The 230686-nt window shown below is 66.3% G+C and carries 194 protein-coding genes, 1 tRNA gene and 3 pseudogenes (1 of these 198 cut by a window edge); 90 read left to right on the forward strand and 108 right to left on the reverse strand.

What is annotated here, in order from left to right:
- Positions 1-113: 113 nt before the first annotated feature.
- Genes IFT60_RS04675 through IFT60_RS04690 form a run of 4 tightly spaced genes read right to left on the reverse strand, consistent with a single transcriptional unit; the run spans position 114 to position 4643 of the window.
- The gene (locus IFT60_RS04675) at positions 114-1052 is read right to left on the reverse strand and encodes a 3-hydroxyacyl-CoA dehydrogenase NAD-binding domain-containing protein (RefSeq protein WP_192050015.1); all 939 of its coding nucleotides are present in this window, start codon (positions 1050-1052) and stop codon (positions 114-116) included.
- A gap of 8 nt (positions 1053-1060) precedes the next feature.
- Positions 1061-1807 carry an ABC transporter ATP-binding protein gene (locus IFT60_RS04680; protein WP_192050017.1) on the reverse strand — a complete coding sequence of 249 codons (747 nt, stop codon included), beginning with the start codon at positions 1805-1807 and terminating at the stop codon, positions 1061-1063.
- Entirely contained in the window at positions 1807-3579 is a 1773-nt protein-coding gene (locus tag IFT60_RS04685) for a branched-chain amino acid ABC transporter ATP-binding protein/permease (RefSeq protein WP_192050019.1), read from the reverse strand. The genes IFT60_RS04680 and IFT60_RS04685 overlap by 1 nt, the downstream gene beginning before the upstream one ends.
- A complete protein-coding gene (locus IFT60_RS04690; protein ID WP_192050021.1) occupies positions 3576-4643 on the reverse strand; it encodes a branched-chain amino acid ABC transporter permease in 1068 nt (355 codons plus the stop codon). The genes IFT60_RS04685 and IFT60_RS04690 overlap by 4 nt, the downstream gene beginning before the upstream one ends.
- 231 nt (positions 4644-4874) lie before the next feature.
- On the opposite strand from IFT60_RS04690, the gene IFT60_RS04695 reads away from it, so the two are divergent.
- Positions 4875-6050 (forward strand): ABC transporter substrate-binding protein, encoded by a 1176-nt coding sequence (locus IFT60_RS04695; protein WP_192050022.1) that lies wholly within the window; start codon positions 4875-4877, stop codon positions 6048-6050.
- 42 nt (positions 6051-6092) lie between these two features.
- On the opposite strand, the gene IFT60_RS04700 is transcribed toward IFT60_RS04695, so the two are convergent.
- Positions 6093-7046 carry a GGDEF domain-containing protein gene (locus tag IFT60_RS04700; RefSeq protein ID WP_192050024.1) on the reverse strand — a complete coding sequence of 318 codons (954 nt, stop codon included), beginning with the start codon at positions 7044-7046 and terminating at the stop codon, positions 6093-6095.
- 182 nt (positions 7047-7228) lie between these two features.
- Here IFT60_RS04700 and IFT60_RS04705 point away from each other — a divergent pair, with 182 nt between their 5' ends.
- Positions 7229-8185 carry an extracellular catalytic domain type 1 short-chain-length polyhydroxyalkanoate depolymerase gene (locus IFT60_RS04705; RefSeq protein ID WP_192050026.1) on the forward strand — a complete coding sequence of 319 codons (957 nt, stop codon included), beginning with the start codon at positions 7229-7231 and terminating at the stop codon, positions 8183-8185.
- Positions 8186-8217: 32 nt separating this feature from the next.
- Here the strand turns inward: IFT60_RS04705 and IFT60_RS04710 are convergent, their stop codons facing one another.
- The 7 genes from IFT60_RS04710 to IFT60_RS04740 all read right to left on the reverse strand — a co-directional run bounded on the left by IFT60_RS04710 (position 8218) and on the right by IFT60_RS04740 (position 14242).
- The gene (locus tag IFT60_RS04710) at positions 8218-8955 is read right to left on the reverse strand and encodes an LrgB family protein (protein WP_192050028.1); all 738 of its coding nucleotides are present in this window, start codon (positions 8953-8955) and stop codon (positions 8218-8220) included.
- The gene (locus tag IFT60_RS04715; RefSeq protein WP_192050030.1) at positions 8948-9298 is read right to left on the reverse strand and encodes a CidA/LrgA family protein; all 351 of its coding nucleotides are present in this window, start codon (positions 9296-9298) and stop codon (positions 8948-8950) included. The genes IFT60_RS04710 and IFT60_RS04715 overlap by 8 nt, the downstream gene beginning before the upstream one ends.
- Before the next feature lie 188 nt (positions 9299-9486).
- Positions 9487-9678 (reverse strand): hypothetical protein, encoded by a 192-nt coding sequence (locus tag IFT60_RS04720; RefSeq protein ID WP_192050031.1) that lies wholly within the window; start codon positions 9676-9678, stop codon positions 9487-9489.
- A gap of 257 nt (positions 9679-9935) precedes the next feature.
- Positions 9936-10151: a DUF2783 domain-containing protein gene (locus IFT60_RS04725; RefSeq protein WP_192050033.1), complete on the reverse strand. Its 216-nt coding sequence runs from the start codon at positions 10149-10151 to the stop codon at positions 9936-9938.
- Positions 10148-11839: an FAD-dependent oxidoreductase gene (locus IFT60_RS04730; RefSeq protein ID WP_192050035.1), complete on the reverse strand. Its 1692-nt coding sequence runs from the start codon at positions 11837-11839 to the stop codon at positions 10148-10150. The genes IFT60_RS04725 and IFT60_RS04730 overlap by 4 nt, the downstream gene beginning before the upstream one ends.
- Before the next feature lie 12 nt (positions 11840-11851).
- Positions 11852-12814 (reverse strand): MBL fold metallo-hydrolase, encoded by a 963-nt coding sequence (locus tag IFT60_RS04735; RefSeq protein WP_192050037.1) that lies wholly within the window; start codon positions 12812-12814, stop codon positions 11852-11854.
- Positions 12815-13156: 342 nt separating this feature from the next.
- A complete protein-coding gene (locus IFT60_RS04740; protein ID WP_192050039.1) occupies positions 13157-14242 on the reverse strand; it encodes a porin in 1086 nt (361 codons plus the stop codon).
- Between the two features lie 308 nt (positions 14243-14550).
- Between IFT60_RS04740 and IFT60_RS04745 the strand changes: the two genes are divergently transcribed.
- The 10 genes and pseudogenes from IFT60_RS04745 to IFT60_RS04790 all read left to right on the forward strand — a co-directional run bounded on the left by IFT60_RS04745 (position 14551) and on the right by IFT60_RS04790 (position 24540).
- A complete protein-coding gene (locus tag IFT60_RS04745) occupies positions 14551-15528 on the forward strand; it encodes a Bug family tripartite tricarboxylate transporter substrate binding protein (protein WP_192050041.1) in 978 nt (325 codons plus the stop codon).
- A complete protein-coding gene (locus IFT60_RS04750) occupies positions 15525-16022 on the forward strand; it encodes a tripartite tricarboxylate transporter TctB family protein (protein ID WP_192050043.1) in 498 nt (165 codons plus the stop codon). The genes IFT60_RS04745 and IFT60_RS04750 overlap by 4 nt, the downstream gene beginning before the upstream one ends.
- A 9-nt stretch (positions 16023-16031) precedes the next feature.
- Positions 16032-17531: a tripartite tricarboxylate transporter permease gene (locus tag IFT60_RS04755; protein ID WP_192050045.1), complete on the forward strand. Its 1500-nt coding sequence runs from the start codon at positions 16032-16034 to the stop codon at positions 17529-17531.
- 483 nt (positions 17532-18014) lie between these two features.
- A complete protein-coding gene (gene acnA, locus IFT60_RS04760) occupies positions 18015-20627 on the forward strand; it encodes an aconitate hydratase AcnA (protein ID WP_192050047.1) in 2613 nt (870 codons plus the stop codon).
- Between the two features lie 41 nt (positions 20628-20668).
- Entirely contained in the window at positions 20669-21583 is a 915-nt protein-coding gene (locus IFT60_RS04765; protein ID WP_192050049.1) for a GntR family transcriptional regulator, read from the forward strand.
- A gap of 7 nt (positions 21584-21590) precedes the next feature.
- Complete coding sequence (locus IFT60_RS04770) at positions 21591-22322, forward strand: transporter substrate-binding domain-containing protein (protein WP_192050051.1); 732 nt, start codon at positions 21591-21593, stop codon at positions 22320-22322.
- Positions 22319-22897 (forward strand): annotated as a pseudogene (locus tag IFT60_RS04775) (chromate transporter). The gene IFT60_RS04770 and the pseudogene IFT60_RS04775 overlap by 4 nt, the downstream one beginning before the upstream one ends.
- Positions 22894-23472 (forward strand): chromate transporter, encoded by a 579-nt coding sequence (locus IFT60_RS04780; RefSeq protein WP_192050053.1) that lies wholly within the window; start codon positions 22894-22896, stop codon positions 23470-23472. The pseudogene IFT60_RS04775 and the gene IFT60_RS04780 overlap by 4 nt, the downstream one beginning before the upstream one ends.
- A 64-nt stretch (positions 23473-23536) precedes the next feature.
- Positions 23537-24109: a hypothetical protein gene (locus tag IFT60_RS04785; protein WP_192050055.1), complete on the forward strand. Its 573-nt coding sequence runs from the start codon at positions 23537-23539 to the stop codon at positions 24107-24109.
- Between the two features lie 5 nt (positions 24110-24114).
- On the forward strand, positions 24115-24540 hold the full coding sequence (locus IFT60_RS04790; protein ID WP_192050057.1) for a hypothetical protein: 426 nt from the start codon (positions 24115-24117) through the stop codon (positions 24538-24540).
- A gap of 335 nt (positions 24541-24875) precedes the next feature.
- Here the strand turns inward: IFT60_RS04790 and IFT60_RS04795 are convergent, their stop codons facing one another.
- Complete coding sequence (locus tag IFT60_RS04795; protein WP_192050059.1) at positions 24876-27788, reverse strand: TonB-dependent receptor domain-containing protein; 2913 nt, start codon at positions 27786-27788, stop codon at positions 24876-24878.
- Positions 27789-28156: 368 nt separating this feature from the next.
- Here IFT60_RS04795 and IFT60_RS04800 point away from each other — a divergent pair, with 368 nt between their 5' ends.
- Together IFT60_RS04800 and IFT60_RS04805 are read left to right on the forward strand one after the other, a co-directional pair.
- On the forward strand, positions 28157-30505 hold the full coding sequence (locus IFT60_RS04800) for a polysaccharide lyase family 1 protein (RefSeq protein ID WP_229510695.1): 2349 nt from the start codon (positions 28157-28159) through the stop codon (positions 30503-30505).
- A gap of 79 nt (positions 30506-30584) precedes the next feature.
- Complete coding sequence (locus IFT60_RS04805) at positions 30585-31208, forward strand: DVUA0089 family protein (protein ID WP_192050061.1); 624 nt, start codon at positions 30585-30587, stop codon at positions 31206-31208.
- A 1-nt stretch (position 31209) separates the two neighbouring features.
- On the opposite strand, the gene IFT60_RS04810 is transcribed toward IFT60_RS04805, so the two are convergent.
- The 4 genes from IFT60_RS04810 to IFT60_RS04825 are packed head-to-tail and all read right to left on the reverse strand — an operon-like array spanning position 31210 to position 35268.
- On the reverse strand, positions 31210-32016 hold the full coding sequence (locus tag IFT60_RS04810; protein WP_192050063.1) for an HpcH/HpaI aldolase/citrate lyase family protein: 807 nt from the start codon (positions 32014-32016) through the stop codon (positions 31210-31212).
- 13 nt (positions 32017-32029) lie between these two features.
- Entirely contained in the window at positions 32030-33208 is a 1179-nt protein-coding gene (locus tag IFT60_RS04815) for a CaiB/BaiF CoA transferase family protein (RefSeq protein ID WP_192050065.1), read from the reverse strand.
- Between the two features lie 10 nt (positions 33209-33218).
- Positions 33219-34379 carry an acyl-CoA dehydrogenase family protein gene (locus tag IFT60_RS04820; protein ID WP_192050067.1) on the reverse strand — a complete coding sequence of 387 codons (1161 nt, stop codon included), beginning with the start codon at positions 34377-34379 and terminating at the stop codon, positions 33219-33221.
- A gap of 22 nt (positions 34380-34401) precedes the next feature.
- A complete protein-coding gene (locus IFT60_RS04825) occupies positions 34402-35268 on the reverse strand; it encodes an HTD2 family dehydratase (protein ID WP_192050069.1) in 867 nt (288 codons plus the stop codon).
- A 183-nt stretch (positions 35269-35451) separates the two neighbouring features.
- Between IFT60_RS04825 and IFT60_RS04830 the strand changes: the two genes are divergently transcribed.
- From IFT60_RS04830 to IFT60_RS04840, 3 genes are all read left to right on the forward strand, one after another.
- Positions 35452-36381: a LysR family transcriptional regulator gene (locus tag IFT60_RS04830; protein WP_192050071.1), complete on the forward strand. Its 930-nt coding sequence runs from the start codon at positions 35452-35454 to the stop codon at positions 36379-36381.
- A 118-nt stretch (positions 36382-36499) separates the two neighbouring features.
- A complete protein-coding gene (locus IFT60_RS04835) occupies positions 36500-37468 on the forward strand; it encodes a tripartite tricarboxylate transporter substrate-binding protein (protein ID WP_192050073.1) in 969 nt (322 codons plus the stop codon).
- Between the two features lie 101 nt (positions 37469-37569).
- Positions 37570-38142 carry a gamma carbonic anhydrase family protein gene (locus tag IFT60_RS04840; RefSeq protein ID WP_192050075.1) on the forward strand — a complete coding sequence of 191 codons (573 nt, stop codon included), beginning with the start codon at positions 37570-37572 and terminating at the stop codon, positions 38140-38142.
- Positions 38143-39406: 1264 nt separating this feature from the next.
- Here the strand turns inward: IFT60_RS04840 and IFT60_RS04845 are convergent.
- The 3 genes from IFT60_RS04845 to IFT60_RS04855 are packed head-to-tail and all read right to left on the reverse strand — an operon-like array spanning position 39407 to position 42067.
- Positions 39407-40378, reverse strand: coding sequence for a Bug family tripartite tricarboxylate transporter substrate binding protein (locus IFT60_RS04845; protein WP_192050077.1), 972 nt, complete (start codon positions 40376-40378; stop codon positions 39407-39409).
- Between the two features lie 29 nt (positions 40379-40407).
- The gene (locus IFT60_RS04850) at positions 40408-40728 is read right to left on the reverse strand and encodes an AtuA-related protein (protein WP_192050079.1); all 321 of its coding nucleotides are present in this window, start codon (positions 40726-40728) and stop codon (positions 40408-40410) included.
- Entirely contained in the window at positions 40715-42067 is a 1353-nt protein-coding gene (locus IFT60_RS04855) for an acyclic terpene utilization AtuA family protein (protein WP_192050081.1), read from the reverse strand. The genes IFT60_RS04850 and IFT60_RS04855 overlap by 14 nt, the downstream gene beginning before the upstream one ends.
- Positions 42068-42163: 96 nt before the next feature.
- On the opposite strand from IFT60_RS04855, the gene IFT60_RS04860 reads away from it, so the two are divergent.
- Positions 42164-43066: a LysR family transcriptional regulator gene (locus IFT60_RS04860; RefSeq protein WP_192050083.1), complete on the forward strand. Its 903-nt coding sequence runs from the start codon at positions 42164-42166 to the stop codon at positions 43064-43066.
- Between the two features lie 28 nt (positions 43067-43094).
- The gene (locus tag IFT60_RS04865) at positions 43095-44717 is read left to right on the forward strand and encodes an MFS transporter (RefSeq protein WP_192050085.1); all 1623 of its coding nucleotides are present in this window, start codon (positions 43095-43097) and stop codon (positions 44715-44717) included.
- Positions 44718-44724: 7 nt separating this feature from the next.
- Here the strand turns inward: IFT60_RS04865 and IFT60_RS04870 are convergent, their stop codons facing one another.
- The 7 genes from IFT60_RS04870 to IFT60_RS04900 are packed head-to-tail and all read right to left on the reverse strand — an operon-like array spanning position 44725 to position 52184.
- Positions 44725-45117, reverse strand: coding sequence for a RidA family protein (locus IFT60_RS04870; protein ID WP_192050087.1), 393 nt, complete (start codon positions 45115-45117; stop codon positions 44725-44727).
- A 16-nt stretch (positions 45118-45133) separates the two neighbouring features.
- Positions 45134-45592, reverse strand: coding sequence for an acyl-CoA thioesterase (locus IFT60_RS04875; protein ID WP_374000490.1), 459 nt, complete (start codon positions 45590-45592; stop codon positions 45134-45136).
- On the reverse strand, positions 45585-46769 hold the full coding sequence (locus IFT60_RS04880) for an acyl-CoA dehydrogenase family protein (RefSeq protein ID WP_192050089.1): 1185 nt from the start codon (positions 46767-46769) through the stop codon (positions 45585-45587). Before IFT60_RS04880 ends, IFT60_RS04875 begins: the two co-directional genes overlap by 8 nt.
- Before the next feature lie 4 nt (positions 46770-46773).
- The gene (locus IFT60_RS04885) at positions 46774-47628 is read right to left on the reverse strand and encodes an enoyl-CoA hydratase family protein (protein WP_192050091.1); all 855 of its coding nucleotides are present in this window, start codon (positions 47626-47628) and stop codon (positions 46774-46776) included.
- Between the two features lie 8 nt (positions 47629-47636).
- The gene (locus tag IFT60_RS04890) at positions 47637-48158 is read right to left on the reverse strand and encodes a MarR family winged helix-turn-helix transcriptional regulator (protein WP_192050094.1); all 522 of its coding nucleotides are present in this window, start codon (positions 48156-48158) and stop codon (positions 47637-47639) included.
- A gap of 1 nt (position 48159) precedes the next feature.
- Positions 48160-50553, reverse strand: a complete 2394-nt coding sequence (locus IFT60_RS04895) for a bifunctional salicylyl-CoA 5-hydroxylase/oxidoreductase (RefSeq protein ID WP_192050096.1) — start codon at positions 50551-50553, stop codon at positions 48160-48162.
- Positions 50550-52184: an AMP-binding protein gene (locus IFT60_RS04900; protein ID WP_192050098.1), complete on the reverse strand. Its 1635-nt coding sequence runs from the start codon at positions 52182-52184 to the stop codon at positions 50550-50552. Before IFT60_RS04900 ends, IFT60_RS04895 begins: the two co-directional genes overlap by 4 nt.
- Before the next feature lie 174 nt (positions 52185-52358).
- Between IFT60_RS04900 and IFT60_RS04905 the strand changes: the two genes are divergently transcribed.
- Together IFT60_RS04905 and IFT60_RS04910 are read left to right on the forward strand one after the other, a co-directional pair.
- On the forward strand, positions 52359-53210 hold the full coding sequence (locus IFT60_RS04905) for an oxygenase MpaB family protein (RefSeq protein WP_192050100.1): 852 nt from the start codon (positions 52359-52361) through the stop codon (positions 53208-53210).
- A 175-nt stretch (positions 53211-53385) separates the two neighbouring features.
- Positions 53386-54639 (forward strand): lipopolysaccharide biosynthesis protein, encoded by a 1254-nt coding sequence (locus tag IFT60_RS04910; protein ID WP_229510696.1) that lies wholly within the window; start codon positions 53386-53388, stop codon positions 54637-54639.
- Between the two features lie 46 nt (positions 54640-54685).
- Here the strand turns inward: IFT60_RS04910 and IFT60_RS26430 are convergent.
- The 6 genes and pseudogenes from IFT60_RS26430 to nhaA all read right to left on the reverse strand — a co-directional run.
- Positions 54686-54829: pseudogene (locus tag IFT60_RS26430) on the reverse strand (chloride channel protein); the annotation flags it as partial.
- A complete protein-coding gene (locus tag IFT60_RS04915; protein ID WP_192050102.1) occupies positions 54819-56258 on the reverse strand; it encodes a DUF389 domain-containing protein in 1440 nt (479 codons plus the stop codon). The pseudogene IFT60_RS26430 and the gene IFT60_RS04915, both read right to left, overlap by 11 nt.
- 344 nt (positions 56259-56602) lie before the next feature.
- The gene (locus IFT60_RS04920; protein WP_192050104.1) at positions 56603-57304 is read right to left on the reverse strand and encodes a potassium channel family protein; all 702 of its coding nucleotides are present in this window, start codon (positions 57302-57304) and stop codon (positions 56603-56605) included.
- Positions 57294-58622 carry a TrkH family potassium uptake protein gene (locus IFT60_RS04925; protein ID WP_192050106.1) on the reverse strand — a complete coding sequence of 443 codons (1329 nt, stop codon included), beginning with the start codon at positions 58620-58622 and terminating at the stop codon, positions 57294-57296. The genes IFT60_RS04920 and IFT60_RS04925 overlap by 11 nt, the downstream gene beginning before the upstream one ends.
- A gap of 67 nt (positions 58623-58689) precedes the next feature.
- On the reverse strand, positions 58690-58812 hold the full coding sequence (locus IFT60_RS26765) for a hypothetical protein (protein WP_267874565.1): 123 nt from the start codon (positions 58810-58812) through the stop codon (positions 58690-58692).
- A gap of 147 nt (positions 58813-58959) precedes the next feature.
- Positions 58960-60174: a Na+/H+ antiporter NhaA gene (nhaA, locus tag IFT60_RS04930; RefSeq protein WP_192050108.1), complete on the reverse strand. Its 1215-nt coding sequence runs from the start codon at positions 60172-60174 to the stop codon at positions 58960-58962.
- Between the two features lie 609 nt (positions 60175-60783).
- Between nhaA and IFT60_RS04935 the strand changes: the two genes are divergently transcribed.
- The 4 genes from IFT60_RS04935 (at position 60784) to IFT60_RS04950 (ending at position 66704) form a co-directional block, all read left to right on the forward strand.
- Positions 60784-62769 (forward strand): BCCT family transporter, encoded by a 1986-nt coding sequence (locus tag IFT60_RS04935; RefSeq protein ID WP_229510697.1) that lies wholly within the window; start codon positions 60784-60786, stop codon positions 62767-62769.
- Between the two features lie 304 nt (positions 62770-63073).
- Positions 63074-63547 carry a hypothetical protein gene (locus IFT60_RS04940; protein ID WP_192050110.1) on the forward strand — a complete coding sequence of 158 codons (474 nt, stop codon included), beginning with the start codon at positions 63074-63076 and terminating at the stop codon, positions 63545-63547.
- Positions 63548-63832: 285 nt separating this feature from the next.
- Positions 63833-64189: a translation initiation factor Sui1 gene (locus IFT60_RS04945; protein ID WP_192050112.1), complete on the forward strand. Its 357-nt coding sequence runs from the start codon at positions 63833-63835 to the stop codon at positions 64187-64189.
- A gap of 409 nt (positions 64190-64598) precedes the next feature.
- Positions 64599-66704, forward strand: coding sequence for a sensor domain-containing protein (locus tag IFT60_RS04950; RefSeq protein WP_192050114.1), 2106 nt, complete (start codon positions 64599-64601; stop codon positions 66702-66704).
- Positions 66705-66904: 200 nt separating this feature from the next.
- Here IFT60_RS04950 and IFT60_RS04955 read toward each other — a convergent pair whose 3' ends face one another.
- The 7 genes from IFT60_RS04955 to IFT60_RS04985 form a co-directional block, all read right to left on the reverse strand.
- Entirely contained in the window at positions 66905-68137 is a 1233-nt protein-coding gene (locus tag IFT60_RS04955) for a gallate dioxygenase (RefSeq protein WP_192050117.1), read from the reverse strand.
- A 37-nt stretch (positions 68138-68174) separates the two neighbouring features.
- Positions 68175-68594 (reverse strand): nuclear transport factor 2 family protein, encoded by a 420-nt coding sequence (locus tag IFT60_RS04960; protein ID WP_192050119.1) that lies wholly within the window; start codon positions 68592-68594, stop codon positions 68175-68177.
- Positions 68587-69297, reverse strand: a complete 711-nt coding sequence (locus tag IFT60_RS04965) for an alpha/beta fold hydrolase (protein WP_192050121.1) — start codon at positions 69295-69297, stop codon at positions 68587-68589. The genes IFT60_RS04960 and IFT60_RS04965 overlap by 8 nt, the downstream gene beginning before the upstream one ends.
- 10 nt (positions 69298-69307) lie before the next feature.
- Positions 69308-70432 (reverse strand): ABC transporter substrate-binding protein, encoded by a 1125-nt coding sequence (locus IFT60_RS04970; protein ID WP_192050501.1) that lies wholly within the window; start codon positions 70430-70432, stop codon positions 69308-69310.
- Between the two features lie 258 nt (positions 70433-70690).
- A complete protein-coding gene (ligK, locus tag IFT60_RS04975) occupies positions 70691-71374 on the reverse strand; it encodes a 4-carboxy-4-hydroxy-2-oxoadipate aldolase/oxaloacetate decarboxylase (RefSeq protein ID WP_192050503.1) in 684 nt (227 codons plus the stop codon).
- A gap of 17 nt (positions 71375-71391) precedes the next feature.
- Positions 71392-72417 (reverse strand): amidohydrolase family protein, encoded by a 1026-nt coding sequence (locus tag IFT60_RS04980; RefSeq protein WP_192050505.1) that lies wholly within the window; start codon positions 72415-72417, stop codon positions 71392-71394.
- Between the two features lie 24 nt (positions 72418-72441).
- Positions 72442-73554, reverse strand: coding sequence for a 4-oxalomesaconate tautomerase (locus tag IFT60_RS04985; protein WP_192050123.1), 1113 nt, complete (start codon positions 73552-73554; stop codon positions 72442-72444).
- Positions 73555-73670: 116 nt separating this feature from the next.
- On the opposite strand from IFT60_RS04985, the gene IFT60_RS04990 reads away from it, so the two are divergent.
- On the forward strand, positions 73671-74882 hold the full coding sequence (locus IFT60_RS04990) for a LysR family transcriptional regulator (protein ID WP_192050125.1): 1212 nt from the start codon (positions 73671-73673) through the stop codon (positions 74880-74882).
- Between the two features lie 10 nt (positions 74883-74892).
- Here IFT60_RS04990 and IFT60_RS04995 read toward each other — a convergent pair whose 3' ends face one another.
- Positions 74893-76302 (reverse strand): MFS transporter, encoded by a 1410-nt coding sequence (locus IFT60_RS04995; RefSeq protein WP_374011013.1) that lies wholly within the window; start codon positions 76300-76302, stop codon positions 74893-74895.
- A 429-nt stretch (positions 76303-76731) separates the two neighbouring features.
- On the reverse strand, positions 76732-76935 hold the full coding sequence (locus IFT60_RS05000; protein WP_192050127.1) for a hypothetical protein: 204 nt from the start codon (positions 76933-76935) through the stop codon (positions 76732-76734).
- Positions 76936-77157: 222 nt separating this feature from the next.
- Between IFT60_RS05000 and ppk1 the strand changes: the two genes are divergently transcribed.
- Both ppk1 and IFT60_RS05010 read left to right on the forward strand, forming a co-directional pair.
- Positions 77158-79299: a polyphosphate kinase 1 gene (gene ppk1 / locus IFT60_RS05005; RefSeq protein WP_192050129.1), complete on the forward strand. Its 2142-nt coding sequence runs from the start codon at positions 77158-77160 to the stop codon at positions 79297-79299.
- A complete protein-coding gene (locus tag IFT60_RS05010; protein ID WP_192050131.1) occupies positions 79290-79751 on the forward strand; it encodes a SixA phosphatase family protein in 462 nt (153 codons plus the stop codon). The genes ppk1 and IFT60_RS05010 overlap by 10 nt, the downstream gene beginning before the upstream one ends.
- A 21-nt stretch (positions 79752-79772) precedes the next feature.
- Here the strand turns inward: IFT60_RS05010 and IFT60_RS05015 are convergent, their stop codons facing one another.
- On the reverse strand, positions 79773-81227 hold the full coding sequence (locus tag IFT60_RS05015) for a Ppx/GppA phosphatase family protein (protein ID WP_192050133.1): 1455 nt from the start codon (positions 81225-81227) through the stop codon (positions 79773-79775).
- 128 nt (positions 81228-81355) lie between these two features.
- Here IFT60_RS05015 and IFT60_RS05020 point away from each other — a divergent pair, with 128 nt between their 5' ends.
- Positions 81356-82861, forward strand: coding sequence for a CYTH and CHAD domain-containing protein (locus tag IFT60_RS05020; RefSeq protein ID WP_192050135.1), 1506 nt, complete (start codon positions 81356-81358; stop codon positions 82859-82861).
- 22 nt (positions 82862-82883) lie between these two features.
- Here IFT60_RS05020 and IFT60_RS26325 read toward each other — a convergent pair whose 3' ends face one another.
- The 4 genes from IFT60_RS26325 to IFT60_RS05035 are packed head-to-tail and all read right to left on the reverse strand — an operon-like array spanning position 82884 to position 85405.
- Complete coding sequence (locus tag IFT60_RS26325; RefSeq protein ID WP_192087925.1) at positions 82884-83021, reverse strand: hypothetical protein; 138 nt, start codon at positions 83019-83021, stop codon at positions 82884-82886.
- 49 nt (positions 83022-83070) lie between these two features.
- Positions 83071-83247 carry an EAL domain-containing protein gene (locus IFT60_RS05025; RefSeq protein ID WP_229510698.1) on the reverse strand — a complete coding sequence of 59 codons (177 nt, stop codon included), beginning with the start codon at positions 83245-83247 and terminating at the stop codon, positions 83071-83073.
- Positions 83226-85055, reverse strand: a complete 1830-nt coding sequence (locus tag IFT60_RS26905) for a putative bifunctional diguanylate cyclase/phosphodiesterase (RefSeq protein WP_192050143.1) — start codon at positions 85053-85055, stop codon at positions 83226-83228. The genes IFT60_RS05025 and IFT60_RS26905 overlap by 22 nt, the downstream gene beginning before the upstream one ends.
- Positions 85056-85078: 23 nt before the next feature.
- Positions 85079-85405, reverse strand: a complete 327-nt coding sequence (locus IFT60_RS05035) for a hypothetical protein (RefSeq protein WP_192050145.1) — start codon at positions 85403-85405, stop codon at positions 85079-85081.
- 369 nt (positions 85406-85774) lie between these two features.
- Here IFT60_RS05035 and phaP point away from each other — a divergent pair, with 369 nt between their 5' ends.
- Positions 85775-86410, forward strand: a complete 636-nt coding sequence (gene phaP / locus IFT60_RS05040; RefSeq protein ID WP_192050147.1) for a phasin family protein — start codon at positions 85775-85777, stop codon at positions 86408-86410.
- A 152-nt stretch (positions 86411-86562) separates the two neighbouring features.
- Here the strand turns inward: phaP and IFT60_RS05045 are convergent, their stop codons facing one another.
- The 5 genes from IFT60_RS05045 to ppk2 all read right to left on the reverse strand — a co-directional run bounded on the left by IFT60_RS05045 (position 86563) and on the right by ppk2 (position 91159).
- Complete coding sequence (locus IFT60_RS05045; protein ID WP_229510699.1) at positions 86563-87663, reverse strand: MBL fold metallo-hydrolase; 1101 nt, start codon at positions 87661-87663, stop codon at positions 86563-86565.
- Between the two features lie 264 nt (positions 87664-87927).
- Positions 87928-89535, reverse strand: a complete 1608-nt coding sequence (locus tag IFT60_RS05050; protein WP_192050151.1) for a methyl-accepting chemotaxis protein — start codon at positions 89533-89535, stop codon at positions 87928-87930.
- A 95-nt stretch (positions 89536-89630) separates the two neighbouring features.
- Complete coding sequence (locus tag IFT60_RS05055) at positions 89631-89798, reverse strand: hypothetical protein (RefSeq protein ID WP_192050153.1); 168 nt, start codon at positions 89796-89798, stop codon at positions 89631-89633.
- Positions 89799-89944: 146 nt separating this feature from the next.
- Positions 89945-90220, reverse strand: a complete 276-nt coding sequence (locus IFT60_RS05060; RefSeq protein ID WP_192087927.1) for a hypothetical protein — start codon at positions 90218-90220, stop codon at positions 89945-89947.
- Positions 90221-90238: 18 nt separating this feature from the next.
- Positions 90239-91159, reverse strand: coding sequence for a polyphosphate kinase 2 (gene ppk2, locus IFT60_RS05065; RefSeq protein ID WP_192050157.1), 921 nt, complete (start codon positions 91157-91159; stop codon positions 90239-90241).
- Between the two features lie 369 nt (positions 91160-91528).
- On the opposite strand from ppk2, the gene IFT60_RS05070 reads away from it, so the two are divergent.
- Positions 91529-91735 (forward strand): hypothetical protein, encoded by a 207-nt coding sequence (locus IFT60_RS05070; protein WP_192050159.1) that lies wholly within the window; start codon positions 91529-91531, stop codon positions 91733-91735.
- Positions 91736-91767: 32 nt separating this feature from the next.
- Here the strand turns inward: IFT60_RS05070 and IFT60_RS05075 are convergent, their stop codons facing one another.
- The 13 genes from IFT60_RS05075 to IFT60_RS05135 all read right to left on the reverse strand — a co-directional run bounded on the left by IFT60_RS05075 (position 91768) and on the right by IFT60_RS05135 (position 107931).
- Positions 91768-92277 carry an arsenate reductase ArsC gene (locus IFT60_RS05075; RefSeq protein ID WP_192050161.1) on the reverse strand — a complete coding sequence of 170 codons (510 nt, stop codon included), beginning with the start codon at positions 92275-92277 and terminating at the stop codon, positions 91768-91770.
- 201 nt (positions 92278-92478) lie between these two features.
- Positions 92479-93291 carry an SDR family NAD(P)-dependent oxidoreductase gene (locus IFT60_RS05080; protein ID WP_192050163.1) on the reverse strand — a complete coding sequence of 271 codons (813 nt, stop codon included), beginning with the start codon at positions 93289-93291 and terminating at the stop codon, positions 92479-92481.
- A gap of 18 nt (positions 93292-93309) precedes the next feature.
- On the reverse strand, positions 93310-94326 hold the full coding sequence (locus IFT60_RS05085) for an EthD domain-containing protein (protein ID WP_192050165.1): 1017 nt from the start codon (positions 94324-94326) through the stop codon (positions 93310-93312).
- An 80-nt stretch (positions 94327-94406) separates the two neighbouring features.
- Positions 94407-95135, reverse strand: a complete 729-nt coding sequence (locus IFT60_RS05090; protein WP_192050167.1) for an oxygen-binding di-iron domain-containing protein — start codon at positions 95133-95135, stop codon at positions 94407-94409.
- A gap of 97 nt (positions 95136-95232) precedes the next feature.
- Positions 95233-98067, reverse strand: coding sequence for a TonB-dependent receptor (locus IFT60_RS05095; protein ID WP_192050169.1), 2835 nt, complete (start codon positions 98065-98067; stop codon positions 95233-95235).
- Between the two features lie 100 nt (positions 98068-98167).
- The gene (locus IFT60_RS05100) at positions 98168-99124 is read right to left on the reverse strand and encodes a carbohydrate kinase family protein (RefSeq protein WP_192050171.1); all 957 of its coding nucleotides are present in this window, start codon (positions 99122-99124) and stop codon (positions 98168-98170) included.
- The gene (locus IFT60_RS05105) at positions 99121-100215 is read right to left on the reverse strand and encodes an ABC transporter ATP-binding protein (RefSeq protein ID WP_192050173.1); all 1095 of its coding nucleotides are present in this window, start codon (positions 100213-100215) and stop codon (positions 99121-99123) included. The genes IFT60_RS05100 and IFT60_RS05105 overlap by 4 nt, the downstream gene beginning before the upstream one ends.
- A gap of 1 nt (position 100216) precedes the next feature.
- Positions 100217-102622 carry a GH32 C-terminal domain-containing protein gene (locus tag IFT60_RS05110; protein WP_192050175.1) on the reverse strand — a complete coding sequence of 802 codons (2406 nt, stop codon included), beginning with the start codon at positions 102620-102622 and terminating at the stop codon, positions 100217-100219.
- A 65-nt stretch (positions 102623-102687) separates the two neighbouring features.
- Positions 102688-103662: a family 43 glycosylhydrolase gene (locus tag IFT60_RS05115; protein ID WP_192050177.1), complete on the reverse strand. Its 975-nt coding sequence runs from the start codon at positions 103660-103662 to the stop codon at positions 102688-102690.
- A gap of 30 nt (positions 103663-103692) precedes the next feature.
- Complete coding sequence (locus tag IFT60_RS05120; protein WP_192050179.1) at positions 103693-104577, reverse strand: carbohydrate ABC transporter permease; 885 nt, start codon at positions 104575-104577, stop codon at positions 103693-103695.
- The gene (locus IFT60_RS05125; RefSeq protein WP_192050181.1) at positions 104574-105644 is read right to left on the reverse strand and encodes a carbohydrate ABC transporter permease; all 1071 of its coding nucleotides are present in this window, start codon (positions 105642-105644) and stop codon (positions 104574-104576) included. The genes IFT60_RS05120 and IFT60_RS05125 overlap by 4 nt, the downstream gene beginning before the upstream one ends.
- A complete protein-coding gene (locus IFT60_RS05130) occupies positions 105641-106909 on the reverse strand; it encodes an extracellular solute-binding protein (RefSeq protein ID WP_192050183.1) in 1269 nt (422 codons plus the stop codon). Before IFT60_RS05130 ends, IFT60_RS05125 begins: the two co-directional genes overlap by 4 nt.
- Positions 106906-107931, reverse strand: a complete 1026-nt coding sequence (locus IFT60_RS05135) for a LacI family DNA-binding transcriptional regulator (protein WP_192050185.1) — start codon at positions 107929-107931, stop codon at positions 106906-106908. Before IFT60_RS05135 ends, IFT60_RS05130 begins: the two co-directional genes overlap by 4 nt.
- Before the next feature lie 232 nt (positions 107932-108163).
- On the opposite strand from IFT60_RS05135, the gene IFT60_RS05140 reads away from it, so the two are divergent.
- The 4 genes from IFT60_RS05140 (at position 108164) to IFT60_RS05155 (ending at position 112038) form a co-directional block, all read left to right on the forward strand.
- Positions 108164-108778 (forward strand): flavin reductase family protein, encoded by a 615-nt coding sequence (locus tag IFT60_RS05140; protein WP_192050187.1) that lies wholly within the window; start codon positions 108164-108166, stop codon positions 108776-108778.
- Positions 108779-109041: 263 nt separating this feature from the next.
- A complete protein-coding gene (locus IFT60_RS05145; RefSeq protein ID WP_192050189.1) occupies positions 109042-109824 on the forward strand; it encodes an aldolase/citrate lyase family protein in 783 nt (260 codons plus the stop codon).
- 37 nt (positions 109825-109861) lie between these two features.
- A complete protein-coding gene (locus tag IFT60_RS05150) occupies positions 109862-110758 on the forward strand; it encodes a 2-hydroxy-3-oxopropionate reductase (RefSeq protein WP_192050192.1) in 897 nt (298 codons plus the stop codon).
- The gene (locus tag IFT60_RS05155; RefSeq protein ID WP_192050194.1) at positions 110755-112038 is read left to right on the forward strand and encodes a glycerate kinase type-2 family protein; all 1284 of its coding nucleotides are present in this window, start codon (positions 110755-110757) and stop codon (positions 112036-112038) included. Before IFT60_RS05150 ends, IFT60_RS05155 begins: the two co-directional genes overlap by 4 nt.
- A gap of 61 nt (positions 112039-112099) precedes the next feature.
- On the opposite strand, the gene IFT60_RS05160 is transcribed toward IFT60_RS05155, so the two are convergent.
- The gene (locus IFT60_RS05160; protein WP_192050196.1) at positions 112100-112336 is read right to left on the reverse strand and encodes a hypothetical protein; all 237 of its coding nucleotides are present in this window, start codon (positions 112334-112336) and stop codon (positions 112100-112102) included.
- 1155 nt (positions 112337-113491) lie between these two features.
- On the opposite strand from IFT60_RS05160, the gene proV reads away from it, so the two are divergent.
- The 4 genes from proV (at position 113492) to IFT60_RS05180 (ending at position 118691) form a co-directional block, all read left to right on the forward strand.
- A complete protein-coding gene (gene proV, locus IFT60_RS05165) occupies positions 113492-114721 on the forward strand; it encodes a glycine betaine/L-proline ABC transporter ATP-binding protein ProV (RefSeq protein WP_192050198.1) in 1230 nt (409 codons plus the stop codon).
- Positions 114718-115803, forward strand: coding sequence for a glycine betaine/L-proline ABC transporter permease ProW (gene proW / locus IFT60_RS05170; RefSeq protein WP_192050200.1), 1086 nt, complete (start codon positions 114718-114720; stop codon positions 115801-115803). Before proV ends, proW begins: the two co-directional genes overlap by 4 nt.
- A gap of 19 nt (positions 115804-115822) precedes the next feature.
- Entirely contained in the window at positions 115823-116905 is a 1083-nt protein-coding gene (gene proX, locus IFT60_RS05175) for a glycine betaine/L-proline ABC transporter substrate-binding protein ProX (RefSeq protein ID WP_192050203.1), read from the forward strand.
- A gap of 133 nt (positions 116906-117038) precedes the next feature.
- Positions 117039-118691, forward strand: a complete 1653-nt coding sequence (locus IFT60_RS05180; protein ID WP_192050205.1) for a glycoside hydrolase family 43 protein — start codon at positions 117039-117041, stop codon at positions 118689-118691.
- Positions 118692-118699: 8 nt separating this feature from the next.
- Here the strand turns inward: IFT60_RS05180 and IFT60_RS05185 are convergent, their stop codons facing one another.
- From IFT60_RS05185 to dgoD, 5 genes are all read right to left on the reverse strand, one after another.
- Positions 118700-119971, reverse strand: coding sequence for a GDSL-type esterase/lipase family protein (locus IFT60_RS05185; protein ID WP_197986222.1), 1272 nt, complete (start codon positions 119969-119971; stop codon positions 118700-118702).
- 179 nt (positions 119972-120150) lie between these two features.
- Positions 120151-121065 (reverse strand): LysR family transcriptional regulator, encoded by a 915-nt coding sequence (locus tag IFT60_RS05190; protein WP_192050207.1) that lies wholly within the window; start codon positions 121063-121065, stop codon positions 120151-120153.
- A 110-nt stretch (positions 121066-121175) separates the two neighbouring features.
- Positions 121176-121811, reverse strand: a complete 636-nt coding sequence (locus tag IFT60_RS05195) for a 2-dehydro-3-deoxy-6-phosphogalactonate aldolase (RefSeq protein WP_192050209.1) — start codon at positions 121809-121811, stop codon at positions 121176-121178.
- Positions 121798-122718 carry a 2-dehydro-3-deoxygalactonokinase gene (locus tag IFT60_RS05200; protein ID WP_192050211.1) on the reverse strand — a complete coding sequence of 307 codons (921 nt, stop codon included), beginning with the start codon at positions 122716-122718 and terminating at the stop codon, positions 121798-121800. The genes IFT60_RS05195 and IFT60_RS05200 overlap by 14 nt, the downstream gene beginning before the upstream one ends.
- Positions 122712-123875 (reverse strand): galactonate dehydratase, encoded by a 1164-nt coding sequence (dgoD, locus tag IFT60_RS05205; RefSeq protein ID WP_374000571.1) that lies wholly within the window; start codon positions 123873-123875, stop codon positions 122712-122714. The genes IFT60_RS05200 and dgoD overlap by 7 nt, the downstream gene beginning before the upstream one ends.
- 197 nt (positions 123876-124072) lie before the next feature.
- Between dgoD and IFT60_RS05210 the strand changes: the two genes are divergently transcribed.
- Positions 124073-125062, forward strand: a complete 990-nt coding sequence (locus IFT60_RS05210) for a LysR substrate-binding domain-containing protein (RefSeq protein ID WP_192050215.1) — start codon at positions 124073-124075, stop codon at positions 125060-125062.
- On the opposite strand, the gene IFT60_RS05215 is transcribed toward IFT60_RS05210, so the two are convergent.
- Positions 125038-127506, reverse strand: coding sequence for a beta-galactosidase (locus tag IFT60_RS05215; protein ID WP_229510700.1), 2469 nt, complete (start codon positions 127504-127506; stop codon positions 125038-125040). The two genes, IFT60_RS05210 and IFT60_RS05215, sit on opposite strands and share 25 nt — an antisense overlap.
- Before the next feature lie 585 nt (positions 127507-128091).
- Between IFT60_RS05215 and IFT60_RS05220 the strand changes: the two genes are divergently transcribed.
- Together IFT60_RS05220 and IFT60_RS05225 are read left to right on the forward strand one after the other, a co-directional pair.
- The gene (locus IFT60_RS05220; RefSeq protein ID WP_192050217.1) at positions 128092-129786 is read left to right on the forward strand and encodes a tetratricopeptide repeat protein; all 1695 of its coding nucleotides are present in this window, start codon (positions 128092-128094) and stop codon (positions 129784-129786) included.
- Between the two features lie 291 nt (positions 129787-130077).
- Positions 130078-130770, forward strand: coding sequence for a hypothetical protein (locus tag IFT60_RS05225; protein ID WP_192050219.1), 693 nt, complete (start codon positions 130078-130080; stop codon positions 130768-130770).
- 346 nt (positions 130771-131116) lie between these two features.
- Here the strand turns inward: IFT60_RS05225 and IFT60_RS05230 are convergent, their stop codons facing one another.
- Positions 131117-131725 carry a hypothetical protein gene (locus IFT60_RS05230; RefSeq protein WP_192050221.1) on the reverse strand — a complete coding sequence of 203 codons (609 nt, stop codon included), beginning with the start codon at positions 131723-131725 and terminating at the stop codon, positions 131117-131119.
- A 246-nt stretch (positions 131726-131971) separates the two neighbouring features.
- Between IFT60_RS05230 and IFT60_RS05235 the strand changes: the two genes are divergently transcribed.
- From IFT60_RS05235 to IFT60_RS05250, 4 genes are all read left to right on the forward strand, one after another.
- Positions 131972-133420 (forward strand): TadE/TadG family type IV pilus assembly protein, encoded by a 1449-nt coding sequence (locus tag IFT60_RS05235; RefSeq protein WP_192050223.1) that lies wholly within the window; start codon positions 131972-131974, stop codon positions 133418-133420.
- Positions 133417-133923 carry a TadE/TadG family type IV pilus assembly protein gene (locus tag IFT60_RS05240; protein ID WP_192050225.1) on the forward strand — a complete coding sequence of 169 codons (507 nt, stop codon included), beginning with the start codon at positions 133417-133419 and terminating at the stop codon, positions 133921-133923. Before IFT60_RS05235 ends, IFT60_RS05240 begins: the two co-directional genes overlap by 4 nt.
- Before the next feature lie 46 nt (positions 133924-133969).
- Positions 133970-134512 carry a TadE family protein gene (locus IFT60_RS05245; protein ID WP_192050227.1) on the forward strand — a complete coding sequence of 181 codons (543 nt, stop codon included), beginning with the start codon at positions 133970-133972 and terminating at the stop codon, positions 134510-134512.
- 354 nt (positions 134513-134866) lie between these two features.
- A complete protein-coding gene (locus IFT60_RS05250) occupies positions 134867-135616 on the forward strand; it encodes an SDR family NAD(P)-dependent oxidoreductase (protein ID WP_192050229.1) in 750 nt (249 codons plus the stop codon).
- 20 nt (positions 135617-135636) lie between these two features.
- Here IFT60_RS05250 and IFT60_RS05255 read toward each other — a convergent pair whose 3' ends face one another.
- Entirely contained in the window at positions 135637-136593 is a 957-nt protein-coding gene (locus tag IFT60_RS05255) for a LysR substrate-binding domain-containing protein (RefSeq protein WP_192050232.1), read from the reverse strand.
- 115 nt (positions 136594-136708) lie between these two features.
- On the opposite strand from IFT60_RS05255, the gene IFT60_RS05260 reads away from it, so the two are divergent.
- From IFT60_RS05260 to IFT60_RS05275, 4 genes are all read left to right on the forward strand, one after another.
- The gene (locus IFT60_RS05260; protein WP_192050234.1) at positions 136709-137563 is read left to right on the forward strand and encodes a transketolase; all 855 of its coding nucleotides are present in this window, start codon (positions 136709-136711) and stop codon (positions 137561-137563) included.
- On the forward strand, positions 137563-138564 hold the full coding sequence (locus IFT60_RS05265; protein WP_192050236.1) for a transketolase family protein: 1002 nt from the start codon (positions 137563-137565) through the stop codon (positions 138562-138564). The genes IFT60_RS05260 and IFT60_RS05265 overlap by 1 nt, the downstream gene beginning before the upstream one ends.
- Positions 138565-138678: 114 nt before the next feature.
- Complete coding sequence (locus IFT60_RS05270; RefSeq protein WP_192050238.1) at positions 138679-140007, forward strand: MFS transporter; 1329 nt, start codon at positions 138679-138681, stop codon at positions 140005-140007.
- 151 nt (positions 140008-140158) lie between these two features.
- Positions 140159-141241 carry a porin gene (locus IFT60_RS05275; RefSeq protein WP_192050240.1) on the forward strand — a complete coding sequence of 361 codons (1083 nt, stop codon included), beginning with the start codon at positions 140159-140161 and terminating at the stop codon, positions 141239-141241.
- 430 nt (positions 141242-141671) lie between these two features.
- On the opposite strand, the gene IFT60_RS05280 is transcribed toward IFT60_RS05275, so the two are convergent.
- The 4 genes from IFT60_RS05280 to IFT60_RS05295 all read right to left on the reverse strand — a co-directional run bounded on the left by IFT60_RS05280 (position 141672) and on the right by IFT60_RS05295 (position 143783).
- Positions 141672-141746 (reverse strand) — tRNA-Val (locus tag IFT60_RS05280).
- A gap of 39 nt (positions 141747-141785) precedes the next feature.
- Positions 141786-142493 (reverse strand): DNA polymerase III subunit epsilon, encoded by a 708-nt coding sequence (gene dnaQ, locus IFT60_RS05285; RefSeq protein WP_192050242.1) that lies wholly within the window; start codon positions 142491-142493, stop codon positions 141786-141788.
- Between the two features lie 49 nt (positions 142494-142542).
- Complete coding sequence (gene rnhA / locus IFT60_RS05290; RefSeq protein WP_229510702.1) at positions 142543-142998, reverse strand: ribonuclease HI; 456 nt, start codon at positions 142996-142998, stop codon at positions 142543-142545.
- A gap of 11 nt (positions 142999-143009) precedes the next feature.
- Complete coding sequence (locus tag IFT60_RS05295) at positions 143010-143783, reverse strand: class I SAM-dependent methyltransferase (protein WP_192050243.1); 774 nt, start codon at positions 143781-143783, stop codon at positions 143010-143012.
- A gap of 11 nt (positions 143784-143794) precedes the next feature.
- Here IFT60_RS05295 and gloB point away from each other — a divergent pair, with 11 nt between their 5' ends.
- Positions 143795-144619, forward strand: coding sequence for a hydroxyacylglutathione hydrolase (gene gloB / locus IFT60_RS05300; protein WP_192050245.1), 825 nt, complete (start codon positions 143795-143797; stop codon positions 144617-144619).
- Positions 144620-145011: 392 nt separating this feature from the next.
- On the opposite strand, the gene aceB is transcribed toward gloB, so the two are convergent.
- Positions 145012-146601: a malate synthase A gene (aceB, locus tag IFT60_RS05305; protein WP_192050247.1), complete on the reverse strand. Its 1590-nt coding sequence runs from the start codon at positions 146599-146601 to the stop codon at positions 145012-145014.
- Between the two features lie 181 nt (positions 146602-146782).
- Between aceB and IFT60_RS05310 the strand changes: the two genes are divergently transcribed.
- The gene (locus IFT60_RS05310) at positions 146783-147700 is read left to right on the forward strand and encodes a LysR family transcriptional regulator (RefSeq protein WP_192050249.1); all 918 of its coding nucleotides are present in this window, start codon (positions 146783-146785) and stop codon (positions 147698-147700) included.
- Positions 147701-147822: 122 nt separating this feature from the next.
- Here IFT60_RS05310 and IFT60_RS05315 read toward each other — a convergent pair whose 3' ends face one another.
- From IFT60_RS05315 to IFT60_RS05330, 4 genes are all read right to left on the reverse strand, one after another.
- Positions 147823-148026, reverse strand: coding sequence for a cold-shock protein (locus IFT60_RS05315; RefSeq protein ID WP_182988379.1), 204 nt, complete (start codon positions 148024-148026; stop codon positions 147823-147825).
- 313 nt (positions 148027-148339) lie between these two features.
- Positions 148340-148720 (reverse strand): Hpt domain-containing protein, encoded by a 381-nt coding sequence (locus IFT60_RS05320; RefSeq protein WP_192050251.1) that lies wholly within the window; start codon positions 148718-148720, stop codon positions 148340-148342.
- Positions 148721-148725: 5 nt separating this feature from the next.
- Positions 148726-149376 (reverse strand): uracil phosphoribosyltransferase, encoded by a 651-nt coding sequence (gene upp, locus IFT60_RS05325; RefSeq protein ID WP_192050517.1) that lies wholly within the window; start codon positions 149374-149376, stop codon positions 148726-148728.
- 96 nt (positions 149377-149472) lie between these two features.
- A complete protein-coding gene (locus IFT60_RS05330) occupies positions 149473-151161 on the reverse strand; it encodes an isovaleryl-CoA dehydrogenase (protein ID WP_192050254.1) in 1689 nt (562 codons plus the stop codon).
- A gap of 339 nt (positions 151162-151500) precedes the next feature.
- On the opposite strand from IFT60_RS05330, the gene IFT60_RS05335 reads away from it, so the two are divergent.
- Positions 151501-153267, forward strand: coding sequence for a putative bifunctional diguanylate cyclase/phosphodiesterase (locus IFT60_RS05335; RefSeq protein WP_192050256.1), 1767 nt, complete (start codon positions 151501-151503; stop codon positions 153265-153267).
- Positions 153264-154778: an HDOD domain-containing protein gene (locus IFT60_RS05340; RefSeq protein ID WP_229510703.1), complete on the forward strand. Its 1515-nt coding sequence runs from the start codon at positions 153264-153266 to the stop codon at positions 154776-154778. Before IFT60_RS05335 ends, IFT60_RS05340 begins: the two co-directional genes overlap by 4 nt.
- A 94-nt stretch (positions 154779-154872) precedes the next feature.
- Here the strand turns inward: IFT60_RS05340 and aroC are convergent, their stop codons facing one another.
- Positions 154873-155964: a chorismate synthase gene (gene aroC / locus IFT60_RS05345; protein WP_192050258.1), complete on the reverse strand. Its 1092-nt coding sequence runs from the start codon at positions 155962-155964 to the stop codon at positions 154873-154875.
- 210 nt (positions 155965-156174) lie between these two features.
- Between aroC and IFT60_RS05350 the strand changes: the two genes are divergently transcribed.
- Entirely contained in the window at positions 156175-158460 is a 2286-nt protein-coding gene (locus IFT60_RS05350) for an EAL domain-containing response regulator (RefSeq protein WP_192050260.1), read from the forward strand.
- A gap of 216 nt (positions 158461-158676) precedes the next feature.
- On the opposite strand, the gene IFT60_RS05355 is transcribed toward IFT60_RS05350, so the two are convergent.
- Positions 158677-159129, reverse strand: a complete 453-nt coding sequence (locus IFT60_RS05355; protein WP_192050262.1) for a CBS domain-containing protein — start codon at positions 159127-159129, stop codon at positions 158677-158679.
- Between the two features lie 194 nt (positions 159130-159323).
- Here IFT60_RS05355 and IFT60_RS05360 point away from each other — a divergent pair, with 194 nt between their 5' ends.
- Genes IFT60_RS05360 through IFT60_RS05370 form a run of 3 tightly spaced genes read left to right on the forward strand, consistent with a single transcriptional unit; the run spans position 159324 to position 161747 of the window.
- Positions 159324-160634, forward strand: coding sequence for an O-acetylhomoserine aminocarboxypropyltransferase (locus IFT60_RS05360; protein WP_192050264.1), 1311 nt, complete (start codon positions 159324-159326; stop codon positions 160632-160634).
- A 1-nt stretch (position 160635) separates the two neighbouring features.
- Positions 160636-161460: an alpha/beta fold hydrolase gene (locus IFT60_RS05365; RefSeq protein WP_192050266.1), complete on the forward strand. Its 825-nt coding sequence runs from the start codon at positions 160636-160638 to the stop codon at positions 161458-161460.
- On the forward strand, positions 161457-161747 hold the full coding sequence (locus tag IFT60_RS05370; RefSeq protein ID WP_192050268.1) for an Mpo1-like protein: 291 nt from the start codon (positions 161457-161459) through the stop codon (positions 161745-161747). Before IFT60_RS05365 ends, IFT60_RS05370 begins: the two co-directional genes overlap by 4 nt.
- 186 nt (positions 161748-161933) lie before the next feature.
- On the opposite strand, the gene IFT60_RS05375 is transcribed toward IFT60_RS05370, so the two are convergent.
- Positions 161934-163292: a YihY family inner membrane protein gene (locus tag IFT60_RS05375; protein WP_192050270.1), complete on the reverse strand. Its 1359-nt coding sequence runs from the start codon at positions 163290-163292 to the stop codon at positions 161934-161936.
- Positions 163293-163353: 61 nt separating this feature from the next.
- Here IFT60_RS05375 and wrbA point away from each other — a divergent pair, with 61 nt between their 5' ends.
- The 14 genes from wrbA to IFT60_RS05445 all read left to right on the forward strand — a co-directional run bounded on the left by wrbA (position 163354) and on the right by IFT60_RS05445 (position 180253).
- Complete coding sequence (gene wrbA, locus IFT60_RS05380; RefSeq protein ID WP_192050273.1) at positions 163354-163974, forward strand: NAD(P)H:quinone oxidoreductase; 621 nt, start codon at positions 163354-163356, stop codon at positions 163972-163974.
- Positions 163974-164372 carry a DUF2069 domain-containing protein gene (locus IFT60_RS05385; protein ID WP_192050275.1) on the forward strand — a complete coding sequence of 133 codons (399 nt, stop codon included), beginning with the start codon at positions 163974-163976 and terminating at the stop codon, positions 164370-164372. The genes wrbA and IFT60_RS05385 overlap by 1 nt, the downstream gene beginning before the upstream one ends.
- Positions 164365-165774 carry an FAD-binding oxidoreductase gene (locus IFT60_RS05390; RefSeq protein ID WP_192050277.1) on the forward strand — a complete coding sequence of 470 codons (1410 nt, stop codon included), beginning with the start codon at positions 164365-164367 and terminating at the stop codon, positions 165772-165774. Before IFT60_RS05385 ends, IFT60_RS05390 begins: the two co-directional genes overlap by 8 nt.
- Before the next feature lie 13 nt (positions 165775-165787).
- Positions 165788-166222, forward strand: coding sequence for a DUF4124 domain-containing protein (locus IFT60_RS05395; protein WP_192050280.1), 435 nt, complete (start codon positions 165788-165790; stop codon positions 166220-166222).
- The gene (locus tag IFT60_RS05400; RefSeq protein ID WP_192050282.1) at positions 166210-168759 is read left to right on the forward strand and encodes an FtsX-like permease family protein; all 2550 of its coding nucleotides are present in this window, start codon (positions 166210-166212) and stop codon (positions 168757-168759) included. The genes IFT60_RS05395 and IFT60_RS05400 overlap by 13 nt, the downstream gene beginning before the upstream one ends.
- On the forward strand, positions 168759-169835 hold the full coding sequence (locus IFT60_RS05405) for a lipocalin-like domain-containing protein (protein WP_192050284.1): 1077 nt from the start codon (positions 168759-168761) through the stop codon (positions 169833-169835). The genes IFT60_RS05400 and IFT60_RS05405 overlap by 1 nt, the downstream gene beginning before the upstream one ends.
- Before the next feature lie 40 nt (positions 169836-169875).
- Positions 169876-171729: an ABC transporter transmembrane domain-containing protein gene (locus IFT60_RS05410; protein WP_192050286.1), complete on the forward strand. Its 1854-nt coding sequence runs from the start codon at positions 169876-169878 to the stop codon at positions 171727-171729.
- Positions 171730-171836: 107 nt separating this feature from the next.
- Positions 171837-173855: a methyl-accepting chemotaxis protein gene (locus IFT60_RS05415; RefSeq protein WP_192050288.1), complete on the forward strand. Its 2019-nt coding sequence runs from the start codon at positions 171837-171839 to the stop codon at positions 173853-173855.
- Between the two features lie 119 nt (positions 173856-173974).
- Positions 173975-175057: a threonine aldolase family protein gene (locus tag IFT60_RS05420; RefSeq protein ID WP_197986224.1), complete on the forward strand. Its 1083-nt coding sequence runs from the start codon at positions 173975-173977 to the stop codon at positions 175055-175057.
- A gap of 32 nt (positions 175058-175089) precedes the next feature.
- Positions 175090-175884 (forward strand): thymidylate synthase, encoded by a 795-nt coding sequence (thyA, locus tag IFT60_RS05425; RefSeq protein WP_192050289.1) that lies wholly within the window; start codon positions 175090-175092, stop codon positions 175882-175884.
- Positions 175885-175888: 4 nt separating this feature from the next.
- Positions 175889-176557 (forward strand): MOSC domain-containing protein, encoded by a 669-nt coding sequence (locus IFT60_RS05430; protein ID WP_374000525.1) that lies wholly within the window; start codon positions 175889-175891, stop codon positions 176555-176557.
- 133 nt (positions 176558-176690) lie between these two features.
- Positions 176691-177185, forward strand: a complete 495-nt coding sequence (locus IFT60_RS05435) for a dihydrofolate reductase (protein WP_192050291.1) — start codon at positions 176691-176693, stop codon at positions 177183-177185.
- Positions 177182-177817, forward strand: coding sequence for a DUF4337 domain-containing protein (locus tag IFT60_RS05440; RefSeq protein ID WP_192050293.1), 636 nt, complete (start codon positions 177182-177184; stop codon positions 177815-177817). The genes IFT60_RS05435 and IFT60_RS05440 overlap by 4 nt, the downstream gene beginning before the upstream one ends.
- Before the next feature lie 180 nt (positions 177818-177997).
- Positions 177998-180253, forward strand: coding sequence for an arginine/lysine/ornithine decarboxylase (locus IFT60_RS05445; RefSeq protein ID WP_192050295.1), 2256 nt, complete (start codon positions 177998-178000; stop codon positions 180251-180253).
- A gap of 319 nt (positions 180254-180572) precedes the next feature.
- Here IFT60_RS05445 and IFT60_RS05450 read toward each other — a convergent pair.
- The 5 genes and pseudogenes from IFT60_RS05450 to IFT60_RS05470 all read right to left on the reverse strand — a co-directional run bounded on the left by IFT60_RS05450 (position 180573) and on the right by IFT60_RS05470 (position 184182).
- Positions 180573-181228, reverse strand: a pseudogene (locus tag IFT60_RS05450) (cation efflux transmembrane domain-containing protein).
- 54 nt (positions 181229-181282) lie between these two features.
- Positions 181283-181849 carry a dCTP deaminase gene (gene dcd, locus IFT60_RS05455; RefSeq protein WP_192050297.1) on the reverse strand — a complete coding sequence of 189 codons (567 nt, stop codon included), beginning with the start codon at positions 181847-181849 and terminating at the stop codon, positions 181283-181285.
- Between the two features lie 62 nt (positions 181850-181911).
- Positions 181912-182739 carry an alpha/beta fold hydrolase gene (locus IFT60_RS05460; RefSeq protein WP_192050299.1) on the reverse strand — a complete coding sequence of 276 codons (828 nt, stop codon included), beginning with the start codon at positions 182737-182739 and terminating at the stop codon, positions 181912-181914.
- A gap of 65 nt (positions 182740-182804) precedes the next feature.
- The gene (locus IFT60_RS05465) at positions 182805-183659 is read right to left on the reverse strand and encodes a dioxygenase family protein (RefSeq protein WP_192050300.1); all 855 of its coding nucleotides are present in this window, start codon (positions 183657-183659) and stop codon (positions 182805-182807) included.
- A gap of 13 nt (positions 183660-183672) precedes the next feature.
- Positions 183673-184182, reverse strand: coding sequence for a Spy/CpxP family protein refolding chaperone (locus IFT60_RS05470; RefSeq protein WP_192050302.1), 510 nt, complete (start codon positions 184180-184182; stop codon positions 183673-183675).
- A gap of 183 nt (positions 184183-184365) precedes the next feature.
- Between IFT60_RS05470 and IFT60_RS05475 the strand changes: the two genes are divergently transcribed.
- Both IFT60_RS05475 and IFT60_RS05480 read left to right on the forward strand, forming a co-directional pair.
- Entirely contained in the window at positions 184366-185055 is a 690-nt protein-coding gene (locus IFT60_RS05475; protein WP_192050304.1) for a response regulator transcription factor, read from the forward strand.
- Between the two features lies 1 nt (position 185056).
- Positions 185057-186499, forward strand: coding sequence for a sensor histidine kinase (locus tag IFT60_RS05480; protein ID WP_192050306.1), 1443 nt, complete (start codon positions 185057-185059; stop codon positions 186497-186499).
- On the opposite strand, the gene IFT60_RS05485 is transcribed toward IFT60_RS05480, so the two are convergent.
- The 9 genes from IFT60_RS05485 to IFT60_RS05525 all read right to left on the reverse strand — a co-directional run bounded on the left by IFT60_RS05485 (position 186496) and on the right by IFT60_RS05525 (position 199624).
- Complete coding sequence (locus tag IFT60_RS05485; RefSeq protein WP_192050308.1) at positions 186496-188838, reverse strand: DNA internalization-related competence protein ComEC/Rec2; 2343 nt, start codon at positions 188836-188838, stop codon at positions 186496-186498. The two genes, IFT60_RS05480 and IFT60_RS05485, sit on opposite strands and share 4 nt — an antisense overlap.
- A 29-nt stretch (positions 188839-188867) precedes the next feature.
- Positions 188868-189083, reverse strand: coding sequence for a T6SS immunity protein Tli4 family protein (locus IFT60_RS05490; RefSeq protein ID WP_192050311.1), 216 nt, complete (start codon positions 189081-189083; stop codon positions 188868-188870).
- Entirely contained in the window at positions 189080-190810 is a 1731-nt protein-coding gene (locus IFT60_RS05495; protein ID WP_192050313.1) for a T6SS immunity protein Tli4 family protein, read from the reverse strand. The genes IFT60_RS05490 and IFT60_RS05495 overlap by 4 nt, the downstream gene beginning before the upstream one ends.
- Positions 190807-192543: a Tle4 family T6SS lipase effector gene (locus IFT60_RS05500; protein WP_192050315.1), complete on the reverse strand. Its 1737-nt coding sequence runs from the start codon at positions 192541-192543 to the stop codon at positions 190807-190809. The genes IFT60_RS05495 and IFT60_RS05500 overlap by 4 nt, the downstream gene beginning before the upstream one ends.
- An 18-nt stretch (positions 192544-192561) precedes the next feature.
- The gene (gene tssI, locus IFT60_RS05505; protein WP_192050317.1) at positions 192562-195378 is read right to left on the reverse strand and encodes a type VI secretion system Vgr family protein; all 2817 of its coding nucleotides are present in this window, start codon (positions 195376-195378) and stop codon (positions 192562-192564) included.
- 174 nt (positions 195379-195552) lie between these two features.
- The gene (locus tag IFT60_RS05510; RefSeq protein WP_192050319.1) at positions 195553-196353 is read right to left on the reverse strand and encodes a TatD family hydrolase; all 801 of its coding nucleotides are present in this window, start codon (positions 196351-196353) and stop codon (positions 195553-195555) included.
- Between the two features lie 3 nt (positions 196354-196356).
- A complete protein-coding gene (lolD, locus tag IFT60_RS05515) occupies positions 196357-197055 on the reverse strand; it encodes a lipoprotein-releasing ABC transporter ATP-binding protein LolD (protein WP_192050321.1) in 699 nt (232 codons plus the stop codon).
- Positions 197048-198316: a lipoprotein-releasing ABC transporter permease subunit gene (locus tag IFT60_RS05520; protein WP_192050323.1), complete on the reverse strand. Its 1269-nt coding sequence runs from the start codon at positions 198314-198316 to the stop codon at positions 197048-197050. Before IFT60_RS05520 ends, lolD begins: the two co-directional genes overlap by 8 nt.
- 30 nt (positions 198317-198346) lie before the next feature.
- Positions 198347-199624, reverse strand: coding sequence for a lipoprotein-releasing ABC transporter permease subunit (locus IFT60_RS05525; RefSeq protein WP_192050325.1), 1278 nt, complete (start codon positions 199622-199624; stop codon positions 198347-198349).
- A 518-nt stretch (positions 199625-200142) separates the two neighbouring features.
- Between IFT60_RS05525 and IFT60_RS05530 the strand changes: the two genes are divergently transcribed.
- The 4 genes from IFT60_RS05530 to IFT60_RS05545 all read left to right on the forward strand — a co-directional run bounded on the left by IFT60_RS05530 (position 200143) and on the right by IFT60_RS05545 (position 204936).
- Complete coding sequence (locus IFT60_RS05530) at positions 200143-201180, forward strand: hypothetical protein (protein ID WP_192050327.1); 1038 nt, start codon at positions 200143-200145, stop codon at positions 201178-201180.
- Positions 201181-201193: 13 nt separating this feature from the next.
- Entirely contained in the window at positions 201194-202888 is a 1695-nt protein-coding gene (recJ, locus tag IFT60_RS05535; protein WP_192050526.1) for a single-stranded-DNA-specific exonuclease RecJ, read from the forward strand.
- A gap of 276 nt (positions 202889-203164) precedes the next feature.
- Entirely contained in the window at positions 203165-203896 is a 732-nt protein-coding gene (locus tag IFT60_RS05540; RefSeq protein ID WP_192050329.1) for an SDR family NAD(P)-dependent oxidoreductase, read from the forward strand.
- A gap of 32 nt (positions 203897-203928) precedes the next feature.
- On the forward strand, positions 203929-204936 hold the full coding sequence (locus IFT60_RS05545) for a Bug family tripartite tricarboxylate transporter substrate binding protein (RefSeq protein WP_192050331.1): 1008 nt from the start codon (positions 203929-203931) through the stop codon (positions 204934-204936).
- Between the two features lie 190 nt (positions 204937-205126).
- Here IFT60_RS05545 and IFT60_RS05550 read toward each other — a convergent pair whose 3' ends face one another.
- Positions 205127-205609 carry a YybH family protein gene (locus IFT60_RS05550; RefSeq protein ID WP_229510704.1) on the reverse strand — a complete coding sequence of 161 codons (483 nt, stop codon included), beginning with the start codon at positions 205607-205609 and terminating at the stop codon, positions 205127-205129.
- Between the two features lie 97 nt (positions 205610-205706).
- On the opposite strand from IFT60_RS05550, the gene IFT60_RS05555 reads away from it, so the two are divergent.
- From IFT60_RS05555 to IFT60_RS05570, 4 genes are all read left to right on the forward strand, one after another.
- Positions 205707-206144, forward strand: a complete 438-nt coding sequence (locus IFT60_RS05555; protein ID WP_192050335.1) for an antitoxin Xre/MbcA/ParS toxin-binding domain-containing protein — start codon at positions 205707-205709, stop codon at positions 206142-206144.
- Between the two features lie 2 nt (positions 206145-206146).
- Positions 206147-206830 (forward strand): RES family NAD+ phosphorylase, encoded by a 684-nt coding sequence (locus IFT60_RS05560; RefSeq protein ID WP_374000537.1) that lies wholly within the window; start codon positions 206147-206149, stop codon positions 206828-206830.
- 9 nt (positions 206831-206839) lie between these two features.
- Positions 206840-207160, forward strand: a complete 321-nt coding sequence (locus IFT60_RS05565) for a DUF2288 domain-containing protein (RefSeq protein WP_192050337.1) — start codon at positions 206840-206842, stop codon at positions 207158-207160.
- Positions 207161-207508: 348 nt separating this feature from the next.
- Positions 207509-209122 carry a methyl-accepting chemotaxis protein gene (locus IFT60_RS05570; RefSeq protein WP_192050339.1) on the forward strand — a complete coding sequence of 538 codons (1614 nt, stop codon included), beginning with the start codon at positions 207509-207511 and terminating at the stop codon, positions 209120-209122.
- 117 nt (positions 209123-209239) lie between these two features.
- On the opposite strand, the gene IFT60_RS05575 is transcribed toward IFT60_RS05570, so the two are convergent.
- Entirely contained in the window at positions 209240-210853 is a 1614-nt protein-coding gene (locus IFT60_RS05575; protein WP_192050341.1) for a methyl-accepting chemotaxis protein, read from the reverse strand.
- A gap of 206 nt (positions 210854-211059) precedes the next feature.
- Here IFT60_RS05575 and IFT60_RS05580 point away from each other — a divergent pair, with 206 nt between their 5' ends.
- A complete protein-coding gene (locus IFT60_RS05580; RefSeq protein WP_192050343.1) occupies positions 211060-211809 on the forward strand; it encodes a GAF domain-containing protein in 750 nt (249 codons plus the stop codon).
- Positions 211810-211918: 109 nt separating this feature from the next.
- On the opposite strand, the gene IFT60_RS05585 is transcribed toward IFT60_RS05580, so the two are convergent.
- Both IFT60_RS05585 and IFT60_RS05590 read right to left on the reverse strand, forming a co-directional pair.
- A complete protein-coding gene (locus tag IFT60_RS05585) occupies positions 211919-212329 on the reverse strand; it encodes a tetratricopeptide repeat protein (protein ID WP_192050345.1) in 411 nt (136 codons plus the stop codon).
- Entirely contained in the window at positions 212326-214347 is a 2022-nt protein-coding gene (locus tag IFT60_RS05590; protein ID WP_192050347.1) for a bifunctional 2',3'-cyclic-nucleotide 2'-phosphodiesterase/3'-nucleotidase, read from the reverse strand. The genes IFT60_RS05585 and IFT60_RS05590 overlap by 4 nt, the downstream gene beginning before the upstream one ends.
- 152 nt (positions 214348-214499) lie before the next feature.
- Between IFT60_RS05590 and prfB the strand changes: the two genes are divergently transcribed.
- The 3 genes from prfB (at position 214500) to lysS (ending at position 217846) form a co-directional block, all read left to right on the forward strand.
- Positions 214500-215610, forward strand: a protein-coding gene (gene prfB / locus IFT60_RS05595) for a peptide chain release factor 2 (RefSeq protein ID WP_192050349.1) whose coding sequence is annotated in 2 segments (ribosomal slippage) — positions 214500-214580 and positions 214582-215610 — 1110 coding nt in all. Because the reading frame shifts where the segments join, the coding sequence is not laid out codon by codon here.
- Positions 215607-216269: an HAD family hydrolase gene (locus tag IFT60_RS05600; protein ID WP_192050351.1), complete on the forward strand. Its 663-nt coding sequence runs from the start codon at positions 215607-215609 to the stop codon at positions 216267-216269. Before prfB ends, IFT60_RS05600 begins: the two co-directional genes overlap by 4 nt.
- Positions 216270-216295: 26 nt before the next feature.
- Complete coding sequence (gene lysS, locus IFT60_RS05605; protein ID WP_192050353.1) at positions 216296-217846, forward strand: lysine--tRNA ligase; 1551 nt, start codon at positions 216296-216298, stop codon at positions 217844-217846.
- Between the two features lie 306 nt (positions 217847-218152).
- Here lysS and ppnN read toward each other — a convergent pair whose 3' ends face one another.
- The gene (gene ppnN / locus IFT60_RS05610) at positions 218153-219523 is read right to left on the reverse strand and encodes a nucleotide 5'-monophosphate nucleosidase PpnN (protein ID WP_192050355.1); all 1371 of its coding nucleotides are present in this window, start codon (positions 219521-219523) and stop codon (positions 218153-218155) included.
- Between the two features lie 303 nt (positions 219524-219826).
- Here ppnN and IFT60_RS05615 point away from each other — a divergent pair, with 303 nt between their 5' ends.
- Entirely contained in the window at positions 219827-221332 is a 1506-nt protein-coding gene (locus IFT60_RS05615) for a peptide MFS transporter (RefSeq protein ID WP_192050358.1), read from the forward strand.
- Between the two features lie 620 nt (positions 221333-221952).
- On the opposite strand, the gene IFT60_RS05620 is transcribed toward IFT60_RS05615, so the two are convergent.
- Positions 221953-224211, reverse strand: coding sequence for an OPT family oligopeptide transporter (locus IFT60_RS05620; RefSeq protein ID WP_192050360.1), 2259 nt, complete (start codon positions 224209-224211; stop codon positions 221953-221955).
- A 177-nt stretch (positions 224212-224388) separates the two neighbouring features.
- Here IFT60_RS05620 and IFT60_RS05625 point away from each other — a divergent pair, with 177 nt between their 5' ends.
- The 3 genes from IFT60_RS05625 to IFT60_RS05635 all read left to right on the forward strand — a co-directional run bounded on the left by IFT60_RS05625 (position 224389) and on the right by IFT60_RS05635 (position 228095).
- Positions 224389-226755 (forward strand): penicillin-binding protein 1A, encoded by a 2367-nt coding sequence (locus IFT60_RS05625; protein WP_192050530.1) that lies wholly within the window; start codon positions 224389-224391, stop codon positions 226753-226755.
- A gap of 489 nt (positions 226756-227244) precedes the next feature.
- The gene (locus IFT60_RS05630; RefSeq protein WP_192050362.1) at positions 227245-227847 is read left to right on the forward strand and encodes a hypothetical protein; all 603 of its coding nucleotides are present in this window, start codon (positions 227245-227247) and stop codon (positions 227845-227847) included.
- Complete coding sequence (locus tag IFT60_RS05635; RefSeq protein ID WP_192050364.1) at positions 227847-228095, forward strand: hypothetical protein; 249 nt, start codon at positions 227847-227849, stop codon at positions 228093-228095. Before IFT60_RS05630 ends, IFT60_RS05635 begins: the two co-directional genes overlap by 1 nt.
- Before the next feature lie 23 nt (positions 228096-228118).
- On the opposite strand, the gene IFT60_RS05640 is transcribed toward IFT60_RS05635, so the two are convergent.
- Together IFT60_RS05640 and IFT60_RS05645 are read right to left on the reverse strand one after the other, a co-directional pair.
- A complete protein-coding gene (locus tag IFT60_RS05640) occupies positions 228119-229300 on the reverse strand; it encodes a GGDEF domain-containing protein (protein WP_192050366.1) in 1182 nt (393 codons plus the stop codon).
- 385 nt (positions 229301-229685) lie between these two features.
- Positions 229686-230686 carry the 3' portion of an AMP-binding enzyme gene (locus IFT60_RS05645; protein ID WP_192050368.1) on the reverse strand. It continues 220 nt past the right edge of the window, so only the last 1001 of its 1221 coding nucleotides appear in the window; the start codon falls outside the window, past its right edge; its stop codon occupies positions 229686-229688.

A 230686-nucleotide genomic window follows, 5' to 3' on the forward strand; every position in this document is an offset into this window, starting at 1 on the left:
GGCGTGCTGAAAACTGGCGAAAAGTTCGATCCGACACTGCACGCCGCTTGACAGCCATAACAGTATCTACGGACCCCGCCTTGCGAACAACGCGATCTCCGGAGACCGTCACATCACGGCAGCTTGTCCGTCCCCGCCTTCGCTTCGATCAGCCCCGCCAGCAGCGCATCGCGCACCGGCGCCAGTTGCGACCCGTCGCGGCCCGCCAGGGCGTCCTCGACACCGGCCGCCAGCTGCTGCTTCAGCGCCTCGGTAATCATCGGCGTGCCGAGATCGGCCCACCAGCTTTCGATCGGCGCGCCGAGGTGGTCGAGCATGTGGCGGATGCCGCCCGCGCCGCCCGACAGGTGCAGGTTCATGAAGGGGCCCATCAGCGCCCAGCGCAGGCCCGGGCCGTAGGCGATCGCGGTATCGACGTCGGCCACGGTCGCCACGCCTTGTTCTACCAAGTGGAACGCTTCGCGCCAGAGCGCCGCCTGCAGGCGGTTGGCGATGTGGCCGGGGACTTCCTTGCGCACGTGGATCGGGCGCTTGCCGATGGCGGCGTAGAAGTTCATAGCGCGTTCGACGGTCGCGTTCGAGGTCCGCGCGCCACCGATGACTTCGACCAGCGGAATCATGTGCGGCGGATTGAAGGGATGGCCGAGCACTACCCGTTCCGGATGGCGGCAGGCGTCCTGCACGCGGCTCATCAACAGGCCCGAGGAGCTCGAGGCCAGGATGACGCTTGGGGCCAGCAGCGCATCCATCTCGCGAAACAGCGCCAGCTTCAGGTCTTCGCGTTCGGGACCGCTCTCCTGCACGAAGTCGACGCCTTGCAGCGCTTCCCCAAGATCGGCGGAAAAGCGCAGCCGCTCGATCGAGGCGCCGTCGGCCAGGCCCATGTGGGTGAGGATCGGCCAGTGCGCGCGCACCGCCGCGCGCAGCTTCGCCTCGGCGCCCGGCATCGGGTCGCTCGCCGAGACGTCGAAGCCGCGCGCCAGGAAACAGGCGGCCCAGCTGGCGCCGATGACGCCGGTGCCGACGACGCCGATACAGGAAATCTCTTTCATCGTATTCCTCACGCGTGTTTCTTGTTCAGCCCCAGATAGGTATCGATCACCTTCGGATCGCTGGCCAGTTGCGCCGCCGGCCCTTCCATCACGACGTCGCCGGTTTCCAGCACGTAGCCGTAATCGGCCGCCTGCAAGGCGGCGCGCGCATTCTGTTCGACCAGCAGGATGCCGACCCCGGTCTCCTTCAGGCGCACGATGACGCGGAAGATCTCCTTGACGATCAGCGGCGCCAGGCCCAGGCTCGGTTCGTCCAGCATCAAGAGCGTCGGTTTTGCCATCAGCGCGCGGCCCAGGGCCACCATCTGGCGCTCGCCGCCGGACATGGTGCCGGCCGCCTGCGTGCGCCGTTCGCGCAGGCGCGGGAACAGCTCGTACACGACGTCCAGCTGATCGGCATACGCCTTGTCGCGGCGTTTATAGCGCGTGTAGCTGCCTAGCAGCAGGTTGTCTTCGACGCTCATGGTCGTGAACAGGTCGCGGCTTTCCGGCACCAGGCTCATGCCCTGGGCGACGCGGCTCTCCACCGGCCAGGCGCTGACGTCGACGCCGCGCAGCAGCACCGCACCGGTGGTCGAGGCATTCGCCACCAGCGCACCGGCGATCGCGTTCAGCATGGTCGACTTGCCGGCGCCGTTCGGGCCGATCACGGTCACGATCTGGCCGGCGCCGACCTTGACGTTCAAGCCGTGCACCGCTTCGACCTTGCCGTAGGCGACGTGCAGGTCGTTCACTTCGAGGATGGGAATGGCCATCAGTCGATCCCTCCCAGGTAGGCTTCGAGCACGGCCGGGTCCTGCTGCACCTGCGCCGGATTCCCTTCCGCGATTTTTGTGCCGAATTCCATGACGATCAGGCGATCGGTCAGGTTCATGACGAAGTCCATGTCGTGCTCCACCAGCAAGATGCTCATGCCCTCGCCTTTCAGTTTGTTCAGCAGCTCGGCCAGCGCCTGCTTTTCCTTGTAGCGCAGGCCGGCCGCCGGTTCGTCGAGCAGCAGCAGCGCCGGGTCGCAGCAGAGTGCACGCGCGATCTCGAGGATGCGCTGCTGGCCGAGCGCCAGGTTGCCGGCCTGCTCGTACAGCAGGCCGCCCAGGCCGACGCGCTCCAGCTGGCGGCGCGCCTCGAACAGCAGTGCGCTCTCCTCGCCGCGGTCCAGCGCCAGGCTGCTGGCCACCACGCCGCGCTGCGCGCGCAGGTGGGCGCCGATCGCCACGTTTTCCAGCACCGTCATCTCGGGCAGCAGGTGCACGTGCTGGAAGGTGCGTCCGATGCCGCGTTTGACGATCGCGCGCGATGGCAGCGCATCGATGCGCTGCAGGCCATCGGTACCGCCGAAGCGGATCTCGCCGCCCGTCACCGGCAGCACGCCGGTCACCAGGTTGAACATAGTCGACTTGCCGGCGCCGTTCGGTCCGATCAGGCCGACGATCTCGCCGCCGTGCACCGTAAAGCTCATGTCGTTGACGGCGACCAGCCCGCCAAACTGCTTACGGGCCTTGTCGATCACCAGCAGCGGCTGGCCCGGCGCCGGGCGCGCGCGCTGCGGCAAGGCCGGCGCCGCCTCAGGCGCGACCGCATCCGGCCGCTGCGGCAGCCAGCGCGCGATGAAGGGCCAGATGCCGTTCCTCGCATGCTGCAGCAGGATCACCATCAGGATGCCGAAGACGATGATCTCGAAATTGCCGTTCGATCCGACCAGGGCCGGGAGAATACTTTGCAGCTGGTCCTTCAGCACCGTCAGCACGGTTGCGCCGAGGATCGCGCCCCACAGGTAGCCGGCGCCGCCGATCACCGCCATGAACAGGTATTCGATGCCCGAGTTCAGGCCGAACGGCGACGGATTCACCGCGCGCTGCAAATGCGCATACAGCCAGCCGGAGACGCAAGCGAGCAAGGCGGCGATCACGAAGATGCGGATCTTCATGGCCGCCGTGTTCACACCCATCGCCTCGGCCATCAGGCCGCCGCCCTTGAGTGCCCTGATCGCGCGGCCGGAACGGGAATTGAGCAGGTTGCGCAGCAGCGCGACGGACACCAGCAGGATCAGCCAGATCAGGAAGAACATGCTCTGGCCGGAGCCGAGACCGATGCCGAACAAGCTGAGGGGCGGAATGCCGCCGATGCCGTCGTACTTGCCGAGGAATTCCAGGTTCCCGAACAGGAAGTACAGCGACAGACCCCAGGCGATGGTCCCGAGCGGCAGGTAGTGGCCGGACAGGCGCAGCATGATGGCGCCGATGAACAGGCTCGATGCCGCCGTCACCGCCAACCCCGCCACCAGGCCGAGCCAGGGCGAGAGCCCGTGCGCGGTCGACAGGTACGCGGTGGCATAGGCGCCCAGGCCGACAAAGGCCGCCTGGCCGAACGAGGTCAGTCCGCCGACGCCGGTCAGCAGCACCAGCCCGAGGGCGACGATCGCGTACAGGCCGATGTAGTTGGCCAGGGTGATCCAGTAGGCCGGCAGCGGCAGCAGGCCGAAGACCAGGGCGGCGATGCCAAGTGCGATCAGTGGATGCGGCTTCATTCGTCGCCCTCCTCGACCTGCGGATGAACGATCGAGCGCCACAGGAGCACCGGAATGATCAGGGTAAAGACGATGACCTCCTTCAGGGCGCTGGCATAGAACGACGAATACGCCTCCAATAACCCGACCAGCAAGGCGCCGCCCGCGGCCAGTGGATAGCTGGCCAGGCCGCCGATGATGGCGCCGACGAAGCCCTTCAGTCCCATCAGGAAGCCACTGTCGTAGTAAATGGTGGTCAGTGGCGCGATCAGCACGCCGCACAGGGTGCCGATGGTCGAGGCCAGCAAATACGCCAGGCGCCCCGCCTGGGTGGTGCCGATGCCGACCAGGCGCGCGCCGCGCCGGTGCACCGCGGTGGCGCGCAGCGCCTTGCCCGACAGGGTGCGGTCGAAGTACAGGTAGAGGGCGCCGATCAGCACCAGCGCGGTGGCGATCACGACGATGCTCTGGCCGGAAATCGTCAGCGTGCCGACATTGAACACGGCGTCGGAGAAGGCCGCCGTGCGCGAACCTTCGGCGCCGAACAGGACCAGGCCGACCCCGAGCAGGGCCAGGTGCACTGCCACCGAGACGATCAGCAGTACCAGCACGGAGCTTTCGGCCAGCGGCTGGAAAGCGAGGCGATAGATCATCGGCCCCATCGGCGCGACGATGGCGAAGGTGAGCAGCAGCTGCGCGAGCATCGGCCATGACTTCTCATCGACGGCTCCCTCTGCCGATTTTGCAGCCAGGAAGACCGCCATCGGGAAGATGATGAATTTGAAGATGCCCATGCCGACTGCGCGCGTGCGGTTGATCTGACCCATAGGACTGCGCATGGTGGCGGCCAGCTCCTGCAGGAAGGCGGCCGCGCCCAGGATCAGCAGCAAGGTGGCGCTGTGCGGCATCTTGCCGGCCTGCAGGGCGGCCATGGTCAGCGCGCCAAAGGCGAGGAATTCACCGAGGGGAATGAAGATCACGCGGGTGATCGAAAACACCAGCACCAGCGCCAGCGCCAGCAGCACGTAGACCGCCCCGCTGGCGATGCCGTCCTGGGTCAGGATGGCGAAGATCGTTAAATCCATACTGCAGCCTGGGGCATGCCGCTGGGGGCTCGGGCGCGCCGCGTCTCCTCGTTGCGCCTGCCGCCGGCACTGCCCGCGTGGCCCTCCTTTGTCGTTATGGGTGATGGCCGGGGCGGATGTTTTCCATCCACCATAATTAAATGATATTCGAAAACAGTTACGGAACCGACATTTTTTCTGTCGCGCCAGCCTATACTATCGTTCAGGTCTATAACAAACCGAGGAGACAGCATGACCCGTACCACCTGCTTCAACTTCCTGCCGAAGAGCCCCAAGATCCTCCTGCTGGTCGCCGCCCTGGGCGCCGCCTTCAACGCGCACGCGCAGATCAAGGTCGGCGTATCGATCTCGACGACCGGGCCGGCGGCCTCGCTCGGCATCCCCGAAAAGAACACCATCGCGCTGCTGCCGAACGAGATCGCCGGCCAGAAGGTGCAGTACATCGTGCTCGACGACGCCTCCGACGCCACCCAGGCCGTCAAGAACGCGCGCAAGCTGGTCTCCGAAGACAAGGTCGACCTCTTGATCGGCTCCTCGGTCACGCCGACCTCGCTGGCGATGCTGGAAGTGGCGGCTGAAACGGAAACGCCGATGATCACCATCGCCGGCGCCGCCCGCATCGTCGAACCGATGGACGCCAAGCGGCGCTGGGTTTTTAAAACCACCCAGCACGACGGCCAGATGGCGGCCGCCATCACCCAGCACATGTCGAACAGCGGCGTCAAAACCATGGGCTTCATCGGCTTTGCCGACGCCTACGGCGAAGGCTGGTACGCGGAAGCGGCCAAGTACGCGCCGGCGCGCAAGATCAAGCTGGTGGCCAACGAGCGCTATGCGCGCACCGACACGTCCGTCACCGGCCAGATCCTGAAACTGATGTCGGCGAATCCCGACGCGATCCTGATCGCCGGCTCCGGCACCCCGGCCGCGCTGCCGCAAAAGGCGCTGCGCGAGCGCGGCTACAAGGGCAAGATCTACCAGACCCACGGTGTCGCCAACAGCGACTTCCTGCGCGTCTGCGGCGCCGATTGCGAAGGCACCTTCGTCCCGGTCGGCCCGATGCTGGTGGCGAACCAGCTGCCCGATTCCAATCCGATCAAGAAGACGGCGCTGACCTACGTGAACAAGTACACGGCGGCACACGGCAAGGACAGCGTCTCGACCTTCGGCGGCCACGCCTGGGATGCATCGATCCTGCTGGCGGAAGCGGCGAAAACCGCGGTGCCGAAGGCGAAGCCGGGTACGAAGGAATTCCGCGCGGCGCTGCGCGATTCGCTCGAAGGCCTGAAGAACGTGCCGGCCTCGCACGGCGTCTTCAACATGAGCCCGACCAACCACCAGGGCATGGACCAGCGCTCGCAGGTGATGGTCAAGATCGAAAAGGGTGCGTGGAAGTACGTGCCGTAAAAGCGCATGTAACCATCGCGGATCGCAGGGTGGGCGCCCACCCTACGAGGTCTCGTCCACCATCACCCGGTCGCGCCCGCCCCGCTTGGCCGCATACAACGCCCGGTCCGCGGCCGCGATGATGCTCGCCGCATCGAGCCTGCCCGCGCCGAAACTGGCCACGCCGATACTGAGCGTCACATAGGGCTTGACCGCCGCCGGCGCATGCGCCAGGCCCAGCGCGGCCACGTGTTCACGGATCGCGTTCGCATGGCACAGTGCCTGGGCCGTATCGGTATCCGGCAGGATCGCCGCGAACTCCTCGCCGCCGTAGCGCGCGGCGACGTCGGCCGGGCGTTTCAGCATGGCGGCCAGCGCCTGCGCCACAGTGGTGAGCCAGGCGTCGCCCTGCTGGTGGCCGAAATGGTCGTTGTAAGCCTTGAAGGAATCGATGTCCATCAGCAGCAGCGACAAGGCGCCGCCATGGCGCTGGGCGCGGCGCAGTTCGCGCTCGAGCGCCACGTCGAAATAGCGGCGGTTGTGGATGCCGCTCAAGCCGTCGATGTAGGAGCGCGCACGCAGCGCCTCGGCGTGTTCCAGCAGGTGCCGTTCGCGCCCGGCCGCGCCGCTGACGTCGCGGATCTCGATCAGGCAGGCGGCTGCCATGCCATCCCTGAAGGCCGTCACCGCCACCGCCTGCTCGATGCGCGCGCCGTCGAAGCTGCCCGCCGGGCGCAGCGGAAACGGCGTGCGGCTGTCCAGGGACGTCACCTGCTTGCTGGCGCCATCGGCCAGCGCGGCCAGCACCGCCGCCTCCACGCGCCCGCCGCGCAGCTCGGGAAAGACGGCAAACAGCCCATGCCCGCGCACGCGCGCCGCCGCGCGGCCCGCATGCGTGACCATCCAGCGGTTCCACAAGGTGATGCGCCCTTCGTTATCGAGCACGATGATGCCGCAATCGACGAGGTTCAGGGCCGTGGCGGCGAGGTCGGGCGGAGAGTCATAAGGGTTCGTCATGGGAGGCCCGGAGCATAGCAAGATCGCATGCAAAAAGCCAACCGCTTAAGGCACCGCTGCGTTACGCCCCGGATGTAGTCCTACGCGTGCTGTCGACCATGGCTGACATGCTGCACCGCAGCATTTCTTTATACTGGCAACCGGGCGAGGAGACTTTCGACCAGCCACCACGAGGTAAGGATATGAATCTAGCAAGTGCAACCTGGCCTTTTTTCGGCCTCAATCCATGGGCCAGCATGCTGGCCCCCGCTCCCTGTGACCAGCCTCAGGGCCAGGCCAGATTCATTGCCGGTACCTTCGACGGCGGCGCACGGCCGCTGCATTACAAACTGTACGTGCCGAGCGGGTATTGCGGTGCGCCGCTGCCGTTGGTGGTGATGCTGCACGGCTGCGGCCAGGATGCCGACGATTTCGCACTCGGCACCGGCATGAACGAGGCCGCCGAGGCCGCGCAATGCCTGGTGCTGTATCCGGAACAGTCGTCGCAGGTGAGCTGGAACCGCTGCTGGAACTGGTACGACCAGGCGCACCACGAGCGCGACGAAGGCGAACCGGCGCTGATCGCGGGCCTGACGCACGCCATCGCCGCCGAATACGCCGTCGACCGCGCCTGCATCGCCATTGCCGGCCTGTCCTCGGGCGGCGCGATGGCGGTCATCCTCGGTCGCACCTACCCCGACCTGTTCAAGGCGGTCGGCTGCCATTCGGGCCTGCCGCACCGCAGCGCCACCAGCAGCGCGAGCGCCTTGTCGGCCATGCGCGACGGCTCCGACCTGAGCGCGGCAAAACAGGCCATGCCGCCTGCCAGCGTACCGATCATCGTCTTCCACGGCGACAGCGACAGCACCGTCCACCGCAAGAACAGTGCCGACGTGGTGCAGCAGAGCGTCGAGTGCTACATGGCGCAGACGCCGGATGATGCAGGCGACCTGGCCGTGCTCGAGGAAACGGGCGAAGCCAGCGGCCGCAGCTTCACGCGCCAGACGCACCGCGGCAAGTCCGGCGACGTGGTCGCCGAACACTGGACCATCCACGGCAGCGGCCACGCCTGGTCGGGCGGCACGCTGCGCGGCAGCTATACCGATACGCGCGGGCCGGATGCCACCCGCGAGATGCTACGCTTCTTTATGCAGGAATGAGCCTGAACCAGTAGTGCAACGGAAACCGCGACTCAGGCAAACAGCCGCAGGACCAGCGGCACCAGCCACGGCGCCAACAAGGCGGTCAGCACGCCATTCAATCCCATGCCGAGGCCCGCAAAGGCGCCCATCTCGGGACTGACCTGGAAGGCGCGCGCGGTACCGATGCCATGCGAGGCGACGCCGAGCGCGAAGCCGCGCACCTGGTGCGAATGCACGCCCATGCGCTCGAACAGGAAGCGCGCGCACACCGCCCCGAAGATGCCGGTGCCGATCACCAGGATGGCGGTCAGCGCCGGCACGCCGCCCAGCCGCTCGGCCACCGCCATCGCGATCGGCGTGGTCGCCGACTTGGGCGCGGCGGTGGCCGCCAGCGTGGCCGAGCCGCCCAGCATCAGCACCAGCAGCGCGCTCGAGACGATGGCGCCGGCGGAACCGGCGAACAGCGCCGCCGTCAGGGGAAGGAAGGTGCGGCGCAGGGTCGGCATCTGGCGCGCCAGCGGAATCGCCAGCGCCACCGTGGCCGGGCCGAGCAGGAAGTGCACGAACTGCGCCCCTTCGAAATAGCGCTGGTAGGACATCCCGGACAGCGTCAAGACCGCGGCTACGATGGCGATCGCAATCGCCACCGGGTTGGCCAGCGGCGAGGCGCGGCAGCGCAGGTGGATCCACTGGGCGGCAAGATAGGCGCACAGCGTCAGCGTCAGGCCCAGCAGCGGCGAGGCCGCCAGGTAGACCCACAGGGCGCCAAGCTGCGGAAATTCAGGCATCGGGCGCCTTCCCGCGTGTCAAGGCGCGCAGCACCGCCGCTGTCAGGGCCAGCGTGACCAGCGTGCCGCCGGCCAGGGCGCCCAGCAGCGCCGGCCACTGGCCGCCGATGCTTGCCCCGACCGCGACCACGCCGGCGCCGGCCGGTACGAACAACAGCGACAGGTGGCGCAGCAGTTCGGTGGCGCCCGGTTCCACCAGCGCGTGCAGGCGCGGTTTCAACAGCAGGGTCGCGAACAAGAGCAGCATGCCGATCACCGGACCGGGCACCGGCAGCCTGAATACGAATGCGACGCCCTCGCCCAGGCACTGGAACAGCAGCAGGATGGCGAGGGTGTGGAGCATGGGCTGGTCTCGGGTTGCGCACGTGGGCAGGATGGCGCCGTGGCTACCTCCCGTAGTCGACGGCCCGAGCATAGCCGAATCAAGGGACCCGGCGCGCGCGATCGCTGCTGGAGGCGTTCGCGCTGGCGCCGGACGAAAAAAAACCTCGCTTGTGCGAGGCTTCTTTTCTGTCGTACTACGATGCTGACTTATTCGGCGCTGCGGTTCGCCATCCGGTCGAGCTTGCGCGTTACGCCCGAGCCGACCGAGTCGACGCCGCGGGACATGCGGTACAGCTGCCAGAGGTCGCCGCTGCCAGCATGCGTGTCCGCTTCCGACGCGAACAGCTTCTTCACGAACTGGGATGCACTATTGAACAGGTTTGCGGTTGCTATCGTCATGATGTCCTCACTGGTTGGCTTATGTATCCAGTATGGGCGCATTCAGATAGAAATCAAATTGAGATCCATGATGATCGCCATTCATGTAACGTATATTTGAGTCGATATCAGATATGCTCTTAGGAAATAATAGGTAGCTGCTCCTATGAAGGAGCCTGGTTAGAGGAGGCGGGGCGCGATCCGGGGCTTGCCCAAGCCAAGCGGCCAATCACTTGGAATTATCGTTGCCACGAGACAACAGCTCAGCTGAACCCGGATCAGACCTGTACCTCAGCTTTCACATTCCTGCGCGCGACCGCCAGCGCTTTGCGCAGGACAGCCAGGTCGCCGATGTGATTCGACAGCAGCAGGATCAGTTGGGCGTTGAGCATGCTGCTCGCTTCCTCGTCCAGGCCCTGGTGCGCGTCGACCAGCAGCGCGTAGAACGCGTCCGGGTCGGCCATGTTCGGTTCGACGTTCAAACAAGCGCTCATGCGTGCTCCATCTGGTCTCGGCGCCCGGTCGCTCCGGCCGCATTAAAGTCGTTGCAGCTGGCGCGTGCCACGGCGGCGCGCACTGCTTGCAGGTCGAAAGCGCGCCAGCGCGCGCACACATGCTGGTCGGGACGCAGCAGGTAGAAGCTGCCGTGCGCGGCGTCGTAACGGGCGGCGAACAGGCCCGCGCTGTCCTCGAGCATTCCCGGTCCGCCCTGCCCGGCCGGCGCCACGACCACGATCCACACCGGGATCGCATCGCCTGCCAATGCCGCCATCGCCGCGACTACCTCGGCGTCGCGCGCGCTGCCGGCGGCATACAGGCCGCTGAAGCCGTTGCCGGTGTGGCGCAGCAGCCAGTCCGGCCGGCCGTCCTGCGTCAGCGGCGCGTCGGCGGCCGGAGCGCCAAGGTGCATGACGCCTTCGAAGTGCTCGCTGTCGGGCGTGTTCAACACCGAAGCGGCGTAGGTCGATGGCGTCGACAGCCGCCCACTGTTGACCAGCCTGCGCGCAAAGGGCTGGTCTTTGGCCAGCTGCAGCACGGCGTCGCGAAACAGGCGGCTGGCCGCGCTCTTCGGGGTGATGAAGTCGGTGGCGCGGGTCGAGTGCAGGATGTTTTCGTCGGCGGCCCCCTCGCGCTCGCGCGCATAGGTGTCGAGCAGGCTGGTGGGCGCCTTGCCCTCGACCACCAGGCGCAGCTTCCAGGCCAGGTTGTCGGCATCCTGCACGCCGCTGTTGGCGCCGCGCGCACCGAAAGGCGAAACGCCATGGGCGGCGTCGCCGGCGAACAGCACGCGGCCGTGGCGGAAGGCATCCATGCGCTGGCAGCGGAAGGTGTAGACGCTGACCCATTCCAGTTCGAAGCGCGCGTCCGGCCCAAGCAGCGCCTGGATGCGCGGAATGACGCGCTCCGGGCTCTTTTCAAGTTCCGGATCGGCGTCCCAGCCAAGCTGGAAGTCGATGCGCCAGAGATTGTCCGGCTGGCGATGCAGCAGTACCGATTGCCCGGGGTGGAAAGGCGGATCGAACCAGAACCAGCGTTCGGCCGGAAAATCGGCGGTCATTTTCACGTCCGCGATCAGGAAGCGGTCGCGGAAGGTGCGGCCGTGGCTTTCCAGTCCCATCAGGGCGCGCAGCGTGCTCTTGCCGCCGTCGGCCGCGACCACGTACGCCGCTTCCAGCAGGTAGTCGCCCGCGGGTGTGGTCACGGTGAGGGCGACGTGGCCGGCGTGCCGGGCCAGATTCGTCACCTTGCTGCGCCAGCGCAGGTCGAGATTCGGCAGTTGCTGCGCCCGTTCGTGCAGGTAGCCCTCGACGTAGTACTGCTGCAGGTTGACAAAGGCGGGCCGCGCATGGCCCGTCTCGGGCAGCAGGTCGAAGCTGTAGACCTCCTGGTCGCGGTGGAACACGCGGCCGACGTGCCAGCGCACGCCCTTGGCCGCCATGCGTTCGCCGCAGCCCAGGCGGTCGAAGATCTCGAGCGTGCGCTTGGAAAAGCAGATCGCACGCGAACCGTGGGCGAGCCGGTCGTCGTCGTCCAGCAGCACGGTCGGCACGCCGTTCTGCGCGAGGTCGACGGCGGTCGCCAGGCCCACCGGGCCGGCGCCGACCACCACGACCGGGTGGCGGCCGCCGCGCGCGGTCGCCGGCGTGTACTCGAACACGCGGCGTTGATATTCAAGGTCCATGGCGCGCCCCGCTCAGTTCTGCAGCGCGTGCCACATCTCCCTGTCGCGCTCCGCGGTCCAGATGCGTGGATGCTTGATTCCCTTCGCTTCGTCGTAGGCGCGCGTGACGTCGAAGGGCAGGCAGTGCTCGTAGATGAAGACGTGGCCGAACTTCGGGTCCATCTGCTTGCGCACGTGCGTCATCGCTTCGGCCAGCGTCATCTGCGCGGCCACCGCTTCCTTGGCACTGTCGAACAGCGTGGTGACGAAGTCCTTCGTGTAGTCGATGCCCTCGTTGACCTGCTGCGGCGTGGTCAAGGCTTCGCCGCGGCCGGGGACCAGCTTCTCGGGGCCGAGCGCGCGCAGCGCTTCCAGCGTGGCCGGCCACTCCTCCAGCTGAGCGTCGCCGGTATAGGCCGCCGCGCCGTATTCGACCAGGTCGCCCGAGAAGCAGATCTTTTGCGACGGGATCCAGGCGATGGTGTCGCCCCTGGTGTGGCCCATGCCGATATGTGCCAGCTTCACTTCGAGCTTGCCCATGAAGATGGTCAGCTCGTTGTTGAATACCATGGTCGGCCAGGACAGGCCCGGCACCGATTCGACCCCGGCGAACAGGCGCGGGAAGCGCTCGATCTCGGACTGCATGTCCTGCGCGCCGCGCTCGGCGATCAGTTCATAGGTGCCGCGCGAGGCGATGATCTGCTCGGCGCCCTCGGCAAAGTACGCCGAGGCGCCCAGCACGCGCACCGCGTGGTAGTGCGACAGCACCACGTACTTGATCGGCAGGTCGGTCACGCTGCGGATGTGCCGGATGAGCGACTGCGCCATCAGCGGCGTGGCGGTGGTGTCGATCACCATCACGCTGTCGTCGCCGATGATGACGCCCGAGTTCGGATCGCCCTCGGCCGTGTAGGCATAGGCGTTGTCGGAGAGCTTGACGAAGCTGGTCTTCTTTTCCTGGATGTCGGCCTGCGATGCAAAGGTTTTTTCGGTCATGATGCGGTCTCCTCATTGGTTTTTTTGGACGCCATGGCGATGCATGAACGATACGACTTTCCGGATTGTCTGTAAATCTGCTGCTGTCGATGAGGATGCAGTCTTGGCTCCGAGCTTTGCGGCACGGTCCGCATTCCGATAATCATAGGGTGGACTCCGTCCACGCGGTGCCACCTAAGCATATCGAAATGCGTCGTCCCGCCTCGGAGCGCGCACGCATTAATTTTCTCCAGCGTTTCGGTGTGCAAGGGCACGACCGCGTGGAGCCATTGAAGCCAGTGTCTTCAATGGCACGTCCACCCTACGGTTATCTAGACGCGGAGGGTGAGGCCAGGCTCATTTTCAAAACCGGTGCTGGATCCCCACCAGCAGCCCGGTCTGGTGGTCGCCGAACCCGGTCGTGCCGCCATCCTCGGTATTATCGCGCGATACGCCGACCGGGACGCCGCCCCTGGTCTTGGCATGCGCCGCCGTCGCATACAGGCTGGTGCGCTTGGACAGCGCGTATTTGGCGCGCAGCACGAACATCCTGGGGTCGGCGGCGCTGTCGCTCGGTGTCACGCCATTCTTGATCCGCACGTAATAGACGACGCCGGTGAGGTCGAGCGCGGGTGTCAGGTCGTAGTTCGCCCCCACCCACCAGGTATCGGCGCGCACGTCGGCGACGGCGGGCTGTTCGATCGTCAGGTGGCGCAGGCCGGCCTTCAGGCTGAGGGCTTCGCTGGCGTCGAACGCGGCCGCGGCGTGGTAGACCTTGTTTTCGGAGCGGATGCCCACGGCATTCCTGATGCCGTTCACGCGCTCGCCGGTGAGGACGAGGCGCACGGCGCCCAGGTCGTAGGCGGCGCCGGCGGCCAGCTTGCGCCCGTCCGAGGCGTTGCCGGCCACCTCGCCGGCGCCGTAGGAAAAGCCGACCTTCAGCTTGTCGAAGGTGCCCTGGTACTTGACCATGTTGTCGAAGCCGGTCGTCATGCCGTACTTGTTGGCCAGGGTGCCGTTGCCGGTCGGGATCCACGAATAGCGCGGCGCGTAGCCCATCGGGTCGAAGGGATTGACGAAGTCGTAAACGGTGGTGAACGAGCGGCCGAACACGATGCGGCCGAACTTGCCCTCGAGGCCGACGTTGGCCTGGCGCCGGAACAGCGTGCCGTCGTAGTTGCCGGTGTCGATCAGCAGGCCCGATTCGAGGTTGAACACCGCTTTCAGCCCGCCACCGAGTTCCTCGGTGCCGCGAAAGCCGAGCCGCGAATTGTTGGCGCCACCCGAATAGATCTTGGTCGCACCGCCACCGCCGGGATTGGCATTCGAGAGGTGTTCGATGCCCGCGTCCATCACGCCATAGATCTGCACGTTGGTCTGGGCGGACGCGAGGCTGCTCGCCGCCATGGCCACTGCCGCAAGCCCTGCAAAGTGCGCACGTTTGTTCATTGTCTAATCTCCGTCGATTGTTGTAGTGGGACGATCAAGCATGCGCGGTCATCGAACATGAATCGAACACACGATTGCATTTTATCGCTTCATAATGCAGATCAGATATGGATAAGTCAACACACTTTCCCGCGCGTTGTGCATTTCGTCGAGCAGTCATCCGCCCAGCAGGGCTTATGCGTCAAGACAGCCACAGAATGTAGAAAGAACAAATTTTTTTGCATAAATCTGCAAATAAATGCAAACTGGCCTGAGTGGTACCAACAACATCTGCACCGCACAGGTGCGACAATCAGGAGACGCTGGTCATGTACAAACTGAATGCAATGCTCGTCCGCGCCGCGTGCGCAGTCGCCGTCGGCGCAAGCTTCGCCGCCACGCCTGCGCTGGCACAGGCGCCCATGGAACTGAAAATCATCGCCCCGGCAGCCCCGGGCGGCGGCTGGGACAGCGCCTCGCGCTCGCTGCAGCAAGTGATGGTCGCCGCCGGCGCCGCCAAGAGCGTGCAAGTCATCAACGTGCCCGGCGCCGGTGGCACCGTCGGCCTGGCCCAGTTCGCCAACGGCGCCAAGGGCGACGGCAGGCAGATGCTGACGATGGGGATCACCATGCTGGGCGCCGTACTGACCAACCGCTCGCCGGTGTCGCTCGACACCATGACCCCGATCGCGCGCCTGACCGCCGATCCGCTGGTGATCGTGGTGCCGGCCAATTCGCCGCTCAAGACCATCAAGGACCTGGCCGCCGCCATCAAGGCCGATACCTCGAAAGTGGTCTGGGCCGGCGGTTCGGCTGGCGGCGCCGACCACATCCTGGCCGGCATGGTGGCGAAGACCGCCGGCGGCGACGTCCGCAAACTCAACTACGTGCCCTTCTCCGGCGGCGGCGAGGCGCTGGCCGAGATGCTGGGCGGGCGCGTCACCGCGGGCGTGTCGGGCTATAACGAATTCGAGAGCATGATCAAGTCGGGCAAGCTGCGTGCGCTGGCCGTCTCATCTAGCAAGCGCATCGCCGGCGTCAACGTGCCGACGCTGAAGGAAGGCGGCATCGACGCCGAACTGGTCAACTGGCGCGGCATCGTCGGCGCGCCCGGCATCACGCCGCAGCAGCGCGCCGCGCTGTCCGCCGCGGTGGAAAAAACCGTCAAGTCGCCCGAGTGGGCCAAGGTGCTGAAGGCGCGCGGCTGGGAAGACGCCTACCTGCCGGCCGACCAGTTCGCCGCCTTCATGAAAACCGACCAGGCGCGCGTGAAGGACATCCTGGTGTCGATCGGCCTCGCCAAATGAGCGCCGCCAGCGAACACAGCGTGCCGGCCTGGCGCGCGCCGCTGTGCGTTGGCCTCGCCTTGCTGGTGCTGGGCGGGCTCACCTTGACCGACGCCTACCGCGTCGCCGAAAGCGTCGGGCCGGGCGTGGGGCCGTCGGCGGCGATGAAGCTGATCGCCGGCCTGCTGGTCCTGCTCGGCATCGCCCACCTGGTGGGGGCGGGCCGCGCCGCGAAGCATACGCTGGTGCTGGACGCCGGCGAAAAGGTCAACCTGCGCTCGCTGGCCTGGGTTCTGGGCGGGCTGGTGCTGCAGATCGTGGCGATCGGGATTGGCGCCGGCTTCATCATCTCGTCGACCATCCTGTTCACCGCCACCGCCTGCGGCTTCGGCCGTTCGCTCCGGTCATGGGGGCCGGTGTATGGCCTGGTGCTGACCACCCTCGTGTATTTGTTCTTCACCAAGGCGCTGTCCCTGTCCCTGCCGATGGGACCGCTGGAACAGCTGCTCGGCTAAAGGAATTCGATGGAAACGCTTTCATTACTTGCCGATGGTATCTGGGTCGCGCTTCAACCGGGTAACCTGCTGTTCGCCGGCATCGGTGTCCTGCTCGGCACCCTGGTCGGCATCCTGCCCGGCATCAGTCCTTCGCTCACCGTCGCGCTGCTGCTGCCGGTGACCTTCAAGCTGGACCCGACCGGCTCGATCATCATGTTCGCCGGTATTTATTTCGGCGGCATGTACGGCAGTTCGACCACTGCCATCCTGATTAACACACCGGGCGAGGCGGCCTCGATCGCCACCGCCATCGAGGGCTACAAGATGTCGCTGAGCGGACGCGCCGGCCCGGCGCTGGCCACGGCCGCCATCGGCTCGTTCGTGGCCGGCACCATCGCCACCGTCTGCCTGGCGTTATTGGCGCCGTGGATCGTCGACCTGGCCGTGCAGTTCGGTCCCTGGGATTACCTGGCGCTGATGGTGGTCGCGTTCGTGACGGTGTCGGCCACCTTCGGCAGCTCGGTGCTGCGCGGGCTCACCAGCCTGGCGCTGGGCCTGTTCCTGGGCCTGGTCGGCATCGACAAGCTGACCGGCCAGGCGCGCCTGACCTTCGAGGTGCCGGCGCTGATGGACGGGATTTCGATCACGACGCTGGCGGTCGGCCTGTTCGCCATGGGCGAGGCGCTGTTCGTCGCTTCCCACTACAACGGCCTGGCCGACAAAGTGGAAAAGGTGCGCGGCTCGCTGTGGATGTCGAAGGGCGACTGGGCGGCCTCGTGGAAGCCCTGGCTGCGCGGCACCCTGCTCGGCTTCCCGATCGGCGCCCTGCCCGCCGGCGGCGCCGAAGTGCCGACGCTGCTGTCGTACACGCTCGAACGCAAGCTGACCAAGCACCCCGAGCAGTTCGGCAAGGGCGCCATCGAAGGCGTGGCCGGCCCGGAAGCGGCCAACAATGCCTCGGCCACCGGCACCCTGGTGCCGCTGCTGGCGCTGGGCTTGCCGACCTCCGCCACCGCCGCCATGATGCTGGCCGGCTTCCAGCAGTATGGCCTCGTACCTGGTCCGCTGCTGTTCACGACCAACCCGGAAATGGTCTGGGGCCTGATCGCCAGTTTCCTGATCGGTAACCTGATGCTGCTGGTGCTGAACCTGCCGCTGGTCGGCCTGTGGGTCAAGCTGCTGGCCATTCCCCAAGCCTGGCTCTATGCCGGCATCCTGGTGTTCGCCGCGATGGGCACGCTGGCCGCGAATCCGTCGACGGTGGAATTGACGATGCTGGTGGTGTTCGGGCTGGCCGGCTACATGATGCGCTGCTGGGATTATCCGATGGCGCCGATGATCGTCGGCCTGATCCTGGGCCCGATGGCCGAAAGCCAGTTCCGCCGCGCGCTGCAGGTCAGCCTGGGCGATTACTGGATCTTCTTCAAGCACCCGGCCTCGGCCACGCTGCTGGCGATTGCCGCGTTTGCCTTGCTGGCACCGCTGCTGTTCAAGGGCTTGCGCAAGTTCCGCGGCAGCGACGAGTGAACGTGTAAAACAGCCCGGCCGCAGGGCCAGCACCTTCTAACCGTAGGGTGGACCGGGCCACGAAAGGCTCCGTCCACGGCATTGGGTACGCATATCGACACGCGCAACAAGGGCCCGATACGTATGCGTGCCATACCTGCGCGTCGCGTTTCGACACGCATGCACAAGGCCGTGAACAGAGTCCACCCTACGTATCGCGAAGCGCACGCTGCACCGAGCCAGGCCACAGCGCCTGCGTTTTCTAACCGTAGGGTGGACTCCGTCCACGGCAGTAGGTACGCATATCGAAACGTACAGGAAGGACCCGGTACATATGCGTTCCAGGGCTGCACGTCGCGTTTCGTTACGCATGCAAAAGGCCGTGGACGGAGTCCACCCTACATCCGCGACACGCGTACCGTTCAGCCCGTTGCGAGTGCAACCACGCCGATTTTTTCTCTCATCTATTTGCATTTTGCCCCCAAAATATGCAAGAATGAGGGCATGAACACGCCCACCTCCGCGCCCCCGGCCTATCTCGACCACGCCGGTCTGCGCTACCGCCTGGTCGACCTCCACGCCCTGTTCGGCGCGCGCCTGCTCGAGTTGCCGGTCGTCCTGCGCCTGCTGCTGGAAAACGTCATCCGCAACAGTCCCGAGGACGAGCGCCAGGCTGGCGTCGACGCCATCTTCGGCTGGCTGGAGCGCGGCAGCAGCGAGGCCGAGCTGGCCTACCAGCCTGGCCGCGTGCTGATGCACGACACCACCAGCACCCCGGCGCTGGTCGACATCGCGGCCATGCGCAATGCGCTGGACGAGGCGGGATGGGAACCGTCCCTGCTCAACCCCGGCCTGCCGGTCGACATCTCGGTCGACCATTCGCTGGCGGTGGAATTCTTCGGCCAGCGCGATGCGGTGGACCGCAACCTGCAAATGGAAATGCGCCGCAACAGCGAGCGTTATACGTTCCTGCGCTGGGCGTCGAAGGTGATGAAGGGTGTGCGCATCCACCCGCCCGGCACCGGCATCATGCACACGATTAACCTGGAACAGCTGGCAACCGTCGTCACGACGGAACAGCGCGACGGCGACACCTGGGTGGTACCGGACACGATGATCGGCACCGACAGCCACACGCCGATGATCAACGGTATCGGCGTGCTGGGCTGGGGCGTGGGCGGGCTGGAGGCACAGACGGTCATGTTCGGCATGCCGACCATGCTGCGCGTGCCTGACGTGATCGGCGTGCGCCTCACCGGGCGCCTGGGCGCAGGTGCGGTGGCAACCGACCTGGCGCTCACCGTCACGCAGCGCCTGCGCGCGATCGGCGTCTCGGGCGAGTTCGTCGAATTCTTCGGCCCCGGCGTCTCCACCCTGAGCGCCGGCGAGCGCGCGGTGGTGGCCAACATGGCGCCCGAATACGGCGCCACCACCGGTTACTTCGCGGTCGACGCGCACACGCTCGACTACCTGGCACAAACCCGGCGCCCGCAAGACCTTGTCAACCTGGTGGAAGCCTACGCCCACCGCAACGCCCTCTGGTTCGACCCCGACGCGCAGCCGACCTATACCCGCACGATCGAGATCGACCTCGACGCGATCGCGATCCACGTCGCCGGCCCCAAGCGGCCGCAGGACTTGCTCGCCTACACCGAGACCGCGTCCGTGCTCGCCAAGCTGGCCTTCCAGCCGGCCGCAGCCACCGGCGGCCTGCCGCGCCATCCGGTCGTCATCGCCGCCATTACCAGCTGCACGAACACGTCCGACCCCGGCCTGCTGGTGGCCGCCGGCCTGGTCGCGCGCCGCGCGCGCGCGTTCGGCCTGAAGGTGCCGGCCTGGGTCAAGACCTCGCTCGGGCCCGGTTCGCCCGCAGCCGCCGCCTACCTGGAGCGCGCCGGCCTGCTCGACGACCTGTCGTACGTCGGCTTCGACATCGTCGGCTATGGCTGCACCACCTGCATCGGCAATTCGGGCGCGCTCACCGTCCCGATCCAGGCCGCGCAAGCCGCAGGCCAGATCCAGCCGGTCGCCGTCTTGTCCGGCAACCGCAATTTCCCGGGACGCGTGCACCCCGACCTCGACCTCGGCTTCCTGATGTCGCCGCCGCTGGTGATCGCCTTTGCGATCGCCGGCGATGCCGAACGCGATTTCAGCCGCGATCCGGTCGGGCTCACGCCCGACGGCCAGGCCGTCTACCTGCGCGACCTGTGGCCGAGCCGCGCAGAGGTCGATGCGATAGTGGCGCAGGGTTTGTCGGCCGACGACTTCCCGCAAGCCTTTGCGCGCGCCAGCCTGAACCCGGTCTGGCATGGCCTGAAGGTGCCGGATACGGCGTTGTTCCCGTGGAACCCGGCATCGACCGCGCTGCGCCGTCCGCCGTTTGCCTCGCTGGCCGAGCGCGGCCAGCTCGGCCACTACGCCGCGTATCCGCTGCTGGTGCTGGGCGACGACATCACCACCGACCACATTTCGCCGGCCAGCGCGATCCCGAAGGACAGTTTTGTCGCCGACTTCCTGGTCGCGCGCGGCGACGACCGCGACGACCTGAACGTGTTCGCCTCGCGGCGCGGCAACTGGGAAGTCATGGTGCGCGCGGCGTTCTACAGCAAATCGCTGCGCAACCTGCTGCTGCCGGCGGCGCCGGTCGGGCACACGCTGCACGTGCCGAGCGGTGACGTCGCGCCGATCTTCGAGGTGGCCAACCGCTACCGCGACGAGGGCATTCCTGTGGTGCTGGTCGCGGGTGAACGCTACGGCACCGGTTCCTCGCGCGATTGGGCCGCCAAGGGCCAGCGCCTGATCGGCGTGCGCGCGGTGCTCGCGCTCAGTTTCGAACGCATCCACCGTTCGAATTTGATCGGCATGGGCATCCTGCCGCTGCGGCTGCCGGCGGCCTTGCAGATCGGGCGCGGTGACCGCATCGAGATCGACGCCCCGGCCGACACGCTGCAGCCGCGTTGCGCCGTCCCGGTCACCGTACACCGCGTCGACGGCGCGACCGAATCGTTCGACGCCGTGGCGGCGGTAGAGACGCGCCTCGAAATCGACTTGCTGCGCCATGGCGGCGTCATCCCCTACATTCTGCAAAAGACCATCGCCGCACAAGCTCGGTCATAATATCGGGCTGGGGGCCGCCGGCTCCGAACGAGTCCATACCCATGAGCGTTGAAACATCGATTCCGAAGCAAATCGTCGCCCTGATCAAGAGCGAGGAATGGGGACCCGGCAGCCACCTGCCGGCGCAGATGCTGGCCGACCGCCTGCGCGTGTCGCGCCAGCCGGTCAACAGCGCGCTCGCGCTGCTGCACGAAAAAGGCATCCTCACGCGCGAGCGCAACCGCGGCTATTTCCTGGCGCAGCCGCTGAACGACCCGCTGTCCGACATCGTCGCCGGCCTGGGCCTGGCCGAATCCGACGTCGTCACCAGCGTCTACTTCCAGATCGCCGACGACCTCTTGAAGAACGAATTGCCGCTCGACTGTTCCGAACAGCTGATCCGGACACGCTACGGCCTGACCGCCGCGCAGACCGGCGCCGTGCTGGCGCGCATCGCCAACGAAGGCTGGGCCGAGCGCAAGCCCGGCTACGGCTGGACCTTCTCGACCATGCTGACCACGCCCGACAGCCTGCTGCAATCCTACCGCCTGCGCCTGGCGCTGGAACCGGCCGCGCTGCTCGAACCGGGCTACAAAATGGAGCGCAAGGTGCTGGAACAGTGCCGCGCCACCGAACTGGCGCTGCTCGATGGCGGCATCGCCAGCGCCTCGGCCGACGAACTGCATAACCGCGGCGTGCGCTTCCACGAAAGCCTGGTCGAAGCCTCCGGCAATCCCTTCTTCATCGACACCATCCGGCGCGTCAACCGGGTGCGGCGCCTGCTCTCCTACCGCTCGATGAAACAGCGCGATCGCTATCCCGAGCACTGCCGCCAGCACCTGCACATCCTCGACCTGCTCGCGCGCGAGAAGAACGAGGAAGCCGCCGCCTTCGTGCGCGAGCACCTCGCGCACACCCTGGACTCCCTGGCCAAGATCGAAGACATCCTGCATGCCAAGGGGACGAACAAACCTTGACTACCGTATGCCCATGACTCCTGCCCTCCGCTCCGCCTTCACCCCCAGCGGCACCCTGCGCGCTTCCATCAACCTGGGCAACCCGATCCTGGCCTGCCGCAATGCTGAAGGCCATGCCGCCGGCGTCTCGGTCGACATGGCGACCGAATTCGCCACATGCCTGGGCGCCGAACTCGAACTGGTCGTCGTCGACGCCGCCGGCAAGTCGGTCGACGTGGTGGTGGCCGAGAACGCCGACATCGGCTTCTTCGCCATCGACCCGCTGCGCGGCGAGCACATCGCCTTTACCGACGCTTATGTCCTGATCGAGGGCTGCTACCTGGTAAAACAGGATTCGCCGCTGCGCAGCAACGACGAGGTCGACGCCGCCGCCAACCGCGTCGTGGTCGGCAAGGGCAGCGCCTACGACCTGTACCTGACGCGCACGCTGCAGCACGCGCAAATCCTGCGTTCGCCGACCTCGCCCACCGTGGTCGACACGTTTATCGAGACCGGCGCGGAAGTCGCGGCCGGCGTCAAGCAGCAGCTGGAAGCCGATGCGCGCCGCCTGGGCGGCCTGCGCCTGCTGGGCGAGCGCTTCATGGTGATCCGCCAGGCGATGGGCACGCCGAAAAGCCGCGGCCCGGAGGCGGCCGCCTTCCTGGCGGCGTTCGTGGAAGAGATGAAAGCGAGCGGCTTCGTCGCCGCCGCCCTGCAGCGGCACGGCATCGAAGGCGCATCGGTGGCGCCGGCGGCATGACGCAGGCATCCACCCCCGCCGGGCATCCGCGCCCGGCCTCGCTCACCGACCTGTTCGTGTCATTTACCCTGCTCGCGCTGCAGGGCTTCGGCGGCGTGCTGGCCGTGATCCAGCGCGAACTGGTCGAGCGCAAGCGCTGGCTGACCAACGAGGAATTCATCGAGGACTAGGCCGTGGCCCAGATCATGCCGGGGCCGAACGCGGTCAACCTGTGCATGATGATCGGCACCCGTTACTTCGGCCTGGCCGGCGCCCTGACGGCGGTGGCCGGCATGCTGGCGGTGCCGCTGGTCTTGATATTGCTGCTGGTGCTGCTGCACGGCCAGTTCGCCGACCACCCGGCCGTCGCCGGCGCGCTGCGCGGCATGGCGGCGGTGTCGGCCGGCCTGATCGCCGCCACCGGCCTGCGCATGGCCGCGGCGCTGGCGCGCAACCCGATGCCGACCGCCTGGTGCGGCGCGATCGTGCTGGCCAGCTTTGCCTTGCTGGCCTGGGTGCGCGCGCCGCTGGGATGGGTCTTGCTGCTGCTCGGCGGCCTGGGGTGCGTGCTGGCCTGGCGCAGGATCAAACCATGAGCGCGCACCAGATTGTCTTGCAGTGGCAGGACTGGCTCGACCTGTTCTGGCACTTCCTGATGCTGTCGATGATGTCGCTCGGCGGCGCGATTTCCACCAGCGCCGAGATGCACCGCTACCTGGTCGAGCAGCAGGGCTGGCTGACCCACGCCCAGTTCAACGAGGCGATCGCGCTGGCCCAGGCCGCGCCGGGACCGAACGTGCTGTTCGTCGCCCTGATGGGCTGGCACGTCGGCCTGAATGCCGGCAGCACCACGATGGCCTTGCTGGGCGTGGCGATTTCGATGGTCGGCATCATGCTGCCTTCGACCGTGTTCACTTATCAGGTGGCGCAGTGGGGTCACCGCAACCGCGAACTGCGCGCCGTACGCGCCTTTAAAACCGGCATGGCGCCGTTGGTGATCGGGATGCTGCTGTCGACCGCCTGGCTGCTGGGCACGGGCGGCGACGGCGGCGGCACCTGGCGGCTGTGGGTGGTTTCGATCGCTTGCTGCCTGCTGATCTGGCGTACGCGGATTCACCTGCTGTGGCTGCTGGGCGCAGGGGCCTTGCTGGGCGCCTTTGGCGTCGTTTAAGTGCTTGTCTTCCTTGGTCGGTCACCAGTAAGCTGGATGCTTCGATAACCGCCAGGAGCATCCGATGACGACGATTCACACTGCATGGCGCGCCGGACTGCTTGCAACGCTGCTCGCCGCCTGCGCGACGCCACCGGCGGTGCCTCCTGCGCCGGTGGCCGCCACGGCCCAGGCGTGTGGGCCCTGCTGTGATCGGGATCCCGCGGCCGAAGCAGCGGCGACCCAGGGCGTGTCGCCGGCCAATCCAGGCAATCCGTATGTGGGCAAGGATGCCTACACCAATGTCATCGTCGCCCAGGGCACCGTGCTGTACTCGCTGACGCCGGGGGCGCCGCCCGGCTTCGCGGTGCTGGAACAGACCTTGCGCGATGCCGGCGGTAGCCGCGAGCGCTACTACGCGCTGGTGCAGGTGACGTCCGATCCGGGCCGCGATGCGAACGGCATGCCGCGCACGCTGCGCGACAAGGTACGCGCCTTCCAGGCCGTCGCGCCGCTGTGCGCGGCGAGTGGCAGCGCGAGCGCCAATCCGCAATTCGGCGGCGGCGGCGCGACCCAGTATTACGTGTCGACGTCGGACGTGGACAAGCTGCGGCCGGCCGCCATCGCGCCGCTGTCGCAGTGGGGGCCGGCGCATTGAATCCGATGGAAGACGAACAGACCTGGATCGACAACAGCGGCGGCGGCATCCTGCAATACGATTTTGTCCCACCCCACGGGTGGAGCGCCGAGCGCATAGTCCATGAGCACCTTGCAATGGCCGCAACGATCGACGCGCCCGACCTGCCTGCTGCGCCCGTCCCGGGCTGGCTGGCCCTGGTGCGGCGCCTGCCCGCTGCGCTGCGCAGTGCCCTCATGGCCGAGCTACGCGCCGGCAACCGGATCGCTGGCATCGGCAGCACCGGCTGGCCGCACGAAGGCAGCGTTGTCGTCACGCTGCGCGCGCGCTTTTCGGTCGCGCGCGAGGCGCTGCCTGACGGTGTGCGCTGGCGTTCGCCCGAGGACCCACATTACGCGCGCGAAGAGTTGAGCCAGCAGGTGGGCGCGGTCGAGTTCCTGATCCTGGCCTGATCGCAGTTAGTGAGGCGACGGCCGCTATTCGTTTGCTTCGTTTTCTTTGTTGGCTGCGGCGTAACGTAGGGTGGGCACCTGTGCCCACGCGTACGTGCATCTCACGAATACGCGGCGGTGACTGTTCGCTCGCACGGTATCCGGTGGCCAAAAACACTCGCCATTTCACCGCCGGATGGTGTATCACAGCCGCCGGTGAAGCATGCGTACGTAACGCGTGGGCACAGGTGCCCACCCTACGGTACGCCATGGTTAACAAAAAAAACGGCGCCCTGTCTGCGGCGCCGTCCAATGCAAAGGAGCGCGGCCCGAACGGGCCGCGCCGGTTACCGCTATTAGAACTTGTACTCCACCGACAAACGGTACACCCGGCCCAGCATGTCGGCCATGCTGGTGACATAACCGCCGCTGTAGATGCTGTTCGACGTCAGCGGTGGCCATTCCTCGGTGACGTTGTTGACGCCCAGGCTGATCGTGGTGTTCTTGATGCCCTTGTAGCGCACGTTCACGTTGAACTGGCTGTAGGAATCCACTTCGGTCAGGGTCGAGCCGGCGCGCGGGGTCAGGTCGGTCACGCCACGCTGGTAGCGCTGCGACAGGGTCGCGCCCCATGGTCCGGTGGTGTAGGTGAGCGAGGCCGTGTGCTTCCAGCGCGGGTTAATCTGCGGCATGCCGGCCAGGCCCGAGTTCGGACCGGCCGAGCCGTAGCGGCCGTCGTTGGTGATGACGCCGACGTTCTGCAGCCAGACGCCATCCTTCTCGCCCTGGAACTCGTACTTGTGGTACCAGGTGCCGTCGACGCGGGCGTCGAAGGTGCCGATGCTGGTGGTCGGGAAGCGGTAGCCGGCCGCGATGTCGGCGCCGCGGATGCGGGTCTGGCCGCGGTTGGCCTGGCTGGCGACGATGTGGTCGATGATGCCGTTGGTGCCGCGGATGATGTACTGCTCGTACTTGGCCGGGTTCTGCTGCACTTCGGCGATCGCCAGCGCGCCCAGCACGTCTTTCAGCTTCAGGCCCCAGTAGTCGACCGTGAGCGTCAGGTTCTTGATCGGCTCAACCGCGAAACCGTAGGAGAAGCCGCGCGACTTTTCCGGCTTCAGGAAGTCGTTGTCCGGCGTCTTGGTCCAGTACGAGGTGAGTACGTTGCAGACCTGGTCGGGCGAATAGCCCGGGACCGCGACGCCGGTATTGGCCACGGTCGGCTGCGCGCTCGGGCACAGCACCGGGTCGTCCATCGTCAGGGTGCGCACTTCCGGCGTCGGGTTCTGGATGTCCATGATCGACGGCGCGCGGAAGCCGCTCGACACCGAACCGCGCAGCACCAGTTCCGGCATCGGCTCCCAGCGCGCGGCCAGCTTCGGATTGACGGTGGTCTGCTTCAGGTCGTCGTAATGGTCGGCGCGCACCGAGCCATTGAGCAGGAAGCTCGAGGTCAGCGGCACGTCCGCTTCCAGCACCAGCGACTGGATGTCGCGCTTGAGTTTCTTGGCGACGCCCTGCGGGGTTTCGCCCACCAGGTCGCTCTGGGTGACGTTGCCGGCGGCGTCGATGGCGTAGTTGCCGGCCGCATTCTTCAGCACGTAGTCGAGCGGCGCATTGAAGGTGCGCGCCGAATCGCGCCGCACTTCGCCCGAGACGGCCAGCGTCAGGTCGCCGCCCGCCAGCGCCATCACGCGTTTCGTCACGGTCAGGTCGACGCTCTGGTTGTAGGCCTTGTTGCGGCGGTAGGTGTAGTCGCGCGCCTCGATGCTGCGCAGGTATTCGACGCCGGCGGCGTCCTGCAGGCCGAAGGGATTGAGGATGCCGTTGTTGAAGCCTTCCTGCGCCTTCGAGTACAGGATGTAGCCGCCGCCGACGCGCGTATGGCGCTCGGCCACGCCGTAGTTGGCGCCGGCGCGGTAATCCCAGCCCGCCACCTCGCCCTCGACCGCGAGCACGACGCGGTCGTTGGTCTGGCCGTCGTTGCGGTAGGCCGAACCGAGTTCCGCCGGACCCCACTGGAAGTAGAGCGGACGGTTGTTCAGGTTCAGGTTGCTGACCGCGCCCGGCGTCTTGGCCGGGTCGATGAACATGACCGGGGTGTTGCTGCCGTTGTTGGTGCCGACCACCTGCACGTTCGGGGTGATGCCCTTGCCCGGATAGAAGCGGCTGGTCGACGGCAGCGAATAGGTGGTGAACGGCTGCACCGCGCCCGGGGCCTGCATGCCGCGGAACTTCTGCACGGTGAATTCGCTGTGCAGGATGTCGAGGTCGATCTTGTGGCCGCCGGCCAGGTTCCAGCTGGCGCGTCCGGCGACGGTGGTGATCTCGCTGCCGTCGGTGACCGCGTTCCAGTACAGCGGGTTGCGGAAGCAGCCCGGCGCATAGGTCGGCGTCGGGTTGGCGCTCGCGTTGCCCAGCACCGGGATCGAATACGGCGCGCCGCAGCCGGTGGCGAAGGCCGGGTTGTAGTTCGAGTTGGCGGCGCGCGTGAAGCCGAAGTTGGCGAACGGGTTGGCGTTGCGCGAGTCCGGGGTCAGGCCCAGGCCGAGCGTGCGCAGGATGGCCGGATCGTGCTGCTCGGGGCGGTCCTGCTGGAACAGCGCCGATTTTTTCTGGTGGTCGACCGCGATGTAGGCGTTGAAGCCATCCCTGTTCAGGTTGCCATAGCCGACGATCGCACCGATGCCCTTGGTCGTGCCGCCGCCGCTCATTTCCGGGCGGGCGTATTCGGCCTTGATCGAGGCGCCCTCGTAACCGCGCTTGGTCCAGTAGTTCTGGACGCCGCCGATGGCGTCGGCGCCGTAGATCGAGGCGGCGCCGCTGCTGAGGGTCTCGACGCGGTCGAGCGCCATGCGCGGGATCACGTTGACCGACACGTACTGGTCCTGCAGCGGCTCGTTGGCCAGGCGGCGGCCGTTGAGCAGGGTCAGCGTACGCATCGGGCCGAGGCCGCGCAGGTTGGTCACGGGGCCGGCGGCGCCCGAATTGGTGCCGAGCGACAGCGACTGCGGCTGCTCCAGCACCAGGTCCTTCAGTTCGGTGTGGCCGCGCGCTTCCAGTTCCGTTGCCTTCATGACGGTCAGCGCGGTCGCGCCTTCGTTGGCCACGCGCTTGATCAGCGAACCCGTGACGGACACGGATTGCATCGGCGGATCGGCCGGGGCTGTGCTCTGGGCGCTGGCATAGCCGCTCATCTGCAGCAGGGCCAGGCCGACGGCGGTGGCCATGACGGCGCGTTGCGGGTTACGGTGGTGTGGATGCTTCATCGGGTCTCCTCGTTGTAATTTTTGCGCTGCGGCCGCTTGACGCGTTTATATTTATTCGGCCAGACCATAATCTAAATTGGTTCGACCAGTTTGCATAGAAATATTTACGCTGTCCAACCTTGCAAGGGTCTGGTACGACCGGTTTCTCATTCGTAAAAGCCGATAAAGGCACGACCGTTTGTGATTTTTATACAACGTGGCAACCCATTTTGCATAAAATTTTGTTAGCGAAATTGATAGACGGCTAGCAAAACCCTCGATAGTATTTACTCCAATTGGTCGGGCCACTTTTTACTTGTGGTATGCCCAGTTGATAACTGGACCGAGCGATTCCGTACTACTACTACAACAACGAGGAGACGAGAAAAATGATTCCAGGTTCACAACTAAATGCATTGCAACGGACCGCATTAAAAAGACCAGGTATTGCCGCGGCGGTCGCCGTACTGCTCAGCGCCTGCGGCGCGAGCGACGTGGCGGCACCCGGCGCGCCATCGGTGGCCACCCTGTCCAGGGTCGTCGCCACGACGGCCGCAGCCACGGCCGGCACTGCCTGCCCGGCACTCGCGCTGGACGGCATCGACGCGCAAACCCTGACCGGCGATTCGACGCCGCTGCAGCTGGGCACCTTCGGCACCCGCCGGCCTGGTCCACCGGTGCTGGTCGACGGCAAGCACTCGCCGGCCAACTACCGCGCCGCCCCGGTGCTGCCGACCTGGCAATTCGCTACGACCGACCCGACCAATGGCGTCCTGAGCTTCGAATGCGACGCGGCGCCGGCCAATGGCTGGCACAGCTACAAGCGCAATGGCAGCGCACACCAGCAGGTGATCGTCACCGGCGGGCGCAACGCCCTGCCGCAGCACGTCTACACGGTCTACAACGGCCAGCAACTGGTTGCCGCCCTGCACGACGCCGGCAATGCGCCGAAGATCATCCGCATCGTCGGCCACATCGACTTGCGCATGAGCGCCAACAACACGGTCTTCAAGGAATACGAGAGCTACAACGACCAGAAATTCGGTGGTTCGATCAACATCCCGTCGAACACCACGCTGGTCGGCATCAACGACGCGCAAGGGCGCGCCGCGCGCATCACCGGCACCACCCTCCTCGTCGGCAGCGAACTGGCGACGGCGCCGGGCCGCGATCCGGAAGCGGACTTCAAGGCCTGGGTAGCATCCGGCAAGGATGGCGACCTGTACCCGACCTGGACCCGCAACGTCATCATCCGCAACATCGCGCTCGACACGCCATGGGACGTGAACCCGGAAGATTCGGGCAATGCCTACGCCGACGGCGCCACCATCTCGCGCTCGCAAAACATCTGGATCGACCACCTGACGGTCAGCGACGGCGACACCCCGGACAAGCTCGCCAGCGACACACGCCACGACGGCGCGCTCGACATCGTGCGCGGTTCCGACTACGTGACCATGTCGAACAGCTATTTCACCAAGCACGGCAAAACGACCCTGGTCGGCAACGGCGACAGCGGCCGCGCCTGGAGCGATGCCGGGCGCCTGCACGTCACCTTCACCGGCATGTACTGGCACGGCACCGCCAGCCGCCTGCCGCTGGTGCGCTTCGGCCAGCTGCACACCTTCAACAACCTGGTCGAAGCCGACACCCAGCCGGCCGACAAGGACATGAAGTTCGAGGGCGGCCTCGACGTGCGCTTCCAGTCCGACGTGCTGTCCGAGAATAACTACTACCTGTTCACCAACCTGAAGCCGAAGGAAGTCGGCGGCAAGGTCTCCGACGGCAAGAGCGCGCTCAGCTACCGCGCCGCGGGCGAACTGTTCATCAACGACAAGGGCGACGACACCAAGCCCTGGGTCGGCGGCGCGATCGACATTTCGGAAGCCCTGATGACGGCGACCGGCCTGCCGCGCCTGGCCAACTGGACCCCGCCCTACGCCTACAACGCCCTGCCGGCCGACCAGGCGTGCGTGTTCGTGAAGAACAATGCCGGCGCCGGACGCGTCAACAATCCGGGCAGCGGCGCCACCTGCGCCAGCGGCACCAGCCTGCCACCGCTGCCGCCGACCGATCCGAACCCGCCAGTGACGCCGCCGGTCACCCCGCCCGTAACGCCACCGGTGACGCCGCCGGTGACGCCACCTGCCAACGCGCCCGTCTGCAGCGGCCTGTTCGCCTGCAACACTGGCGTCGGCGCAGGCAGCATGAGCACCGGCGTCACCGCGCCGGGTTCGAGCACCATCCTCAATGGCGTGCATTACATCACCGGCGCCGGCAACATCTCGACCTCGACCAGCTACAACCACTACTTCAAGTACATGCCGCTGACCGGGAACTTCGTGATGACGGCGCGGATGCTGGCCCAGGGCGGCGCCAGCAGCGGCGCCCGCGCCGGCCTGCTGGCGACCGATTCGCTGTCCGGCAGCGGCACCTATGCCTGGACCGCGCGCTACGCCAACACCGGCGAAATCCGGCGCGCCATCAACGGCGACAACAAGTCGGTGCTGCCCGGCTTCACCACGAGCACGCTGCCGGTCTGGGTGCGCATCGAGCGGCGCGGCAACGCACTGTACTCGGCGGCCTCGCGCGACGGCTTGAGCTGGACCGAAGCGACCAGCGTCAACGTGACGGCGACGACGCTGTACGTCGGCATGGCGGTGTCCTCGGGCAGCAACACCGCGAGCCAGACGGCGACCTTCAGCAAGCTGTCGGTGGTCGGCGGCGGCCTGAAGTAAGCACGGCAACAACCGCACGGCGCGTCCTGCGCGCCGTGCGTCGACACCATTACACAACCAGATGAACGAGACAAACACCATGAAACTGAAACTGATCGCCCTCCTCGCCGCCCTCTGCACGTCCATCGCCCCGGCCAGCGCAGCGAATACCTCGTACACCGGCCAGTTCACCTACGATAACGACGTGCAGCTGTTCAGCTTTACCGTCGGCGACCTGTCGACCGTCACCCTGCGCAGCTGGTCATATGCGGGTGGCGTGAACGCCGCCGGCCAGACCATCGCACGCGGCGGCTTCGATCCGATCATGGCGCTGTTCAACTCGGCCGGCCAGCTGATCGGCCAGCAGGACGACGGCGAATGCGGCCGGGTGGCGGCCGATGCCGTCAGCCGCCAGTGCTGGGACGTCAGTCTCGAGATCGAACTGACCGCCGGCACCTACACCGCATCGCTCCAGCAGTACAACAACTACAGCGTCAGCGACAACCTGGCCGACGGCTTCTACTATGCCGGCGCGCAGTACCAGAACTTCCGCAACGGCTTCGTCGACGAGATGGACATCAAGCGCAACGGCAGCTGGGCCTTCGACATCCTGAACGTGAATCCGGCCGCCGTGGTGCCGGGAGAAGTGCCGGAACCGGCTTCGCTGGCCCTGATGGGCGTGGCGCTGGCGGGCATGGGCGCACTGCGCCGCCGTCGCAGGTAAATCAGACGCGGCTTGCCTCATCGAGCAACCGCTGCGCGCGCAGGATGACCGGCCGGTCGATCATCTTGCCATCGAGCGCCACGGCGGCACCTTCCGAGGCTGCGGCGGCGGCCAGCACGCGCCGGGCCCACGCCAGTTCCTCCTCGCCCGGGCTGAAGCAGCGGTTCACGCCCGGCACCTGCTTCGGGTGGATGCACAGCTTGCCGCCGAAGCCCATCTGGCGCGCGTGCAGCGTGTCGGCGTCCAGCCGCGCGGCGTCGCCGATGGCCGTGGTGACGCCGTCGACCGGCGCCGCCAGGCCGGCCAGGCGCGAGGCCAGCACCAGCTGCGAGCGAAAAAACAGCAGTTCCTCGCGTTCGCCGCGGATGCCGAGGTCGAGCCCGAAATCGATGGAACCGAACACCAGGCGCCCCACGCCGGGCACGGCGGCGATGGCGCGCACATTGTCGAAGCCGGCCGCGCTTTCGATCAGCGGCAGGATGGCGGCGGCGCCGGCGGCATGGACCCGGGCGACGTCGTCCGCGCGTTCGGCCTTGGACAGCACGACGCCGGCCACGCCCGGCGCGCCGCACAGGGCCAGATCCTCGTCGAACCATGCGCTGTCGGCGCCGTTGATGCGCACCAGCACCGGATGCGCGGGCGACAGCCAGGCGGCCAGCGCGGCGCGCGCCATGGCCTTGTCGGCAAACGGGACGGCGTCTTCGAGGTCGACGATGACGGCATCGGCGCCCGCCTTGCAGGCCTTGTCGAACATCTCGGGGCGGTTGGCGGGAACGAACAGGTAAGAGCGAGCCGGGGCGCTGGTCATGGCGAGGTTCCTTTCAGATGGCGCCGGCATCGCGCAGCGCGCGCACGGCCGCGCTGTCGTAGCCCAGCGCGTGCAGGATGGCGTCGGTATGCTGGCCCAGTGCCGGCACGCCATCCATGCGCGCCGTGTATGTGTTCGGCACGCCGGGCGGCAGCAGCGCCGGGATCGGTCCGTTGGGCGTCTCGATCTCGGTCCAGCGCGCACGCGCCTTCAGTTGCGCGTGCTGCCACAGGTCGTGCATGTCGTTCATGTGGGCGTTGGCGATCTGCGCAGCATCCAGGCGGGCGATCACCTGCTCCGCGCTCTGCTGCGCGAAGGTTTCAATGATGATCGCGCGCAGTTCCTGGCGCGCCGCGGTGCGCGCCGAATTGGTGGCGAAGCGCGGGTCTTTCGCCAGCTGCGGCTGTTCCAGCACCTTGGCGCAGAACTGTTCCCATTCGCGCTCGTTCTGCAGTCCCAGCATGACGGTCTTGCCGTCGCCGGTCGGGAATGGTCCGTAGGGATAAATGGTCGCGTGGGCGGCGCCGGCGCGCGGTGGCGGCGCGGCGCCATCGATCGCGTAGTACAGCGGGTAGCTCATCCACTCGGCCATCGCTTCCAGCATCGAGACGTCGATGCGGCAGCCCTGGCCTGTCTTGCCGCGCTGGATCAGGGCGGCCAGGATATTCGTGTACGCGTACATGCCGGCGGCGATGTCGGCGATCGAGCAGCCGGCCTTGGCCGGATCGTCGGGCGAACCGGTGATCGACAGGAAGCCCGATTCGCTCTGGATCAGCAAATCGTAGGCCTTCTTGTCGCGGTAAGGGCCGTCGGCGCCGTAGCCGGAGATGTCGCAGACGACCAGGCGCGGGAAGCGCTCCTTCAGCTCCTCGTACGACAGCCCCAAACGCGCAGCGGCGCCGGGCGCCAGGTTCTGCACCAGCACGTCCGCGCCCGCCAGCAGCTGCTCGAGGATCGGCCCTGCTCCCGCGTGCTTGACGTCCAGGCTCAGGCTTTCCTTGGAACGGTTGGTCCATACGAAATGCGAGGCCATGCCGCGCGCGCGCTCGTCATAGGCGCGGGCGAAATCGCCGACGCCGGGCCGCTCGACCTTGATGACACGCGCGCCCAGATCGGCCAGCTGGCGCGTGCAGAACGGCGCGGCAATCGCGTGTTCCAGCGTGACGACGGTGATGCCATCCAGAGGTCGCATGACCGTCTCCTTAAAATGAGCGTGGCATGCCGAGCACGTGCTCGCCGACATACGCCAGGATCAGGTTGGTCGAGATCGGCGCCACCTGGTAGAGCCGGGTTTCGCGGAACTTGCGCTCGACGTCGTATTCGGCGGCGAAGCCGAAGCCGCCGTGGAACTGCAGGCAGGCGTTGGCCGCTTCCCAGGACGCGTCGGCGGCCAGCATCTTGGCCATGTTGGCCTGGGCGCCGCAAGCCTGGTGCGCGTCGAACAGTTCGCAGGCTTTGTAGCGCATCAGGTTGGCCGCTTCCAGGTTGACGTAGGCCTTGGCGATCGGGAACTGCACGCCCTGGTTCTGGCCGATCGGACGGCCGAACACGACGCGCTCGTTGACGTACTTCGTCACCTTGTCGATGAACCAGTAGCCGTCGCCGATGCATTCGGCGGCGATCAGCGTGCGCTCGGCGTTGAGGCCATCGAGGATGTACTTGAAGCCCTTGCCTTCCTCGCCGATCAGGTTCTCGGCCGGGATTTCCAGGTTCTCGAAGAACAGCTCGTTGGTTTCGTGGTTGACCATGTTCAAGATCGGCTGCACGCTCATGCCCTTTCCGACCGCCTCGCGCAGGTCGACGATGAAAATCGACATGCCTTCCGATTTTTTCGTCACGTCCGCCAGCGGCGTGGTGCGCGCCAGCAGGATCATCAGGTCGGAATGCTGGATGCGCGAGATCCAGACCTTCTGGCCGTTGATGACGTACTTGTCGCCCTTGCGTACCGCCGTGGTCTTGATGCGGGTGGTGTCGGTGCCGGTGGAGGGTTCGGTGACGGCCATCGATTGCAGGCGCAATTCGCCGCTGGCGATCTTCGGCAGATAATAATCCTTTTGCGCCTGCGAGCCGTGGCGCAGCAGCGTGCCCATGTTGTACATCTGGCCGTGGCAGGCGCCGGAGTTGCCGCCCGCGCGGTTGATCTCTTCCATGATGACCGAGGCTTCGGTCAGGCCCAGGCCCGAGCCGCCATATTCCTGCGGGATCAGCGCGGCCATCCAGCCGGCGGCGGTGAGGGCGTCGACAAAGGCTTCGGGATAGCCGCGCGCCTCGTCGATCTTCCTGAAATACTCGGCCGGGAATTCGGCGCACAGCGCGCGCACGGCTTCGCGGATGTCTTCATGCGATTGCTCTTGATGGATCATGACTGGTCTCCTCTTTATTCGTTCAGGCCGCGCGCAGGACGGCTTCGGCCTGCATCGCCAGTTCGCCGCGGCTGTTCTGGGCCCACAGGCTGATCGTCTTGCCGTCTTCTGCCGGCGCGCCGCACACTGCAAAATCTTCGATGTCGAACAGTGGCGCCAGCGCGCGGAAGCGGAATGCGGCGATGTCCGCACCCGGCAATTCGCGCCGCACCAGGTCGACCAGCAGCGTGGCAATCAGCGGGCCGTGCACGATCAGGCCCGGGTAGCCTTCCACTTCGGTGACGTAGCTGCGGTCGTAGTGGATGCGGTGGCCGTTGAAGGTGAGCGCCGAGTAGCGAAACAGCAGCACCGGGTCCGGATGGATGGTGCGCGACCAGCGCGCATTTGTTGGCGCGGGCTTGGGCGGCGGCGGCATGCTGCCGGGTGCGGCCAGGTCGCGGTAGACGATGTCGTGTTCTTCGGTGATGGCGGGCTGTCCGCCCTGGCTGATCTCGTGGCGCACGGTGACGAACACCAGGCGCCCGCTCGCCCCTTCCTTGCTGCTGACGCTGGCGATGGTCGAGGTGCGCGTCAGCGTGGCGCCGATCGGCACCGGGGCGTGGAAGACGAAGCGCCCGCCGGCCCACATGCGGCGCGGCAGCGGTACCGGCGGCAGGAAGCCGCCGCGTTCGGGGTGGCCATCGGCGCCCAGCTGCGACTGCGGCACGACCGCGGCGAAATTGGTCCAGTGCCACAGCGGCGGCAGCGGCTCGCCGGCGCCGGGCGCGGTGGCGACATCGAGCGTTGCGGCCAGCGCCGCCGCGACTTCGGGGCGTACGGTTTCGTGCAGGGTTTCGGTCTTGCCCACCCACTGCTGAAGGTAGGCCGGGTCGAAGGGGTCGGTCGTCATGGTGGTTCGAGCGGGGCTCGCCGTTGGAAGTTGGTTCATCATAGAATTCGATGGGATCGATAGTGAAATAGAAAATCATGATGCCAGCATCACGGTTCATCATGGCAGTGCCATCAAGAAACATGATTGCGACACATGTGGAAATACATTATTTTGATAGCTCATCCATAACGGGCAATTCTCATGGACATCAAGCAGATCCGTACCCTGATCGCCATCGCCGAAACCGGCAGCGCCACCAGGGCCGGCGAATTGCTGCACCTGGTGCAGCCGGCCGTGTCGCGCCATATCCGCATGCTCGAGGACGAATGCGGCGTGCCCCTGTTCGAACGCGAGCGCCACGGCATGGTGCTGACCGACGCAGGCCGCACCCTGGTCGAATACGGGCGGCGCGCCCTGCGCGAGCTGGACAAGGCGCGCGCCGAGATCGGGCCGGCGGCGCACGCCATTTCCGGGCGCGTGGTGATCGGCTTGCTGGCCAGCGTCAGCCGGCTGCTGGCGGCGGAACTGATTGCACGCCTGCGCATAAAACATCCGAACGTGATCCTGGGCGTGAACGTCGGCTACTCGGGCAACGTGATGCAGTGGCTGGAAGGCGGCGAAGTCGAACTGGCGCTGGTGTACGACACCCGCTCCTCGACCGGGCTGCAAGTCGAGGCCCTGCTCGACGAACAGCTGTACGTGATCGCGCCGCCGGGCGAACTGGCCGCCGACCAGCCCTTTCCGCTCAAGCAGCTCGAAAACCAGCCGATGGTCTTCCCCAATCACGTGCACGGCTTGCGCGGCCTGATCGAGCACGCGCTGGCAGTCGCCGGCATCGGCGTCAACGTGGTGGCCGAGACGAATGCCCTCGACCTGCAGCGCTCTCTGGTGGCGAAGGGCTTCGGCTACACCATCCTGCCCAGTTCGGCGGTGCTGGACGAACTCCAGCAGGGCAGCCTGTCGGGCGCCCCCGTCGGCTCGCCCGACCTGTCGCGCCGCGTCGTGCTGGCGCGCGCGGCCGCACGCAAGCCATCGCCGGCCGGCGTGGCCGTGGCCGCCGAACTGGTGGCGCTGATGAAGGAAATGGTACAGGCGGGCGCCTGGCCGGGGGCGACCTGGATCGGCCGCTGACCTATGCCGTTCCCTGATGCTGGCATCAGAAAAAGCTATTTCACTTTGCTTCCCATAAGCTTCTACGATGGTTTAAACACAAGCGGGTCCACCGCTTCAACCAGACGAGGAGACAAGGATGCTGAAGAAACTGATCGTTGCTAGCGCTGCGCTGCTGGCCGCCAATGCCGTGCTGGCCGCCGACTACCCGGACCAGACCATCACCATGGTCATCCCCTTCTCCGCCGGCGGCCCGACCGACACCATCGCCCGCATCCTGGCCCAGACCATGAGCAAGTCGCTGAAACAGACCGTCATCGTCGAGAACGCCCTCGGCGCCGGCGGAACGCTCGCCGCCGGCCGGGTCATGCGCGCCCGGCCGGACGGCTATACCGTCCTGCTGCACCATAACGGCATGGCGACCAGCCCGGCCATGTACCGCAAGCTCGCCTTCAATCCGCTGGGCGATTTCGAATACATCGGCCAGGCCGCCGACGTGCCGATGGTGCTGGTCGCGCGCAAGGACCTGCCGCCCAACAACCTGAAGGAACTGATCGCCTACGTCAAGGCCAACAAGGGCAAGCTCAGCATGGGCAACGCCGGCCTGGGCGCCGTATCGCACCAGTGCGGCATGTTGTTCCTGAGCGCGATCGGCACGCCGATCACGACCGTCCCCTACAAGGGCACCGCGCCCGCCATGAACGACCTGCTCGGCGGCCAGATCGACCTGCTGTGCGACCAGACCACGTCGACCACTTCGCACATCCGCGCCGGTAAAGTGAAGGTGTACGGCGCCACCACCAAGGCACGGGTGGCTTCGCTGCCGAACGTGCCGACGCTGGCCGAACAGGGCATGCCCGGCTTCGAGATGTACGTCTGGCACGGCCTGTACGCGCCGAAAGGCACGCCGCAACCAATCATCGCCAAGCTCGGCGGCGCGCTGCGCGAGGCCATGGCCGATCCCAACGTCAAGGCCAAGTTCGCCGACCTCGGCGCCGAGACGGTGGCGGCCGACAAGGCCACGCCCGCCGGGCTGCAGACGCACCTGAAGGCGGAGATGGACAAGTGGGGGCCGATCTACAAGAAGGCCGGGGCGTTCGCCGACTGAGCGTGCCGCCACCCGGGTAAGCGTAGAATGAACCCGGAGGCTGGGCTGCGCTTGCCCGGCCCGGCTGCGATATCCTTTGCAACTTCACCCGGGAGCATGCAATGCCTGTCACCAGCTACCTCGATTTCGATCCCGCCATCGGCGCGCGGGTCTTCCTGCACGACTCGGCACAAATCATCGGCGACGTGCGCATCGGCGACGACAGTTCGGTCTGGTGCAATGCCGTGCTGCGCGGCGACGTCAACCACATCCACATCGGCCGCTGCACCAACATCCAGGATTTTTCGATGGGCCACGTCTCGCACAGGAACGAGAACAACCCGCAGGGTACGCCGCTGCTGATCGGCGACTACGTCACGGTCGGCCACGCGGTGATCCTGCATGGCTGCACCATCGGCGATGAGTGTTTGATCGGCATGGGCGCGATCCTGATGGACGACGTCGTCGTTGGCGCCAGGGTCATGGTCGGCGCCGGCAGCCTGGTCCCGCCGGGCAAGGTGCTCGATAGCGGCTACCTGTACGTGGGCCGGCCGGCGCGCAAGGTGCGCCCGCTCAGCGCCGAGGAGCTCGCCCACAACCGCTACCTGGCCGAGCATTACGTGCGGCTGAAGGACAACTACCTGGTGCAGGAGGCGGCGCCGGCCGTCACCGGGACGGCGCCGCACGAGGATTGACGTCAGGCCTACGATCATCGCAACGCAGGCAATGTGGCCTGGCTTACTGCCAACACCAAGCCCGGTCGCGCAATCCGCGTTGCGCGATACGTAGGGCGGACTCCGTCCACGGCCCTTCTCATGCGTATCGAGACGCGCCACCTGGCCCGGGAGCGCGCACGTACAGGTTTTTTCCGGCGTTGAGGTGTGCGACGAGACGGCCGTGGACGGAGTCCACCCTACGATGATCGAACCGCGGACGGTGTGGCCTGGCTTTCCGCTGATACCAAGCCCGGTCGCGCAATCCGCGTTGCGCGATACGTAGGGTGGACTCCGTCCACGGCCCTTCTCATGCGTATCGAGACGCGCCACCTGGCCCGGGAGCGCGCACGTACAGGTTTTTTCCGGCGTTGAGGTGTGCGACGAGACGGCCGTGGACTGAGTCCACCCGACGATGTTCGAACCGCGGGCGGTGTGGCCTGGCTTTCCGCTGATACCAAGCCCGGTCGCGCAATCCGCATTGCGCGATACGTAGGGTGGACTCCGTCCACGGCCCTTCTCATGCATATCGAGACGCGCCACCTGGCCCGGGAGCGCGCACGTACAGGTTTTTTCCGGCGTTGAGGTGTGCGACGAAACGGCCGTGGACGGAGTCCACCCTACGATGATCGAACCGCGGACGGTGTGGCCTGGCTTTCCGCTGATACCAAGCCCGGTCGCGCAATCCGCGTTGCGCGATACGTAGGGTGGACTCCGTCCACGGCCCTTCTCATGCGTATCGAGACGCGCCGCGTAGCTGGGAGCGCGCACGTACGGGCTTCTCCCGGCGTTGAGGTGTGCGACGAAACGGCCGTGGACGGAGCCCACCCGACGATGTTCGAACCGCGGGCGGTGTGGCCTGGCTTTCCGCTGATACCAAGCCGGGTCGCGCGATCCGCGTTGCGCGGTACGTAGGGTGGACTCCGTCCACGGCCCTTCTCATGCGTATCGAGACGCGCCACCTGGCCCGGGAGCGCGCACGTACAGGTTTTTTCCGGCGTTGAGGTGTGCGACGAGACGGCCGTGGACGGAGTCCACCCGACGATGTTCGAAACGCGGGCGGTGTGGCCTGGCTTTCCGCTGATACCAAGCCCGGTCGCGCAATCCGCGTTGCGCGGTACGTAGGGTGGACTCCGTCCACGGCCTTTTCCATGCATATCGAGATGCTTGAGTAATACCGCGTGGACTCGAGAGTCCAGCCTACGATGATCGAAACGCGGGCTGTGTGGCCTGGCTTGGCGCTGCCCTATTCTTTTTCGATGCCCGCCTTGCGGATGATCTCGCCCCAGCGCTTCGCTTCGGCCGCCTGGAACGCCGCCAGCTCCTGCGGCGAAGTCAGGAAAACCGTGGTGCCGCTCATCGCGTAGAAGCCGCTGTTCGCGGTCGGGCTGTTGGCGGCGCGGCGCAGCAGGTCGTTGAGGCGGGCGACGATCGGCGCCGGCGTTTTTGCGGGCGCATAGGCCGCGAACCAGTAACCGATGTCGTAACCCTTCACGCCCGCCTCGGCAATGGTCGGCACCGTCGGCGCCAGCGGCGAGCGGGTGCTGCCCGAATAGCCGAGGGCGCGCAGCTTGCCGCTCTTGATGTGCGGCAGGCCGGTGGCGGTATCGGTGATCATCATCCCGATCTGGCCGCCCATCAGGTCGGTGATCGCATAGGTATTGCTTTTATAGGGCACGTGCAGCAGCTGCACGCCCGCCATCTGCTGGAACAGTTCGCCCGCGACCCGGCTCGACGAACTGCCGCTGCCGAAGGTGAGCTTGCCCGGCTCCTTCTTTGCGCGCGCGATGAAGTCGCCCACGTTCGTGACCGGCGAGTTCGCGTTGACGACCATGATCTGCCCGCCCTTGCCCAGCGCCGTGATCGGCGCGAAGCTCTTGACCGGATCGTAAGGAACCCGCTTGTACAGGTGCTCGGCCGCGGCGTGGGTGGTGTTCGTCGCGATCAGCACCGTGTAGCCATCCGGCGCCGCGCGCGCCGCTTCGTTGGCGCCTATGAAGCCATTGCCGCCGGGGCGGTTGTCGACGATCACCTGCTGCTTCGTCTCCAGCGTGATTGCCTGGCCCAGTGCGCGCGCCAGCTGGTCGGTCGCAGTGCCGGCGGCGAAGGGGACCACGAAGCGGATCGGTCTTTCGGGGAAGCCGGCGGCGGATGCGCCAGCCGACAAGGCGAGGCAGATGGCCGGGATGGCGAAGAAGGGAAATTTCGTGAGGCTCATTGGGGGTGTCTCCTTGTCTGTTATTCGATTCAGGGCTGCGAGGCTTGGTCGGGGATCTCGATGCTGAGAATGGCCGAACCCAGGGTCTTGCCGTGCGCGTCCAGCGCCAGCGAACGGGTGACGCCACCGCTCAGCGCGCCGTGCAGCACGAAGTTCAGGGCGCCGAGCGCCGGCAATGCGTAGCGTCGCACCTCGCCCGTGGCAATCTCCGCGAAATGCGCTTTCACCAGTTCAGCAGTCACATGCCGCTCCAGCAGCGCGTAATCCTGCGGGTCGTAAGCGATCACGGAAATGTTCGAGATATTCCCCTTGTCGCCGGCGCGCGCATGCGCAATCTCACGTAACAGCATGTTCAAGCTCCCCGAAGTGGACAGTAGGATAGACGGCGTCGCGCGGCAGCAGCACCGATACCACGGCGACGACGTCGCGCGCCGATTTGAAGGCGCCGCCGCCGCCGGCCGGGCCGCAGGTATACAAGCTTTCGACTTCGTTGCCGATGCGGGTCGCTTCGCGCAGGCTGCCGGTGCGGCCCGCCACGCGGATGCGCACCTCGTACGGTTCCGGGTGCGCCGCCGCCAGCTGGTCGCGGTGCATGGCGTTCACGCCGACGATATCGTAGCGCAGCTCGTCCGCCTGCACGCCGGTGAGCTGCAGGCGTTCCTCGACGATGGACAGTGCGAGGCGCGCCCGCGCCAGCGCCCCGGGACCGGCATACGACATCTGGCCCTCGCCGACAAAACTGTCGACGTAGCCGATCGAGACCTTCAGCGTCTCCGGCCGCGGATGGCCGGTGGCGCCTTCGACCAGCACCCGGTCCGGGCCGATCTCGGTGATGCGCACGCCGGAAAAATCGGCGGCCACGTCCGGCGTCAGGTAGGCGCCCGGATCGTGGATTTCGTACAGCAGCTGCTCCTTGCAGGTGGCCGCCGTGACCTGGCCGCCGCTGCCTGCCACCTTGGTGATGACGACCGTGCCATCTTCAAGCACCTCCCCGATCGGGAAACCCAGCCGCGCCAGGCCGGCCACGTCCTTGTAGCCCGGATCGGCGAAATAGCCGCCCGTGATCTGCCCCGCGCATTCGAGCAGGTGCCCGACCAGCGTGCCCTGCCCCAGCCGGTGCCAGTCATCCATCGCCCAGCCGAATTCGTGGACCAGCGGCGCCAGCACCAGCGCCGGATCGGCGGCGCGGCCGGTGATGACGACATCGGCCCCCGCCGCCAGCGCATCGACCAGCGGCTGCGCGCCGAGATAGGCATTCGCCGACAGCAGGCGTTCGCCGAAGCGGCTGACTGGCTGGCCGCTGTCGTCGAGGTAGTCGCCGGCGCGCACCGTGTCCAGCACATCGTCGCCCAGCACCGCCGCCACCTTCAGCCCATCCAGTCCCAGCGACCGTGCTATCTCGCGTACCTTGGCCGCCGCCGCCAATGGATTGGCCGCGCCCATGTTGGTCAGGATGCGGATGCCCTGCGCATGGCATAGCGGCAGTACGGCGTGCATGCGCTCGGCCAGCAGCGGATCGTAGCCGGCGGCGGGGGCCGCCATGCGGGCGCGCTGGGCCAGCGCGATCGTGCGTTCGGCCAGGCACTCGAAAATGAGATAGTCGAGCGCGCCCTTTTCCGCCAGTTCCACCGCCGGCTCGAGGCGGTCCCCGGAGTAGCCGGCGCCGGCGCCGATCCTGATTGTTTTCATGTGTGCTCCTCCCATGGCTTCAGTGTCACGCGCTTGACCCATTAAGTACAATGGTCATTTCAGATGGATTAATCCGTTTATCGAATCAATCACACGATGGCGACCAACATCTCGACCAAACTGCTGTACGCCTTCGTGGCACTCAAGGAAACGCGCCATTTCACGCGGGCGGCCGAACGCTGCCACACCTCGCAGCCGGCATTCAGCGCGATGATCCGCAAGCTGGAAGAAGCAGCAGGCACGCGTCTGTTCGAGCGCGACACGCGCAACGTCACACTGACGCCCGAAGGCAAACTATTTTCCGAAGTGGCTCGTTCGCTGATCGCCGACACCGAAGCCGCCTTCGACGACATGGCCGATTACGTCGCCCGCCGCCGCGGCCGCGTCTCGATCGCCGCCCTGCCCTCGCTGGCGGCACGCGCGCTGCCGGCGATCATCGCCGAGTACCGGCGCCTGTATCCGGGCGTCGCCGTGTCGCTGCACGATGCGTTATCTGATCAATGCCTGGCGCTGCTGCGCCAACGCAAAGCCGACCTGGTGCTGACGGCGCCGGGCGCAAATTTCAATGAGTTCGACTCGCGCGTGCTGGGCAGCGATCCGTTCTACCTGGTGTGCCGGCGCGACCACCCGCTGGCGAAAAAGCGCCGCATCCGACCTGGCGACCTGGCCGGCCACGAGATCGTCCATCTCGCCAAGTCGTCGAGCGTGCGCCAGTACGCCGACATCCTGCTGCGCGACGTCGCGGCCGTGCATTCGGGCTTCGAAGTCGAGCACCTGGCGACGGTGGCGGGCCTGGTCGAGCAAGGCCTGGGCGTAAGCCTGGTGCCGCAACTGACCCTGTTCCAGTTCCGCCTGCTCGACCTGGCCGCGATCCCGCTGGCGTCGCAGGAGCAGACGCGGCCGATCCTGGTCGTCACGCGCAAGGACGAGACGCTGTCGATTGCGGCGCAGGGGATGCTGGAACTGATCGAGAAGCATGTCAAGCCGGTGGAGGAGTAGAATCGGGCATCATCATCCGACAACGCACATGTCCTCGCCAGACCCATCGCCGCCAGCCGCCGCAACCGAATCGAACGTGCCCGCGTCATTGGCGCCCCTGCTGCATCCGGCGTTTCGCATGCTCTGGGGCGTCTGGCTGACCGCCAACCTGTGCATGTGGATGAACGACGTCGCCGCCGCCTGGATGATGACCTCGCTGACGCGCGAACCGGTCTGGGTGGCGCTGGTGCAGACCGCCTCGACGCTGCCGGTCTTCCTGCTCGGCCTGCCGAGCGGCGCGCTGGCCGACATTGTCGACCGCCGTCGCTACTTCATCCTTACCCAGTTCTGGGTCGCTGCCGTGGCGGTCGCAATGTCGATCGTCGTGCTGTTCGATGCCATGAGTCCGGGCCTGCTGCTTGCCTTGACGTTCGCGAACGGGATCGGCCTGGCCATGCGCTGGCCGGTGTTCGCCGCGATCGTGCCGGAGCTGGTGCCGCGCGCCCACCTGCCCGCGGCGCTGGGCCTGAACGGCATCGCCATGAACGCTTCGCGCATCGCCGGCCCGCTGATCGCCGGGGCGACCATCGCCAGCATCGGCACCGTGTACGTCTTCCTGCTCAATGCCGTGCTGTCGGTCGCCGCCGGCTGTGTGATCATGCGCTGGCGCCGCGAACACGTGCCCGATCCGCTGGGGCGCGAACGGCTGCGCAGCGCCATGCGCATCGGGATCGGCTTCGTGCGCCAGTCGCCACGGGTCAAGGCCGTGCTGGCGCGCATCGCCGTGTTCTTCTTCCATTCGACCGCCCAGCTGGCGCTGCTGCCGCTGGTCGCGCGCGACCTGTCCCGGGGCAGCGACGGCGGCGCCGCCGCGTTTACGGCGCTGCTGGCCTGCATGGGCGGCGGCGCGATCGTCGCGGTGCTGCTGCTGCCGCGCGTACGCAATGCGGTCACGCGCGATACCCTGGTCTGGTATGGCGCGCTGCTGCAGGCGATCACGACCTTGACCATCGCGCTGGGCAGCAACCTGTATCTGGCCATGGCGGCCATGGCCCTGTCCGGGATGGCATGGATCACGACCGCCAATTCGCTGAGCGTATCGATCCAGATGGCGCTGCCCGACTGGGTGCGCGCGCGCGCCATGGCCATCTACCAGATGGCCTTGATGGGCGCCAGCGCGCTCGGCGCCGCGGCCTGGGGCCACCTGGCCAGCCAGGACAGCGTGCGCAACAGCCTGATCGTCGCCGCCGCCAGTGGGGCAGTGACGATGTTCGTCGTCCTGCGCCTGGTGCAGGACCGCGGCCAGGTAGAGGACCTGACGCCGGCGACGCCATCGACCAAGCCGGTGGCGGCCATCGCGCCGACGCAGGGACGCATCGTGGTCTCGGTGATCTACCGGATCGACCCCGCGCGCAGCGAAGAATTCATCGCCCTGATGCAGGAAAGCCGCCGCAGCCGCCTGGCCCTCGGCGCACTCGGCTGGGAACTGCTGCAGGACGTGAACGACCCGGGACAGTTCACCGAACAGATCACCGACGAGAACTGGACCGCGCATTTGCGGCGCTTTTACAGGATCACGGAAGCGGATGTCGCGCTACGCGAGCGCAAGTTTGCATTTCATATCGGCGAGGGCGAGCCGGAGGTAAAGCGGCATCTGGTGGTAGCGAACTGAAATATACCTATTCGGGCACGACCGCCGTCACCTCGATCTCCACTCGCGCCCGATCCTCCACCAGCCCCGCCACCTGCACCGCGCTCATGGTCGGGAAATGGCGCCCGATCAGGTCGCGGTAAGCCACGCCGATTTCGGGGTAGGCGGCGACGTACTCCTTTTTGTCGAGCACATACCAGGTCATGCGCACGATGTGCTCGGGTTTCGCGCCGCCCTCGGCCAGCACGGCGACGATGTTTTCCAGCGCCTGGCGTACCTGGCCGGCGAAGTCGTCGGTGTGGAAGACGCCCTGGGCGTCCCAGCCGACCATGCCGCTCACGAACACCATCCGGCCCGAGGCGGCGATGCCGTTGGCGTAGCCGCGCGGTTTGGCCCAGCCTTCCGGTTGCAGGAATTCCATATGTGCCCTTGTATCTTCAGGGTTGTCGCGGCGGCCGGAACCGCTCGATGCTGACCCGCATCGCGTCGGGAATCCGCTTGGCGCGCCCGGCTTGCAAGTCGGTGAGCACCAGCACCAGGATGGCGCCGACGCGCTCGCTGCCGTCGGGTCCGCTCAGCCGGATTGCCAGCATGATCTTCGCGCCGCCGACATCCCGTACCGACAGCTCGGCGCGCAGTTCTTCCCCGAGCCTGCTGGGCGCGATAAAGTCGGTGGTGAGGCTCACGGTGGGCAAGCCGAGTCCACGCACCTGGATCAGTTCATGAAAGCTGAGGCCGAGCCCCTGCGCGCACCAGTCCTCGACCAGGTTGTTGAACATCTCGAAGTAGCGCGGATAGAAGACGATGCCGGCCGGATCGCAGTCTCCGAAGCGCACCTGCACGGTGCGCGCGAAGCCGTTCTCGAAGCTGCGGACATAGACAGGCGCTTTACCCACGGGGCACCGCCTCGGCCGCAGCTTCGGCCAACAGTTCACGCGCGATGATCAGCTGCTGCACCTCGGTCGCCCCTTCATAAATGCGCAGCGAACGGATCTCGCGGTACAGGCGCTCGACCGGCTGTTCGCTGACCACGCCCAGGCCGCCGAACATCTGCACGGCGGCGTCGATCACCCCCTGCGCGGTTTCGGTGGCGGTCAGCTTGGCCATCGCCGCCTCCTTCGTCACGCGCCGCCCCTGGTCGCGCTGCCAGGCGGCGCGGTAGGTCAGCAGCGCGGCGGCGTCGATGCTAGTCGCCATCTGGGCCAGCTTGGCCTGGGTCAGCTGGAAGTCGGCCAGGGTCTTGCCGAACATCTTGCGGCTCGTCGCCCGTGCCAGCGCTTCGTCCAGGGCGCGCCGGGCAAATCCAAGTGCGGCGGCGGCCACCGAGGTGCGGAAGATGTCGAGGGTCGCCATCGCCACCTTGAAGCCCTGCCCCGCTTCTCCCAGGCGTTTCGATAGCGGCACCCGGCAATCGGTGAAACGCAGGCGCGCCAGCGGGTGCGGGGCGATGACGTCGATGCGTTCGGCGATCTCGAAGCCGGGCAAGTCGGCATCGACGATGAAGGCGGAGATGCCGCGCGCGCCGGGCGCTTCGCCGCTGCGCGCGAAGACCACGACCATGTCGGCGATGCCGCCGTTCGAGATCCAGGTCTTCTCGCCGTTCAACACATAATGGTCGCCGTCGAGGGTCGCCGCGCAAGCCATTGCCGCCACGTCGGAACCGGCGTCCGGCTCGGACAGGGCAAAGGCGGCAATCGCCTCGCCGCGGCCGACCCGGGTCAGGTAGTCGCGCTTGTTCGCTTCGCTGCCGAACAGGGTAATCGCGCCGCTGCCCAGCCCCTGCATGGCAAAGGCGAAATCGGCCAGGCCCGAATGGCGCGCCAGCGTTTCGCGGATCAGGCAGACGGCGCGCGTGTCGATGGCCTCGCCGGCGCCGCCATATTCGCGGCCACCGATCGCGTGCCGTAGCCACCCCGCCGCGCCCAGCTGTTTGACGAGGGCGCGGCAAGCGGCGTCGACGTCATGGTCGTGTGCTTGCGCGATGTTCTCCGTAGCCCAAGCGTCCAACGCCAGCGCCAGTTCGCGGTGACGGCCGTCGAGGAACGGCCAATCGAGGTAATCGGTATCGGCCATGCCTTCAGTCTCCTTTGAATTGCGGTTTTTCCTTGGCCACGAAGGCGTGGTAGGCGCGATGAAAATCGTTGGTGGCCATGCAGATGGCCTGGGCCTGGGCTTCGGCCTCGATGGCATCGTCGACGCCCATGTTCCACTCCTGCTGCAGCATCTTCTTGGTCATGCCGTGGGCGAAGGTGGGGCCGGCGGCCAGCGCGGCGGCAAAACCTTGCGCGTCCGCCAGCAAGCTTTCGGGCGCGCACAGGCGGTTGAAGAAGCCCCAGCGCTCGGCCTCTTCGCCACCGAGGCTGCGCCCGGTGTAGAGGAGTTCGGCGGCGCGGCCCTGGCCGATTACGCGCGGCAGCAGCGCGCAGGCGCCCATGTCGCAGCCGGCCAGGCCGACCCGCGTGAACAGGAAGGCGGTCTTGCTGCGCGCGGTGCCGTAGCGGATGTCGGAAGCCAGCGCGAGGATGGCGCCGGCGCCGGCGCAAACGCCGTCGATCGCGGCCACCACCGGTTGCGGGCAGGCGCGCATGGCTTTCACCAGGTCGCCGGTCATGCGGGTAAAGGCGAGCAGGCCCGGCATGTCCAGTTTGGTGAGCGGGCCGATGATGTCGTGCACGTCGCCGCCGGAACAGAAATTCTCGCCGGCGCCGGTCACGACGATCGCCTTGACGTCCTCGGCATAGGCCAGCGCACGGAACAGGTCGCGCAGCTCGGCATAGGAATCGAAGGTGAGCGGGTTCTTGCGTTCGGGGCGGTTCAGCGTGAGCGTGGCCACGCCTGCCTCGACGCTGAACAGGAAGTGCTGCGGCTGGTGGTCATGCAAGGCGGTTCGGTTGCCCGGCAGCTGATGCGGTTCGCCTGTGAGGTGGCGCATGTGGTCTCCTAGTCTTGTACTTGTTCGGGGGCGTTCAGGCCCCGCTTCATGGTGGACAGCAGTTCCATCAGCGCGGTGCGTTCGGTTGTACTCAAAGCGCTCATCAACTCCTCTACCCAGCCTTCGTGTGCGGTGGCCATGCGTTTGAAGGCGCGCCGTCCGGCAGGCGTCAGTTTCACGCTGAAGGCGCGGCCGTCGCCCGGCACCGCGTCGCGCGCCACCAGGCCTTCCTGCTCGAGCAAATTGACGATGCCGGTGACGTTGCCGCCCGTGACCATCAGCCGTTTCGAGAGGTCGCCCATGCGCAAGCCTTGCGGATGGCGGTCGAGCTGCGCCATCAGGTCGAAGCGCGGCAGCGTGATGCCGAATTCGCGGCGCAGGCGGCTGCGGATCTCGGTTTCGATCATGGTGGTACACGACAGCATGCGCAGCCACAGCTTGAGCGAGGCATGGTTGTCGTCGGTGACGCGGCTTTCGACGTCCAGCGCGGCGTCTTCAACGACGGCAAGGGTGGTTTGTTTGCGCGCCATGTCAGCCTTCCAGCAGCTTGGCCGCGACCTGCTGCGGCGTGAGTCCCGTGCTGGCCGCCGCCAGCGCGCGCTCGCGTTCGAGATTGCGTTCGAGCTGCAGCTTGCCGGCGTAGTACTGCCTGGGCCACTGCACCGGGGTGTAGCCGAGTTTGGCCGCTTCGTGCAGGGTCCAGGCCGGGTCGGCCAGGTGCGGGCGCGCGATCGCGCACAGGTCCGCGCGGCCGGAAGCGATGATGCTGTTGGCGTGGTCGGCTTCGAAGATCGCGCCCACCGCGATGGTCGGGATGCCGACCTCGTTGCGGATGCGGTCGGCGAACGGGGTCTGGTACATGCGCCCGTACACTGGCTGCTCCTTCTTGCTCACCTGGCCCGAGGAGACGTCGATCATGTCGGCGCCGGCTTCCTTGAACAGGCGCGCCACCTGTACGGCATCGTCGGGCGTCAGGCCGCCCGGCGTCCAGTCGTGGGCCGACAGGCGTACGCTCATCGGCCGGTCATCGGGCCAGGTGGCGCGTATCGCGCGGAAAACCTCGAGCGGATAGCGGCAGCGGTTTTCCAGATTGCCGCCGTATTCGTCGGTACGTTGATTGGTCAGCGGCGAAATGAAACTCGACAGGAAGTAGCCGTGCGCGCAATGCAGTTCTAGCCAGTCGAAGCCGGCCTTGACCGCCTCGCCGGTGGCGCGCACGAAATCCAGCTTGATGCGCTCCAGGTCGCCGCGGGTCGCTGCGCGCGCCAGCTGCGACACGCCTTCCAGGTATTGCTGGGGCGAGGCCGATACCAGCGGCCAGTTGCCATCAATGAGCGGCTGGTCGATGCCGTCCCAGGCGCGCCTGGTCGAACCCTTGGCGCCGGCGTGGCCGAGCTGCAGGGCGATCCTGGCGTCGCTGTCGGCATGGACGAAATCGACGATGCGCTTCCACGCCGCCGTGTGTTCAGGCGTGTACATGCCGGGACAGCCGGGCGTGATGCGGGCGTCGGCCGAGACGCAAGTCATCTCGGCGAACACCAGCGCGGCGCCGCCCAGGGCGCGGCTGCCCAGGTGCACCAGGTGGTAGTCGCCGGCGACGCCATCGACCGCCGAATACTGCGCCATCGGCGAGACCACGATGCGGTTCTTCAGCAGCGTGCCGCGCAATCGGTAGGGCGTGAACATCGGCGGCACGCTCTCCACATGCTGCGGCAGCGGCACCCCGGCCTGCTCGAAGGCGCGGCGCGCGATCCAGCCCTCGAAGCGCCCGATGTAACCGGCGTCGCGCAGGCGCAGGTTTTCGTGCGAGAGGCGCTGGCTGCGCGTCAGCATCGCATAGGCGAACTGCTCGGCTTCCATCGCGGTGTAGCGCTTGACGTTCTCGAACCATTCCATCGAGTTGCGGGCGGCGCTCTGGATCTTCAGCACTTCGACGGCGCGCAGTTCCTGATAACTTTCCAAAACCTTTTCGATGCCCGCGGCGCCATCGCGTTCAAAACAGCGCGCCAGTTCGATCGCGTCTTCCAGCGCCAGCTTGGTGCCGGAACCGATCGAGAAGTGCGCGGTGTGGGCCGCGTCGCCCATCAGCACGACCGGGACGCGGCGCCCGTCGATGGCGTTCCAGTGCACCCATTCGCGGCAGACGATGCGCGGGAACTTGATCCACATGCTTGATCCGCGCAAATGCGATGCATTGCTCATCAGGGCGTGGCCGTCCAGGTACCTGGCGAACAGCCGCTCGCAAAAGGCGATGCTCTCTTCCTGGCGCATGTCTTCCAGGCCGGACTTGCGCCAGACGTCTTCCGGCGTCTCGACGATGAAGGTCGAGGTATCGCCGTCGTACTGGTAGCAGTGCGCCTGGAACCAGCCGTGTTCGGTCTCCTCGAAGGCGAAGGTGAATGCCTCGAACTTCTTTTTTGTGCCGAGCCAGACGAAACGGCAGTTGCGGGTGTCGATGTCGGGTTGGTAGGTGGCGGCGTAGCGGGTGCGCACGCGGCTGTTGAGGCCATCGCAGGCGATGACCAGGTCGGCGCCGTACTGGCGTGCCAGCGCCTGGTCGTCCGCCACGTCGGTTTCGAACACCAGCCGCACGCCCAGTTCCTCGCATCGCGCCTGCAGGATGTTCAGCAAGCGCTTGCGGCCGATGCCGCAGAAGCCGTGTCCGCCCGAGGTGACGGTGCGGCCCTTGAAGTGGACGTCGATGTCGTCCCAGTGGTTGAACGATTGCAGGACGGTGCGCGCGGTCGCTTCGTCGGCCGCCACCAGGTTGCCCAGGGTCTGGTCGGAAAACACCACGCCCCAGCCGAAGGTGTCGTAGGGGCGGTTGCGTTCGATGACGGTGATCTGGTGCGCCGGGTCCTGCTTCTTCATCAGCAGCCCGAAGTACAGGCCGGCAGGGCCGCCGCCGATGCAGACGATGTTCATGAGGACTCCATCATTTGCTTTGCTTCCTGCCTTAGCTTGAAGCGCTGCAGCTTGCCGGTTTCGGTGCGCGGCAGGGAGGCGCGAAATGCGATGCGGCGCGGGTATTTATAGGGCGCGACGGTGCGCTTGACGTGGTCTTGCAGCGTCTTGGCCATGTCCGGGCCGGCTTCCTCTCCGACGCGCAGCACCACATAGGCCAGCACCACTTGCCCGCGCTCGGCATCGGGCGCGCCGACCACGCCGCATTCGGCCACCGCCGGATGCTGCATCAGCACGTCCTCGACTTCCGGCCCGGCGATGTTGTAGCCGGCGGAGATGATCATGTCGTCGGTCCGCGCCTGGTACCAGTAATAGCCGTCGGCGTCGACCTGGTAGGCGTCGCCGGTGAGGTTCCAGCCCTTGCAGACGTAATCGAGCTGGCGCGGGTCGGCCAGGTAGCGGCAGCCGGTGGGGCCTTTCACCGCCAGCCGGCCGGTGACGCCGGGGCCGAGCGGATTGCCGTCGTCGTCGAGGATGCAGGCGCGGTAGCCGGGAATCGGGCGGCCGGTGGCGCCGGGACGGATGGCGTCGCCTGCGGCCGAGATAAAGATGTGCAGCATTTCGGTCGCGCCGATGCCGTCGATCATGGCCAGGCCGCTGGCGCGTTGCCAGGCCTGGCGCGTTTCCAGCGGCAGCGCCTCGCCGGCCGAGACGGTGCGGGTCAGGCTCGACAGGTCGTACCGACCGGCCAGCGGCGTCATTTGCCGATAAAAGGTCGGCGCCGTGAAGCAGACGGTGGCGCGGTATTCGGCGATCGCCGCCAGCAGCGATTCGGGCGTGAGTTTTTCCAGCAGCACGGCGCAGGCCCCATAGCGCAGCGGGAACAGCAGCATGCCGCCCAGGCCGAAGGTGAACGCCAGCGGCGGCGTGCCGATGAAGACGTCGTTTGGGGTCGCGCCCAGGATCGAGCGCGGGAAGCAGTCGCAGATCGCCAGCACGTCGCGGTGGAAGTGCATCGTGCCTTTCGGGCGGCCGGTGGTGCCGGAGGTGAAGCTGAGCAGGCAGACGTCCTGCGCCCAGGTGTCGACCGCTTCGAAGCGCGGCGGCATCTGCGTCATCAAGGCTTCCAGCGAACCGGGTGCGCTGTCGTTGAAGAAGACCACGCGTGGCGCCGCATCGAGCCCTTCGCAGGCGAGGTCGAGTTCCGCGCGCAGGTCGGCCGCGCACAGCACCGCGTCCACCCGCGCCAGCGCGATGATGGTGCCGATCTCGCGGGCGCGCAACAGCGGCATGGTCGGCACCGCCACCAGGCCCGCCTTCCATACCGCCAGCACGCAAGCCGCCATCATCGGGTTGTTGGCGCCGCGCAGCAGCACGCGGTTGCCGGTGACCAGCCCCATCCCGCCCTGCAGCACGGCGGCGATGCGGTCGACGGTAACCAGCAGTTCGGCGTAGGTCCAGGTTGAATTGGCGCCGCGCACCGCGATGGACGCCCCGTGCCCGCGCGCCACCATCGCATCGAGCAGTTCGCCCGCGCAGTTGATGCGCTCGGGGTAGGCCAGTTCTTCGCCTTCGAACAGCAGCTCGGGCCATTGTTCGCGCGGCGGCAGGTTATCGTTCGCAAAGGTGTCCAGGTACGCGGTTCCGTTCATGGGATCTCCGGGCAGTACAGGAAGGATGGCGCTGGTATGCTGGATGGGCGACAAGTTGGGCAGTGCGTCGGCCGGCCTGCGATATACTTTAAGCCTAAACTATCTGCGGGGGCAAGCGCTTACTGAAGCCATTACCGGCGGCACCCTGACACCATTCCTTGAGGACCGAGAGCGATGCTGAAGACGCTACGCGAGATGATGCAGCCACCGCCGGGCCTGGCCTTCGACTTCAGCCAGCCCGCCGGCGAGCCGGCGCTGGCGCCGCGGGATGGCGTTACCTGGCGCATCTTCGCCAATCCGGTCCCGCTGTTCATCGGCGGGGTGGCGGCGGTGCTGCTGCAGCTGGCCGAACCGTCGGTACGATCGGGCGTGTGGCAGTCGGGTGGCTTCCAGCGCGATCCGCTGATGCGCCTGCGGCACACCGGGTTCGCGGCCATGATGACCGTGTACGGTCCGCGCTCGGCGGCCGAGGCGTTAATCGCGCGCGTGGTGCGCATGCACGGCCAGGTGCGGGGCAACACGCCCGATGGACAGGCCTTCCACGCCAACGACCCGCGCCTGCTCGACTGGGTGCAGGCCAGCGCCGTGTTCGGCTTTGCCGAAGCCTGGCATCGCTACGCGCAGGCTTTGTCGGCGGCCGACAGGGATGCGGCTTTCGCGGAAAGCCAGGCGTCCGCCCTGCTTTATGGCGCGACCGGCGTGCCGCAGGCCTGGGCAGGGTGGGAAGCCTTGCTCGCTGCGACCGCGCCAACACTGGAAGGTTCCGCCATCCTCGCCGATTTCCTGCGCACCATGGCCGAGGCGCCTTTCGTGCCCGCGCCGCTGCGCCCGCTGCAGCGCCTGCTGGTGCGCGCCGCCGTGGACATCGTGCCCGAACCGGTGCGTTCGTTGCCGCAGTTGCGCGGACGCGGCTTGCGCCCCGGCGAGGCGCTGCTGGTGCGGGCGCTGGCGCGCGCGGCGGCGCTGCTGCCGCTGGGCGATACGCCGGCCAAACAGGCGGCGCGGCGGCTGGCTGAAAGGCAATAAACCGCGCGCGGGCCGACGGCAAGGCACACGCCGTCTTTACATCAATTTACATGGTGTGTTCGATACAGCAAAAACGGCGGTCGCCGGGAGCTGGCTACCATCTGCACACTGGCCGGCAACATGGCCCGATCGACGCCGGTGCCTGCGGGCCGGCGCACGCAGGCAGACGGCTCCCATGAACATGTCACGCTCCGAATTCCGCAAGAACGTCGCCACCGTCATGGCCGGGGCGACCGGCGCCCAGGCCCTGCCTTTGCTGGCGGCGCCGCTGCTCACGCGCATGTGCACACCGGCCGACATCGGCACCTTCAGCGTCTGGCTCGGCATCGTCGCAGTCGCCTCGATCGTCGCCACCCTGCGTTTCGAAGCCGCCATGGTGCTCGATCACGGCAAGCGGCAGCAGCGCCTGTGCTTCGGCGTCGTCGGCTATTGCGCCAGCCTGCTGGCGGTGGCGCTCACGGCCAGCCTGGTGCTGGCCCGTCTTGCCGGCGTGCCCGCGCTGGCCGCCATGCCCTGGTTCGGCCTGCTGACGGTCGGACTGGCGACCTGGCTCACCGCCACCACCCAGACCACGCTGGCGTTCGCGGCCTCGCACAAGCTGTTCGACAAGGCGGCCAAGGCCAAGGTCCTGGCCGCCGCGACGATCGCCGTGACTCAGCTGGCCTTGCTGTACGCCGGGCTCGAAGGCGCCGCGCTGCTGGCGGGCCAGTTGATCGGGCTCGGCGCCGGGCTGTGCGCCGCGCGGCTGCTGGTCTCGCCGCCGGCGGCGCGCCTGCGGCTGACGCTCACCGAAGCGCAGCGCGGCTACCTCGTCAAGCATCGTGCGTTCTGGCGCTATTCCCTGCCTTCGAGCCTGCTCAACACCCTGGTCGGCCAACTGCCCCTGTTCATGATCGGCTTTCACCACGGCGCACTGGCGGCGGGCCTGTTCGCACTCACCCAGCGCGTGCTGAACGCGCCCATCGCGCTGATCGCCGCCTCGGTGCTGGACGTATTCAAGCGCCAGGCGGTGCACGAATTCCAGGCCGCCGGCCACTGCCGCGTCATCTACCGCGCGACGTTCAAGACCTTGCTATTGCTGGGCATCGGCCCGGCGCTGGTGCTGGGGCTGTTTTCGCCACAACTGTTCAGCTGGGTATTCGGCCCCGCATGGCGTCCCGCCGGCGAACTCGCGCGCATCCTCGCGCCGCTGTGCTTCCTGAATTTCGTCGCCAGCCCGCTCAGTTATGTCTTCTTCGTCGCCGGCCAGCAGAAGGTCGAATTGCTGTGGCAGGTGGCGCTGTTCGCGATGACGGCCGCGGTATTCATGATGCCGTTGTCACTGCACGGCAACCTGCTAGGGTATGCGATCGGGCGCTCGCTGCTGCACGTGGTGTACCTGTACATGTCCCATCGATGCGCGGGGCCGGAACGATCCGTGCCGACATGATGCGGTCCTGGCGCAGGCGGTTCGCTGCAGTGGATTGATGCGCGACGTCGTTGCCGAGCGCGGCGCCGATCGCCAGCGGCGGCGCGAACATCCCGGCCGGCACCCCGGACCAGGCGCCGAGCCAGGTGGCCACGAACTTGAACAGCGCGTACGACTCGGCATTGTCGTCACTGTGTTTCCTATCCTTGATTTGGCGTCACCGGTGCATCGGCTTCCTTGCCATCCGTGTGACGGAACAGCTTGCCTCGCTTCGCTGCAAGCACCAGCCTGGCATCGGCTTGTCCGGTCCTGACCTTCAGCCATGCGTCGATGCGCTTGACCTCGTCGGCGCGCGGCAGGCGGCGGCAATCGGCACTCAGGAAGGGCACCGGCACCGCCTGGCCTTCCCCGGGCGGCACCGCCCTGCCCACCAGCACGTTGCCGCACTGCGGGTACTGCGCCTCGAATTCGCGCGTGACGGCCGCCGCCTGCTCGACCCAGCCATGCTGGCTGGTGAGCTGCTCGCGCAAGGCCGCGATGGTGGCGTCGCGCTCCTGCAGCGCCTGCTGGTTGTTGCGCACGATGTCGGCGAGGATATCGGCTTTCAGGCTGCCGATGTCGATCTTCTCGTCCTTTCTGTCTTCGGCCTGCGCCTGGTGCACCGCCAGGTGCGCCTTGTGCAGCCCGGCGGCGGGCAGGCGGCCCTCGATGGCGGCGATCGCCGCCGCCGGCAAGCGCTGGCCGATCAGCGTCACCTCGATCTCCTTCGATGCCGGCGTGACGCGCATGTCGAGCACGTGCACCCGCGCCGCCTTGAATTCCTTGCGCACGAAGTCGCGCGCCCGGCTCTTGAACACCTCGTTGTCGACCAGGCGCGCGGCCAGGTAGATGCTGGGCAAGCCGGTGACGAGGACGATGAACCAGACGGCGCCCTTCACGCGCAGCCCGCGGCGCGGGTCGACGAACTTGCGGTGCGGCAGGCGCAGGAACTCGATGACCACCACCGCGGCAAAGGCGATGAACACGCAGTTGATCGAGAACAGGTAGAAGGCGCCGCCGAACACCGACCAGTTCCCGTTGGCCAGTCCGTAGCCGGCCGTGCACAGCGGCGGCATCAGGGCGGTCGCAATCGCCACGCCCGGGATGACGTTCGACTTTTCGCGCCGGGTCTGGCCAATGATCCCGGCCAGGCCGCCTGCCAGCGCGATCAGCACGTCCCACAGCGAGGGCGTGGTGCGCGCCAGCAGTTCGGACTGGGCCTCGTCCAGCGGAGTCAGCATGAAGTACAGGGTCGAGGTCAGCAGGCTGATCGCGGCGGCGATGGCCAGGTTCTTCAGCGAGCGCCGTACCAGCGCAAAATCGAAGATGCCGACGCCGTAGCCGAGCCCGACGATCGGCCCCATGAGCGGCGACACCAGCATGGCGCCGATGATCACCGCGGTCGAATTGGTGTTCAAACCGACCGAGGCGATCACGATCGCGAACATCAGGATCCAGGGCGTGGCGCCGCGCAGCTCGACGCCGGCGCGCAGGCTGCGGTCGATCTCGGTGTCGTCGGCCTTGTCGTCGAGCAGGCTGAAACGGTGGGCGATCGCGGCCCGCAGCGAGGGGGGCGGTGGTGGTGTGTCGGGTGCGTTCATGGTTGCGGCTCGGAATTCCCTACAGAAAGGGAGAAGCCGAGATTTTCGCCGCGAATCTGCATTCGCACAAATGTTTCTTGCGGTGTGCGAACGCAAAAATAATACGATACGCCGGCTGAACCCCTCGTGCGCCGGGGATGTCGCCGCCAGCCCGCCCAGATCCGGCGACACTCTGCACCGAGTCCTCGTACGCCCTTACGCTTTTCCTCAGGACGCCGAAGTCGTTGCAGAGCTTGACGCCGTTGAACTGGCCGGGCGTTCCCGCGATATCGTGGCGTGGGGTTGGCGATGTAGCGCTTGCGGCGCGGTCGGCGGCGTCAGCGATACCAGCCGTATTCCGGGGACTAGCGGGCCTGCTTGTCGCCGCCGGCGAACTGCTCGATCTTTTTCGTCGGCCCGGAAACGATGAGCAGGTCGGCCGGCAGGATGCGCGTCTCCGGCAGCGCATGCTGGAAGTCTTCGTTGGCGCGCTTGACGCCGACCACGGTGACGCCGAAACGCGAGCGCACGTGCGCGTCCGCCAGTGTCTTGTGATGGGTGTCGGGCGGCGCGCAAATCTTCGCGATGGCGAAGCCGTCCTCGAATTCGATGAAGTCCATCATGCGCCCGGTGATCAGGTGCGCCACGCGCTCGCCCATGTCCATCTCCGGGTACACCACATGATGGGCGCCGATGCGTTGCGCGATCTGGCCGTGTTCCGGGGTCTTCGCCTTGACCCAGATATCCTTGATGCCGAGCTCGGTGAGCACCATCAGGGTCATCAGGCCTGCCGCCAGGTCGGAACCGATGGCGACGATGGCGTGCGAAAAATCGGCCACGCCCAGCTGCAGCATGACGCTTTCGTTCGTCGAGTCGGCCTGCACCGCATGGGTCAGGCGGTCGCCCCAAAACTGCACCAGGTCTTCGCGCTGGTCGATCCCCATGACGTCGTGCCCGAGCCGGATCAGCGACTGCGCCACCGAACCGCCAAAGCGACCCAGTCCGATGACGACGACGCTGTCGACCGATGAAAATGCGAACTGCTCCGTAAAAATCCTACCCAACAATTGGATGCTCCTCGGGAAAACGATATGGCATGCGGCGCTCGCCCAGCACCAGCGAGGCGGCGAACGTGATGGTGCCGACGCGGCCGATGAACATCAGCGCCGCCAGCAGCACCTGGCCCGACGGCGGCAGCACCGGCGTGATGCCGGTCGACAGGCCGGCGCTGCCGAAGGCGGCGATGACTTCGAAGATGACCTGGTCGGTCGGCAAGTGGGTGATGCGGAGCAGCAGCACCGTCCCGATTGCAACGATAACGCTGCCCAGCACGAGCACCGTCACGGCCTGGCGCTGGGCCGGCGCACCGACGCGGCGGCCGAAGGCTTCCGTATCGGTGTGGCCTTTCGCCTCGGCCAGCACCAGCAGCGCAAGCACCACCACGGTGCCCACCTTGACCCCGCCGGCGGTGCCGGCACTGCCGCCGCCGATGAACATCAGCAGGTAATGCACGGCCCAGGTTTCCGGTTCGAGCGCACCGATGTCGACCGTATTGAAGCCCGCCGTGCGCGCCGAGACCGACATGAAGAAACTGTTGAGGAGCTTGCCGGACATGGACATCGTCCCGATTGTCCCGGCATTGTTCCACTCCAGCAGCAGCACGGCCAGGAATCCGCCCGCCAGCAGCACGATCGATCCCGTCAAGGTCAGTTTGGTGTGCAGCGACCAGTGGCGCGGATCGCGGAAGCGATGGCGCAGGTCGTGCAGGACGGGAAAGCCGATGCCGCCGATGACGATGACGATGATCAGCGGCAGCAGGATCAGCGCATCGCCGGCGTAGCGCACCAGGCCGTCCGGATGGATCGAGAAGCCGGCGTTGTTGAATGCCGAAACAGCGTGGAACAGGCCGCTCCAGCCGGCCTCGCGCCAGCCCATCGCGTAGCCGAAGTGCAGGCGCAGGACCAGGGCCGCGGTGAGCAGGAGCTGGGCCAGGACCGTCACCTGCAGCACGACTTTCGCCACGCTCGAGATATCGCCAAGGCCGAGCGAGCGGGTTTCCGCCTGCGTCATCATGCGGGTGCGCAGGCGCGGCGAGCGGTTGACCATCAGGCCGAGCAAGGTGGCGGCCGTCATCATGCCGAAGCCGCCCAGCTGGAACAGCACCATGATCGTCGACTGGCCGAAGGTCGACCAATAGGTGCCGGTATCGACGATGGCCATTCCCGTCACGCAGACGGCGGACACCGAGGTAAAGAATGCGACCAGCAAGGGCGCCGCCTCGCCCGCGCTGCGCGCCGCGGGCAAGGACAGCAGCAGCGTCCCGGCCAGGATCGCGAACAGGAACGCGAGCACGACCGCCCGCGTCGGATGCACCACCGTCTTCATGCGCGGCGCTCCCCGCGGCGGCGCATCGCGAAGTCCGGGGCTGCCCGCACCGATCGCCGGCGCGGACTCAGCCGCCACTCATCCGGCGGCATTCCTGCGCGCAGCGCCGGCAGGCCGCCGCGCACATGTCGCAGGCATCGGCGCAATCGTTGCACGCCGCCAGGCACGACGCGAATTGCTGGTTTTCCATGAAGAGGCTCCTCATCGGTTGCGGCAGTAAGGTCTTCAAAGGCTAGCACAGCCACTTCATGCGGCAAGCACGATACGCCGGCGCACCGCCGGCCCGCGGCGGCACTGCTTTGCGCCATTGTCCGCACGCCGGGTTTCGCAGCGGCCCCTATCGTGCAGCCTCGGCCGTCTCGAAATCCATGGTGTCCGGATCGGGATCGGAAGCGAGCGGCTTGCCCGCCAGCTTCAGCCACGCGAAGCCGAGCACGCCCGCAGTGAACGACGCGACCAGGATCGCCATCTTCGCCGCATTGATCACGTCGGCCTGGCCGGTGAATGCGAGATTGGTGATGAAGATCGACATCGTGAAGCCGATCCCGCCGAGCAGGCCGGCGCCCAGCACGTGGCGCCAGGCCAGGTCCAGCGGCAGCCGGCACACACCGATGGCGACGGCCGCAAAGCTGAACAGCAGGATGCCGACCGGCTTGCCGGCCACCAGGCCCAGCAAGATACCAAGGCTGTTGGCCGACAGCAGTTCCTGCTCCCAGCCGCTGCCGACCAGGATGCCGGTATTGGCCAGGGCGAAAACCGGCAGGATGAGGAAGGCCACCGGCTTGTGCAGCACGTGCTCGAGGCGGTGTGAAGGCGACGCCTCGTCGTCTTCCGCAACGGAGTAAGGAATCGCGAAGGCCAGCAGTACCCCGGCGATCGTGGCATGCACCCCCGACTGCAGCATCAGGAACCACATCAGGGCGCCGCCCAGCAGGTAGGGCCACAGCGCCATGACGCGCCCGAAGCGCTTGATCGCCAGCAGCGCGCCGAACACGGCCAGCGCGCCGGCCAGGTAGACGACCGACAGCTGCGCGGTATAGAACAGCGCGATGACGACGATGGCGCCGAGGTCGTCCATGACCGCCAGCGCCGTCAGGAAGATCTTGAGCGACGCCGGCACCCTGCTGCCCAGCAGGGACAGCACGCCGAGCGCAAAGGCGATGTCGGTCGCCATCGGAATGCCCATGCCGGCCTGCGTCGGCGTGCCGCCGTTGAGCAGGAAGTGGATCAACGCCGGCACGACGATGCCGCCCATGGCCGCGATGATCGGCAGCAAGGCATTGCGCAGGTCGGACAGTTCGCCGTTGTACAGCTCGCGCTTGAGTTCGAGGCCGATCAGCAGGAAGAACACGGCCATCAGCGCGTCGTTGATCCAGAGTTCGACCGACAGCCCCGCCAGCGGCAGGTGCCAGAAATGCAGGTAGGACGCGCCCCGGGGGGAGTTCGCGATGGCCAGCGAAACGAGCGTGCACACGATGAGCACGATTCCGCCGGCCTTGCCGGATTCCATGAACTGCTTGAAGGTTCGCGATAGCCGCTTTTCAATACGCATTGTGGTCTCCCGCCGATAGAGAGCCGCATCGCCGCATCCCCGTTGGATCATGAATGAAAGGCCCGGTGGTTGCGGGCAAAGACGTGCGCCTCCCGGCCGGCGCAGCGACGGCCACACGGGCACAGCCCTGCACGGGCATGCCTGGCCGACGCTGAATGGACATGGAGGCTGTGCGGCGCCGCCCTGGCGGGCCTGGACAAGGAGGATACGAAGATGGCATGGGGTATGGACGCAATCGAACCGCGTGGCGGCCCGACCATCGCACATCCTGTCATGCCCGCATGGCATGATCACCCTGTGGACATTCTAACAGGACACGACTGAAACGTCAGGTCGAAGCGGACGGCCGCATAGAGGCAGGTTGCTGCCGGGGCGCCGGACCGGGACAAGGTCTTGTGCGGAAAACGCCCACCAGCGGCATGCCGGTAGCCGGTGCGCAGGCCAATCGTGTTAATTGCCCGAACGTCAAGGTGTTACGCTTCCCGACGAAACGGCGCGCAAGGCCGGCATGCCGCTTGTCGGCTGGGCGGCGCGTCATTGTGCAACCACTGGGGAGCGGATCGCCGCCTGGCCGATCCATATCACCTGTCACCGAAAGATATGTTGGCGATGACAAATATTGAATCGAAGAACCCCGGCAAGCCTGCGCGCTGGCGGATGCAAGTGAACCCGCCGGTGTTCTTCACCTCGGCCGCGCTCATCCTTGTTTTCGTGCTGTTCAGCGCGCTGTTCCCGCAACAGGCCGGACGTGTCTTCGACACGGTCCAGGCCGAAATCGTGCGCGATTTCGGCTGGTTCTATATCCTCGCCGTCGCCCTCTTCCTGATCTTTGTCATCTTCCTGATGCTGAGCCGTTATGGCGACGTCAAGCTCGGCCCGGACGACAGCGAGCCGGAGTACAGCTATCTCTCGTGGTTCGCCATGCTGTTCAGCGCCGGGATGGGGATCGGCCTGCTGTTCTTCGGTGTCGCCGAGCCGATCCAGCACTATGCGCTGCCGCCGGTCGGCGAGGGGCGTACGATCGAATCCGCACGCCAGGCGATGGTCCTGACCTTCTTCCACTGGGGCCTGCATGCCTGGGCGATCTACATCGTCGTCGGGCTGGGGCTGGCCTATTTCGCGTTCCGCCGCGGCCTGCCGCTGACGCTGCGCTCGGGCCTGTTCCCGCTGATCGGCAACCGCATCCACGGGCCGATCGGCCACGCCATCGACATCTTCGCCGTGCTGGGCACCATGTTCGGCGTCGCGACCTCGCTCGGCTTCGGCGTGCTGCAGGTCAATGCCGGTTTCGCCTACCTGTTCGGCCTGCCGGTCAACACCACGGTCCAGCTCATCCTGATCGCCGCGATCACCGGCATGGCAACCCTGTCCGCCGGTACCGGACTCGACAAGGGCGTCAAGCGCCTCTCCGAGCTCAACATCATCCTGGCGATCGCGCTCCTTGTTTTCGTCCTGTTCGCGGGATCGACCGTTTTCCTGCTGCAGGCATTCGTCCAGAACATCGGCACCTACCTTGGCGCCGTGGTGCCGCGCACCTTCCGCATGTATGCCTACGAGCCCAATGCCTGGCTGGGCGACTGGACGCTGTTCTATTGGGGCTGGTGGATTTCCTGGTCCCCCTTCGTCGGCATGTTCATCGCGCGCATTTCGCGCGGGCGCACCATTCGCGAGTTCATCTCGGGCGTGCTGCTGGTGCCGGTACTGTTCACCTTCCTCTGGATGACCGTGTTCGGCAATACCGCCATCGCGCTCGACCTGGGCGGCGCCGCGCCGATCGTCCAGACGGTCGCCGACAACCTGCCGGTGGCGCTGTTCGAGGTGCTGCAGCAGCTGCCGTTTTCGGTGATCGCGTCCGGCATCGCAACGCTGCTGGTCATCACCTTCTTCGTGACCTCGGCCGATTCCGGCGCCCTCGTGATCGACATGATCACTTCCGGCGCCGCGCCCAACCCGCCGGTCTGGCAGCGCATCTTCTGGGCGGTCTGCGCCGGCGTCGTGGCCGCCGTGCTGCTGCTGGCAGGCGGATTGCAGGCGCTCCAGACCGCCGCGATCGCCAGCGCGCTGCCATTCGCGGTGATCATGCTGTTCATCTGTTACGGACTGCTGCGTGCCCTGCAGACGGAAAACGAAGGCACCTCCATGGACCTCTCGATCGCCGCCGAAGCACCGCCGGCCACCGCGGGCCTGAGCTGGCAGCAACGCCTGGCCAGCATCACCCATTTTTACGGCAAGCCCGAAATCACGGCATTCCTCGGCGGCACGGCCGCCCCCGCGCTGGAAGCGGTCGCCGCCCAGATGCGAGAAAGCGGCCTGGTGCCTGAATCGATCCAGCATGAAGACCGGCTCGACCTGAACGTTCCGCACGGCGACCGCGGCGTGTTCCGCTACACGGTCCGCGCGCGCAGCTTCCGGTCGCCCAGCTTCGCGTGGGCGGAAAAAAGCGGGCCGGCTCCCGACAGCCGGCACTATCGGGCCATGGCCGTGAGCTCCGAAGGCGACCAGCAGCATGACGTCAGCGGCTACACGCGCGAACAGCTGATCAATGACCTGCTGAACCGCTATGCCCGCTTCCGCCACGCGCGCCGGCTCAGCTGAGGCAAGCCGCCGACAGGCGGAGTGCCCTGCAGCGCCGCCCGCTCATGCACGCGCACCGAGCGGCGAAACCAATCGTCAAGAATCGCTCCACGGCGAGGTTGTTCTCGACGCCCAGGGAACATTCTCGCGCGCCGCCGATGCCGACAGGGTGCGCTCCTGGCTGGCCCGGTCCGGTGCGCGCATCCTGGCGCATGCCGGGGGATCGTAGCCAGCCTGCCGTCTTCAATTTCTGCGTGGCGACACGGTAGGAAGGGATCTCTACAATTGGAACGAGCAACCTTAACTTCCACAGGAGTTCTCAACGATGAAAATGCCCAACCTGCTTCCCTCCGCCCTGATCGGCGCCGTCGCCAGCGCGCGTTCGATGACACCCATGGCCACGATCGCCGCGGCCCGCCTTGTGCACCGCGACACGCCGGGCAACCTCTTCCTGCTCGATCGCCCTCTGTTCAAGTACGGTGCGCTGGCGATGGGGGCCGGCGAACTGGCCGGCGACAAGATGAAGAGCGCGCCGGACCGCACCGTTTTCCTGGGCCTGCTTGCGCGCGTGATGAGCGCCGGGATCGCCGGTGCGGCGCTGGCGCCGAAGGGGCGCGAAGGCGAAGGCGCGGCGGTGGCGGTGGCGACCGCGGTGCCGCTGGCTTACCTGACATTGGCGGGGCGTAAACAGGCGATGGCGCGGATGGGGCAGACCAAGAGTGGCTTGATCGAAGATGCGCTGGTGATTGCGGCAGGGGCTGCGGTGGTGGCGCTGGCGACGCGTCGGGACCGCGATTAAGCACTCTGCGGATGTAGGGTGAACTCTCCGAGCCCACGCTTACGTGCGTATGTATTGATACTCGACCGCAACTCATCGCCTCGTGACGTATCAGACACCTGTAGCGCTAGCGGGACACCGTTGGTCGCTTTTCGAATGGCTGACGTTCGCGCATGATCGTGCGCTTACACTGGTCTGACGTACGCGTGGGCTCAGGGCGCCCACCCTACGGTGCGCCACTGTCGCGATTAAAAGGAAGGCGTAGCTGCTACACTCGCGTGTTCCCATTTCTTCAATCGTGTATCCATGAAAAGCAGTTCAACCGGCGGCCTCGTCTACTCCACCGACGGCGGACGCATGTGCCCGGAATGCCGGCAACCCGTTACGGCGTGTACCTGCAAGGCCAATGCCGCCCCCAAGGGCGACGGCGTGGTGCGCGTGTCGCGCCAGACCAAGGGGCGCGGCGGCAAATCCGTCACCGTGGTCAAGGGACTGGCGCTCGATGCCGCCGCGCTCGCCCTGCTGGGCAAGCAGTTGCGTACCGCTTGCGGTTCGGGCGGCACCGTGAAGGATGGCGTGATCGAAATCCAGGGCGACCATTGCGAACTGGTGATGGAAGCGCTGAGCAAGCAAGGCCATCGCCCGAAACGGGCGGGTGGCTGAAGCAACCCCGGGATTCATGCAGGCTGCTCATCAATAAGCGGCATAATTCAGTACGTGCCGACATGAAACGGGTGGCCGCCCCTGCTGACGTAGGCAGCACGTCCAGATACGCGCTCGGACCGTGATGGCAAGTCCGGCAATGAAACTGCGGACAAAAAAAAGCCCGCCGTTGCGGGCGGGCTAAATCCAATTCTTTTCTGAGGAGAGTTGGAGGAGACAGGTGCAGTATGCTGCATCACAGCACGATCGTCCAATTTCTTTTGAGAATTACCGACATGCGAACGCTGAATGTCTCGGTGCGCCCGGCCCGGCGCCGCGCGATGAACGATGCGTGACGATGCGTGCCCCGCATGCGAACCTGCTAGTATGGTTTGATCGCTGGCCACCAGTGCCCATCTTGCCAATCGCCATGCAACCCGTTCCCCCTGCGGACCTGCCAGGCTATCCCGACCCGCTGTACGACCATCTGCCGGCGGGTGTCGTGGTGCACGCCGCGGATGGCCGCATCATGTCCAGCAACCGCATGGCCCAGGAACTGCTGGGCCGCAGCGAAGCCGAGCTGCTTGGCGCCAATCCCGTCGCCGGCGCCTGGGCCGTCCTGCGCGAGGATGGTTCGGCGATGCCGGCCGATGAGTTCCCGGTCAGCGTCGTACTGCGCACCGGGCAGAAACTGTCCGGCCTGCTGGTTGGCATGGTCGGCCCGGGCCTGACCAACTGGCTGCTGTGCAATGCCTTTCCGGAATTCGACGACAGCGGCTGCGTGCGCCAGGTCGTGGTCTGCTTCACCGACTGCACCGCGCTGAAAAACACCCGCGATTCGCTGCAGGCGTCGGAACAGCGCCTGCGGCTGGTGCTCAAGGGCTCGACCGATGCGCCCTGGGACTGGGACCTGGCCACGGACGTTGTCTATTATTCGCGGCGCTGGTGGAACATGCTCGGCTACCCGAGCGGCGACGGGCTGGACGACGCCGGCGCCTGGCGCCGCCTGCTGCACCCGGACGACGCCGTCATGATCGCCGATTACCTGGCGGACCTGCTGCCGGGCACGCGCGATGGCTTCAACCTCGAATTCCGGCTGCGCCACCGCGACGGCCACTACGTGCCGGTGCTGTCGCGCGGCTTCGTGCTGCGCGACGAGGGCGGCAAGGCCGTGCGCATCTCCGGCGTGAATACCGACCTCACCGAACGCAAGCGCACGGAACGGCACATCCATGAACTGGCCTATTTCGACCACCTGACCGGCTTGCCGAACCGGCGCTTCCTCATCGGCGAACTCGATCACGTACTGGCGCGCAACCGCCGTTCGCGCCAGTTCGGCGCCCTGCTCTACCTCGACCTCGACAACTTCAAACTGCTCAACGACACGATGGGCCACGACCTGGGCGACATGCTGCTGGAACAGGCCGCCGCGCGCCTGCAGGGCACGGTGCGCCACAGCGACCAGCTGGCCCGGCTCGGCGGCGACGAATTCGTGGTGGTGCTCGAAAGCCTGGGCGCGACGCAGCAGGGTGCGGCTACCGAGGCCGGCCGCGTGGCCGGCAAGATCCTGGCTGCCCTGGGCCAGCCCTACCAGCTGGGCACGCTCCTGTTCAAGAGCAGCGCCAGCATCGGCATCACCCTGTTCGACAGCGAATGCACCGGCATCGAGACCCTGCTCAAGCAGTCGGACCTGGCCATGTACCGCGCCAAGGCCGATGGCGGCAACGCCGCGCGCTTCTTCGATCCGAGCATGCAGGATGCGGCCGACCGCCGCGCCGCGTTCGATGCCGCCATGCGCAGCGGTCTCTCGCTGGGCCAGTTCCGCCTGTTCTGCCAGCCCCAGTTCGACATCCACGGGCGGCTGGTCGGCGCCGAAGCGCTGGTGCGCTGGCAGCGCGCGGACGACGACCTGGTCGGTCCCGACCAGTTCATCGGCTTCGCCGAAGAGTCGGGCCTGATCCTGCCGCTGGGCGCGCACGTACTGCACGAGAGCTGCCGGGCGCTGGCGAACTGGCAGTGCGACCCGGTGCTCGCCTGCCTGAAACTGGCCGTCAACGTCAGCGTGCACCAGATGCGCGACGCCGGCTTCCCCGCCGCCCTCGCCGACATCCTGCGCGGTACCGGCGCGCCGGCCGAGCGGCTGTGCCTGGAGATGACCGAAAGCGTCTTCGCCGAAAACATGCAGGAGATCACCGGGCGCATGCACGAGATCTGTGCCCAGGGCGTCAGCTTTTCGCTCGACGATTTCGGCACCGGCTACTCGTCGCTGGCCTACCTCAAGCGCTTTCCGCTGGCGGCGCTGAAGATCGACCGCTCCTTCGTCCATGACATCGGCAACAACCACGGCGCGGGCTCGATCGTCGAGGCCATCATCGCGCTGGCGCGCAAGTTCGACCTCGAGATCGTGGCCGAAGGCGTCGAAGACGAGGCCCAGCGCCGTTTCCTGGCGCGGCGCGGCTGCTCCTCGATGCAAGGCTTCCTGCTGGGCCGTCCGCTGCCGCTGGCCGAGTTCGAGCACAAGTACAGCGCCGCGTAGGGTGGGCATGCCCACCGTTACGTGCGTCTCACGTTTAGATAGCGATGATCGTTCATTCCCACGGTATCGGGAAGTTGTACGACAAATTCACTGCAGCCGGCGAAGGATGCGCACGTAGCGCGCGGGCATGCCCGCCCTACGTGACACGGCTGTCGAGGAAAACGCGAACTGAACGAATGATTTTTGCTCGATGGCTTGCATCAGGCCGAGGCCGGAACGCGCCGGGTCTGCAAAAATTCCTCGAGCGTCTCGCCGCGCATGTGCGCGTACACCTGTAGGTTCGACATCTTCTGCACGCGCGCGAATTTTTCGAGCACGAAGAAGCTCACGCCATAGCGCACCAGGCCCAGCCAGTCCTGGCGCCGCACCAGCGCGCGCTCTTCTTCGCTCAGGCGCAGTTCTTCGAAGGCGGCGTCGATGTCGCGCGTGACCAGGTCGCGGAAGGCCGGTTCGCGGTGGCGCCAGAAGAAGCGGTTCAGGTTCAGTGCCTTGACGCTGTGGGCGACGTCGAAGGCATAGGTGCCGTCGATCTCCTCGATGCCGGCCAGCTGCTCGTTCGCGCGTTCTTTCACCGGCGCGGCGGCCGGTCCGCTCTCCTCCATCTGCTCGTACACGGCCACCGCCATGTTGGTGGTCGTGGCCAGATAATGGTTCTGGTGCACGCAGCGGATCTCGTCGCTGAGCGCGCCGCGCATCGCCAGCCACATGATGATTTCGACGCTTTCGGCACCGCCGCGCCGCACCAGTTCCGCATGGGTCATCGCCGCCAGCGTGTCCGGCTGTTCAACGAACAGGCGCAGGAATTCCTCGTCCCAGTCGGTATCGTTGAAGCCGGTGCGTTCGCCGTGGATCTGGTGGGACAGGCCGCCGGTGCCGACCACGACCACCTTCAGGTCTTCCGGGAAGGATTCCACGGCGCGGCGTACCGCCTGGCCCAGCTTGTAGCAGCGCTTTGCCGTCGGCAGCGGATACTGCAGCACGTTGATCGCGATCGGCAGGATGGCGCCCGGCCAGGCCGGTTCGTGCGGCCACATCAGGCCCAGCGGCGAATTGCAGCCGTGGTCGAGCGCGCGGTCCTGGAACACGGCCATGTCGAATTCGTCGTTGACCAGGCAATCGGTCACGTGCGCCGCCAGCTTCGCATGGCCGAGGATGCCGGGCAGCGGCCGGCGGCCGGCGCCCTCGTCGGCCATGTCGAACTCGGGCGACACGCCGATGGCGAAGGTCGGGTAGCAATCGAAAAAGAAGCTGTTCGCATGGTCGTTGTAGAAGAACAGCAGCACGTCGGGCTGCTGTTCTTCCAGCCATTTCGCCACCGGCTTGTAGCCGTCGAACAGTGGCGCCCAGGCCGGATCGTCCTGGCGCTTGCGGTCGTAGGCGAGGCCAATGGTGGGCACGTGCGAGGTGCCGATACCGCCGATGATGCTTGCCATGATGGTTTCCTTTATATGGTTCTTGCGCGCTGCCGGTTCAGATCCAGAACATGCCGCGCCGTTCGCTGAATTTCCAGCCATCGTCCGTCAACACCAGGCGGTCGCGGAACACGCCGGGCACCGGCGCTTTGGTCTCGACCGGCAGCACGCTGCCATCCTGCGGGCGGACGGCAGAGAGCAGCAGGATGCGCGAGCGCGCCCCGGCGTTTTCCGCATCCTGCACCTCGACCAGCACGTCGCTGGTAACGTGGAAGGTCATGGTCCCGGCCGGCCGCTTGCGGAAGGCGTCGAGGATGGCGCGCCGCCCGGCGATGCCCTGGCCAGGTGCGGACGGCCGGTACAGGACCGCATCCTCGGTGAACAGCGCGGCCAGTTCCTCGAAACGGCGCTCGTCGTTCAGATAGGCGTAGCGCACGATCAGGTCGGTGCAGGCCTGGCGGATGCGTGCCTCATTCATGACCGGCCTCCCCCAGCCATGCGCTTAAGGCGTCCAGCACCGCCTGCGGCTGTTCCAACATCGCCATGTGGCCGCAGTCGTCGATCAGGGCTAGCTGCGGCGCGCGCGGCATCAGTTCGGTCATGCGCAGGTGCCGCTCCGGCGGGCTCCAGCCATCCTGCATGCCGCACAGGACCAGCGCTGGACAGGCGACGCCACGCAGCACGCTCGTGGCATCGGGCCGCCCGAGCAAGGCGCGCGTATGGGCGGCGTAGATGTCGGCCGACATCCGTCCGACCATGTCGAACACCCGGCGGGTCAGCACCGGATTGGCACGATGGCTCGGCGCCAGCATCGGCAGGCCCCAGGCCGCGGCGATCGCGTCGATGCCCTCCGCCGTGGCCTGGCCGACCAGCACGGCGCGCCGCTCCGCTTCTCCCGCGCCTGGTCCCTCGTAGCCGGTATCGAGCAGGGCCAGGCGCTCGACTCGCTCGGGCGCACGCCGATAAACCTCGAGCGCGACGCGCCCGCCCATCGAATGGCCCGCCAGCGCGAAGCTGGCAGGCGCGCCTTGCAGCACGCGCTCGGCCATCGCGGCCAGCGAGTCCTCGCCGTTCAGGAAGCTCACGACGCGAACGTCATACTCACTTGCCAGCGCTTGCGCCTGCGCTTCCCACACGGTTTCGTCGCACAGCAATCCACACAGAAGATAAATCGTTTTCATGGGTCTAGGATTACTCGACGCCCGGATCGCGGAATTTCTCGATCGTCGCGAACTCGACGTTGTAGATGCCGCCGTCACGCTTTTCCGCCTTGCGGATGTAGACGTTCTGGACGATGTCGCGCGTCTGCGGGTCGATCGACACCGGGCCGCGCACGCTGGTCCAGGACATGCCTTTCATGGCCGCGACCAGTTTGGCGCCGTCGCTGTCGCCGCCGGTTTTCTTCAGCGCCGCGTACAAGAACTGCATGCCGTCGTAGCCGCCGACGCCGTGGAAGTTGGGGCGCATGCCGGGATTGGCCCTGGTAAAAGCGGCTACATACGCCTTGTTTTCCGGCGACGGGTGCACCGCCGAATAATGGTGGCTGCTGACCACGCCCAGGGCGGCATCGCCGATGGTCGCCATCAGGTCGTCGTCAAGCACGTCGCCGGTCGTGATCAGGCGCACGCCCGCTTGCGCGAGGCCGCGGTCGGTGAACTGTTTCATCACGGCCGCGCCTTCTCCCGAAGGCGCAAAGACGAACAACGCGTCCGGCTTCGCATCCTTTACGCGGGCCAGGAAGGGCGAATAGTCGGGATTGCGCAGCGGTACGCGCAGCGTCTGCGCCATCTTGCCGCCTGCTTTCGTGAATTCCTTGACGAAGACCTTCTCGGCGTCGATGCCCGGGCCGTAGTCGGACACCAGCGTGATCACCGACTTGATGCCGTTCTTCGCCGCCCACTGCGCCATCGGCGCCGTCACCTGCGCCACCGTCAGGCCGGTGCGCACGATGTAGGGCGAACGCTGCGGGATGATCGAGGTGGCGGCGTTCATGACGATCATCGGCACCCTGGCCTGGGTCGCCACCGGCGCCGCGGCCAGCGCCAGCGGGGTCAGGCCGAAGCCGGCCAGCACCTGCACCTTGTCGCGCGCGATCAGTTCCTGGGCGATGCGCTTGGTCACGTCCGGCGACACGCCGCCGTCGTCCTTGACGATGACCTGCACCTGGCGCCCGGCGACGGTGCTGCCGTTCTGTTGCAGGAACAGCTTGACGGCGGCGTCGACCTGGCGGCCGGTCGAGGCGAAGGGGCCGGACATGGGGAGGATCAGGCCGACTTTCAGTGGTTCGGCGGCGCTTGCGATGCCGGATGCGAGCATGGCGGCAGCGACGATGAGATGGCGACGGACTTTGTTCAGCTGGTTCACGGTGTGCCTCCTCTTTGTTATGGTGCGTCCTGAGAACGCTTCTTGAAAATCGATGTCCACTATCAGACCCGTAAGGTGGGCGGGTCTCCCGCCCACGGGGTGATAAGTCCGAGCTCCGATGTCGTGCCCGATGATCTCGCCGCTAACTATCACCGCGGGGGGTAAGTCAGGCCAGTGGCCTGACTTACGAGCCGTCCACCCTACGTCGCCTCAATCTATGTACCGCAAGCCCGCCTTCTCCAGCGCCCCGCGCATGTCGTACATATCCAGCCCCAGCACGCCCGCAGCCAGCTTCGCCCGCTTCTCCCCTTCCAGGTCTTCGCGCTTCTGCGCCAGCGCCGCCACGCGCGCAACGTCCGCCGCCGGCACCACCACCACGCCATCGTCGTCGGCAATCACGGCGTCGCCCGGGTTGACCAGCGCGCCGGCGCAGATCACCGGAACGTTCACCGAGCCGAGCGTCGCCTTGATCGTCCCCTTGGCGCTGATCGCGCGGCTCCACACCGGAAACCCCATCTCCTGCAGCACGCGCACGTCGCGCACGCCGGCGTCGATGACCAGGCCGCGCGCGCCGCGCGCCTTGAAGCTGGTGGCCAGCAGGTCGCCAAAGTACCCGTCACTGCATTCCGAGGTGACCGCCGCGACAACGATGTCGCCGGACTGGATCTGCTCGGCCGCGACGTGCATCATCCAGTTGTCGCCCGGCTGCAGCAGCACCGTCACCGCGCTGCCGGCCGCCGACGCGCCGGGCCAGATCGGCCGCATGTAGGGTTTCAGCAGGCCGACACGCCCCATCGCTTCGTGCACGGTGGCGCTGCCGAGGCGCCCCAGCTGCGCGACCGCCGCCGCGTCGGCACGCACGATATTGCGCTTGACGACACCCAGCTGGTTCATGAGCGGGATGGTCATGGTCAAAATCCTTTCCGTGTCAGCAGCGCGTCGAGGCGCGGGTACACGTGGCGCGCATTGCCTTCGAAGATGCGGAAGCGGTCTTCGTCGCCGATGTCCGCCGCTTCGATGTAGCGCCTGGTATCGTCGTAATAGTGGCCGGTCTCCGGATCGATGCCGCGCACGGCGCCGATCATTTCCGAGGCGAACAGCACGTTCTTCACCGGGATCACGTTTGTCAGCAGGTCGATGCCCGGCTGGTGGTAGACGCAGGTGTCGAAGAAGATGTTATTCAATAAGTGCTCCGACAGCGGCGGCTTTTTCATCTCCTGGGCCAGGCCGCGAAATCGCCCCCAGTGATAAGGCACCGCGCCGCCGCCGTGTGGAATCAGGAATTTCAAGGTCGGAAAGTCCTTGAACAGGTCGCTCGTCAAGCACTGCATGAAGGCGGTCGTGTCGGCGTTCAGGTAGTGCGCGCCGGTCGTGTGAAAACACGGGTTGCAGCTGGTGCTGACGTGGACCATGGCCGGGATGTCGAGCTCGACCATCTTTTCGTAGAGCGGATACCAGTGCCGATCCGACAGTGGCGGCGAGGTCCAGTGCCCGCCCGACGGGTCCGGATTCAGGTTGATGCCGACCATGCCGTATTCCCTGACGCAGCGCTCCAGCTCCGGGATCGAGGTGGCCGGGTCGGCGCCGGGCGACTGCGGCAGCATGGCCGCGCCGATGAAATGGTCCGGGAACAGCTGCGACACGCGATAACACAACTCGTTGCAGATCGCGGCCCAGGTCTTGCTGGTTTCCAGGTCGCCGATGTGGTGCGCCATGAAGCTGGCGCGCGGCGAAAAGATCGTCAGGTCGGAGCCGCGCGCGCGCATCAGGCGCAACTGGTTCGCTTCGATCGACTCGCGCAGTTCGTCGTCACTGATTCTCAGTTCCGACGGTTTCGGTCCCAGCGCCGGCGTGTTCAGATTGGCGATCTGGCGCTTGCGCCATTCCTCGAGCGCTGCCGGCGCCGTCGTATAGTGGCCGTGGCAATCGATGATCAGGGGCTTGCGCATGGATGGTTTCCTTTACTGTTGCGGAATCAGGACTTCGCCGCGCATGATCGGGCGTGCCGTGCGCAGCAGCGCGGCGCGCACCACTTTTTGCGCGTCGTGGGCGTCGAGTTCGAGTTCGACGCTGAATTCGCCGCTCGGGTGTTCCACCGACACGGTCTTGCAGGCGCCCGCGGGCAGGCGCGCAATCCCCTGCGTCACCGAGCCGTCGAGCACGCAGGCGGTGGCCACCGTGACCGCCGCCAGCACGCCGATCGCTTCGTGGCAGACGTGCGGGATGAAGCAGCGCGTGGCGACGCTGCCGCCGTCCGCCGGCGCCGCGACCAGGCACATCTTCGGATAGCTCTTATCGGCCACGTCGCCCAGGCCCATCAGCGGCCCGCAGGCCAGGCGCAAGGCTTCGAGACGGGCGCGCAGGTGCTCATTGCCGTTCAGTGCATCCACGCTTTCATGGCCGCTCAAACCGAAGTCCGCCGCGCGCACGATCACCATCGGCATGCCGTTGTCGATCAGCGTCGCCTGTACCGTGAACGGCGCGGCGCCGCCGACCCGGACTTCGTCGCGCACACGGCCGCTGGGCAGCAGCGCCGGGCAGACCGAACCGGCGGTATCGAGGAACTCGATGGTAATCGGGGCCGCAGTGCCTGGCACGCCATCGATGCGGGCGTCGCCCGTGTACTGCAGGCGCGCGCCTGGCGTGAGCACGGTGACATCGCACTGCATGTTCGTGTTCAGGGTCAGGATGCGCGCCGTGGTGGTGCCGTCGGCAGCCGCCAGCAGGCCGCATTCGAGCGCGAACGGCAGCACGGCGGCGAGCATGTTGCCGCAATTCGGCGTGAGATCGACCGTGTCGCGCTCGGGCTGCAATTGGGCGAACAGGAAGTCGAGGTCGACGCCGGGCGTGGTGCTGCGGCGGACGATGCCGGCCTTGCTGGTGAGCGGGTGGGCGCCACCCAGGCCGTCGATCTGGCGCCGGTCGGGCGAGCCCAGCGCGGCCAGCAGCAGGCGGTCGCGCGCGGCCGGCTCGAGCGGCAGGTCGGATTCGAGGAAGAACGGTCCGCGCGAGGTGCCGCCGCGCATCAGGATGCAAGGTACGGCGCGCAGGTCGGAAGGAATCTCGTAAGCCATGGACGGAGCCTGGATGCGTTTGATGTCCACCAGTATCCGGGCCGCCGCGGCGGGCGTGGTTGCTTTGTGGGCCTGCGAGTGTTCTAATTTGCTTATCGATTATCCATCCTGCAACCGTGGACCAGATCAGCCTTCGTCATTTGCATGCGTTCCGGGTCGTCGCCGCCAGCGGCGGCATCCGCCGCTCTTCCGCCGCCCTGTTCCGCGCCTCGTCGGCCGTCACCCGTTCGGTCGCCACGCTGGAACGGCAACTCGACGTGCCGCTGTTCGAACGCAAGGGCAGCGGCATGCTGGCCACCGCCGCCGGCGCGGTGGTGCGCCTGCGCGCCGAGCGCATCGAGGCCGAGCTGCAGGCGGTGCGCGAGGATGCCCTGCGCAACGCGGGTGGCAAGGGCGGCGGCAAGGTCGGCAGCATCGAGGTTCTGCTCAACGAGCGCCGCCTGCGGGCGGCGACGCTGCTGGCCGAGGTGGACCACATGCCGACCGTGGCGCAGGCGCTGGGCAGTTCGCAGGCGGCCGTCAGCCAGGCCATCGCGCGCCTGGAAGACATGCTCGGCCAGCCGCTGTTCCTGCGCAGCGCGCACGGCATGCTGCCGACCGATGCCGGCCGGCGCTGGGTCGAGCGCTTCGGGCGGGTGCTGGCCGAGCTGCGCCATATCCCGGAAGACGTGGGCGCGCTGGCCGGCGTGGTCGAGGGCACGGTGACGATCGGCGCCCTGCCGCTGGCGCGCACGCAGCTGCTGCCGCTGGCGATCGCCGCGGTGCTGGAACGCCACCCGCGCCTGCAGGTCAGTTCGTTAGAGAGTCCTTATGGCGAACTCACCGCGGCGCTGCTGGGCGGACACGTCGATTTCATCGTCGGCGCGCTGCGCAGCGCACCGGGCGACGCGTTCAGCGTGCACGCCCTGTTCGAGGACAAGGCGGCGCTGGTGGCGCGCGCCGGCCATCCGCTATCACGCAAGAAGAAGCTGGGCCTGGCTGACCTGCAGGGCTACCCCTGGGTGCTGTCGCGCCCCGGCGCGCCGCTGCGCGAATCGCTCGGGCAGTTCTTCCGCAGGCAGGGCATGGCGCCGCCCACGCCTGCCGTCGAAACCGGCGACCTGGCCCTGCTGCGCGGGTTGCTGGCGTCGAGCGACATGCTGACCGTGCTCTCGGCGCACCAGCTGCATTACGAAGTCGCCACCGGCCAGCTGGTGGTCCTGCCCTTCGCCATGCCGGGGCTGGAGCGGTCGATCGGCATCATGACGCGGGAGGGCGCGCACCTGGCGCCGGGCGCACGGGTGCTGCTGGACGAGATGGAAGCGGTCAGCGCGCGCTGGCGCAAATAACAATCGAAGGTCAGGCGCCTTTGCGTGACTGCTCTTTGCGGGATTGACGCAAACGCAGCAGCGCCGTCGGCAAGCCGATCGCGGCCGCCGCCGCGGCGATGCCGAGCGCGGTGCCGGCGCCACGGGTGCCGTGCAGGTCGAGCATGACGGTGGCGATTGCCGCACCCGCCGTCATGCCGACCATGCGCGCCATCGTCATCAGGCCGCCGGCGGCGCCGCTGCGTTCGCGCGGCGCCGAAGTCAGCATCAGCCGGTTGTTCGGGGTCTGGAACAGGCCGAAGCCGATCCCGCACAAGGCCACGCGCCAGACGATGTCGAGGTCGGACGGCGCCGCCGGCAGCAGCGCCAGCAACACCAGCCCAAGGCTGAGCAGCGCCAGGCCGGCCGCGCCGACCAGCTCCGCATTGAAACGGTCCGACAGCTTGCCCGACAAGGGCGCGACCACCACGATCACCAGCGGCCAGGGCGTCATTAGCAGGCCGGTCGCGGTGGCGCTGCGGCCCATCTCCGACACCAGCAGGAAGGGCAAGGCCAGCAGCGCCATGGTCTGCGCCGTGTACGAGGTGACCGAGGTGGCCACCGACAGGCGCAGCACCGGGATGCGCAGCAGGTCGAGCGGCAGCAGCGGCGCGGTGCGCCGGCGCTGGTGGCGCACCAGCACCACGGCGCTGACGCACCCCAGCGCCAGCATGATGATCGCCGCGCCGCGCCCATCGGCATCGCCCAGCTCGCTGCCGCCGACGACGAACAGCGTCAGCGTCACGGCGTTCAGCAGGGCGCCGGCCAGGTCGAAGCTGCGTGCGCTGCGTGCGCTCTCCGGCAGGATGCGCGCGGCCAGCACGATCGCCAGCAGGCCGATCGGCAGGTTGATCCCGAACAGCCAGCGCCAACTGCCCAGCGACAGGAGGCCGGCGGCGACGCTGGGGCCGATGGCGGCCGAGGTGGCCACCGTCAGCGCCAGGTAACCGATGCCGGCGCCGACCAGCTTCGGCGGATACACCGCGCGCAGCAGCGCCGGCACGATGGTCGAGACGCAGGCCGCGCCCAGCCCCTGCACGATGCGCGCGGCAACCAGGGTTTCCAGCGACGGCGCCCAGGCGCACAGCAGCGAGGCCAGCGTAAACACGACCAGGCCGGCCATGAAGACACGCTTGTAGCCCAGCTTCTCGCCCAGCGCGGCCAACGGCAGCACCGCGACCACCATCGCCAGCTGGTAGGCGTTGACGATCCAGATCGCCTGCGCCGCCTGCGCACCCAGGTCGCCGGCGATGGCCGGCAGGGCGACGTTGGCGATCGACACGCCGAGGTTGCCGGCGAAGGTGCCCAGCAGCATCGCCAGGGTTGCCCAGCGCCGCGCCACATTGGGCAACCCCTCGGCGGCGGCTTGCGGTATTGGTTCCGCTTTCAAAGTGTTCGACACGCGTGGTATTCCTGTCCTGGTCCAGCCCGCGCCATGCGAGCACTACCCGCCGATCATAATACGTATCGCATGGGCGGGTGGGACGGGACGAGGGAGCGAGAAAGAATGCCCAGACCTGTAAGGTGGGCGGCTGAACCTCGGCGCATGCGCGCCTGCTGCCTGGATGCCGCCCACGCGTTCAACCACACTCCGAGACTTCGCGGCGGATCAGCGGCTGGATGAACGCGTGGGCGGCGCAAACGCCAATGGTGCGCAACCTGAAGAGGTAGAGCCGCCCACCTTACGGGTCTGTGCATCGTTCGTGAAAGCTGGCGCCCCACCGCGCGCCAGGCGCCGCAGTACGACGCGCGCCGCCAGGTCCCCGGGCCGCGGTGCCGGGCTGTCGGCATGGTTGTCGCTGCCGCCCAGGGTCCTTGCACCCGCTTTACCTCATTCGCTGTGCCTGCCGCTACTGGTCAGGACGCGGCAGATCACGGCGGCGTCGACTCCGCGGTTCTTCAGGTACTCGACCGCGCTGACCGTGCTCGCACTGCGCTGTACCTTGAGCGCGCGCTCGACGATGCAGGCATCGTATTCGGCGCCGCTCGTGCCGGTGTGCGAAGCAGACCGCCGTTCGATTGCTGGTGCATTCATTGATACCTCCCTGGTCACGATGCGCGCTCGTCTTCCTGCCCGGGACGAGGACCGGGCGCCTGAACCGGGCCCATGTCGCATCCTGCGCCGCCAGCATGACAGCATGATGACAATGCGTACGCACGCGAAGTCCAGGAGTACGCGGCAAGGGCCGGCGGCCGGTCACGCGCCTGTCATATTCGACAACGATACTGGCATCCTCGTCATACTGCGCGCCGCACAATGGAAAAGAAGGTCAAACACGAAGAGGCGCATGTCGCGCCCGCGCCCGAGCGCGCCACCCAGTTCCTGAACCGTGAACTGTCCCTGATCGAATTCAATCGCCGGGTCCTGGCCCAGGCCGAGGACGAGCGCCTGCCGCTGCTGGAACGGTTGCGTTTCCTGTGCATCGTCAGCAGCAATCTCGACGAATTCTTCGAGGTGCGGGTCGCCAGCCTGCTGGCCCAGCACACGATCGAGCACAACATGGACGGCATGCCGGAAACCCTGGCCGCCACCCTCGCCCGCGCCAGCGACGAATGCCGGCGCCTGATCGCGCGCCAGTACGGGCTGCTGAACCAGGGAATCCTGCCGCGCCTGTCGGACCACGGCATCCACATGCTGCGCCGCGGCGACCGCAACCCGGCCCAGCGCGCCTGGGTGAAGCAGTACTTCGACAAGGAAGTGCGGCCCTTGCTGACGCCCGTCGGCCTCGATCCGGCCCATCCCTTCCCACGCGTGATCAACAAGAGCCTGAACTTCATCGTCGAACTGTCCGGCAAGGATGCGTTCGGGCGCGGCACCGCGATCGCGATCATGAAGGCCCCGCGCGTGCTGCCGCGCGTGATCCGCCTGCCCGACGAGCTGTCGGACCGTCCCGGCGCCTCCTACTGCCTGTTGTCCTCGGTGATCCAGGCGCACCTGCCGGATTTGTTCACCGGCCGCGAAGTGGTCGCCTATTCGCAGTTCCGCGTCACCCGCAACAGCGATTTGTGGGTCGACGAGGAAGAGGTCAAGAACCTGCGCCAGGCCCTGCAAAGCGAGTTGCACAGCCGGCAGTACGGCTTCGCGGTCCGGCTCGAAGTCGGGCGCGACTGTCCGGCGCACCTGTCAAGCTTCTTGCGCGACCAGTTCGGCATCGACGACAGCCGCGTGTTCGCGGTCGACGGTCCCGTCAACATGGGCCGCCTGCTCGAAATCGTCAACAGCCACACGCGCCCGGAACTGAAGTTCCCGCCCTTCGCACCCGGCTTCCCGGCCAAGCTCAACCCGCACGGCATCTTCGGCACCCTGGCGCGCCAGGACCTGCTGCTGCACCATCCATTCCAGTCGTTCCAGCCGGTGATTGACTTCATCCAGGCGGCGGCGACCGACCCGGCCGTGGTGGCGATCAAGCAGACCATCTACCGCGCCGGCATGAATTCGGAACTGATGGAAGCGCTGATCAGCGCGGCCCAGCGCGGCAAGGAAGTCACGGTCATCGTCGAGCTGATGGCGCGCTTCGACGAAGAAGCGAACATCAACTGGGCCGAACGCCTGGAAGAAGCCGGCGCCCAGGTGGTATATGGCGTCGTCGGCCTCAAGACCCATGCCAAGATGGCGTTGGTCCTGCGCCGCGAAGCGACGGGCCTGCGCCGCTATGCCCACGTCGGCACCGGCAACTACAACCCGACCACGGCGCGCCACTATTCCGACATCGGTTTGCTGACGGCCGACGCCAGCCTCACCGCGGACGTCAACGAAGTCTTCATCCACCTCACCAGCATGACCAAACCCAAGCAGCTCAGCTGCATGTGGCTGGCGCCGTTTTCGCTGCAGCGCGAACTGGTGCGCACGATCCGCCAGGAGGCGGCCATCGCACGCGAGGGAAAACCGGCGCGCATCATCGCGAAGATGAATTCGCTGACCGACGAAACCGTGATCCGCGCGCTGTACGAAGCTTCGCGCGACGGCGTGCGCATCGACCTCATCGTGCGCGGCGCCTGTTCGCTGCGGCCGGGCGTGCCCGAGCTGTCGGAGAACATCAAGGTGCGCTCGATCGTCGGGCGCTTCCTCGAACATACCCGCATATTCTACTTCCGCAACAACCTGAAGCATGACCTTTACCTGAGCAGCGCCGACTGGATGAACCGCAACCTGATGCGCCGGATCGAAGTGGCCTTCCCGGTCACCTCGCCGACGCTGAAAAAGCGGCTGCTGCGCGAAGGACTGCATCCCTACCTGAAGGACAATGTCAGCGCCTGGGAACTGGGCAGCGACGGCCAGTACCGGCGCCGCAAACTGCGGGCCGGGCAAAAGCCGTACAGCGCGCAGGAAACGCTGATGGAGATGCTTGGCGCCGGCGCGGCGGGCGAGCCGCCCAAGGGAGAATTAACATGGAACTGATCCTGTGGCGCCATGCGCAAGCAGAGGATGGAGAACCCGACGCCGGCCGCGCGCTGACGGCGAAAGGCAAGCGCCATGCCGCGCGCATCGGCGCCTGGCTCGACGGACAGTTGCCGGAGGGCTGCCGCGTGCTGGTCAGTCCAGCCGTGCGCTGCCGCCAGACTGCGGACGGCCTGGGACGCCGCTACACGGTCCATGAAGCGCTCGATACCGGATCGACCCCTGAACGCATGCTGGAAGCCTGCGGCTGGCCCGACCACCGCTTTCCCGCCCTGCTGGTCGGCCACCAGCCGCAACTGGGCGAGCTGGCGGCGCTGGTGCTGGCGGGCGCCCGGCAGCCCTGGAAGATTCGCAAGGGAAGCGTCCTCTGGATCCAGGGATCGGACGCCGAGGACAGCCAGCCGTTCATCCGCCTGGCCGTCGGCCCGGAACTGATCGGCAAGCTGCGCTGAGCATGAACCCGGCGCTGGCGCCTATCCTTCCCTGAACTGGAAGGCGGTGCCGGCGTCTTCCCAGGCGGCGCGCTCGCGTTCGAGCCAGAAACGCATGGTCGGGTGCTGCTGCAGCCACCCGGGCGCCAGTTCCACCTCGATCCGGCTCTTCATGCGCAGCCGGAAGCCATCGAGATCGTCGTCGACGCGCGCGTGCATGCAGGCCACCGCCAGGCGCAGCGCCAGCAGCATGCGCGCCTGCGCAGGCTCGCCCAGCGCCTCGCGCACCTTGCGCAGGTTGCCTTTGTGGCCGAGCACCAACGTCGCCATCAGGCGCTGTTCGCGCGTCGTGACCCCCGGCAGGTCGAGGTGCTCGACGATGTAGGCGCCGTGCTTGTGCGCGCCCGTGTGCGATACCGCCAGGCCCACTTCGTGCAGCATGCAGGCCCAGCCCAGGTAGTGCAGGCAGCTCGGGTCGCTCGCGCCAAGCTGGCCGTACAGGCGCAGGGCGATCGCGGCGCTACGCTGCGCCCGCCCGGCATCGACGCCGAAGCGTTCCATGCAGGCGATGACCGCGAGATCGCGCCGGTCGTGCTGTTGCGCGCGCATTTCCAGGTCGGACAAGGCGCCCAGGCGCAGGCCGGCATTCAGTGCCTCGACCCGCTCGATGCCGAACTCCTCCATCGCGCCGGTCAGCACGCTGACGCCGCCCAGCACCGCGACCACCCGTTCGCGCTTCAGGCCGGGCACGTCGACGCGCTCCACATGGCCACATTCGACCAGTGCCGCGCGCAGCGCGCGCAGGCCGGCGAGCGACAGCGTGCCGTCGCCCAGGCTCGCGCGTGCGATCACGTCGGCCATCGCCCGCATCGTGCCCGACGAACCGTAGGCGGCGCGCCAGCCATGCGCGCGGTAGCCGGCGACCGCATCCTCGAAGGTGGCGCGCGCCATCGTGACGGCGGCCTCGAAACGGGACTCCTCGATGCGCCCGTCGGCAAAGAAGCGCGCGGCCTGGGGCTGGGTGCCGATGCTGAACGATTCGACCAGCGCGATGGCATCGCCGCAGCCGGCGATCACTTCGGTCGAGCCGCCGCCGATATCGATCACCAGCCGCCGTTCGGCGGGATCGGCCAGCGCGCGCGCCACGCCCATGTAAACCAGCCGGCCCTCTTCTTCGCCGGAGATGATTTCGATCGGGTAACCGAGCGCCTTTTCCGCCAGCGCCAGGAACTGGCTGGCGTTGCGCGCCACCCGCAAGGTGTTGGTGGCGACCACGCGCACGCCGTCGAGGCGGTGCGCGCCCAGGACCTGCGCAAAGCCGGACAGGCTGCGCAAAGCCGTCTCGATCGCTTCCTCACTCAGGTTGCCGTCCACGTCGAGCCCGGCCGCCAGGCGCACCGGATCGCGCGCGCTGCGCACGATGCGCATGTCGCCATCGGCGGGCTCGCCGATGTGGAGCCGAAAACTGTTGGACCCGAGGTCGACTGCTGCAAACATACGCTTCGCTTTCAAGAATTGAAGGACAGAGTATACAGCCGGCGGCGCGCCGCCGGGTACACGGATGGGGTAGCATGAAGCGACCATGGCAATGCCGCCTTCCCTCTGAATATCGCAAAAGGACCGATATGGAAACCGAACTGAAGCTCCACGTCCCACCCGCCCAGCTCGAGCGCATGCGCCAGCATCCGCTGCTGGCCGACCGCGCCACCGATGGAGCGCTCGAACAGCACCTGGTGGACACCTACTACGACACCGCCGCGCACGACCTGTGGCAGCACGGCCTGACGCTGCGCGTCCGCGAAGCCGACGGCGGCTGGATCCAGACCGTCAAGACCGCGGCCGCCACCTCGCCCGGCCTGCAGGAACGGGGCGAATGGGAATGTGCACTGCCCGATGCTACGCCACAACCGGCGCTGCTGGCGCGCCAGGTCGAGCCGGCGGCACTGGCGCAGCTGCTCGAGAGGGCCGCGGACGGATTGCAGCCGGTCTTGCGCAACCTGACGCACCGCACCACCTGGCGCCTGCGCTGGAGCGATGGCGACGAAGTCGAATGCGCACTCGACGCCGGCCGCATCGAAGCCGGCGGCGCCAATATCGAGATCGCCGAACTGGAACTCGAGATCAAACACGGTTCGTCGGCCCACCTGTTCGAACTTGCGCTGGCGCTGCACGCCGATATCCCGCTGCGCATGTCGAACGACAGCAAAGCGGCGCGCGGCTTCGCCATGCTGCAGGCCACGCAGCCGCAACCGGTCAAGGCGCAGCCCGTCGAACTGGAGCGGCATGCGACGCTGGAAGATACTTACCGGCTGATCGGCCTGAATTGCCTGCGCCAAATGGAAGCCAATGTCCCGGGCGTGCTGAAGCAAGACGTCGAGAGCCTGCACCAGATGCGTGTCGGGCTGCGGCGCCTGCGCGCCCTGGTCGACATGTTCGACGAACTGGCGCCGGCGCCGGCCGAGGTGAGCGAAGGACTCGACTGGCTGGCCGGCGCGCTCGGCGCCACGCGCGACTGGGACGTGCTGGCCGATTCGACGCTGGCGCGCGTGCACGGCATCGACCCGGCCGCGCTGCGCCAGGCGGCACGGGCCAGGGCCGACAAGCTGCACAAGGAACTCCTGCAGACCTTGCAGTCGGCGCGCTTTACACAGGTGCTGCTGAGCGTAAACGGCTGGCTGCACGCGCGCGGCTGGCGGCCGGAGACGGGGCTGCCGAAGCATTCGCCCCTGGCGGCACGCGCGTCGCGCGCTTGCCGGCCCCTGCTGCGCAAGGCGGAAAAGCGCCTGGGCCGCCGTATTGCCGACTTCGACGGCAGCGAGCCGCATCAGCGTCACCGGATCCGCATCGCCGCCAAGAAGGCACGCTACGGCGCCGAATTTTTCCGCGACCTGCTGCCGGCAAAGGAGGTCAAGCGTTACGTGGCGCGGCTGTCGGACTTGCAGGACCGCCTGGGCCTGCTGAACGATTTCGCCGTTGCCGGCCAGTTGCTGCCGGAACTGCAGAAGGGTAATGGCGAGCTTGCGCGCCAGGCCGCCTACGCGCGCGGCTACCTGGTCGCGGCGTCGGAGGCCGACAATGGCGCACTGGCTGCGTCGCTGAAGACGGTCACCAAGCTGCGCCTGTCGCGCTAGCGGCGCCCACATGCGGGGGCCGCTACGCGCGGCCCTCAGGGTCACCCGAGCGCTCCTCGTCGAGTTCCCGCTCGAACGTTTTGCGGTCGTTCGCGTTGATGTGAAGGACCCAGGCGACGAGAAGAAGCGCGAGAAACGAAAACAGGATCATGGTCATCATGGTGTCGTTGGCCGTCGGTGGCATTGTCAATGGGAGAGCAAGCAGGGTTTCAGGCGCATACGCGCAGCCGGGCAGCGAGGAAGCGGACCGCGATGTCCTCGGCAGGCAGCGGCCGCGCGATATGGAAGCCCCGCACTTCGTCGCAACCGAGTTCCTGCAGGATGCGCAGCTGCGCCGCCGTTTCCACGCCTTCGGCGACGACCGTCATGCGCAGCGCGTGCGCCATCGAGACGATCGCCTCGAAGAAGACCCTGCCCTCGCCCTGCTCGAGTTCATCACGAGCGCGCCGATCGGCAGGATCAATCCGCTCGATTCGGCCAGCGGAATGAAGTCGCCCGGCGGGACCATGCCGGACTCGGGATGGCGCCAGCGCAGCAGCGCTTCCATGCTCAGCAGCGCGCCCGACACCGGGTCGACCCGCGGCTGGTAGTGCAGCAGGAACTGGTCGGCCTCGACCGCCCGCGCCAGTTGTCCCTTGAGGAAGGCGCGGCGGGCGGTCTGCCCCGACAGGAACTGGTCGAAGAAGCGGTACTGGCCCTTGCCTTCGTCCTTGGCGGCATACATCGCGATATCGGCATTGCGGATCAGGGTGCCGGCGTCGTGGCCGTCGCGCGGGAACAGGCTGATGCCGACCGAGGCGCCAACGGCCGCCTGCACGCCGCCATCGAGCGTGAACGGCGCCGCGAAGGCTGTGACGATGCGTTCGGCGACGGCCGCAATGTGGTCCTCGCCGATGGGCGCGTCGTCGGTCGGCGGGCGCAGCAGCACGACGAATTCGTCGCCGCCGAAACGCACCACCTGGTCGCTGGGCCGCACCAGGGTGCCGAGCCGGCGCGCCGCCGCGACCAGCAACGCGTCGCCGACGGCGTGGCCATGCGAATCGTTGACCCCCTTGAACTCGTCCAGGTCGATGAACAGCAAGGCCAGTCCACCGCCATCCGGCGCCCCGCCGCCCAGCAGCGCCGGCATGAAATTCAGCAGCCAGCTGCGGTTGCGCAGGCCGGTCAGCACGTCCTCGTTGGCGAGCCGCTCCATGTCGGTCTCGTGTTGCTTGCGCTCGCTGATGTCCTGCAGGGTGATGGCCAGGCCGTCCCCGACGCGCACCAGCCGCCGCCGGCCCCAGGCTATCGTGAGGCGGTCGTCATGCGGCATGCGCCGGTCTTCCTCGTAAAAACCGTTCGACATCGCCAGCCGGTAGGTCGCGATGACCTCGTCACCCGCGAGACCGCGATCGAGCGACGACACGGCGCGCCCGACCAGCTCGGCGCGGCGGAAACCGTAAAAAGCGGCGCCGCGCTCGTTGCAGTCGATGATCCGGAAGTCGACGATCTGGCCCTTGCGGTCGCGCAGCGGCGCCGCCATGTAAAAGCCGTCGTTGGCGCTTTCGGTGGCGGTGCGGTAGGCCAGGCGCACCGCTTCGTGCTCGCGTTCGCGCGCGGCCGCGCGCAGCGACAGCACGCTGGCCAGGCCGGAGAGCAGCAGCAGGCAGGCGCTTGCGGCGACGGCGCGGTCGCGGCTCGCTTCCCAATACTGGCGCGCCGCGGCATTGCCTTCGTGCCGGGACAGCGCGGCGACGGCCACCACGGGATAGACGGGAGAATCGCGCCAGCCCAGTGCGCGTGCCACGCCATCGCGAAACGCCTCGGCGCCGACCAGGCGCGGTCCGCTGCCGAGGATGCCGATCGCGGGCAGGTTCAGTACCTGCCGGTTCGCCGTGCGCGCGGCGCCGCCCTGCTCGATCCAGAACTTGCCGCCGCTGCCGGCCAGGGCCAGCAGTCCGTCGCGGCCGAGTGTCGATGCGCCGACAAAGGAGGTGAAGTAACTGCCGTCGACCGCCATCACGACGATGCCGTCGAACTCGTCGTCGGCACGATCGAGCCGGCGCGTGAACAGGACCGGCTGGCGCTCGCCCTCGAACCCGGCAGGCGCCAGGTCGACGCGCAGCGCGGTGGAATTGTTGTTCTGATGCTGGAGGAAAAAAGCGGTCCCGGCCACGGACGGCGGCATGCCCGCGCCCTTGGTGGATGAGCGCACGACGCCATCCGCACCGACGATGGTCACCGAAACGAAGGCCTGGTCGGTAACATGCCATCGGCCCGCATGTCCTCGATCAGGCCGGGCTTGCGCGCGTTCTCCCAGCCATACTTGAGCTGCATGGTGATCTGGTCCATCTGCGCGATCGAGCGCGTCACATACTGTTCGTAAGCCTGCGCATAGGTGTCGGCTTCCTTGAGCACTAGCGCCTCGGCACGCTCCGCCTCGGTATCGGCGCGCGCCAGCGTCACCATCCACAGCGCAATACAGCACAGCATGGCAAGGACCGGCCACAGGACGGCGAGAAAGCGGTTGGTACGGGAAAGCGAGGAAGAGGCTGGTTTCATCATGTACATCAGAGGCCACGGCGGCGCAAGCTTGCGCAGGCCCCGCTGGGCCTCGTCGGCCGGACTGGGGAGTCCGGCTGCGCGAGCCGCGAGTCTACAGCGGCAATGTGACCATTTCATGAATCCCGGGCATGCCATGTCCGAGCAAGCCCGGCTGTGACCGATCACGCCGGCATGCTACCCGATTGGCATGTCAAACGCCTGTCACAAACCGGGCCTAAGGTAGCGAACGCGGGCCTGGAATACGGGCCCGAGAATGCAACCCAACAGCCGGGTTGCGACTGAATTGCCACTATCCTTGGCCCGCCAGATGCCGCAATCAGTAACTGACGTGCCCGTCTGTTTGTGAACCTTCACTTCATGAGGTATGCCATGTTCCCCTTCTCGCAATCCGTCACCCCCGCAGTCCGCGCCCATCTCGACGCGCAGGCCGCATTCCTGAACGACATGTCGAAATCGATGTCGCGCTCGTTCCAGGAGCTCTGCCAGCTCAACATGCAACTCGGCCAGACCATGCTGGAGGAAAGCACGACCGCCAGCCACCAGCTGCTGACCAGCAAGGAACCCACCGACCTGATCTCCGTGGCGGCCTCGCGCGCGCAACCCGCGTTCCAGAAGCTGCACGCATACCAGCAGCACATCTCGCGCGTCGCGGCCGATTCTCAGGTCGATTTCGCCCGCGTCACGCAGCAGCACGTGCAGGAAACGACGCGCACCGCACGCCAGTTGGCGGACCAGGTCGAACGCACTGCCACTGAAGAGACCAACCGTAGCATGCAGCGTCAGGAAGAAACGCTGAAAAACTTCCGCGACCCGTTCGAACACGCCAGTGCGCAGCGCAATGACGGCGGCAGCCACCACGGCAGCATGCAGGCCACGGGCGAGGCAGCAGGCGCCGGCGCGCACATCCAAATGGATGGCGAGCGCGCTTCGTTCCAGGGCAGTATGCAGGGTGGCCAGGCGGCGCAGGGCAACCAGTCGACGACGAAGGCAGGCAAGTCGGCCTGATGCCGGTTGAGCGTTAGTCGTTGGGGGCCGGCAGTGCGTGACCACACGTGCCGGCCTTCTTGCACGTCGGCGGTCTCTTGCAACCGGCTGGCCATACAAGCGTTCCAATCTCGCCGGCGCTGGCGGCTGGGGCGCTGCGGCTTCCTGACGGCTTATTCGAGCCCTTTCCACCACTGCGTGAACTGCTGCTGCGGATCCCCCAAATAAACCGGCTCGCCGATACGCGGCGTCACCAGCCGGTAGCGCTTCCCTTTACTCGCCGCGACGGCACGCTCGAACGGTTCGTCCCAGGCATGGCGCGCCAGGGTAAAACGGCCGGCGTGGCCGCTCAGGAGCGCCCCCGCGCCGAGGATCTCGGCCGCGCGGGAGGCTTCTTCCGGCGTCATGTGGATGTCGGCCCACTTCGCGTTGTACTGCCCGCCATCCATCGCAATGAAATCGAAGCGTTCGAAGCGCTTGCCGATGGCGGCGAAATGCGGGCCGAAACCGGTGTCGCCGCTGAAGTACAGGCGCCGCCCCGCCGTCTCGAGCGCATAGCTGGCCCACAGGCTCTGGTTGCGCTGCATGAAGCGGCCCGAGTAATGCTGGGCCGGCAGCACGTGCACCCGCAGGCCGGGTTCGAGCTCGACGCTGCCGTGCCAGTTCATTTCGCGGATCTTCTCCGGGCCGTAGCCCCAGTGGCGCAGATGGGCGCCATTCCCGAGCCCGGCGATGACCAGCCGCGTCTTCGGTTCAAGCGCCTTCATCGTCTTGTAATCGAGATGGTCGTAGTGGTCGTGGGTGATCAGGACGGCGTCGATCTCGGGCAAATCCTCGATCGTGAACGGCGTGGTGCCATCGTAGGCGCGCACCATCCACGGGAGCGGCGCAGCATAACTGCTGAAGACCGGGTCGATCAGCAGCCGCTTGCCGCCCACCTGCACGAAATACGACGAGTGGCCGAGCCAGACCACGATGTCCTGCTCGCGCGGCAGCGCGGACAAGTCCGTTTTGACGGCGGGCAGCGCGGCGCCTGGCGCCGAGCGCGGATCGCGCGGCTCGAAGCGGCCGCGCAGCATCCGCCACGCCATGCCGATCCCGCCGGGGCGTGGCGGCGAAGCGACCTCGTTGCGGAAGGCGCCGTCGCGGTACTGCGGTGCTGCCTGCAACTGCTGCGGTTCAGGCAGGTGGCCGAGCGAGGGTACGACATAGGCGCAGGCGGTGACCCCGAGGGCGCAGGCCAGCGCCAGGCTCGATAGAAGGAATCGTTTCAAATTCGGTTTCAAGTTTGCTCCAGGGTGAACATGGCAGGCGTATCCTACACGTTCCAGCCGCCAGCCTCGCCGCCACGGTCCCTAGCTGCGCCGGTCAGCGGACAACCCGTTTCTGGCGTTCCAGGAATCGGCACGATCCACGGTTTGCGCACCAGCAGCCAGGCCAGCGCGATCTGATGTCTACGGCACCGACGAGGAAATCGAAGCCGCGCTCGACGGGGGGCAACGCCTCATGCTCCCGGAGGGCACGGCAGCACTGAAGAATCAGCTCTCGACCTGCAGGAAATGTCGTTCCACTTTCTGGTGCAACGCGTGTCCGGCATGCTCTCGATCGACCTTGAACGTACCGACCAGCCCCGCCAGGCTGCCCGCCTGGTCGTGCATGGCGCCGGCAGCGGCAGCGGCCTGCTCCACCAGCGAGGCGTTCTGCCGGGTCACCTCATCCATCTCGGCGATTGCGCGCCCAACCTGCTCGATGCCATCCGCCTGCTCGGCACTGGCCGCATTGATCGCGGCGAGAATGGATCCCAACTGCTCCACGCCGGCGACGATGTCGTTCATGGTGGCGCCGGCGACCGTCGCCAGATCCGCGCCAGACGCGATTTCCTCGGCCGAGTCGCCGATCAACTTCTTGATCTCCTTGGCCGCCGCCGCCGAACGCTGTGCGAGCGCGCGTACTTCGGCCGCGACGACGGCAAAGCCACGTCCCGACTCGCCCGCCCGTGCGGCCTCGACCGCGGCGTTCAGCGCGAGGATATTGGTCTGGAAGGCGATGCCGTCGATGACGCCCGTAATATCGACGATTTTTTTTGCCGATAGCTGAATCGCTTCCATTTTCGATGCCATTTGCGCGACCGCGTGTCCGCCCGCCACGGCAACCCCGGAGGCCGATTGGGCAAGCGCGCTGGCCTGATGGGCATTGGCGCTGTTTTGCTTGACGGTGGCGGTCAGTTCGTACATCGATGCCGCTGTCTCTTCGAGCGCGCCGGCCTGGCGTTCGGTCCGCCGCGACAGGTCGACATTGCCGGCCGCGATCTCGGCTGAGGCGAGGTCGATGGCCAGCGCACCACCCTGCACTTGGGCGACGGTAGCGGACATGCTGGCGGTCATCGTGTTGAGTGCGTCGAACAGGCGGCCGATTTCGTCCCTGCGGTCGTGCCGGATCAGTACGAGCAGGTTGCCGCCGGCGACCTGCTCGGCGAGCGCGACCGCTTCGTGCAAGGGCCGCACGATGTCGCGCGTCAGCCGCCAGGCCAGGCCGCCGCCCGCGACCAGTGCCGCCAGGCCGAGCAGCGCCAGCAACGCGTGGCTGGTTTGCGCCGCGCGGGCGGAGCGCGCGGCGAGCTCGCGCGCATGGCTTGCTTCGTAATCGAGCAGAGCCTGCAAACTATCGATGTAACGCTTGAACAGCGGTTCGAGCTTGCTGCCAACCAGCGCTTCCACTTCTTGCGTCCTGCCTTGATCCTTGGCGCGGATGACCTCTGCTGTCGCAGCGGCAATGCCGGCCTTTCGATCGATCGTGTCCTGCACCAGGACCTTCTCCGCAGCGGACATCGGCAGCGCGGCGAGGCTGCGATCGATGACTGCCGCCTTCTTTTCGCCACGCGCCAGCTGGTCCTTGTACAGGTCGGCCAATTCCAGGCTGTCGCTGCGTGCAATCGACATCACCAGCAAGCCATTCAGCTGGGTTACCCCGAGCAAATTCGACGCCAGCAGCTGTTTTGCAAGCTTGTCATCGACAAGATCGCGCGCAATACGGTCGCCGGTATGGATGCGCCAGATGGCGACGCCCGAGATGATGCCGATAACAAGGAGAAGAATGCCGAATGCGCCGAGGATTCTGGTGCGCGTAGTGAGCGTTGCGAAGCGCATGGAGAGAAGCTGAAGTTGAGCGTGCGGCGAGTATGCGCGAAGAATATGACGGGATAATTACCGTGTGGAAATTTTTGGTTTCGCGATGGAATCAGTCACTCCAGCATCGCTGCGCATGCATCAATTGCCCGGGAGTAGGCGGCGTCGGCCAGCTGGGTGAAACAATGGAACGGATAAACCGGGCCCAGGGTAGCGAACAGAAGCGTGCGATACGGCCCGGCAATGCGCAACCCGGCAATCAGGTTACAACTGAGTTGCCACATGCGCGCAACCCCTGGAATTGGTGCCGATGCTCGAGCCGACCGGACTAAGGCTATCGCCACACCGTCCTGGCGCAGTCGATGCAGCCATATTAGTCCGGCTTCATGACCGGGGCATGACACATTTCCCCCTGGGCAGCTCAGCTGGATCAGGGCTCTGAAGACCTCATTGCATGTCCGTCGAGGCGCGCATCGATCCAGGCTTGCGCCTGGGCGATGGCGGCGCGGCGGGCATCCTCTGCCGTGTCATACGTCCGGATCTTGTCCCTGGGATGCTCGTAGAGCACCGAAGAGAACATGGGATTCGGACTCGGTTGCAGGATCATGAACGCATCGGCGCACGCGTCGTCGGCTTTGCCGGATGGGTTGAAGACGATGTCGTGCGCGCGATATTCGATAGACTGGCTCAGTTGCGGTTCCATCATCCATCCTTTCTTGTCGAGCTAATAGATTTCCGGCACAACCATTTCAGGCGGAACGGGATGGCGTACGTAATCGTCGTGATATTCGCGTGCGGGCAACGCGATGACCGGACGGTCGACTTCGACGTAGGGCATCTGTTCGAGCAAGTGGTGGATGCAGTTCAGGCGGGCCCTTTTCTTGTTCACGCCTTGCACCACCCACCACTTTGCCTCGGGAATGTGCGTCCGCGCCAGCATGATTTCCTTGGCCTTCGTATATTCTTCCCAGCGGCGGCGCGACTCGAGGTCCATCGGGCTCAGCTTCCACTGTTTCAATGGATCGTGAATCCGGCTCAGGAAGCGTGCGTTCTGCTCCTCGTCCGAGATCGAAAACCAGTACTTGATCAGTTGAATGCCGGAGCGCACCAGCATGCGCTCGAACTCCGGGACGGTTTGAAAGAACTCTTCGTACTCTTCATCGCTGCAAAACCCCATCACGCGCTCGACGCCGGCACGGTTGTACCAACTGCGGTCGAACAGCACGATCTCGCCCGCGGCTGGCAGATGGGGCGCATAGCGTTGAAAATACCATTGCGTACGTTCGCGGTCATTCGGTGCCGGCAAGGCCACGACGCGGCATACCCTCGGGTTCAGGCGCTGGACGATGCGCTTGATGGCGCCGCCCTTTCCCGCGGCGTCCCTGCCCTCGAACAGGATCACGACCTTGTGCCCGGTCTGTACGACCCAATCCTGTAACTTGACGAGTTCGGCCTGCAGCCTGAACAGTTCGCGGAAATACTGCCGGCGCGCTTCCTTGTCGGCGTCGCTGCGCGCCTCCAGGGCCAGCAGGGTGTCGGGATCGACGTCGCGGTCGTCGAGCTCGAGTTCGAGCTCTTCGTCATAGTCGTCCATGATGTCGCGCTGGACGCGCAGGAGCACGTCTTCGTTGTCGAATTCTTTCATGCCGCTCCCGTTCTCGGACAAGCCTGGAAAACAAGCGGTAAAGCGAGTCGAACAGCACACTGTCGACCGCCAGCGTCAGAAGAAGAACCAGGAAAATCGCTACTTTCGAGGGAGACGTGCGGCTGCTGTGAATGCGCGCCAGGAGAGAATTGGCTTGAGGCAATGGTACTCATCAACGTTGACTCCGAGTTGCCGAATCAACCGACTATGAATGCGGATTGTGACAGGTGTATGACGCTCGAACTGCATACCTGAAAATGAATGTGAATGTTTGCGAGCGGGACCGGAATCGTTGCAAGGGCGGCGATTTTATGGCGGCCTGGCTTGCGGTGCGAGACACTTGCCGTACATGACTGCTACGATCCGCCAATGTATAAACGCCTCGACAAACTCACGGCGCTCAAGGTGGACCTGGCGCTGAGCCTGCTATCTGCGCGTGGAATAAAAAACGCGGCAGCCTACCTGGCACGCGAACGCGTCGACCTGCATATCGCATTGCGCGTCCTGACAAAGCCTCCTGCCGCACACAGGGAAGCCGATCGGCAAGACCCTTCCCTGGACTTGCCCGAAGCGTAGCGCAGGCAAGCGCTGCTTTGTGAACCGGGTGATCAGGTTCCCTGCGCAGGCGGCCGGCCGAGGGCGCTCACTTCCCGATGGATTGCGTTCTTTTCCAGCCGCTCCAGTGGCAGGCTGACAAAGGTGCTGATCCGCATGCGAATCTGGTGAAATACCTTGTGGAATTGCTCGCGTGTCTGCAGGTCGTCTGCCGTGCAGGCGGCAGGATTCGAAAATGCCCAGTGCGCCGAGATCGGGTGGCCCGGCCACTCGGGCCGCGCCTCGCCCGCCGCGTCGTCGCACAGGGTAATGATGAAATCCATCTGGGGCGCGTCGGGCGTTGCGAACTCATCCCAACTCTTGCTGCGCAGGCGCTCGATTGGATAAGCGGTCGTCGCAATCTGTTCAAGCGTAAATGGATGGACGACGCCACTGGGCGAAGAACCCGCCGAGAACCCGCGAAAGCGTCCGCCACCTGCCACCGTCAGCAGCGCTTCCGCCATGAGGCTGCGCACTGAATTTGTCGTCCCCAGGAACAGTACGTTGTAGACCTTTTCATCCATATCGGCTCTCCCGAAAGGCAAGCAGAGATGCTCGTCAAGCGAGCCAGTAAAACTCGGCACGACGATATCTGGCGGCACCGTCCGGCGCACGTCATCGTCACCGTCATCGTACTCCTGTTTCGGCAGCTCGATGACGGGAGTGAGCTTCCACTGCTCGAGCGGATCGTCGAGGCGGCTTACAAGGCGCGCATCCGATTACAGTCAGTCCTTCAACCCCGACCCCGGTTCCGCATCCGCCGCATGCAGGTCGGCCTTGACCGTGTCCGGCATCAGGTTGTTGACGACATTGCCGATCAGCTTACTGCTCGTCATGCCGGCCACGACCCGGTCCTTGCCGGCCTTGAGGGCCTCGTAACCCTCGTGCGCGACCTTGCTCGGCGCCGCCTTTTCGCCGAGGCCCAGCTTGTTGGTGTCCATGCCGGCGCGGTGCCAGAACGGCGTGTCGACCTGGCCCGGCAGCAGCAGGGTGATGGTCACGCCACTATCCTTGATTTCCGATTTGATGGCTTCGGCAAATGAGATCAGGAAGGCTTTGGTGGCGCCATACACCGACTCGTAGGGCGTCGGCATCGTGCCCGAGATCGAGGCCGTGTACAGCAGCTTGCCGGCGCCCTGCGCCACCATGTCGGGCAGCAGGCGCTTGGTCAGGTGGACCTGGGAGACGGCGTTCAGCTGGATCATGTTCAGCTCTGCTTCCAGCTCGGTGCCGCCGATAAAATAGCCGCCCAGCCCGACGCCGGCGTTGAGCGCCGCTGCCGCCAGCGGACGGCCGGCCGCCTGGACCGCCGCGTACAGGGTTTCGACGCCGTCGAAGCGGGTCAGGTCGGCGGCGACCAGCTGGGCTTCGGCGCCGGTGGCGCGCACCGCTTCGGCGGTGCGTTCGAGGCCCTCGACGGTGGTGGCGGTGATGATCAGGTCGTAGCCGTCGGCGGCGAACAGGCGCGCCAGTTCGTAGCCGATGCCGCTGGAGGCGCCGGTCACCAGCGCGAGTGGACGTTCGTTCGAAGTTGTCATGCGCTGCTTCCTTTCAAATCAAGATTGGGGCTGGCCGGGCAGCGCCGTCGCCACCTCCGGCTGCAGGCGGTTGATCACGCTGTAGTTAATTGCCGTCCACCACTCCGAGCCCGCGCCCAGAAGCGCATCGAACGAGGCCTGGATGGCGGCGTAGTCGGGGCTGACGAGGTAATCCTCGACGTCGTTGAGCGAAGCGAACGACAGCACCGAGACCGCGTCGATCTTGCTGCCTTCGGGATCCTTCTGGGTCGAGCCGATGTTGTGCAGCTGCGCGTAGCGGCGCACGAACTCGCCGGTGGCGGGCTGCGCCAGCACCAGTTGCGCATGCGCGCCCAGCAATCGCTGCTGGAACTCCTCGCGCGACAGGCCTGGCGCGCGCATGTGGAGCATGACCAGGCTGACCGGGTCGCGGTGGCGCGCGCTCGGAATGAGGATGTATTCGCGCGTGATTTCGCGCGTCACCATGCGGAAGGCGACCTGCTCGTCGGCGACGATGCGCTCCTTGAATTTCTCCTGGCTCAGCGTGCCTTCGATGTCGGCTTCGTCGGCATAGGCGATGTAGGCGAAGCCATCCCAGCGCGGCCGTGCGTAAGCCGGCACGTGTTTTTCGGGGTCGGCCGGCAGCCGGCCATCGTCGCCGACCATGGCGCGGTACGGCGGCGGGAAGGACGAGGATGGGCCGGAGGCGATGCGGTGCACCTGGTCGTAGCGCACTACCAGCGCCGACGAGCTGCCCGGTTCGTCCCAGGCGAATTTCGGCCCATGCACCTTGCGCCAGTACTCGTCCCAGTGCTCGAAGGCGAGATTCGGATTGCCCTCCAGCGCCAGCGCGTGCGGGCGCCAGTTCGGCAAATGCACTTCGTGGCCGTGCCGGCTTTTCGACGCACCGGCATCCTGCGGCCGCTCGCTGCGCGCGGTGTCGTCGACGCGGCTGACAAAGGTCGGCGTCACGATCAGCGGCTCCGTGCCGCCGGGTTGGGTCGGGCCGAGTGGCGGTCGATGCTGGTTGTCGCTACGTTCGAAGTCGGTTGCCATGGCGGTGCTCTCGGGTAGATGGAACCCGGACGATACGTGCCCGCGCGCGAAGCCTCCGTTCGGTATTTCACCGACCGCGGCTATCCGGGCACGAGCCGCTCGCCGAGCGCACGCAGCAGCCCTGCCCCGTCGCCGCTCCAGGCACTGCCGTGCATGCAGGCCAGGGTGCCGGGCGACTGCGCCGCCAGGTGTTCGATCAGTTGCCGCGTATGCGTGGAATGCGAAAAGTAATCCATCGGCTGGCGAAAGGCTTCGCTGCTGTCCAGGATGTCTTCGCGGCTCAAGGCCGCCGCGCCGACGCCGCCCTGGGTGAACAGGTCGCCGCAGAACAGCGTGCCGGTGCGGGACTCCATCAGGTAGCCGGTTTCCCAGCCGTGCGGCAGGTGGGGCGCATCGAGCCATTTGACGCTGCGCGAACCCAGGTCGAGCATGGCGCCATCGGCCATGGCCAGTGCCGGCCGGTCGGCAACGTCGTCCACCGACACCATCGCCGCCACCCGGCTGCACAAGGGGACCGACTGCGGCGCCACGGCCAGCCACTCGTTGAGCGAACCGCATTCGTCCGCTTCGAAATGCGACAGGGCGATGAAGCGCAGCCGGCTGGCCGGGATGACGCTGTCGACGGCTGCGCGCACCAGCGGGAACAGCTTGCGCGGGCCGGTATGGAACAGCAGCGGCTGGTCATCGACGACCAGGTACTGGTTAAACGAAAAGCCGCCCGGCACGAGGCTGACGGGCGTATTGATGCGGTAGATGCCGTCGGCGATCTCGTGCACGTTGGTGCCGGCGGATGAGTTGGTCGTGGCCATGGCGCCCTCCATAATAAATGTCCCCCAGCCGGTTTGACCCGGGATGGGGGACGATTACTTCAGGGCTGGAGGCAGCCCCTGGCCTGGCGGCGCCGGATCAGAACCGATAGGTCAGGCTGGCCCGGATCGTGCGCCCGAACAGCGGCCGCGCCACCCCGCGGTTGCGCGTTCCGTCCGGCGACAGCAGGTCGGCGAACAGCGGATCGCCTTCGGTGAAGGTGAGGTCGTTGCCGACGTTCGCCACGTGCAGCTGGGCCGTGAGGCGCGGGGACACTTCATATTGCGCGCCCAGATTGATGATGTGGTACGAGGGCAGCAGCGTCACGTTGGTGTCGCTCGCCTCCGAGAAGCGCGAACCGGTGAACTGGTACTGGCCATAGATCGTCAGCGGCAGGCCGGTGGCCGCGCGCAGGTCGTACGAGGGCGTGAAGTTGGCCATGAACTTGGCCAGGCGCCGCGGCCGGCGCCCGTCTTCGCTCACCTGCACGTAGTGATAACCGGTGATCACGCCCTGGGCGGTCTTGTCTTCCTGGGTGATGGTGTAGTCGGCGCCCTCGACCTTCGGCTGCTGGGCCAGGAAGCTGCCCTTCAGTTCCAGGCCCTCGATAATGGCCGGCCGGTAGTTCAGTTCCACCTCGGCGCCGACGTTCTCGACGCCGCGCTTGTAGAGTTGCGCGACTTCCGGGCAGGAGTTGATCTGGGTGACGCCGCCGAGCGCGGAGCACTGGCTCGATTCGATATCGCGATACACGTTGACGGCGCTGCGTGGCGAGAACTTGTTGTAGAAGACGGCGACCGAGGCGCCGAAGCCGCGCGCCTGGTAGCGCAGGCCGCCTTCGTACTGGCGAATGCGTTCGACCGCGTCGATCTCGACCGCCTGGCCGTTCACGACCTGCGTGCCGGCCGCGCTCAGGTCGATCAGGTCGCCCACGCCCGGCATGCGGAACGAGCGCGATGCCAGCGCATACACGGCCAGCGGTTTGCTGAGCGCGTAGTTGGCGCCGATCGACCAGCCCAGCGCATGGAACTTCTTGTTGAGCAGGCGCGCCTCGGCCGGGAAGTAGATTTCGTTATCGGCGGTCGTGTCCTGGGTCGAGCCGACCACTGTACCGGCCGGGGTCAGGTCGGTCGCCGTGTCACGGTTGCGGCGCACGACGTTGGCGTCGAGGTGCTGCCAGCGCACGCCGGCATCGATGCGCAGGCGCTTCTGCAGCGTTTCCCAATGGTCGAGCAGGTACACTGCCTTGCCTTCTCCCTTGAAGCGGCTGTCATGCCCGCCCCAGCCCGGCAAGATGGCGCCGCCCTGGGTCAGCGAGGGGCCGACCTGGTTGCCGGCTGCGTCGACCGCGAACAGGTCGGCCAGGCGCCCATGGTCCGCGCTCTCGCCGACCAGCAGCGAATTCTGCAGGTTGAGGTCGAAGCGGTAGCGGCTGCCGTAGACGCCGAAGGTGAGGTCGTGCTTGCCGGCGCCGCTGAAACTCTTCTGCGCCTGCAGGTCGAGGATGTCGCTGCGCGCATCCATGCGCGCGATGAACGGGATCAGGAAGTTCATGTAGGCGTCGGGCGCCACCGACGAACCGTCGTTGCGCCATTTGCCTGCCACGCCGCTCGCCTTGGCATAGTTGCGGATGAAGTCTTCGCGGCTGATGTTGGCAAAGGCTGAGCAGGCGCCGCTGGCGGGCACGTTGAAGTAGCCGATCAGTTTGGCATTGCCCAGGTTGCAGCCGAGGGCGGCGCCGTGCGCGGGCGAGATCACGTCGTTCTGGTAGCGGGCATTCAGGAAGTTGGCGGCGGTGGCGGTGTCGTTGCCGGTGAAGACCGAATTGAAACCGTTGGTGCCGCCGGTATGGCGCAGGCCGGCCGAGAGGCGCAAGCCGGAATCGAATTCGTGGCTCACCTTGGCCGTCAGCATCTTGAAGTTCGGATGCAGGCCGTCGGCCTGGTCGATCTCGCGGCTGCCGTATTCGCCGAGCATGGTGAAGCGGCGGTTGTAGGGCGAAGCCACCGAGCCGTGCCCGAAATCGATGCCGAGCGGTTCGATCGTGTTCTGGTGCAGGATCGTCGGATTCGACGGCGTGCCGCTGCCGCTGATGCGCGGCACCGAGATCGGCAGGTTCTGGTAAAAGGCGGTGCGGTCGTTCAGGTAATGGCCGTCGATGCGCGCCGTGGTGCGGCCGTCGTCGCTGGTGAATACCAGGTTGCCGCGGATCTGGCCGCCGTTGTCGGCGGTGTAGCCGGTGTCGCGGATGCCGTCGCTGCGGCGGTAGAAGCCGCCGATGGCGCCGGTGACATTCGCGTTGATCGGACCGGAGACGAAGGCGTCGTGGCGCCAGAAGCCGTAGTCGGCGTACTCGATCTTGTAGCCGCCGGCGAGTTCCTTGCCGCCGGTGCGGGTGATGTGGTTGACGGTGGCGCCGAGGCCGTTCGAATACAGGATGCCGCCTGGCCCGCCCTTGACCGCTTCCACGGTCTCGGTCATCAGGTCGTCGCGCACCAGCACGTCGTTGTTCATGAACGGCGTATCCGGCTCTTCAAAGGCCGGCAAGCCATCGATCAGCTGCGGCGAATAGCGGAAGCCACCGGCCACCGGCAGGCCACGCACGGTGATGTTGTTGCCGGCTTCGCCCGCCGTACTGCCCTCGGCATAGATGCCAGGCAGGTTGCCCAGCAGGTCGGCGGTGCTCATCGGCGCCAGGCGCGCGATCTCGTCCGCACTCAGGGTGTTGATCGAGAAGGTGGCGTTCTTCTTGCTGGTGGTCTGGGTGACACCGGTGACGATGACGACCGCGGTGCCGTCTTCGCTTGCCTGGTCGGCCGTGACGGCTGGTGCAGGCTGGGCGCCTGCCTGCTGCTGCGCGAACGCGAGGGCCGGCATCAGGCCGATGACGAGGGCGGCCGAGCAGCCGATGTAACGTGAAATTGCGTAGTGCATGAGAATGGTCTCCTGTAGTGGATATTTTTACTTCATTTTCCGCCGATGACTATCGTTGTCATCTGGTCGGGCACAGCATTGCAAGCGTGGTGCGAATCCTTTACTGGTCGCGTGTTGGCGCCGTGCTGGCGCTCACTTCATCCAGGTAGGGCAAATCGGCGCCCCTGCGCGAGCAGGTGATGGCGGCTGCGCGTGCGGCAAACTGCAAGGCCTCGGTCAGCGCGCCGCTTTCGATCCCCTGCAGCGCCGCACGGTCCAGGTAGCCCCTGGCCTGCAGCCAGGCCAGCAGGCCGGCCTGGAAGGTGTCGCCGGCGCCCACGGTATCGACCACCGCGACAGGCATGGCGGGCAATTCCAGTACGGGGAGAGAACGGGTTGCCGCGACCACCCCGTGTTCGCCGCGCGTGACCACCACCAGCGCCACGCCCGCCGCCAGTGCGCGTTCGACGAAGTCCGCCACGGGCAGCGCCGGATACAGCGCGTGGATATCCTCTTCGCTTACCTTCAGCAGGTCGCAGCGTTCGAGCATCCACCCCAGCGTGTCGCGCCAGACCTCGGCGCGTGGCTCGATCGACAGGCGCACGTTCGGGTCAACCACGAGCAGGCTGCGCCCGCGCTGGCGCTCGACCAGGGCGCGCAGGCTGGACGCGACCGGCTCGACGACCATGCAGTAGGAGCCGACGTGGATCGCCGCGGCATCAAGCGGCACCCGTTCCAGGTCGGCCAGGTTTACCACGCGCTCGGCGGTGGCGCTGCCGTAGAAGGTGTACAAGGGCACGCCGCGTGCGTCGACGCCCACCAGCACCAGCGCGGTCGGCGCGTCGGGCCGCGGCGCGGCCGCCAGGCCGACGCCCTCGGCCTGCAGCGCCGCGTGCAGTTTGCTGCCGAACACGTCCTGCGACAGGCCGCCGAAGAACGCCGCGCTGCCGCCCAGGCGCGCGATGCCGGTCGCCAGGTTGAAGGGCGAACCACCCTGGCGCGCGGACAGGTCGATGCCGGCCGCGACCTCCTGCGTTGGAAAGACATCGAACAAGGCTTCACCACAGACGACGATCATGCGACCTCCGATAAACCGTTGAATTGCGCCGGCTCGATGCGCGCACCGTCGGCGCCGAACACGTGCAGCGCGCCCGCGAGCGGACTGACCGCCCACGCCGCGCCGCTCGCCGGCGGCTCGGCTTTGATCGAGACCACCAGCGGCCGCGCCAGCCCCGCCACCTCGAGGTGCACGTGCGATTCGGCGCCGAGCCGCTCGACCAGAACGACGGTGCCGCGAATTGCACCGTTCGGGTCAGGCACCAGGTGCTCGGGACGAATCCCGACCGTGACCGCCTGGCCGCCTGCAGCCGCGTTGTGCCAGTCGAGCGCCACCTGCCCCAGCGCCAGGGCGCCGCGCGCATCGACGCTGCCCTCGGCCAGGTTCATCTTCGGCATGCCGATGAAACCGGCCACGAATACGTTGGCCGGCTTTTCATACAGCGCCATCGGCGCGCCGATCTGCTGCACGCCCGACGGTCCCAGCACGACGATGCGGTCGGCCAGCGTCATCGCCTCGACCTGGTCGTGGGTCACGTAGACCATGGTCGCGCCCAGCTGCTTGTGCAGGCGGGCGATCTCGACGCGCATGTCGGCGCGCAGGGCCGCGTCCAGGTTCGACAGGGGTTCGTCGAACAGGAAGGCGCGCGGTTTGCGCACGATGGCGCGGCCGATGGCCACGCGCTGGCGCTGGCCGCCCGAGAGTTGCGGCGGGCGCCGTTCCAGCAGGTGCTCGAGCTGCAGCATCTTGGCCACCGCCTGCACCGCCGTGCGGATTTCCGCCTTCGGCACGCGCGCCAGGCGCAGGCCGAAGGCGATGTTTTCGAACACGCTCATGTGCGCGTACAGCGCATAGTTCTGGAACACCATCGACAGGCCGCGTTTGGCCGGCGCCGTTTCGTTGACGCGTTCGCCGTCGATGCGGATCTCGCCGGCGCTGATTTCTTCCAGCCCGGCGATCATGCGCAGCACGGTCGACTTGCCGCAGCCGGACGGCCCGACCAGCACGACGAATTCGCCGTCGCCGATCGAAAAATCGATGTCTTTCAGGATGTGGTTGCTGCTCTTGCCGGGGTAGGTCTTGCCGACGCCGGTCAGGGTGATGGAGGCCATGTCAAAATCCTTGTAAAGCGTAGGGAGCGCCGGCAGGCTGCGCCGGCGCCACCGGCTTGCCGTTGGCGGCGCCCATGCGCCATACCTTCAGCTTGAGGACGCGGTCGCCGGGCGCCGCGATCAGGCCCAGGCCGGTGGCGTCGAGGCGGGTCGGGAACACGCGGCTGGTCAAGCTCTTGCGTTCGTTGAGATAGGCCTCGACCATCGAGCGGTCGAGGAAGACGCGCAGGCGCAGGTGCTCGCCGGCGGCGTCGAAAGCGCCGCCCTGCACGCCGCGCGAGCGCTGGGCCGGGTCGAGCGTCGTGTGCGTGCGGTCGATCTCGAAACGCCCGCGCGCCGCATCGACCACCAGGTCGGTACGCTCGGCATTGTCCGGCGTCTTGCGCACGACCAGGCCGCGCCGCGCAGTGACACCCGCCGCCGGCGCCAGTTCGAGCTCGACTTCGAGCAGGTCGCCTTGGACCCCTGCCAGGCGCTGCGCGGCGGTGGCCGCCGTGACGTCGTTCAGGTCGAGCAGCAGTTGCTGGCGCAGGCTGGCCAGTTCGGTGATCGGCGCCAGGCGCAGGTCGCCATCCGGCCCGATCTTGAGTTCAACCGGCAGGCCGGCGTTGTGCGCCCAGCCGCTGTCCCATTCGCCCTGCGCAGTGCGTTCGCCCTGGGCAATCGAAAAGACGACCGTGCGCCCGGTCTTCGGGTCGACGAAGCCGCTCGGACCCGAGAAGTGCCCCTCTCCCAGGTCGAACACGCGCGGCGCTTCGCTGTCCGGTGTAAAGCGCGCCGTGGCCGGATCGAACACGCCGGTCCAGTACCAGGCTTGCGCCTTGACGTCGACCAGGAACACGTGGCGCGCGCGGCCATCCTTGCCCTTCCCGATCGGCAGCAGCACGGGGAGTTCGAAGGTGCGGTCGAAGCCCGGATATTTCGTGGCATCGATGGTGAACATGGGACCGCGGTAGCGCCACTCGACCAGGTCGGACGATTCGTAGACCAGGGCCGTGCCGCTGCGCCCCGGTACTTCGGAGGCCACCAGCTGGAACCAGCGGTCGCCGGCCTCGTCGCGGAACACGAACGGATCGCGGAACTGGCCAGGCTTGCCGGCGCCCGGCTGCTGCACGGTCACCGGTACCGGGTGCTTGACCCAGTTGACCATGTCTGGGTCCGCCGGATCCTGCGGCAGCGCCAGGCCGCTGCGCTCGCGGATCGTTGCCGAATCGTTCCCGGCGGTGAAGAACAGCACCGGCGTGCCATCCTTGCGATGGGTCGCGCTGCCGGACCAGATGCCGTCCGGCGCCAGTGTGTCGTCGTCGGGCGCCAGGGCGATCGGCAGTTCGCGCCAGCGCACCATGTCCGGGCTGACCCAGTGGCCCCAGTGGATCTGGTGCCAGAACGGGCCGAACGGGTTCTTCTGGAAGAACAGGTGGTACTGGCCCTTGTGGAAGAACGGCGCATGCGGCTCGTTCATCCAGCCGGAATCGGGCATGGCGTGGTATTGCGGACGGTGGCGGTCGCCGTCGAAGACCGCCGGGTCGATCGTCACGTCGGCACGCGCCAGTTGCGGCGCCTTGCCGCCGCGCGCGGCCAGGTCGGCGCGCACCAGGCGCGCTACTGCCGCCGCGTCGGCGGCGCCGGCGCCGATGCGCACCTCGTCCATCAGGCCAAGGTAGGTGTTCAGTTTGAAGACGCCGGCGACCAGGCGCGGCTGCGAATGGCGGCCGATCGTGAGTGGCTGCTGCGGCAGCGCGAAGCGGCCAGTGGCCGGGCCGGTGCCGCGCGCCACTTCGGCGCCGTCCAGGAACAGGCGCAGCTGCCTGGTGCGCGGATCGTAGCTGGCGGCCACGTGCGACCAGCTGTCCTTCGGCAGCTTGCGGTCGGTCACGCGAAGGTCGAACTCGGCGCCGCCGAAGCCCAGCCTGATGCCCCAGGCGCCAAAGCGGTGCATGCCGAACGAGAAGCCGGCCTTCGCCGCTTCGTCGTACTGGCTGAGGAAGCCGGAGTACTGGCCGCCGTCGCCCCATTCGAAGGCATGCGGCGCGACCCAGGCACTGACGGTCCAGCCGGCACTCAACTGCGCCTCGCTCAAGCCGGGCGCCACGATGTCGGTCGAGTAGCCGTCGAACAGCAGGCAGCCGCCCTTGATGCAGGCTGCGGCCGGGCGCCACAGCGGGTCGGAGTTCGGCTTGTAGCGTGCCTGGTTGAAGACGAAACTGACCGGGTCGCGGCGCTTCGACACGGCCTCGACCGCCCCGTTGCCGCGGCCCTCATCGAGCGCCCAGGCGGCGATGGCGGCCGGAGCGGCCGTCGCCCATTGCGGCGCCAGCAGGGCCGCTGGAAGGGCCGCCAACGCCAGTTGCGCCGCCAGCAGCGTCGGCAATAGCGACCGGCGCTGTGCCGGTGCGGTGATGTCCATACTGTCTCCTTGTTCTCGTGGGCCGCTCGATCCGGCGGCTCGCTTCTAACTGTCTAACGTTGTCATCACCCGCCAGACGAATCGTCCAGCCGGTAGCGTCCATCCTCCAGGCGCAGCGCAATCGGGTCGCTGATCTGGCCCACGAACTGGCCATCTGGCCCGGTGTCGAGGAAGGCCATCAGGCAGTCCTTTCCGGTGTGCGGGTCGCGCAGGATCTTGCCGGCGTAGCGGCGGCACGGCACGTCGCCATCGAGGAAGCCTTCTGCCGGCTGCCATGGACCGAGCGGATTGTCCGCCACCAGGTAGTGGGTGCCCGAGACGCCGCCGCCGTGGCGCTCGCGTTGCGCTTCCGACCAGTGTTCGCGCACGTTGCAGAAGGTGCAGAACCACTGGCCGTCGCGTTCGAACACTTGCGGCACTTCGAGCTGGCCGTAGTGACCGCCCGCGTACACCGGCGCGGTCGCTTCCCAGTGCACCAGGTCGGGCGAGGTCGCGTGACCGATGACGCCGCGCTCGTACTTGGGGCCGTCCTTGCGGCGCGCGGTGAAGAACATGTGGTACAGGCCGTCGATCTTTTCTTCCAGAACCCACGGGTCGCGCAGCGCGCGGTCGTGCCACAGGCCTTCGGCATGCTCTTCGTAGTAACGCTCGTCGAGGTCGAGCGCCAGGCCGTCGCCGACGCGGGTCCAGCGACCTTCGATGCTGTTAGACGTCGCATGGCCGATGCGCTGGCGCATGCCGTTCTCCGCGCGGCTCGTGCCGGTATAGAACAGGTGGTAGCTGCCCTCGGCCTTGATGACGGAACCGGTCCAGGTGGTGAAATCGTCCCAGGCCGGTTGCGCCGCCGGGCCGAATACGGTGCCGCGGTAGTCCCAGTTGCGCAGGTCGCGCGAGACGGCATGGCCGACCGAGACGTTCCAGTGGCGCAGGTCGGGGTTGCCGATCGCGCGGTCGGCCTGCAGCACGAACAGGTGCTGTTCTTCGCCCTCGGCATAGTGCCAGAAGTCCCAGATGAATTTGTCGTCGATTTTAAGTGTCATGGTTGCTTGTTATCGTTGATAGCGCAAGAGTTAGCCTTTGATGCCCGACCCCGCCACCGAGGCGACGAACTGCCGCTGGAAAGCGAGGAACACCGCAAGCACGGGAAGGGTGACCACCGAGGCATACGCCATGATCTGACCCCACGAATTGGAACGGCCGAAGAATTGCTGGATGCCCGGCTGCACCGGCCGGGCGGCCTCACCCTGCACCACCATGATCGGCCACAGGTACTGGTTCCAGGCGGCGATGAAGAGCACGATGGCGGCGGTGGCGATCACCGGCCGGCTGTTGGGCAGGATGATGCGGAAGAACAGCGCCCACGGTCCGGCGCCATCCATCTTGGCCGCCTCGTCCAGCTCCGGCGGGATGTCGCGGAAAAACTGGTAGAACAGGAAGACGCAAAAGGCATTCGCCAGGAAGGGAATGATCTGCACGTGCAGGCTGTTGAACCAGCCGACCTGCATGATCAAGGCGCCCTGCTCGATCCCCAGCCACGGCAGCCGCGCCACCAGCGACAGCAGCGGAATGGCAATCACTTCCAAGGGAATGACCATCATGGCGACCACCACCGACAGCACCGCGCCACGGCCGCGCCAGCGCATGCGGCTGAGCGCAAAGGCCAGCATGCTGTTGACCAGCACGCCGCCGACCACCACGACCAGCGCGATGACGGTCGAATTGAACAGGAACAGCGGCAGGTTGCTGCGCTCGAAAATGGCCGTGTAATTCGCCATCGACCAGCCGGCGTCGGGCACGTAGGCGGTCCAGCTGGCGAGGTTGGCGAAGATGGCGTCGTCCTCCTTGAACGAGGACGCGAACATGAACAGCAGCGGCAGCGCGAACACCAGGCCGAGCACGCACATGAGAGCGAACAGCGGTGCGCGCAGGAGTGCTTTGTGGACGAGTCGGTTCATTTGTCAGCGCCTTTCGAAGCCAGGAAGCGATGCAGCGCCGAAAACAGCAGCACCACGCCGAAGAAGACCAGGGTGATGGTCGAACCATAGCCGATGTCCTGCTGCTTGAAGCCGCTGCGCACCGCGTGGTAGACCACGGTGGAGGTCGAGTCGAGCGGGCCGCCGGCGGTCATCACGTCGACCTGGGTGAACAGGCCGAAGGCCATCAGCATGGTCGACACCAGCACGAAGACGATGGTGTTGCGCAGGCCCGGTAAGGTGACGTGCACGAAACGCTGCCAGGCATTCGCGCCCATCAGGCGGGCCGCCTCGTACAGCTCGGGCGAGATCGACTGCAGGCCGGCCAGGAACACCAGCATCTGGAAGCCCGCGCCCTGCCAGGCCGACATGATGGCGATCGCCGGCAGCGCGTAGGTGCTCTCGCCCAGCCAGTCCGGCCCCGTGTTCGGGTCACCCGTCAAGGTGCGCAGCAGCTCGTTGATCATGCCGCGGTCGGTATTGAGCATGAAGGACCAGACGATCGAAGCGACCACCATCGAGGTGACCACCGGCGCGAAGTACACGGTGCGAAAGAAGATGCGCCCGGCGATGCGCCCGTTGACCAGCAGCGCCAGCCCCAGCGCCGCGCCGCATTGCAGCGGCAGCACCAGCAGCGCGAACAGGAAGGTGTTGATCAGCGAGCGGTAGAACAGCGGGTCGGTCCCCGCCAGCACCACCCTGCGTTCGCCGAATTCGAACTGCCAGGCTGGCCGGAAGCCCGCCAGCTCCGGCTGGGCCAGGCGTGTCTGGCGCCAGGTAGGAAAGCGCAGCCCGTCCTCGTCGCGCAGCGCTGCGCCGGCCGCGTCGCGCAGCGGTTCGACCGTCACCACCTGCAGCGTCAGCAGGCGCTTGTAGTTGTCGAAGCCGACGTAGCGCGTCGGCTCGGGCGACACCAGCCGGTGGTTGGTCAGCGTGGCGGCTGCCGCCAGCAGCAGCGGCAGCAGGATGAAGGCGCCGAACAGCAGCAGCGCGGGAGTGGCGAATGCGCCGACGGCCAGAGGGTGGTCGCGGCCAAGGAGGGTTTTCATTTGCTTGCCACCGCTTTCGGTCGGGTGAATCCATAGCCGTTGTTGCGCGCGAGGTCGTACTCGATCGCTTCCACCGCCTCGTCCATCGCCTCGGCCGGCTCCTTGCCGCCGCGCAGGTCGCCCATCGCTTTTTCGAAGGCGGCCGAGATGGTCGGATAGGCCGGCGTGGCCGGACGCGGCAACGCGTAGCGGGCGGCGAAATCGAAGTAGACGCGGCCCTTGCCGCCGGGGCGGTAATACGCGGTCAGGGCCGCGGCGGCGGCGCTTACCGGCACCAGCCCGGTCTGGCGCGACATCTCGGCCATCTCGCGGTCCGACAGCACGTGCGCCAGGAAGGCGGCCGCGCCGGCCGGATGCTTGCAGCTGCGCGCGACCGCCCACTGCCAGGAAGCGGCGCCGACCTTCGGGCCATGGCCGAAGTCCGGTGGCGGCATCACGACCAGGTCGTCGCCGAAGCGTTCGGCGTAGTCGCGCGCCTTCCACGAGCCGGTGTATTGCAGCAGCGAACGGCCCTGCTCGAAGCCCTTCTCGTCGGCTGGGTTGCGCTCGGCCAGGCGCTCCTTGAACAGCCGCGCGTAATAGCGCGCCACGTTCAAAGCCGGGCCGCCGTTCAACACGCCGTCGACGCGCAGGTAATCGTTGCGGTCGATCAGGTCGGCCCCGGCGCTCTGCAGCCAGGGAGAAAAGGCATAGCTGACCCACTCCCCTTTGGCCTTGCCGTTCAGGTCGAGCGGGTAGCGATAGCGGCCGCCCTCTTTCACCTTGACCAGGATGTCGTGCAGTTCCTGGGCCGTGTAGGGCTGCTCGACCGTGGCGACGCGCACGCCTGCCGCCGCCAGCGCCGAGCGGCGCGCGAACAGGGCCAGCACGACGTCGAACTGGCCGACGCTGTACAGGCGCCCGCGATAGGTGCCGCGCCCGCCCGGCAACAGCGCTTGCACGAGCGGCGCCGGCAGCAGGTCGTCGAGCGGGCGAATATTCCCGGCCCAGGCGAAGTTGGGCACGGCCGGCTGGTCGATCGTCATCATGCAGGGCAGCTGGCCGACCAGCGAGGCGGCGGTGATCGATTCGGTATAGGAGCCTTGCGGGATCGCTTCCACCACGACGCGCCACTTGTCCTGCATGCGGTTGAAGCGTTCCACCATGTTGCGGCTGGCAGCCATCTCGGCGTCGCCGGTATCGTGGCGCCAGGCCTTGATCTCGACCGGCGCCGCCAGGGCGGGTGCGGCCAGCGTGGCCAGGAGTGATAGCAGGATGCGTTTCATCGGGCGCCCCGTGCGGCGGCTGCCGGCCCCATCACGGTGCCGCGCATGATCGCCCGGCACGGCACCCGCAGCACGCCGGGTTGCTGCGCGCCGCCCAGCGCCTGGCGCGCGGCCAGTTCGCCGATCTCGCGGTACGGCAGGCCGACCGTCGTCAGGCCCGGATCGAGCGCTTCGGAAATCAGGCGGAAATCGTCGAAGCCGACCACGGATACGTCCTCGGGCACGCGCAAGCCGCGCCGCTGCAGGATGAAGATCACGCGCATCGCCATCTTGTCGTTACCGCACAGGATCGCGCTCGGGCAATCGGCGCTGGCGAACAGGCGTTCGATGGTGGCCTTGAGTTGCGCGAATTCGTCGTCGGCCGGGGTGGCGCCGTGCAGCAGCCAGGCTTCGTCGGGCTGCACGCCGTGTTCCTGCATGGCGCGCCGGAAGCCGCGCAGGCGCAGGCGGGTGGCGACCATGTCTTCGATCAGTTGCAGGAAAGCGATCCTTCGGTGCCCGGCCTGAAGTACCGCCTGGGCTGCCGCGTAGCCGCCGCCCTCGTCGTCCGGCACCACCTGGGCAAAGCGCGGCGCCGCCTCGAAGCAGTTGGCCAGCACGGCCGGGGTACGCCCGAGCATTTCGTTCAGGGTCACCTCGCGGTGGAAGGAAGTCGCGAAGATGATCGCCTCGACGCGCCGGGTGCGCATGTCGGCCACCAGGCGGTTGGCGACGCTCGCCTGCCCGCCGGTCTCGCCAATGATCAGCATCTTGCCGAGCGATTCGCAGACCGACTGGATGCCCTTGATGATCTCCGACGAATCGGGCGTGGTGGTCAGCTTTTCGGCGATGACGGCGACCAGGTCGGTCGGGCGCCCACGCAGCATCTGGGCGGCGGCGGACGGTGCAAAGTCGAGCAGCTGCATGGCGTGCTCGATGCGCTGGCGCGTCTTTTCCGACACGCTGCCGGCGTCGTTGAGCACGCGCGACACGGTCTTGATCGATACGCCCGCCTGTTCGGCGACGTCGTGAATTGTGGCCAACTTGTCTCCTCGGGCCTTGCGGCCTCACGTCGTGCAATCGCAATGGCTTCCAGGCCATCCGGCGAATTGTCCATCGTTGTCATTTTTGGTCATGCTAGCGATTTTTTGGGGCGGGGTCAACAGTTTATGCGCGGCCGGCCACATAGATGCTCCCGCCGGGAGCCAGCCTGGCAGCCGGCCCCGAAGCCCAACCCTGCTATTCTGAACACTTCGCAACCGCACACTGCCGCCCATGTCGATCCACTTCTACGAACCGCGCAACGGCCACGGCCTCCCCCACGATCCCTTCAACGCCATCGTCGGTCCGCGCCCGATCGGCTGGATCTCCTCGCGCAGCGCGGGCGGCGCGCTGAACCTCGCGCCCTACAGCTTTTTCAACGCCTTCAATTACGTGCCGCCGATCGTCGGCTTCGCCAGCATCGGCGCCAAGGACACGCTGCGCAACGTGCAGGAGACAGGGGAATTCGTCTGGAACCTGGCGACCAGGCCGCTGGCGGAGGCCATGAACCAGACCTGCGCGGCGGTGGCGCCGGAGGTGGACGAGTTCGCGCTGGCCGGCTTGAGCACCGCGCCATCGCGCTTGATCGCGACACCGCGCGTGGCCGACAGCCCGGTCGCCTTCGAGTGCAAGCTCACCCAGGTGGTCCAGCTGCAGCGGACCAGCAGCGAGACCGTGGAAACCTGGCTGGTGCTGGGCGAGGTGGTCGGGGTCCACATCGCCGCCGCCTCGCTCAAGGAGGGCATCTACGATACCGCCGGCGCCGGTCATATCCTGCGCGGCGGCGGGCCGGCCGATTATTTTACGGTGGGACCGGAACAGCTGTTCCGGATGTTCCGGCCGCGCTGAGCCTGCGTTGTGGATCACGCAACATCTTGATCGGGTATTTACAGAAGGTTGTATGACAACCTCGCAAACCGTGGTATTTTTGATTGCGTGGCGATGCGGCATATATCGCCGAATCCGGCGCTGCGGGGCATGCGCAGCGCATGAAGCTTCGGTTGCCGCAAGAATTTCGCCTGCGGTTGTACGACGTCATACCACATACGCGTTTTGTTGTTCCTATCGGATCCAACCCACCCGGCCCTGGCGGGCCACATCAGGAGGAAGACATGCAGGTCCCGAGTAACCAATTCAAGAATGCGCTGCGCAAGGGCGAGATGCAGCTGGGCCTCTGGTCCGGCCTGTCCAGCCACGTCACGGTCGAACTGCTGGCGAATGCCGGTTTCGACTGGCTGCTGCTCGACACCGAACACTCGCCCAACGAGCTGCCGATGGTGCATTGCCAGCTGCAGGCGATCGCGCGCGGCGCCACCCACCCGATCGTGCGCCCGGTCTGGAACGATACGGTCAACATCAAGCGCTATCTCGACATCGGCGTGCAGACGCTCCTGATCCCGTATGTGCAGGATGCCGCGGAAGCGCGCCAGGCGGTGGCGGCCACCCGCTATCCGCCGCTGGGCGTGCGCGGCTATGCCGCCGCCGCGCGCGCCTCGGACTTCGGACGCATCAAGGATTATCCGAGCGCCTGCGAAGAACAACTGTGCCTGCTGGTGCAGGTCGAGACGCCGGTGGCGCTGGCGAACATCGAAGCGATTGCCGCGGTCGACGGCGTCGACGGCATCTTCATCGGGCCGGGCGACCTGGCCGCCGCGATGGGCCACATCGGCCAGGTCGGCCATCCGGACGTGGTGGCCGCCATCGACGAGGCGATTGCCCGCATCCGCGCCTGCGGCAAGCCGGCCGGCATCCTGGCCGGCGACGAGCGCCTGGCGCGCCACTGGATCGAGGCCGGCGCGACTTTTGTGGCCGTCGGCAGCGATACCGGCATCCTCGCGCGCGGCGCCGAGCAACTGGCCGCCAAATTCAGGAACCCTGCCCCGCGCCTTGCCTGAGCGCGCATCCACCGTTACGATCATCGAAGGAGACAATATGAGCAACATCGGATTCATTGGCCTGGGCATCATGGGCACGCCCATGGCGGGACACCTGCTGGCCGCCGGCCACACGCTGTTCCTGCATGACGTCAAGCCGCTGCCGGAAGAACTGACGGGCCAGGGCGCACGCGCCTGCGCCTCGAGCCGCGAGGTGGCGCAGCAGGCCGACGTCGTCATCGTGATGGTGCCGGACACGCCGCACGTGGCCGCCGTCCTGTTCGACGCCGGCGGCGTGGCCGAGGGCCTCACGCCCGGCAAGGTGGTGGTCGACATGAGCTCGATTTCGCCGCTCGAGACCAAGAAATTCGCCGCGCGCATCAACGCCCTCGGCTGCGACTATCTCGACGCGCCCGTCTCCGGCGGCGAAGTCGGCGCGCGCGCGGCCAGCCTGACCATCATGGTCGGCGGCTCGCCAGAGGCGTTCGAGCGCGTCAAGCCGCTGTTCGACCTGATGGGCAAGAACATCACCCTGGTCGGGGCAAACGGCGACGGCCAGACCACCAAGGTCGCCAACCAGATCATCGTGGCGCTGAACATCGAAGCGGTCGGCGAAGCGCTGCTGCTCGCTTCGCGCATGGGCGCCGACGCCGGCAAGGTGCGCCAGGCGCTGATGGGGGGCTTCGCCGCTTCGCGCGTGCTGGAAGTGCATGGCGAGCGCATGGTCAAGCGCACTTTCGATCCGGGCTTCCGCATCGAACTGCACCAGAAGGACCTGAACCTGGCACTGGCCAGTGCGCGCGAGCTGGGCCTGTCGCTGCCCAACACCGCCACCACCCAGCAGCTGTTCAGTACCTGCGCGGCCAACGGCGGCAAGGCCTGGGACCACTCGGCCCTGGTGCGCGCACTGGAGATCATGGCCAATTTCGACATTGGTGGTACGGTGCCGCAATGACGCATCCTCCTCCTCCACGCGCGCTGCTGCGCGCGATGTTCGACGCCGCCGTCGCCGCCGCCCAGCCGGCGCTGTGCCTGCCGCCGCACCTGCAGTCCTACCTTGCTGCGCCGCCGCGCGGGCGCACCCTGGTCGTCGGCGCCGGCAAGGCCTCGGCCGAGATGGCGCGCGTGCTGGAACGGCACTGGCCGGGTGCGCTGAGCGGCCTGGTGGTCACCCGCTACGGCTATGCGGTGCCGTGCGAACGCATCGAGATTGTCGAGGCGGCGCACCCGGTACCGGATGCGGCCGGCATGGAGGCCGCGCGCCGCATGCTCGAGATGGTCGACGGCTTGACGGCCGACGACCTGGTGATCTGCCTGATCTCGGGCGGCGGCTCGTCGCTGCTACCGCTGCCGGCGCCGGGCCTCGACCTGGCCGACAAGCAGCGCCTGAACGCGGCGCTGCTGGCCAGCGGCGCCACCATCGGCGAGATGAACTGCGTGCGGCGCCACCTGTCCGCCATCAAGGGCGGGCGCCTGGCCGCGGCCTGCCACCCGGCCCGTGTGCTCACGCTCCTGATCTCGGACGTGCCGGGCGACGACCCGGTCGATATCGCCAGCGGGCCGACCTGCGCCGACGCCACCACCTGCGCCGACGCGCTGGCGGTGCTGGGGCGCCATCGCATCGAGGTCCCGCCGCACGTGCGCGAGGTACTGGAAAGCGGCCGCGGCGAATCGGTCAAGCCGGGCGACCCGCGCCTGGCCGGTCACGCGATCCGGCTGATCACCACGCCGCAGATGGCGCTGGAAGCGGCGGCCGCGGTCGCGCGCGCGGCCGGGGTGCCGGCGCACATCCTGGGCGACAGCATCGAAGGCGAAGCGCGCGACGTCGGCATCGTCATGGCCGGCATCGCGCGCCAGGTGGCCACGCGCGGCCAGCCGTTCGCGCCGCCCTGCATCCTGCTCTCCGGCGGCGAGACCACGGTCACGCTGCGCGGCCAGGGGCGTGGCGGACGCAACGTCGAATTCTTGCTGTCGCTCGCCGTGGCGCTCGACGGCCTGATTGGGGTGCATGCGATCGCCTGCGACACCGACGGCGTCGACGGGCAGGAAGAGATCGCCGGCGCGCTGCTGGCCCCGGACACGCTGGCGCGCGCCTGGGCGCAAGGCATCCGCGCCCGCGCCAGCCTGGCCGACAACGACGGCCACGGCTTTTTCCAGGCGCTGGGCGATTCGGTGGTGTGCGGCCCGACCCTGACCAACGTGAACGACTTCAGGGCGATCTACATCGACGCCTGAGGGCGGGCCAGGTTTGCCTGGCCGGTATCGCTAGCGGATACCGGCCGGCTGTCCTTTGCCATCACGGCAAGTGCAAATCCAGGCTGAGCCTGCTGAGGAGGAGCCAGGTGATGAATCCCAGTCCCAGCAGCGCCAGCACGAAGATCGCGGCCACCTTGATGGCCCCGCGCAGTACCTCGCGCCGCTCTTGCTCCCTCCCCTTCTTCCCTTGGTCGTAATGCCACTTGACGGCAAAGAACATGCCCGTGCCCAGCACGAGAATCTTGAAGATGACGGCGACGACGGGGAACCATTCCATTGTTCTGCGTATTTCCAGGCTATTACTTGATACTATTTAGCGTGAGGAGCATGACCTCAAGACGCCCATACAGCAGCGCATTTCAGTTCAACGCCAGCCGGATTCCATGCGAGGACGGTCTTGCTGCACGTTCCACGGCATTCTACTCAAAAGCACACACCTTCCATCGGGACAAAATGTCCCAGTTGAACACCATGCAAGATGATGATTTGCCAATTTGGTTGCCGCGCCGGGCAGGTCAGAATTGGCTTCCACACTGCCGTGCCATTCACGGTCAGCGTCAGATCGGGCAGTAGCAGGTCCAGGCAGCCCGACAGTCGACCGGTAGTAGCCTGGAAAAGCGACGGCAAGATTTCCCTCTCCGGAAAAGCGTTCCAAACCTGGGCAGGTCCGCATCCCAGTCAGCCAAGTCGGTTTTTCCAAGAAAGAATGCACAGACCCGTAAGGTGGGCGGCTATACCCTGGCGCTTGATTGCTCGCCCCCTGGATGCCGCCCACGCGTTCAACCGCCCTCTGAAACTTCGCGACGAATCACCGGCTCGGTGAACGCGTGGGCGGCTCAACCGTCTCTGGTATGCAAATTGAAAAAGTGGAGCCGCCCACCTTACGGGTCTGCGCATCAGGCCGGGCCCACAGGCGAAAGCGGCCTTTGGCGCACGTTCATTTTTGCGCCGCGAACGTGCCGCAAAACTTTACTAGCACATTCCAATTCGGAACGCCAGTTGACTTTGATGTCTTTTTGCTCTACAATTGAGATCAATTTTACAACACACACCTTCAGTAAAACCGTTTTCCATGCACTGCGTGGCAAACAATCCAAGGCCCCGCGCCTGTCAGTTCATCGTTGACGCAGTTTTTTCGTCGACCATCCCGACGCCGTGTTTTGCACGGCGCCTGCGTGCCTAAAAGTCCTGAACCCAGCCTCTTTTAGCACGCACACAATTAACACGCACGACACCCCCAAACGGCATCTGCTCCGCCGGGATTACGTGTCTCACCCTTGCCGTCGCCAGCGCGCCCGTGCGCCTGTGCGTGCTCCGCCCGTGCGCCTTCCAGCGCCGTCGGCACAGGGTCTGTCGATTCCCGGCTCTAGCGATCCAGCGGCGCCAACGGCGCCGGGTTTCAACGCATTCGCCACTCGAAGGAGAACAATCAATGGCAAAACAAATCATCATCGACCGCGTCTTCAAGGTCTACGGCGACCAGCCCCAGGAAGCACTGGCGCTGGTCCATCAAGGCGCCGGCAAGCAGGATATTCTCGCGCAGACCGGCTGCACGATCGGTGTCTTCGACGCCAGCTTCACCATCGAAGCGGGCGAGATCTTCGTCATCATGGGCCTGTCCGGCTCGGGCAAGTCGACGCTGGTGCGCATGCTCAATCGCCTGGTCGAGCCGACCGCCGGCCGCATCCTGGTCGACGGCGACGACATCAATACCCTGCCGGACGCGCAGCTGCGCGCCTTGCGGCGCAAGGACATCAGCATGGTGTTCCAGTCGTTCGCGCTGCTGCCGCATGTCTCGGTGCTCGACAACACGGCCTTCGGCATGGAACTGGCCGGCATTCCGAAGGCCGAGCGCCATGCGCTGGCGCGGCAGGCGCTGGAACAGGTCGGCCTGGCGGGCTATGCCGCCAGCTATCCAGACGAACTCTCCGGCGGCATGCAGCAGCGCGTGGGACTGGCGCGCGCACTCGCTTGCGACCCATCCATCCTGCTGATGGACGAGGCGTTTTCCGCGCTCGACCCGATCATGCGCACCGAGATGCAATCGGAACTGCTGCGCCTGCAGCAAATAAAACGCCGCACCATTGTCTTCATTTCGCACGACCTCGACGAAGCCATGCGCATCGGCGACCGCGTCGCCATCATGAAGGATGGGCACGTGGTGCAGGTCGGTACGCCGGAAGACATCCTGCGCCAGCCCGCCAACGACTACGTGCGCAATTTCGTGCGCGGGGTCGATGCGGCGGCCGTATTCAAGGCCGGCGATATCGCGCGCAAGAGCCAGGTCGTGGTGGCGGAGTCGCCTGCCCGCGGTTCGCGCGCGGCGCTGTCGATGCTGGAAGAAGAAGACCGCGCCTATGCCTACGTCGTCAATCCGCGCCGCGAATTCCTCGGCATGGTCTCGGCCGATTCCCTGCGCAGCGCGCTCGACGGCCATACCGGCCCGCTCGGCCTGGCGCACGCCTTCCTGCCGGAAGTGCAGACCATCGATGCGGACGAACCCGTGGCCGGCCTGTTCGGCCAGGTGGCGCAACTGCCGTACGCGGTGCCGGTGGTGGGCGACGACGGCCGCTTTCGCGGCGCGATCAGCAAGACGACGCTGCTGAAATTCCTCGACCGCGATACGCCGCCGATTCCCGAAACACAGAAAGGACAAGCATGAATCCGAACAGCACGATCACCGTACAACCAGCAGCAGACGCGGCCCAGGCCAACCCATGGCTGCCGTCGCCGCCGGGCGACACTTCCTGGCTCGACGCGGCCGGACCGGCGGCCACACCCGCGCACGCCGGCGCTGTCGACCTGGCCCACATCCTCGATGGCGCACTGCCGCTGCAAGCCTGGATCAACGGAGGGCTGGGCTGGGTGGTCGCGCATTTCCGGCCGCTGTTCCAGGCCGTGCGCGCGCCGATCGACGCGGCGCTGAGCGCTGCCGGCGCCGTGCTGCTGGCGGCGCCGGCGCCGGTCGTGATCGCCATCATCGGTTTGCTGGCCTGGCAGTTCACGGGCGGTGCGCTGGCCGCCGGCACCGTGCTGGCGCTGCTGGCGCTGTCGGTGCTGGGCGTCTGGCCGGAAGCGATGGTCACCCTGTCGCTGGTACTGACCTCGCTTGGCTTTTGCCTGGCGATCGGCCTGCCGCTGGGCATCCTGCTGGCCAGCAGCGAGCGCGCGCAGAACACCTTGCGCCCGCTGCTGGACGCGATGCAGACCACGCCCGCCTTCGTGTATCTGGTGCCGGTGGTAATGCTGTTCGGGATCGGCAATGCGCCCGGCGTGATCGTGACCATCATCTTCGCGCTGGCGCCGCTGGTACGCCTGACCAACCTCGGCATCCGCCAGGTGCGCCCGGACCTGGTCGAAGCGGCGCGCGCGTATGGCGCCTCGCCCTGGCAACTGCTCACCCGCGTGCAGCTGCCGCTGGCGATGCCGTCGATCATGGCCGGCATCAACCAGTCGCTGATGCTGTCGCTGTCGATGGTGGTGATCGCCTCGATGATCGCGGTCGGCGGCCTGGGGCAGATGGTCTTGCGCGGTATCGGCCGCCTCGACATGGGCCTGGCCACCGTGGGGGGCCTGGGCATCGTGCTGCTGGCGATCACGCTCGACCGCCTGACGCAGGCGCTGGGACAGCCGCGCCGCGGCGTGCGCCACTGGTACCAGACGGGGCCGGCCGGTTTCATCTTGCGGCTTGTAGGCGGTAGTGCGCCGCGTGCCGAAGCGGCCGCGCCCATCACTGCACACTAATTAAAGAAAAAGGATCTCGATGCAGCATATTAAAAACTTCACACTCACCTGCAAGGCAAAACGCAAGTTCCAGTGGCTGTCGGCGGTAGCGCTGGCCGCCCTCACCTTAAGCACCAGCCTGGCCATGGCGCAAACGCTCGACACTGACCTGCCCGGCCAGGGCAGCCCGGTGCAGGCACTGCAAGGCTCGGTGGCCGAAGAATCCTTCCAGACCATGCTGGTGAATAGCGCGCTCGAAAAGCTGGGCTACGCGCCGCAGCCGATCAAGGAAGTCGCCTATCCTACCGCGCACGTCGCCGTCGCGAACGGCGACGCGACCTTCCTCGCGGTCCATTGGGACCCGCTGCACCAGGACTATTACGCGAATGCCGGCGGCGACGCCAAGCTGCTGCGCACCGGCCAGTATGCCGGCCCGGCCGCGCAAGGCTACCTGATCGACAAGGCCACGGCCGAGAAGTACAAGATCACCAACATCGACCAGCTGCGCGACCCGAATTTGGCCAAGCTGTTCGACCAGGACGGTGACGGCAAAGCCGACCTCACCGGTTGCGACCCGGGCTGGGGCTGCGAGGCGATGATCGAACATCACCTCGATGCCTACAAGCTGCGCGCGACGGTGCAGCACGTGCAGGGCAGCTATGCCGCCCTGATCGCCGATACCATCGGCCGCTACGGGCGCGGCGAACCCGTGCTGTACTACACCTGGACGCCCTACTGGGTGAGCGGCGTGCTGGTGCCGGGCAAGGACGTCGTCTGGCTGCAGGTGCCGTTCTCGAGCAATCCGCAAAAGGCGAATACCCGCCTCGGCGACGGCAGCGACTACGGCTTCGCGGTGAACACGACGCGCATCGTGGTGAACCGCGCCTGGGCCGAAAAGAATCCGGCGGCGGCCAAACTGTTTGAAGTGATGCGGCTGCCCATTGCCGACATCAATGCCCAGAACGAGCGCATGCGCAGCGGCGAAAACACGCAAGCCGACATCGCGCGCCATACGGCAGGGTGGATCAAGTACCACCAGCCGCTGTTCGACAGCTGGATCGCCCAGGCGCTGGCGGCCGCAAGGGCCGGCGTCGCTGTGGGTGACATCCACGCAGCAAGGTGATTCTTTCCAGTCCGCCCGCCAGGCAGGGTTTTCTTTCTGCTAATCTGCGGCGGCACAGGCCACAGTCGTAGCGGAGTACCAGTACGCAATGGACATGAAACAAACTCATCAAACCGAGAAAAAGATGAAAATAATGCATGCAAAACCGGCCGTTCTGGCGGGCGCGCTCCTGCTGCCGCTCGTGCTGGCGGCCTGCCAGTCCGCTCCTGTCAGCCCAGGCGTTGCCGCCCCCTGGATCGCCGACCTCGGCGATGGCCGCTACCAGAATCCGGTCCTGCATGCCGACTATTCCGACCCCGACGCGATCCGCGTCGGCGACACCTATTACATGACCGCGTCGAGCTTCAACGCGGTGCCCGGCCTGCCCCTGCTGACCTCGACCGACATGGTCAACTGGGAGCTGGTCGGCCATGCGCTGCCACGCCTGGTGCCAGCCGAACGCTATGCCACCGCGCGCCACGGCGAAGGCGTGTGGGCGCCCTCGCTGCGCCACCACGACGGCAAGTTCTGGATCTTTTATCCGGACCCGGACGTCGGCATCTTCGTCACCACCGCCATGAATTTCACCGGCCCGTGGAGCGCGCCGCGCCTGCTCCTGCCCGGTAAAGGCATCATCGATCCGACCCCGCTGTGGGACGACGACGGCAAGGCGTATTTGCTGCACGCCTGGGCCAAAAGCCGCGCCGGCATCAACAACATCCTGACCCTGCGCAGCATGGCGCCCGACGCCAGCCGCCTGCTCGACACCGAGGGCCGGACCGTCATCGACGGCAACCGGCTGCCGAACTACCGCACGCTGGAAGGGCCGAAGTTCTACAAGGCGAACGGCTACTACTACGTGTTCGCGCCGGCCGGCGGGGTCGAGGAAGGCTGGCAGTCGGTGTTCCGTTCGCGCAGCATCGCCGGGCCCTACGAAGACCGCATCGTCATGGACCAGGGCACCACGCCGATCAACGGGCCGCACCAGGGCGCCTGGGTACGCGCGCAGGACGGCAAGGACTGGTTCCTGCACTTCCAGGACCGCAAGGCCTATGGCCGCGTGGTGCACCTGAACCCGATGCGCTGGGCCGATGGTTGGCCGGTCATCGGGGAAGACGGTCCGCGCGCCGGCACCGGCCAGCCGGTGCTCACGCATGTCAAACCGGTGGCCGGCTCCGCGCTCAAGGCGCCGCCGACCACGGACGAATTCACCGCGCCGCAACTGGGCCTGCAATGGCAGTGGAACGCCAACCCCGACCCCCGCTGGGCCTCGCTGAGCGAACGTCCCGGCTTCCTGCGCCTGCACACCCAGGCCGCGCCGGCCTTTGCCGACTACGTGCGCGGCGCGCCTTCGCTGCTGGGACAAAAGCTGCCCGCGCCCAGCTTCGTGGTGAATACACACGTCACGCTCAACAACGGCGCCGAGGGCGACCGCGCCGGCCTGATCGTGAATGCAATGCAGTACGCCTGGCTCGGCCTGCGCAAGCGCGGCGCCGCCACCGAACTGGTGTACACCACCTGCACGCCGGCGAAGGAACGCTGCCAGGAAACGGGCACGGTGCTGCTGGCGGCGGCGCCCTCCTCGCTCTACCTGCGCATGCAGATGGCCGAGGGCGCGCTCGCCAGCTTCTCGTATAGCGTCGACAACGTCAACTTCGTGGCGGCCGGCCAGCCGCTGGCGATCAGCAAGGGACGCTGGGTCGGCGCCCAGGTCGGCCTGTTCAGCATTGGCAGCGGCAGTGGCAACAGCGCCGGTGCGCCGGCATCCAGCCTGGACGTCGATCACTTCCGCGTCAGCGCCGAATAAAAGCCGGCTTACTGCAGCTTCGCCAGGTCGATCGCCGCGGCCATCGCGGCATAGCCGGCGTCGTTCGGGTGCAAATGGTCGCCGCTGTCGTAGGCCGGGTTCATGGCCAGCGGATCGGCGGGATTTTGCATGGCGCGGTCGAAATCGACCACGCCGTCGATGTCGCGGTTGGCGCGGATGAAGGCATTCACGGCCTGGCGCTTGGCTTCGCCGTCGACCGAGTAATAGCCCGCCCCCTTGAACGGCAGTAACGTGGCCAGGTACACCTTGATGCCCCTGGCCTTGGCTTTCCCGACCGCCGTCGCCATCGCCGCGGTGATCTGCTGCGCACTGACCGCCTGCGCCGGGACGAAGCTGGCAAACCCGATGTCGTTGATCCCCAACAGGATGATGGTGTGGGTGACGCCCGCGACGTTGACAACGTCGCGCTCGAAGCGGCCGTTGCCATTCGGGCCGACGAAGTCGTTCAGCCAGCGATTGCCGGAAATGCCGCCGTTGACGACGCTCGTTTGCGCGAACCCGGCCGCCTTGAGCCTGTCGTCGAGCTGGTTCGGATAGCGCTTCGCCGCATTCACCGTGGAATTGAAGCCATCCGTGATCGAGTCACCGAAGGTCACGACGACCTTCGCCTGCGCGATGCTGATGGATTCGACCGCCGTCAATGCGTAATACGATTCGAGCTGGCTGGCCGCCGTGGTCGGGATCGCCGCCGCCGCAGACTGGTCGCCGGCACCGACGTAGGCGGTCTGCCGGCCCAGGGCATGGACCGTGGCGACCTCGGTGCGCGTGGCGAAATACATGCTGACGGCGACGTTCGACAACGGCGCCACCGGCAGGTCGATCGCGTCGCTCAGCATGTCGCTGCCGGGGGCCAGCGTCAGGCTGCGCTGGCCGCCGAAGGTCACTGCGCGGTCGGTGCCGGCATCGATATTCGATGCGCCGCTGCTGCGGGCAACGCGGATACCCGAGATTGCGATCGGCGTCTTGCCGAACAGGTTGGACACCTTGATGCGGATTGCGGTGCTGCCGAGCGACACCCGCACGACCTGGCGCACGGTCTGGTTGTCGAAGACCTGCACGGCGGGCGGCGGGAATCCGGGCAGCGACTGGGCGGCATCGGACAGCGCGCCGGTCCAGGAGGCGTGGTACCGGACTTCCTCGTCACCGCCGCTGCCGCATGCGGCCAGGCCGGCGCTGAGCGCCAGGACTGCGAACATCGATTTGAGGATGGTCCGGCGTGCGGAGCGGGACTGTGCTCTTTGCATCAGGGCGTGCGTCATGTTGGGTCTCCTGGTCTGCCCGTTCTTGCGACGGGCATGGTGTGGAATGGATTGACTGCTTCCACAGGGTCGAACTGCCGCCTTACGCGATGCTTACTTCGTCACCGTGGCTCCCGCGCGCAACAACACGACTCTGCCAGCTGGCGCATTCGCGAGATTTGTGCTTGGGGCCTGTCCCGCTAGCCCGTCGCGTCTTCCGCGAACAGTGCGGCGACCTGCGCGCGCAGCCAGCGGTTGCCCTCGTCCTGGTGGTAGCGCCGGTGCCAGAACATGTTGGTCTGCAGTGCCGGCAGCGCCAGGGGCGAGGCAGCGTACTGCAGCCCGAACGGGCCGGCGGCGCGCTCGGCCAGCTTGTGCGGGACCGTCGCCACCAGGTCGGTGCTGGCGACGATGTAGGGAACGGCGGCGAAATGCGGCACGCTGAAGCTGGCGTCTGTGGAGATCCCCACCGCCTCGAGCGCGGTGCGGATGTCGTCGTAGGGGCTTTCCATCGCCGTCACCACCAGGTGCCGCGCCGCGGCCAGGCGTTCGCGTGTCAGCGCGCCTGCGCCCAGCGGATGGCCGCGCCGCAGCAGGCTGACGTAGGCCTGGCGGAACAGGCGGCGCTGGTAGAAGCTCGCGGGCACGTCGCCAAAGGCGCCGATCGCCATGTCTACCCTGCCCGCTTCCATCTCCGCGCGCAGGTCGACTATGCCGGCGCGCACCGACGCCACGTTGACCTGCGGCGCCAGTGTCATGCAGTGTTCGACCAGCCCCGGCATGAAATAGGTTTCGCCGACGTCGGTCATGGCGATGGCGAAGCGGCGCCGGCTGCTGGCGGGATCGAACGGTAACTCGGGCCGCAGCGCCAGTTCCAGGCTGGCCAGCGCCGCGGCGACCGGCTCGGCCATCTGCTCGGCATACGGCGTGGGCTGCATGCCGTCGGCCGTGCGCACGAACAGTTCGTCACCGACCGCCCGGCGCAGGCGCGCCAGCGCATTGCTGACGGCCGACTGGGTCAGGCGCAGGCGCTTGGCCGCGCTCGAGATCTGGCGTTCGCGAAAGACTTCGCGGAAGACCAGCAGCAGGTTCAGGTCCAGCTCGCGCAGCTCCATGGACGCCCTTTGTATTCACGTTATAAATAGTCAGCAGTTCTCTATTTATACCGCAAATATCATTACCCTTGCTCCGTCGCGGCCGACACGCGGCAGGCAGGCCGTGCGGGTCATCGTGCAAGCTGCTCCTGGCGCGCGCCGTTCCAGGCCGCGACATAGGCGGCGGCACGGCGGGCGATCGTGGACTGGTCGCAGCCTGGCTGGTACAGGGCGCTGCCGATGCCGAAACCGGTCGCGCCCGCGGCCAGCCAGGGCGCGATCGATTCGGGGGCGATGCCGCCCACGGGCCACAACGGCGTCGCCGGCGGCAGCACGCTCGTCATCGCTTTCAGCCCCTTCTGTCCGACCATCTCGGCGGGGAAGATTTTCAGCGCATGGGCGCCGGCAGCCAGTGCGGCGAACGCCTCGGTCGGCGTGGCCACGCCCGGCGCGCACAGCATGCCGAGGTCGACGCCACGGCGAATGACCTCCGGATTGGAATTGGGCGCCACCAGCAGGCGCCCGCCAGCCGCCGCGACCTGGTCGACCTGCGCGGCAGTGAGGATGGTGCCGCCGCCGACCAGTGCGTCCTGGGGGGCGATCTCGACCAGCGCCCGGATCGCCTCGAGCGCGCCGGGCCGGTTCAAGGGCACCTCCAGCAGGCGGAAACCCGCATCGAACAATGCGGCGCCGATTGACGGGGCTTCCGCCGCGGTGAGTCCGCGCAGGATCGCCACCAGCGGGACCACGGAATCATTCAGTTGCATCGTCTCGTCCTTTGTCCAGGAACAGCGCGAGCGCTGCGATGTACACCTCGTCGGGATCGAGCACCACCGGAACGAGCCCGAAGGTCCGGGCCGCGACGACGTAGCGCTCGGACAGTGCCGGCGCGCCGATGATGTGCAGGTCCGCCGGGTTTCCCGCCGCGTCCCGGCACTGGCGGTCTTGCGCGAATTCGCTGCCGATGAGCAGGCCGCTGACGTAGGAGCGGGCGGCCCCCGGAGACATGGCCCCGGTCACGACACGGGCGCGCGCGCCGAACAGGCTGTGGGTCAGCGGCAGCTGGCGGCGGGCGGCGTCCAGTCCCGCCGAGAATGCAGCTTCGTCGAGCGGCGCCGGCGCCAGCATGGCGCTCAGCGTCCCCCTTTGTCCAAGCAGTGCGAACAGCTCGCCGGTCATGAACGTGAAAAATTCGGCGATGCGCCCGGCCTGCATGCGCACCCATTTGCAGTGGGTTCCCGGCAGCAGCACCCATCCATCTTGCACGCCCCCGGCAAGCGCGCCGAGCAGCTGGACTTCCTCGCCGCGCATGACGTCGACATGCTCGCCCTGGCTGCGGTAACCGGGCACGATGGCGCACCTGGCCTGTCTCGCGACGGGTACCTGGTGCCCGGGCAAGCGTTCGAGCGGCGTCTCGATGCCGAGGTAGGGCACCTCCTGCCAGCCGCTCGCCGAGCCGACCATGCCCGACATCAGCACCGGCACATCGTCTCCCACATCCATCCGCCGGCGCAAGGCCGCCAGCGACGCGGCAAAATTCCCGCCAATGGCCAGCACGCCCTCCGCGTCGGCATGGCGGCCGATACAGGCGCCGTGCCGGTCCAGCAGGTAGGCGCGGCGGTTGCTGGTTCCCCAATCGATGCCCAGCAGGGCTGGATGCGCCGGGTTCACCATTCCGCCACGCTGCCGTCGGCGTGGCGCCACAGGGGGTTGCGCCAGTCCGGCGCGTTCCTGGCGGCGTCGATCACGCGCGCTTCATCGATGACGACGCCCAGTCCCGGCAGGGGCAAGGGCGCCATGTAGCCGTCGGTCATGTTGAAATCCTCCTTGTTGACCACATAGTCGAGCAGCTCGGCGCCGCCATTGTAGTGAATGCCCATGCTCTGCTCCTGCAGCACTGCGTTGTAGGCGACGAAATCGACGGCGAGGCAGGCGGCCAGCGCAACCGGACCAAGTGGGCAATGCGGCGCCAGGGCGACGTCGTAGGCTTCGGCCATCGCCGCGATCTTCACGCATTCCGTGATGCCGCCGGCGTGCGAGACGTCCGGCTGGACGATCGACAGGCCGCCACGCTCGAACACGTGCTTGAACTCGAAGCGCGAATACATGCGCTCCCCCGCCGCGATCGGAATGAAGGTCGACTCGGCCAGGCGCGCGTAATGTTCGTAATGCTCGGCCAGGACCGGCTCTTCGATGAACAAGGGGCGGAAAGGTTCCAGTTCGCGCAGCAGCGGCTTGGCCATCGGCACCGCCACGCGGCCATGGAAATCGAGGCCGAATTCGATGGCGTCGCCGAAGGTCGCGCGAATCTCGGCGATGCGCGCGACGACCGCGTCCACCGCCTTGACGCTGTCGACCATGCGCAGCTCTTCGGCGCCGTTCAGCTTGAAGGTATCGAAGCCGCCGAGGCGCAAGGCGTCGATGCAGGCGATGACCTGCGCCGGCCGGTCGCCGCCGACCCAGCTGTACATCTTCATCCTGTCGCGCACGCGGCCGCCCAGCAGTTCGTAGACGGGCTTGCCGAGCACCTTGCCCTTGATGTCCCAAAGCGCCTGGTCGATGCCGGCGATCGCGCTCATCAGGATGGCGCCGCCACGATAGAAGCCGCCGCGGTACATGGTGCTCCACAGGTCATTGATGCGCGCCGGATCGCTGCCGACGAGGACATCGGACAATTCGTGCACCGCGGTCTCGACGGTACGAGCGCGCCCTTCGATCACCGGCTCTCCCCAGCCGGTAACGCCTTCGTCGGTCTCGATCTTCAGCAGCAGCCAGCGCGGCGGAACACGGTAGGTGGTGAGTCTGGTGATTTTCATGTGGTCTGGTCTGATCCGGCGCCGATACGAAGCACGAGTCTACCCGCCAGGCGCCGGCGCGAGGTACAAGGAAACGCTTGCGAGCCATGTCGAATTTGCATGGCAGCGCAGCAGCCGTCCGCCGGCATGGCCCGCGAAACCTTGCGCCCGCCCTCGCAAAGTCGGCATAATCGCTCGCGACCCAGCTTGCAGCAACGACCAGCCCACCACCCATGACGCAGTTTCCAGGTAATGACAAGACCCCGGCGGCATCCGACCGCTTCGTTCGCAGCCACCTCAAGATGCGCCACCTGATTTTGCTCGTGGAGCTCGGCCGCCATGCTTCCATCGTCAACGCGGCGAAAGCGGCGCGCTTGACCCAGCCCGCCGCGTCGCGGCTGATCAACGACCTCGAACATGTGCTGGGCGTCCGGCTGTTCGAGCGCATGGCGCGCGGCGTGGTGGCGACGTCCTCCGGCAAGATGCTGATTCGCCGCGCCGGCGTCGTGCTCGCCGAAATGAACGCGGCGCACCTCGAGATCGCCCAGACGCTGTATGGTGTCGGCGGCAAGGTGACGGTCGGAAGCGTCCTGACGCCGGCAACGGGCGTCCTTGCGAATGCGATCAAGCTGTTCAAATCACGCTTCACGCGCACCAACGTCGTCGTCGACCTCAGTACCAGCCAGGCCATGGTGGAGCGCCTGCTCGACGGGCAGCTCGACATCGTGCTGGGCCGGATCCTCGACACCGAACACGTACCCCTGCTGCGCTTCGAACCGATCAGCGACGAGTCCCACAGCATCATCGTGCGCCCGGGCCACCCGCTGCTGGACGAACCGGGCCTGAACCTTGTTCGCCTGGCAGAGCAGTCCTGGATCGTGCCGCCTGCCGGCAGCATCCTGCGCGACCGCCTCAGCGCGCGCTTCCTGGCGGAAGGCCTGGATCCGCCCGGCGAAACCGTCGAGACCCTCGCCATACCGCTCGTCGTCTCGCTGCTGGCGAGTACCGACATGGTCGTGGCCTTGCCCGAGGCGATGGTGCAAGGCCAGCTCGACGCCGGCCAGTTGGCGGTCCTGTCATTCGACCTGGGACTGCGCATGGACGCCTACGGCATCGTCACGCGCCGCGACCACGTGCTTTCTCCCGGCGCCGAAGCGCTGCTCGAGGCGCTCCGCGAGACCGTGGCCGCCGGCGCTCCTCAGCGCCCGATGTCGATCCGGTAGACCGGCACCGCCTTCAGGCCACGCAAGCGGGCGATCTGCGCCTGGCCGGCGAAATCGGGACGGTGCTCGCGCGGCAGATAGATCGGCGCATCGGCGCGCAGCGGCAGCACGGTCAGCGTCAACGGGCCCTTGCCGCCGGACGGCAGGTTGGCGAGGCCGAACTGCCAGCGCTGGCCGTTGTAGTACCAGTCGTCCAGCATACGGGTGCCGTCGAACAGGCGCGCCACGTCGCCCACGAAGTCGATATCGAGCAGCACGCCGTCCACGCCGCGCGGCAGGACGCGCGGGACATCAAGCTCCCAGGCGGCGGACGCCCCGAAGGCCTCCGGATCCGGGTGCAGGGCTGCCTTCGCGTGGCCGCCGATACGGATCGGCGGCGCGGTTTGTGCATCGCGCACGGGCTTGAAGGAAGTCGCGATCGTCTGTTCCGGCAGGCTGGCCTGCACCAGCTGGAAAATCCCCTCGCGGCCGGCGGTCTGCAGGAGCGCGCTGGACTTGACCCTGGCAGGCAGGGCGGGATAAACCGCTGCCCGCAGCTGCGCCGTTCCTGCCGAGCGCAGCACCAGGCGTCCTCCATCGAAATAGGCCTGGCTGTCGCTGATGACCAGCCGACGTTGCCCTTCGACCTGCCCGACCGCGAGCTGGCGCGCCTGTTCGGCGCTGAGTACCACCACCGTGACGGGACGCTTGCCGGCGCAGCGCAGGGTGATGGCCGCGTCGAGGCCGGGCGCGATGTCCTCGACCACGACGTCGGCTTCCGGCGATACCACCTCCGCCGCCTTGCCCGGCCGGGACGCCAGGCAGGCGCGTACGCCGCCGTCGAACTGGAACTCGACGGGAATCCCGGGCTGGGCAGCGAACACATAGGTGCTGCCCACGGTCCCCTGATCCAGGCGCGCCACCGGTTGCGCGGTCGCGTAGCGCAGGCGATGGCCATCCATGTCGAGATTGAGCGGCCAGACGAAAAAGCTGCCGGCCGGGATATCGAGCGGCTTGCGCGGCAGGGTCAGCGTACCGCCCGGCAGCGCGACGGCGAAGCGCACGCCGCGCTGCCCCGGGGTCTCGTACTGGCGTACGTGGCCATTGTAGAACAGGAAGCCTGCGTCGCCGCGGCTGCGCACCGCGAAGCGCGGCGTGGCCAGGTCAGTCGGCGTGGCGGGAGCGAGCGCGGGTTTGCGCACCGTCATCGGCGCCAGCAAGGCGCCGAAATCGTTGAGGAAGTAGTGGAACGGGCGCAGCGCCGCCAGTACCGGGCGCTGCTGGCCGTCCGGGCCGAGCGGCGCGTTGAAGTCGTAGTTGATCGCCGGCGTATCGTTGTATCCCCCGCTCATGGTGCTTTCTTCGAGCGTGGTACCGCCGACCGGATTGCGCCCGCCATGGAACATGTAGTAACCCATCAGGTTGACGCCCGAGCCCAGCTGCACCGGCAGCATCGCGGCGACGTCGTCGGGCGTCACCAGGGTACGGCGCCGGTACATGGCCGGCAGGCCGGCGCCGTATTCGGCGCCGAGGAAGGGCGTGGACCCGATGTCGGTTTCAGCCGTCCCCTTCTGCGTTCCGCGGGTCTGGGCGCCGAGGTCGCCGCTGACGCGGCTGTCGAAACGGAAGGCATAGGTCTCCTTGGGCGGCAGTTCCTCCTTCTTCGCGCTCCAGGGTTCGTCGGCATAACCGCCGAACACCGGCATTACCTCGCCCGCCGGATACAAGGCACGGTCCCATCCCGTCACGGTGTAGTAGGGAACGTCGAGGCCAGCCCCGATCGCCAGGTTTTTCAGGGTGCGGATATGGTCCGCGCCGCGCCCCGGACCGGACAGGTTGTATTCGTTCTCGATCTGGACGCCGACGACCGGCCCGCCCTGTTTCCATAACAGGCCGTCGAGCTGGCGCCCGATCTGGCGATAGAAGCGCTCCGCGAAACGCAGGTACTGCGGATCGTCGCGCCGTGTCGCCATGGTGCCCACGACCCAGTCGGGAATGCCGCCGTAGCGCACCTCGGCGTGGACCCACGGACCGATCCGCACCATCACCTCCAGGCCGTGTTTGCGCGCCAGCTGGACGAAGCGGCGCAGGTCGCGATTGCCTTTCCAGTCGAATTTGCCGTCCTGCGGCTCGTGATGGTTCCAGATGATGTAGCTGGCAACGATGTCGATGCCGGCCGACTTCATCTTCGCCAGCTCGGCGTCCCAGCTGTCGGCCGGGCTGCGCGTGTAATGGAATTCGCCCATGACGGGCAGCCAGGGCCGCCCGTCGCGCGTCAGGTACTGGTTGTTGGCGCCCAGCGCACGGCCGGCTGGAGACATGGCGGCCCCCATCTTCAACTGGCCGGACACCGGATCGGGTGCCGGGCTGCTTGCATCGATCGTCAACAGCTGCTGCGCCTGCGCAACCTGGCACAGGGTGAGGATTGCCAGCATGAGGACGGTGCGGGAGAAACAGGTTTGCATGGCGCGTTCGATTCAATGTGGTGGGAGATTGCCGGCACCCGTGACCGGGCAGGTCTGCGAAGGCGCCAGGCCGATCGGTGGAATTCATTGTGATATGCAATGAACAAGCTGAGCGGGTTGTCAGTCTATGCAAGGTCTGCCGGATGCCGCAAGCGATATGGCCGGCCGGGATGAAATACTCATGGGCTTGAGATTTTGAGCGCACCACGGGGTTGCGCTGCCGGCGTCCGTACATGCGTCAGCGCGCCAGCGCGCCGGTGCTGAAGCATGTGGCCGAGCGACCCGTGGACGATGCTGGTCCTTGAGGTCATGCTCGCGTTCGGGCCAGGGTGCAAGGAAGCGGTAATGTTTGGCCGATGTGCCAGCCAATACCCTACCCGCTTGCGCCGAGCCAGATCCGTGTCGAGGCCTTCGCCGCATCAAGCGGGGTACAAAAGGTGGTCACTTGCTGCCTTTCTGTCCGGCTTCTGCCGGCATCGCTCGTCGCACTAGCGGGAGGCGGATTGTGTTCGTCACCGGCCGGCACGGTGCTCCTGATGAGGTACACTGACGACGCGGTAATCTTGCCGCATGCAAACACCACGAATGAACGATCTCGACTTTGCCCGGCACGTTTCGGTGCCGATCGGCCAGTTATACGACGAAGCCAAGCGCAGCCAGTATCAGTTTCCCCGCAACACCCTGATCGCGGTGCGCTCCATTGCCAGCCTGTGCTGCAATCTGCTCGCGCCAAGCGACGATGCCTGGCCCGACGGCCTGGACGACAAGATCAAGGCGCTCGACCGTACCCGCTGTATCAATCGCGTGACCAGGGAGCAGCTCAACCAGCTGCGGAATTGGGGTAACCGGGCTGCCCATCCAGAGGCCGGACTGCTCGGCGAAGCCGACCAGCAAGCGCTGGCGGGCCACGCCCTGACGGTCGCGCTTTCGTTATTCGAAACCGTGTTCCAGCACAATAGCGGCGGTGCGGCACTCCCGGTCTACACGCTGTCCGACGAGCGCCCTGACGAGCTACGCGAAGCCTGCTACCGTGCGCTGATGGAGAGCAGCGCTGCCGACCAGTACCGGGTGGCGATGCTGTTGCAATCTCAGATGAAGGCCAAAGTCGAGCAGGCCCAGGCGGAACCCGATAGCGAATTGGCAATGTATCGGCTTCGGTACGATTTCGCGTCCCTGGACCAACGGCTGCTCGACATGCTGCGCTACGCCAGCGATGCCGGGTACGCGCCGGCGCGTTACCAGTATGGCCTGGCGCTGGTCGATGGGCGCCGCGGTCCTGACCAGGCCACGCTTGGTGCACACCTGATCGCCATGGCCTGTCGCGATGGCGACATCGACGCCATCGCCTGGTGTGGGCAAGCCGCACTGTACGGCCTGTTCGACGAGCCGCTCGACCACGTGCACGCGCGCAGCCTCCTCGAACGTGCGGCCGCCGAAGACCATCCGCTGGCGCTGACGCTGCTGTCGCTGATCTACAGCGACGGCCTTGGCGTAGCGCCGGACGCAACGCGTGCGTTCGAACTGACGCTGCGCGCGGCGGATGCCGGCTATGCGCTGGCGCAGTACAATGCGGCGGTCGCACTGGTCCATGGACATGGCGTCGTTGCAAACCACGACGAGGGGTTCCGCTGGTTGCGCCAGGCCAGCGATGCCGGTCTGCCGGAGGCGCAGTACGCGCTCGCCAAGGCGATGCAAGAGCAGCGCATCCGCGGCGATGCGCTGGAGATCGAGCAGCTGCTTGGCGCCGCTGCGGAACGCGTCAATGCGGCGCACCTCGACCTGGCCGAGCTGTGCATGACGCAGGACGATCACCGCAAATGGCTGGAGGCGGCAGGACGCATACAGATCGCCTACGAGACCGCCTTGAAGGAAGAGGACACGACGCTGGCCGAACGCTGCCGCGCCGCCGGACCTGCGATCATTGCGCGGCTGGAAGCGGCGTTGCCAACGATGTCAGTTGAAACGAGCCGCGATTTCATGACGACACGCTTCATATTCGATGCCAAGGGGCGGCCGTACCCAAATCGCGCTGAACGGATGGCGCGCATGGTCGACATCGCTCGAGAACTGGTACGCGTGCGCGGTACTGGATCGGCTGAGGAAATACGCTTGCAGCGTGAGCTGTGGTCGAACCTGGGTGGTTTGAAAACATTGTCCTCGCCGCGGAGCCCGGGGAATAATGCCCTGCCTTTCATGCAGCGTATCGTCCGGAACGATATTGGCCGCAATGAGCCATGCCCATGCGGAAGCGGAAAGAAGCACAAGCGCTGCTGCGGATGATCTACGTGGAGAAGCCAGCGCCACGGATGCAGATACTCGACCAGTTTACGTTGTAGAGCATGCCGATCGCTAGTACGCAACGCGCTCCGCGCCGGACGGCGAGCTGTCCAATCCCGTTCGGGATGTCGGAGGCAACCGGTCGTATCTGCGAGCCGCGCGCGGTGCCCATCGGACGCAGCTGCGGCTGCATCTGCCCTGCCTGTCGTTCGCCGCTCGTCGCCAGACACTGTCGAGGTCCCGACTGCGGGCGTACGCCCCGACCTGCTTGTAAGCCAAAAGGTGGAAGATGAGTTGCACGCCATACTGGGTAAGCGCCTCGCACAGGCCAGCGCGGACGCGGCTGCAGCGTTAAAGGCGGCCCGGATTTTCGGAAAGCCCGGAACACTGGTCCGCGCGCAGACCTCGCGCAAGCACCAGGATCCACCCTGGGTCCGCGAACTGGAGGCCACGGCACGTGTCAGGCGCGTTCGCGCGATGACCGAGCGGGAAAAGACGGTGGCGCTGCGTCAATGGACGCGGATGGTAGCGCTTCCCGCCGTCCTTGCCGGCAGGTGCTTGCATCCCGATGCTTTCGGCGTGCGGGAGCACACTCTCTGGCAGAGTGCGCTGATCCATGGGCTGTTCGATGAGAGAACCTGGCGTTCCGGCGCGGGCTTCGACGTCGACCATGCCATGGGCTGGCTTGCCGAGTACTTTACCGTCCCAGCCAATGGCGAGGCGGACGCGCGGCAGGCGCTCAAGGAATACTTGGCATTCTTGCGAATGACCGGGGTAATCGCTTTGCGCTCCACTCGCCTCTACGTCCCGGCCGTCGTCGATGTAGGTGCGGCCGCTGCCATTATCATCGCTGTCCGTCCAGACCTCGTTGTCAACCGCGATCTGCGTTGGGCCGACGAGATAGCGTGGCGAGTGGACTTCAGGCAACGTCGGTCTACGAGGCGCTTGGTCTCCGCCGGGCACGCGGGCATGCATGGCGGCGGCTGATGCGGCTGACGCCTTCCGATTGCACCAGTGCACCATCCCGGTTCTGCAATGCGACTGCCCCAGTATCGAACGAATATTATCGACGCCAGGCGCTGCACTGCGCGCACGAGCTACGCTGGGCTGTGTATCGTCGGCCCATTAGTTGCGGGCGGCCATCCGATAGCTAAAAGTTGGCCAGAAAGCGCTGGCAGTCCTCGAAGGATTCAGTAATGACGTAGCAAACGTGTGGCGTTTCCGTGTCTTTCCGGGTAATTCCAAACGCTTGATTACATCAGCTCCTGCAGCGCTGTCTGTTTGACTTTGACAGCAAAACTGCGAGACCATTGAGGACGGTGGCCCTCTTATTTCACTGAGGAAACGATACGTGCTCGTCGAATTCCGGTTTATCAATGAGGCGAGGCTTGTGGGTGCGGTATCGACGATCAAGTGACACCAGTACCAGAAAGTGCATGAACATCGCGGGGAGATACAGCATCCAGGCGGCGATTATGAAGTGCACGGATTGAGCTGATCCACCATAGATAACTACCCATGCAACGGCGCCGGCAATGGCGGCCACCGACGACACGCCAAATTGATCGCGGCATACCGGGATCTTCATCCAGGGAAGCAAATACGTTAATACGGCCGCCATCCCGACAAGCATTGCCGACCCCGTAGAAACCAACGCGCCGGCGCCGGCGCCGGCAAGGAACAGCAGCAGATAACAGCCCAAGGCAGGCGCGCGAAGCTCCAGTATGCCGGCGCTGGCTGCGGGCCAATGCAGTCGCGCTCGAAATAATACGAGTCCTGACAAGGCGAGTCCCGGGATCCCGACCAGAACATGCAAGCTCCAGGAACCATGCATCCGAGCTGCTCCCACTTGAGCAAGTACCAATCCGAATGCAGCGTAGAAGAAAGTTGGAAATATGCTATTCGCACTAAATCGCTTGGTCTTCTCGTTGATCACTGACATATAACCTCCTTCGCTGGTCAGTCGCCCAATGTCCCTTGGCGCAACTTTGACTCTGAAGTGGTTATGTTTAAGCGGCAACTTAAGAGTAGCAATGACCTGGCCAAGATCAACCCCGGTCGAGTAATCCGCTGGCTAGCCGGTCACAGTCATGTTGCGGCTCCTCAACGTCATACGTTTGCAAGCCTCTAGGATTCGTAATTGAAAAGTTGCCTCGCCACATCTCTGAGCCAGCAGGAGGAGCGATCCGTGTCCACCGAAACAATAAAACAAACGTCATCTGCCACCCGACGCCAGAGAAGGTTTCGCCGGAAAGGATCGCAAGACGGCGCCATTGCCATCATGACCGCCTTTGTCATCGTCATCATGATTGCGATGTTCGGGATGGCTCTTGACCTCAGCCGCAGTTATAACAGGAAAGCTGAACTGCAGAATGCAGCCGATGCCGCTGCCCTGGTTGCGGCTGCCACCCTGGACGGCACGCCGCAGGGCATCGACAGGGCGGTTACAGAAGCTGGCGCAACTGCGGAAAATTCTACCTTCGCATACAACACCGATAGTGTTACCTGGGATAACGCCGCGCTGAAGTTTGCCACAGGCGCCGATGGTGGCACAGGCGGCTGGATGGACGCGGCAACAGCGAAGGCCACTGCCTCGACGATCTTTTTTGCTCAGGTTGATACCTCGGCCCTCGATTCCAGGCATGGCAACATCCAGAACTTCTTCATGCCTATCCTATCACCGGCCCTGGCGAAGACCGATGTGGCAGCCTCGGCGATTGCTGGCCGCGATTCACTGAACGCGTTGCCGCTCGCAATCTGCGCGAATTCGAATACGCCGGCGGCCCCTCTCTCATCAGGAGAACTCGTGGAATACGGTTTTCGGCGAGGAGTCACCTACAACCTGATGAACCTGAATCCTGGAGGACAGTCTCCCGAAAACTTCCTGTTAAATCCCATCGCACCTTCCGGCACGGTCGGTACGGCAATGAAGAACAGAATGGACGTTGTAGGACCGTTCATCTGCACAGGAAAGATGGCAATACCCACACTGCAAGGCGGCGAGGTCACGGTTGAGCGGGGCTTTCCGATCGACCCACTTTACGTGCAGCTGAACTCCCGGTTCGGTACTGTCGCGCCATGCCAGTCATCGACGGCACCGGCGGATCCGGTCGTCAAGAGCTTCGATCTTGCCAGCGCAACGTGGATGAAAGACAAGCCAGACAATCTTTCCGCCAACTCTCTGGCAGCGCCGGATCCGCTGCTGACAGTGGCGGAAAAGCCGGATGGCGCGACAAACACGGCTTACGGCGCCTTGTGGACATATGCGAAAGCAGTTCCGTATTCAGCCTACGCATCATATGGCGCGGTGGAACCCGCAAAAGGCTATTCCACCTATAAGGATACGGATTGGGGCCTGCTCTACAGCCCAGGATTGCCCCAAGCGAAATCCTATCCGAACACTCCATACCAGGCAGCCGGCGGAAGCGCAACGTACAAGCTTGGCCGCAACACCCGGGTACTTCACATTCCACTGTTGAGCTGCCCGGTTCCGGCAGGCGCCCTCTCCACGGCGACCGTGGTCGGGATTGCGAAATTCTTCATGATGATTCCCGCAAGCTCATCCGCCCTTTATGCGGAATTCGCCGGGATGACCACCGAAACCGCCTTGGGCGGCAATGCGAGGCTTTACCGATGAGACGAACAATCAAGGCGGCTGGACGGCAGTACGAACGCGGGGCGACCGCCGTCGAGGCAGCGATCCTGCTTCCTATTTTATTGCTATTTTTGGGCCTGCCATCAATTCTCTACGCTTTTTATTTTCGTCAATATACGGCTGTGCAAAAAGCCGCGCACGACGCAGCGATCTATCTTTCGACGGCGCCAAGGTTGGAAATGACAACGGCAGGGCCGGACGGCAACTTTGCCGCTCTGACCCTGGCGAAGAAGATCGTCGCGAAGAAGCTAGCCGGTATCGTTCCGGACGGAACCTCAGTCGATCCACTCATTTCATGCACCTACCACGTAGCAGCAGCTACGAAAGTAAATTTTTGTACGCCGCAGATCTTTAAACTCGATACCTACACATTGTTTCAGTTCGACGTAGCGGTTAATGCACCTTTTGTTAACCCAATCACAGGCCGCGAAGTCGAGAGCATGTATATGTCAACCGTGGTTACAGTGCGCTACCTGGGGAACTGATATGAGACGGGCTGCATTCAAAGGGCAAACAAGGCAGGCCGGATCCGTGGCCGTTGAATTCTCGCTGGTCGCGCTCATTTTCTTGACGGTTGTGTTTGCCACGCTCGAACTGGCACGCATGGAGTTCCTGCTGAACACGCTGGAAGAAGTGACCCGCCGCGCCGCCGCTGCCGCGGCAAACGTTGACTACAGGGACAGCACTGCAATCGAGAAGGTCCAGGCGAATGCCATCTTCCGTAATTCACCTGGTCCGCTGGCGCTGGGGGACCCCGTCATCGCCAATCACGTCAAGATCGACTACCTGTCGGTCTCAAACACGACGTGGGACCTGACGCACATGAGTACTCTCCCGACATGCCCTGCAGCCAACCGGTCAAACTGCATGACCAACCCGCATGGGGGCAACTGCATCCGCTTCGTGCGTGCGCGGGTTTGCGCGTCGATGGACGACGCAGGCAGTTGTTATCCTGTGTCCTACCAAATGGTTTTCCCTTTCCTTAACCTCTCCGGGATGAAGCTGCCATCTGCCGAGACGATTGTCCCAGCTGGCAGCCTTGGCGCCACTGCCGGTTCCATACCTTGTCCCTGACGACACCATAGACGAAGCATCCAGCGTCGCGGTACCAGCGTCGCCGGCATGGACCCTCCAGCCGAGATTCAGTCCCTGATGAAAGATTTCGGCAGCAAATTCACTGTAAGCCTGGGTTGGGAGCCGACACGCCAAATGATTTGATACTGGTCACTCTACGGATCCCGTCGGTAGCTCAACGCTGCGGCGCTTACCTTCTCAATACTCGCAAGCGCTTGGCGTGCCAGTAATTCATCGCTGCAAAGACGCCAGTGGCATGAATTGAATTTGAGGCCCACTGAGTTTTCCTCGTTTGTCACCAATGCCATGATCCCCGAAGATGCGTTCACTAACAATACGCACAGGAGACAAATCATGTTACTGAAGGATCGCGTTGCAATCGTTACCGGCGGGGCGGGCTTCAACGGCTTGGGCTTCGCCACGGCGCGCCTGTTGGCCGCGCACGGCGCCCAGGTCGTCATCACCGACCTTGCAGGTGCCAATCCAGCCGCAGCAGCAGCCGAGCTGGGGCCGCAGCACCTGGGCCTGGTTGCTGACGTCACCAATGAAGAGCACTGCCAGGCTGCGGCGCGGGCAGTGCTGGAACGCTACGGCCGTATTGACGTCCTGTTCAACAATGCCGGCATTACCCAAGCGCGCAAAACGCTCGACATCTCCGCTTCGGACTATGACGCGGTGTTGAACGTCATCCTGCGCGGTACGCTACTAATGTCTCAAGCCGTGCTTCCTGCGATGCAGCGTCAGAAAAGCGGCAGCATTATTTCAACCTCGTCGGTATCGGCTCAGCGTGGCGGGGGGATTCTGGGCGGCCCGCACTACTCGGCGGCCAAGGCCGGTGTGCTGGGTCTGACCCGTGCAATGGCACGTGAATTCGGTCCAGACAACATCCGCGTCAACGCCATCACTCCGGGCTTGATCGCTACGGACATTATCAAGGGCAAGTTAACGGAGGAGCGCAAAGGAGAAATCGCCGAGACTATCCCGCTGGCGCGCCTCGGCCGCGCTGACGACATTGCCGGCGCCGTGGTCTTTCTGGCCAGCGACTTGTCCGCCTACTGCACCGGTATCACGCTGGACGTCAACGGCGGCATGCTCATTCACTAAATCCCTGCATAGGAGCCGCTTCAGACAGCGGCTCCTCCCGCATTTGGTGCCTCCATCGGCGCGTCGAAGTCGGCGAAACCCTTGATCCACTCCACTACGGTGCTGACTGACTGCAGCCGTTCCTTACTCTTCGGGACGGACAGGTAGTGAGCCTGTGCCTCGATTGCCAGCTCGCCAAAGGGACACACCAGCTTACCCTGTGCGACGTATTCGTGGATCAGTACGGTGCTTTCGATGCACATCCCCAGTCCGTTTTCTGCCGCGCTCAGCGTCATGAAGGCGCGGTCCAGGCGCAGGCCGCGTACCGGATTGCCGCATTCGGGCGCGAACCGCGCGATCCACTCGTCCCACGATGTCAGCGACACGTCGTTCTGGATCAGGTAGAAATTTTCGATATCGTTGGCCGGCAAAGGCAGCGTCCATCCTTCCACAAGCTTCGGACTACACACCGGCATGTAGCGCTCGCGTGCTGAAATGGGCGTGGCCACGATGCCGGCCGAGGCCGGGGGACGTCCGTAAGTCACCGCCACATCGACACTGTGGGAGAAGTCCGGTGCCTGGTGTACGGCCCACAAACGCACATCGATCCCAGGGTTGGCCCTGAGAAAGGCCGGGAGCCGCGGCATGATCCAGATCGCCGCGAAGCTCGGCGCACTCTGGATCATGACGACCTGCTGCTTGCTGCTTTGATCGAGGATCGTGCACAGCTCGTCGTCAATGTCACCGAACGAGCGCCGGATCACGTCATACAGCCGCACCCCCGCCTCGGTCGGCACCACGCCACGTCGCGCACGCTCGAACAGCAACGTCCCCAACGCTTCCTCGAGCGTCTGCACCGCGTGACTGACGGCGGATGCGGTAATCGACAGGTCTTGTGCCGCGCTGGCAAAAGAGCCGTGCATGAAGGCAGCCTCGAAGACTTGCAGTCCCTTTAGAGAAGCTTTGCGCAAGGCGCGATATCGGTGAATTGGTTTCATGTATCGCTAAATATTACTCGCTATACGGCCCAGGTGTCGATTCATACACTGGCCTTATTGAAGACCCAAGCGCTGCCGACAAGCGCAACACATCAACCAACCGGAGACAAGCAAGATGGAGCAAGCATCCTCGCCGCAGTTATTGGTCGCGCTCAAGAGCGCAGCCTACCGCATCCGCCGCTACGCCCTTCAGATGGGAGAAGTTCAAGGCCAGGGCTACGTCGGCCAGGCCCTCGGCATGGCCGACATCCTTGCCGTTGCCTATCGCCACGCGCTCAACTATCGGCCCGACGAGCCGGAATGGGAAGGCCGTGACCGCTTCCTGCTCTCGCACGGTCACTATGCCATCGCCCTTTACGCAGCCCTGTTCGAAGCCGGCATCCTGCCCGAGCACGAACTGGAAACCTACGGTAGCGACGACAGCCGCCTGCCGATGTCCGGCATGGCTACCTATACGCCTGGCATGGAGATTTCCGGCGGCTCGCTGGGCCAGGGTCTGACCATTGCAGTCGGCATGGCGCTTGGACTGCGCCAGAAGAACAACCCCGCTTTCGTCTACAACTCGATGTCGGATGGCGAGCTCGATGAAGGTTCAACCTGGGAAGCGGCCATGTCCGCCGCCCACTACGGACTCGGCAATCTGATCACGCTGGTCGACATCAACAACCAGCAGGCGGACGGCCCGTCCGGCAAGGTACTCGGCTTCGAGCCACTGACCGACAAATGGCAAGCCTTCGGCTGGTTCGTGCAACGGGTCAATGGCAACGACATCGCCGCCGTACGCGACGCATTCGATGCGGCACGCAACCATCCCCATCCGCAACCACGCGTGATCCTGTGCGACACGGTGATGGGTACCGGCGTGCCTTTCCTGGAGCAGCGCGACAAGAACCACTTTATCCGGGTCGAAGCCGACGAATGGCAGCAGGCCCTCGCCATCCTGGACGCCGATAACGCAGGGGACAAATAATGAGCATCGCTACCGCTACCAAACCACGACTGACCACCTCGGCGATGATCGCCTCGATCGCCGGCGAAGGCCAGCGCACGAAGAGCGCGCCCTTTGGCCACGCACTTGTCCAGCTCGCAAGCCAGCGCCCGGACATCGTCGGCATGAGTGCCGACCTCGCCAAGTACACCGACCTGCACATCTTCGCCAAGGAGTTTCCCGAGCGCTTTTTCCAGATGGGCATGGCTGAACAGCTCCTGATGGGTGCTGCCGGCGGCATGGCCAAGGAAGGCTTCACGCCTTTCGTCACCACCTACGCGGTGTTCGCTTCGCGCCGTGCCTATGACTTCATCCACCAGGTGATTGCGGAAGAGAACCTGAACGTCAAGATTGCGTGTGCGCTCCCGGGTTTGACCACCGGGTACGGCCCCAGCCACCAGGCGACCGAGGACATCGCGATCTTCCGCGGCGTTCCGGGCTTGACCATCATCGATCCGTGCGATGCGCTCGACACTGAACAGGCCGTGCTTGCCATGGCCGAGCACAAGGGGCCGGTCTACATGCGCCTGCTGCGCGGCCATGTGCCGCTGGTCCTCGACGAATACGACTACAAGTTCGAACTTGGCAAGGCCAAGCTGCTGCGCGACGGACGCGAAGTGCTCGTCATCTCAAGCGGCATCATGACCATGCGCGCGCTGGAAGCGGCGGAAAGCCTGAAAGCCGACAATGTCGGGGTCGCGGTGCTGCACGTGCCGACCATCAAGCCGCTCGACACCGCGACCATCGTCCGCGAAGCCTCGCGTAGCGGAAGGCTTGTCGTCGTGGCCGAGAACCACTCCGAAGTGGGCGGCCTGGGCGAAGCAGTTGCCGGCACCCTACTGCGCGCCGGGGTAGCACCGGCCTTCCGCCAGATCGCCTTACCGGATGCTTTCCTGGACGCAGGCGCATTGCCGACCCTGCATGAGCGTTATGGCATTTCTACCTCGGCAATGGTGGCCAGCATCAAATCCTGGCTGCGCTAAGACAGGTAACACATGCTGGCAGGAAGGCAGAAAGACCTTTCGCCAGCACGAGATGCGCCGCATTCAAGACCGTTCCTGAACGGCGGCGCCTACAATACATTCATGGAGACAAGCATGAAAACGCAAACCGTCACCCCCGCAGGTGCGGGCGCGGCAGCATTCGCGCCGGCCAACAACGACCTCGAATCGCGCGCTTACGCCAAGGTGGTACGCCGCCTCGTTCCTTTCCTGATGCTGTGCTACCTTGGCGCTTACCTGGACCGGGTCAATGTCGGCTTCGCCAAACTGCAGATGATGAACGATTTGCAGTGGAGCAACACCGTCTACGGCCTCGGCGCAGGTGTCTTCTTCATTGGCTACTTCTTGTTCGAAGTCCCGAGCAACATGATCCTGCACAAATTCGGCGCACGGCGCTGGCTGGCGCGAATCATGATCACCTGGGCCATGATCTCGGCCAGTTTCAGTTTCGTGGAGTCGGCAACCGCGTTCTATGTGCTGCGTTTCCTGCTTGGCGTGGCCGAGGCCGGCTTCGCGCCCGGTGTCATCCTCTACATCACCTACTGGTTCCCGTCAGCGCGCCGCGCCAAAGTGATGGCGATCTTCTTCATGGCGATCCCGTTGGCTAGCATCGTCGGCGCACCGCTGTCGGGCTGGATCATGGATGCCTTTGCCGGTGTGCGAGGCCTGCACGGGTGGCAATGGCTGTTCGTGCTCGAAGCCTTGCCCTCGCTCCTGCTCGGGATCGCTATTTTGTTCTACCTTGACGACGGCATTGCGTCGGCCAAATGGCTCACGCCAGAAGAGAAAGCCATCCTGCAGCGGAACATCGCCAGTGAAGAAGGCGGCAAAGTCGCGCACCACTCGGCAAAAGACTTCCTGGCGGACCGCCGCCTGTGGCTGCTGACCGGCATCTACTTCTTCATCGTGATGGGGCAGTATGGCATCACCTTCTGGCTGCCGACCATCGTCAAGAATGCCGGCGTATCGGACCTGACCCACGTGGGCCTGCTGGCAGGCATCCCCTACGCCGTAGCCCTGATCACGCTCCCCTTTGTCGGCCGCAGCTCGGATCGCACCCTGGCGCGCCGCCTGCATTGCGGTGGGCCGATGCTGGTAGCGGCGGCCGCATTGTTCGCTTTGCCTTTCACGGACGGCATCAGCATGGCACTTGCCCTGTTGAGTATGGCGGCTGCAGGCGCCATCTGTGCCACCGCGCAGTTCTGGGCGCTCCCGACCGCCTTCCTGGGTGGCATGACCGCAGCAGCCGGCATCGCCACCATCAACTGCGTCGCCAACCTGGCAGGTTTCTTCTCGCCTTCTCTCGTCGGCTGGCTCAACGACCTCACCGGCAAGCAGGGAGCGGGGTTGTGGCTGACATCGTCCGCACTGCTGCTCGGCGCCTGCCTGCTGGCTTTCGTTCCGAAGCAGATGGTCGACCGCTGAGCGGTTCTCGTTCCAGGACACCAAAGTCCATCGACTCTCCGCGCGCGTAACGCGGAGCCAGGGCTTGCTTTGCCTCGAGACATTACCGGGGCAACAATTTGTTTTCACTTTGCTGGCATGAATCCCTTAACCAAAAGCGCAAGAGCGAGAGATGAAACATAGCAGTCTGATCATTGCGCTGATTGGCGTAGCCGCCGCTGCAAGTACCGCTGCGGTCAGCGCCCAGAGCGCGGTCACACCTTACGGTTTGATCGACATGGCCGTCGTCCGCGAAAGCGGTGGGAGCGCCGGTCCGGCGACCAAGCTGACCAGTGGCGTCAGCGTCGGATCGCGCCTGGGATTCAAGGAAACGGAAGATCTCGGGAATGGCCTTTCCGCCATGTTTGTCCTGGAAAATGGTTTCCAGGGCGATACCGGCACGATCGGGCAAGGTGGGGTACTGTTCGGCCGGCTAGCCTATATCGGGCTGCGCGGCAGGTTCGGCTTGGTACTGGCAGGTCGTCAGTACACGCCGGAATATCTCGTCGTCGCCTTTGCCGATCCATTCGGATCCGGCTATGTCGCAGACAGTAAGAACATTGTCGCGACCAGTGGCAATGCGTTCAGCCGGATGGACAACACGGTCAAATATCTGTCGCCGACATTTGCCGGGTTCACCGTAGAGCTTGCCGCAGCTCCCCGCGAAGTCTCGGGTGACAGCTCTGCCGGCCGCCAGGTCGGCGGGTCGATTGCCTACGCCGCAGGGCCGTTGCAAGTACGCGTCGGCTATCACAACCGTAACAACGATACCGCTACGGTGAAGAATACGGAAAATGGCCGCAACGCGGTCGTGGCCGCCGTCTATGACTTCAAGGTCATCAAGGCCCACGTCCTGTACGGCGCGAATCGTGGCCTGAACAGTTCGGTGCTGCGCAACACTGCCAATCCGTTCGGCCAGGCGACGGCTCCAGTCGCGTCCACCGACAGTCGCGACATGCTCGTCGGCTTGACGGTACCGTCCGGACTGCACACTCTGCTTGTGTCCTATATCCGAAAGGATGACCGGACAACGCTCGACCAGGACGCGAATCAGATAGCGATCGGCTACCGCTATACCTTGTCGAAGCGCACCAGCGTCTACGCGGTCCATGCCCGCATCGAAAACCGGAACGGCGCCGGCTACACGTCCGGTAACGCAAGCGAATCGGGCACCGGTAACCGCGGCACCAGCGTCGGTATCAGTCACGCATTCTAAGTAAGGTATCGATTGGGCAGGGTGGCAGCAGTCGACAGATACCGCAAAGCGTATCTGTATTCTTCATGATAGAAGCTTTGTGGCATGGCGAAAAGCGCCAGACGAACTCATTACTTTACGCCAGAAAAACTTTGGCAGGTCTGAAACCGGCTAAGCCGTACCTTTGTTGCGAGGTACAACCGTCAACCTATTCAGGACTAGACAATCTGACGGAGACGGTGGAATTCGAACTGAAGTTACGTGCGACTCTCTTGCGAGCCTATAAACGCGCTTTCTGAGGCAGGCTTGAATGTTCAGCGCAGCATGCGAAAGACGCTCATTCAGGCCTTGCACGTCCAGGCACGTCCACAGTAATTCCCATACTATTCCCGTCCAAAGCAAAAAGGCCTGCAACGATGTAGTTGCAAGCCTTTGATTGTGCTACGAATTCTGGTGGGAAGTGCAAGTTTCGAACTTGCGACCCCTGCAGTGTGAATGCAGTGCTCTACCCCTGAGCTAACCTCCCTGACAACGAGGCGTATTATGCCGAAAACTTTCTCCACCGTCAAACTTTTGGCGAATAATTTCTCCAAACGCATTCACCCTTGACGCCTTTGTCGAGTCCGGCAAGCACATTGTCATGCTCGGCCATCTCGTCCGCGCTGGCGGAGACGACGATGATCTCGCCTAGCGGCACGGCGTCGAGTTCGATGCCGTCGTTCGTTGTCTCGACTTCGTGGTCCATCGACAGCGAATTCTGGCCGCGCGTCATCGACAGGTAGACGTCGGCGAGCAGTTCCGAGTCGAGCAGTGCGCCGTGCAGCTTGCGGTGTGCGTTCGAAACACCGTAGCGGTCGCACAGCGCGTCCAGCGAGTTGCGCTTGCCCGGGTGCATTTCCTTGGCATTGACCAGGGTGTCGATCACGCCGCTGCAGTGCGAGGTGAAGCTCGGCAGGCCGAGGCGCTGGAATTCGGCGTTCAGGAAGCCCAGGTCGAACGGGGCGTTGTGGATGATGACTTCGGCGCCCTGGATGTAGGCGCGCAGCTTGTCGGCGATCTCGTGGAATTTCGGCTTGTCGCTGAGGAATTCCGTGGTGAGACCGTGCACCGCGAGCGCGGCCTCGTCGGACTCGCGCTCGGGGTTGATGTATTCGTGGAAGTTGTTACCGGTCAGCGTGCGGTTGACCAGCTCGACACAGCCGATTTCGATGACGCGGTCGCCGGTTCGTGGGTTGAGGCCGGTGGTTTCGGTATCGAGGACAATCTGGCGCATGGCAGGCTAATATTGAGTTCAGGCAAGCCGCCAGTATAGCGGACTCTGCTTAACGCCGCACCGTCGCCGCGCCGCGGTTGGCTAGCACGTCGGCGCGCTCGTTGCCCGGATGGCCGTTATGGCCGCGCACCCAGCGCCATTCGACGGCATGCTGTTGCTGGGCCTGGTCGAGTGCCTTCCACAGGTCGTCGTTTTTTACCGGTTCCTTGGCCGCGGTTTTCCAGCCGCGTGCCTTCCAGCCGTGGATCCATTCCGAGATACCCTTCTGGACGTACTGGCTGTCGGTGTGCAGCACGACCTCGCAAGGGCGGTTCAGGACGCCCAGGGCCTCGATCACGGCTTTGAGTTCCATGCGGTTGTTGGTCGTATTCGGCTCGCCGCCGAAGATTTCCTTTTCGTGGCCGTCCGCCACCAGCAGCGCGCCCCAGCCGCCGGCGCCCGGATTGCCCTTGCAGGCGCCATCGGTAAAAATTTCCACTTTCGTCGTCATGCTGCGGGTATTCATTTGAATCGTTTCTATTCTCTATTCGTTGCCGGAACCGCTTGCGGCGCTCGGCTCGATTTTCTATTCCACGCCGGCCCGATCAGGTGCATGCCCTTGACGCGCTTGACCGCATGCACGATGTAGACGGCGCCGAGATAGGGCCAGTACTTCTGCCCTGCGCCCTCCATCACCGCGCAGCGGTCGATCCACTGCGTCGTGCGAAACGGCGGCGCGTAGCAGCCGAAGTGGCTGCGCGTGACGCCAAGATTCAACAATTTTAACCAGTCTTTCATGCGGGGCATAGAGATGAATTCGCCTGCGGCCGGCAGGTAGCAGCTACGCGTGACCTTGCCGATGCCCTGGCGCAGGCCCCACAGGCTGGCCGGATTGAAGCCGCAGATGATCACCTGCCCCTCCGGAATCAGCACCCGCTCGACCTCGCGCAAGACCTGGTGCGGCTCGGCCGCGAACTCGAGCACGTGCGGCAGCACCACCAGGTCGAGGCTCTGCGAGGCGAAGGGCAGCTCGGCGAAATCGAGGGCGACGGCAATCTGCTTGCCGCTGGCGGCGAAGGCCAGTTCGTCGAAACGCGAGGTGCGCGTTGCCGCCTGCCACTTGTTCGGCATCCGGTTGGCGGCGAGCGCGTCGATCTGGGGTACGCCGATCTGCACCGCGTTGTAGCCGAAGATGTCGGCCGTGAGCTCGTCGAGGCAGGCTTGTTCGAAGGCGCGCACGTAGGCGCCCGCTGGAGAAAGCAGCCATTCGTCGAGCGCTATAATGGATTTTTCGGACGCAGCGCTATCCATGCCACCCTCTTATGCAAACCACACCTGATTCCCAAGGCGACACCGCCGCCCGTAATGATTTGAGTGTCTTGACCGTGCCCGCGTTCAATGACAATTATCTTTGGTTGATCCATGACGGCACCAACGCCGCCGTGGTCGACCCCGGCGATCCGGCGCCGATCCTTGACAGTCTCGAGGAACACGGCCTCACCCTGACCGCCATTCTACTCACCCATCACCATGCTGACCACATTGGTGGCGTCGCCGCCCTGCTGGCGCGCTACCCGGTGCCGGTGTTCGGCCCGCGTAACGATGGCATCGGTGCCGTCACCGATCCCCTGGGCGAAGGCGACGTCGTGACCGTGCCCGGACTCGGCCTGGAGCTGGGGGTGCTCGAGGTGCCGGGCCATACGCACGGTCACATCGCCTACGTACGCAGGACGCCTGGCCTGCACTGGCTGTTCTGTGGCGATACCCTGTTTGCCGGGGGCTGCGGGCGCCTGTTCGAAGGCACGCCGGCGCAGATGGTGGTCTCGCTGGAAAAGCTTGCCGCCCTGCCCGAGGATACCGAAGTGTATTGCGCGCATGAATATACGCTGTCGAACCTGCGCTTCGCGCTGGCGGTCGAGCCGGGCAACGAAGGGCTGGCGCTGCGCATGCGTGACGAGTCCGCCAAGCGCGCGGCCGGCTTGCCGACCGTGCCGTCGAGCATCGGGCTGGAGCGGCGTACGAATCCGTTCCTGCGCTATCGTGAGCCGGAGATCGTGGCGTCGCTCATCGCTGCCGGCCGCTTGCAGGAAGGCGCGGGGTCGGTGGAGGCGTTTACGGCGCTGCGTGAGTGGAAGAATACGTTCTGAGTCGGTTAGTTACGTAATTTGCTGAGCGTCTTGTATCTGTGTAGGCCGTGTCGAAAGGTAGCGCTGGGCAAAGGTTGTATCGCGTAGAGGAGTCCACCCTATAGTGCCTTGCTGTTGGTGGCGTCCGGTGAAGCTGCTGGGCGTTCTGCGAAGACGGCCGCCCTGCCGCTCGTGTTTCTGCGGATCGACTCAGTTGGTTAGCTACGGAAATCGCGAGATGCCAGCGGCGCCTGGATCAGGGTGACGTTATCGTAAATCATGCGGTGGGCCGCGTGGGCACAGGGCGCCCACCTACGGTACCTTGCGGCCGCGGAACATTAGCGCAGCGGGAGGGTTGATCAACTGTTCGCCTGCAGCAGATGCCGCAGGCGAACAGGAAATACCTTGCCCCGTCAGATTTCTTCGTACAACGGCAGCGTCAGGAATTCAGCGAATTCTTCCGACGTCGACATTTCTTCGAAGATTTGAGCGGCGCGGGCATAGCTCGGATTGTCGCCGTTCGGCGCGGCGGCTTTTGCGTTGGCCAGTTCTTCCGGGATCATGGCGCGCACCATCTCGGCCGTGACTTTGCGGCCGTCCTCGAGCACGCCTTTCGGCGAGCGGATCCACTGCCACACTTGCGAGCGGCTGATCTCGGCCGTGGCGGCGTCTTCCATCAGGTTGTGGATCGGCACGCAGCCATTGCCGGCCAGCCATGCGCCCAGGTAGTGGATGCCGACGTTGATGTTGTAGCGCAGGCCAGCCTCGGTGATTGGCGCTTCCGGCTTGAAGTCGAGCAGTTGCTCGGCGCGGACTTCGACGTCGGGACGTTGCTTGTCGATCTGGTTTGGCTTGTCGCCCAGCACCCTGGTGAATTCCGTCATGGCCAGCTCGACCAGGCCCGGGTGGGCGACCCAGCCGCCGTCGTAGCCGTCGGTGGCGTCACGCGCCTTATCAAGGCGCACGCCGGCCATCGCGGTCTCGTTCTTGTCCGGGTCGTTCTTGATCGGGATCAGGGCCGCCATACCGCCGATTGCCGGCGCGCCGCGCTTGTGGCAAGTTTTGAGCAGCAACAAGGCGTAGGCGCGCATGAAGGGCGAGGTCATCGTCATCTTCGGGCGGTCGGCCAGGCAGAAGTCCTTGTCCAGTTTGAATTTCTTGATGCACGAGAAGATGTAATCCCAGCGGCCCGCGTTCAGGCCGGCGCTGTGTTCGCGCAGTTCGTACAGGATTTCGTCCATCTCGAAGGCGGCGAGGATGGTTTCGATCAGCACCGTCGCCTTCACCGTGCCGCGCGGCAGGCCGAGCGCGTCCTGGGTGGCGATGAAGATGTCGTTCCACAGGCGCGCTTCCAGGTGCGACTCCATCTTCGGCAGGTAGAAGTACGGGCCGGCGCCGCGCGCCAGCTGCTCTTTGGCGTTATGGAACATGAACAGGGCGAAGTCGAAGATGCCGCCGGAGACGCGCTTGCCGTCGACCAGCACGTGCTTTTCGTCCAGGTGCCAGCCGCGCGGGCGCACGACCAGGGTCGCGACCTTGTCGTTCAGCTTGTAGCTTTTGCCGTTCTGTTCGAGCGAGATGGTGCGGCGCACGGCGTCGACCATGTTGAGCTGGCCGGTGATCTGGTTGTCCCAGTTTGGCGCGTTCGAATCCTCGAAGTCGGTCATGTAGCTGTCGGCGCCCGAATTGAGGGCGTTGATGACCATCTTGCGCTCGACCGGACCGGTGATTTCGACGCGGCGGCATGCGAGCGCCTGCGGGATCGGATCGATTTTCCAGTCGCCATCGCGGATATGCTGCGTCTCCGGCAGGAAGTCGGGACGTTCGCCGGCATCGAGCCGCTTGGCGCGTTCGACGCGGGCGGCCAGCAATTCCTGGCGGCGCGGCTCGAATGTGCGGGTCAGCATGGCGACCAGTTCGAGCGCATCGGGCGTGAGAATCTGTTCGTAGCCGGGCTTGATCTCGGCCTTGATTTCCAGGCCTTGCGGGGTGGCGATGGTCATGTGGTGCTCCTTGAAGAATGGCGATAGTGGGAAGACAAAAGCCGATACGGTCAAGTATAAGCCAGCTTGGCGTTTGTCATATCATCAAGTATATTCAACACAAAGTAATGGAAACGAACCTTTTATGCATTTCATTTGTGCGTATTTGTCACAAGTGATGCATCGACCGAAGGAAAACGGCGTGGGGAAATTCAGGGAAATCGCGACTTTCGTCGAGGTGGCGGCGCGCGGCAGCTTGTCGGCGGCGGCGCGGGCCCAGGGGATTGCGCCGGCGATGATCGGGCGCCGTCTCGATGCGCTGGAGGGCCGGCTCGGGGTCAAGCTGCTGCAGCGCACGACGCGGCGCCTGGCGCTGACCGACGAGGGCGCCGCGTTCCTGGAGGACTGCCAGCGCATCCTGGCCGACATGGAAGAGGCGGAAAGCGCCGTGTCCGCGCGCAGCGCGCACGCGAAAGGCCACCTGCTGGTCTCGGCGCCGGCGGGCTTCGGGCGCCAGCACGTGGCGCCCCTGCTGCCCTCCTTCCTCGCCGAACACCGCGAGGTGACGGTCAACCTGAACCTGAACGACCGCGTGGTCGACGTGGTCGGCGAAGGCGTCGACGTGGCGATCCGCATCGCCGCCCTGGGCGACTCGAGCCTGGTCGGCGTGAAGCTGGCCGATAACGCGCGCGTAGTGGTCGCCAGCCCCGCCTACCTGAAGCGCCACGGCGCGCCGCGCACGCTGGCGGAACTGGCGCGCCATCACTGCCTGGCGATCAGCAGCGAAGGCAGCCAGCGCGGCTGGACCTTTCGCGAGGATGGCAAGACGGTGACCCTGAAGGTGGCCGGCAATATGGTGTGCAACGACGGCGCAGTCCTGCACGACTGGGCGCTGGCCGGCAAAGGCCTGGCCTGGCGTTCGATGTGGGAAGTCGCCGCCCAGATCGAAGCGGGACGGCTGGTGACGGTGCTCGACGCCTATGCGGCGCCCGGCAACGATATTTATGCGGTATTTGCCCAGCGCCGGCATTTGCCGCTGCGCATACGCGCCTTTGTCGATTTCCTGCGGCGTGCGTACGCGCAGCCGAATTATTGGCGATCAGAAATCAAACAAGGCTGAACAGTGCAAACGGCGACGAACGGCGGCAAACGGCGGCCGTTCGGTCAGCGCCGCCGTTCCGAATCGATGGACGAAAAAAATCCCCGGCAAGCCGAGGATTTTTTCATCGGTAATTCAGACGATTAGATCGGCTGGATGTTCGATGCTTGTTTGCCCTTAGGACCCGAGGTCACGTCGAACGAGACGCGCTGGTTCTCTTGCAGGGACTTGAAGCCTTGGCTCTGGATAGCCGAGAAGTGAGCGAACAGATCTTCGCCGCCTTCGTCAGGGGTGATGAAGCCGAAACCCTTGGAGTCATTGAACCATTTAACGATGCCAGTTGCCATTACAATTTCCTATTTCAGTTAAGTGGGCTTACGCCCGTTTATGATCGTTTGAAGTAGCAAGAAAGAAATGACAGACAGACTGCACTACTAGCTCGAACCCAACGATCCCGTATTATACCGAATAAAACAGCGCACACGCAGTTTTCGTAAAATAAAAAGCCAGACAGTTTCACAAGGCAATGAACACTGCATTCAGCAATGCCTCAAGCCAACTTATCCGTTCCTTAATTCGACATCGGCACAGGGACAATATAGGTCATCGAACATCTTCAAGTTTGCGATGAATCAAACGGCTCGACGCTAGACTTTTAATTCAAGGCAACAACGCAAACGCGGCGCTGTGATAGGCCGGTGTCGGCCCCGCCAGGCCGGCGCGGACAAAATCGTCCAGCGCCGCCAGCCAGGCACGCCAGTCGTCCGCGCCGACCAGCTCGAACGCGGTCAGTACGCGCAGGCGCTGCTCGAGCGCACGCGCGCCCTGCCCCAGCTCGCGAAAGCCGAAGGTGACCGCGGCGCCGGCCAGCGCGTGCAGCAGCGACTGCAGCTCGCCCGCCAACGGCGCCGCCGGGGCCGCCGGGTCGAAGCCGGCGCCGGCGCGCTGCAAACGTCCCAGCGTGGCCGGCAGGCCGGCGCGAAAACCGTCGTTCGCCTGCGTCAAGCGGACAAAGAAGTCCGCATCGACAGATGGGCTCATTGCGCTTACTTGGTGCCGAAGATGCGGTCGCCGGCATCGCCCAGGCCCGGCACGATGTAGGCGTGCGCGTCCAGGTGCGAGTCGAGCGAGGCCACGTACAGCTTCACCTCCGGGTGGGCGTCGTGGAATACCTTGACGCCTTCGGGCGCCGCCACCAGCGCCAGGAAGATGATCTGGTCGTCGCGCACGCCGCGCTTTTTCAGCACGTCGATCGCGTGCACCGCCGAGTTGCCAGTGGCGACCATCGGGTCGCACAGGATGAAGGTACGCTCGGCGGTATCCGGCAGGCGCACCAGGTACTCGACCGGCTCGTGGGTGTCCGGATCGCGGTAGACGCCGATGTGGCCGACGCGCGCCGACGGCACCAGCTCCAGCAGGCCGTCGCTCATGCCGATACCGGCGCGCAGGATCGGCACGATGGCCAGCTTCTTGCCCGCGATGACAGGGGCGTCGATCGTGACCAGCGGGGTCTGGATCGGACGCGTGGTCAGCGGCAGGTCGCGCGTGATTTCATAGCCCATCAGCAGCGTGATTTCCTTGAGCAGCTCGCGGAAGGTGCGCGTCGAGGTGTCGTGCTCGCGCATGTGCGACAGCTTGTGCTGGATCAGCGGGTGGTTCAGGATGTACAGGCTGGGAAAACGCGGGTCTTGTTTCATGGTGGACATATGAGGTGTGCTGTAATTGAGGCTCGTAGCCGGGCATTATCCCAGCCGGAGGCTGTTTTGTCGCGCCCCGCTTGTAGAAATATCACCCTAGACGTCCAGCGCACGCGCCAGGATCGCATCGAAATCGGTGTCAGGCGGCAGCCGCCCGAACGCGCCGCCCACATCTTGCGCGATGCGCGACGCGACAAACGCCTCGGCCACGAAGGGCGGCGCATGGCGCAGCAGCAGCGCGCCCTGCACCGCGATCACCAGCCGCTCGGCCAGCCGGCGTGCGCCCGCCTCGCCGGTGTTCAACATGTCGCGGCCGAGTTCCTCGACATGGCGGGCAAAGCGCGCATCGAGGGCAGCCGCCGGCGCCAGTTCGGCGTCCAGCGCCGCGCGCGCCGCCTCCGGCGCCTTGCCGAGCGCGCGCAGCAGGTCCAGGCACATCACGTTGCCCGACCCTTCCCAGATCGAGTTGACCGGAAACTCGCGGTACAGGCGCGCCAGCGGGCCATCCTCGACATAGCCGTTGCCGCCCATGACTTCCATCGCCTCGGCGCCAAAGGCCGGGCCGCGCTTGCACAGCCAGTACTTGCCGGCCGGGGTCAGGATGCGCGCCAGCGCCGACTCGACCGGATCGTCCAGGCGATCGAAGCAGCGCGCCAGGCGCAGGGCAAACGCGGTGGCCGCTTCCGACTCGAGCGCGAGGTCGGCCAGCACGTTCTGCATCAGCGGCTGCTGCGCCAGCGGCTTGCCGAAGACGGCGCGTCCGCGCGCGTGGTGCAGCGCATGGCACAGCGCCGCGCGCATGATGCCGGCGCTGCCGACCACGCAATCGAGGCGGGTATGGCTGCCCATCTCGAGGATGGTCGGAATGCCGCGCCCGAGCGCGCCGACCAGCCAGCCGACGGCGCCCTGGAACTCGACCTCGGACGAGGCGTTCGAGCGGTTGCCGAGCTTGTCTTTCAGGCGCTGCACGCGGATCGCATTGCGGCTGCCGTCGGGCAGGAAGCGCGGCACGAAAAAACATGACAAGCCTGCGCTGCCGCCTTCGTCCGTTTGCGCCAGGATCAGGTGCGCATCCGACTGCGGCGCCGAGAAAAACCACTTGTGGCCGACGATCCGCCAGGCGCCCTCGCCTTCTTCCCCGAAGCGCTCCCTCGCTTCGGCCGGCAGCAGCGGACGCGCGCGCGTGGTGTTGGCACGCACGTCGGTGCCGCCCTGCTTTTCCGTCATGCCCATGCCGACCAGGGCGCCACGCTTCTGTTCGACCGGCAGCGAGCGCGGATCGTATTCGTTCGAGAGGATCTTCGGCAGCCAGCGCGCGCCGAGCGTACCCGCATGACGCAGCGCCGGCACGCTGGCATAGGTCATCGTCACCGGGCACTGGGCGCCGTTCTCGACCTGGCCGAACAGCAGGTAGGCCCCCGCGCGCGCCACCTGGGCGCCAGGACGCGGATCGCGCCAGGGCGAGGAATGGGCGCCGGCCCCGATCATCATCTCCATCAATGCGTGCCAGGCCGGGTGGAACTCGATCTCGTCGACCCGGCGCCCGCCGCGGTCGAATGCGACCAGGCGCGGGCCGTGGGCATTCGCCAGGCGCGCCAGGTCGAGCACGTCGGACTGCCCCAGCCGCGCGCCGAGCGCGTCGAGTTCATCCTGCGCCCAGGCCGCCCCCTCGCGCGCCAGGCCTTCGCGCAAGGCCGGGTCGCAGCGCAGCAGGTTGACGTCGCCGAAGGGCGGCGCCTGGTTGAAGACCTGGTGGGTATCGAATTGATTCACGAACTGGTTCATGAGGTGCTCCCGGCAAGGTCGAACATGCTGGTCTATAATGTTGCAAGAAAGCATCGAATTACACGGTTTTGCTTTCTCAGATGCAACGGTTAGGTGACAATGGCCACTTCCGGTCGACAATGGATGTTGGCGATCCGTCAAGAGGCTAGCGCAAAGTCGTGTGCGAGGCAAGGCGCTCCTGTGCCAACGCAACGAAGCGCAGACGAAACGCAAACGGGCGGCGACCCAACATTTTTTAATGCTCCTTGGAATTTTTCAGTGATAAAGTGTCCCGTGGTTTGTTAAACTCGCACGGTTCCACCTGTCCCGGGTGCCAGCAATAAGGCAGATATTTTTACGATGCATTCCACTTCCGCCGCTGCGCCGTTCGACCAGCCGTGCGCTCCATCGGCCGCTGGCCTGGAGAGCCTGATGGAAGCGGCGGGCGATTGCGCGTTCCGGATCGCCGCCGGCGGCGAGATCAGGAGCGCAAGCCGCAGCGCCGCGCGCCTGGCCGGCGTGCAGGCGCCGCTCGAGGGAATGCCGCTGTCCGCCTTGTTCATGGAAGGCGACAGCGCCGCCCTGCGCAGCGCCATCACCGACGCGCTTGCCGCCGCCGAACCGGTACTGGTGCGTGTGCGCCTGCGCTGCGCCGAGCTGGCCACGCCGCTCGAGCTGCGCATCGTCGCCCTCGCCGTCGACGCCGGTGCTGCAGGTAGCCAGTGCGGCGGACGCGACCTGTTCGTCGTCGGCCGCGACATGAGCGCGCAGCACGCGACCGAAGAGCGGCTGCGCCACATGGCGACCCACGACGCCCTGACCGAACTGCCGAACCGCCTGCTGCTGTCGGACCGCATCCGCATGGTGGTGGCCAATGCGCGCCGCTCGGGCCAGGGCTTCGCCGTGGCCACCATCGGCATCGACGGCTTCAAGAAAGTCAACGACGCGCTCGGCCACACGGTCGGCGACACGGTGCTGCGCCAGGCCGCGACGCGCCTGCGCAAGGCCATGCGCGACAGCGACACGCTGGCGCGCGTGGGCGGCGATGAATTCGTCGTGATCCTGCCCGGCACCGCCAGCGAAGCCCAGATCAAGCTGGTCACGGGACGCCTGCTGGCGGCCCTGCAGTCGCCCTTCGAGGCCGACGGCCACACGATCCACCTGGGCGCCTCGGTCGGCGTCGCGCTCTACCCGCAGCATGCCGAGGACGACCACGGCCTGCTGTCGCTGGCCGACGCCGCGCTGATGCGCGCCAAGGAGACCGGACGCGGGCGCGCGCAGGTCTACAGCGCGCGCGAACAGGGGCCGCCGCAGCACGACATCTCGCTGGAGGCGGCCATGTTCTCGGCCGTGCGCGAGGGCGAATTCCTGCTCTACTACCAGCCCATCGTCGACGCGCGCACGCGCGAGATCGAAGGCTTCGAGACGCTGATGCGCTGGAAGCACCCGACCCTGGGCATGGTGCCGCCGGTGCGCTTCATCCCGATCGCCGAGACGAACGGGCTGATCAACATGCTCGGCGCCTGGGCCCTGCGCTCGGCCTGCGCCCAGTTGCTGCAGTTCGAGGAAGCGGCCAAGCGCGACCTCTACATCTCGGTCAACATCAGCCCGCGCCAGTTCAGGAGCGACAAGTTCCTCGGCGTGCTCGACGAAGCGCTGGCCTTATCTGGCATGCCGGGCCACAAGCTGGTGCTCGAGATCACCGAAGGCACGCTGATGGTCGACCCGCAGCATGCCGAGACCATCCTCACCAGGATGGCCGAGCGCCGGGCGCGCATCGCGATCGACGACTTCGGCACCGGCTACTCGTCCCTCGCCTACCTCAAGCGCTTCCCGATCTCGGTCCTGAAGATCGACCGCGCGTTCGTCAAGGACCTGCCGGATGCGCCGAAGGACGCGGCCATCTGCAGCGCGGTGCTCGACATGGCGCGCCACCTCGGCCTGTCGGTGGTCGCCGAGGGCGTCGAGACCGAGGAGCAGCTGGACTGGTTCCAGCAGCGCGACTGCCGCTACGTCCAGGGCTACCTGACCGGCCGGCCGATGCCGGCGAATGCCGCCCTGGCCGCCCTGCAAGACAACCATTACACGGCATTGCTGCCACCAGAACTCCGGTCAAGACCATCATGACGCCATCCACCACTGAACGCGCACCCAAGGCCGGGGTTACAGCTGACTCTACGTTGGCCTTGCTGTGGGAACGCATCCGGCGCCAGGGCGACATGCCCGGTTTCACGCGCGCCATCAACGCCATCCTCGCCTCGATGCGCGGCGAGGACGAGCAGGAATTCTCGATGACGCAGACCGTGCTCTCCGACCCGGTCCTGACGCAAAAGGTGCTGCGCCTTGCCAACAGCGGCATGTACTCCGCCTTCGGCCAGCGCATCAACACCGTCTCGAAAGCGGTGCTGGTGCTCGGCACCGAAGCTATCGGCCACCTGGCGCTGGGCCTGAAACTGATCGAGGAACTCTCGAAGAGCACGCCCGATTCGGCCAACGCCCACGTCGAGATGGAAAAGGCGGTGCTGGCCGGGATGGTGGCGCAGCAGGTCGCGGCGCGCGCCGCCACGCGCGACCCCGAGGAAGCCGTGGTCTGCTCGATCCTGCATTCGCTGGGCCGGATGATGGTCACCTTCTACATGCCCGAGCGCTGGAGCCAGATGCAGGCGCAAGCCGGCGCCGGCTGCGAGGGCGAGGCCGCCGCGGCCGTGCTCGGGCTGTCGCTGGAGGCGCTGGGGCGCGCCACGGCCGAGCACTGGGGCCTGCCGCGCAACCTGGTGGCGGGCATGCGCACGCTCGAACCGGGCGAGCGCGAGGATGGCTTCGGCCACGACGACTGGCTGGCCGCGCTCGGCACCATGTCGACGCGCTGCGCCAACTCGCTCTGGAACGACGACGAAGCCGGCGCCGCCGAAGTGGCGGAGCTTGCCGCCGCCTTTGCGCCGATGCTGGGCGTGGCGCCGGACCAGGTGCTGGCCGCGATCGACAAGGCGAAAACCGAAGCCGCCGCCGATCTGACGATCGCGCCGCTGGCCAAGCCCGCGGCGAAGCAGGCCCAGGCCGACGCCCACGCCCAGGTGGCAGCGCGCAAGCGCGAAGCGGGCAACCGCATCCTCATGAGCGGCGCCGCCGACATGCGCGACGCCGGCGTGACGGTCAACCCGGGCCAGATGATGTCGATGGCGCTGGAAACCATCTACCAGGGACTCTCCTTCAAGCGCGCCTTCGCCTTCCTGCGCAACCGGCGCGAGGGCAAGTACCTGGCGCGCATGGGCTTTGGCGAAGGGACCAAGGGGTTGATGCCGAACCTGAGTTTCGACGACAGCTACGCGGCCGACGTGTTCCACGCCGCGCTCACCAGCGACCGCGTGATCTTCATCGAGAATGCGCGCGACCCCAAGTTCGCCGCCAAGCTGCCCGGCTGGTGGCGCGGCACGCTGTCGGAAGCGCGCTGCTTCGTCGTGATCCCGATGTGCATGAACGGCCAGCCGGTCGGCTTCATCTACGGCGACTGGGACGAGACCTATGCGTCGATCAATCTGAGCCATACCGAGTTCACGCTATTGAACGATCTGCGCGCTCTGGTGGTGGGAGCGCTCGAGCGGCGTACCCAGGCCGAGCCGGCGGCAAAAAGCGCCTGACCAGATAGCGAACGCGTGGACGGCGGAGCCGTCCACCCTACCTGATATCGATCGTACGCCGTAGGGTGGACGGATTTTCCGTCCACGCGTTACCTCAAATCCGCGGCGTGTCGACCTTCACGTCACCGCACTGCGCGCGCTGCATCAGCGCATGGTCGATCAGCACCAGGGCCAGCATCGCTTCGGCGATCGGCGTCGCGCGAATACCCACGCAGGGGTCATGGCGGCCGAAGGTTTCCACTGTCGCCGGCGCGCCCGCCTTGTCGATCGAGCGGCGCGGCACCCGGATCGAGGAGGTCGGCTTGATCGCCAGCGAGACCGTGATGTCCTGCCCGGTCGAGATCCCGCCCAGCACGCCGCCGGCGTGGTTGCCCACGAAGCCCTCCGGGGTCAGTTCGTCGCCGTGTTCGGAACCCTTCTGCGCCACCGAGGCAAAGCCGGCGCCGATCTCGACGCCCTTGACCGCGTTGATCCCCATCATGGCGTAGGCGATGTCGGCGTCGAGCTTGTCGTAGATCGGCTGGCCGAAGCCGACCGGCACGCCGGTCGCCACCACGTCGATGCGCGCGCCGATCGAGTCGCCGGCGCGGCGCAGCTCGTCCATGTAGGTTTCCATGCGCGCCAGCAGCGCGGCGTCATCGGTGGCGGCGAAGAACGGGTTGTTGGCCACGTGCTCCCAGCCGCCGAAGGGCACGGCGATCTCGCCGAGCTGGCGCATGCAGCCGGCGAAACCGATGCCGTAGCGCTCGCGCAGCCATTTCTTGGCCACCGCGCCGGCGCCGACCACCGGCGCCGTCAGGCGCGCCGAAGAGCGCCCGCCGCCGCGCGGATCGCGCACGCCGTACTTGTGCCAGTAGGTATAGTCGGCGTGGCCGGGACGGAAGGTCTCGGCGATGTTGCCGTAATCCTTGCTGCGCTGGTCTTCGTTCTGGATCAACAGCGCGATCGGGGTACCGGTGGTCACCCCCTCGTACACGCCCGACAGGATCTGCACGCGGTCGCCTTCCTGGCGCTGGGTCACGTGACGCGAGGTGCCGGGCTTGCGGCGATCGAGTTCGGGCTGGATGTCGGCTTCCGACAATGCCATGCCGGGCGGGCAGCCATCGATGACGCAACCGATCGCGGGACCGTGCGATTCGCCGAAGGTGGTGACAGAAAACAGCTTACCGAAGGAATTACCAGACATGGGCTTAGTGGCGAAGGTGCAAAAAAGCCATTCTACCAGCCCGCGCGGCGATCGGCCGGGCATGAAAAATTGTCCACCGTCGACAGCATAATCATTGCTCCACGGATATAAATTTCGTTACAGCAACAACTTTCAGCCTTCGCTTCCGGCAATGTCCGTTATACTGCGCGGGTATGAAGTGCCGAGAATAGTCTTGGAGACGCAACAATCATGTCCGCATCAAGTACACCTGGCGTCGCCGCGCCCCTGCACGACGACCTGGTTTTCCTGGACGAGGCGCCGCTTGCCGGCAGCCTCGCCCACCGCGCCGCCGGTCCCGGCTGGCGCATCCTGATCGTCGACGACGACGCGGACGTCCATTCCACGACCACCTTCGCCCTGGCCGGCCTCGAAGTCCAGGACCGCCCGCTCGAATTCCTGCACGCCTACTCGGCGCAGGCGGCGCGCGAGCTGCTGGCGCGCGAACCAGGTATCGCCGTGATCCTGCTCGACGTCGTGATGGAGCAGCCCGACGCCGGCCTGTATCTGGTGCGCCACATCCGCCAGACGCTCGGCATGGTCGAGGTGCGCATCATCCTGCGCACCGGCCAGCCCGGCTACACGCCCGAGATGGAAGCGATCCGCGACCTCGACATCAACGATTACCGCACCAAGTCCGAGCTGACCCGCACCAAGCTGTATACGACGGTTGCCGCCGCCGTGCGCAGCTACCAGCAACTGCATGCGCTCGGCGTCGGGCGTGCCGGGCTGGAACGCATCGTCCACGCCGGCACCGAACTGATGCGCCTGCACGGCGCGCGCGACGTCGCCCGTTCGGTGCTGCAGCAGGCCGCGTCCCTGCTCGGCCATGATGTGTCCGGCCTGCTTGCACCCGGCCTCCTGTGCGTGCGCGAGGGCGACGCCATGCGCGTGCTCGGTGGTGCCGGCGCCATGCTGCCCCTCGAAGGGCAGCTGCTGGATAGCCGGCATGGAGGGCCGCTGGCCGCCGCGGCCGCGCGTGCGCTGGCGCGGCGCCAGGGCGAATTCGGCCCGACCTGCATGACGCTCTACTTTCCCGGCAAATCGGGACGCGACTTCTGCGCCGCGCTCGCGCTGGCGCAACCCGTCGGCGAGGGCACGGCGCGCCTGCTGAAAGTGTTCGCCAGCGTCGTCGCCGTCGGCCTCGACAACGTCGAACTGGTCGGACGCCTGAACACGGCGGCCTTCTTCGACCGCCTGACCGGCCTGCCAAACCGCACCCGGCTGGTCGAGGAGCTCGACGCGGCGGTCGCCGCGGGCAGCGCTGCGGGTAGCGCTTCGGGTAACATCGGCGAGGCCACCCTGGCCCTGGTCGACCTCGACCATTTTGCCGAGACCAACGACGCGCTCGGCCACCAGTTCGGCGACGAACTGCTGGTGACCGTGGCGCGGCGCCTGCTAGACCAGCTCGACGCGCGCCTGACGGTGGCACGCATCGGCGGCGACACCTTCTCGGTGTTCGGCCCGGGCGAACTGACCACCCCGGCCGCGATCCACGCGCTGTTCGCCGCGCCGTTCCAGATCGACGGCCAGGAAATGCAGGTATCCGCCACACTGGGCCTGGTGTGCCTGCGCGAGCACGAGGGCAGCGGCGCCGACGTCCTCAAGGACGCCGACATCGCGCTCAAGCGCGCCAAGACGCAGCAGCGCGGCGGCCACTTCTACTTCACGCGCAGCATGGGTGTCGAGACCCGCGAACGGGTGCGCCTGATGCACGCGCTGCGCTGCGGCGTGGCGCGCGGCGAACTGTTCCTGGCCTACCAGCCGCAGGTCGACCTCGCCAGCGGGCGCCCGTTCGGCGCCGAAGCGCTGCTGCGCTGGCGCCTGGACGACGGCAGCATGATCCCGCCCGACCGCTTCATCCCGATCGCCGAGCATTCCGGGCTGATCGTCGAGATCGGCGCCTGGGTATTGCGCGAAGCCTGCGCCGAACTGATGCGCCTGCGCGGCGCTGGCTATCTCGATTTCACGATGTCGGTGAACGTCTCGCAGGCGCAGTTCCGCCACCCGCAGTTCGTCGACGTGCTGCGCGGCGCGCTGCTTGACACCGGCGCCCCGGCGGCCTTCCTCGAGCTGGAAATCACGGAATCGATGGCGATGGAAGAGCCGCAGCAGCTGGCCGAGATGCTGGCCGAGGTCAAGCGCACCGGCGTCTCGATCGCGATCGACGACTTCGGCACCGGCTTCTCCTCGCTGTCGCACCTGCAGCGCCTGCAAATCGACCGCCTCAAGATCGACCGCTCGTTCGTCAGCGAAATCACGGAATCGGCACGCGGCAGCAGCATCGCCGCGATGGTGATCCAGCTCGGGCGCAACCTGGGCCTGTCGGTGATCGCGGAAGGCGTCGAAGACGAACGCCAGGCCCGCATCCTGCACGCGCTCGGCTGCCCGCTGGCGCAGGGCTACCTGTACGCGCGGCCGTTGTCGCCGCAGGACTTGCTGGCGTGGCTGGGGGCGCGGCGGCTGGATGCGGCTTGAACCGTAGGGTGGGCGCCCCTGTGCCCACGCGGACGCTCGCATGGTGTTGGCACTTATGCGAATGGAGGCATTCGCGTGGGCTCGGGGCGCCCACCCTACAAAATCACATCACGGTCTGTGCAGACAGTAGTTGAACGCGTGGGCGCAATTCCGGCCATTGGCCGAAATTGCCCCGCCCACCTTACGGGTATGCGGCACACGTACAGGCCTTTTGAATCAATCCTCCGCCGCCTGCTCCGCCGGCCAATCCCGGATATACGCCTTCAGCATGCGGTTCTCGAAACTTTGCGCCTCCAGTACCGCGCGTGCGACGTCGTAGAACGAAATCACGCCCAGCAGCGTCTTGGCATCCATCACCGGCAGGTAGCGCGCGTGCTTCTCCAGCATCATGCGGCGCACCTCGTTGACCTCGGTTTCCGGCGTGACCGTGATCGGGGCTTCGTCCATGTGCCGGCGCACGGTGCCGCCGCCGAGCGAGCCGCCGTTGGCATGCAGCGCCTTGATCACTTCGCGGAAAGTCAGCATTCCGACGAGGTCGCCGTACTCCATGACCACCAGGGAACCGATGTCCTTTTCCGACATCGTATTGACCGCGTCGGCGAGCAGCGTTTCGGGCGTTACCGTGTAGAGGATGTTGCCCTTCACCTGCAGGATTTCTGAAACTTTCATATTGGCCACCCCGGCTTCAGTTGGAATATTCACTGGTTGATTTTCTTTGTCTAAGGCATAACACGAATGTAGCCTAAGCCTATCAGAAAATCCAGTTACGCGAGGAAGTACTCCCCCGGGGCATGGCAGGGCGATGAAAGAATGCTACGATGCCGCCCACAATAAAACCGAATTTCTTACAACACGAGACGATCATGAGCGGTCCACACTACCCGGGCTTCGACACCCTGGCGCTGCACGCAGGCGCCGCGCCCGACCCGGCGACCGGCGCGCGCGCCACGCCGATCCACTTCACTTCCTCGTTCGCCTTCCGCGACTCCGACCACGCCGCTTCGCTGTTCAACATGGAACGCAGCGGCCACGTCTATTCGCGCATCTCGAACCCGACCAACGCGGTGCTGGAAGAACGCATCGCCGCGCTCGAAGGCGGCGTGGCCGGCATCGCCACCGCCAGCGGCCAGGCGGCGATGCACCTGGGCCTGTCGACGATTGCCGGCGCCGGCTCGCACATCGTCGCCTCGCGCGCGCTGTACGGGGGCTCGCACAACCTGCTGGCGTACACGTTAAAACGCTTCGGCATCGAGACCACCTTCGTCGACCCGCGCGACCTCGACGCCTGGCGCGCCGCGATCCGTCCCGACACCAAGGTGCTGTTCGGCGAAACCCTCGGCAACCCGGGCCTGGACGTGCTCGACATCCCGCGCATCGGCGCGCTCGCGCACGAGCACCACCTGCCGCTGATGGTCGACGCCACCTTCACCACGCCGTATTTGCTGCGCCCCTTCGACCTTGGCGCCGACCTGGTGTTCCACTCGGCCACCAAGTTCCTGTGCGGGCACGGCACCGCCATCGGCGGATTGCTGGTCGACGGCGGCACCTTCGACTGGCAGGCGGCCTACGACCGGACCGGACGCTTCGCCGAACTGTGCGAACCCTACGAGGGCTTCCACGACATGGTGTTCGCCGAAGAGTCGACCGTCGCCGCCTTTGCCCTGCGCGCCCGCCGCGAGGGCTTGCGCGATTTCGGCGCGGTGATGAGCCCGCACAATGCCTTTGCCGTGCTGCAGGGGATCGAGACGCTCGGCCTGCGCATGGACCGCCACGTGGCCAACACCCGCCGCGTGATCGAGTTCCTGCTCGCCAATCCGGCCGTGACGTCGGTCTCGTATCCGGAACTGGAGACCCATCCCGATCATGCGCTGGCAAAAACGCTGCTGCCGAAGGGCTGCGGCGCCGTGTTCACTTTCAACCTGAAGGGCGACCGCGCCGCCGGCCGGCGTTTCGTCGACGCCCTGAACGTGTTCTCGCACCTGGCCAATGTCGGCGACGCCAAGTCGCTCGTCATCCACCCGGCCTCGACCACCCACTTCCGCGTGCCCGCCGACCAGCTGGCGGCGTCCGGCATCCTGGAAGGCACGATGCGCCTCTCGGTCGGCCTGGAGGATGCGGACGACCTGATCGAAGACCTGGCGCGCGCGCTCAAGGCGTCGCAGAAGGGAGCCTAAGATGATCCTGAATATCGCGGATAACGCAGCGTATTGCTACAGCGGCGGCAAACCCTTCGACGCGGCGCTGCCGATGATCGTCTTCATCCACGGTGCCCAGAACGACCATTCGGTCTGGGGCCTGCAGTCGCGCTGGTTCGCGCACCATGGCTACGGCGTGCTGGCCGTCGACCTGCCCGGCCACGGCCGCAGCGCCGGCTCGGCTCTCACCAGCGTCGAGGCGATGGCCGACTGGCTGCTGGCGCTGCTGGACGCCGCCGGGGTAGCGCAAGCCATCCTTGTCGGCCACAGCATGGGTTCGCTCGTCGCGCTGGAAGCGTCCAAACACGCGCCGGAGCGGGTACGGGCCCTGGCCATGCTCGGCACCACCTACCCGATGAAGGTGTCGGACGCCCTCCTCGCCACGTCGCGCGACGATGAGGGAAGTGCGATCGACATGGTCAACATCTGGTCGCACTCGTCCATCGCCCACAAGCCGTCCAGTCCCGGACCCGGCTTCTCGGTGCTGGGTGGCGCGCGGCGGCTGATGCAGCGCATGTCGGCCATCAATCCCGACGGGCTGTTCCACAACGATTTCGCGGCCTGCAATGCCTATGCGGACGGCGAAGCCGCGGCGCAAGCGGTGCGCTGCCCGACCCTGTTCATTTTCGGCAGCAAGGACATGATGACGCCGGCGCGTTCGACCAAAACGCTGACCGGCGCCATCGCCCATGGCAAGGTGGTGCAGGTCGACGCCGGCCATTCGCTGATGAGCGAGCAGCCCGATGGGGTGCTCGATGCGCTGGCGGCGTTCGCCGCAGGATTGAAGCAACAGGAGGCCGCATGACCTTCGCCGAGTTCTATCCCTTCTACCTGACCCAGCACGCCGACCGCCGCTGCCGCCGCACCCATTTCATCGGCAGCTCCGGCGCGCTGCTGGCGATTGCCACGGCGATCGTCACGGGTAACGCCTGGTGGATCCTGGTGGCGCTGGTGTTCGGCTACGGCGGCGCCTGGATCGGGCATTTCTTCTACGAGCACAACCGGCCGGCGACGTTCGCGCAGCCGTGGCTGTCGTTCAAGGCGGACTGGGTGATGTACTGGCAGATGCTCACGGGGAAGCTGAGTTTTTAGGGCGAGTCGCAGCGTTCAAACAATGCTATCGCTGTGCCACGTTCCGCGTGGGCTCCGGGCGCCCACCCTACGGCTCATCAACGTGTCGGCCGCCGCATATTGTAGGGTGGGCGCCCCGTGCCCACGCGTTCGTGCGGGTGCATACCGCACCGTGTCCAGCGCCGCAACAGTCGAAAATCCGGCGCGTTACCGCTCCGCGAAGTACGCGCTAATCGGCTGATCCAGCCCTTGCCCCACCGCCGCCTCGACCTCGCGCGCCAGCGCCGCCGCATCCAGCGACAGGTCCGACCCCGCCACCTGCTGCGCACTCGGCGCCAGCACGCCGCCGAACACGAACAGCCGGTACACGTCGGCCACGCGCAGCACGTCCGGATCGGCCAGCAAGACCCAGGCCTCGGCGCCGGCACGCTCGCTGGCGCCCCAGCCGCCTTGCGGCGCGTCCGGCTGCACCCGCCCGACCCAGCCGGCGGCGACCATCTGCTCGAGCAGCAGGCCGATTTCGTCATACCCGATGCGGGTATGGGCGCGGATCGCGTTCGAGGACACCAGCGCCGAGCCGGTGGCGTGCGCGCCGCCGTGCAGCACCTTCAGCACCGCCATGGCGTCGACGAACACCCCGCCCGGCGCCGGCACGTGCCACCAGCGTTCGTATTTAATGACCGGCAAGGCGGCCGCCACGACCGCGCCGAGCAGCGTGATCAGCCACGACAGGTACATCCACACCAGGAACAACGGCAGCGCCGCCAGCGCGCCGTAGATGATGGCGTAGGTCGGGAACTGGCGGATGAACAGGGCGAACAGGCGCTTGGCCAACTCAAACGCAATCGCCGCCGCCAGCGCACCCCACAGCGCATCGCGCCAATCGACGTGGCGGTTCGGCACCGCCACGTACAGCAGCGTGTAGGCGCCGGTACTGAGCGCGAGCGAGGCCAGCGCCGACAGCAGCGCGCCAAGAATCGACCCAAGCAGGGGCACCGCCTGCGCCATGCCGCCAGTGGCAGTGAACAACTGGCCCGTGAGGCTGATCGACAGGCCGAACAGCAAGGGCCCGAGCGTGATCAGCGCCCAGTAGGTCAGCAGGCGCTGCATCAGCGGACGCGGACGGCGCACGCGCCAGATCTGGTTGAAGACGCGCTCGATCATCGCCATCATCGCCGTCGTGGTCGACAGCAGCGCGATCGCGCCCAGCGCCGACAAGCCCTTGGCCTTGTCGGCAAATTGCGTCAGGTTGGCGATGATCGTGTTCGATATCGCGCGCGGAATCAGCGCCTGGGCGAAATACGTTTCCAGGGCCGTGCGGAGCTGACCGAAGATCGGAAACGTGGTAAAAATGGCCAGTACGATCGTCAGCAAGGGGACCAGGGCCAGCGTCGTGGTAAAGGTGAGGCTGCCTGCCACTTGCGGCAGCCTTTCCTCGCGCAGGCGGCGCCGCGCGAAGCGCACCAGGTCGCGTACTTCGGCCAGGGTCAGCCCGCGCACGCGTTCGAAGTCGCTGACGATCTCGTCCCGGGAACGTGCAAGCGCGTGAACCGTTTTGGAAAGCATGTTGTTATTCTGGTTAGTCCCGAAGGCATTCGGTGCAGCAAAGCATTCTATAATACCAACGATGAACCCGACCCTGACCATACTCGTGTTGTACTACTCGCGCCACGGCGCCACCCGCAAGCTGGCCGAGCTGATCGCCCAGGGCGTCGAAAGCGTCCCGGGCGCGGAAGCCCGCCTGCGCACGGTGCCGGCGGTGTCGACGGTGGCGGAAGCGACCGCGCCGGCAATTCCGGCGGATGGTGCGCCGTATGTCGAACTGTCCGACCTGGCCGAGTGCGCCGGGCTGGCGCTGGGTTCGCCCACGCGCTTCGGCAACATGGCGGCGGCGATGAAATACTTCCTCGACGGCACCGCGGCCGAATGGCTGGCCGGCACCCTGTCCGGCAAACCGGCGGTCGTGTTCGCCTCCACCGGCAGCCTGCACGGCGGCCAGGAAGCGACCCTACTGTCGATGATGATTCCGCTGCTGCACCACGGCATGCTCGTCATGGGCCTGCCCTACACCCATCCGGAACTGATGACGACCTCCAGCGGCGGCAGCCCCTACGGCGCCACCCACTGGGCCGGCATCGACGGCGACAAGGCGGTCACGGAGGACGAGAAACGCCTGGCGATCGCGCTCGGGCGCCGCCTGGCCGACGCCGCCGCCAAGTTGCAATCAACATTGCCTGGACCACGCTGATGCAAACCCAAAAGCTGTTTCATGGTGGCGCCATCGCCAGCCTGATCTGGCTGATCGGCTGGCTGGTGGCCTGGGAAATCTGGGTCGCCCCGCTGCACCCGGGCGGCTCGCTGCTGGCTTTGAAAGCCTTGCCGCTGCTGCTGCCGCTGCGCGGCGTCATCAAGCGCGACTTGTACACGCTGCAGTGGTCGTCGATGGTGATCCTGCTGTACTTCACCGAAGGCGTGGTGCGCGCCTGGAGCGACACGCGCGAACTGTCGCGCATGATGGCGCTGGGCGAAGTGACGCTGGTCTGCGTGTATTTCGCCTGCGCCCTGCTCTACCTGCGCCCCTATAAAAAGGCGGCGCAAAAGCTGGCCAAGGAATTGCTCGACAAGGTAAAAGTACCGCATGACTGAGGATTTCCTCGGACGCTGCCGCGCGATCGTCGGCGCCGCGTCGGTGCTGACGGCGGATGCCGAAATGGCGCCCTACCTCACCGACTGGCGCGGCCGCTTCACCGGGCGCGCACGCGCCGTGCTGCTGCCCGCCACGCTTGAGCAGGTGGCGCAACTGGTCGCCGCCTGCGCCGGCGCGCGCGTGCCCATCGTGCCGCAAGGCGGCCGCACCGGCCTGGTGCTGGGCAGCGTGCCCGATGCCAGCGGCGCGGCCGTGGTGCTCTCGATGCGGCGCCTGAACCGCATCCTCGACATCGATACCGTCAACCGCACCATCACCGTCGAAGCCGGCGCCATCCTGCAGCAGATCCAGGACGCCGCCGCGCAGGCAGGCCTGCTGTTCCCGCTGTCGCTGGCGGCCGAAGGCAGCTGCACCATCGGCGGCAACCTGTCGACGAATGCCGGCGGCACCGCGGTGCTGCGCTACGGGAACACGCGCGACCTGTGCCTCGGGCTGCAGGTGGTCACCCCGGCCGGCGAAGTCTGGGACGGCTTGCGCGGGCTGCGCAAGGACAATACCGGCTATGCGCTGCGCGACCTGTTCATCGGCGCCGAAGGCACGCTCGGTGTGATCACCGCCGCTGTCCTCAAGCTGTATCCGCAGCCCAAGGCGTCGACCACGGCGCTGGTGGCGATGGATTCGCCGGAAAGCGCGCTGGCGCTGCTGTCGCTGGTGCAGGACGGATGCGGCTCCAGCCTGACGGCTTACGAATTGATGTCGGACTTTTGCCTGCGCCTGGTGGGCGAGCACTTCCCGCACCTGCCGCGCCCGTTCGCGCGCAGCCATGCGCAATATGCGCTGCTGGAAGTATCAAGCAGCGAATCGGAAGCGCATGCGGTGGGGCTGCTCGAGGGCGCCATCGAAGCCGCCCTCGAAGGCGGCCTGGCCGACGACGCGGTAGTCGCCACTTCGATCGCGCAATCGACCAGCCTGTGGCAGCTGCGCGAACACATCCCGCTGGCCCAGGCCAGCGCCGGCAAGAACATCAAGCACGACGTCTCGCTGCCGATCTCGCAGATCGCCGCCTTCATCGCCGCCACCGACGCCGCCCTGGCCGCCGCCTTCCCCGGCTGCCAAGTGGTCTGCTTCGGCCACCTGGGCGACGGCAACCTGCACTACAACGTCGCGCCGATGGCGGGCGTGGCGCACGAGGATTTTCTCGTCAACCAGGCCGCGATCAACCGCATCGTGCACGACAAGGTCGCCGCCTTCGACGGCTCGATCTCGGCCGAACACGGCATCGGCGCCCTGAAACGCGACGAGCTGCAACGCTACAAGGACCCCGTCGAACTGAACATGATGCGTGCCATCAAAGGCGCCCTCGACCCGCTCGGCATTATGAACCCTGGCAAAATTTTGTGAACCAGGAGAGCATATGACGAGGACGATGATGGCGGCAGTGATGGTGTGCGCGCTGGCGCAGCCGGCGGCAGCGCAGACGGTCTACAAATGCACGGTCGGCGGCAAGACCAGCTACGGCGAACAGCCCTGCGCCGACGGCAAGGCAACCGCGCTCGCAGTGCCGGCGGCGCCGGCTGACGTCGACGCGGCGCGCGACCGGCTGGAACGCGACAAGGCGCGCCTGGCCGCGCTGCAAAAGGAACTCGCCGCCGATGAAGCGCGGGCCGAACGCGACAATCAACGCGTGGCGCGCGCCGCCGCGACCACGCGCCAGAAATGCGAACGCCTGCGCCTGCAAGGCAAATGGGCGCAGGAAGACGCGGCCCGCGCCGACAAGACCACGGTGGCGAGCGCACGCCTGAAGGCGAAGCGGCAGGCGGAGGCAATGGCGGTCGAATGTCCGGCCTGAACGTCCTCTCGCGTTGGCTGCTGGTGGGCGAATGGCGCGCGCATCCGGTGCGCGCCGTGCTGGCCGTGACGGCGATCGTGGTCGGCGTCGCCATGGGCTTCGCCATCCACCTGATCAACGCCGCGGCCTTTAACGAATTCTCCAGTGCGATCAAGAGCCTGTCCGGCCAGGCCGACGTCCAGGTGGCCGGGCGCGAAGCCGTGTTCGACGAAGCCATCTATCCGCGCCTGGCCGAATACGCGGGCGTGGCGCTGGCCGCGCCGGTGCTCGAAGTACAGGCAGCGATTCCCGCCGCGCGCGGCTCGCTGCGCCTGGTCGGGATCGATCCGCTGCGCGCCGGCTATATCGCGCCCGACCTGCTGGGGGTGCCGACAGAGGGGCGCGGCAGCGACATCCTGGCCGACGACAGCGTCTTCCTGTCGCCCGCCGCGCAAGCCTGGCTGAACCTGCAAACGGATGCGGCGCTCACGGCGCGCGCCGGCACGCGCGACGTCGCGCTGCGCGTGGCCGGTCCGGTGGCGCGCGCGCGGCCAGGCCAGCGCTTTGGCGTGATGGACATCGGCGCCCTGCAGTGGCGCTTCGACCAGCTCGGCAAACTCTCGCGCGTCGACCTCAAATTGCGCGACGGCGTCAACCGCGCCGAGTTCGAGGCGCGCCTGACGGCCGATCTGGAACGCGAATTCCCGGGGCGCTTCCGCGTCCAGCAGCCGAACGACAGCGACCAGCAAAGCCGCAACAATAACCTCAGCCGCGCCTACCGCGTGAACCTGACGGTGCTGGCGCTGGTCGCGCTGTTCACCGGCGCCTTCCTGGTGTTTTCGACCCAGGCGCTGTCGGTGATGCGCCGGCGCAGCCAGTTCGCGCTCTTGCGCGTGCTCGGCGTCGAACGGCGCCAGTTGCTGCGCCAGGTGCTGATCGAAGGCGCCAGCCTGGGCGTGATCGGCGCGCTGCTGGGGGTGGCGGCCGGCTATGCGCTGGCGGCGCTGGCGCTACGCTTCTTCGGCGGCGACCTCGGCGCCGGCTACTTCCCGGGCATCAAGCCGCAGGTGGTCTTCACGCCGGTCGCGGCATTCGTGTTCTTCGCGCTGGGCCTGGGCGTGGCGCTGCTCGGCTGCCTGGCGCCGGCATTCGAAGCGGCGCGCGCCAAGCCTGCCGTAGCCCTGAAGGGCGGCAACGACGAAGCGGCGCTGGCGCACTTGTCGCGCGTCTGGCCTTCGCTGGTGTGCCTGGCGCTGGCCGGCGTGTTCTCGTTCGCGCCGCCCGTGTTCGAACTGCCGCTGTTCGGCTATTTTGCGATCGCCCTGCTGCTGATCGGCGGCATCGGCCTGATGCCGCGCCTGGCCGCCGCCAGCTTCCGCCTGCTCAGCCGTCCGCTGCAACGCTCTGCCAACCCGCCGCCGGTGCTGGCGCTGACGCTCGCGCGCCTGGCGAACGCCCCCGGCCAGGCTTCGATCGCCCTCGGCGGCGTGCTTGCCAGCTTCAGCCTGATGGTCGCGATGGGCATCATGGTGGCCAGCTTCCGCATCTCGGTCGACGACTGGATGCGCCACATCCTGCCGGCCGACCTGTACGTACGCAGCAGCGCCGGCGGCAGTTCGGGCTTTTTCGGCAAGCCGGAACAGGATGCGATCGCGCGCGCCGCCGGCGGCAGCCCGGTCCAGTTCCTGCGCACGCGGCCAGTGTCGCTCGCGGCCGACCGTCCCGACGTGGTGCTGATCGCGCGCGACATCGACGCTGCCGATCCCGGTCGCCTGCTGTTCCTCGTGGGCGAATCGAACCTCGTTCCGGCCGGCGCGCGTCCGGCCTGGGTCTCGGAAGCGATGCTCGACCTGTACGGCGTGCAGGTCGGCCAAACCCTCAAGCTGCCGCTGGGCGGACGGCCCGCTTCCTTCTATATCGCCGGCGTCTGGCGCGACTACGCCAACCAGTCCGGTTCCGTCGTGGTGCGGCTGGCGGACTACCGCGCGCTCACCAACTCCCTGGAAGTGACCGATGCCGCCATCTACGCCGGCAGCGAAGCCGCTACCCATCGCATCGAGCGCGCGCTGCGCCAGCTCCCCTTCGGCGGCGCGCTGCAACTGGCGCGGCCCGGCGAGATCCGCGCCGCCAGCCTGCAGATTTTCGACCGCAGCTTTGCCGTGACCTACCTGCTGGAAGCGATCGCCATCGTCATCGGCCTGTCCGGCGTGGCCGCCACCTTTTCGGCGCAGACGCTGGCGCGCGCACGCGAATTCGGCATGCTGCGCCACGTCGGCGTGACGCGCGGGCAGGTGCTCGGCATCCTCGCCGTCGAGGGCGGCTTGCTGACCACCCTCGGCGTGGCTTGCGGCTTCGCGCTGGGACTGGTGATCAGCCTGATCCTGGTGTTCGTCGTCAATCCGCAATCCTTCCACTGGACCATGGGGCTGCACCTGCCCTGGGGCTTGCTGGGCACGGTGGCGGCGGTGCTGGTGGCGGCGTCGGTCGGCACCGCGCTGGTGTCGGGACGCTGTGCGTTATCGGGCGGGCCGGTGCGCGCCGTGCGGGAGGATTGGTGATGCGATTTGTATTTGTACTGCTGCTGTTGTTAATGCCGATGCTGGCCGGCCTGGCGCAGGCGGCGCCGCCGCAATTCGCGCCGGTGAAGCCGGGCCAACCCATGGCCTTCCCGCGCGACTACGGCGCCCATCCAGAATTTCGCACCGAGTGGTGGTACGTCACCGGCTGGCTGAAAACGGCCGCCGGCAAGCCGCTCGGCTTCCAGGTGACGTTTTTCAGGAGCCGCACCGAACACGATCCGGCCAACCCGAGCGCCTTTGCGCCGCACCAGCTGGTGATCGGCCATGCGGCGCTGTCCGATCCCGAGGTCGGGCGCCTGGTGCACGACGAGCGCAGCAGCCGCGAAGGCTTCGGGCTGGCCTGGGCCAAACCGGGCGACCTCGACGTCAAGCTCGACGACTGGCGCATGGTGCGTGGCGCGGACGGCAATTACCGCGTGACGCTCAAATCGTCGGCGATGACCTTCGAGCTGACGCTCACCCCCACCCAGCCGCCGCTGGTACAGGGCGAAGGCGGCTATTCGCGCAAGGGGCCGGCCGCGCAGCACGCGAGCTATTACTACAGCCTGCCGCAGCTGAAGGTGACGGGCGTGGCCGGACGCGCGGGCGCCACCGGGCCGGTCACGGGCAGCGCCTGGTTCGACCACGAATGGTCGAGCGAAGCACTGCAACCGGAGGCGCAGGGCTGGGACTGGATCGGCGCGAATCTCGACGACGGCTCGGCGCTGATGGCTTTCCAGATCCGCGCCAAGGACGGTGGTAAACTATGGGCGCACGCCACCGTGCGCGGGCGCGACGGCAAAGTGACCCGTTACGCGCCGGGCGAGGTGACGTTTTCTCCGCAAACGCGGTGGAAGTCGCCGCGTACCAATGCCGAGTACCCGGTCGCCACCACGATCGCGACCGGCGGCACGCGCTGGCAGATCGCACCGCTGCAGCCCGACCAGGAACTCGATTCGCGCCGCTCGACCGGCGCCGTCTACTGGGAAGGCGCGGTGACGGTCGCGCGCGACGGCGTGCCGGCGGGACGCGGCTATCTCGAGATGACCGGCTACGTGCGGCAAATGAAACTTTGAATCACCAGACAAAATAACAAGCAGAACAGCAAGCGACACGATGACCCAGCGCTCACCCAGCCCCAGTACCAGCACCAGCACCAACAATGCCAGCCCGGCTCCCGACAGCGCCGCATCCCGCAAGGGCAGCCTCGCCGCGCTCAAGGGGCTGATGCCGTTTCTTCGCCCCTACCGCCGCCAGTTCATCCTGGCCGGCATCGCCCTGCTGTTCGCGGCCGGCGCCACGCTGGCCATCCCTGCCGCCTTCAAGCAGATGATCGATCTCGGCTTCGGTGCCTCGGCCGGCGCCCAGAGCATCCGCCACGTCGACGCCACCTTCCTGGCGCTGTTCGGCGTGGCCGCCGTGCTCGGCGTGGCGACCGCCGCGCGCTTCTACATGGTGTCCTGGCTGGGCGAACGCGTCACCGCCGACATCCGCAGCGCCGTCTACCGCCACGTCGTGCACCAGAGCCCGGAATTCTTCGAGACCACGCAAACCGGCGAAGTGCTGTCGCGCCTGACCACCGACACCACGCTGATCCAGGCCGTGGTCGGCACCAGCATCTCGCTTGCATTGCGCAATACCCTGCTCTTCACCGGCGGCCTGGTGATGCTGTTCGTGACCAGCGCCAAGCTCACCGCCATCATCCTGGCTTTATTGGTGGCCGTGATCCTGCCGATCGTGCTGTTCGGGAGGCGCGTGCGCAAGCTCTCGCGCGATTCGCAAGACCGCATCGCCGACGCCTCGGCGCTGGCCGGCGAGATCCTGAACGCCATGCCGACCGTGCAGGCCTACACCCACGAAAAGATCGAAGCCGAGCGTTTCGGCACCAGCGTCGAAGGCGCCTTCAGCGCGGCCATGCAGCGCATCCGCGCGCGCTCGCTGCTGACCATGCTCGCCATCGTGCTGGTGTTCGGCACCATCGTGTTCGTGCTGTGGCTGGGCGCACACGCGGTGCTGCAGGGGACCATGACCGGCGGCGACCTCGGCCAGTTCATCCTGTACGCCTCGATCGTGGCCGGCTCGATCGGCGCCCTGGCCGAAGTGATGGGCGAAGCGCAGCGCGCCGCCGGCGCCACCGAGCGCCTGCTCGAACTGCTGGCCGCGCGCTCGGACATCCGCAACTCGGCACACCCACGCGCCTTACCGCTGCGCTCCTCGAACGGTGCAGCGCTGGCCCTGAACGACCTCACCTTTGCCTACCCGTCGCGCCAGGACACGGCGGCCCTCGATCACGTGACGCTGGCGATTCGCCCCGGCGAAACCGTGGCCGTGGTCGGCCCGTCCGGCGCGGGTAAAACCACGCTGTTCCAGCTGCTGCTGCGCTACTACGATCCGCAATCCGGTTCGATCACGCTCGACGGCGTCGACATCCGCGACCTCGACCTGCACACCCTGCGCGGCGCGATCGGCATCGTTCCGCAGGACACGGTGATCTTCTCGGCCGACGCGATGGAAAACATCCGCTACGGCCGGCCCGAAGCGAGCGACGAGGAAGTCATCGCCGCCGCCAAACTGGCTGCCGCGCACGAGTTCATCGAGCGCCTGCCGCAGGGTTACCGCTCCTTCCTCGGCGAGCGCGGCGTGCGCCTGTCCGGTGGCCAGCGCCAGCGCATCGCGATCGCGCGCGCCCTGCTGAAAAACCCGCCGCTGCTGCTGCTCGACGAAGCGACCAGCGCGCTTGACGCCGAATCCGAACGCCTGGTGCAGGGGGCGCTGGAAGCGGCGATGGTCGGCCGCACCACCGTCATCATCGCGCACCGCCTGGCGACCGTGCAGCGCGCCGACCGCATCGTGGTGATGGAAGACGGCCGCGTGGTGGAAACCGGTACCCATGCTTCGCTGGTGGCGATGAAAGGCATCTATGCCAACCTGGCGGCGCTGCAGTTTCATAATGTGCATGTCGAACATTAAAGCTGTGTCACAGGTGCGACAGAAGCCATGATCGTTTCGACATTTTTTAGTTGATGTGGGGAAACTCACTGGTAGGATCCGCAAGATCCACCTTTGCGTTTCCTCCCATGTCCAACAAATACCACCCCGCCAACTGGAACGTTGGCACCAAGATCAGCGCCTTCAGCTTTGCGCTGGTCGGCCTCATCATCGCTGCGCTCATCCTGGCGATTTCGGTCTCCACCGCCGCCCTGCTGGAAGAACGCGCCAGCGACAATATGCAGGACGAACTGCACGGCGTGGTCAACACGATCGACATGTTCAACCGCACGGTGTCGGCCGAAGCCGTCAGTTTCGGGCGCATCTTCGGCGCCGAATTCGGCGGCAGTTTCGAGGCCGATGCGACGGCGCCGATCGACATCGACGGCAAGCCGGTACCGGCGCTGAAGCACGATGGCAAGGTCCTGAACCTCGACTTCAGCGCCCCGGACCGCTTCAGCGGCGAGACCGGCGGCAACGCCACCATCTTCGTCGTCGACGGCGACGACTTCGTGCGCGTCTCCACTTCGGTGAAGAAGGAAAACGGCGAGCGCGCCGTCGGCACCCGGCTCGACCGCGCCAGCCCGGCCTATGCCGCCATCAAGGCGGGCAAGGTCTACGTTGGCCTGGCGACGCTCTTCGGCAAGCAGTTCATCACCCAGTATGCGCCGGTGCGCGACGCCGGCGGCAAGGTGGTCGGCGCGCTCTACGTCGGCGTCGACATCAGCGCCGAGGCGGCGGCCCTCAAGGAACGCATCCGCGCCATCAAGGTCGGCGACACCGGTTATTTCTACGTACTGAACGCCGCGCCCGGCAAGGGCGAGGGCGACCTGCTGGTGCACCCGACGCGGGAGGGCCAGAACATCCTCGCCGAGCGCGCGTCGAACGGCCGCGCCTTCGTCAGGGAAATCCTCGACAGGAAGACCGGCACGCTGGTCTACGACTGGCAAAACCCGGGCGAGACCGCCACGCGCGAAAAGATCGTCTCGTTCGCCTTTTTCAAGGACTGGAACTGGGTCATCGTCGGCGGCACCTACCGCGACGAAATCACGGCGCACGCCACCGCGCTGCGCAACCAGTACATCGTGTTCGGCCTGGTCGCCCTCTCGGTCTTCGCCGCCATCCTGTACGCCTTCGTGCGCGCCACCATCACCCGTCCGCTGGCCACGGCCCGCGACGCCGCGGCGCGCATCGCCGGCGGCGACCTGACGGTGCAGGTCGAACGCCGCCATGCCGACGAGATCGGCCTGCTGCTGGACGCCATGAACGGCATCAGCCGCAAGCTCTCGTCCGTCGTGGGCAAGGTGCGCGACGGCGCCGAGCAGATCGCCAACGCCTCGAACGAGATCTCGACCGGCAACCTCGACCTGTGCGCGCGCACCGAGCAGCAGGCCGGCAGCCTGGCCGCCACGTCCTCGTCGATGGGCGAACTCACCGAGACCGTGCGCCAGAACGCCGAGCACGCGCGCCAGGCCAACAGCCTGGCCGTCTCGGCCTCGACCATCGCCCAGAAAGGCGGCAGCATGGTCGGGCAAGTGGTCGAGACGATGGAATCGATCAACCAGTCCTCGCGCCGGATCGCCGACATCACCGGCGTCATCGACGGCATCGCCTTCCAGACCAACATCCTGGCCCTGAACGCCGCCGTGGAAGCGGCGCGCGCCGGCGAACAGGGACGCGGCTTTGCCGTCGTCGCCGGCGAAGTGCGCAACCTGGCCCAGCGCAGCGCGGCCGCCGCGCGGGAGATCAAGACCCTGATCGCGGCATCGAGCGCCGAGGTCGACGCCGGCCGCGACCTGGTGTCGAAAGCCGGCGCCACGATGCACGAGGTGCTCGCCAGCGTCGGCCGCGTGACCGACATCATGGCCGACATCACCGCCGCCAGCCTCGAACAAAGCAGCGGCATCGAGCAGGTCAACCGCGCGATCGGCGAGATGGACGACAGCACCCGCCATAATGCGGCGCTGGTCGAAGAGGCCAGCGCGGCGGCCCAGGCGATGCAGGACCAGGCGGCGGAACTGGCACGCGCGGTGCGCTTGTTCAGGCTGGACGAGGGTGTGGCTGCGGTCGAGGCGCCGGCGCCGCGCCTGGCGTTGACGGCGGTCTAACGCAAGGTGGGCATGCCCACCGGATCACCGCGTGATCGATGTTGGCGCATCCGACGACCACCGCCCTTCCGCGTAGCACACCTACAGTGTAAAGTGGCTTCCCCACCCAGGAGCCCACCTTGACCGACGCTGAACTCATCCGCCGCTGCGACACCGTCTTCCCCGGCCACCGCGTTCGCACGCCCGCCGACATGTACGCCGCCATGGCTGCCTGGTGCGAACAACACGGCGTCGAGCACGACGTCTACGGCGCCGGCGCCCTGATCGAGCGTTTCGAGGACAAGGTCGCCGCCCTGCTCGGCTTTCCCGCCGCCGTGTTCTGCATCAGCGGCACCATGGCCCAGGTGACGGCCCTGCGCCTGGCCTGCGCCGACCGCGGCAACGCCCCTGCCGCGCTGCACCCAACCTCCCATATCTTCGTGCACGAGCGCTCGAACTACCAGATGCTCGGCCACTTCGACGCGCTGCAGGTCGGCGACCGCAACCGCCCGTGGACGGTCGCCGACCTGGAAGCTGTGCCCGACAAACTGGGCGCCGTCGGTATCGAAATCCCGATGCGCGAGATCGGCGGCCAGGTCTCGGCGTGGGAAGAGCTGGAAGCCGTCAAGGCGCACTGCAAGGCGCGCGGCGCGCACTTGCACATGGATGGCGCACGCCTGTGGGAAGCGCAGGCCGGCTATGGCAAGAGCGCCGCCGAGATCGCGGCCGGCTTCGACTCGGTGTATGTGTCGCTGTACAAGGGCATCGGCGGCCTCGGTGGCGCGCTGCTGCTCGGGACCCGCGAATTCGTCGACCGCGCCGCCGAATGGTTCCGGCGCCAGGGCGGCAACGTGATTCACCGCTCTCCTTACATCGTGTCGGCGGCGATGCAGTTCGATGCGCGTCTGGCCGCGATGCCGGACTACTTCCGCCGCACCGAACTGCTGGTCGATCTGCTGCGCGCGCATCCGGCGATCCGCGTCAATCCAGGCAAGCCCGCCGCCAACATGCTGCACCTGCATTTGCCGGTGAGCCGCGAGCGCGCGCTGGCGATTCGCGCCGAGCTGGCCGAACGCCACGGCATCTGGCTGTTCAACCGCATCGCGAACGGCGTGCTGCCGGATACCAGCTTTTTCGAGCTGTACGTCGGCGACAACCTGCTGGGCGTTCCGGAAGCGCGCCTGCGCGAGGCGCTGGCCATCCTTGCGGATCAGTTAAAATAGCGTGCTTATTCAAGACAGCCTGAAGGACAGCAATGCGCCAATACCTCGACTTCATGCGCCATGTGAAAGAGCACGGCGCGCTCAAGACCGACCGCACCGGTACCGGCACCCTGTCCGTGTTCGGCCACCAGATGCGCTTCGACCTGACCGCAGGCTTTCCGCTGGTGACCACCAAGAAGGTGCACCTCAAGTCGATCATCCATGAACTGATCTGGTTCCTGCAGGGCTCGACCAACATCGCCTACCTGAAGCAGAACGGCGTCTCGATCTGGGACGAATGGGCCGACGCCGACGGCGAGCTCGGTCCGATCTACGGCCACCAGTGGCGCAACTGGCCGACGCCATCGGGCGCGCACATCGACCAGATCAGCCAGGTGCTCGAACAGATCAGAACCACCCCCGATTCGCGCCGCATGATCGTCTCGGCCTGGAACGTGGCCGACATCCCGCAGATGAAGCTGCCGCCCTGCCACGCCTTTTTCCAGTTCTACGTCGCCGACGGCAAACTGTCCTGCCAGCTTTACCAGCGCAGCGCCGACATCTTCCTCGGCGTGCCCTTCAATATCGCGTCCTACGCGCTGCTGACCCACATGATGGCGCAGCAGGCCGGCCTGGACGTGGGCGACTTCGTCTGGACCGGCGGCGACTGCCACCTGTATTCGAACCACCTGGAGCAGGCCGACCTGCAGCTGTCGCGCGAACCTCTGCCGCTGCCGAAACTGATCATCAAGCGCAAGCCGGAATCGCTGTTCGATTACCGCTTCGAGGATTTCGAAGTCGTCGACTACCAGTCGCACCCGGGCATCAAGGCGCCGGTGGCGGTCTAAGCGCGTGCACGCCGGCCGCCTCGAAGGGCTTGCCTGGCGCCCGGCGAAAGGCAAGCCCGCTACCGCCGACAGCCTGCGCCTGCTCGCCGGCGTCGGCATCGCCGGCGACCTCCACGCCGACGCTCTTTCGCCGCGCCAGCTGCTGCTGGCGAGCGCGTCGACCTACGGCGACCTGGGCTTGCCCGCCCAGGCATTGCGCGAAAACCTGCTGCTCGACCTCGATACCTCCCGTCTCGCTTCCGGCACCGTACTCCAGATCGGCGCGCAGGTGCGCCTACGCGTGATGTTCCAGTGCGAAGCCTGCGGCCAGCTCGATGCGATCCAGCCACGGCTGGCGGCGCGCATCGGCGCCCGGCGCGGCGTGCTGGCGCGGGTGCTGGCCGGCGGCACCATCGGGCGCGGTGACAGCATTCTCGACCTGGGCGTTCTCGAACAGCCCTGGCATGACGACTGGCGCGAGCGCGTGCGGCGCGTGCTCGATGCCGTGCCGGCCAGCGCCGTGATCGAATACCGCCAGCTCGCGCGCCTGGCCGGCATCCAGTCGAGCTATTGCCGCGCCTTTCCGCGGCTGGTGGCGAACTTGGGAGATGGCTATGCCGCGAAGGCGGTGTCGGCGCAGTCGGCGAATCCGCTGCCGCGCTGGGAAGGTGCAGGCCTGTTCGATCTGTATTAGGTAAGCCGCGCCAGTACAAAGTAACTTGACACACCGCCCCACTCGCGACACCATCTGCCCTCCTCCATTTTCACCTCGACAGGACTCCCTTCATGCCCGCTCCCGCCTCCCACCGCCACCCAGGACCAGCCCGATGACCCGCCTGACCCTGGTCGTGGCGATCGACGCGCAGCGCGGTATCGGCATCGACAACAAGCTGCCCTGGCACCTGCCTGAAGACCTGGCGCACTTCAAGCGCGTCACCCTCGGCCAGCCAATCATCATGGGCCGCAAGACCTTCGATTCGATCGGCCGCCCGCTGCCTGGCCGGCGCAACATCGTCGTCACCCGCAACGCCGGATGGCGCCACGAGGGCGTCGACGCCGTCACTTCGCTGGAGGCGGCAATCGCGCTGGCAGGCGATGCGCCGGCCAGCATCATCGGCGGCGCCCAGATTTTCGCAGCCGCCATGAGCGTCGCCGACCGCATGATCGTCACCGAAATCGACCACAGCTTCAATTGCGACACCTTCTTCCCGCCCATCGACCGCGGCGTGTGGGTCGAGACCGCGCGCGCGACCCATCGTTCGGAAGCGAACGGCTACGACTATGCCTTCGTGACCTACGAGCGCCAGGGAAGCGCGGCGTGAGCGCGCCCGCTCCACGCGGCGGCGACGGCTTCGCCGGCAAGGTGGCGGTGCTGATCGCGGTGCTGGCCACGATCGGCACCCTGTTCGGTTTCCTCGGCAGCAGCACGCACAACGACGCCTCGCTCTACAAGAGCAATGCGGCGATCGACAAGACCAGCGCCGCCAACGCCTGGAACCACTTCCAGGCCAAGTCGAACCGCCAGAACCTGGCGGAACTGGCGACCAGCATCCCCGGCGTCGATGCGGCGCGCTACCGGCGCGAGGTCGACCGCTACCGGCTCGAGAAGGAAGAGATCCGCAAGGAAGCCGAGCGCTGGGAAGCGTCGTCGAACGCGTGGAACCTGAAGTCCGACCAGGCCTTGTATCGCCATCGCCAGTGGACGCTGGCGTCGGTGGCCCAGCAGATCGCCATCTCGCTGGCGGCCGTCGCGCTGCTGGCGCGGCGCACCTGGCTGCTCACCGCCACCTGCGGCGTGGCCACCTTCGGCCTGACGCTGGGCCTGTTCGCCGCCTTGCGCGCCGATCCGATGCCGACCATGCTGATGCCGTTCGGCGCGGCGGCCGGTGCCGTGCTGCTGGCGGCGCTGGTCGGGCACTTTTCGCCACGGGCGCCAGGCCGGGATCGCGGCTGATCCACGGGCGCGGCACTGATGTGCGCCGTACCGGGACGCATCCCGGTACCCTAGTGAAAAAATCCCCACCGGACGGCGGATTTTCTGCGAAAATCCGCTTCTTATTTTTCGGTGCCGTGCTGGCAAGCCGCCCTGCGAAGGCGTCGCTTGTTCCCACGGCGCTTCGCATTGGAGCAGTCAATGAAATTTCGTTTCCCCATCATCATCATCGACGAGGACTTCCGGTCCGAGAACACGTCCGGCCTCGGCATCCGCGCCCTCGCCGCCGCGATGGAAAAGGAAGGCATGGAAGTACTGGGCCTGACCAGCTACGGCGACCTGTCGCAGTTCGCCCAGCAGCAGTCGCGCGCCTCCGCCTTTGTGCTGTCGATCGACGATGAGGAATTCGGCGGCGGCTCGGTCGAGGAAACCGATACCGCGCTGACGCGCCTGCGCGCCTTCGTGCAGGAGATCCGCCACAAGAATTCGAACATCCCGATCTATATCTACGGCGAGACGCGCACCAGCCGCCACATCCCGAACGACATCCTGAAGGAGCTGCACGGCTTCATCCACATGTTCGAGGACACGCCGGAATTCGTCGCGCGCCACATCATCCGCGAAGCCAAGGCCTATCTCGACTCGCTGGCGCCGCCCTTCTTCCGCGCGCTGGTCAACTACGCCTACGACGGTTCTTACTCGTGGCACTGCCCCGGCCACTCGGGCGGCGTCGCCTTCCTCAAGTCGCCTGTGGGCCAGATGTTCCACCAGTTCTTCGGCGAGAACATGCTGCGCGCCGACGTCTGCAACGCGGTCGAGGAACTCGGCCAACTGCTCGACCACACCGGTCCGGTCGCCAAGTCCGAGCGCAACGCCGCGCGCATCTACGGCGCCGACCACTGCTACTTCGTCACCAACGGTACCTCGACCTCGAACAAGATGGTCTGGCACTCTACCGTCGCGCCGGGCGACATCGTCGTCGTCGACCGCAACTGCCACAAGTCGATCCTGCACTCGATCATCATGTGCGGCGCGATCCCCGTATTCCTGATGCCGACCCGGAACAACCTCGGCATCATCGGCCCGATCCCGCTCGAAGAATTCACCGAAGAGTCGATCGCCCGCAAGATCGAAGCCAACCCGTTCGCGCGCGAAGCGAAGGACAAGAAGCCGCGCATCCTGACCATCACCCAGTCGACCTACGACGGCGTGGTCTACAACGTCGAGACCCTGCGCGAAATGTTGGACGGGAAGATCGAGACCCTGCACTTCGACGAAGCCTGGCTGCCGCATGCGACCTTCCACGACTTCTACAAGAACATGCACGCGATCGGCCGCGACCGCCCGCGCGCCAAGCAGTCGATGATCTTCTCAACCCAGTCGACCCACAAGCTGCTGGCCGGCCTCTCACAGGCCTCGCAGGTGCTGGTGCGCGAATCGGAATCGGTCAAGCTCGACCAGGACGCCTTCAACGAAGCCTTCCTGATGCACACCTCGACCTCGCCGCAGTACTCGATCATCGCTTCCTGCGACGTCGCCGCCGCCATGATGGAAGCGCCGGGCGGCACCGCCCTGGTCGAGGAATCGATCCTGGAAGCGCTCGACTTCCGCCGCGCCATGAAGAAGGTCGACGCCGAATACGGCGAAGACTGGTGGTTCAAGGTCTGGGGCCCGGACGTCGAAGGCGAGGAAGGCATCGGCGAGCAGAAGGACTGGATGATCCGCGCCGAGGACGACTGGCACGGCTTCGGCAACCTGGCCGAAGGCTTCAACATGCTCGACCCGATCAAGTCGACTGTCGTCACGCCGGGCCTGTCCCTGGACGGCAAGTTCGGCGAGACCGGCATCCCGGCCTCGATCGTCACCAAATACCTGGCCGAACACGGCGTGATCATCGAGAAGTGCGGGCTGTACTCGTTCTTCATCATGTTCACGATCGGGATCACCAAGGGCCGCTGGAACACGCTGGTCACCGCCCTGCAGCAGTTCAAGGACGACTACGACCGCAACCAGCCGATGTGGCGCGTGATGCCGCAGTTCGCCGCCGCCAACCCGCGCTACGAGTCGCGCGGCCTGCGCGACCTGTGCACGCAGATCCACAGCTTCTACAAGCAGTACGACGTCGCGCGCCTGACGACCGAGATGTATTTGTCGGACATGGTCCCGGCGATGAAGCCGTCGGACGCATTCGCCAAGATGGCGCGCCGCGACATCGAGCGCGTCGCCATCGAAGACCTGGAAGGCCGCACCACCGCGATCCTGCTGACGCCTTACCCGCCGGGCATCCCGCTGCTGATCCCGGGCGAGCGCTTCAACAAGATCATCGTCGACTACCTGCGCTTCGCGCGCGACTTCAACGAGCGCTTCCCGGGCTTCGAGACCGACGTGCACGGGCTGGTCAAGCGCGAGGTGGATGGCAAGCGCGATTACTTCGTGGATTGCGTGAAGCAGGACTGATTGTTGGAGTCCTGATGTGAAAAGAGGAGCCGTTGGCTCCTCTTTTTTTGGGGGTTGTAGGGTGGGCGCCCCTGTGCCCACGCGGTACGGGCGCATGCATCAACCTGCGGCTTCCGCAAGCCGACGTAAGGTGGGCGGGTCTCCCGCCCACGCGTTCAAACCGTGCTGGCATTGTAGCGACACGATTGTTCATGCGATGGTTGGACGCGTGGGCGGGAAGACCCGCCCACCTTACGGGTATGCCAGACACGGTGCGGTGCAAGGACGCGCTTATACGCGTGGGCTCGCAATTCACGCCATTGGCCTGAATTGCCCCACCCTACCGTTTTAATTCCACGATCGACGGCGCCCCAACAGCTGGCCTTCCATTCATCTCACCGCGCGCCTGCAGGATCACACTGCGCGCCGCCGTCAGGCCGAGCACACCCATCACTCCGGCCACGAGCAGATCGGGCCAGCACTCCCCGCTTTCCACACCCCGAGCGCCGCCAGCATCACGGCGACGTTCCCGATCGCGTCATTGCGCGTACACAGCCACACCGAGCGCATGTTGGCGTCTCCATGCCGGTAGGCGAACAGCAGCGCCGCCACCAGCAGGTTGGCGGCCAGCGCAGCAAGGCCGATCGCGCCCATTGTCGACGCCTGCGGCAGCGTGCCGGCCGCAAGATGCCACAAGGCGGTGGCGATCACGAACACGCCATACCCGCCCATGGTCGCGCCTTTTACCAAAGCGGTACGCGAACGCCACAGCGGCGCCAGGCCGAGCACGAACAGGGAAATGCCGTAGTTGGCGGCGTCGCCGAAGAAATCGACCGCGTCGGCCAGCAGCGAGACCGAGCCGGACGCCCAGCCGCCGAGGAGTTCGACGCCGAACATCAGCAGGTTGACGGCCAGCGCGATCCACAGGATGCGCCGGTAGGCGGGATCGACCGGCGGCTGCTTCGGAGAACAGCCGCCGCTGCAGCAATCGGCCATGGCCGCCTCCGCCAAAAATGATACAGATTACAAGACCTGCCTTCTGAAACCGTATCAGGTCTTCGGCAGCGTCACGCCGCGCTGGCCCTGGTACTTGCCGCCGCGGTCCTTGTACGAGGTCTCGCAGACTTCGTCGGATTCGAAGAACAGCACCTGGGCGCAGCCCTCGCCGGCGTAGATCTTGGCCGGCAGCGGCGTCGTGTTCGAGAACTCGAGCGTGACGTAGCCTTCCCATTCGGGTTCGAACGGCGTCACGTTGACGATGATGCCGCAGCGCGCATAGGTCGATTTGCCGAGGCAGACGGTCAGCACGTTACGCGGGATGCGGAAGTATTCGATGGTGCGTGCCAGCGCGAACGAATTCGGCGGGATGATGCAGACGTCGCTCTTGATGTCCACGAACGAATTCGAATCGAAGTTCTTCGGGTCGACAATGGTGCTGTTGATGTTGGTGAAGACCTTGAACTCGTCGGCGCAGCGGATATCGTAGCCATACGACGAGGTGCCGTAGGAAATGATGCGGCGGCCCTCTTCTTCGCGGACCTGGCCCGGTGCGAAGGGTTCGATCATGCCGGTTTCTTCCGCCATGCGGCGGATCCATTTATCGCTCTTGATTGCCATGCTCGCTTCTTTCAGGATTGCTTGTGAATCCCGCGATTTTACGCGAAAAGCGGTGCCCAGACTTATCCTTCCGCCAGCATTGGCTTTCGTTCAAGGCGCGTGCCCAGCAGGCGCCCGATCATCTGGTGCGTGAGCTGGGCCGTACGCAGCGGGTGCTCGAGCGGGTACAGATGCGAGCCTTCGGTCATCACGAAATTCTGGCCGACCAGCTTGCGCGTCGAGGCGACGCCAGCCTGGCGCAGCTCTTCCGAATGGTTCGCGCCGATGAAGCCGACCGGCACCGGGAAGCGGCGGCGGATGACGTCGCCCATGTGGTGCGGCAGCGCGTTGTAGATTGCCGTCTCGACCGCGCGGTCGAAACGCAGCTGCACGCCGTCCGCATGCGGTGCGAGACCGACGTCGAGATAGTCGTCGAGCACGCCCGGCGCCCAGGCCTTGAAGATGTCCTTCGAGTTGAAATGCTCGTGGGCGGCGGCGCGGTCCGGCCAGACATTGCGGCGCCGTTCGGAAAAGCGCGCCGGCGAAAAGCGCGAGCCTTTACCCAGCAGTTTCACCAGGCGCCAGGCCAGCGCGCGCCAGCCGGCGACCACGGGCGAATCGAGCATCACCACGCAGCGCGCCAGCTCGGGCCGGCGCGCCGCCGCCATCGTGCTCAGCATGCCGCCGAGCGAATGGCCGACCAGGATCGCCGGGCGGCCATGGCCCTCGAGCTGCGCTATCAGTTCGTCCACCAGGCCGCTCCAGCCATCGCCCACCGGGAAGCGCGGATCGTGGCCGACCATGTCGGTAAAGTGGACGTCGTAATGGCGACGCAAGCCGTCCAGCAGCTGGCGGTAGGTACCGGAGGGGAAGCTGTTACCGTGGCAGAAATGCAGCAGGGGCTTGGTCATGAAATACGCGGGACTCTCGACAGGAAGCCCCGATTGTAATGTGCCCTGCCCCCTCGCGAACTTCTTTAGAGGGAAACACCTACAGTCAGCGTCGCCACGTAGCCGTTCACCATGTCGCCGCTCATGGCCGCCATCTGCAATGCGGTGCCGTCGGCGAACACGTTGTCGCTCGCGTAGCTGATGCGCGCCAGGTTGCGCACGCTGGCCGCATAGCCGGTCGCCGTGTACACCTCGTTGCAGGTCGCCAGCGGGAAGGTGAACTGCGAGGTCTTCACGCGATTCGCCGCGCTCGTTGCCTTGACCAGCGTCGGATACACCTCGAAGTGCACGTGCGGCATGCGTCCGTCGTAGCAGCCGGGGAAGATGGTGGTGAAGGTGACGATGCCGTCGGCATCGGCTTCCTGTACCCCGCGCAGGTAGTTCTCGGCGCTGATCGCGCTCGCATACATCGAGTAGTTGCCGTCGCGGTCGCAGTGCCAGAGGTAGACGGTGGCGCCGGCGGCATTCGCGCAACTGTTCGCCACGTTGACGATCTTGAGTCTGATCGTCAGCGGCACGCCCATCGCCACGCCGGAAGCGCCGGCCACGCTCCAGCGGATGTCGGGCCGTACGATGCCGGACAGCGTCAGCGCATTGGCTACCTTGCCGTTGGCGGAATTGGTGCCGTCGGCCGGGTACGGGCCGCCGGTTTCCTCGGGGATGACCGTGCATGCCGCCGTGCCGGCGCCGGCGGTCGTAGTGGCCGGCGTGGTGGTGGCCGCGCTGCCGGCGGCGGACCCGCTGCCGCCGCCGCAGCCGTAGAGCGGCACGGCGGCGGCGCTGGCGAACAGCCAGCGCAGGCTCTGGCGCCGGCTCGCGCTGGCGGCGAGCAGCTTGTCGAGGTCGGACTGCAGGTCGCCATGGTGGTGTGTCGTGTTCATGATCTCTCCCTTATCAACGTGGCGCGCGCCCGACCTGGGCGCGTTGTTCCGGCGTGAGCAGGGCCATGACCTGCGCCCCGGTGCGCACGCGCAGCAGTTCGCGCGCGGCGATCGCCTGGCCCAGTGCCTTGGCGTGGCCGGCCGCCTTGGCTTCGCTGTAGTCGCCTGCCTCGGCCATGGCGCGCAATGCTTCGTGCGCCTTGTCTTCGATCTTGTCCTGCTCGCGCAGCTGCGGCGCCTGGGCGTGCAGGATGGCGAACAGGCGGTCTTGCTGGGCCTCGGTCAGTTCCACGCCGCGCAAGAACGGCAGGCCAGGGCCGCCCATGCGCCCGTGTGGACCGTGGCCGTCCGGGCCGCGGCGTTCGCCCGGGCCCGGTCCGGCGTCTGGACCGTCCTGCGCACCGGGGCCGCTGCCGTGCACGCCGGGCGGCGGAGCCTCGGCGAATGCGGCCGGCGTGGCGGCAATCATGGCGGCGAGGAAGATGGCGGTGCTGCGGAACGCGCTGTTGCGAAACCGATTCATGTTGTTGCTCCTGATGGGATCTCGAAAGACCTCATTCTGGAACGACGATTTGTAAAACGCCGTTAATCCAACGTAAAACCGCGTAAGTCCGGCCGGCTTCGGCAAGGCTCGGCGCAACGTAAAGCTGGGTAAAACCCGCCCGCCGCCGTGCTCTGGCGCGCACGCGTTTGCTATCATCGGGAGATGAATACCGTCCTGCTGATCGACGACGACACCGAGCTCGTCGCCATGTTGACCGAATACCTGGAAGGCGAAGGCTTCACGGTCGCCTGCGCCCACGACGGCGCCACCGGTGCGCGCGAAGCCCTGAGCGGACGCCATGCGATCGCCGTCCTCGACGTGATGATGCCGGCCCTGAACGGCATCGAGACGCTGCGCCGCATCCGTGCCGGCAGCAAAATCCCGGTGCTGATGCTGACCGGTCGCGGCGACGACGCCGACCGCATCCTGGGGCTGGAGCTGGGCGCCGACGACTACGTCACCAAGCCCTGCACGCCGCGTGAACTGACCGCGCGCGTGCGCGCCATCCTGCGCCGTACCCACGACACCCAGCCGGATGCCAACGCCGGCGCCGTGCTCAGTGTCGGCAAGCTGACCGTGCTGCCCGAGCAGCGGCGCGCGACCTGGGACGGCGCCAACCTGGAACTGACCAGCACCGAATTCAACCTGCTGGAAGTGCTGGCGCGCCATGCGGGGCGCCCGGTCAGCAAGAACGAGCTGTCGGAACAGGGCCTGGGCCGGCCGCTGGCGCGCTTCGACCGCAACATCGACGTCCACCTCAGCAGCCTGCGCCACAAGCTCGGCCTGCTCGACGACGGCCGTTCGCCGCTGCAGACCGTCTACCGCCTCGGCTACCAGCTGCTGCGCACCTGACATGAGCACGCGCGCACGCCCGGCGGGACGCCTGTTCTGGAAGTTCTTCCTGTCGATCCTGCTGGCGCAGGTGGCGGCGGCCGTCGGCATCGGCAGCTACTTCTGGCTGCGCGAACAGGCGCGCCTGTCGCACAGCGTCGCCAGCATCGAGACCGGTCCGCCGGCCGGCTTCCTGCTCGATGCGAGCGCGGTCGCCCTGAAATACGGCGGCATGCCGGCGCTGCGCGAGATGATCACGCAGATGACCCGGCATACGGTGTATGTCGTCGATCCCGGCGGACGCGAACTGCTCGGGCGCGCCGTGCCGCCGGCGGTGCTGGCGCAGGCGCGGCGCGAACTCGGGGCCGACCGGCCGTTCCGTCCGGTGCGCGAACTGACCGCGCCCGGCGGCGCTCGCCTGCTCGCCTTCGTGCAGCGTCCACCGCGTGCAGGCGGGGCGGCGCGCATTGCGGCCCATCCCGGACCATCTTCGCCGCCTGGCGACCCACCCGGCGGTCCCGACTTTGCCCGAGACGATGGCCCGCGCGGTCCCTTCGGTCCCGGCCTGCAGCTGAGCAAACCGATTCCGCTGCTGGCCAGCGTCATCGTCAGCCTGCTGTTCGCCCTGCTGCTGGCCTGGTATTTCTCGCGCCCGATCCGCGCCTTGCGCAACGCCTTCGAGGCGGCCGCCGCCGGCGACCTGGCGCCGCGTTTCGCCGACAGCAAGAGCGGCGGCGACGAACTGAACGACCTCGGACGCGACTTCGACCGCATGAGCGGCCGCCTGCGCGCCCTGATGGATGGCCAGCGCCGCCTGCTGCACGACGTCTCGCACGAACTGCGCTCGCCGCTGGCGCGCCTGCAGGCGGCGATCGGCCTGGCGCACCAGCAGCCCGACAAGATCGCCACTTCGCTCGAACGGATCGAGCGCGAGAGCGTGCGCATGGACAAGCTGGTGGGTGAACTGCTGACGCTGTCCCGCCTCGAAGCCAATCCCGAACTGCCCAAGCGCGAGCCGGTCGACCTGCCGGAACTGGTCGACGCCATCGCCTCCGACGTGCGCTTCGAGGCCGGTCCCGATGGCCCGGCGATCGAGGTCGAGATCACAGGAGAGGTGCAAGTGCATGGCGCCCCCGACCTGCTGTGGAGCGCGATCGAAAACGTGGTGCGCAACGCCGTCAAGCATGGCGGCGCCGGCGGCGTGGTCACGATCGCGCTGCGCGCCGACGCGCGTTGCGCCTACATCGATGTGCTCGACCGCGGCCCCGGCATCGCACCCGCCGACCTGCCGACGATCTTCCAGCCCTTTTCGCGTTCCGAGACAGCAGCCACCAATGTCGACGGCCATGGCCTCGGCCTGGCGATTGCCGCGCGCGTCGTGCATGCGCATGGCGGGACGATCCGGGCCATGAACCGCGAGGGCGGCGGACTGCGGGTAGCGATCGTGCTGCCGCTTCCGGGCTAGCGGTCGTACCAATAGCGCGGATGGTCGCGGCGGTATTCGCCGGTGGCGATGTCGGTACTGAACTCAAAGGTGATCGCCCCCGACTCATCGGTGCGCAGCCGTTCGATGGCAAGCGCGCCGTAGCGCTCGAATACCTCTTTTTTCGGGTGTTTGTAACGATTCCTGTGCCCGACCTGGAACACGCTGATCGACGGCTTCACCGCGGCGAGAAAGGCCGGCGTGGACGAGGTGCCGCTGCCGTGATGGGGCGCGAGCAGCACGTCGGCGCGCAGCAGGTCCGGGTCGCTGGCCACCAGCGCCGCTTCCTGCGCAGCTTCGATGTCGGCGGCCAGCAGGATCGCCCTGCCCCCCGCGGAGATACGCAAGGTGCAGCTGCGCGCGTTTGCCTTCAGGCCGCTGTCCGCGTAGCTGGCCGCGGTCGGCTGCAGCATCTCGAACACGACGCCATCCCACTCCCAGCGCTGGCCGGCCACGCACTGGCGATGCGCCCTGGTCGCTGCGACCACGCGGTGGCCCGGTCCCAGCGAACTCTTCACGCTGTCGATGGCCAGCGCGTCGAGCAGGGTCAGTGCGCCGCCGACGTGATCGAGGTCGCTGTGCGAGACGACCAGGGTGTCGAGGCGGCGGATGCCGCGTGCGCGCAGGTAGGGCAGGATCACGCGGCTGCCGGCGTCCTGGCCGGGCGCATATTGCGGGCCGGCGTCGTAGAGCAGGCGGTGCCGCGCCGTTTCGACCAGCAACGCCATGCCCTGGCCGACGTCGAAGGCGGTGACGGTGAAGCGGCCCGGCGGCGGGGACGCCGGCTGCAGCAGGAACAGCGGCAGCCAGGCCGCCGCGCCGGTCCAGCGCTGCGGCCAGCCGCGCGGCGCCAGCATCCAGGCGGTGCCGAGCAGCGCCAGTGTAAATAGCGGGGGCGGCGGCGCCGGTGCGCTCCAGACAGCGAGCGGCAGCGCCGCCAGCCACCCCAGCGCGAGCGCCAGCCATTCCAGCGCGAGATGCGCGCACCACAGCACCGGCGCGGCCAGCGGCGCCGGCAGCAGGCTGCCGACGAGCGCCAGCGGCGTGACGACGAAACTCACGACGGGAATCGCGACCGCATTGGCCAGCGGGCCGACCAGCGAGACCTGGGAAAACAGTAGCAGCGTCAAGGGCACCAGCCCGAGCGTCACCGCGTACTGCGTGCGCGCGGCCAGCGCCAGCGTCGCGCGCCAGCCGCTTGCGGTGCTGCTGCGGCCCAGGCCCGCATACAGGATCACGCCCACTGCGCCGAATGACAGCCAGAAGCCCGGCCACAGCACCGCCCAGGGATCGATCAGCACGACCAGCCCGAGCGCCAGGCACAGGATGTGCGACACGCTGGTGAGCCGCCCCAGCCACAGCGCGGCCGCCACCACCGCCAGCATGTACAAGGTACGCTGAGCCGGCACGCCGAAGCCGGCCAGCAGCACGTACAAGAGCGCAGCCAGCGCGCCGCCGAGCGCGGCTACCTTTTGCGCAGGCAGCAGCAACGGCAGCTGGGCGCCGGTGAAAAACGAGCGGCGCCACAGCCAGGACAGCGCCAGCGCCGCCAGTCCGGCCACCATCGTGATGTGCAGGCCTGAGATGGCGACCAGGTGGCTCACGCCGGTGCGGTTGAACACGTCCCAATCCGGCTGCTCGATGCCGCGCTGGTCGCCAACCACCAGCGCCACGATCACGCCGGCATACGGTTCGTCGCCGAGGGCCTGCTGGATGCGTGTGCGCAGGACGTCGCGGCTGCGTTCGACGAGGTGGCCGGGCGTGACGACGAAATCGTCGAGCCGGCGATTGCTGTTTGCTGTGCGCACGTAGCCGGTGGCGCGGATGCCCTGCCCCAGCAGCCAGGCTTCGTAATCGAAACCGTGCGGGTTGGCGTTGCCGTGCGGGCGCTGCAGGCGCAACGTCAGGCGCCAGCGTTCGCCGGGCCGCAAACGCAGGCGCTCGCCCTCGGCGCGGTACCAGGACAGGGCCAGCGTCGGCGGCACCTGCGCCTCTTCGGTCAGCACGTTCTCGACCCTGAACTGGAAGCGCACGCCCTGGCCAAAGTCGTGCGGCAGCTTGGCGACGGTGCCGATGACGTCGATGTCGCGGCCTTCGTCGGCTTTGGCGAGTTCAGGCGCGAGCGCCAGCTGGGCGATGAAGGCGGCCCAGGCGAAACCGGCCAAGGCGCCGGCGAGTGCGGCGCGCAGCGGGCCGCGCAGAGCCAGTAGCAGGGCGACGGCCGCCAGCAGGAAGGCGCCGATGTGCCAGCCGGCGGGAAGCGCGGCGCGCGTTTGCAGGAAGGCGGCGCCGGCGACGAAGCCGAGGATGAGGGAGCGCATCGTGGGCAGCCGCGCGAACGGCGGAAAGTTCAGGCCGCGGGTGGGCGGGACGGCTTGGCCACTACGCCGGCAGGCGGTGCGGGCTGTTTGCCGTTTGCCGGGTTAAGCGTGTGGAATCGGATGCTGGACGTGATCTTGTCCCAGAGCGCCATGGCGGCGTCTTCCGACAGCGATGTGGAAACCGGTTCATTGTCGCCCTTGCCGGTGCTCATCTGGAAAACGACGTGGGGAACGAGCACGATCATGCCGATTCCCCCGTGTCGCTGCCGCCTGCCTGATGCGGCGCATCGGCCAGCCGCACCAGACGCCACGCCCCACGGCGTTCGATCGACCTGGCAGCGTTGGCCGAACGTCCAAAGGCGCTGGGGGGCACGGCGAAGGTGGCCGACGGCAGCAAGCTGCCGCGCGCGAACCAGCGCGTGCCATCCAGCGCACGCGGATCTTCGCAATGCCACCAGCCGCTGGCCGGGCACGGGATGCCGGTGGCGGCAAAGCCGCCGACCGCTACGCCCTGCTGTTCCATGACGCTGGGACCAAGCCCCGCCGTCGTGATGCTGGCAGGCGCCGCCGGCGTAGCCTGGGCCAGCGGCAGCGGCGACGGCACACGCTTGCGGTTGCGCTTGTCGACCAGCTTCCACGAGGTTTGCGTCTTCGATTCGTAACTCGGCTGCATGCCGCGCAGCTTTTCCCACAAAGTCTGTGGCGGCAACAGCAAGGCTTGCGGCATGCGCTCGCCCTTCTTGATGTACTGGCGCTGGCCACCCAACACGCCGACGCCGTTGCCACCGGCGCTACACGACCACCAGCCACTTTCGGGGCAGCGGTCGCCGGCCCAGGCGTAGGTGCCGAGCGGCGTTGGCGGGACGACGGCCGCGGCGGGCGCGCGCGGCTGCGTGGGCCGTAAGCGAATGCTGGACGATATCTTGTCCCATAGTGCCATGGCGGCGTCTTGTGACAAGGACGAAGGAACGGGGCCGGTGTCACCTTCGCCGGTGGTCATTTTAAAAACAAAGTGCGGAACGAGCACGTTGTCTTCCGTTCCATCGACCTCCCACCAAAAGGAATAAACGATAGCGTCATTTAACTCGGCGACACGCTTGACCAACTCATCGCCAATGAGGCCACCTATTGTTCGCCGTGCTGCGCGCAGATTCGAGATACGCCACCGGTCGGTTAGTGGCAAGGTTGACTGCGTATTCGCCCCCCTTTCAAGCAAACTTTGCTTGTCGGGCTTGTTCCCGGCGGCCAGAATGATGAGGAACTCGATGTCCGGGTGACTCGGCAATTGAGCGGACATCATCACTTGCTCGCCTTGGTCGGCCGCCAGCGGATCGCGAAACCAGGCTCGGTCGATGCAAAAGCCCGGCTCCGTCGGAATCTGGTTGTGAGGGTTCGGCACCAACTTGGCGACTAGCCTGGGCAGATTCTCGATCTGACCAGGGTCGTAATCGTTCGCTACTAGAGCAAAACTCATGCCCTGGCCATGCAGCAAGGCTTCAATTGCGACACCTTCATAGCGGTAGCGTTCCAATTCAAGTCCCCTCGCTTGGGTGCCTTCCATTACCGTTCTGCTGTGGACGAATATCTTGCCGATGACACCGTTGTCCGTTTTTACTTCAGTCGCTGACTCGACATTCCTGTTTCCGCCAAGCCGGTCCGGAGCGGCTCGCAACTGCGCCTCGCGCTGTGCGAGACGGGCTCGAAAATCGGCTTCCGACTCGTCGGACGACGAGATGTCGAAGCCGTCGATACGCGGCCCGCGCAGCTCAAGGCGCGTCTCGTCGGGCATGTCGATGAGGAACCTGCCGATGCATACCGTCTTCATCTTCTGGGTCATGCGCGCCACCTTGTCATTGTCCCGTTGCGCCGCAGCGCGCTGTTTCACTTCGCTGGCAGCCCAGGCGGCCGTCAATCCGGCAACGAGGACGCCGGCCAGCAGCAGTGCCGGCCCTTGCCGCCACCAGGGCTTCACGGCATCTCCTGGACGATCTTCACCACCAGACGCAGCGTCAGCATGAGCATGTCGGGGTGCTTGTACGATCCCTGATGGTCGTAGCCCTGGGTCGCGAACACTTGCCTGACCTTGCCCCGCGGCCCCGTGCCCGACTGCTGCGGCACCGTGCCGTCGCCGCGCGCGTCCTGCTGCTCAAGCGCGAACAGCAGCTCGCTCTTGCCTTCCAGGCGCACGCGCCGCTGGCCCAGCGCCGTGTGGTTGAGGAAGCTGGCTGCACCAACATTCGCTGCGGTGACGGCGGTCGCCGCACCCGCCTGCTGCCAGGCGAGCCAGCGCACTTGGCCGTACGCGCGCTTATGCTGGTCGTCGCCGTAGAAGGCATATGTATTTGGATGGTAATAGTCGCCCAGAGAGCGGTGAAATCGCTCGGCAGTCTCAATTGCTTCCTTGATCGATTTTTCGACTCCACCCGGTTTTTTCTTGTATTTGCCGGCGGGATCAGCCAGCGCCGGGTTGATCAGCCGATACCAGGAATTTATGTCGCGGTACAGGTCGTATGGGTTCGACGCCCTGCCGCCGGGAAGATGCAGGCAATCGCGCGCTGTCGGGCCATGGCCCGCGACGTTCGTGTGCCCGCCACTGCTTGCGGGCGGGGTCGCGACGCCCGTCATGACACGCACATGCAGCCACGGTCCTGGATACAGGTGGTTCGGCAGCAATTCGAGCGCGCCCGGCGAGGTCGCCAGCACGGGCGTCGTTTTCTCCGTCGTCTCGCCCAGGATCACCGCCAGTTTGGACGCGGCAATGTTATCGACCGGGCCATTGTCCGGACTCTCGCTTTCCGTGCCGCAGGCCAGGCGGCGGTAAGCGGCCGGCGCCCCGAGCGCCGGCATGACGCCGTGGATGACGCCGGCGATCTTGTCCGGAATGCGCTTGGCGCAGGCGCGCGCGACCAGGCCGCCCATCGAGTGCGTGATCAGGATTACCTTGTCGCAGCGGCGTTTCGACTTGGTCCAGAAGGCGATGATCTCAAGAATGCGCTGCTCCAGCCGGCGCGACGACAGTTCGCAATCCTCGAGCCAGTTGTAGCCGACGGCATATACTGGAAAATTGTGTAGCGCATGCTTGTTGAGATGGGCCAGCGTCAGCGGCTCGAATTCGCGCACGCCCCATTTCGCCGGCGCGCACGCCATCACATCCTGCCAGTGCTTGCGGGGCACCTTGCCGTTACCCTTGTAGTCCGGTTCGAAGGTATGGTTCAGGCGAATCTCCAGAGCGTCGAGCAGGGCGCCGTAGGAATCGGCATGGACTTCGCCCCAGCCGCGCGCGCGCGCTTCCGCCGCCGACAGGACATTGCCGTAAGCGGCATTTTGCAACATGACGGCGCCGCCATCGTCGACTTCCAGCGTCGGGCCGTCGAACAGCTGCTGGCGGTCTGCTGCCGACACACCCTTCCATTGATCCGAAGCGCTCATCCCTTCTTTTATGCCATTCGGCGGACGCCACACCGGCGTCCCCGGCGCCACCTTCGTGTTCCTCTCGTTGACCCCACCATCCGTCCGCGGCTTGCGCTTCGCCCGCAAATTCGTCCCCATGATCCCGGGCACGACAATCACCGGCACCACACGGTCGGTCGGCACCAGCGCCAGCCCCATGATCTTGTAATCGGTCGACGAGGTATAGGAATCGATCGCCCAGCCGCCGCCGGGCAAGGGGGATGGAGGCGGTAGTGGCCTGGTCGGTTCGCTCATGGGAGATTCGGGGTGGGTTCAGGGAAGCAGTTCGAAACGGACCGGCCCGAGGGCGGCGGTCATGACCAGTTGCGTGCGCCCGGCTTCGTCGCTGATGCCGCTGACGGTGCTGCCGTCCTCGAGGTGGGCGATGTAGCGCTGGTGCGCGATCGGGTCGAGGGTCTGCCGGTGGCGCAGGACGACGCGCTCGTCGGCGCGGATGGCCGAACTTTTGAAGTCGAGCGGCGAAGGGACGCCGCCGCCGGGGCCGCCGTGGACGATGGCGCCCGCCTGCACCACGTGGCGGCCGCTGCTTTGCTGGGCGATCGCGCCATCCGCCCATTCCGTTTGCGCGCCCTTCGAGACGATCCGCACCAGCGGCGCCTCGATGTAGATGGCTTCCGAGGAGACCAGGCTGATGCGTTTGGACGACATGATGTCGATGCCGCCCTCGTGCGCCTCGAGGGTGACGTTGCCGCGCGCCGCGACCAGCTTGATGCCGAGCGCATGGGCAAAGGCGCGGATGCCGCGCCCGGCACGCACGAAGACGTTGCGGCCAGCCGTGACGCCGGCGTCGGCGCCGCTGACCACGTCGACCTTCTTTTCCGACCCGAGCGCCACGTTGTCCTGGCTGGCCAGCACCATGCCGGCCGGCGCGGTGACGGCGACGATCGGCGCGGCGCCGGTGCTGGCGTCGGCGCCCGGTGCGGCGCCTGGTGCCGTATTAGTGCCGTCTTCCCAGCGCTTGAGTTTCTCGGCCAGTTCGGCCAGCTTGCCGCTGCTTTCCTCGTCGCCGGCATGCTGCTCGGCGAGCTTGGCCAGCTCGTCGACCACGCTTTGCATCACTTCGGTCAGCCCGATCAAGCCGCTGCGCGCCAGCTGGCGGCCGGCGTCGCCCTCGGTGGATTCGGACGCGCATTCATCCGATGCTGCGCTGACCAGCACGCCCTTGCGGCCGCGGATGGCGACCGCCTGCTCGCTGCGCAGTTCGGCGCCTTCGCCGCGCGGCGCGCCTTCTCCGTTGGCGCGCGGACGCGCCAGCCAGCCGAGGTTCAGTTCCGAGGCCGCATGGTCGCTCGCCAGCTGCGCGCTGATCTGGCCGCCCGTGTCGTCGAAGCGCAGCTGGTTGCCGCGCCGGCCGCGGATTTCGCGGCTGCGCAGGCCGGCCAGGTAGCGGTTACCGGGCAGCGCACCCTCCGCGCTCAGGCTGGGGGGCGCGGCGCGGCCGTTGAAGAGCTGGGCCAGCACGATCGGCTTGTCCGGATCGCCGCCGAGAAAGGCGACCAGCACCTCGCTGCCGACGCGCGGCAAGGTCAATGCACCGAGCTGCTGGCCGGCAGGCGCACCATTGCCCGACCAGTTCGAGGCCACGCGCACCCAGGCCGAATCGAGCGGCGAGCCGGAGGCGCCGGCGCCGTGGGCGTGTTCATGGTCGAAGGTGCGCATGCCGGGAAAGCGGATCTTCACGCGGCCCAGGCTGTCGCAATGGACTTCCTCGTTGGCGGGACCGACCACGATCGCGCTTTGCAGTTGCGGATGCGGCAGGTCGACGCGCGGATCGAAGGCGGGAACCACCGGCACGCCGCGGCGCACCGCCGTGAAACGCACCTGCACCGGGGCGCTGCCGCGCGGCGTGCTCCAGCCGCTCCTGGCCAGCAGGCGTTCGATGCGCTCGGACATGTCGCCCGGCAGGTTGTTGCGCACGCTCGCCTGCAGTTCGGTGAGCAGGAAGACCCGTTCGTTCTCGGGATGGGTGTCGATCTCGGGATGCCCGGCGAGCGTGAAGTACTGGCCGGCGCAAAAATCGCGCACCGTGCCTTCGCCATGGAAGCATTTGGCCTCGAAGCCGTAGCGCGCCATGCGCAGCTGGCCCAGGCGCAGGCTGTCCTCGACGTCGTTGCCGGCATGGGGCGCGTCGACCAGGTAGTCGTCGAGGCTGGCGGCAAGCGCGTTGCCGTGGCTGCCCTGGTCGAAGTCGGCGCGCGCGCCGCTCGCCATGAAGGCGCTGCCGGCCGGCTGCTTGTAGTCCCAGCTGTGGCGCGAGGCGGCGCCCGGCTGCAGGCTGCGCGCCGCGCTCCAGGCGCTGATGGTGTCGCGGGCGTCGGTGGCGTCGTCGCGGTGGTAGCGCACGGTGCCGGCGGCATTCGTGGGCAGCCGGGCCGCGTCGGCGAACAGCACCAGCGTGTGCGCGGGGATGCGGTCGTGCAGCGGGTCGACGTTGCTGGCGCGGCTGCGGCCGGCGCGCACGCACCACGAGATGCCGCGCCGGCGCAGCAGGCGCCGTACGAAGGCGGCATCGGATTCGTTGTACTGCATCGTCTGTTCGCGCGCAGGGTAGTGAGCAGAATCGCGGGACAGGTCGAGCAGCGTATCGAGTTCGTATTCGAAGGCGCCGGCCAGCACCGCGTTCGCGTGGCGCCATTCGTCGAACAGCACCTGCACGATCGCGAGTTCGTTCTGGTTGCGGAAGATGCGGCTGTTGACGCGCTTTTCCATGATCGCCAGCGCGTCGCGCAGCACCAGCTGGTAAGTGGTGAGGCCGCCGTCGCTGTCGCCGGCACGCGCCTCGACCACGATGCCGCACACGCTGCGCAAGGCGCCGCGGTCGGTGACGATCTGGAGTTCGGCCGGCAGCGCGATGAACTGCTTCAGCGGCAGCGCCGGGTCGCTCGAGACGCAGGCGATGCGGTACTCGATGCCGCCGCAGATCGACTCGGTGCCGGTGACTTGTTGCGGCAGCAGGACCTCGCCTTCGAGCCCCTCGGCATGCGCCAGCCGCAAGCGCAGCGCGCGGTGCGCGGTGCTCAGCGACTGCTCGTGCCGCAGTACCCGCAGGAAGGCACTCGCGCTGTCCAATGTCGTCTCCCCCAGGCCGAAAGAGCCATGGTCCCACAACCCGACATTTCACGGTTGCGCTCGCTCACGAGTTTCGGGCAGGTTGTGGCGAACTTCAGACTGTCCGGACGCTCATCTGTATGCGCACACAGCCGAGTTCGACCAGCGGAAAAGGTTCCAGGAACGCGTGGATATTTATGCCAGCAGCGGCGCCAGACGTGGAATCGCGGCGAGCGAACTGGCCCAGGCCGCAGCAGCCTCCTCGGCCGGGTCGATGCCGCGCAGCCCGGCCAGGGCGGCGCCGATGGCCGGCAGCTGTTCCGGGCTGTTGCGGGCCGGGTGGATCCAGCTCGGGGAGATGTCGGGCGCATCGGTCTCGAGCACGATCCGGTCCAGCGGCAGGCTAGAGGCCAGGCGCCGGATCTGCAGCGCGCGCGTAAAGGTCATGGCGCCGCCGAACCCGAGGTGCATGCCGAGCTTGATGAAGGCGTTGGCCTGCTGTTCGCTGCCATTGAAGGCATGGGCGATGCCGCCGGAAGGCGTCACCTGGCGCAGGTGTTTCAGTACCTGGTCCTGCGAGCGGCGCACGTGGGTCAGCACCGGCAAACCGAAGTCGCGCGCGATGCGCAGCTGTTCGCGAAAGAAGCGTTCCTGCTTCTCGCGCATGGCGGGTTCGCATAGCAGCGGGATGAAGAAGTCGAGCCCGATTTCGCCGATGGCGACAAAGCGTGGGTCAAGCATCGCCACTTCCACCGCGGCGCGCAAGGCGACCAGGTCTTCGTCGCGCGCCTGCGGTACGTAGATCGGGTGGATGCCGAGCGCATAGCTGGCGTTCGGCGCCGCCTGCGCCAGCTGCGCCACGGTCTCGAAATTGCCGCGTTCGACGGCCGGGATCACGATCATCGACACCCCTGCGGCCTGGGCGCGCGCCGCGACGTTCAACGCTTCGGCGCCGAATTCGTGCGCATCCAGGTGGCAGTGGGTGTCGATCCACATCGCTTACGGCTCCAGCGGCACCAGCCCGTGTTCGGTCAGGCGCAGCGCGCGGTCGCAGCGGCGCGCCAGTTCCATGTCGTGGGTGACGATGACAAAGGCGGTGCCGAGGGTGCGCGAGAGTTCCAGCATCAGGTCGAAGATCACCAGCGCCGTGGTGTGGTCGAGGTTACCGGTCGGTTCGTCGGCCAGCACGCAGGCCGGCTGCGTGACCAGGGCGCGCGCCAGGGCCACGCGCTGGCGCTCGCCGCCCGACAGTTCGCCGGGCCGGTGCACGACGCGCTTGGCCAGGCCGACGCGCGCCAGGATCGCCTGCGCCTGTTCCATTGCCTTTGCGTGCGGTATGCGGCGGATGCGCAGCGGCATGGCGACATTGTCGAGCGCCGAGAATTCCGGCAGCAGGTGGTGGAACTGGTAGACGAAGCCGAGCGAGGAATTGCGCAGCTCGCCCCGGCGGGTTTCCGACAAGGTCGCGAAGTCTTCGCCGAGCAGCGTCACCGCACCGGCGCTCGGCGTATCGAGGCCGCCCAGCAGGTGCAGCAGGGTCGACTTGCCCGAGCCCGAGGCGCCGACAATCGCCACGCGTTCGCCGCGCCCAATGGCGAAATCGATCTTGTCGAGCACCTGCACCTGGTAGTCGCCCTGCTTGAAGGTTTTACTCAGGCCGCGGCAAGCCAGCACCGGCGCATTCATGGGATCACTCATAACGCAGCGCCTCCGCCGGTTTCACGCGCGAGGCCGACCAGCTCGGATACAGGGTGGCGGCGAACGCGAGGATCACGGCTACGACGCCGATGCGCGCCACGTCGGGCCAGCGCAGGTCGGATGGCACGGCCGTGAATTGGTAAATATCCTTGGACAAGAACTGCACTCCCAATAACTGTTCAATGAATGGAACGATGACATCGATGTTCAGCGCCACCAGCACGCCGCCGCCCACGCCGAGCGCGGTGCCGAGCAGGCCGGCGACCGCGCCCTGGACGATAAAGATCTTCATGATCGAACGCGGCGAGGCGCCCAGCGTGCGCAGGATGGCGATGTCGGCCTGCTTGTCGGTCACCGTCATCACCAGCGTCGACACGAGGTTGAAAGCGGCTACCGTCACGATCAGGGTCAGGATGATGAACATCATCTTCTTCTCGGTCTGTACGGCGCCGAACCAGACGGCATTGAGCTGCGACCAGTCGCGCATGACCAGGTCGCCCGACATCGATTTTTTCAACTCTTGTGCGATCTGCGGCGCCTGGTGCATGTCGCGGATGCGCAGGCGCAGGCCGGCGGGTGCGGCCAGGCGTTCCATCTTCTGCGCGTCCTCCAGGCTGATGAAGGCCATGCCTGCATCGAACTCGGCGTGGCCGGCCTCGAAGACGCCCGACACCGTAAAGGTGCGCATGCGCGGCAGCAGGCCCGCGGGCGTGGCCTGGGCCTGCGCCAGCAGCATGGTGACCTTGTCGCCCACCTGCAGGTTGAGGGCGCCGGCCAGCGCGTAGCCGAGCACGATGTTGAAGCTGCCGGGCGTGAGCGAATCGAGCCGGCCCTGGCGCATGGTGCCCGCCACATCCGAGACATCCCGTTCCGCTTCGGGCAGGATGCCGCGGATGACGGCCGGGCGCATGGCGCCGCCCTGCTGCTGCAGCAAGGCTTCGCTCTGCACGAAGGGCGCGGCGCCCAGCACCGCCGGGTTGCGCAGCGCCTCCTTGGCGGCATCGCGCCACTGCGGCATGTCGCCACGCGCGTCGAACACCTCGATGTGCGCCAGCACCGACAGCATGCGGTCGGTGACCTGTTTCTGGAAGCCGTTCATCACCGACAGCACGATGATCAGCGCCGCCACGCCGAGCGCGATGCCGGCCACGGAAATCAGCGAAATGAAGGAAATGAAGCCGCTGTTGTCGCTGCCCTTGCCGGCGCGCGTATAGCGCAGGCCGACCAGCCACTCGAACGGCAACTTGTGGAGGATGCTCATGGTGCGCTGCTTTTCATATACTTGAAACCGTCATTCATAGCGCAGGGCTTGCGCCGGGTTGATGCGCGCCGCCTTCCAGCTCGGGTAGAGCGTCGCCAGGAAGGCCAGCAGCACGGCCAGGCCGCCGATGCTGGTCACGTCGGGCCAGCGCAGTTCCGACGGGATCTCGCTGATCAGGTAGATCTCTTTCGACAGGAACTGGATGCCGAGCACGCGCTCGATCGCCGGCACGATGACGTCGACGTTGAGCGCCACCGTCACCCCCAGCAGCACGCCCAGTGCGCTGCCCAGCAGGCCGACCAGCGTGCCCTGCACGATGAAGATCTTCATGATCGAACGCGGCGAGGCACCCAGCGTGCGCAGGATCGCGATGTCGGACTGCTTGTCCTTGACCGTCATGACCAGCGTCGACACCAGGTTGAAGGCGGCGACCGCGATGATCATCGCCAGGATGATGAACATCATGCGCTTTTGCGACTGCACGGCGGCGAACCAGATGGTGTTCACCTGCGACCAGTCGCGCAGCACCACGTCCTCGCCCAGGCCGCGGCGCAGCTCGGCCGCCACCTGCGGCGCCTGGTGCATGTCGCGCAGGCGCAGGCGCACGCCGGCGGGACCATCGATGCGGCCCGCCGCCACGGCGTCGTCGAGGTGGGCAAAGGCGAGCGTGGAATCGAATTCGTAGTGGCCGGCTTCGAAGATGCCGACGACGGTAAAGGTCTGGGTGCGCGGCGCGGCCGGGGCTGCGCTGCCGCCTGCACTCCCTAGCAGCATCGTCACGCGCTCGCCGACGGTCACCTCGAGCGACTTGGCCAGCGCGCTGCCCAGCACCACGTTCATCGAACCTGAGGCGAGTTTGTCGAGGCTGCCCTGGCGCATCTGCCGCGCCACTTCCGATACCTTGCCTTCCTCGGCCGGCAGGATGCCGCGCAACAGGACCGGCTTCATGACGCCGTCGCGCAGCAGCATCCCCTGCACGTCGGCGAAGGGCGCGGCGGCAACGACGTTCGGGTTGCGCGCAGGATCACGCAAAATCGCGCGCTCGACCGCGCGCCAATCCGGCATGGCGCCGCGCACGTCGTAGACTTCGATGTGGGCCAGCACCGACAGCATGCGGTCGGTCACTTCCTTCTGAAAACCGTTCATCACCGACAGCACCACGATCAGGGCGGCCACGCCGAGCGCGATGCCGGCCACCGAGATCATCGAAATGAAGGAAATGAAGCGGTTGCGGCCGCTGCGCTTGCCGGCGCGCGTATAACGCAGCCCGACCAGCGCTTCGTACGGCAGCTTGTAGATGATGCTCATGTGTTTAAGTATTTGACAACCGACCCGCAGTTTGCCACACAAAGCTCATCCATGACAGTGCGCCAGGCCACGAAAGGCGGGCTGCCCCGGCAGGAACTTCGTACCGCGGGTGGCGGTCGAACGGGTGAGTCCGCACCAAAGCCAATGCAAGCCAGTTTAACGAGGCCCAGACCTGTAAGGTGGGCGGCTCCACCTCGCCAGTTCGCTGATCACCGGCGTTTGCGCCGCCCACGCGTTCAACCAGCCGGCGCACTGTCGCGAAGTTTCAGAGGGTGGTTGAACGCGTGGGCGGCGGCCAGCCAGCGGGTCGGCACCCTTCCGGGTGTAGCCGCCCACCTTACGGGTACCATAGCACCAGGGAAGACAAGATGCTGCGACCAGCGTTCGGAATGTCCCAGGCTGACCTGCTCGGCCCGGTAACACGGCAAGCGGACCGCTGTGGCGCCACGGGCACGGTTCGGCCTCTGGAAACGGGGGTAGCCCGCTCGCGCCGGTCCCATTTCGCCTACAATCACGGGATGTCCCAGATCACGCTCGTCCTGCCCTTCGCCCTCCCCATTCCCGAATTCGCACCCGACCTGGTGCGCGCCCTCAGTACGCCAAGCCATGCGCCGGCCCTGGCCGCGCTGCTGTCGCGCACGCGCAGCCATGCGCGTGTGCCGGTCGACGATGCGATCCGCGCCTTGCCGCACGAGCAATGGCTGGCGCGCGAACTCGGCCTGTCCGACGCCGGTCGCCCCGCCTTTGCGGCCCAGGCGATGGGCGCCTGCGGCCTGCAACCCGAGGCAGGCACCTGGTTCATCGTCAACCCGGTCCATATCGAGATCGCGCGCACGCACCTGATGATGGGCGACCCGGCCAGCCTGCGCCTGCCGGACGCCGACAGCCGCGCCCTGTTCGAGGCCGCGCTGCCGTATGTCGAGGAAGCCGGCCACACGCTGCTGTATGGCGACGCACAGACCTGGTTCCTGCGCGCTGACGAGTGGACTGGTCTTGACACAGCCACGCCCGACGCCACACTTGGCATGGACCTGACCGACTGGATGCCGATCGGCGAGCGCGCTGCGGCTTTCCGGCGCCTGCAGAACGAAGTGCAGATCCTGTGGCATACGCATCCGGTGAATGCGGCGCGCGAGGCGCGGCGCCAGGCGCCCGTCAACGCCTTCTGGATCTGGGGTGCGGCCGACGCGGCGCGGCGCAAGTCGCCGGCGGCGCCCAAGCTTGCCACCTTCGATGCGCACGGCGCCATTGCCCTGCTGGCCGATACCCGCGTGAGCGACCTGGCCGGTTTCATCGCCCAGGCCAGCGGCGACACCATCCTGTATTGCGCCAACGCCGCCCCGTATGCGGTCGGCGCCGACTGGGGCGGCTGGATCGCCCAGCTGCAGCAGCTTGAAGCCGCGCTGTTCGCACCCATCTTGGAAGCCTTGAAGAAGGGCCGCGTGCGCGAAGTGAAGCTGGTGCTGAGCCACCGCGACGCGCATGCCCAATTCTCCACCACCGCGCTGGTGCAACGCACTTTCTGGCGCCGCCCCACCCTGGACCGACTACTTTGAGCATCCCGCTGTGATTACACGCATCACCACCCGCCCCTGCCCGTTCCGCCAGTCCGAAATGCTGCGCCAGGGCGGCGTGCATCCTGTTTTAGCCCGTATCTACGCCGCGCGCGGCCTGTTCGATGCGCGCGAACTGTCGTGCGAACTGAACGCGCTGGTGCCGCCGAGCGGCCTGAAACACATCGACGCCGCCGCCGTCTTCCTGGCCGACGCCATCGCCGCCGGCAAGAAGATGACCATCGTCGCCGACTACGACTGCGACGGCGCCACCGCCTGCGCCACCGCCCTGCGCGGCTTGCGCGCGATGGGGGCGCAGGTCGACTACATCGTCCCTGACCGCGTGGTGCACGGCTATGGCCTGACGCCCGAGATCGTCGAACTCACCGCGCGCGAAAAATCGCCCGACATCATCGTCACCGTCGATAACGGCATCGCCAGCGTCGACGGCGTCGAGGAAGCGAACCGGCGCGGCATCGACGTCGTCGTCACCGACCACCACCTGCCGGGCGACCATCTGCCGCCGGCGCGCGTCATCGTCAACCCGAACCAGCCCGAGTGCGGCTTCCCAAGCAAGAACCTGGCTGGTGTGGGCGTGGTGTTCTACGTGCTGCTGGCGCTGCGCGCGGAACTGCGCCGGCGCGGCGTGTTCGATGCGCAGACCCAGCCGAAGCTCGACAACCTGCTAGACCTAGTGGCGCTGGGCACCGTTGCCGACGTGGTGAAACTCGACGCCAACAACCGCATCCTGGTCGCGCAGGGCATCAAGCGCATGCGCGCCGGGCGCATGCACGCCGGCGTGGCGGCGCTGTTCCGCGTGGCCGGGCGCGAGGCGCGCTGCGCGTCGCCGTTCGACCTCGGCTTTGCCGTCGGCCCGCGCCTGAACGCGGCCGGGCGTTTGCAGGACATGGCGCTCGGGATCGAATGCCTCACCACCGACGACGAAGGCCGCGCCTGGGCGATCGCCCAGCAGCTCAACGAAATCAACCTGAAGCGGCGCGAGATCGAGGCCGACATGCAGGACACCGCGCTCTTGCACCTGGACGCGTTCGAGCCGAGCGACAGCAGCACGATCACGGTCTTCGACGACAGTTGGCACCAGGGCGTGATCGGCATCGTCGCCTCGCGCCTGAAGGAAAAATTCTTCCGCCCGACGATCACCTTCGCACCGGGCGGCCCCGGCCTGATCAAGGGTTCGGGACGCTCGATTCCGGGCTTTCACATGCGCGACGCGCTCGATTTGGTGTCGAAAAAAGTGCCGGGCCTGATCGACAAGTTCGGCGGCCACGCGATGGCGGCCGGTTTGACGATGAAGGCCGAATCGTTCGAAGCCTTCCAGCAGGCGTTCGAGGCGGTCGGGCGCGCCTGGCTGACCCAGGCCCAGCTCGAGCGCGTGGTCGAGACCGACGGGCCGCTCGAGGACGAGTTTTACTGCACCTCCTTCATCGAACTGATGGATGGCCAGGTGTGGGGACAAGGCTTCGCGCCGCCGGTGTTCTGCGACGAGTTCCGCGTGCTGAGCCAGCGCATCCTGAAAGAGAAGCACCTCAAGCTGCTGCTGGAGCGTAATGGCCGGCGCTACGATGCGATCTGGTTCGGGCGTACCGACGGGCTGGGCGACCGCGCACGGGTGGCGTTCCGGCTCGATGCGAACGAGTACAACGGCGTAACCAAGGTGCAGTTGCTGGTGGAGCACGCGGAGCCGGCGTGATGGCGGTTTTCTTGCTGGTCGTCCGCCTTACGCCGTGCGGTGTGCAAGGGCACGACCGCGTGGACACAGGTGTCCACCCTACGGTGCTCCGCCGCGCGTAGCAAGTTCATGAAACGGTTGCGTAACGTAGGGTGGGCTCCCGAGCCCACGCGGTCGTGCAGTACCGCATCCGCACAGCCGTTTGCACTCCGCGCCCATGCTCATCCGCCCCTGATGCCATGCTAATATCACGCACGCCGGGTCGCGTGGACCCGCGCGGTTCCAGGAGCGGCGAGCATGAGCGAAGCACAGGAAGTGACCTTGGTAACGGGCGGCAGTTCCGGCATCGGCCGGGCCATCTGCGAAGCGCTGCTGGCGCAGGGCCGCAGCGTCGTCAACCTCGACTATAAAGCGCCTCACTGGGGTCACGACCGTCTCGTGTCGCTGCAGGCCGACCTCACCCGCCAGGACGAGATCGCGTCCGCCGCCGGCCGGATCGCAGCGCAGTACGCCGTCAGCGCCATCGTCAACAACGCCGGCGCCACCCGCCCCGGCACCATCGATTCCGCCACCATGGCCGACCTCGACGACGTCGTCGGCCTGCACCTGCGCGCGCCGATCCTGCTGGTGCAGGCCTGCCTGCCGGCCCTGCGCGCTTCAGGACGCGGGCGGATCGTCAACATCGCCTCGCGCGCGGCGCTCGGCAAGCCCGAACGGATCGTGTATTCGGCCACCAAGGCCGGGCTGATCGGCCTGACGCGCACGCTGGCGCAGGAACTCGGCGGCGACGGCATCACCGTCAACGCGGTCGCGCCCGGCCCGATCGCCACCGACCTGTTCAGGAACAGCAACCCGGAAGGCGCGCCGCAAACCCAGCGCATCATCGACAGTATCGTCGTCAAGCGCCTCGGCACGCCCGAGGACGTGGCGCGCGCCGCGCTGTTCTTTTTAGCGCCGGAGAACGGCTTCGTCACCGGCCAGGTGCTGTACGTCTGCGGCGGCACCACACTCGGCGTCGCCCCTGTCTAGAAACACCCCACTACAATTAAAAGGAGACTTTCATGACCCGTTCCCGTATCGTCGTCGCCCCGAAGCGGCGCGCGCTGGTCGTTGCCGCGCTCGCCGCCGGCATCCTCGCCTCCGTGCCCTTCGTCGCCCAGGCGCAAGCCGCGTTCCCGTCGCGCGCGCTGACCATCGTCGTGCCCTTCTCGGCCGGCGGCACCACCGACATCCTGGCGCGCGTGGTCGGCCAGTACCTGTCCAAGGACCTGGGCCAGCCGGTCATCATCGACAACCGTCCCGGCGCCGGCGGCAATATCGGCGCGCAGATGGTGGCGCGCGCCGCGCCCGACGGCTATACGATCCTGATGGGCACCGTCGGCACCCACGCCATCAACCAGAGCCTGTACAAGAAGATGCCGTTCGACCCGATCAAGGACTTCCAGCCGCTCACGCGCGTGGCGCTGGTGCCGAATCTGCTGGTGGCGCATCCGTCGCAGCCGTACAAGACGGTGAAGGAACTGATCGCCTATGCAAAGGCGAATCCGGGCAAGGTCAACTTCGCGTCCTCGGGCAGCGGCACCTCGATCCACCTGTCGGCCGAGATGTTCAACCAGATGGCCGGCGTCGACATGCAGCACATCCCCTATAAAGGCAGCGCGCCGGCGCTGAACGACCTGCTCGGCGGCCAGACCGCGATCATGTTCGACAACATGCCCTCGGTGATCGGCCACGTCCGCGCCGGCAAGCTGCGTCCGATCGCCGTCACCACGCCGCAGCGCTCGCGCGCCCTGCCCGACGTGCCGACCATCGCCGAATCCGGCGTGCCGGGCTACAGCGCCACTTCGTGGTTCGGCCTGCTGGCCCCGGCCGCCACGCCGGCGCCGGTGGTAGCGAAGCTGAACGCGGCCATCCTGAAGGCGCTGGCCGATCCGGAAGTGAAGAAGAAGTTCGCGGAACAAGGCGCCGAGCCGCATGGCGAGAAGCCGGAGCAGTTTGCCGAGTTCATTCGCAGCGAGACGGCGAAATGGGGGCAAACGGTCAAGGCGTCGGGGGCGACGGCGGATTGATTTTTTCGCCGATGATCATCCGGTGAACCGCGTGGAGTCAGGCACAGAGCGCCGCGACTCCACTCTACAGAAGCTTCGCGATACGGTATCGGTGTGCGGGCGTTACGCGTGGACTCAGGAGTCCACCCTACGGTGCGCGGCCTTTGTAGGGTGGAGTCCTGACTCCACGCGGTACGGCGCTGGCAAACCTTTATCGTCCGCAATCGCACCCGCGATCAAATACCACCCGCCACGTCCCCGGCCCCTCCAGCCGCCACACCGAATTGAAACGCCCGATCTGCCTGCCCGCCGCATCCCGCACCGGCCCGCTGCTGTAGGCCAGCGTCCCCGACGCCAGCACCTCGACCTCGTCGGGCGCCCACGAAAACGGCGCTTGCGCCTTGTCGAAATAGCCGCGCCAGGCCGCGGCGACAGCTTCTTTGCCGCGCCGCGCACCGTCCGGCCCCATGAACACGGCTTCGCGCGACAGATGATCCGCAAATGCCTCGAAGTCGCGCCGCGCCATGGTGGCGGCGAATTCCCGTTCCGCCTCCAACACTTGCTGGCGCAGGTCGCCAGGCGCCACGCGCGCGCCGCGCGCGATGCCGATGGCCGCCAGCACGATGCCGGCCACCACCACAAACAAGATTGCCGCCGATCGCCACCGCATGGAAGAACCTTTTCCTTTCGACAAGTCGGCGCCAATTCTGTCACGACGCACACGGCTTGACAACTGTCAGTTGCAACGGGTACGGAATCGGAGTATAAATACTCCAAAATCGGAGAAACCCATGAATCTTGCCTACTCCTACCCGAAGAGCCGCTTCGAGCCGGCGGTGCTGGTCGACCTCAATTCCCGCGCCGAGCGCGAGCGCCTGTCGAAGTCGGCCCTGGTCGGCTTCTTCAAGCTGGCCGGCGCCTGGCAGTTGCGCGACGAAGATGCGCGCGAGCTGCTCGGCGGCTTGTCGGCGTCGAGCTTCTACGACTGGAAAAAGAACCCCGACCGGGTGCTCGAAGTCGACCGCATCACGCGCATCTCCTACCTGCTCGGCATCTACAAGGCGCTGCACATCCTGTATGGCGACAAGCTCGCCGACGAATGGGTGATGCTCCCCAACAGCAACCTGATCTTCGGCGGCCGCACGCCGCTGGCCCTGATGATGGGCGGCGGGCTGCTGGCCATGCAAACGGTGCGCAAGCTGCTCGACGCGCGCCGCGGAGGCCTCTGATCTTGCCGGCGCTACCCAAACTGACCAGCCTGCGCCAGTTCGACACCTGCCGCCTGCTGCCCTCGCGCTTCGCCGACCTCGAGGATTCGGTGCTGGCGCCGCTGTCGGACAGCGACGCCACCCTGCGCGACCTGTTCGACCTCGACAACGCCACCAACGAGCGCCTGCGCTACGAGGCTGGCCTGCTGCCCGGCATCGGCATGGACGAGCTGGTGTTCGGCCTGCCGAATTTCCGCATCATCAATGCGGCGTACACCTATGCCCGGCCCGAAGGCAGCCGCTTCAACGACGGCGAGCGCGGCGCCTGGTATTGCGCCTTCGACGCGCAAACGGCGCTGGCCGAGGTCAGCTTCCACAAGACGGTCGAGTACCAGGAAATCGGCCGCTTCGACGACAGCGTCACCTACCAGGCCATGCTGGCCGACTTCAACGCCACCTTCCACGACATCCGCGGCGCGCGCGGCTTCAATAAATGCCTCGACCCGCGCAGCTACGTCGCCTCGCAGGACTTGGCCAATACGCTGCTCGAGCTGGGATCGATGGGCATCATCTACCCGAGCGTGCGCCATCCCGGCGGCATCAACCTGGCGTGCTTCCGCCCGGCCCTGGTCGGCAATGTACGCAAGGGCCAGGCCTATCGGTTAACATGGGCGGGTTCGCCGACGCCGGCGGTCGAGATTATTTGAAGCAGAGCCATGAAAACCAATCCTGAAAAAGACACCGAACTGCACGACAAGATCAACCGCGAGACCGGCCGCATCGGCTGGAGCGAGCTGGAGCGCCACTTCGCCCAGGGCAACGTCATCTACGTCAGCGAAGCGCTCGACCTGATCGACGTCGCCATGCGCATCTCGCACGACGACAAGGACAGCATCGCGCGCTGGATGGCCGACGGCCAGGTGGCCAAGGTGTCCGACCTGCAGGCGCAAACCTGGAGCGCGGCCGACGCTTTCCTGTGGGCGGCGGTGGTGCATCCGTTTATCCTGGTGCAGCCGGAGAAACAGCAGCTGCATTAAGGTCAGGCCCTCGTCTCGGCAAGCAAGCCGAATACCAGGAAAGAATGGTCAGACCTGTAGGGTGGGCGGCGCGAACGCTGCTGGGCCGCGAACGCCAGAGGTAGAGCCGCCCACCCTGCACGTCTGTGCATCGTCCTCGTAATGAGCCGGAGCAGGCTTTAGCGCCCCGCCCATTGCAACATCACCATTACGCGATGTTGCAAATTTGCCGCAGTGCATCATCTGTTGCGACGACGCCGATATACTCTCCTGAAACAGCTCGAACGCGGCACCGCGCCGCACTGGCCCGATCGTGGCCATCGACGACTCACCAGCGGTCCCACGCCGCCAATTCACCAGGAATCCACCGTGAAAAACCTCAAGATCGGCGTCCGCCTGGGCGCGGGATTTGCCATCGTCCTCGCCTTGCTGCTCGCCGTGACCGTCACCGCCTCCCTGCGCATGCAGGAAGCCGGCGACATGACGAGCCGGCTGGTGCATACCAGTATCAAGAACCAGCGCAACGTCGCCGAGTGGGGCAAGCTCATCGAACTCAATAGCGCGATGCTGCAGACCGTGTACGTGACCGACGACACCGCCGTCATCGAAAAAGTCGAGGCGCGGATGAAGGACGTGTCGGCCCGCTCCACCGAACTGCAGAATACGATCGAAGCGGCGCTGCGCAACGAGGCCGTGCGCCGGCAATTCGCCGCCGTCAAGGCCCAGCGCGAACCCTACCTGGCTGCGCGCGCCGCCCTGTTCACGGCCAAGCGCGCCGGCGACGTCGAAGGCGCCGACAGGATCTACACCCGGCAACTCGCACCCACCAGCACCGCCTTCCTGGCCGAGATGAACAAGCTGGCGGCGATGCAGATCGAGGCCGCCGACGCTGTCGCAAGCGGCATCATCGCCTCTTACCAGAATACCCGCAGCATCCTGCTCGCCCTCGGCCTGGCCGCCCTGTTGCTGGGCGTCGCCTGCGCCTGGCTGATCACGCGTTCGATCACGGTCCCGCTGGGCCATGCCGTCGGCTTCGCCCAGCGCGTGGCGCGCGGCGACCTGACCAGCCGCGCCGCGGCCACCGGACGAGACGAAACCGGCGACCTGTTGCGCGCGCTGGGCAGCATGTCGGCGGCGCTGGCGGGCATCGTCGGCCATGTGCGCAGCGGCACCAGCGCGATCGCCACCGCTTCCAACGAAATCGCCAGCGGCAATGCCGATCTCTCCAGCCGCACCGAGCAGCAGGCCGGCTCGCTCGAGGAAACCGCCTCGTCGATGGAAGAACTGACCTCGACAGTGCGCCAGAACGCCGACAATGCCCGCGAAGCGAACGGGCTGGCGCGAAAAGCGGCGGGCATCGCCGGCGAAGGCGGCGCGGTGGTGGCCGAAGTGGTCGCCACCATGGGGTCGATCAACGCATCGTCGCGCAAGATCGTCGACATCATCAGCGTCATCGACGGCATCGCCTTCCAGACCAACATCCTGGCATTGAACGCCGCGGTGGAAGCGGCCCGTGCCGGCGAACAGGGCCGCGGCTTCGCGGTCGTGGCCGGCGAAGTGCGCAACCTGGCGCAGCGTTCGGCCAGTGCCGCGAAAGAAATCAAGCTGCTCATCGACGACTCGGTGAGCAAGGTGGCGGCCGGCACCAGCCAGGTCGACCGCGCCGGCGCCACCATGGTCGACATCGTGCGCAGCATCGAGCATGTGACCGCCATCATCGCCGACATCGCCAACGCCAGCGAAGAGCAGAGCGCTGGCATCGAGCAGGTCAACAGCGCGATCGTCGACATGGACCGGGTCACCCAGCAGAACGCGGCCCTGGTCGAGGAAGCGGCGGCCGCCGCCGAATCGATGCAGGACCAGGCTGCAAGCCTGGCCCAGGTGGTCAGCACCTTCAAGCTCGACGATACGGCTGCGGCGCCGGCATCGGCACCGGCGCGCGCGCATGCCGGTGCGGCAGTACAGCTGGCGCTGGCAGCTTAAGGCTTGCGCACCGCCGCCGGCAGGATCGCTCATGCCCGGCTCCTGCCGGTCGGCATTCGACTGACACCGATGCGCCCGCGGGCGCGTACGACAACGCCGGGCGGGGTCGGCCGATGATCAGGCTACCGCGAGGCGCCCCTTCGCCGGATGCGCCTGGAGAGCGCGGCGCGCCGGCGCGGCCCCGCCCGGCGCCAGCTGGAAGGTATTCACGACGCCGGCCAGTTCGTCGGCCTGCATGCGCAGCGATTGCGCCGCGGCCGAGGCTTCCTCGACCAGGGCCGCGTTTTGCAGCGTCATCTCATCCAGGCGCACGATGGCATGGTCGACCTGTTCGATGTCGGCGCTCTGGGCGCGCGTCGCGTCCGAGATCTGCCCCATGATCGCGGTCACGCGCTGCACGCCCGTCACCACCTTGCGCATCGTGTCGCCGGCCTGGCCGACCAGCACCGTGCCGGCGCCGACCTTGCTGACCGAATCCTCGATCAGCGCCTTGATTTCCTTGGCGGCCGAGGCCGAGCGCTGCGCCAGGTTGCGCACTTCGCTGGCCACCACCGCGAAGCCGCGGCCCTGCTCGCCCGCGCGGGCCGCTTCCACCGCCGCGTTGAGCGCGAGGATGTTGGTCTGGAAGGCGATGCCGTCGATGACCGAAATGATGTCTTCGATGCGGCGCGAGGATTGCTCGATCAGGTGCATGGTCGCCACCACGCCCTCGACCGCGGCGCCGCCTTCGCGCGAGACGTCCGAGGCGTCGCCGGCGAGTTTGCTGGCCTGGGCCGCGTACTCGGCGTTCTGCTGCACCGAGCCGATCAGCTGCTTCATCGAACCGGCGATCTGCGCCAGCGCCGCGGCTTGCGTTTCGGTGCGGTTCGAGAGATCGAGGTTGCCGCTGGCGATTTCGGCCGAGGCCGAGGCGATGGCATCGGTGCCGCCGCGCACGCGGGCGACGATGCCGGACAAGCTGTCGCGCATCGCGCTCATCGCATACAGCAGGCTGGCCGGCCGCGCGCGTTCGGTATCAACCTGGTGCTGCAGCTGGCCCGCCGCAATTTCGCGTGCGACGGCGGTGGCATAGGCCGGCTCGCCGCCCAGCTGGCCGATCAGGCTGCGCGTGATCGCCAGGCCGATGCCGGCGCACAGCAGCGCGCACAGCACGCTCAGGGACGTGATCCAGTAGCGCGCGCCCGAGGCTTCGGCCGCCGCGGCGGCGCCGGCGGCAGTGGTATTCGCTTGCAGCTGCTTGAGCAGGGCGTCGATGTCGGCCACGATCTGGCGCCGCAGCGGGCTGCACTCCTCTACCAGGAAGGTGCCAAAGGCCTCGCGCTGGCCGGCCGTCACGAACGCGCGCGGACGCGCCAGTTCGCGCGCCATCGCCGTCAAGCCCCCGCGCACCTTGCGCCAGGCCGGATCATCCGCCAGCAGCGGGTCGAGCCTGGCCATCGCGGCGAGATACTCGGCCTTCCTGGCATCGACGATGTCGAGCTCGCGCATTGCCGCGGCCGCGTCCTGGAAGATGAAGGCGTTGCGCGCCGCGATGCCGGTCTGGTCCAGCGCCTCGCGCGCCTGGTAGAGCGGCTCGAGACGGGTGGCGCGGAAGCTTTCGGCGTTCTCGAGGCTGGCCTCGATGCTGTTGACGCGCACGATGGCAAAGCCGGCGAGCGTGATGGTGACGAGCAGGACGAGTGCAAACGCGGCATACAGCCGTGTGGCGAGGCTGAGTGAGGACAGCTTCACATGGTTCTCCAGAGGGGGGTAGGAATGAGGCCCGGTCGCGGCCCGGATTAATGACGAATTCGGTAATTATTGTGCACTGTCAATTTCTAAATGGCAATCAAAATTGCTTTTTTTGTCGCTTTATTCCTTATTTGGCGGGACAAAAGCGGAACATCCGGCGAAATTCATCAAATCGGGTATACTCACCTAAACCAGCAGGAAGATTAATGAACAGTAATGCAACGGAAGAGGACCCGATCCTCACTACCAGCGCCGCCGCCCGCCTGCTGGGCGTGGCAACCAGCACCGTCCAGCTCTGGATGGAAAGTGGCGCAATCGACTCGTGGAAGACCCCCGGCGGCCACCGCCGCACGCGCGAAAGCCATATCCGCGCCCTGATGACCAAGGTAGCGGGCCACCATGCGCCGCACGAACGGCGCCAGCCGGCAACGCCGACCGATCCCGAATTCCTGCCCAATCCCGATCCGGCATTTCCGGTGGCGGAAGACGAAGCGCAGCGCCTGGCCGCGCTGGCCGCGACCAACCTGGTCGACAGCCTGTCGGAAGAGCGTTTCGAGCGCATCGTGCGCCTGGCCTCGAAAGTGACCGAATCGCCAATCGCCCTGATCTCGCTCTTGACCGCGCGCCGCCAGTGGTTCAAGGCGCGCGTCGGCCTGCCGGCGCAGCAGACGCCGCGCGAGTGGGCCTTCTGCACCCACGCGATCCTGCAGGATGGCCCGTTCGTGATCGAAGACGCGATGAGCGACGCGCGCTTTTCCGGCAACCCGCTGGTGCTGGCCGACCCGCACATGCGCTTCTATGCCGGCGTCCCGCTGCGCGACCGGGCCGGCATGGCGATGGGCACCCTGTGCGTGATCGACCGCGAACCGCGCAAGCTGCGCGCCACGGAGTTGCAGGCCTTGGTCGACCTGGCGGCGATCGCCGCAGGCGAGATCGAGGCGTCGGTCAAGGATTGAATTTGCCCGCGATGGCTGCTCACCGTAGGGCGGGCATGCCCGCCGGGAACGACGCATCGCGTTAGCCGATGAGAACTTCACCACGCGTCATTCGGCGGGCATGCCCGCCCTACGGGTGCTGCAATGCGTGCGCCGCCTGGCGCATCAGCAGTTCCGCCTGGCGCGGATCGGGTTCACGCATGGCCAGCTCCTGCAGCGCCGCCGGATACCCGAGCGCCGCCGCCTCTTCCAGCCAGCGCCGCGCGGCGCCGGCATCGGCCGCCACGCCCTCTCCCGCCGCCAGCATGTTCGACAGCGTGAACATGGCTTGCGCCAGTCCACCGCGCGCGGCAACGCCGATCCAGTGCGCAGCCAGGCCGGCATCGAGCGCCACGCCTGTGCCGTGACGGTACATCAGCCCCAACTTGTAGGCATCCTGCGCCGACACTGCGGCCGTCGGCTGCGCCGGTGCCGGGGCCGCCTGTACCGTGCCGGCGCCGGCCAGGGCCAGAGCCAGCAACAGCGGCGCCAGCATCTTCATTTCGCCAGGTCCAGCGCGTACAGCGCAAAGCCCTTGCCGAGGCCATCGTCGGCGCGCAGCTGGCTGACGTTGTTCAGCCCCGCCGCCTGCGCCAGCTCCAGCACGCCCGGCGCCGAATGGAACACCACCGGTCCAGCCGTTTTCACCGGCGTGAAGCGCCAGCTGCGCGCGGCGCCGTGGCTGGCGCGGGTCAGCTTCCTGACGTTGCGGATGTAGGCGATCAGCACGTCGCGGCTGGTATCGGGCGAGGCGAGGATGGTCTTGCTGCCGTCCAGGCCGGGAAAGTTGCCGCCGCCGCTGGCGCGGTAGTTATTCGTGGCGACGATGAATTCCTGCGTTGGTGTGACCGGCACGCCGCGCAAGGCCAGGTTACGGATGCGCGCGCCGGCAGGCTGGGTCACGTCGATCTCGTAGCTGATCTCGGGAGAAGTCGGCGTATCGAAGTTGTAGCTTGGGACGGTCGGGTTGACCAGCTCCTGCGCGTCGGTCCTGTTCGGATCGATGGTGTTGAAACGGCGCGCCGAGGTCTCCAGCCAGGCTTTTAATCCAGCACCGTCGATCTTCACCGCGTACAGCGCGTTCGGATACAGATACAGGTCGGCCGCATTGTTCAGCGCCAGGTTCCCGGCCGGGACGTCGGTGAAGTCGAAGGCGCCGGCCAAGCCGCTCTTGAACGGCGCCGACATCGACAGCACCGGCAGCTTGGCATACTGCGGCAAATTGGCCGCCACGTAGTTCTGCACGTACTGCGTCTGCGCCGCGTTCACCACCGCGATCGCCGACGTGTCGCCGACGTCGGCGAAATAGGTTGTCATGCGAAAGTCGGTGCTGCCGACCGGCGTCTTGACGTAGCCGATGGTCGCCTCATGCTCTTCGCGAATCAGCGCCAGCACCGCCGGGTCGGCGGCGACGAAGCTTTTATCGGCGTTCTGGGCGCTGCGCGCCTCGACCACCGTCTTGTCCTTCTCGATCGTCCAGCCCTTGCCGTCGGCGCGCAACTGCAGCGCGATCACGCCCAGGTGCTTGCCCCACAAATTCGCCATCACGGTCGGCACGCCATGCACCAGCCCTCGGGCCTTGTCCACGCCGGGCAGGTTGAATTGCGGCGCCGTGCTGGCGGCGTTCGGGAACAGCTGGTGCGAATGCCCGAGCAGCATCGCGTCCACGCCGGGCACCTGGGCCAGGTACCAGCCGGCGTTTTCCATCTGCGGCGTGTACGGATTGGCGTCCAGGCCGCCGTGGGCGATGGCGACGACGATGTCGGCGCCCTTCTTGCGCATCTCGGGGATGTATTTCAGCGCCGCCTCGCGCACGCCGGTGGTGTACACCTTGCCGTCCAGCCAGCGCTTGTCCCAGGACATGATGGTCGGCGGCGTGAAGCCGATGATCCCGACCTTCACCGTGGCTGTGATCGCGCGGCCGTTCGCATCCTGCGCACTGACTTTTTTCTCGATGATGCGGTAGGGTTCGAACAGCGGTTTCTTCGTCTTGACGCTGTAGACGTTGGCCAGCACCTGCGGAAAGGCCGGGCCGGCGCAGCGCTTCGGCTGCTCCACACCCGCGACCTGGAAGCGCTTGCCCGTCACCTGTGACAGGAAACCGAGGCCGTAGTTGAATTCGTGGTTGCCGATCGATGCGCCATCGTACTTCAGCGCATTCATCACCTTGTAGATACCCAGCGTCTGGTCGCAGCGCAGCGGTTTTACTAACGCCTGGTAGTCCGCCAGCGCATTGCCCTGGATGGTGTCGCCGTTGTCGAACAGGACCGTATTGGCGAATTCGACACGCGCCTGCGCGATCAGGCGCGCGGTGCGGTCGAGGCCGATCGACGGCTCTTCCGCCAGCTTGAAATAATCGTAGCCGACCACGTTCGAATGCAGGTCGGTGGTCTCGAGCACGGCAAGGGTGGCGCTGGCGCCCTTGGGCACAGCGAGCGCGGCTGGCGCAGCCAGTGCCGGCAGCGCGAAAACCGCAGGAAGGAAGGCGATGCCGATTTGGCAAGGGAAGGAAGAGCGCATGGAGGAATCGTCGGTTGGGAACGGAGCCGATGATACGGCAGCAGCGCAAGCGCCTGCAAGTTGGCCGGCCACCGTGGCGCCCGCGTCACCGGCACCCGTCGCCACTGGGGTATAATCGAAGGTTCGATTCAACTCATTTAGACGCCAAGATCATGGAAGCTGAACGCATCAACGCCATCTCCGCCCTGCTGAACGACCTGACCGGTCGCGAGGCCGAACTTCGGAGGTATCTTTGACTTCGATCGGAAGTCGGAGAAACTAGAGCAGGTCAACGAAGAACTCGAAGATCCGACCGTCTGGAACGACCAGAAGCGGGCGCTCGACCTCGGTAAAGAGAAAAAGGCCCTGGAAGGCGTCGTGCTGACGCTGGAAAAGGCCAAGGCCGACCTGGCCGACGCCGCCGACCTGTTCGAGATGGGCCGCGAAGAAGGCGACGACGACACCATGGAAGCCGTGGGCGCCGACCTGGAAGCGGTCAAGGCGACGATCGAGCAGATGGAATTCCGCCGCATGTTCAGCAACCCGATGGACCATGCGAGCTGCTTCATCGACATCCAGGCCGGCGCCGGCGGTACCGAAGCCCAGGACTGGGCCTCGATGCTGCTGCGCCAGTACCTGCGCTATTGCGAACGCAAAGGGTTCAAGGCCGAGATCCTGGAACAGTCCGACGGTGAAGTCGCCGGCATCAAGACCGCGACCATCAAGGTCGAGGGCGAGTACGCCTATGGCCACCTGCGCACCGAAACCGGCGTGCACCGCCTGGTGCGCAAGTCGCCGTTCGACTCGGCCAACGGCCGCCACACCTCGTTCACCTCGCTGTTCGTGTATCCGGAAGTCGACGAGTCGTTCGAGATCGAGATCAACCCGGCCGACGTGCGCATCGACACCTACCGCGCATCGGGCGCCGGTGGCCAGCACATCAACAAGACCGACTCCGCGGTGCGCCTGACGCACGGCCCGTCGGGCATCGTCGTGCAGTGCCAGAACGACCGTTCGCAGCACCGCAACAAGGCCGAAGCCTTCGACATGCTGCGCGCCAAACTGTTCGAACTCGAAATGCGCAAGCGCATGGCCGAGCAGCAGAAGCTGGAAGACTCGAAAACCGACGTCGGCTGGGGCCACCAGATCCGTTCGTACGTGCTCGACCAGTCGCGCATCAAGGACCTGCGGACCGGCTTCGAGACCGGCAACACCAAGAACGTGCTCGACGGCGACCTGGACGATTTCATCTCGGCCTCGCTCAAGCAAGGCGTGGGCGCATGAGCGCAAGCAAGCGGGCGCTGATCTTCGATATGGACGGCACCATCGTCGACAACATGGCCTTCCACACGCAGTCGTGGATCGCCTTCTTCGAACGCCGTGGGCGCGCCATCGATGCGGACGAATTCTTCCGCACGACGGCCGGCCGCCAGGGCCAGGAAATCATCCGCTCCTACCTGGGCGCGGACCTGGCCGACGATGAAATCGCTGTCCTGAACCATGAAAAGGAAGCGGTTTACCGCGAGCTGTACGCGCCGCACCTGAAAAGCGTCGCCGGCTTCGAGGACCTGATCGCCGATGCGCGCTCGCAGGGCATCCTGCTGGCGGTCGGCACCGCCGCGCCGCCGGCCAACGTCGAGTTCACGCTCGACGGCCTCGACCTGCGCCGCCATTTCGAGACCGTCGTCGGCGCCGCCGACGTGGCCCGCGGCAAACCGCATCCGGACGTGTTCCTGGAAGCGGCGCGCCGCTGCGGCGCCGCACCCGCCGACTGCATCGTCTTCGAAGACGCGCCGCTGGGCGTGGAAGCGGCGCGCCGCGCCGGCATGCGCGTGGTGGTGATCACGACCACCCTGCCCGCCGATGCCTTTGCAGAATTCGACAACGTGATCGCGATCGTCGACGATTTCTCGTCGCTGGTCCTCGAGACGCTGTTCGCTTGAACAAACTTACAAGAGTTGAACCCACCATGACTACGGAAAACCAAGAGAACACGCCGCTGCCGGCGGAATCGGCCGCGACTGCCGACGACAACAAGATCATGACCGAGCGCCGCGCCAAGCTGGCCGCGATCCGCGAACAGGGCGTCGCCTTTCCGAACGACTTCAAGCCCGAGCACAAGGCGGCGGCACTGGTCGAGCAGTACGGCAGCCTCACCCGTGAAGAGCTGGAAGAAAAAGCCATTCCCGTGGTGCTGGCCGGCCGCATGATGCTCAAGCGCGAAGCCGGCAAAAAGGCGGCATTCGCGACCCTGCAGGACGCTTCGGGCGCGCGCGCCGACGGCCGCATCCAGATCTACGTGACCTTGGACGCCACCGGCGAAGCGGCGATGGAAGCCTTCCGCACCTACGACCTGGGCGACATCCTGGGCGTGGAAGGCACGCTGTTCAAGACCAAGGTCGACGAACTGACGATCAAGGTCAGCAAGCTGCGCCTGGTGACCAAGGCGCTGCGCCCGCTGCCTGATAAATTCCACGGCCTGGCCGACCAGGAAACCAAGTACCGCCAGCGCTACGTCGACCTGATCATGAACGAAGAGACGCGCCGCACCTTCAAGGCGCGTACCGCCGCGCTGTCGTCGATGCGCCGCTTCATGGAAAAGAACGACTTCATGGAAGTCGAGACCCCGATGCTGCACCCGATCCCGGGCGGCGCCGCGGCCAAGCCGTTCATCACCCACCACAACGCGCTCGACATGCAGATGTTCCTGCGCATCGCTCCCGAGCTGTATTTAAAGCGTCTCGTCGTCGGCGGCTTCGACCGCGTCTTCGAAGTGAACCGCAACTTCCGCAACGAGGGCGTGTCGATCCGTCACAACCCCGAGTTCACGATGATGGAGTTCTACGCGGCCTACACCGACTACACCTGGCTGATGGACTTCACCGAAGCGATCATCCGCCAGGCCGCGGTCGATGCCCAGGGCACGGCGGTGCTGTCCTACGGCGGCCGCGAGCTGGACCTGTCGAAACCGTTTCAGCGCCTGACCATCGTCCAGGCCATCAACAAGTACGCGCCCGGCTACACGGCCGAGCAGCTCGACGACGCCGAGTTCATCAAGGCGGAACTGAAGAAGTTCGGCGTCAAGCCCTTCGCCACCGCCGGCCTGGGCGCGCTGCAACTGGCGCTGTTCGAAGAAACCGCCGAAGCGCAGCTGTGGGAGCCGACGTACATCATCGACTACCCGGTCGAAGTCTCGCCGCTGGCACGCGCCTCGGACACCCGTGCCGGCATCACCGAGCGCTTTGAATTGTTCATGGTCGGCCGCGAGATCGCCAACGGCTTCTCGGAGCTGAACGATCCGGAAGACCAGGCCGCGCGCTTCCTGTCGCAGGTCGAAGCCAAGGAAGCCGGCGACGACGAAGCGATGTACTACGACGCCGACTATATCCGCGCGCTGGAATACGGCATGCCGCCGGCCGGTGGCTGCGGCATCGGCATCGATCGCCTGATCATGATTCTGACCGACTCGCCGAACATTCGCGACGTGCTATTGTTCCCGCATTTGCGCAAAGAGGACTGATCGTTTGATCGGATGAGAAAACGGGACGCCGAGGCGTCCCGTTTTTTTGTAGGGTGCGCACTTGTGCGCACGCGCTACGGCATTCGCATATCGAAACACAATTCACACGCCGTACCGCGTGGGCATGAATGCCCACCCTACCAAAAACCTTGCTGCACGATCGTATACCAAGCGATACGCGGCTGCGGTGTAACGTAGGGTGGGCACTTGTGCCCACGCGGTACGCACGTTTGCACGTCGAAACACAATTCATGCGCCGCACCGCGTGGGCTCAAGAGCCCACCCTAAAGGAACCGGACCGGTTCGTTATTGCACGATCGTATAACAAGGCACATACGCCTTGCCCGGCAACTTCATCCGGCTCTGCTCGACGAACGAGGCCAGCAGCGCATCCATCGGCCCCATGATCTCGCTGTCGCCGTGGATCTCGTACTTGCCGTGTTTCTCGATCTCGCGGATGCCCTCTTCCTTCACGTTGCCGGCCACCACGCCCGAAAACGCGCGGCGCAGGTTGGCGGCGAGCAGGTGCGTTTCCTGGTTCTTGTGCAGCTTCAGGTTGCGCATGTTCTCGTGGGTCGGCTTGAACGGCTTCTGGAATTCCTGGTCGATCTTCAGGAGCCAGTTGAAGTAATACGCATCGCTTTTCGCCTTGCGGAATTCGCGCACCTGCTTGATTCCGGCGGCCATTTCGCGCGCGACCGCGTCCGGATCGTCGATGATGATCTTGTAGCGGGCCTGGGCGCGCGCTCCCAGGGTCTGGGCGATGAAGCCGTCGATCTGCTCGAAGTATTCGCGCGCGGTGGCCGGGCCGGTGAAGATCAGCGGGAACGGCATCTCGGCGTTGTCCGGATGGAGCAGGATGCCGAGGATGTACAGGATCTCTTCGGCGGTGCCGGCGCCGCCCGGGAACACGCAGATGCCGTGGCCGGTGCGCACGAAGGCTTCCAGGCGCTTTTCGATGTCCGGCATGATGATCAGGTCGTTGACGATCGGGTTCGGCGACTCGGCGGCGATGATGCCCGGCTCCGAGATGCCGAGGTAGCGCCCGCCGTGCAGGCGCTGCTTCGAGTGGCCGATCGCGGCGCCCTTCATCGGCCCCTTCATCGCGCCGGGACCGCAGCCGGTGCAGATGTCGAGTTCGCGCAGGCCGAGCGCATAGCCGACTTCTTTCGAATAGTTGTACTCGATGCGGTTGATCGAGTGGCCGCCCCAGCACACGACCAGGTTCGGATTGCGCTGCGGCTGCAGCACGTTGGCGTTGCGCAGGATGTGGAACACCGCGTCGGTGATGCCTTCCGGCTTGCTCAGGTTGAATTTCGGGTTTTCGGTGATCTCGAAGTGGACGTAGACGATGTCGCGCAGCACCGCGAACAGGTGTTCGTGGATACCCCTGATCATCTTGCCGTCGACGAAAGCGATCGACGGCGCGCCGCGGATGTCGAGCTTGATGCCGCGTTCGCGCTGGATGATGCTGATGTCGAAGCCGCTGTAGCGCTCCATCAGTTCCTTGCCATCGTCGATCGAACTGCCGCAGTTCAGGACCGCGAGCGCGCATTTGCGAAATATGTTGTACAGGCCGCCCTGGCTGGTATCGAGCAGCTTGGCTACCTCGGCCTTCGACAGGACTTCAAGGCGACCTTCGGGGGAAATCAGGACATCGACGACGTCGTAGTTCATGCAGGTCTTCCTTTCAAATACGCCGGAAACAGAGGCCTCCGGAAACAATGCTGGCTGTTTCACCAATATACGACAACTGGCCTCCGGACGCCCGCGCTTGTGTGCGCCGATGGTGCAAGACTGGTGCACGGCAGCAACATAATCGACCACTGAGGCACCACCTGCGCGCGTGTTTACCACAATGACAAAAATTTTTCTTGTGGTAAGCAATTTCCTCTAAAATGCGTCCCAATTGGAATTCGGGCTCGTCCGGCATTTCAACAAAATAAACATTCGCGAAACACTATCTTGGGGAGGACCCGCATGAGCGGTGCAGCTGCTACACCCGGCAAGGACGTTGCCATTCCAGAGTTCAAACAGATCATGGGCCACCCGGCACCGCTGTGGATGCTGTTCATGACCGAATTCTGGGAGCGCTTCGCTTTCTACGGCATCCGTTGGGCCCTCGTGCTCTACATCGTCGCCCAGTTCTACGACGGCGCCGCCGTCGGCCAGGCCAGTGCCAACCTGACCTACGGTTCCTACCTCGCGCTCGTGTATGCGGGCGCCGTCTTCGGCGGCCTGATCGCCGACCGTGTCATCGGCTACCAGCGTTCGATCCTGATCGGCGCCGTCTTCATGGCGGCCGGCCTGTTCATGATTAGCTTCCCCAACGAAGACGTGTTCAAGCTCGGCCTGGCCACCATCATCGTCGGTAACGGCATGTTCAAGCCGAACATCTCGACCATGGTCGGCAAACTCTACAGCCTGGGCGATACCCGCCGCGATTCCGGCTTCACCATCTTCTACATGGGCATCAACGCGGGCGCCTTCATCGCCCCGATCCTGACCCAGATCCTGGCGCAGAACATGGGCGACGGCACCACCCCGGCCTACAAGGTCGTGTTCATGGTCTCGGGCCTGGGCATGCTGGTCAGCCTGGTGTGGTTCTACATCGGCCGCAAGACCCTCGCCGGCATCGGCGCACCCGAGCCGCAGGCGCAGGGCATGGGCCGTCCACTGGCCGTCATCATCGGCGCCATCATCGTGATCCCGGGCGTGTACTTCCTGCTGAAACTCGGCGCCGGCACCCTGCAGGTGATCCTGACCGTGCTGTTCATCGGCCTGGCGCTGATGCTGATGATCGAAGGTATACGCAACGGCAAGGTCGCGCGCGACAAGACCATCGCCATGATGATCATCTTCGCCTTCAACATCCTGTTCTGGATGTTCTTCGAACAGGCCGGCAGCTCGTTCACTTTCCTGGCCGACCAGATCGTCGACCGTGACCTGTCCGGCTGGATCTTCCCGGTCGCCTGGTTCCAGAGCGTGAACTCGGTCGCCATCATCGCCTTTGCGCCGATCATCGCCGCCGTCTGGGTGATGCTGGGCCGCCGCAACGCCAATCCATCGATCCCGCGCAAGTTCGGCCTCGGCCTGATCTTCAACGGCCTGGCGTTCGGCCTGCTGATGTACGCGCTGTCGACCCTGGTCGACGACAGCGGCAAGATCCCGTTCTGGACCCTGTTCACCGTCTACTTCATCCAGTCGGTCGGCGAACTGTGCCTGTCCCCGATCGGCCTGTCGATGGTCACCAAGCTGGCGCCGGTGCGCCTGGTCGGCCTGGGCATGGGCGGCTGGTTCCTGTCGACCGGTATCGGCAACAACCTGTCGGGCATCTTCGCCTCGCACGTCTCGGGCGAATCGGGCATGTCGATCGCCTCGGCGCTGGACGGCTACACCTTCGGCTTCTGGTCGCTGGTGGGCGGCGGCGTGCTGCTGTTCCTGATCGCACCGCTGATCCAGAAGCTGATGCATGGCGTGAAGTAATCGTCTTCTTTGCTTCAACGAAAACGGCAGCCTGCGGGCTGCCGTTTTTTTTCGTTTGTCGTCGAAGGCATGCGCCGGCATACGGCGACGCGTCATGGCCGGCGGTGCGTGTATTCGACGGTGCGCACGCGGGCATGCCCGCCCTACGGTGTACCCCGACCCGTAGGGTGGGCGGCTCCACCCGTTCATCCGCATCCACGCGGCAGCTGCGCCGCCCACGCGTTCAACATAGGCGGACCGCCGCGCTCGAACAGCGTCACCATCTCCAGCACCTGGGATAGTCATGGCGCGGGATGATCACCCGCGGCGGTCCGCCTCCTTTGAACGCGTGGGCGGCGCTTACGTCGCGTAGACGCAGACAGACCGGTTTAGCCGCCCACCCTACATGTGCCCGGATACCCGTAGGGTGGGCGGCTCCACCCGTTCATCCGCATCCACGCGGCACTTGCGCCGCCCACGCGTTCAACATAGGCGGACCGCCGCGCTAGAACAGCGTGACCGTGTCCAGCACCCGGGATAGTCATGGCGCGGGATGATCACCCGCGGCGGTCTGCCTCCTTTGAACGCGTGGGCGGCGCGTTAGTCGCGTAGGCGCAGACAGACCGGTTTAGCCGCCCACCCTACCGTGCTTTTTCGCGCGCCACCCAATACAGCAGCAGCACGATCGCCGCATACGGTATCAGCGACAGCAGATCCGACTGCGGCCCTGCGAAGAATGGATTCGCCCCTTCCGCCCACTTCGCCATCATGCTGTCGAAGTTGGTCATCACCCCGGCCGTGATCGCGATGATGATCCCGGCCAGCGCGCCGCCGGCGATATAACCGGAAGCCAGCAAGGTGCCCGAGCTGCGGTCGCCCGCGGCGACGCGTTCCTCGGCATTCAGTTCGGCGTACTGCGGCAGCTTGTTGTTGCGGCGGTCGGCCGCCCAGCGCACGGCGCCGCCGATGGCGATCGGCAGCGTCGACACCAGCGGCAGGTAGACACCCACCGAGAACGCCAGCGCCTGGATGCCAGCCATTTCCAGCACCACCGAGATCATCACGCCGAACAGCACCAGCGTCCACGGCAGCTGCTGGTCGAGGATGCCCTTGATGATGTAGGACATCAGCACCGCTTTCGGCGCATCGTATTTCTTGACTTCGGTGCCGTCCGGACGCGTGTGGTGGTGGCCGTTGATGCCCGGATCGACGAGGTAGGCCAGCTTGCCGTCGTCGGCGACCAGGTATTTGCCTTCCGGGCCGCCGGCGGTGCCGACCTTGCGCCAGACTTTATAGGTCTTGTTGTCGGTCTCCGCCTGTGGCCCTTGCAGCTGCGCCGTCTCGGTCAGCTTCGAGGCGTCGACCGTGATGCCGGGCGCGACCTGGGCCGCCGGCACGTATACGGTGCCGGCATCGTTCAGTTTCAACAGGATCGGCCCCAGGATCAGCGCCGACGCGAACGCCCCGCACAGGATCGCGTACTGCTGCAGGCGCGGCGTCGAGCCGACCAGGAAGCCGGTTTTCAAATCCTGCGAGGTGGTGCCGGCATTGCTGGCGGCGATGCAAACGATGGCGCCGACCGACAAGGCGGTGACGTAATAGCGTCCGCCGGTCCAGCCCATGACCAGGAAGATCAGGCAGGTGAACAGCAGCGTGGCCACCGCCATGCCCGATATCGGGTTCGACGACGAGCCGACCTCGCCGGTCAGGCGCGACGACACCGTGGCGAACAGGAAGCCGAACACCAGGATCAGCAGCGCGCCGAGGAAATTCATGTGCAGCGGCGTGGCGAAGCTGATGATGGCGATGATCGCCAGGCAGCCGATCGCCACCCACTTGAACGGGATGTCCTGGTCGGTGCGCAGGGTGGACGCGGGCGCAGCGCCTTTTCCTTTACCCATTCCGGCGAGGCCGCCCTTCAGCCCGTTCCAGATCGACGGCAACGAACGCACCAGCGAAATCAGGCCGCCCGCCGCCACCGCGCCGGCACCGATGTAGAGCACGTAGGCGTCGCGGATGTCGTCCGGCGTCATGTCCTTGATGAGCATGGTCCCCGGCGACACCGGCACGGTCAAGAGCTCGCCGAAGAATTTGATCATCGGGATCAGCATCAGGTACGAGAGCACGCCGCCGGCCGCCATCGTGAAGGCGATGCGCGGGCCGATGATGTAGCCGACGCCGACCAGCTCCGGCGAGATTTCGGCGCCGGCCGATCCCGCCTTCAGGGGCGCGCCGAATTCGAAGTTGGCGACGTCCTTCCAGCCCTTGAGCGAGACGTTCGCGACCTTGTACAACAAGCCGAGGCCGAAGCCGCCGAAGATGATGGCGGCGCGGCGCTTGGCCTCGACGGCGGCGTCCGACCCTTCCAGGCGCACTTCGCCGGCCGCTTCGCGCGAGGTTTCGGTGGCGGCGGCTTTCAGCACTTCGGCGCAGGCCGTGCCTTCCGGGTACTTCAGTTCGCGGTGGCCTTCGACGATCATCGTGCGGCGCATCGGGATCATCATGAGGATGCCGAGCAGGCCACCGAGCACGCCAACCAGCATCACGCGCGAGATCTCGAGGTCGAAGCCGAGGATCATAATCGCCGGCATGGTCACGCCCAGGCCAAAGGCGAGCGACTCGCCGGCCGAACCGGCCGTTTGCGTGATGCTGTTTTCCAGGATGGTCGACTCGCGCCCGCCCATCTTCTTGAACATGCCGAACAGCGTGATGGCGATCACCGCCACCGGGATCGAGGCGCTGACGGTCAGGCCGACCTTCAGCACCAGGTAGAGCGAAGAGGCGCCGAAGATCATGCCCAGCACGACGCCCATGACCAGGGCGCGGATGGTGAACTCGGGGAGGTTGGCCGTGGCCGGGATATAAGGCTTGACGGGCGCGGGAGCGGGATCGTAGGGCATGGTGTTCCTGGAATGTCGTTCGTGGCTGGTCTTAAGCCGGCCTGAAGGCGTGACTATGGCATATGCGGTGCTCGAAAGAAAGCGGATTAGAAACGGGATTATAATTCCGCCCGCCGGGCCTGCCTTTTGCGCGGCCCACAGCAGGAGAACACTGTCTTGACCACGTCCCATAAAGCCATGCGGCTGCCGCGCCAACAGCGCGGTTTCATCTTCTTCATCCTCGCCGCCATCGTCTTCGCGATCGCCGCCGTCGCCGTCTGGTTCCTGATGTCGATCGTGCCGAACGTGCCCTCGATCGACGCCGTCACCGACTACAAGCCGAAGATCCCGCTGCGCATCTACACCGCCGACAAGGTCCTGATCGGCGAATTCGGCGAGGAGCACCGCGATTTCGTGCCGATCGACCAGGTCCCGCCGATGATGAAAAAGGCGGTGCTGGCGATCGAGGATGCACGCTTCTACGAACACAAGGGCATCGACTGGATGGGCGCGGCGCGCGCGCTGAAAGCCAACGTCACCGGCGGCTTCGGCTCAGGCGGCGCCTCGACCATCACCATGCAGGTGGCGCGCAACTTCTTCCTGTCGCGCGAAAAGGTCCTGTCGCGCAAGCTGAATGAGATCGTACTGGCCTACAAGATCGAGGATGCGCTGACCAAGGACCAGATCCTCGAGCTGTACATGAACCAGATCTATCTCGGCCAGCGCTCCTACGGCTTCGCCAGCGCCGCGCGCAGCTATTTCGGCAAGAAGCTCGACCAGCTCACCATTGCGGAGACCGCGATGCTGGCCGGCCTGCCGCAAAACCCGGCGCGCCACAACCCGGCGGTGAATCCAAAGCGCGCCAAGCTGCGCCAGGAGCAAGTGCTGCGGCGCCTGCGCGACCTCGGCGACATCGACGAAGCGCAGTATGCGAAAGCCGTGGCCGAGCCGCTGCGCGTGCATTCGAAGCCGCAGGAATTCGGCACCCACGCGCAGTACGTGGCCGAACTGGCGCGCCAGGTGGTGTTCGCCCAGTACGCCGAAGCGTCGTACACGCGCGGCATCAGGGTCTATACCACCATCGACTCGAAAGCCCAGGAAGCGGCCTACGATTCGGTGCGCCGCAACGTGCTGGCCTACGACAGCCGCCACGGCTACCGCGGTCCCGAGGCGCATGTCGAGCTTCCAGCAAGTGAAGAAGAACGCGAGGAAGCGATCGTCGAGGCGCTGCAAAAGCGTCCGTCGAGCGATGGCCTGGAGCCGGCGGTGGTGCTGGCCGCGTCAAGCAAGTCGGTGAAAGTCGAAACCATCGACGGCGATACCATCACGATCACCGGCGCCGGCCTGAAGTTCGCGGCGGCCGGCTTGTCGAGCAAGGCGAAGGAAGCGCAGCGCATCGAATCCGGCGCCGTGGTCCGCATCAGCAAAATTAAGGATAGCTGGGGCATCACCCAGGTGCCGCTGGTGGCGGCCGCGTTTGTCGCGCTCGACGCCGACAGCGGCGCCTACCAGGCCCTGGTCGGCGGCTTCGACTACAACCTGCAAAAGTTCAACCACGTGACGCAAGCCTGGCGCCAGCCGGGTTCCGCGATCAAGCCCTTCGTGTATTCGGCCGCGCTCGAAAAAGGCTACAACCCGGGCACGCTGATCCTCGACCAGGAACTGGTCATGCCGGGCGAGAATGCCGGCGCCGACTGGAAACCGCAGAACGACGACAACGTCTTCGACGGCCCGATCACGATGCGCTATTCGCTGGCGCACTCGAAGAACGTGCCGACCGTGCGCCTGCTGCGCGCGCTCGAAGTGCCCTACACCCACGACTTCCTCGGCAAGTTCGGTTTTGATTTGGCGCGCCACCCGAAGAACCTGACGCTGGCGCTGGGCACCGGCGCGGTCACGCCGCTGCAGATGGCCGGCGCCTACGCCGTGTTCGCCAACGGCGGCTATGGCGTCAAGCCCTACCTGATCGCGCGCGTCGAAGATGGCGACGGCACTGTCTTGATCGAAAACAAGGCGCCGGCACCACGCCAGGAAGCCGCGCGCGTGCTCGATCCGCGCAACGCCTGGGTCACCGACTCGATGCTGCGCGACGTCACCCGCTACGGCACCGGCGCGGCGGCCACCAAGCGTCTCGCGCGCCCCGACATCGCCGGCAAGACCGGCACCACCAGCGACGCCTTCGACGGCTGGTTCGCCGGCTACGGCGGCAACGTGGTGGCGGTGGCGTGGATGGGCTACGACGAACCGCGTTCGCTCGGCGGCCGCGAATTCGGCGCCACCCTGGCGCTGCCGATCTGGCTCGACTACATGCAGGTCGCGCTGGCCAAACGGCCCGTGGTCGAGCGCCCCGAACCCCAAGGCGTGCTGCGCGAGAACGACGACTGGATCTATGCCGAGTTTGCAGAGATGCCGCAGTTCCGGGCGATCGACATCGACCCGGCGGCGCTGGCGGCGCCGGAGCCTTATCTGACCGACGATGAGGATGGCGGCGAAGTCCACCCGCGCGCGGATGGGGCGGCGCTACCGCAGCCCGCCGGCGCGCCGGTATTCGTGCCGGCGCAGTGAGCTTTGCTGCCTGCTTAAAAGGCTGGGGTCAGGTCTGACATCGAGACTCCCGCCTTGGCGCGAGCCCGGCGCTGGCAGAGCGGAACTTACGGCTGGCCGTCGGACGCGTTGACAAGATTTTTTGCAGGGCTTTGCGCCGCAGGGGGTCGCAGGCAAACGCTGCTCAGGTATCGCGCCCTCCTCGGCTTCAGCACTGGCGCCTCACCTGGCGAGAGCGGCCTCGGCTCGCCCTGAAATGCAATCATGCGCGGCTCGCCTGGTGGGCACGGGGGCAGAGGCGGCACCAGGACGAGCTTCGGTTTGTTCATAGGTCTCTCCACTTTCTCAACATTATGCTCAGGCATCTTCCGCCTGCGTCAGGAATCGCGTTCATCCCTACTTGCCATTAGTACAATACGGGCCGTACACTGAGTCTGACGAACGGCCAGGTTCGACCTAAGGCGGTTATGTCTTTCATAAAATATCAAAAGAACAAAACAAGAAATGTCGATGGAACTGACAAGACAAAAAATATTCGTTCTGGGCGGCGTATTGGCAGGCGCGATCTGGGTGGCGGTCCACTACGCATCGACACCGGCACACGTCCTTGCATCGCTCCCGGCACCTGCCGATTCAAGCAACACAACAAGCAGCCGCCAAAGCAGTGCCGATGGCATGCAATGGATGGGCGCGGTGCCAGTGTCCGCAGCGGATAAGCAAGAAGACGTGCGCCCATTCGCTGAGGTGATCGCGGCACTAACGGCTACCCGAAGTCCCACCGATGCGTTGAAAGCGTATCAAATTATCGAAGGTTGCGAGGCAGTTCTTGGGACTGTTGGACTTTCTCATATACCGGCCGTGTCATCCCAGCGTAAGCGGTGTGCGTCCATCACGGATGTCATGCGTCGTTCGAAGTATGACTACTTGCGCACGGCAGCGTATGCCGGCGCGCCTGGTGCGGGTTCCGCCTGGCTTCATCACGGGCCATCAGGCGACGTAGAGGCGCTTCGGACGAGGCCTGACGAGCCATCAGTCATCGAGTGGAAGGGGCAGGCACGTGCGCTCGTCATTCGCGACGGCGACCAGGGCGATCTCAGTGCTCTTTCGGATTGATGAATGGTTATGCGGGAAAGACGCTGGTCTTCGATGCCGACCCGAGCCGGGAACTGGCTTATGCAATCGCCTACAAGCAGGTTCTCGACCAATTACAGCTGGGGATGACGCTTCCTAACCAGCCAACAGATGCCGATCTCACCGCACTTGCAGCAAAGCTTTCACCCGAACAAGCTGCTTGGGCAAAGGCCAAGGCCCAGGCCATCATCGCCGCCAGGGCAAGGCGCATCGCGCCGACAAGTCTGTGATTCGTGCCCCCACTCCCGCAAGCTCAGGCGCGCAATAGTTCCGGCGCTGCCAGCAAGGTACCGCGCACCCCGTTGCGCCCGCCGCGCTTGACCGCATACATCTCCTCGTCGGCGGCGCCGATCAGCGCGTCGAAGCTGGCCGGCGGGTTTGGATCGTGCGCGGGCACGCAGGCGACGCCGAAGCTGGCCGTCGCCGAAACGGCTGTGTCGCTGCCGAGCAGGGTCGACGCGTTGGCGAAGGCTTCGCGGATTCGTTCGGCCAGCGCCAGCGCGCCGGCCAGGTCGGTCTGCGGCAGCACGATCAGGAATTCCTCGCCGCCGTAGCGGATCACGCTGTCGACGCCCTCGCGCACCATCGATTGCAGCAGGCGGGCGAATGCGCCCAGCACCTGGTCGCCGGCGGCGTGGCCGTGGGTGTCGTTGATGCGCTTGAAGTGGTCGATGTCGCACAGGATCACCGACAAGGCGCTGCCGTAGCGGCGCGTGCGCGCCAATTCGGCTTCGAACAGCCCACCCTGCAACACGCGGCGGTTGTGGCAGCCGGTCAGCGGATCGCGGTCGGCCAGTTCCTGCAGCAGCACGGCGGCGCGGAATTGCCGGCGCTGGGCCAGGTGGAAGCGGCGCGCCGCGATCGTGCCGAGGGCGTTGCCGAGGATGAGCATCAGGACCAGGGCCACCACGTCGTCGAAGTACAAGGCCCCCTGCACCAGCAGCATCGCGCCAAAGGCGATGCTGGCGCCGACGCCGATCGCCACCGCGTACACGAAGCGGTTCGGAAAGATGACGTACACCGCCATCAGGATCAGCGCGAACGACATCAGATTCCAGGCCATGGCGGCCGGCTGGTACCAGCACAGCACCGGAAACACGCCCAGTCCCACCGCCAGCACGCCACAGGTGGCGCGGATCGACACCGGCACCGACGCCGGATGGCGTGCAATGGCGGCAACCGCGCACAGCGCGGCCAGGGCGACAAGGACGCGCAGGCCGACCATGGTCCAGGCGGTGGCGGTGGCGCCGAGGGTGGCAAAGTCGGTCAGGCCGAAGACGACGTAAAAAGCCGCCGAGATCAACAGGCTTGCCTTCAACTGGGCATTGCGTTCCGGCAGAAAGTGGCGGACGAAGCGGCTTTCGAATGCACGGTCGGTGAATTCGGCGCAGTAGGGGTGGATCGCCAGGCAACGCGTGGGGAGGTGTTCGGACAAGACGGCAACCTTCAACAGTTGGACTTGATCAGGCGGGCCGCGCCAGTTGCAGGAATCACACCCGTCCACGACCAGAAAACAGTATCGGAACAGTCCGAGCACCCGCGCATGGATGACCGGAAAACGCATGGGCTGTACCGACAGGACCGACCGCCATTTTAACGCAAGCTGGCGTTCAAATTGTCATTCTGAAATTATTATTTTCGTATGGATGCGGTAGGTGGACGCGTCGTTGAGGCCCCCAGCCTCAACGACTCCACGCGGTGATACGTACCGGCTCCGCTTTCGTGCGCGATGATCTCGCAGCTATGTATCACGCGTGGAGTCATCGAGGCCGGGGGCCTCGATGACGCGTCCACCCTACAACCCAGGCGATCGGTCGCCCCTACTCCCAGGCGTCGATGATCCAGTCCGCCGCCTTGCCGTTCGGCTGGTGCGGTAGCGCCGGACCAAACGAAAACGCCACCGGCCGTTCGGGCGGTGTCAGGCGCTCAGCGATCCAGCCGGCCAGTTCGGCGCGCAGCGCTGCAGGCGCCACACCCTCGGCCGCGACCACGAACGCCTTCAGGCGCGTGCCCTCGTCCGGCCGCATCGGGCGCACCACGCACGCGCGCACGCCCGGATGCATGGCCAGCACCTCGGCGACATAGGCCGGGTAGACGTTGATGCCGCCCACCTGCACCGCCTGGTCGATGCGCCCGTTCGGCAGGAAGCGTTCGTCATCGATCCAGTCGAGCCGGTCCTGCAGCGCATGGCGCTCGATTCCATCCGCGACCGTGCGTTCGATCGTGTTCTCGGCGTCGGCGCGGCGCCAGTACGGCAGCAGCCGGTATGGCGCCGCGGCGGCATCGCGCCAGCCGACGCCGGCCGTCTCCGAGCTGCCATATACCTGCAGAAGGCGCAGGCCGCCGCCCGCCAGCGCCAGCGCGGTGGCGTCCGGGCATGACGCGCCCGAGCTGACGCCGGTGACGTCGGTCGGGAAAACCGGCGCCAGCGCCGCCACCTGCCCCCAGAAATCCGGATGCGCGACCACCAGGTCGCCCGGCGCCAGCCAGGATGCCAGCGCGGCCGGCGAGGCGCCGCGCAAGTCCAGCACATCCAGCGGCACGCCCCCCGCCTGCGGCAGCAGCACCGTAAACAGGAAGCCGTAGATATGATGCGCCGGCACGGCAGACCAGACGCGGCGGCGCCCCGGCACCAATCGGGCGAGCGCGTCGACCTCGCGCCACAGGCTGTCGAGGCGATGGGTGCAGCGTTTCGGCGCGCCCGAACTGCCCGAGGTGCGGAAGGTCAGTGCGCCGGCGTCAAGGTCCAGGCTGGCGTGCGCCGCAGCGATCCAGTCCGCCAGACGGGTGCGGGCCAGCAGCGCGTCGCCCATGCCGGCGC

The organism is Massilia sp. CFBP 13721 (assembly GCF_014842025.1).
GTDB lineage: Bacteria > Pseudomonadota > Gammaproteobacteria > Burkholderiales > Burkholderiaceae_D > Telluria.

Bases quoted from the DNA above. Each gene is read 5' to 3' on its own strand.
- IFT60_RS04675 (WP_192050015.1), bottom strand. From the start codon at position 1,052: ATGAAAGAGATTTCCTGTATCGGCGTCGTCGGCACCGGCGTCATCGGC.
- IFT60_RS04680 (WP_192050017.1), bottom strand. From the start codon at position 1,807: ATGGCCATTCCCATCCTCGAAGTGAACGACCTGCACGTCGCCTACGGC.
- IFT60_RS04685 (WP_192050019.1), bottom strand. From the start codon at position 3,579: ATGAAGCCGCATCCACTGATCGCACTTGGCATCGCCGCCCTGGTCTTC.
- IFT60_RS04690 (WP_192050021.1), bottom strand. From the start codon at position 4,643: ATGGATTTAACGATCTTCGCCATCCTGACCCAGGACGGCATCGCCAGC.
- IFT60_RS04695 (WP_192050022.1), top strand. From the start codon at position 4,875: ATGACCCGTACCACCTGCTTCAACTTCCTGCCGAAGAGCCCCAAGATC.
- IFT60_RS04700 (WP_192050024.1), bottom strand. From the start codon at position 7,046: ATGACGAACCCTTATGACTCTCCGCCCGACCTCGCCGCCACGGCCCTG.
- IFT60_RS04705 (WP_192050026.1), top strand. From the start codon at position 7,229: ATGAATCTAGCAAGTGCAACCTGGCCTTTTTTCGGCCTCAATCCATGG.
- IFT60_RS04710 (WP_192050028.1), bottom strand. From the start codon at position 8,955: ATGCCTGAATTTCCGCAGCTTGGCGCCCTGTGGGTCTACCTGGCGGCC.
- IFT60_RS04715 (WP_192050030.1), bottom strand. From the start codon at position 9,298: ATGCTCCACACCCTCGCCATCCTGCTGCTGTTCCAGTGCCTGGGCGAG.
- IFT60_RS04720 (WP_192050031.1), bottom strand. From the start codon at position 9,678: ATGACGATAGCAACCGCAAACCTGTTCAATAGTGCATCCCAGTTCGTG.
- IFT60_RS04725 (WP_192050033.1), bottom strand. From the start codon at position 10,151: ATGAGCGCTTGTTTGAACGTCGAACCGAACATGGCCGACCCGGACGCG.
- IFT60_RS04730 (WP_192050035.1), bottom strand. From the start codon at position 11,839: ATGGACCTTGAATATCAACGCCGCGTGTTCGAGTACACGCCGGCGACC.
- IFT60_RS04735 (WP_192050037.1), bottom strand. From the start codon at position 12,814: ATGACCGAAAAAACCTTTGCATCGCAGGCCGACATCCAGGAAAAGAAG.
- IFT60_RS04740 (WP_192050039.1), bottom strand. From the start codon at position 14,242: ATGAACAAACGTGCGCACTTTGCAGGGCTTGCGGCAGTGGCCATGGCG.
- IFT60_RS04745 (WP_192050041.1), top strand. From the start codon at position 14,551: ATGTACAAACTGAATGCAATGCTCGTCCGCGCCGCGTGCGCAGTCGCC.
- IFT60_RS04750 (WP_192050043.1), top strand. From the start codon at position 15,525: ATGAGCGCCGCCAGCGAACACAGCGTGCCGGCCTGGCGCGCGCCGCTG.
- IFT60_RS04755 (WP_192050045.1), top strand. From the start codon at position 16,032: ATGGAAACGCTTTCATTACTTGCCGATGGTATCTGGGTCGCGCTTCAA.
- acnA (WP_192050047.1), top strand. From the start codon at position 18,015: ATGAACACGCCCACCTCCGCGCCCCCGGCCTATCTCGACCACGCCGGT.
- IFT60_RS04765 (WP_192050049.1), top strand. From the start codon at position 20,669: ATGAGCGTTGAAACATCGATTCCGAAGCAAATCGTCGCCCTGATCAAG.
- IFT60_RS04770 (WP_192050051.1), top strand. From the start codon at position 21,591: ATGCCCATGACTCCTGCCCTCCGCTCCGCCTTCACCCCCAGCGGCACC.
- IFT60_RS04780 (WP_192050053.1), top strand. From the start codon at position 22,894: ATGAGCGCGCACCAGATTGTCTTGCAGTGGCAGGACTGGCTCGACCTG.
- IFT60_RS04785 (WP_192050055.1), top strand. From the start codon at position 23,537: ATGACGACGATTCACACTGCATGGCGCGCCGGACTGCTTGCAACGCTG.
- IFT60_RS04790 (WP_192050057.1), top strand. From the start codon at position 24,115: ATGGAAGACGAACAGACCTGGATCGACAACAGCGGCGGCGGCATCCTG.
- IFT60_RS04795 (WP_192050059.1), bottom strand. From the start codon at position 27,788: ATGAAGCATCCACACCACCGTAACCCGCAACGCGCCGTCATGGCCACC.
- IFT60_RS04800 (WP_229510695.1), top strand. From the start codon at position 28,157: ATGATTCCAGGTTCACAACTAAATGCATTGCAACGGACCGCATTAAAA.
- IFT60_RS04805 (WP_192050061.1), top strand. From the start codon at position 30,585: ATGAAACTGAAACTGATCGCCCTCCTCGCCGCCCTCTGCACGTCCATC.
- IFT60_RS04810 (WP_192050063.1), bottom strand. From the start codon at position 32,016: ATGACCAGCGCCCCGGCTCGCTCTTACCTGTTCGTTCCCGCCAACCGC.
- IFT60_RS04815 (WP_192050065.1), bottom strand. From the start codon at position 33,208: ATGCGACCTCTGGATGGCATCACCGTCGTCACGCTGGAACACGCGATT.
- IFT60_RS04820 (WP_192050067.1), bottom strand. From the start codon at position 34,379: ATGATCCATCAAGAGCAATCGCATGAAGACATCCGCGAAGCCGTGCGC.
- IFT60_RS04825 (WP_192050069.1), bottom strand. From the start codon at position 35,268: ATGACGACCGACCCCTTCGACCCGGCCTACCTTCAGCAGTGGGTGGGC.
- IFT60_RS04830 (WP_192050071.1), top strand. From the start codon at position 35,452: ATGGACATCAAGCAGATCCGTACCCTGATCGCCATCGCCGAAACCGGC.
- IFT60_RS04835 (WP_192050073.1), top strand. From the start codon at position 36,500: ATGCTGAAGAAACTGATCGTTGCTAGCGCTGCGCTGCTGGCCGCCAAT.
- IFT60_RS04840 (WP_192050075.1), top strand. From the start codon at position 37,570: ATGCCTGTCACCAGCTACCTCGATTTCGATCCCGCCATCGGCGCGCGG.
- IFT60_RS04845 (WP_192050077.1), bottom strand. From the start codon at position 40,378: ATGAGCCTCACGAAATTTCCCTTCTTCGCCATCCCGGCCATCTGCCTC.
- IFT60_RS04850 (WP_192050079.1), bottom strand. From the start codon at position 40,728: ATGCTGTTACGTGAGATTGCGCATGCGCGCGCCGGCGACAAGGGGAAT.
- IFT60_RS04855 (WP_192050081.1), bottom strand. From the start codon at position 42,067: ATGAAAACAATCAGGATCGGCGCCGGCGCCGGCTACTCCGGGGACCGC.
- IFT60_RS04860 (WP_192050083.1), top strand. From the start codon at position 42,164: ATGGCGACCAACATCTCGACCAAACTGCTGTACGCCTTCGTGGCACTC.
- IFT60_RS04865 (WP_192050085.1), top strand. From the start codon at position 43,095: ATGTCCTCGCCAGACCCATCGCCGCCAGCCGCCGCAACCGAATCGAAC.
- IFT60_RS04870 (WP_192050087.1), bottom strand. From the start codon at position 45,117: ATGGAATTCCTGCAACCGGAAGGCTGGGCCAAACCGCGCGGCTACGCC.
- IFT60_RS04880 (WP_192050089.1), bottom strand. From the start codon at position 46,769: ATGGCCGATACCGATTACCTCGATTGGCCGTTCCTCGACGGCCGTCAC.
- IFT60_RS04885 (WP_192050091.1), bottom strand. From the start codon at position 47,628: ATGCGCCACCTCACAGGCGAACCGCATCAGCTGCCGGGCAACCGAACC.
- IFT60_RS04890 (WP_192050094.1), bottom strand. From the start codon at position 48,158: ATGGCGCGCAAACAAACCACCCTTGCCGTCGTTGAAGACGCCGCGCTG.
- IFT60_RS04895 (WP_192050096.1), bottom strand. From the start codon at position 50,553: ATGAACATCGTCTGCATCGGCGGCGGCCCTGCCGGCCTGTACTTCGGG.
- IFT60_RS04900 (WP_192050098.1), bottom strand. From the start codon at position 52,184: ATGAACGGAACCGCGTACCTGGACACCTTTGCGAACGATAACCTGCCG.
- IFT60_RS04905 (WP_192050100.1), top strand. From the start codon at position 52,359: ATGCTGAAGACGCTACGCGAGATGATGCAGCCACCGCCGGGCCTGGCC.
- IFT60_RS04910 (WP_229510696.1), top strand. From the start codon at position 53,386: ATGAACATGTCACGCTCCGAATTCCGCAAGAACGTCGCCACCGTCATG.
- IFT60_RS04915 (WP_192050102.1), bottom strand. From the start codon at position 56,258: ATGAACGCACCCGACACACCACCACCGCCCCCCTCGCTGCGGGCCGCG.
- IFT60_RS04925 (WP_192050106.1), bottom strand. From the start codon at position 58,622: ATGAAGACGGTGGTGCATCCGACGCGGGCGGTCGTGCTCGCGTTCCTG.
- IFT60_RS26765 (WP_267874565.1), bottom strand. From the start codon at position 58,812: ATGGAAAACCAGCAATTCGCGTCGTGCCTGGCGGCGTGCAACGATTGC.
- nhaA (WP_192050108.1), bottom strand. From the start codon at position 60,174: ATGCGTATTGAAAAGCGGCTATCGCGAACCTTCAAGCAGTTCATGGAA.
- IFT60_RS04935 (WP_229510697.1), top strand. From the start codon at position 60,784: ATGACAAATATTGAATCGAAGAACCCCGGCAAGCCTGCGCGCTGGCGG.
- IFT60_RS04940 (WP_192050110.1), top strand. From the start codon at position 63,074: ATGAAAATGCCCAACCTGCTTCCCTCCGCCCTGATCGGCGCCGTCGCC.
- IFT60_RS04945 (WP_192050112.1), top strand. From the start codon at position 63,833: ATGAAAAGCAGTTCAACCGGCGGCCTCGTCTACTCCACCGACGGCGGA.
- IFT60_RS04950 (WP_192050114.1), top strand. From the start codon at position 64,599: ATGCAACCCGTTCCCCCTGCGGACCTGCCAGGCTATCCCGACCCGCTG.
- IFT60_RS04955 (WP_192050117.1), bottom strand. From the start codon at position 68,137: ATGGCAAGCATCATCGGCGGTATCGGCACCTCGCACGTGCCCACCATT.
- IFT60_RS04960 (WP_192050119.1), bottom strand. From the start codon at position 68,594: ATGAATGAGGCACGCATCCGCCAGGCCTGCACCGACCTGATCGTGCGC.
- IFT60_RS04965 (WP_192050121.1), bottom strand. From the start codon at position 69,297: ATGAAAACGATTTATCTTCTGTGTGGATTGCTGTGCGACGAAACCGTG.
- IFT60_RS04970 (WP_192050501.1), bottom strand. From the start codon at position 70,432: ATGCTCGCATCCGGCATCGCAAGCGCCGCCGAACCACTGAAAGTCGGC.
- ligK (WP_192050503.1), bottom strand. From the start codon at position 71,374: ATGAACCAGCTGGGTGTCGTCAAGCGCAATATCGTGCGTGCCGACGCG.
- IFT60_RS04985 (WP_192050123.1), bottom strand. From the start codon at position 73,554: ATGGCTTACGAGATTCCTTCCGACCTGCGCGCCGTACCTTGCATCCTG.
- IFT60_RS05000 (WP_192050127.1), bottom strand. From the start codon at position 76,935: ATGAATGCACCAGCAATCGAACGGCGGTCTGCTTCGCACACCGGCACG.
- ppk1 (WP_192050129.1), top strand. From the start codon at position 77,158: ATGGAAAAGAAGGTCAAACACGAAGAGGCGCATGTCGCGCCCGCGCCC.
- IFT60_RS05010 (WP_192050131.1), top strand. From the start codon at position 79,290: ATGGAACTGATCCTGTGGCGCCATGCGCAAGCAGAGGATGGAGAACCC.
- IFT60_RS05015 (WP_192050133.1), bottom strand. From the start codon at position 81,227: ATGTTTGCAGCAGTCGACCTCGGGTCCAACAGTTTTCGGCTCCACATC.
- IFT60_RS05020 (WP_192050135.1), top strand. From the start codon at position 81,356: ATGGAAACCGAACTGAAGCTCCACGTCCCACCCGCCCAGCTCGAGCGC.
- IFT60_RS26325 (WP_192087925.1), bottom strand. From the start codon at position 83,021: ATGATGACCATGATCCTGTTTTCGTTTCTCGCGCTTCTTCTCGTCGCC.
- IFT60_RS05025 (WP_229510698.1), bottom strand. From the start codon at position 83,247: ATGGCGCACGCGCTGCGCATGACGGTCGTCGCCGAAGGCGTGGAAACG.
- IFT60_RS05035 (WP_192050145.1), bottom strand. From the start codon at position 85,405: ATGATGAAACCAGCCTCTTCCTCGCTTTCCCGTACCAACCGCTTTCTC.
- phaP (WP_192050147.1), top strand. From the start codon at position 85,775: ATGTTCCCCTTCTCGCAATCCGTCACCCCCGCAGTCCGCGCCCATCTC.
- IFT60_RS05050 (WP_192050151.1), bottom strand. From the start codon at position 89,535: ATGCGCTTCGCAACGCTCACTACGCGCACCAGAATCCTCGGCGCATTC.
- IFT60_RS05055 (WP_192050153.1), bottom strand. From the start codon at position 89,798: ATGTGGCAACTCAGTTGTAACCTGATTGCCGGGTTGCGCATTGCCGGG.
- IFT60_RS05060 (WP_192087927.1), bottom strand. From the start codon at position 90,220: ATGATGGAACCGCAACTGAGCCAGTCTATCGAATATCGCGCGCACGAC.
- ppk2 (WP_192050157.1), bottom strand. From the start codon at position 91,159: ATGAAAGAATTCGACAACGAAGACGTGCTCCTGCGCGTCCAGCGCGAC.
- IFT60_RS05070 (WP_192050159.1), top strand. From the start codon at position 91,529: ATGTATAAACGCCTCGACAAACTCACGGCGCTCAAGGTGGACCTGGCG.
- IFT60_RS05075 (WP_192050161.1), bottom strand. From the start codon at position 92,277: ATGGATGAAAAGGTCTACAACGTACTGTTCCTGGGGACGACAAATTCA.
- IFT60_RS05080 (WP_192050163.1), bottom strand. From the start codon at position 93,291: ATGACAACTTCGAACGAACGTCCACTCGCGCTGGTGACCGGCGCCTCC.
- IFT60_RS05085 (WP_192050165.1), bottom strand. From the start codon at position 94,326: ATGGCAACCGACTTCGAACGTAGCGACAACCAGCATCGACCGCCACTC.
- IFT60_RS05090 (WP_192050167.1), bottom strand. From the start codon at position 95,135: ATGGCCACGACCAACTCATCCGCCGGCACCAACGTGCACGAGATCGCC.
- IFT60_RS05095 (WP_192050169.1), bottom strand. From the start codon at position 98,067: ATGCACTACGCAATTTCACGTTACATCGGCTGCTCGGCCGCCCTCGTC.
- IFT60_RS05100 (WP_192050171.1), bottom strand. From the start codon at position 99,124: ATGATCGTCGTCTGTGGTGAAGCCTTGTTCGATGTCTTTCCAACGCAG.
- IFT60_RS05105 (WP_192050173.1), bottom strand. From the start codon at position 100,215: ATGGCCTCCATCACCCTGACCGGCGTCGGCAAGACCTACCCCGGCAAG.
- IFT60_RS05110 (WP_192050175.1), bottom strand. From the start codon at position 102,622: ATGGACATCACCGCACCGGCACAGCGCCGGTCGCTATTGCCGACGCTG.
- IFT60_RS05115 (WP_192050177.1), bottom strand. From the start codon at position 103,662: ATGACACTTAAAATCGACGACAAATTCATCTGGGACTTCTGGCACTAT.
- IFT60_RS05120 (WP_192050179.1), bottom strand. From the start codon at position 104,577: ATGAACCGACTCGTCCACAAAGCACTCCTGCGCGCACCGCTGTTCGCT.
- IFT60_RS05125 (WP_192050181.1), bottom strand. From the start codon at position 105,644: ATGAAAACCCTCCTTGGCCGCGACCACCCTCTGGCCGTCGGCGCATTC.
- IFT60_RS05130 (WP_192050183.1), bottom strand. From the start codon at position 106,909: ATGAAACGCATCCTGCTATCACTCCTGGCCACGCTGGCCGCACCCGCC.
- IFT60_RS05140 (WP_192050187.1), top strand. From the start codon at position 108,164: ATGTCGATCCACTTCTACGAACCGCGCAACGGCCACGGCCTCCCCCAC.
- IFT60_RS05145 (WP_192050189.1), top strand. From the start codon at position 109,042: ATGCAGGTCCCGAGTAACCAATTCAAGAATGCGCTGCGCAAGGGCGAG.
- IFT60_RS05150 (WP_192050192.1), top strand. From the start codon at position 109,862: ATGAGCAACATCGGATTCATTGGCCTGGGCATCATGGGCACGCCCATG.
- IFT60_RS05155 (WP_192050194.1), top strand. From the start codon at position 110,755: ATGACGCATCCTCCTCCTCCACGCGCGCTGCTGCGCGCGATGTTCGAC.
- IFT60_RS05160 (WP_192050196.1), bottom strand. From the start codon at position 112,336: ATGGAATGGTTCCCCGTCGTCGCCGTCATCTTCAAGATTCTCGTGCTG.
- proV (WP_192050198.1), top strand. From the start codon at position 113,492: ATGGCAAAACAAATCATCATCGACCGCGTCTTCAAGGTCTACGGCGAC.
- proW (WP_192050200.1), top strand. From the start codon at position 114,718: ATGAATCCGAACAGCACGATCACCGTACAACCAGCAGCAGACGCGGCC.
- proX (WP_192050203.1), top strand. From the start codon at position 115,823: ATGCAGCATATTAAAAACTTCACACTCACCTGCAAGGCAAAACGCAAG.
- IFT60_RS05180 (WP_192050205.1), top strand. From the start codon at position 117,039: ATGCATGCAAAACCGGCCGTTCTGGCGGGCGCGCTCCTGCTGCCGCTC.
- IFT60_RS05185 (WP_197986222.1), bottom strand. From the start codon at position 119,971: ATGACGCACGCCCTGATGCAAAGAGCACAGTCCCGCTCCGCACGCCGG.
- IFT60_RS05190 (WP_192050207.1), bottom strand. From the start codon at position 121,065: ATGGAGCTGCGCGAGCTGGACCTGAACCTGCTGCTGGTCTTCCGCGAA.
- IFT60_RS05195 (WP_192050209.1), bottom strand. From the start codon at position 121,811: ATGCAACTGAATGATTCCGTGGTCCCGCTGGTGGCGATCCTGCGCGGA.
- IFT60_RS05200 (WP_192050211.1), bottom strand. From the start codon at position 122,718: ATGGTGAACCCGGCGCATCCAGCCCTGCTGGGCATCGATTGGGGAACC.
- IFT60_RS05210 (WP_192050215.1), top strand. From the start codon at position 124,073: ATGACGCAGTTTCCAGGTAATGACAAGACCCCGGCGGCATCCGACCGC.
- IFT60_RS05215 (WP_229510700.1), bottom strand. From the start codon at position 127,506: ATGCAAACCTGTTTCTCCCGCACCGTCCTCATGCTGGCAATCCTCACC.
- IFT60_RS05220 (WP_192050217.1), top strand. From the start codon at position 128,092: ATGAACGATCTCGACTTTGCCCGGCACGTTTCGGTGCCGATCGGCCAG.
- IFT60_RS05230 (WP_192050221.1), bottom strand. From the start codon at position 131,725: ATGTCAGTGATCAACGAGAAGACCAAGCGATTTAGTGCGAATAGCATA.
- IFT60_RS05240 (WP_192050225.1), top strand. From the start codon at position 133,417: ATGAGACGAACAATCAAGGCGGCTGGACGGCAGTACGAACGCGGGGCG.
- IFT60_RS05250 (WP_192050229.1), top strand. From the start codon at position 134,867: ATGTTACTGAAGGATCGCGTTGCAATCGTTACCGGCGGGGCGGGCTTC.
- IFT60_RS05255 (WP_192050232.1), bottom strand. From the start codon at position 136,593: ATGAAACCAATTCACCGATATCGCGCCTTGCGCAAAGCTTCTCTAAAG.
- IFT60_RS05260 (WP_192050234.1), top strand. From the start codon at position 136,709: ATGGAGCAAGCATCCTCGCCGCAGTTATTGGTCGCGCTCAAGAGCGCA.
- IFT60_RS05265 (WP_192050236.1), top strand. From the start codon at position 137,563: ATGAGCATCGCTACCGCTACCAAACCACGACTGACCACCTCGGCGATG.
- IFT60_RS05270 (WP_192050238.1), top strand. From the start codon at position 138,679: ATGAAAACGCAAACCGTCACCCCCGCAGGTGCGGGCGCGGCAGCATTC.
- IFT60_RS05275 (WP_192050240.1), top strand. From the start codon at position 140,159: ATGAAACATAGCAGTCTGATCATTGCGCTGATTGGCGTAGCCGCCGCT.
- dnaQ (WP_192050242.1), bottom strand. From the start codon at position 142,493: ATGCGCCAGATTGTCCTCGATACCGAAACCACCGGCCTCAACCCACGA.
- rnhA (WP_229510702.1), bottom strand. From the start codon at position 142,998: ATGAATACCCGCAGCATGACGACGAAAGTGGAAATTTTTACCGATGGC.
- IFT60_RS05295 (WP_192050243.1), bottom strand. From the start codon at position 143,783: ATGGATAGCGCTGCGTCCGAAAAATCCATTATAGCGCTCGACGAATGG.
- gloB (WP_192050245.1), top strand. From the start codon at position 143,795: ATGCAAACCACACCTGATTCCCAAGGCGACACCGCCGCCCGTAATGAT.
- aceB (WP_192050247.1), bottom strand. From the start codon at position 146,601: ATGACCATCGCCACCCCGCAAGGCCTGGAAATCAAGGCCGAGATCAAG.
- IFT60_RS05315 (WP_182988379.1), bottom strand. From the start codon at position 148,026: ATGGCAACTGGCATCGTTAAATGGTTCAATGACTCCAAGGGTTTCGGC.
- IFT60_RS05320 (WP_192050251.1), bottom strand. From the start codon at position 148,720: ATGAGCCCATCTGTCGATGCGGACTTCTTTGTCCGCTTGACGCAGGCG.
- upp (WP_192050517.1), bottom strand. From the start codon at position 149,376: ATGAAACAAGACCCGCGTTTTCCCAGCCTGTACATCCTGAACCACCCG.
- IFT60_RS05330 (WP_192050254.1), bottom strand. From the start codon at position 151,161: ATGAACCAGTTCGTGAATCAATTCGATACCCACCAGGTCTTCAACCAG.
- IFT60_RS05335 (WP_192050256.1), top strand. From the start codon at position 151,501: ATGCATTCCACTTCCGCCGCTGCGCCGTTCGACCAGCCGTGCGCTCCA.
- IFT60_RS05340 (WP_229510703.1), top strand. From the start codon at position 153,264: ATGACGCCATCCACCACTGAACGCGCACCCAAGGCCGGGGTTACAGCT.
- aroC (WP_192050258.1), bottom strand. From the start codon at position 155,964: ATGTCTGGTAATTCCTTCGGTAAGCTGTTTTCTGTCACCACCTTCGGC.
- IFT60_RS05350 (WP_192050260.1), top strand. From the start codon at position 156,175: ATGTCCGCATCAAGTACACCTGGCGTCGCCGCGCCCCTGCACGACGAC.
- IFT60_RS05355 (WP_192050262.1), bottom strand. From the start codon at position 159,129: ATGAAAGTTTCAGAAATCCTGCAGGTGAAGGGCAACATCCTCTACACG.
- IFT60_RS05360 (WP_192050264.1), top strand. From the start codon at position 159,324: ATGAGCGGTCCACACTACCCGGGCTTCGACACCCTGGCGCTGCACGCA.
- IFT60_RS05365 (WP_192050266.1), top strand. From the start codon at position 160,636: ATGATCCTGAATATCGCGGATAACGCAGCGTATTGCTACAGCGGCGGC.
- IFT60_RS05370 (WP_192050268.1), top strand. From the start codon at position 161,457: ATGACCTTCGCCGAGTTCTATCCCTTCTACCTGACCCAGCACGCCGAC.
- IFT60_RS05375 (WP_192050270.1), bottom strand. From the start codon at position 163,292: ATGCTTTCCAAAACGGTTCACGCGCTTGCACGTTCCCGGGACGAGATC.
- wrbA (WP_192050273.1), top strand. From the start codon at position 163,354: ATGAACCCGACCCTGACCATACTCGTGTTGTACTACTCGCGCCACGGC.
- IFT60_RS05385 (WP_192050275.1), top strand. From the start codon at position 163,974: ATGCAAACCCAAAAGCTGTTTCATGGTGGCGCCATCGCCAGCCTGATC.
- IFT60_RS05390 (WP_192050277.1), top strand. From the start codon at position 164,365: ATGACTGAGGATTTCCTCGGACGCTGCCGCGCGATCGTCGGCGCCGCG.
- IFT60_RS05395 (WP_192050280.1), top strand. From the start codon at position 165,788: ATGACGAGGACGATGATGGCGGCAGTGATGGTGTGCGCGCTGGCGCAG.
- IFT60_RS05400 (WP_192050282.1), top strand. From the start codon at position 166,210: ATGTCCGGCCTGAACGTCCTCTCGCGTTGGCTGCTGGTGGGCGAATGG.
- IFT60_RS05405 (WP_192050284.1), top strand. From the start codon at position 168,759: ATGCGATTTGTATTTGTACTGCTGCTGTTGTTAATGCCGATGCTGGCC.
- IFT60_RS05410 (WP_192050286.1), top strand. From the start codon at position 169,876: ATGACCCAGCGCTCACCCAGCCCCAGTACCAGCACCAGCACCAACAAT.
- IFT60_RS05415 (WP_192050288.1), top strand. From the start codon at position 171,837: ATGTCCAACAAATACCACCCCGCCAACTGGAACGTTGGCACCAAGATC.
- thyA (WP_192050289.1), top strand. From the start codon at position 175,090: ATGCGCCAATACCTCGACTTCATGCGCCATGTGAAAGAGCACGGCGCG.
- IFT60_RS05435 (WP_192050291.1), top strand. From the start codon at position 176,691: ATGACCCGCCTGACCCTGGTCGTGGCGATCGACGCGCAGCGCGGTATC.
- IFT60_RS05445 (WP_192050295.1), top strand. From the start codon at position 177,998: ATGAAATTTCGTTTCCCCATCATCATCATCGACGAGGACTTCCGGTCC.
- dcd (WP_192050297.1), bottom strand. From the start codon at position 181,849: ATGGCAATCAAGAGCGATAAATGGATCCGCCGCATGGCGGAAGAAACC.
- IFT60_RS05460 (WP_192050299.1), bottom strand. From the start codon at position 182,739: ATGACCAAGCCCCTGCTGCATTTCTGCCACGGTAACAGCTTCCCCTCC.
- IFT60_RS05465 (WP_192050300.1), bottom strand. From the start codon at position 183,659: ATGAACACGACACACCACCATGGCGACCTGCAGTCCGACCTCGACAAG.
- IFT60_RS05470 (WP_192050302.1), bottom strand. From the start codon at position 184,182: ATGAATCGGTTTCGCAACAGCGCGTTCCGCAGCACCGCCATCTTCCTC.
- IFT60_RS05475 (WP_192050304.1), top strand. From the start codon at position 184,366: ATGAATACCGTCCTGCTGATCGACGACGACACCGAGCTCGTCGCCATG.
- IFT60_RS05480 (WP_192050306.1), top strand. From the start codon at position 185,057: ATGAGCACGCGCGCACGCCCGGCGGGACGCCTGTTCTGGAAGTTCTTC.
- IFT60_RS05485 (WP_192050308.1), bottom strand. From the start codon at position 188,838: ATGCGCTCCCTCATCCTCGGCTTCGTCGCCGGCGCCGCCTTCCTGCAA.
- IFT60_RS05490 (WP_192050311.1), bottom strand. From the start codon at position 189,083: ATGATCGTGCTCGTTCCCCACGTCGTTTTCCAGATGAGCACCGGCAAG.
- IFT60_RS05500 (WP_192050315.1), bottom strand. From the start codon at position 192,543: ATGAGCGAACCGACCAGGCCACTACCGCCTCCATCCCCCTTGCCCGGC.
- IFT60_RS05510 (WP_192050319.1), bottom strand. From the start codon at position 196,353: ATGTGGATCGACACCCACTGCCACCTGGATGCGCACGAATTCGGCGCC.
- lolD (WP_192050321.1), bottom strand. From the start codon at position 197,055: ATGAGTGATCCCATGAATGCGCCGGTGCTGGCTTGCCGCGGCCTGAGT.
- IFT60_RS05520 (WP_192050323.1), bottom strand. From the start codon at position 198,316: ATGAGCATCCTCCACAAGTTGCCGTTCGAGTGGCTGGTCGGCCTGCGC.
- IFT60_RS05525 (WP_192050325.1), bottom strand. From the start codon at position 199,624: ATGAGCATCATCTACAAGCTGCCGTACGAAGCGCTGGTCGGGCTGCGT.
- IFT60_RS05530 (WP_192050327.1), top strand. From the start codon at position 200,143: ATGTCCCAGATCACGCTCGTCCTGCCCTTCGCCCTCCCCATTCCCGAA.
- IFT60_RS05540 (WP_192050329.1), top strand. From the start codon at position 203,165: ATGAGCGAAGCACAGGAAGTGACCTTGGTAACGGGCGGCAGTTCCGGC.
- IFT60_RS05545 (WP_192050331.1), top strand. From the start codon at position 203,929: ATGACCCGTTCCCGTATCGTCGTCGCCCCGAAGCGGCGCGCGCTGGTC.
- IFT60_RS05555 (WP_192050335.1), top strand. From the start codon at position 205,707: ATGAATCTTGCCTACTCCTACCCGAAGAGCCGCTTCGAGCCGGCGGTG.
- IFT60_RS05565 (WP_192050337.1), top strand. From the start codon at position 206,840: ATGAAAACCAATCCTGAAAAAGACACCGAACTGCACGACAAGATCAAC.
- IFT60_RS05580 (WP_192050343.1), top strand. From the start codon at position 211,060: ATGAACAGTAATGCAACGGAAGAGGACCCGATCCTCACTACCAGCGCC.
- IFT60_RS05585 (WP_192050345.1), bottom strand. From the start codon at position 212,329: ATGAAGATGCTGGCGCCGCTGTTGCTGGCTCTGGCCCTGGCCGGCGCC.
- IFT60_RS05590 (WP_192050347.1), bottom strand. From the start codon at position 214,347: ATGCGCTCTTCCTTCCCTTGCCAAATCGGCATCGCCTTCCTTCCTGCG.
- IFT60_RS05600 (WP_192050351.1), top strand. From the start codon at position 215,607: ATGAGCGCAAGCAAGCGGGCGCTGATCTTCGATATGGACGGCACCATC.
- lysS (WP_192050353.1), top strand. From the start codon at position 216,296: ATGACTACGGAAAACCAAGAGAACACGCCGCTGCCGGCGGAATCGGCC.
- ppnN (WP_192050355.1), bottom strand. From the start codon at position 219,523: ATGAACTACGACGTCGTCGATGTCCTGATTTCCCCCGAAGGTCGCCTT.
- IFT60_RS05615 (WP_192050358.1), top strand. From the start codon at position 219,827: ATGAGCGGTGCAGCTGCTACACCCGGCAAGGACGTTGCCATTCCAGAG.
- IFT60_RS05620 (WP_192050360.1), bottom strand. From the start codon at position 224,211: ATGCCCTACGATCCCGCTCCCGCGCCCGTCAAGCCTTATATCCCGGCC.
- IFT60_RS05625 (WP_192050530.1), top strand. From the start codon at position 224,389: ATGCGGCTGCCGCGCCAACAGCGCGGTTTCATCTTCTTCATCCTCGCC.
- IFT60_RS05630 (WP_192050362.1), top strand. From the start codon at position 227,245: ATGGAACTGACAAGACAAAAAATATTCGTTCTGGGCGGCGTATTGGCA.
- IFT60_RS05635 (WP_192050364.1), top strand. From the start codon at position 227,847: ATGAATGGTTATGCGGGAAAGACGCTGGTCTTCGATGCCGACCCGAGC.